The sequence below is a fragment of the Lysobacter sp. yr284 genome, from assembly GCF_900107375.1.
Taxonomy (GTDB): domain Bacteria; phylum Pseudomonadota; class Gammaproteobacteria; order Xanthomonadales; family Xanthomonadaceae; genus Lysobacter.
The window spans coordinates 1,137,997-1,332,796 of record NZ_FNPT01000001.1; the positions used below are offsets into that span (position 1 = coordinate 1,137,997).

A 194,800-nucleotide genomic window follows, 5' to 3' on the forward strand; every position below is an offset into this window, starting at 1 on the left:
TGCAGCCGTTCCGGCGACCGCGTGGAAACGCTGGTGCTGTCCAATGCCGGGCGGTTCCGCATCGCGCCCGGCTCCGACGAACAGCGGCGCGCCTGCCGCGGGCGCTGACGGCCGCCGGCGCGCACCGCTGCCCGCATCCCTGCGCAGGATGCGCCGCCGCATCGCGCGAGGGCATCGAAACCACGTATTCAGCATCCTTCGGCCGGGGGCGCTCCCGGGACCGCCCCGCTCCCGGCCCGACTTCCGGGTTAAACTGCCGGACCGGCCCCTCCCCCAGGGGGCGCAACCGAAAACCGAATGTCCGAGGACGACAGTAGTACCCACTCGCCGGAACCCCACGAGAAACGGCGCTCCTGGCTCGACCGCATCAGCTCCGCGCTGTCGGGCGAACCCAGCTCCCGCGAAGACCTGGTCGAGTTGCTGCGCGACGCCCAGTCCGACGGCCTGATCGCCGCCGATACCCTGCGCATGATGGAAGGCGCGATCGCGGTCTCCGACCTCACCGTCGGCGATGTGATGATCCCGCGCTCGCAGATGGTCGCGCTGCCGGCCGACGCCAAGTTCCTCGACCTGATGAAGCTGGTGGTCGAATCCGGCCATTCGCGCTTCCCGGTGCACGGCGAGGACAAGGACGAGATCCTCGGCATCCTGCTGGCCAAGGACCTGTTGCGCGGCGTGGTCGCCGACAACGGGCCGGGCACGATCCACGAACTGCTGCGCCCGGCGGTGCTGATTCCCGAATCCAAGCGCCTGGACGTGCTGCTGCGCGAGTTCCGCCAGTCGCGCAACCACATGGCCATCGTCATCGACGAGCACGGCGGCGTCGCCGGACTGCTGACCATCGAGGACGTGCTCGAGCAGATCGTCGGCGACATCGACGACGAGCACGACGAGGCCGAGAACCCCGACGCGCTGATCGCGGCGCAGGCCGACGGCCAGTACGTGGTCGACGCGCTGACGCCGATCGACGGTTTCAACGAGCGCTTCGGCGCCGACTTCGACGACGACGAGTACGACACCATCGGCGGCCTGGTGACCGCGGCGATCGGGCACCTGCCCGAGGCCGGCGAGGAACTGACCCTGGGCCGGTTCGTGTTCCGCGTCGCCAGCGCCGATGCGCGGCGGGTGCACGCCTTCCACGTGGGCGTGCTCGGCGGCGATTGAACCGCGCCGTTTGGTTTCGCGCATCGATCCGCATTCCGGCCCCTCTGGGGCCGGTTTTCGTTTGGGGCGGGATTTCGGCCCTGCTGCGCGAAGCCCGGTTTGCCGCGCTCGGTGGAGAACGCGCCGGGCCCGAAGGCGTTCCCACAAGCCCAGCCGGCAAGCGCCACGGGCCGGGCCGCGCCACTGTTTACAATGGCCGCCACCCGTCCCGCCGGATCCAGCCGCCCGTGACCGCTCTTCCCCGCTTCGTCCGGCTCTACGCCCTGCTCGCCCTGTTGTCGCTGCTGCCGTTGGCCCAGGCCGCCCCGCCGCCGGTGGCGGGCGTCGCCGAAACCGTCGCCGGCAGCGGCGCCAAGGCCGGCGCTGACGGCCAGGACGCCGCCGCCGCAACGCCGGCAACGTCGGCCGTGCCGCCGCCCGCCCCTGCCCGGACCGCGGCCGCCGCCGGCGTCCCGCGCATCGGCGTGGTCACCATGCAGCCGGGCCAGGAATTCTGGTCGCGCTTCGGCCACGACGCCCTGGTGGTGTACGACCGCGCCACCGACAAGGCGGTCTCGTACAACTTCGGCTACTTCGACCCCAGCGATCCGGACTTCGTCCAGCGCTTCGTCCGCAACGACATGCGCTATCGGCTGGTGGCGCTGCCGTTCGACCAGGACATGGCCCAGTACCAGTACGAGGGCCGCAAGGTCGAGTTGCAGTGGTTGGACTTGAACGACGCGCAGGCGCGCGCGCTGGCCGAGTCGTTGCGGGTCAATGCGCTGCCGCAGAACGCGTTCTACCGCTACCAGTATTTCGACGACAACTGCTCGATCCGGGTGCGCGACGCGATCGACCGCACCCTGCGCGGCAACCTGCGCCGGCAGACCGAGGGCCGCTCGCACGGCAACACCTTGCGCAGCGAGGCGCTGCGCCTGTCCAAGCCCGAGCCGTGGATGTGGTTCGTGCTCGACGTGCTGATGGGACCGCAGACCGACCTGCCGGTGCCGGTGTGGGCCGAGTCGTACGTGCCCGGGCGCCTGGCCGCGGCGCTGCGCGAGGTCAAGAACGACGAAGGCCGGCCGCTGGTGGAGTCCGAGCGGACGCTGCTGCCCTCGCACATCCCGGCGGAGCCGGAAGCCACGCCGCTGCCGTGGTGGCCGTGGGCGCTGGCCGGCATCGGCCTGGGCGCCGCGCTGGCCTGGATCGGCCGGCGCAGCCCGCGCGTGCTCGCCGTCGCCGCGCTGCCGCTGTGGACGGCGCTCGGCGTAATCGGCGCCTTGCTGGTGTACGCCTGGCTCGGCACCGGCCACACCTACATCCACGCCAACCGCAACCTGCTGCTGTTCGACCCGCTGTGCCTGCTGCTGCTGTTCGGCGGCGTGCGCGCGCTGCGCGGGCGCGACCCGGGGCCGGTGTTCGGCTGGCTGAGCCTGGCGGTGGCGCTGGCGGCGGTCGCCTCGTTGTTCGTGTACTGGCTGCCGGTGTATCCGCAGCGCAATGCGCACTGGATCGCGCTGTGGCTGCCGGTCCACCTCGGCCTGTGGCTCGGCTTCCGCCCGGCGGCGCGGCTCGCGCGCCGCTGAGCGGACGCCGCGGCGATTGCCGGCCTCGTGCGCGGCCTGCGCGCCGACGCGCGGCCCGCGCGGGCGCGGGCGGGCGTCCGCGCTTGCCCCCGCCCGGACGCGGGCGCAGGATGCGCGCATGAGCGATCCTTCCCTGCCCCAATGCGTCATCAACTGCGCCGCCTACGACCGTAACGGCGACCGCCGCGACATCACCCTGGACCAGATCAGCGACGTGCTCGCCGTCGACGACGGCAGCTTCGTCTGGGTCGGCCTGTACGAGCCGGACGAGAGCATCCTCGACAAGCTGCAGGAAGAATTCTGCCTGCACGATCTGGCGGTCGAGGACGCGCACAACGCGCACCAGCGGCCGAAGATCGAGGCCTACGGCAACTCGCTGTTCATCGCCATCCACACCGCGCAGAAGATCGACAACCGCATCCGCTTCGGCGAGACCCACCTGTTCGTCGGCCCGCGCTACCTGGTGACCGTGCGCCACGGCGCCTCGATCAGCTACAAGTCCGCGCGCATGCGCATGGAGCGCGAACCCGACCTGCTCGAACACGGCCCCGGCGCGGCGCTGTACGCGGTGCTCGACAGCGTGGTCGACAACTTCATGCCGATCGTCGAGGGCTTCACCCAGGAGCTCAACGAGTTGGAGAAGGACATCTTCTCCGAGGACTTCCGCAACGAGACGGTGCGCGAGCTGTACGACCTCAAGCGCGAACTGACCCGGCTGCGCATGGCGGTGTCGCCGCTGCAGGACATCCTCGGCCAGCTGGCGCGCTCGCGCGGCGGGCTGATCGACGAGGAGATCCAGCTGTATTTCCGCGATGTGCTCGACCACGCCGTGCGCATCAACGAGACCACCGACACCCTGCGCGAGATGCTGACCGCCGCGGTCAGCGTGAACCTGTCGCTGGTGACGGTGCGCCAGGGCGAGATCGTCAAGCGCCTGGGCGCCTGGGCGGCGCTGCTGGCGGCGCCGACCTTGATCGCGAGTTGGTACGGCATGAACTTCACCCACATGCCGGAACTGGCGGGGCAGTTCAGCTACGCCGTCCTGATCAGCGTGGTGGTGGTGACCTGCCTGGTGCTGTACATCGGCTTCAAGCGGGCCAAGTGGCTGTAGCGCGTTGCCGCAGGCTGCGCCGCAGCCACAGCCCCCTGTAGGAGCGGCGCGAGCCGCGACCTCGCAGCCGCGACGCAAGCGCGGTTGCGCGGTCGCAGCTTGCGCAGTTCCTACAGTCGGATGCCCAACCACGCGGCGATCCGGCGAAAGCCCCCTGTAGGAGCGGCGCGAGCCGCGACCCGCGACCTCGCAGCTGCGACGCAAGCGCGGTTGCGCGGTCGCAGCTTGCGCAGCTCCTACAGTCGGATGCCCAACGACGCAGCGATCCGGCCGCAGCCCCTGTAGGAGCGGCGCGAGCCGAGACCCGCGACTCCGCAGCTGCGACGCAAGCGCGGTTGCGCGGTCGCAGCTTGCGCAGCTCCTACAGCCGGATGCCCACCGACGCAGCGATCCGGCCGCAGCCCCTGTAGGAGCGGCGCGAGCCGCGACCCGCGACCTCACAGCCGCGACGCAAGCGCGGTTGCGCGGTTGCGCGGTCGCAGCTTGCGCAGCGCCTACAGCCGGATACCCACCCGCGCCGCGATCCGGCCGTCCACGCGCCCCAACCGCCGCGCATCGCACCGCCAACGGCCCCGATCCGGCGCCTAAGACCAAAGTATCAGCCCGTTTTGCGCGCCTTTGCCGCGCTGCGCATTGACCCGCCCGGGCCCAGGCGCGACGCTTCCTGGGTCCTATCCGGGAGGGTCGTCATGAAAAATGGTCTGGGCAAGGTGGGCTGGGCGGCCCTCGCGGTACTCGGGGCGTTCTGCCTCGGCACGGTCGCGCTGCGGCGCGGCGAGCACATCAATGCGCTGTGGATCGTCACCGCCGCGGTGTCGATCTATCTGGTCGCGTACCGCTACTACTCGCTGTTCATCGCCGACAAGGTGATGCAGCTCGACCCGACCCGGGCCACGCCCGCGTTCGTCAACAACGACGGCCTGGACTACGTGCCGACCAACAAGCACGTCTTGTTCGGCCATCACTTCGCCGCCATCGCCGGCGCCGGCCCGCTGGTCGGACCGGTACTCGCCGCGCAGATGGGCTACCTGCCCGGGCTGCTGTGGCTGATCGTCGGCGTGGTCGTGGCCGGCGCGGTGCAGGACTTCATGGTCCTGTTCGTCTCCAGCCGCCGCAACGGCCGCTCGCTCGGCGACCTGGTGCGCGAGGAGATGGGCCGCATCCCCGGCACCATCGCCCTGTTCGGCGCGTTCCTGATCATGATCATCATCCTCGCGGTGCTGGCGATGATCGTGGTCAAGGCGCTGGCGGAAAGCCCCTGGGGCATGTTCACCGTGATCGCGACCCTGCCCATCGCGGTGCTGATGGGCGTGTACATGCGCTACATCCGGCCCGGCAAGATCGGCGAGATATCGGTGGTCGGGCTGGTGCTGCTGTTGCTGGCGATCTGGTACGGCGGCAAGGTCGCCGCCGATCCGGTGTTGGGCCCGGCCTTCACCTTCACCGCCACCCAGATCACCTGGATGCTGATCGGCTACGGTTTCGTCGCCGCGGTGCTGCCGGTGTGGCTGGTGCTGGCGCCGCGCGATTACCTGTCGACCTTCCTCAAGATCGGCACCATCGTCGGCCTCGCCATCGGCATCCTGATCGTGATGCCGGACCTGCGCATGCCGGCGCTGACCCAGTTCACCGACGGCAACGGCCCGGTGTGGAAGGGCGGGCTGTTCCCGTTCCTGTTCATCACCATCGCCTGCGGCGCGGTGTCGGGCTTCCACGCGCTGATCTCTTCGGGCACCACGCCCAAGCTGCTCGCCAACGAATCGCATATGCGCTACATCGGTTACGGCGGCATGCTGATGGAATCCTTCGTCGCGATCATGGCGCTGGTGGCCGCCTCCGTGATCGACCCGGGCGTGTACTTCGCCATGAACAGCCCGGCCGCATTGGTCGGCAGCGACGTGCACGCGGTCGCGCAGACGATCAGCGGCTGGGGCTTCGCGGTGACGCCGGAGGTGTTGGAAGCCACCGCCAAGGACATCGGCGAACACACCATCCTGGCCCGCGCCGGCGGCGCGCCGACGCTCGCGGTCGGCATCGCCCAGATCCTGCACAACGTGCTGCCGGGCGAGAACACGATGGCGTTCTGGTACCACTTCGCGATCCTGTTCGAAGCGCTGTTCATCCTCACCGCGGTCGACGCCGGCACCCGCGCCGGGCGCTTCATGCTGCAGGACCTGCTCGGCAGCTTCGTGCCGGCGCTGCGCCGCACCGAGGCCTGGGGCCCGAACCTGATCGCCACCGGCGGCTGCGTGGCGCTGTGGGGCTACTTCCTCTACCAGGGCGTGGTCGATCCGCTCGGCGGCATCAACACCCTGTGGCCGCTGTTCGGCATCGCCAACCAGATGCTCGCCGGCATCGCGCTGATGCTGTGCACGGTGGTGTTGTTCAAGATGAAGCGCGACCGCTACGCCTGGGTCACCATCGTGCCGACGATCTGGCTGCTGATCTGCACCACCGCCGCCGGCCTGATCAAGATCTTCGACTCCAACCCGGCGGTGGGCTTCCTCGCCCAGGCGCACAAGTACAGCGCCGCCATCGCCAAGGGCGAGGTCACCGCGCCGGCCAAGAGCCTGGAGCAAATGCACCAGATCATGGTCAACAGCTACGTCAACACCGGCCTGACCGCGTTGTTCCTGTTCGTGGTGTTCAGCGTGCTGGTGTATTCGCTCGGCGCGATCGCGAAGGCGCGGGCGAACCCGCAGCGCAGCGACCGCGAGTCGCCCTACGTGGCGCTCAAACCGCACGAAATGGGGAGCCTGTGATGGGCACCGCGCTGGTTCCGGTCGGCCAGTACCAGTCGTTCAAGCGCGCCTGGCGGCGCATCGTGCAGACCGCGCGGCTGTGCTGCGGGGTGCCGGATTACGACAACTACGTCCGGCATCTCATGGAGAAGCATCCGGAGCGGCCGATTCCGGATTACGCGACGTTCTTCCGCCAACGCCAGGAAGCGCGTTATGGCGGCGGGCGGATCGGGTGTTGTTGAAGCGCTGAATGCGCGAGAAAGAAAAAGGCCGCCTACGGGCGGCCTTTTTCGTATGCGGATTCGCCACGCCCTCTCCCCTCGTCGTTCCCGCGAACGCGGGAATGACGGCGGGTGGGTACGCGGCAACCCACGGACCGGCGCGGCCTCGCGATCCTCCTGTAGGAGCGGCGCGAGCCGCGACCGCGACACCGCAGATACGACGCAACCGCGGTATCCCGGTCGCGACGCCGCTATCCGCACTCCCACCGCGGAACCACCGCGAAACGCGGGGACTCGAACGCCGGATAGACCGACAAAGCCCGCGCGGCGACGTCCTCGTCGATCATGCCGGTGGAATCGTCCGCCACCGGCCCCGCGGCTGCGGCCAGCGAGCGCAGCGCTTGCGCCGGCGCGTCGGATAAATAGGAAGCGGCCGCCTGCAGATTGGCCAGCACGCACTCGCGCGCCTGCATCGGGGAAAAATCGTCCAGCAGATGCTCGAAGTCGAGCGCGCTTTCCACCAGCCGGGCGAACACGAATTGCTCGAAGCCGGCCGCGTCCATCGCGCTGTCGCCGCGGTCGTGCCAGACCATGCCGGCCCCGGCCGCCTCGCCCGTGGCGGTGCGCATCAGGCAATAGGCGTCGCCGGCGCCGGAGATCGCGAACGGCAGGAACGCGCGGCCGTCCTGGAAACGCGGATCGAGCCATTCCTCGGCGATCTGCCGCGCCCGCTCGGGGCCGATCCATTCCAGGTCGTAGACGCAGGACAGCAGCGGCCGCGCGCGCAGCGTGTACTCGAACCAGTTCGCCTGCCAGTCCTCCCGGCTCGATCCGTAGCGCGTGCGGCCATCGGCCAGCAACCGCTCCAGCATCGGCGGCAGGGCGATGCCGCAGTGCGCGGCCAGGGATTGGAATGTCGCGGTCATCAGAGCCTTTATCTTGCCGACGCGCGGACGCCGCGCGATCTATCTGTAGGAGCGGCGCAAGCCGCGACCGCACAATCTCGCTTAAGTCGCATGTGAGGTTACGCGGTCGCGGCTTGCGCCGCTCCTACAGGAGACATCAAGCCGGCGTATCGCCGGCGATGGAACGCAAGGTGATGCCGACAAGATAGGCCAGCCCGGTGCCGGTGGCGTAGCCCAGCGTGCCCAGCAACGCGCCCACCGGCGCCAGCGAGGGATGGAACGCCGAGGCCACCACCGGCGCCGAAGCCGGCCCGCCGATGTTGCTCTGCGAGCCGATCGCGAAATAGAACAGCGGCACCTTGAGCAAGCGGCCGACGCCCCACAGGATCGCGATGTGCACCACGATCCACATCAGGCCCAGCGCGAACAGCCACGGCTTGTCGAGCAGCGCCAGGATGTCCATCTGCAAGCCGATGCAGGCGATCAGGAAGTACAGCAACAGGCTGCCGATCTTCGATGCGCCGGCGCCTTCGAGCTGGCGCGCGCGGGTGAAGCTCAGGCCCAGGCCGGCGAAGGTGGACACCGCGACCACCCAGAAGAACGGCTCGTGCAGGCTCACCGTGCGCGCCCACGACACGTTGGCGCCGAACCAGGCCGACAGCGGCGTGGCGATGGCATGGGCCAGGCCGACCACGCCGAAGGCGATGCCGACGATCATCGCCAGGTCGGCCAGGGTCGGCACGCGTTCGTGCTGGGCGCGGAAGTCCTCGATCCGGCGCTTGAGTTCCTCGATGCCGCTGACGTCGGCGCCGCTGCGTGCGTCGATGGCCTGGGCGCGGCTGGCCAGGAAGATCAGCGCCGCCATCCATACATAACCCACGCCGACGTCGACCACGGCGAACTGGCCGAAGGTGGTCGCGTCGACCTGGAAGATCTCCTTCATCGCCAGCATGTTGGCGCCGCCGCCGATCCAGCTGCCGGCCAGCGCCGCCATGCCGCCCCAGGTGTCGCCGGCGACCGTTTCCGGATGCAGCGCGCGCATGGCCACGAACGCGACGATGGCGCCGAAGGCGACGCTCAGCGAGGACACCGCGTACATGATGAGCAGCTTGGGCCCGAGCTTGAGCACGCCCTTGAGGTCGATGGTCAGCGTCAGCAGCACCAGCGCGGCCGGCAGCAGCACGCGGCTGGCGACCGGGTTGTAGAGCTTGGTGTTGTTGCCGTCGACCAGGCCGACGGTGTTGTAGATGCCGGGGATGAAGTAGCACAGCAGCAGCGCCGGGACGAAGGTGTAGAACTTCTTCCAGAAGCCGGTCTGCTGCGAGGAGCTCCAGAACACCAGGCCGAGGGTGGTGGCGATCAGGCCGAGGACGACGATGTCGTTGCTGATGAGCGCCGCGCGGGCGGTGTCGGGCATGCGGGCTTCCCCTGGCTAAGGCGACTCCGCTTTTACTTCGGATCGGCCCCGACGGGCAAGGCCCGGTGGTGGCGCGACGCGAGTTCAGGTGGCGCGATGCGGCCGCAGCCGCTGTAGGAGCGACGCAAGTCGCGACCGCGACACCGCACATACGACGCAGGCGAGGTATCGCGGTCGCGGCTCGCGCCGCTCCTACAGTCGTAGACGGGCCGACGCGGCTATCGGATACAAACAAAAACAAGAAGGCCGCCCGGAGGCGGCCTTCGCGCACACCAGAACCCGCGTCGCTTACTGGCCGATATGCTGCTTCAGCCAGCCGTTGACCGTGTCGTGCCACAGCACGCTGTTCTGCGGCTTGAGCACCCAGTGGTTCTCGTCCGGGAAGTACAGGAACTTGGACTCGATGCCCTGGCGCTGCAGCGCGGTGAACACGCCGATGCCCTGCTCGACCGGGATGCGGAAGTCCTGCTGGCCGTGGATGACCAGCATCGGCACCTTCCAGTCCTTGACGTGGTTGACCGGGTTGAACTTCTCGTACGCGGCCGGCTTCTCGAACGGCGTGCCGCCCTGCTCCCACTCGGTGAACCACAGCTCTTCGGTGGCGTAGCCCATCATGCGCTGGTCGAACACGCCGTCGTGGCTGACCAGGCACTTCCACGGCTGCTGCCAGTTGCCGGCGATCCAGTTGACCATGAAGCCGCCGTACGACGCGCCCAGCGCGCAGGCCTTGTCGCCGTCGAGGAAGGAATACTTCTTCTGCGCCGCGGCCCAGCCCTTCTGCAGGTCTTCCAGCGGGCGGTCGCCCCAGTGCTGGCTGATCGCGTCGGTGAAGGCCTGGCCGTAGCCGGTGGAGCCGTGGAAGTCGATCATCACCACCGCGTAGCCCTGGCCGGCGTAGGTCTGCGGGTTCCAGCGGTAGCTCCAGCCGTTGCCGAAGCTGCCCTGCGGGCCGCCGTGGATCAGGAACGCGACCGGGTACTTCTTGCCTTCCTGGTAGTTCCACGGCTTGACCACGTAGCCGTACACGCTGTCGCCGTTCCAGCCCTTGAACTCGAACTGCTCGAAATCGCCGAACTGGGTGTTGCCCAGGATGTCCGACGCGCTCGGGGTGATCGCGCGCTCCGGCGCGCCGTCGAGGCCGCCGACGAAGATCTGGTCGCCGCTCTTGAGCGTGTTGCGGGTGAAGGCGAAGGTCTTGCCGGCCAGCGTCGGCGAATTGACCGTGCCGTCGGCGATCAGGCGGGTGGCCTTGCCGCTGGCGATGTCGACGCCGAACAACGGCTGCTGGCCGAGGTCTTCGGTGGTGGTGTAGATGGTCTTGCCGTCGGCCGACAGCACGATGTTGGAGGCCGAGCGGTCCCACTGCGGCGCGATCTCGCGCGCCTTGCCGCTGGCCAGGTCGAGTTCCATCAGCGCGTAGCGGTCGGCTTCGAAGCCGGGGCGCTTCATCGCGCGGTAGTACAGGGTCTTGCCGTCGGCGCTGAAGGTCGCGCCGGTGTCCCAGGCGGGGTTCGAGGCGGTCAGGTTCTTGGCGGCGCCGCCGTCGGCGCCGACCAGGTACAGGTCGAAGTTGGTCGACCACGGTTCCTTGGCGTCGGCCTTGCGCGCGCTGAACACCAGCGACTGGCCGTCGGGCGACCAGGTGTACTCGCTGCTGTCGCCGAACGGGCGCGAAGGCACATCGCCGATCACTTCACCGCTGACCAGCTTGGCGCTCGCCGCGGTCTTGCCGGCCGCCGGCAGGTCGGTCACGAACAGGCGGTTGAGGCGGCCGTCGTTCCACGCGTCCCAGTGGCGGATGAACATGCGGTCGAACACCTTGCCCGAGGCCTTGCTCTTCTCGGCCGCGTCGAGCTTCTTCTTGCTGCAGGCCAGGTCGGCCGCGCAATCGGGATAGGCCTCGGCGTTGAAGGCGATGCGCTTGCCGTCGGGCGAGAGCTGGAAGCCGCCGACGTCGCCGTCGAACGCGGTCACCTGCTTCGGCACGCCGCCGCTCAGCGGCAGCGAGTACAGCTGCGAGCTGCCGCCCTTGCTGCTGAGGAAGTACACGGTCTTGCCGTCGGGCGAAAACGCCGGCGAATTGACGCTCCAGCCGTCCGGGGTCAGGCGCTTGGGCGGGGCGGCGTCGCGCGCGAACAGGTCCTCGATCCACAGCGAGGTGGCGGACTTGTTGGCGGCGAAGTCGACCGTGCGCTTGGCGAACACCAACTGGCGGCCGTCGGGCGACAGGGTCGGCGAGGAATAGCGGTCCATGCTCGCCAGGTCGCGGATCTGCAGGCCCTGCGGCGCGGGCGGCGTGAGCGAGAAAGCCGGCGCGGATGCGCAGGCCAGCGACAGGGCCAGCGGCAGGAGGGCGTGGCGTGGCGTCATGGCGAACCTCTGAACGTTGAGCGGTGAGCGATGCGGGGAAGCGGCGGCGCGAAGCGCGGCCGCACTTGCGGGGAAGATCGGCGGGACCGAATGCGCGACGGCCCGGCATCGCTGCCGGGCCGTCGCCGGCGGATCAGTCGTGCGCGGCCGCGGCCGGCGTGGTCGCGTTCTTGCTGCTGCGGTAGAACAGCCACACCACCGCCGCCAGCACCGCCAGGCCGACCAGCGGGCCGAAGTGGAACGCCTCCGGCAGCGCCAGCACGTTGCGGTTGCTGGTGATCACGATCGGGAAGGCGATGGCGATGCCCATCAGCGCCTCGCCGGTGATCAGGCCGGCGGCGAACAGGGTGCCCGGACGGTGCACGCGGTCGCTTTCCTCTTCGCTGCTGTTCGCGGTCAGGCCGCGACGGCGGCCGACGATGTGCGAGAGCAGGCCGCCGAGGAAGATCGGCACCATCAGCTCCAGCGGCAGGTAGATGCCGATCGCCGCGGCCAGCACCGGCACGCGGAACTTGGCCTGGCGCGACTTCAGCCATTCGTCGAAGGCGATGATGATCGCGCCGATGCCTGCGCCGATGCCGATCATCGTCCACGGCAGTTCGCCGCCGAACAGGCCCTTGGCGACCGAAGCCATCAGCGTGGCCTGCGGCGCCGCCAGCGAGTTGGGATGCTCCGGCGTCGGCGCGCCGATGCCGTAGGCGGCGGCCAGCAGGTTCAGCACCGGCGCCATGATCAGCGCGCACGAGAACGCGCCGATGCCGAGCATCAGCTGCTGCTTCCACGGCGTGGCGCCGACGATGTAGCCGGCCTTGAGGTCCTGCAGGTTGTCGCCGCCGACCGCCGCGGCGCAGCACACCACCGCGCCGATCATGATCGCGGCGACCGCGCCGATCGGCGAGTCGCGGCCCAGCATCAGCACCAGCACCGCCGAGGCGAACAGGATGGTGGAGATGGTGATGCCCGAGACCGGGTTGTTGGACGAACCGATCAGGCCGGCCAGGTACGCCGACACCGACACGAACAGGAAGCCGGCGACGATCATGATGATGGTCATCGGCACGCTGACGAACCAGTTGCCGACGATGGCCTGATACAGCAGCAGCAGCGGCAGCACGAAGCCGACCAGGGCCACCAGCATCCACTTCATCGGCAGGTCGCGGTCGGTCTCGGCGACTTCGCCGACCGCCGCGCTCTTGCGCGCCGCGGCCAGGCCGCTCTTGACCCCCGACAGCAGCGACTTGCGCAGCGAGAACAACGTCCACACGCCGCCGATCAGCATGGTGCCGACGCCGAGGTAACGCACCTTGGCCGACCAGATCGCGCCGCCGATGTCGGCCGCGCTGCCGCCGGCGATCTTCGCCGCCAGCGCCGGATCGGAGTCGAGGAAGAACATGTGGTAGATCGGGATCGCGAACTGCCACGACAGGATCGAGCCGGACACCACCACGATGCCGACGTTGAGGCCGACGATGTAGCCCACGCCGATCAGCGCCGGCGACAGGTTGGTGCCCATGTAGCCCAGGTACTTGCCCATGAAACCCGAGACCACGGCGTTGTCCGGGATCAGCTTCATGCCGCTTTCGGCCGCGAGCTTGAGCAAGGCGCCGATGGCGCCGGCCAGGCCGAGGATCTTCATGCCCGGGCCCGGGTTCTCGCCGGCCTTGAGCACTTCCGCGGCGGCCTTGCCTTCGGGGAAGGGCAGCGGGTCTTCGACGATCATCGAGCGCCGCAGCGGCACCGAGAACAGCACGCCGAGCAGGCCGCCGAGGCCGGCGATGGCGAGCACCCACGAGTAACGGAAGTCCTGCCAGTAGCCCAGGATCACCAGCGCCGGAATGGTGAAGATCACGCCCGCGGCGATCGACGAACCGGCCGAGGCGCCGGTCTGGACGATGTTGTTCTCCAGGATGGTGCCGCCGCCGAGCAGGCGCAGCACGGCCATGGAGATCACCGCGGCCGGGATCGCGGTGGCGATGGTCAGGCCGGCGAACAGGCCCAGGTAAGCGTTGGCGGCGGCCAGGATCACCGCCAGGAAGACGGAGAGCAGGACGGCGCGGAAGGTCAATTGGGGCTGCTTGGCGGGTGAGGCCATCGGCGTCTCCATCGCGGGTGGGCGGGCGGTGCGGCGGTGTATGCGAACGCTCGTCCGGCGGGCCGGCAGCGGGGCAATCCGCCGATGATCGCATCCGCCGCGCCCGCCTGTAAAAGTGCAGTGCGGCAAAAAGCGGGATTGGGCAAAAGCCCGCGCGATAGCATGAACAGGCGGATTTTTCCGGGGTTGCGCGGGAAAACCGCCGAACGCACGGCCGCCGGGACGGCTTTTGTGGGAGCAGCTTGAGCCCCGACGCTGTTGTTTCGGCCGGGAACGAGCCCTGCCGGCGAGCGCAGCCGAAAGCGTCGCGGCTCAAGCCCCTCCCACAAAAGCTCGTCCGCAAAGCCCCGCAGTGCCGGCATGAAGCCCGCGCGAATGCGGCCGGCCCGGCAAAACCGCCCTGCCCTGGCCCCGGCCGCCGCGGCCTATACTCCGCCTCTTCGCGCCCACCGCCGACCGGAATCCGCTAGTGACCGCAGCAAGCTCCGCTACGCCCGCGCCCCACGCCGCCCGCGACGACGACTTCCTCGGCCATCCCAAGGGCCTGTACGTCTGCTTCTTCACCGAGATGTGGGAGCGCTTCTCCTTCTACGGCATGAAGGCGCTGCTGCTGTTGTATCTGCTGAAGTACCACCTGTTCGGCGACGACGCCGGCTACGACCTGATCGGCGCCTACGGCGGATTGGTCTATGCGGTGCCGGTGATCGGCGGCCTGGTCGCCGACCGCTACCTGGGCATGCGCAAGGCGGTGGTGCTCGGCGGCGTGCTGCTGGTGCTCGGCCACCTGGGCATGGCCTACGAAGGCCACGCGGCGAAGCTGGTCGACGGCAAGGTGGTGCGCGACGAAACCGCAATGCAGGTGTTCTACCTGTCGCTGGCGCTGATCATCGCCGGCGTCGGCTTCCTCAAGCCCAACATCTCCACCATCGTCGGCAAGCTCTATCCGCAGGACGATCCGCGCCGCGACTCGGGCTTCACCCTGTTCTACGCCGGCATCAACGTCGGCGCGCTGTTCTCCTCGCTGATCTGCGCCTTCCTCGGCGAGACCTACGGCTGGAAGTACGGCTTCGGCGCCGCCGGCATCGGCATGATCGCCGGGCTGGCGACGTTCCTGTGGGGCCAGCGTTACCTGCACGGCCACGCCGAACCGGCCGAACCGGCCAAGCTGCGCGAGAAGGTCAACGGCCTCTCGCGCGAAGCCTGGATTTACCTGGGCAGCGCCGGCGGCGTGCTGGTGCTGTGGGGCACGATCCAGTTCGCCTCGCAGGTCACCCTGCAGCTCGGCGGCCTCAGCTTCACCGCGGCGCTGGCGATCATGCTCGCCACCTTGCTGGTGTTCATGATCTGGTTCTTCGGCTTCATCGCCCGCCAGTGCACCAAGGTCCAGCGCGAGCAGATGCTGGCGCTGGTGGTGCTGATCCTGGCGGTGCTGATCTTCTTCACCCTGTACGAACAGACCTACGGCTCGTGGGTGACCTTCAACGACCGGCTGATGACCAAGGACATGTTCGGCGTGGTCGCCGCCGCCGGCTACAAGCCGCCGCTGCCGTGGTCGTTGTTCTCGATGGCCGCCAGCCCGGTGCTGATGGTAGCCGCGCTGATGGCCAGCGACCGCGGCCGCGGCGGCCTGGCCAAGGCGCTGGTCGGGCTGCTGGTGCTGGGCCTGGCCGTGGCCACCGCCCACGACGTGGTGCTGGTGCCGCAGACCGCCGGCTCGCTGACCTACCTGGGCCCGTTCTTCCTGGTGGTGCTGGCGCCGCTGTTCTCGTGGCTGTGGCCGTGGCTGGCGCGGCGCGGGCGCAACCCGAGCAAGCCGGTGACGATGTCGTTGGGGCTGATCCTCGCCGGCCTGTCGTTCCTGCCGCTGGTCGCCGCGGCCAAGATCTCCGGCGGTGGCGAACTGGCCAGCGTGTGGTACCTGGTGCTGGCCTATCTGGTGCTGGAAATCGGCGAGATGTGCCTGTCGCCGCTGGGCCTGTCGGCGGTCACCCAACTGTCGGTGGCGCGCGTGGTCGGCCTGATGATGGGCGCGTTCTGGCTGTCGACCGCGTTCTCGGAAGTGCTGGCGGCGCAGTTGGCGAAGATCGCGTCGCTGGAGATTCCCGAAGGCGGCGTCATCGACATGGCCTCCGCCTCGCTCAAGTACGGCGAACTGTTCTCGATGCTGACCTGGCTGGGAATCGGCTCGGGCGTGGTGTTCCTGCTGCTGTCGCCGTGGCTGAAGCGGTGGATGCACGGGGTGCAGTGAGCGTTCGGTCCGCGGCATGAAAAAGGGCGCCCGCGGGCGCCCTTTTTCGTTTTCGACCGGTAGCTTCGGCGCGACCGGCAGCTGCCCGGTCGCGGCTTGCGCCGCTCCTACAGCAGGACGCACCGCAACCCGAAGCCCTTGTAGGAGCGGCGCGAGCCGCGACCGCGACACCGCAGCAACGACGCAACCGCCCTGCCCTGCGCTAGCGCATCGCCGCGCGCTTACCACAGCCCCTTGTAGGAGCGGCGCGAGCCGCGACCGCGACACCGCGCCTGCGACGCAACCGGCCACTGCGCAGTCGCTGCATCACGGCTTCGCGCAAGCCAGGACAAACGCTAGCGCTCCATCGCCACCCGCAAGCCATCGCGCCAGTCCGGCAACGCCAATCCGTACTCCTCGCGCAGCCGCCGCGTATCCAGCACCGAATACGCCGGCCGCTGCGCCGGCGTCGGATACTCGGCGGCGGCGATCGGCAGCACCCGCGGCGCGCGCGCCAGCAGGCCGCGCGCCACCGCTTCGGCGAAGATCGCTTCGGCGAAGCCGTGCCAGGTGGTCTCGCCCGCGGCCGCGAGGTGGCGCACGCCGGATTCGCCGATGCCGCGTTCGAGAATGCGCGCGACCGCCTCGGCCAGCAGCCAGGCCGGGGTCGGCGAACCGCGCTGGTCGGCGACCACGCGCAGTTCTTCGCGCTCGCCGCCCAGGCGCAGCATGGTGCGCAGGAAGTTGTGGCCATGGGTCGCCGCGTACACCCATGCGGTGCGCAGGACCAGATGGCGCGCGCCGCTGGCGGCGACGGCGCGCTCGCCGGCGAGCTTGCTGCGGCCGTAGACGTTGAGCGGCGCGGTCGCATCGTCCTCGCGGTACGGGCGCTGGCCGCGGCCGTCGAAGACGTAGTCGGTGGAAAAGTGGATCAAGCCGATGCCGAGCGCGGCGCAGGCCTGCGCCAGCCGTCCCGGCGCGGTCGCGTTGATCGCCTGCGCCAACTCCGGCTCGGATTCGGCGCGGTCCACCGCAGTGTAGGCCGCGGCGTTGACCACATGGTCCGGACGCAGGCGCTGCAGCAGCGGCGCGATCGCCTCGGCTTCGGCCAGGTCCAGCGCCTCGCAGGCGCCGCCGTCGGCGAGCCGGCCGCTGCGCGTGGTCGCCAGCACCTCGTCCGAATCGCTGGCCAGACGTCGGCGCAGTTCGACGCCGAGCTGGCCGTCGCCGCCGACCACCAGCACCCGGCCCAGGCTCATGGCGCGTAGACCGGCAAGCGCTCTTCGGGCACGTCGCGCAACCACAGCGCGGCCTGGTCCTTGGCCGACAGCAGCGGCTCGCTCAACGGCCAGTCCACGCCCAGGCCGGGGTCGTCCCAGCGGATGCCGACTTCGGCCTGGGCGTCGTAGGTGTTGGTGCACAGGTAGCTGAAGGTGGCCCGCTCGCTGAGCACGGCGAAGCCGTGGGCGAAGCCTTCGGGCACCCAGAAGTGGCGCTTGTTCTCGCCGCTGAGCAGCACCGCGGTCCAGCGGCCGAAGTGCGGCGAGCCGCGGCGGATGTCCACCGCCACGTCCCAGACTTCGCCGTCGAGCACGCTGACCAGCTTGCCCTGCGGCTTGGGCCACTGGTAATGCAGGCCGCGCAGCACGCCGCGCGCGGACGAGGACACGTTGCCCTGGACGAAGCGCAGGCGCAGGCCAGCGGCGTCGAGCTTGTCCTGGTTGAAGGATTCGTAGAAGAAGCCGCGCGCGTCGCCGAACACTTGCGGTTCCAGCACCAGACAGCCCGGCAGATCGGTTTCGATGATTTTCATGGGGTACGTCGCTTGCGTCGCCGCAGCCCGCCGCTCACGGCACCGGGCCGCGTTCGATCAGGCTCAGCAGGTATTGGCCGTAGCCGTTCTTGGTCAACGGCCGGGCCAGTTCGGTGAGTTGTCCCGCGTCGATCCAGCCGTTGCCGTAGGCGATCTCCTCCGGGCAGCAGATGCGCAGGCCCTGGCGGGTCTCGATGGTCTCGATGAAGTTCGACGCTTCCAGCAGCGACTGGTGGGTGCCGGTGTCGAGCCAGGCGTAGCCGCGGCCGAGCTGCTCCAGGTGCAGCGAGCCTTCGTCGAGGTACTTGCGGTTGAGGTCGGTGATCTCCAACTCGCCGCGCGCGGACGGCTTGAGCTGGGCGGCGAAATCGCTGGCGCGGCCGTCGTAGAAGTACAGGCCGGTCACCGCATAGCGCGAACGCGGCTTGAGCGGTTTTTCCTCCAGCCCGATCACCCGGCCCTCGCCGTCGAATTCGGCCACGCCGTAGCGCTCCGGATCGCTGACCCAGTAGCCGAACACGGTCGCGCCTTCGCCGCGCGCGTCGGCGCGCTTGAGGATCGCGGTCAGGCCGGGGCCGTGGAAGATGTTGTCGCCCAGCACCAGGCAGCTGGGCTGGCCGGCGACGAAGTCGCGGCCGATCAGATAGGCCTGGGCCAGCCCGTCGGGACTGGGCTGGACAGCGTACTCGATGCGCATGCCCCACTGCGAGCCGTCGCCGAGCAGGTGCTGGAACAGCGGCTGCTCATGCGGGGTGTTGATCACCAGCACTTCGCGGATGCCCGCCAGCATCAGCACGCTGAGCGGGTAGTAGATCATCGGCTTGTCGTACACCGGCAGCAGCTGCTTGCTGATCGCCTGAGTGATCGGATACAGCCGGGTGCCGGAGCCGCCGGCCAGGATGATGCCCTTGCGGTTCATTGCATGTCCCCTTGCGAACTGCGGATCGTCACCGGTCAGGCCTGGCCGATTCGTTCGAGTCGATAGCTGCCGTCGAGCACGCGCCGCACCCAGTCCTGGTGCTGCAGGTACCACTCGACGGTGCGCTCGATGCCCTGCTCGAAGGTCACCGTCGGCGCCCAGCCGAGTTCGTTCTTGAGCTTGGACGCGTCGATGGCGTAGCGGCGGTCGTGGCCCGGGCGGTCGGCGACGAAGGCGATCAACGACTCGCGCGCGCGGCCGTCGGCGAGCGGGCGGCGCGCGTCGAGCAGCGCGCAGATGGTCTTGACCACGGTCAGGTTGGGACGCTCGGCGTCGCCGCCGACGTTGTAGGTCTCGCCGACCCGCCCGGCCTGGAGCACGCGCGCGATCGCCGCGCAGTGGTCGCCGACGTACAGCCAGTCGCGCACGTTCATGCCGTCGCCGTACACCGGCAGGGCCTCGCCGGCCAGGGCCTTGGCGATCACCAGCGGGATGAGCTTTTCCGGGAACTGGTACGGGCCGTAGTTGTTGGAGCAGTTGGTGGTCAGCGTCGGCAGGCCGTAGGTGTGGTGGAACGCGCGGACCAGATGATCGGAGGCGGCCTTGGAAGCGGAATACGGCGAATTCGGCGCGTACGGCGTGGTCTCGCTGAACTTGCCGTCGTCGCCGAGCGAGCCGTAGACCTCGTCGGTGGACACGTGCAGGAAACGGAAACCGTCGCGGCCGGCGGGGCCGAGCGATTTCCAGTAGTCGCGCGCCTGCTCCAGCAGGCTCAGGGTGCCGACCACGTTGGTGTGCACGAACGCGGCCGGGCCGTCGATGGAGCGATCGACGTGGCTCTCGGCGGCGAAGTTGACCACGGCGTCGGGACGATGCTCGGCCAGCAGCCGCCCGACCAGCCCGGCGTCGCCGATGTCGCCCTGGACGAACACGTGCCCCGCCTCGCCGTCCAGCGGCGCCAGGGTGTCGCGGTTGCCGGCGTAGGTGAGCAGGTCGAGGTTGACGACCTTGACGCCGCGGCGCACCGCGTCGAGGACGAAGTTGCCGCCGATGAAACCGGCGCCGCCGGTCACTAGCCAGGTGGGCACGCAGGACACTCCTTGGGGACATTGCGGGTTGCTATTGCGGACTGCGGGCCGTGGACACGATGAGGGCATGGCGCGGAGCCCGGTGCGGCCCAGGGCTCGCACGATCGCTCCAGCCTGCCCGTCGGCCACGGCAAGGGGCTGATTGTAGGACTTTTTGTACCGCCGCCGGCACCGCCGCCAGGGGCATGGACGGCTTGCCTACAGCTTGTGTGCCACGACACTACGCATTCGCGCGCACGGTTGCATCGGAACTGTGCGCAATGCCCTCTAAGCCCCGAATGCGGTGCCGCCCCAGGGGAATGCCCTGGCGGTCGTCGGCATGGCCGTCGACAGCGGGCGGACCGGTGCTGGAGGGGCCGTCCGGGTCCTGCTACCGTTCGCCTTCATCGGCCGGGGAACGGCAGGGGCAACGACATGGAAAACGTCAATCGCCACATCGAAGATTTCCTGAGCTACTACACCGCCCTCGACGCCGAACATCCGCCGGGCTATGCGGTGATGCTCGACGGCCCCTGGGGCATCGGCAAAACCTATCTGGTCCGCGACCTGCTCAAACGCCTCGTCGGCCCCCAGGGCTACTGTTATGTAAGCCTCTATGGGGTATCCAAGACGGAAGACATCGACGATGCCATCGTCGCAGCGATGTTTCCGGTGGCGGGGCACAAGGCCACCCGGATCACCGCAGGGCTGATCAAATCAGCAGCAGGCATGTTCAAGATTTCCACCAACCTCAAGCTTGCGGACATCGTCGACAAGTTCCGCGGCGGCCTGTATGTGTTCGACGATCTAGAGCGCTGCACGATGCCGATCGACGTCGTGCTGGGCTATATCAACGAGTTCGTCGAGCACAACGGCTGCAAGGTGGTTCTGATCGCCAACGAAAGCGAGATCGATGCACGGGCGGACGCGAAGTACCGGCGTCGCCGCGAGAAGCTGATCGGCAAGACCTTGCAGATCCGTCCGGACACGGCCCGGGTGCTCGACCTTTTCATCGGGAAGATCAAGGACGCACAGACCCGCGACTTCGTGGCCAGCCAGAAACAACCGCTGACGCGGATCTTCGAGCAGTCGCAGGCGCACAACCTGCGCATCCTGCAACAGACTCTGTGGGACTTCGAGCGCTTGTACGCACTCATGGACGCGCGCCACCGCGCCAACGAAATCGGCTGCGCCAAAGTGCTCGCCACCTTCGCGGCCGTGTCTCTGGAGATCAAGGCAGGCCGGTTGAACGAAGTGGACATCGAGCCTCGCAGCAGCCGAGCTATCGAAGAGTACATCCGTCGCAGGAAAAGTCGTGACGACGACGATGGCGCGTTGCGCATCGAAAAGCCCGCGCCATTGCGCGACGCGGCCACGCGCTACCGCGACGCGGACGTATACGATCCTGCGCTGTCCAACCGGATATTAATCGACGTACTGATTCGTGGATTTCTGGACAAGGACATGATCGCCGAGTCGCTCGATCGCAGTCCCGCGTTCGCTCCGCCGGACAAGAAGCAAGCATGGAAGACCGTGTGGCATTGGAAAGATGTCGAAGACGACGAGTTCCAAGCGGCCCTGACTGAAATGGAACAGCAGTTCGAGCAGCGCCACTTCGCAATAGCAGGAGAAATCCTGCATGTTTTCGGACTGAGGCTATGGGCTGCCCAACAGAACTTCCTTTCGTTCAATCCGGACGTCGTGGTTCAACAGTGCCTTGCGTATGTCGAGGACCTCAACGAAAAACGACTACTCCCGCTCGAATCGATGCCGCAACAGCATCCATCGGAAGGCATGGCTTACGACGGGCTGGATGTCTACATGAGGACATCACAGGAGTTCATGACGATTTTCCAGAACCTGACAGAGACCGGGCACAAGGCCGAGCAGGACCTATATCCGCTTTATGCGCGCGAATTGCTGCAATTGATGACGAAAAATCTGGACGAATTCAAGCAAAAAATCGCCGACCCCGATTCTTTCTACAATTACACCCGCGCCCCGGTACTCAAACAGTTAAAGCTGCACGATTTCTACCCGGCATTCGACAGCCTCAGCATCCGCAACAAGGAGGCGGTCTTTTCGGCGATCCTCCTTCGCTATCAGGACCCGAAACGCAACACTTTACTGCGCCGCGAAAAGCACTGGCTAGAAGAACTGTTGTCGATGCTCAAGCGTGACCTGAATATCAGCCACTTCACCCGGTTGCGTCTGAACGGGCTGATCGACAGTTATCTGAAACCTGCCATCAAGAGGCTTGACGAAGCTGAAAGTGCCTGAGCGGCGAACATCAGAAGACAACGTTGTCCTGCAACGATAAGCGCACGCGGCCCAATTCTCCTGAATTACCGCAACGAAGCGTCCGCCAAACGTGCGTCGGTGTTTCCCCCTAGACCCGCAGCCACACTACGCCCGCCGTGCCATCACCAGACCGTGATCGCCTGCCGCTTCGCGTCAAGCTGACAACGTTATCCACCCCACTCCGCCTCAACTGCCGGTGCTAGGTTCAGCGCCGCCCTCGCGAACGCGATCCACACGCGAGCGGCGTACAACCTCCTTTCTTGTGCAGGAGAGTCTCCGATGAAGCATCTCGTCCCGTTCACCCTGCTCGCCGCCTGCGCCCTGGCCGCGCCCGCCGCGCACGCCGTCGTCGTCGGCGGCATCGTCAGCACCGACGCGCGCTGGCCGGCCGCGGCCGCCGGCTACGACCGCATGAGCTTCTACGATCAGGTCGTCCAGGACGGCGGCGCGCGCTCGAACTACTTCTGGGCCAACCAGTTCTGGTTCGTCGGCGGCGACGGCGGCTACATCGGCCTGCAGAACCGCAGCGGCCAGCACTGGATCAATTTCTCGATCTGGCTGGCCAGCGGCTGGGACCCGGCCAGCCGCGCAGCCTGCAACCACTTCTCGCACGAAGGCAGCGGCGTGCAATGCCAGCTCAAGTGGGACTGGAAGACCGGGCACAAGTACAAGGTCGAGGTCGCGCGCGCGTCCAACCGCGTCACCGGCACCGTCACCGACCTGATGACCGGTGACAGCGTCGCGGTCGCCACGATCCTGATCCCCACCGGCTGGAGCGGCCTCAAGAACACCACGGTCAGCTTCGTCGAGGAATACAGCCAGGGCAGCAACCAGTTGGCGTCGTGCAGCGTGATCGGCGCGCAGTCCTCGGTGTTCCACCTGCCGGTGGCCAACGGCAACCTGCCGGCCAGCAGCCAGACCACCAAGACCTACGGCAACTGCAACGACCGCAACATCGTCCACGCCGCCTGCGACGCCGGCGGCAAGTGCATCAACATCGTCGGCGATCTGGGCGGGTTCGCGTCGCCGGCGGAGTGAGTTCGCGCGCGGCCGCGGACGCCGGCTAAGGCGCGCACTCCAGCACCGTATGCCCGCTGTCCAGGCGCTCCACGCCGAGCACCCGCAGCCGCGCCGCCTCGACCAGGCGGCGCAGTTGCGCCTCGTCCAGCCCGCGCGTGCCGTCCTCGCAGATCACCTTCTGGAACAAGGCGCGCGGCGCATCGGATTCGCGCTCGAACAGCGGCTCGACGATCAGCAAGCGCGGCGACGCCCGGCCCGGCTCGGCCGCGGCGGTCTGCGCCATCGCCGCGCGCGCGGCGGCCAGCAGCTTCAGGCCGCTGTCGAAGGACCAGTCGTAGAGCACGTTCTTGACCAGATAGAGGTCGCCGCCGGCGGGGATCTCGTCGAACACGTCGGCCGCGCGGAACTCCAGCCGCGCATCGCCGGCACCGCCGGCGCGCTGCGCGGCGCGGGCGCAGACGCTGGGGCGGTCCAGACAGATGCCGCGCAGATGCGGATGGGCGTCGAGCAGGCCGCGCAGGAACGCGCCGCTGCCGCCGCCGATGTCGATCGCCGTGGCCGCGGCGGCGAAGCCGGGACGCGCGGCGAGCGCCCGCGCCACCGGCCGCGCCAGTTCGGCCATGGCTTCGTCGAAGATCGCCTCGGCCTCGGGATGCGCGGCGAGGTACTCGTAGAGCGAGGTGCCGAAGGCGGCGCGGAAGCCGGAACGTCCGCTGCGCACGGTGTCCAGCAGGCCGGCGAAGGCGTCGTCGTAGGTCTCGGCCATCAGGATGCAGACGTGGCGCTGCGACTGCGGATGATCGCCGTGCAGCGCCTGGTAGGCCTCGCCGAGGCGGAAGCGGCCTTCGCCGTCGATCTCGAACACGCCGGCCATCGCCAGGGTGTGCAGCAGCAGCGCCAGCATCTCGGGATCGGTGCGGGTCTGCGCGGCCAGTTCGGCGGACGTGCGCGCCTGCGTCGCGGTCAGCTCGGCCAGGCCCAGGCGCGCCGCCACCGCCAGCGCGCGCGCGAACACGCCGCTCGCGGCCAGTTGCGCCGGCCCCGGCGGACGCGGGGTGGAAGAGGATTGGTCGCTCGCCGTGCCCATCGTGTTCTCCTTGGCCGGTTGCCGTTCGGAAAGCCGCCGCAAGCATCGCGGCGCGCCGGGAAACCAATGCCCTAGCCGTCCGCAGCGCGGTCGCGCGCGGGCGCCGGGCCGCTGCGGCCGTCGCCGTCGCGATGCTCGTAGCGCGCGCGCCGGCGCAGCGGATGCAGGACGCTGGCGAACACCGAGCGGGTCTGCGGGAACGTGGCCGGATCGATCAGCCCCACCCGCAACGGCCTGCTCCCGGGACGCCAGGTGTAGCTGCCGAACACGTGGTCCCAGATCGACAGTTCCGCGCCGAAGTGACCGGCGTCGGCCGGATCGGTGCTGTGGTGCAGGCGATGCTGTTCCGGCCCGACCACGATATGGTTGAGCCAGCCCAGGCGCACGTCGATGTTGGCGTGGGCGATGTAGCCCTGGGCCAGCACGAAGATGCCGATGGCGAACACCGAAGCCTCGGAAAACCCGGCCAGGGCCAGCGCGAACTGCACCACGAACTGGTCGATGGCGACGTCGAAGACATGGTTGACGCCGTTGTTGCCGACGTTGACCTTGCCCGGCACGTGATGGATCCCGTGCACGCGCCACAGCCAGCGGTTGTGGTGGCTGAGCCGGTGCATGACATAGCCGGCGAGCGAGCCCAGCAGCAACGCCAGCGGAATCTCCGCCCACATCGGCAGGCGCGGCTGCGCCGGCGCCACCGCGGTCGCCGCGGCCGCGACCAGCCCCGCCGACAACGCGCCGCCGAGGACGGTCAGCAGGAAGTAGATGCCGTACTGCGCCCACTCGCGGCGGGTCGGATGCCAGTCGACGTCGTAAGGGATGAAGCGCTCCAGGATGCCCAGGTAGAGCATGGTTCCGAGCAGGAACGAGAAGCTGGTCGCGCCCGGGTCCCAGTGCAGGCGCAGGCCCAGGATCGCGGTCGCCAGCGCTGCCGCCAGCAGCAGCGGATAGGCCGCGCGGCGCAGCAACGGGTATCGCGATGCTTGCTCGCATGTGCGCTGGGACGCCATCGCCATTCTCCGTGGTTTGCGCGCAGCGTCGGCTGCGGCCGCGCCGGCCGGCGCGGCGCTCGGCCCGCTCGGCGAGGCAGCTTTGTACACGAACGATCCGGCCGTATCGGTGACCGCGATCATGGATGGCCGCCGCGCGCGACATGCGCATGCGCACGTTGGCTTCGATCTCAAACCACTGGAAAACAGCGCCGCTGCGGTCACACCGGCAGCGCGATGGGCGCCGCGTACGCGCCGCGATGCCGCTTCGCCGCCGGCTCAACGCGACCGGAAACGACCGCACGTTCGGTTGCGCTGCGGCATGGATCGCGCCGCGAACGCGCGTGCGCCGGCGCGACCGCGGGCAAACAAAAGCCCTCGCGAACGAGGGCTTTTGCTGAAGGCGCGGATGCGCGTCGCGTTTTGCAACTGCGGCGCGCGTAGCGCAATGGCGGCATCGCCGCGGTCAGGGAACGTAGTCCACCGACTCCGCTTCGCCCGCCTGCGCCTTGACGATCTGCGTGTAGTACGCCTCGGCCGAAGCCGTATCGAGGAAGGCGTTCGGCGCCCAGATCATCACGCCCTGGTAGCCGCCGTCCTCGACGTCCTGGGCGATCGAGCGCACCGACGAGGCCGGGCTGAACTGCGGCGAGATGCCGAGGAACAGCGCGTTCTTGCTCATCCCGTAGCCGACGTACGGCGCCAGGTAGCTCACGCTGCCGGCGTAGGTCATCTCATAGCCTTCGGTGAGGTAGTCGGCCGCGTTCGACGGCGAACGGAAGTAGCTGGAATCCGACCACAGCGCCTTCGACAGGGTCTTGCCGGCGAACTTGCTGTTGGCGCGGATCGCCTTGAGCACCGAATAGAACGCCTTGGCGTTGCCGGAGCACTGCGAATACTCGTCGTCGACGCTGATCCCGTCCAGGCCGTACTTGACCACGTCGGCGACCATCGCATTGGCGAGCTTGGTCGCCGCGGCCGCGCTCATGTTGCACGACCAGCCCGCGTTCTGGTGGTTGCCCAGGTAGGAGATCTGGACCTTGATGCCCTTGGCCTGCAGGCCGCGCACGATGCTGATGTTGTCCTTGAGGATCGCGCTCATCTCGGCGTTGTAGTACAGCACCGGCGTGTTGGGCGTGCTGCCGTTGATGTTGGCGGCGAACAGGACCAAGTCGGAGAAGAACGGCTGGCCGTCGCTGCTGACCAGGTAATGGCCTACGTCTTTCACGTTCTGCGGCGAAGGATTGTTCAAGAACACGACATTGCGCGCCGACGCTTCGCCAACGCCGAAAAACGCCATTAGACCGACCGCAAGAAGCGCAGATTTTCCAAACATTGGCTGATCTCCTCTGGTTTTAGCTGGAAAACGCTATCGATTTGACCGGCGCGCGGGCCGTTTTCGAAACCGTATCCTGCGCGTCCAGCCTAGAAACGAACCAAGAGGCGAACATCCCTACGGTCCGCTTCGCCATGCGCGCCGACAGCGCGGCGCGACGCGGAGTTATCGCATCCGCGCGCGGCGCGTGCGCGAACGCAGGTCACAGCGTTCGCGTCGCGCGGCCGCGGCGATGCGCGGCGCCGGCGCAACGGGCTGAACGACAAGAACGCCATGCAACGCATGCGTACGAACGAGCGGATCGCCGCCGGCTGCCGCCGATGGCGGAGCGCGTGCGCGGCCCGCGGCGGCGGCCGCGGCGATGGCGAGGTTCGACGGGGTTCGGCAAGGACGTCGCGCAGGTCGAGCGCACCGACGGATTCGCGCGCGCGGCCGTTCGCGAGGAAACCGCGCCCGCGCCGCCCGGCCGACATCTCGGCGCGACGTTCGGCCGGCCACCCGCAGGCGGCGAAGCCACGGTGCGCGCGGCCCGGGCCCGGCGCTGCGGCCGCGAACGCAGCCACGGCCGGGACGCAGTGAGCGAGCGTGAGTCACCGTTCGCGTCCGCGACGGCAGGATACGGCGCACATCCACACGCAAGGAACGCACCATGAAGACCATGGAAACGATCGGTCTCGCGCTCGCCCTGCTCGTCAGCTTCGGCGCCAGCGCGCAGAGCGTCGACGGCCCGAACACGCCCTGCATCGGCCAGCCCACCGCCTACAAGCTGTGCCTGAGCCAGAACTTCCCCTACAACTGGGCTTGGAGCGTCAACAACGGCGCTTCGGTCGTGGACATGGGCACCGACGGCATCAGCTGCTACCTGGCGACGGTCACTCCCGGCGCGTCGGCGTTCTTCCTGACCTTCAGCCAGAGCAATCCGCCCGGGCTGCCGCAACCGGCCAACATCACCAAGTACGCGGTGCCGCGGCGCTGCAACTGAGCGCGGCGGCCGCCCCGCGGCGCCGTCGCGCCGGCCTGCGCCGGCGCGACGGCGATGCTCAGAACTTGTAGCCGACAGTGAAGCTGTAGCTGCGCCCGAAGATGCTCGCGTAATCCGGCGAATCGCCGAGGAAGCTGTTCGGGTCGTAGAACGGCAAGCGGTCGAACAGGTTCTTGACGGTGACGCCGACGTTGAGCTTGTCGGTCGGGCGCCAGTTCAGGCTCAGGTTGGCGGTCCACCACGACGGCGCGCCGTCGCACTGCGGCTTGGGCACCGGCAGGTAGCCGGCGGTGCAGGTCTGCTCGTTGTTGTCGACTTCGTCGACGCGCTCGCGCGCCCACTTGCTGCCGCCGACGTAGTTGACGAACACGCTGGTGGTGAACTTCTGGTAGTTCCAGTCGGCGTTGATCGTCGCGCGCAGGCGCGGGTTGTTGTAGTAGCCGACGGTGTCGCCGTAGAACCAGCCGCTTTCGTCGTCGAGGTAGGAGCGGTTGCGGTTGGCGATGGTCGCGGCCAGGCCGATGTTGAGGCCGCCCCACTCGCCCAGCGAGAAACGGCTGCGCGCGTCGATGTCGAAGCCGTCGATCAGGGTGCGGCCGCGGTTCTTGTACTGGCCGACCACGCTGGCGACGTTGCCGGCGCTGTAGCCCGGCAGCGTGCCCGGGCAGGCCACGCCGCTGGCCGGGTCGGCGCACATCGCCGCCAGCGCCGCGACCGCGGCGCGGTCGGAGTCGGTGATCGGCGAACGGCGCAGTTCGGAGATGTCCTGGATCTTGCTGAAGTCCGGCGCGGCGATTTCGTTGCGGCGATAGACGAACCAGTAGTCGGCCGAGACCGACAGCCAGTCCAGCGGTTCGAACACCACGCCCAAGGTGGCGATCTTGGCCTTCTCCGGCTTGAGTTCCTGGTTGGGCTGGGTCATGCGCGCGACGGTGCGGCTGCAGTCGACGTTGAGCAGCGAGTTGCCCAGGTCAACGTCGCCGGGGCGGCGCGACTGGCGCAGCAGGTTGGCGATCGCGTTGGTCTCGTTGCAGCGCAGTTCGTCGCGGAAGCCGCCGAGCTGGGCGAACACGCCGCCGGTGCCGGCCTCGGCCAGGCTCGGCGCGCGGAAGCCTTCCGAGTAGGTGCCGCGCAGCAGCAACTGCGGCATCACCTGGTACTTCAGGCCGATCTTCGGCGCGACGTTGGCGCTGAAGTTCGGGTACTTGTCCACGCGCAGCGCGGCGTCGAGTTCGAGCTTGTCGGTCAGCGGCGCCACGGTCTCGGCGAACAGCGCGTAGGTGTTGCGCTTGCCGTCGAACCACGAACCGCCCTGCTGGGTGATCAGGCCGCGCGCGGCGTCCTCGTTGCCCGGGGTGTAGAAGGTCTCGCGGCTGATGTTGAAGCCGAACGCCGCGCGCATCTCGCCGGCCGGCAGCTGCGCCAGCGGGCCTTCGATCTTGCCGTCGAGGGTATGCAGGCGGGTCCAGGACTGGATGTCGAAGGTCGGATAGGCCTCGCGCAGCAGCGCCGCGTTGGCCTCGCTGATCTCGCCGAACTTGTACGCCGGATGGTCGGAGATGATCACCCGGCCGGTGCCCGGGTCGACGGTGAACGGGCCGAAGGCCTTGCGGAAGCCGTCGAGGTTGACGTTGATGGTCTGGTAGGTGATCGAGTGGCTGCCGGCGGTGGCGAAGGCGGTTTCCCAGTTCCAGTCGCCGAGGTCGCCGCGCATCCCGGCCACGGCGCGGTAGCTCTGGTCGGTGTTGCGCTGGCCGAAGTAGTTCTTGCCGGCGTCCTGCAGCAGGTAGTTCAGGCCGACCACGCCGCCCATCATCGCCTTGAGTTCGGGGCTGGCGCGGTTGTACTCGTTGTTCGGGCCCAGGAACGGATACAGGAACTGGTTGACGTTGGCGCCGGTATCGCGCGAGAACCAGCTGGTCGGGTTGCCGGTGGTGGTGCCGAAGGAACGCGGGGTGCCGCCGTTGGCGCGCAGGTCGATGTCGGTGTAGGTCAGCTCGGCGAAGGCCTCGGTGCTCTCGCCGATCAGGAAGTGGGCGTTGACGTAGCCGGTCATGCGCTCGGTCTGCGCGCCGGCGTCGATCTCGTTGTTCATCCAGGTCTGCCAGATGCAACGCGGGCCCGCGGCTTCGCCGGTCAGCACGCTGTTGCAGCCCGGCGCTGCTTCCTGCACGCGCGCGCCGGTGCGCGGATCGAAGGCGAAGTAGGTGCCGGGGTTGAACTCGCCCGGCTTGCTGCCGGTGCCCAGGCGCAGGTTCTTGATGTAGTTCGGATTGTTGATGTAGTACTGGTTCGGCCGCTTGTCGTAGAAGTCGCTCAGCGGGATCGCGTCGCGGCGGTAGAAATTGAACGAGCCGTAGACGTTGTAGCGGTCGCGGTCGAGGTCGCCGAAGCCGGCGGTGATGCTGGCCTGGTGCTCGCCGTAGGAATCGATGCGCGAGGACACGTCGGTGGTCGCGGTGATCTCGGCGCCCTGGTAGTTGCGCTTGGTGATCACGTTGATGACGCCGGCCATCGCGTCGGTGCCGTACACGGCCGAGGCGCCGTCGGTCAGCACTTCCATGCGTTCGATCGCCGCGGCGGGGATCGAGTCGATGTTGACGAACTGGGTCTGGAACCCGGCCGGCGCGCCGTAATACGACAGCCGGCGGCCGTTGAGCAGCACCAGCGTCGCCTGCGCGCCGAGGCCGCGCAGGTTGGCCTGCGAGGCGCCGTCGGAGCCGGTGAACAGCGAGCGCGAGTCCTGCTGCGCCGGGCGCGCGGCCGGCAGGTTGTCGAGCACCTGCAACAGGGTGCGCGCGCCCATGTTCTCGATGTCCTGCTTGCTGATCACCTGCACCGGCGAAGCGGTTTCCACGTCCAGGCGGCGGATGTTGGAACCGGTGACCTCCACGCGCGAGAGTTCGGTGGTCTTGCTCTTGCCGTCCGCGCCGTCGCTGCCCTGCTCCTGTGCGGCGGCGATGGACGCGTGGCCGAGCAGCGCGGCGGCGAGCGCCAGCGACAGCGGAGCGAGGGGGAAACGCGGGGCGGAACGGCGGGCGCTGTGACGGCGCGGGCGACGGCTGGCGGGCGACATCGGAACTCTCCTGGCAGGATGACTGCGGCGCGAATGGCGGAATGAAGGCAACAGCGATCCCGGGCCGCGGCCATCGGGCCGCAGTCGGTGTGGGCGGGGGGAGGAGCGGTGTTGCGTTTGTGTGCGGGGTTGCGGGTTCGGTGTGCGGCGCTACCTGTTCGGCGCGGTGTGCACGGCGGGCGGGAGTGGCGGGGCGTTGCGTCGGTTCATGGCGGCAGGATGCTGGCGCTGTCGCCCTCCTGGCCGATCAGCGCGGCGTTGGCCCAGTTGGCGCAGACCTGGGCGGGTTGGCTGCCTTGCGCGCCGAGCGTGCGCAGGCTCAGCGACGCCAGGCCGCGGATGTCGAGTTCGGGCTTGACCACGCCCGGCGCCTTGACCAGGCCGCTGTCGTAGAGCAGCCGGCCGTCGCCCCAGACCTGGAACTGCAGGCCGCCGGCGGCGCGGCAGGCGTCGTCGATGCCGAGGTCGGCGCGCAGCAGGCGCCACTGGCCCTGCAATTTCAGGTCGATGCGGCTGGCCGCGCCGACGCCGAGGCCGCGGCGGAACAGCAGGCCGTTCATGCGCAGCGGCTGTTCGCCGCGGAACGCGCGGTCGGCGCGCACCTGCGCGGCCAGCGCCGGCGGCAGCGCCAGTTCGGACAGATAGCGCTGCTGCGCCGGGCGTTCGGGCTGCGGGTGTTCGAGGATGTGGAAGCTCGACAGCGCGATCGGGCCGACGTCGCGCGGCTGCAGCGCATCGACCGCGCGCGCCGCGCCGGCCTGCGCCGCGGTGACCATCGGGTCGGTCGCGGAAGCGCCGTCGCCCTCGGGGTTCTGCACGCTGAGCACGCGGAAACGCAGCAGGCGGCCGGCGCGCGCGGGGAACGCGATGCGCTGGGTGTCCTGCTTGAGCTGCAGGCGGCCGCGCGCGACCGGTTCGCCCCACTCGCCGTTGCTGTCGCCCAGGTAGACCTCGTAATCGCGGACCTGGCCGTGCTTCCAGTTCTTGTCGTTGCGCGGCGCCAGTTCGATGCCGTCGATCAGCTTGCGTTCGCCGAAGCCGATCGTCCATTCGTGCGCGCCGGTGCGCACCGCCTGGTTGCGCACGCTGCGGAACCAGGTGTTCGCGTCGTCGTCGAACGCGTTTTCCAGGGCATGGCCGGGTTCTTCGGCCGGACGGTTGACCACCAGCAGGCCGTCGGCCGGCAGCGCGCGGCCCAGCGCCGGCGCGGCCGGGAAGGCGTCGTCGGCGGCCGCCGCGGCGACCGGAATGTCGAGCGCGAACTGCAGCGGCGCGCGGATGTCGACCGCGGCGCTGCGCACGTGCACGCTGCCCTTGCGGTCGTTGGCGTCGAAGTACCAGCCCTGCGGCGCCGCCTGCAAGGCGGCGGCGTCGGCCAGCTTCGGCAGCGCGCGGCCGTCCAGCGTCACCGCGCGCGGCGCCTGCCGGCTGAGCACGCGCAGCGCGTAGCGGCGCTGCGGCAACTGGCCCTGGTACTGACCGCGCACCGCGTCGATCGAGACCGTGGTCGGGCCGCTGCCGGCCGCCGGCGCGCTCATGCGCACCTGCTGCACGCTGGACTCGCCTTTTTCGTAACGGCGGGTGTTGCCGTCGTCCTCGTACATCGCGTATTGCGACTCACCCTGCGGATACAGGTCGAAGCTGATTTCGTCGAGCGGCTTCTCGCCGTCGTAGAGCATCGCCGGGTGCATCGGCACGATCGCGCCGGCGCGCACGAACACCGGCAGCGTCGCCAGTTCGACCTGGCGATCCAGCTCGCGCCCGGCGGCGCCGGCCTGCACCGCGCGGCCGTCCCAGTAGTCGATCCAGCGCCCGGCCGGCAGATGGATGCCGCGCCGCCAGCCGCGGCTGGCGGCCTGGCTGCGGTACACCGGCGCGACCAGCAGGTCGCGGCCGAGCAGGAACTGGTACTTGTAGGCTTCGTCGCGCGCGTGCGGGTCTTGCGGGTAATCCCACATCAGCCCGCGCACCGGCGGCGCGCCGCTGTGTGCGGCCTCCTGGACCAGCCCGTACATGTACGGCGTCAGCCGCATCTTCAACTTCAGGTAATCGCGGTTGATGCTGCGGTAGGGCTCGTCGAACCACCACGGATGCTTGCGCGCGTTCGACGACCAGCCCGACATGCCCATCAGCACCGGGGTGAAGGCTTTCCATTGCAGGTCGCGGGTGTAGGTCTCGGCGCTGCCGCCGAAGATCGCATCGACGTCGCCGGTGGCGTAGGCCATGCCCGACAGGCCCGAGCCGACCAGGGTCGGCACGTGCCAGCGGATGTAGTCCCAACTCGCGCTCTGGTCGCCGGTCCAGGCCACCGCGTAGCGCTGGATGCCGGCCCAGCCCATCACCGTCCACAGGAACGGGCGCGAGTCGGAGTTCTTGAGGATGCCGTCGAACGCGGATTGATTGGCGTCGAGCGCGAACTGGTAGCCCTTGCCGGTCCAGGCCACGTCGAGCTTCTGCACGCGGCTGCCGGCGGTGCCGACTTCCCAGGCGATCTTGTCGACCCCGTTCTCGGTCCACAGGCCGGTGCGGAAGCCGTACTTCGCCAGCCCCTTCACCGTCTCGGGCAGTTGCTTGTAGCCGCAGCCGTAGCCGTCGTTGGGCAGGATCCAGCCGCCGGGCATGTCGTGCTCGCGGTACTGGCGCGCGACGCTCTCTACCACGTCGGGCGTGGTGCCGGTGGGGCCGTCGTGCCAGCCTTCGGGCACGGTGCCGGGCTTCTTAATGTTGTCGCCGTCGTTGTAGCAATCGGCGTCGCCGTACGACAGCGCCCAGCGCGGCAGCAGCACCGGGCGGCCGGTCAGGCGGGTGTAGCGTTCGAGCAGGCGCGGCAGTTCGCCGACGAAGTAGTACGCGTCGAAGCGGTCCTCGCGGTGCAGCAGCGTGGCCTGGTCGCCCTGGCGCAGGTCGTAGCTGCCGTCGCTCCAGGTGTTGCGCAGCACGCCCCAGCCGCGCGAGCTCAGCAGCATCGGCGCCGGGCTGGGGCGGTCGCCCTCTTCCCAGCCGCCGGAGTACGAGACCTCCAGTTCGCGGCCCTTGAACTGGTAGCGGCCGTTCTGCTGGCCGCCGCCGTAGAAGGCTTCGTCGGGCTGCGAGGACAGCACCTGCACGCTCTGGTTCGCGTCCAGGTCCAGCGGCTGCAGTTCCTGCCACAGCGGCGTGCGGCGCTCGCCGTCGATGCGTTCCAGGCTCAGCTTCAGCGGCTGGCGCTGCACGTGCAGGACCAGCGCGCCGGTGCGCACGCGCACTTCGGCGGCGTCTTCCTCCAGCGCGGCGCGGACCTGCGCCGGCGGCTGCGCCAGCACGATCGGCGCGGCCTTGTCGCCGGCGCCGCTGAGCTTGCCGCCGCGCCCGGCCTGGACCCGCACGATGTCGTCGGCCAGCACTTCGATGCGCAGCACGCTGCCGTTGTCGGTGCTCAGCTCCCAGTTCGGGGTCGCGCCGGCGCCGGCGCGCACCGCGCGCAGGTTGCCGACCGGTTCGGCCGCGGCCGGCAGCGCGCAGGCGCACAGCGCGGCCAGGATCGCGCGGCGCAGCAGCGCGCCCGGCAGGCGAACGCCCGCCGCAGCCGCGCTCGGAGAAAGCGCGCTCGACAGACGCGGACCACGCACACGGAATTCCACCTTGCCCCCAAGGCCCGTTCGACGGGCATTCCGAAAACCAGACGACCAACAGCGGTTGCGGCCGACTCTAGGGCAGGGTTTCGAAAGCTGTCAACAAATTGAAAGTAAAAAGGAAGAATTTCTCACTCAAAACGAAAGTTTGTGCAATGCAATACTTTCTAAACATCGTGAAAACGCCTGTTAAGCGCGTAACGAAAGCGCGACTCCATCGATCTTTCGCTTTGTCTTCACGGGATCGCAGCCTAGGCCTATCCGGCCCATTTCTTTTGTTTTGCTTTCGATATTTGACTTTCCGAAAGAAAACGCTGATCGTGCCGTCGCTCAACAGGAATCATCCATGGACGTCACTCCGCTTTCCGACTCGTCCGCCTGGCAGCGCCTGGGCGGAGCCGACACCGCCGCCGAGATCGCCCAGCAGCCGGCGCTGTGGGACCGGCTGGCCGCCGATCTGGCGCAGGCGCACGAACGCGTGCAGGCCTTCCTCGGCGACCGCCTCAACGATCCGCGCCAGCGCGTGCTGTTCACCGGCGCCGGCAGTTCCGGCTTCATCGCCGACATGGTCGCCGACCGCATCAACGCGCAGTGGCCGGCCGATGTGCGCGCCGTGCACACCACCAGCCTGCTGACCCATCCCGCGCTGTACCTGCAGCGCGACCGCCCGACCCTGCTGGTGTCGTTCGGCCGCAGCGGCTCCAGCCCGGAGAGCGTGGCCGCGGTCGAACTGCTGCGCGCCCAGGTCGACGATGCGCGCTTTCTCGACATCACCTGCAATCCCGAAGGCGAGCTGGCGCGCCGCGGCAAGGGCCGCGAGGACACCTGCACCCTGCTGATGCCGGCGGCCAGTTGCGACCGCGCCTTCGCCATGACCAGCAGCCTGAGCTGCATGCTGCTGGCGGCGCTGGCGGTGTTCGACGCCGCGCCGTGGGAGCAGCGCCTGGAGCACCTGCGCCAGGCCGCCGCGCTGGCGCGCGAAGGCCTCGCCCAGTGGAGCCAGGCCGCCGGCGCGCTGGCGCTGCGGCCGTTCCAGCGCGTGATCTATCTCGCCAGCGGCCCGCTGGAAGCGCTGGCGCGCGAGGCGGCGCTGAAAGTGCTCGAACTCACCGCCGGCCAGGTGCTGGCGCTGGCCAACACGCCGCTGGGCTTCCGCCACGGCCCCAAGTCGACCCTCGACGGCGCCACCCTGGTGGTGGTGATGCGCAGCAACCACGCGCTGGCGCGCCGCTACGAGCATGACCTGCTCGACGAACTGCGCCGCGACGGCGTGGCCGGGCAGGTGCTGGCGATCGGCCCGCATTCGGACATCGGCGGCGGCGACGACTACAGCCTGCGCGCGCCGCCGCTGGACGACAGCTGGCTGGCGCCGGTGTGGCTGACCTTCGCCCAGGTCTTCGCCCTGCAGCGCTCGGCCGCGCTCGGCCTGACCCCGGACAATCCGTTCCCGGACGGCACCGTCAACCGCGTGGTCAAGGGCGTCACCATCCACCAGGGCTGAGCCTCATGTCTGAACCCGCACGCGCCGCCGTCGGCTACGGCATCGACATCGGCGGCACCAAGATCGAACTGGTCGCCTGCGATGCCGCGCTGGAAGTGCTGCACCGCCGCCGCATCGCCACCCCGCAGGGCGACTACGACGGCTTCCTGGCCGCGCTGGAAACCCTGGTGGCCGAGGCCGACGCCGAGCTGGCCGAGGCCGGGCGGGTGCGGTCCGGCGCCGCGGTCGGCATCGCCCTGCCCGGCGTGCGCGACCGCCGCAGCGGGCTGCAGCTCAGCGCCAACGTGCCGGCGCTGACCGGCCGCAAAGTCGCCGCGGACCTGCAGGCGCGGCTGCGCCGGCCGCTGCGTTTCGGCAACGACCTGCAATGCTTCGCCTTGTCCGAAGCGCACGGCGGCGCCGCCGACGGCTATCCGAGCATGTTCGGCGCGATCCTCGGCACCGGCGCGGGCGGCGGCTATTGCCTGCACGGCCGGCTGGTGTCCGGCTTCAACGGCATCGCCGGCGAATGGGGCCACTGGAGCGTGCCGGCGCACCTGTTGCAACGCCACAACCTGCCGCTGCTGGACTGCGCCTGCGGCCTGCGCGGCTGCCTGGAGCGCTATGTCTCCGGCAGCGGCCTGGTCGCGCTGTACCGCCACTTCGGCGCCCAGGCCGCCGACGCCGGCGCGGTGTTCGCCGACGCCGACGCCGGCGACGCGCGCGCCCGAGAAGCGCGCGCCGTGCACCTGGATCTGCTCGGCCACGGCCTGGCCGCGCTGGTACTGGCGCTGGACCCGCACGTGATCGTGCTCGGCGGCGGCCTGTCGCAGCACGCGCCGCTGTACGACGCGCTGCCGGCCGCGGTCGCCGCGCACCTGTTCAAGGGCGTGCAGGTGCCGCCGATCGTGCCGCCGCGCTTCGGCGATGCCGGCGGCGCGCGCGGCGCCGCCTTGCTCGCGCTGTCCTGACCCGCCACGCCCTGCCCGTTCCATCCAAGTTCCGGAGTCCGCCATGTCGCCCGTGCAATCGCTGATCGCCTCCCACCGCCAGGGCCGCAACGTCGGCCTGTACAGCGTGTGCTGCAGCAACGAACTGGTGCTGCGCGCGGCGATGGACGTGGCCGGCCGCCACGGCACCGTGCTGCTGATCGAAGCCACCTCCAACCAGGTCGACCAGTTCGGCGGCTACACCGGCATGACCCCGCCGCAGTACCGCGACTACGTGCGCGCGCTGGCGAGCGAAGAGAATTTCCCGATCGAGCGGCTGGTGCTCGGCGGCGATCATCTGGGCCCCAACGCCTGGCAGAAGCGCCCGGCCGACGAGGCGATGGCGAACGCGCGGGTGCTGATCGAGGCCTACGTCGCCGCCGGCTTCCACAAGATCCACCTCGATTGCAGCATGTCCTGCGCCGACGACCCCACCCCGCTGCCCGACGCCACCGTCGCCGCGCGCTCGGCCGAACTGGCGCGCATCGCCGAGCGCACCGCCGCCGCGCACGGCCTGCCGCCGCCGGTGTACGTGATCGGCACCGAAGTGCCGGTGCCCGGCGGCGAAGCCTCGCTGGCCGGCGGCCTGCAGGTGACCACGCCGCAGGCGGCCGAGCAGACCCTGGCGATCCACCGCGAGGCCTTCGCCGCGCCCGACCTGGCCGCGGCCTGGGAGCGGGTGATCGCGATGGTGGTGCAGCCGGGCGTGGACTTCGACCACAGCAGCGTGCACGACTACGACCCCGACGCCGCCCGCGCCCTGGCCGATTTCCTCGAACGCCAGCCGCGCATCGTGTTCGAGGCGCATTCCACCGACTACCAGCGCGAGGACGGCCTGCACGCGCTGGTGCGCGACCACTTCGCCATCCTCAAGGTCGGCCCGGCGGCGACCTTCGCCTACCGCGAGGCGCTGTTCGCGCTGGCCGCGATCGAGGCCGAGCTGCTGCCGCCGGCGCAGCGCTCGGACCTGCCGCAGACGCTGGAGCGCTGCATGCTCGAACACCCCAAGCACTGGCAGCAGCACTACCACGGCGACGACGACGAACTGCGCCGGCTGCGCGCCTACGCGCTTAGCGACCGCTGCCGCTACTACTGGGGCGAGCCGGCCCTGGTCGCGGCGGTGCAGCGCCTGTTCGACAACCTGCGCGCGCACGCGCCGCCGCTGTTCCTGCTCAGCCAGCACCTGCCCGAGCAGTACCGCGCGGTGCGCGCCGGCGCGCTGGCCAACCGCCCCGAGGCGCTGGTCCGCCATCGCATCGGCCTGTGCCTGGACGAGTACGCGCGCGCCTGTTCGGCGAACGCGGCCGGCGCGCGCACGGCCGCCGGCCGCGCGGCCGCCGCGGCGAACGGCTAATCTTCGGTTTTCCCCGCGGACCCGACGATGGCCACGCGCAATACCCGCTCCCGCCGGCAGCAGATCCTGCAGTGCCTGATCGAACAAGGCTCGGTCCAGGTCGCCGAACTGGTCGAGCGCTTCGAGGTCTCGGCGGTGACCATCCGCGCCGACCTCAGCCACATCGAATCGCAGGGCTTGGCCACCCGCACCCACGGTGGCGCCACCCTGGTGCGCACGCCGCCGCAGGAGCAGGACATCCATGAGAAGGACGCGCTGAACCTGCCGCTGAAGGAACGCATCGGCGCGCGCGCCGCGCAGTTGGTGCAGGCCGGCGACAACATCATCATCGACTCGGGCTCCACCACCATGACCCTGGCCCGCCACCTGCGCGGCCACCGCGACGTCACGGTGATGACCAACGGCCTCAACATCGCCTGGGAGCTGGCCAACGCGCCCGGCGTTGACGTGCTGCTCAGCGGCGGCCTGCTGCGCAAGCAGTCGCTGTCGCTGCAGGGCAGTCAGGCCGAGGCCAGCCTCAACGCCTACAGCTTCGATACCTTGTTCCTCGGCGTGGACGGCCTGGACCTGCAGTTCGGCCTGACCACCCACGACGAAGCCGAAGCCCGCCTCAACCACCGCATGGTCGAGCACGCGCGCCGGATCGTGGTGCTGACCGACGCCTCCAAGTTCGGCCGGGTCAGCCTGCACCGCATCGCCCGGCTCGACCAGGTCCACGCCATCATCACCGACGCCGGCATCGACGAGCGCTACCGCGAGGGGCTGCTGCGGCTGGGCATCGAGGTGATCATCGCCGAGCCGCTGGCGTGAGCGGACTTCGTACCTTGCACGGCCGCATCCTCACCCCCGCCGGCTGGCGCCGCGGGCGCATCGGCTTCGACACGCACGTGCGCAGCATCGAGGACGCCGGCGGCGCGGGCGGCGACGAGGAGCGCATCGTCCTGCCCGGCTTCATCGACCTGCACGTGCACGGCGCCGCCGGCGTCGACCTGATGCAGGGCTTCGATGTCGCGCGCACCATCGCCCGCGCCCACGTCCGCTACGGCACCACCGCCCTGCTCGGCACCACCATGACCGCCGCCGAGGACGACATCGTCCACGCCCTGCATGGGCTGGCCGCGGCGATGGCCGCGCCCGATCCGGACGCGGCGCAGATCCTCGGCGTGCATCTGGAAGGCCCCTTCATCAGCCCGCACCGGCTCGGCGCGCAACCGCCGCTGACGGTGGAGGCCACGCTCGATTCGGTGCGGCGCCTGCACGCGCTGGCGCCGATCCGGGTGCTGACCCTGGCGCCGGAGATCGGCCGCCACACCGAACTGATCCCGGCGCTGTGCGCGCTCGGCATCCGCGTGCAGGTCGGCCACAGCGCCGGCACTTACGAGGAAGGGTTGGCCGCGCTGCGCGCCGGCGCGTCCGGCTTCACCCACCTGTTCAACGGCATGACCGGGGTGGATCACTACAAGCCCGGCATCGCCGCGGCCGCGCTCGCCCACGCCGAATACGCCGAGCTGATCCCCGACCTGCAGCACGTGCACCCCGGCGCGATCCGCCTGGCCCTGCGCGCGATCCCGCGCCTGTACGCGGTCACCGACGCCACCGCCGCCACCGGCATGCCCGACGGCGAGTACGCGCTGGGCTCGCAGCGCGTGCACAAGTGCCTGGGCTGCGTGCGCCTGGCCAGCGGCTCGCTGGCCGGCAGCGCGCTGACCATGGACCAGGCGCTGCGCAACCTGGTCGAGGTCGGGCTGGACCTGGCCGACGCCGCCCATCGGGTTTCCACCTTCCCGGCCGACTACCTCGGCCTGTCCGACCGCGGCCGGCTCGAACCGGGCGCCCGCGCCGACCTGGTGGTGCTGGACGCGCAATTGCGCGTGGTCGAGGTGCATGTGGCCGGACGGGCGATCGCCTTGGCCTGAGCCGGGCCAGCGCGCCGGCGGCGCGCCGCGCCGCCCGACGTTCCGCTCGACGTCCCGCGCGGCCGAACCGCACAAACCGGTCGCCGCGCGCGCTTGCGCCCGGCCCGCGGCGGCGCGGCGACGACGCCGCCGGCTCCGTTCGTACGCCGCGCGCGCGCGTCCATCCGAAACCCCGGCCCGGCCTGTCCAACGCGGCGCCGCAATGCGTTCGACTTGGATGCGCGCGATCCGGCGCCCGCGCCGCTTCGCCGCCGGAGCAGCGACCGCGCTGCCCGACCATCGCCACACGCACACAGGAGCATCCATGAAGAAGTCATTGACGACCGTGTTGCCCGCATCCCTCGCCACCCTCGTACTGGGCCTGGCCCTGGCCGGCGCCGCCGTCGCCGCGCCGCCGGGCGGCATCGGCACCCAGCCGCAGCCGCCGCAGCCCTTCGGCACCTGGCAGGCGAAGGTGAAGTACCTGTCTCCGCACACCGCGCCCGACGGCCGCCGCCTGACCTGGAAGTACGCCGACATCGTCGCCTCGACCCAGGAGTACTGCGACGCGCAGTTGCAGAGCTGGATGTCCGGCGGCAACACCAGCGTCGTCGAGTACTGCCACTTCGTAACGGCCGGCGGTTGATCGCGCCGGCGATGTTTTCGCCGAGGCGAGCCGATAGCCGATAAGCGCTGATCCGCGCGCGTTGCAGGCGAGCCCGCAACGGCGTATCCGCATCGGCATCGGCGCGGGAAACCGGCCGTCGCGACGGCCGGTTTCCTGGTCCGGCGCGGTCAGACCGCCAATGCGCTGTCGTAGGTCTCCGCCGCGTGCGCGGCCGCGCCGAGCAGACCCGAGCACGCATGCACCACCGCCAGCGCCGGCACTTCGGCCATCGCCGGCGCGAACCGGCCCTTGGCCTCGAACGCGGCGCGAAAGCTGTCGCGCTGCAGCGCGCCCAGCAGCTTGGGCACGACGCCGCCGGCGAGGAACACCCCGTCCCAGGCGCCGAGGGTCAGCACCAGGTCGCCGGCCATCGAGCCGAACGCGGCGCAGAACAGCTCCACCGCGCGCGCGCAGCGCGCGTCGCCGGCCGCGGCCTGGGCGTTGATCTGCGCCGGCGACCACGCCTGCGCGGCGACGCCTTCGATCTCGCACACCGCCGCATACAGGTTCGCCAGTCCCGGCCCGGACACCAGCCGCTCGCACGAAACCCGGCCGAAGCGCCGCATCAGGCATTCCAGCACCTGCATGTCGCGCGGCCGCGACGGCGCGAAACCGGCGTGGCCGCCTTCGGTCTCCAGCGCGAAGCAGCGGCCGTTGCGCACCAGCAGGCCGCCCACGCCCAGGCCGGTGCCGGGGCCGATCACCGCATAGGTCTGCGCTGCGCCCATGTCGAAGCCGGGCCAGCCGACCGCGCCGACCGCGACCACGTCGTCCGCGCCCAGGCGCGAGATCGCCATGGCCTGCGCGGCGAAGTCGTTGATCAGCGCGACCCGCGGCGTGCCCAGCGCCGAGCCGATCTCCGGCGCACGGATCTGCCAAGGATGGTTGGTGATGCGCGCTTCCTCGCGGCGCACCCGCCCGGCCACCGCGAACACCGCCGCGTCGGCGCGTTCGCCGAGTTCGTCGAGGAAATGGCGCGCGGCGTCGGCGGCGCTGGCGAAGCCGGCGGCCGGGTACTCGCGCACGCTGTCGCGCAGCAGCCGTTCGCCGCGCGCCAGTTCGGCCATCGCGAAACGCGCGTTGGTGCCGCCGATGTCGCTGACCAGCACCCGCATCAGCGCTGCTTCGCCGACGTGGGCGCGGGCACGGGCGCGAACCGCAGCGCCAACACATCCGGCGCGCCCGACACCGCCTCGAGCACCAGCGTATTGCGCCCGCGCAGCAGCGTCGCCGGCTGCGGCCGGTCCGCCGCGGTCGGCGCGAGGGGCTCGCCGTTGAGGCGGACGCGGATCTCGCCGGCGCCGCCGCGCCAGCTCAGCCGATAGGTTCCGGCGGCGTCGGCCTGGACGCTGTACTTGAGCCATTCGCCCGGCTGCAGCGCCGCCACCCGCAACTGCGCGCCCTCTCCGGCCAGGGCGACGCCGTCGTTGCGATAACGCTGCGACGGGTTCCAGCCGGTGTTGGGCTCGCCGCTCTCGTTGGCCGGTTTGCGCGAGAAATACGCCACGCCGTTGCGGCCCAGGTCGAAGTCGACCGCCGCCAGTTCGCCGCCGTCGCGGCCGATGCGGTGCGGCTTGAACGGCAGGCTGCGGTCGTCGCGCGGCGCGCGCAGCCAGGCGTCGACCACGTCGGCGCGGCGCGCGTTGTGCTCCAGCCGCACGTCGCGCCCGGCCAGGCCCAGCAAGGCCGCGCGCGCCTGTTCGCGGCTCGGGCGCGGGCCCTGGCCCTCCCAGTACGCCAACACCTGCGCATAGCCGGGATTGGCGATCACCTGCAGCGGATTGTTGTAGCGCAGCTTCTTCACCGGCCAGTTGGCCCAGCCGATGCCCTCGCCCTCCAGCGTTTCCACGGTACGGGCGAACCAGTCGTTGGAGTTCTCGCCGGTCTCGCCCAGCCACAGCGGCAGGTTCCAGCGCTCGCGCAGGTCCAGGTGCTCGCGGATGCTGTCGCGGCCGGTGCCGTTCCAGTACTTGTGGAAGCTCAGCACCAGGTTGTCGTCCCACAGCCCGGCGTCGAGCACGCCGCGGTAGTTGTTGCCCCAGCAATTGCCTTCGATGAAGACGATATGGCGCGCGTCGACCTCGCGGATCGCCGCGGTCGTGCGCACCAGCAGCTCGCGCAGCGGCGCGTTGCCGGTCTCCTTGCAGCCGTTGCGGTCGCCGGCGTCGGCGAAGCCCCAGTTGGGCTCGTTGATGATGTCGTAGCCGGCGACCGCGGGCTCGTCGCGGTAGCGCTGCGCCAGCTTGCGCCACAGCGCGACCAGCTTGTCGCGGTTGCCGGCATCGTCCCACAGCGAAGGCTGCGCCGGGTCGCGGTCGGAGATGTTGAGATCGTTGCCCTGCCCGCCCGGCGCCGCGTGCAGGTCGAGGATCACGTACATCCCGTTGGCCTTGGCCCAGGCGATCAGATCGTCGGTGCGGCGGAAACCGTCCTCCAGCCAGGTGTGCTCGCCGCGCACCGGTTCTTGCGCCAGCGGCAGCGTGTACAACGCGTAGTGCATCGGCAGCCGCACCGAGTTGAAGCCCCAGGCCGCGAGCGCGTCGATGTCGTCCTTGGCGACGTAGTTGTCCAGCCACGCGCGATAGAACGCCCGGGTGTCGTCCTCGCCGATCAGGTCGGCGACGCGGGCGCGGATCGCATGCTGGGTACCGGGGCCGGTGAGGCCGAGCATGTAGCCTTCCTGCAGCATCCAGCCGCCGAGGCCGACGCCGCGCAGGATCACCGTGCGCCCGCGTTCGTCGACGATCCGTTTGCCGTCGGCGCGCAGGAAGCCTTCGGCCTGGCCCGGCCGCGGCGCCAGCGCCAGCGCGGCTGCCAGCGCGGCCAGGCCCGCGGCCGCGAGCGTGCGCCGGCCACGGCGGCCGGCAGCGGATTCGAGCGTGTCGCGCATGGCGATCCTCAACGGTTCAGGCCTTGCAGCAGGCGCGCGCGCAGCTCTCTCGCGCGCGCTTCGTCCAACGGCGCGAGCGCGCCGCGCATGGCTTCGGGAATGTGCGCCGAGGTTTGCGCGTCGGCGTCGAAGACGTAATGGCGGAACGTCTCGCGCCAGATCTCGCGCTGCGCCGGCGGCAGGTCGCGCACGCTCAGGATCGCGTGCAGCAACGCGTTCATCGGCGTGTCCATCCAGCGCGGCGACTGCCGCCACCAGTAGTTGACCAGCACGTTGAAACTGTCCAGCGCCTGCATGTGGTGCCACCACATGCTCGGGATCAGCACCGCGTCGCCGGGTCCGAGTTCGGCGCTGCGCGCGTGGCGCATGGCTTCGGCGAAGGCCGGATAGCGTTCGTGGTCGGGCGCGGCGAAGTCCACCAGGCTGACCGCCTGCCCGGCCGGGGTGCGGTCGAGCGGGCCGATGTAGAGATTGCGCAACTGCTCCGGCGGCAACAGCGTCACCCGCCGGCGCCCGGCGACCACGCAGGCGATGTTGTCGGGCACGTCCTGGTGCGCGGGGATGCGGGTGCGGTTGCCGATCCAGATGCTGGCCAGCGGTTGCAGCGCGCCGAACCCCAGGTCGTTGCGCTCGCGCAGGCCCGGCAGCCAGGTGTCGATCGTGGTCGAACCGACGTAGATCGTCGGCGGCGCCGGGTCGGCGGCATGGTGCAGCAAGGCGTCCAGCACCGCCGCCAGCGGCGCCTTCTGCTGGGCGAAGCCGAAGCCGAGCAGGTCCGGCCGATAGCCGATGCTGCCGTCGGCCTGCGGCGGCGCCACGCTGACGGTGACCGGCGCGTCGCTGGCGAACCGCTTGAGATAGTCGGCGCCGGCCTGCGCCGATGCGCCGGCCTGCGTCAGCGGCCAGTGCGCGGCCAGGCCGCGCAGCACATACGGCCGGGTCGGCTGCAGCAGTTCCTGCGGCAGCGCCGCCGCATCGATGCCGTGCAGTTCCTCGATTGCGTCAACGGCCGGCGGCATGGCGGCGGCTCAGGCGTTCGATCAGCTCGCGCAGGCGCGACAGCGAGGCCAGCGCCATGTACGCCGCCTGCAGGTAGCCGGCCTGCGACAGCGCCTGCAGCGCGGCGCCGTCGAGCGCGCCGAGCCTGCGCTCGTCGATGGTGTGGAATCCGCTCAGGCGGTGCTGGCTGCGCTCGTCCAGGCGGATGTCCAGGGCGAAGGGTTCCAGCAGTTCGTGGCGCCGCAGCGCGGCGATGAAACCGGCGTCCGCGCCCAGGCCGTCGTGCAGCGCGCGCAGCAACGAGGCGACGTGCTGCAGGAACGCGCTGCTGCCGCCGTGTTCGAGGAACAGCGCCTCGCCCTGCTCGCCGCCGCGGATCACGCGCGGATGGTCGAGGTCGATATGCACCATCGGTTCCTCGTCGGCGATGCCGATCAGGAACGGCAGCCGCTCGATCGCCATCGGCCGGTAATGCGCGTCCCAGCGCTCGCCGTCCGCCGCCCCGGCCGCCGGCTCCAGGAACAGGTTCTCGTGCGGCCGCAGGCCCAGCAGCGCGACCGAGCGGAATCCGCCGTCGGCGGTCTTCTGGAACACGATCGGATAGTGCGCCTGCAATTCGCGGAACTCGCCGAAGAAGGTCGGCGCCAGCATTTCGCCATCGCCGTAGCGGGCGCCGCGCGCGGCGAGCACGCGCAGGTCGTGGTGCTCGAGGTTGTTGAGCAGTACGGTTCGGGACATCGCGGTTTCCGTGGTCGGTACGGACGCAGGCGGCGCGGCGGGCGCGGCCTGCGGCCGGGTTCCGGCAGGCCCGCGCGCGCCCTGCGCCGCGGCGCAGGACGCACGGGCGCCGCGGTCAGAACTTGTAGCGCACCCCGAACATGTAGCGCGGCCCGTACTGGTCGAACGAGTACAGCTGGCGCTTGTTGCGGCCGCGCGTGCGCATGGTCTCGTCGGTCACGTTGATGCCTTCCAGGGTCAGCACCAGGTTGTCGGACACCGCGTAGCTGACGTTCATGTCCAGCTGCCCGTACGCCTCGACGTAGATCGGGTTGGCGCCCTTGCCGTCGCCCAGGTCGGTCAGGAACTGGTCGCGCCAGTTGTAGGCCGCGCGCGCCTGCCACGGCCCCTTTTCGTAGAACGCCACCAGGTTGGCCGAATCGCTGAGCCCGGTCATCGCGAACTGGGTGCCCAGGCTGCCGTTCCTGTAGGTCAGGCCCGAGTCGACGATGGTGTAGTTGGCCGAGAGGCCGAAGCCGGACTGGCCGAACACGTGCTGGACGTTGAACTCCCAGCCGTCGAGCGTATCGGCGCGGTTGTTGACCGGCTGGGTGACGTTGAACGCCAGCACCGGATCGCCGGGCAGGCCGCTGATGCTGCCGGTGGCGAAGCCGTTGGAGTCCACCCCGGTCTTCACCACGCCGGGCTGGCCGTTGTAGGTGTTGAGGATGTAGTTGCGGATGCATGGCCGGTCGGTGCTGGCGCAGCCGCCGGCGGCGAGGGCCTGGTTCCAGTAGTTGCCGCCGGACGGGGTGTGCAGGTCCGGGTACGGCGTCTGCCGGCTGACCTGGTCGGCGATGAAGTTGTCGATCTTCTTGCGGAAGTAGCCGACCGACAGATAGCTCGATTCGCCGTAATACCACTCATAGGACAGGTCGAAGTTGCGCGACTCCAGCGGCTTGAGCGCCGGATTGCCCGCGCTGCCGCCGCCGCCGTCGAAGCGCGCCTGGCCGCCGACGCTCAGCGCCGGGTTGAGCTTGCCCCAGTTCGGCCGGCCGATCGACTCGCCGTAGCTGGCGCGCAGCTTCATGCTGTCGTTGAGGTCGATGGCCACGTCCAGGCTCGGCAGCCAATACTTGTAGTCGCCGTCGAGCTCGCGGAACTGCGAGCCGGCGTAGCGGATGACGAACTCGTTGGCGGCGATCCAGTCGATGCCGACCGGCGCCGGCTGCAGCGCCGAGGCCTTGACCTTGGTGCGCTCGTAGCGCACGCCGCCGGCCACGTGCACCGGCAGCTTCCAGTCGAAGGTGTTGCTCCACTGCACGTAGAAGCTGCGCGACTCCTCGCGCACGCGGCTGTCGCCGACCGTGCGGTTGGCGGCGCTGCCGGGCACCGGCGCGCCGGTGTAGTCGAACGAGGCGCGGTAGTCGTCGCGCACGCCCTTGCCGCTGGCGACCCAGGCGTCCTCGGCCAACTGGCGCACGCGGTCGAAGTCGAACACGAAGAACGCATCGGTGAAGCGCGGATCGTTGGCGCCGCCGACGCCGCGGAAGTAGTCGCCCATGTGCGCGAGCTGCCAGACCGAATCGGGATAGTCGTTCGGGCTGGTGGCGCCGCCCCAGGTGTCGAGCTGGACGTGGGTGAAGGCCGAGCGGTTCTTGTAGTCGGTCGAGCCGACGCCGAAGTTGAGCTTGGAGTAGTCCTGGAACTGGTATTCGCCGCTGGCCTGGAACTGCTCGATCTGCGCGCGCTCGCGCTCGTTGCGGAACACCGAGCCGGTCACCAGCATCTGCGCCGGGTCGATCGCGCTCATGCCGTTGGGCAGGTGCAGGGTCAGCACCGGGAAGTCGCGGCTGAAGTCGATGGTGTTGCCGGCGCGGAAGAAGCCGGCGCTGGCCAGGGTGTTGCTGGAGCCGTAGGGGCTGTCGGGCGAGGAATCGGCGGTGGAGCGGTGGTAGTCGAAGTTGAGCTTGAAGTCGTCGCTCACCCGCCAGTCGACGTTGAGGCCGACCGACTTGTTCTCGCGCTTGATCGCGCTCTTGCCGGCGCCGTTGGCGAAGTCGGACAGGCCGTTGTAGCGCTCGTCGTAGACCAGCGGCGATGAGCCCGATCCCTTCGTCCACGAACTCACGCCCGGGGTGAAGTTGAGCCACACCGACATGTCGTGGCGCATCTGCTCGATCTTGTTCTGCGAATAGGTGTAGTCGAGCGTGGTGGTGAGGTTGTCGGTCGGCGCCCACTGCAGGGTCAGCTGGCCGTTGATGCGCTCGCGTTTGACCGAGTTGACGCTGTAGCCCAGGCTCTGCGGCATCGAATAGACGTCGTTCGGGCCGGGCCGGTCGGTGATGTTCCCCGAGCCCGGCTGGCCCGGCAGCGGCAGCGCCGAGCCCGAGCCTTCGCCGCTGGCCAGCGGAGTGTCGATGAACGGCCGCCAGCCGTTGCCGGAAGCGACGAACGCCGAGGCCGAGCCGGATTCGCGCTTGAGGTAGTTGGCGCTCAGGCCGATGCCGAAGCGGCCGTCGGCCGAGGTCGCGCTGAAGATGCCCGAGGCGTCGGGCGTGACCGAATCCCCCTTCAGATCGCCCGGCAGGTCGTCGTCGGAGGTGTCCCAGATGCCCTTGACGCCGACGTTGGCGTGCAGCCCGGGATTGTCGAGCGGACGCGCGGTCTTGATGTTGATCGTCGCGCCGATGCCGCCGGCGGGCGTGCTGGCGCGGCTGGTCTTGTAGACCTCGACCGCGGAGATCGATTCGGCGGCCAGGTCGCTGAACTCGAACGCGCGGCTGCCGGTCGAGGTCGGCATCTGCCGGCCGTTGAGCAGGACCATGTTGAAGTCGGGGCCGACGCCGCGCACGGTCACGCGCGAGCCTTCGCCGGCGTTGCGGTCGATCGACACGCCGCTGATGCGCTGCAGCGCCTCGGCCAGGTTGGTGTCGGGGAACTTGCCGATGTCCTCGGCGACGATGCCGTCGACGATGCCCTCGGCGTCGCGCTTGAGGTTCATCGACGAGGTCAGGCTGCCCTTGATGCCGGTGACCACGACGGTGTCCAGCGTGCGCGCGTCGGCGGCGGCGCCGGGGCGGCTTTGCGCGGCCGCGGCGGCGGGCGCTTGCGCCTGGCCGTCGCCCCCGTCCGCGGGCGCGGCGCTCTGCGCGTAGACCGGCTGGCCCAGCGCCAGCAGCATTGCGGACGTCAATACCGAGCGCCGCGAGGCGCTACGCGTTTGCTTCATCGAAATTCCTCCCCAGGATCTCTCACGATGCGTAGGCGGGCGGGTCTGCCCGCCCCTGGACTGCTGGGGGGCGATTTGGCACGCGCATGACAGCGCTGTCAATTACCGGGACAAAACTGGAATCGCAGTCATGGAAAAAGCGTTTTCCCGGCCGTTTTTATTGTCGCGTCGCAACATGGAACGCGCGGCGGCGCGTGGCCGCGGGAGCCGGACGCGACCGCCGCGAGCCGGCGTATACGGTTGGCGGACGCGCCGGCGGCCTGCGGCGGGCGAGCGCGAACGGGCCGGAAAACCTCGAACGAGGCGCCGCGAGGGTCGGCACGCGCATGCGCCTGGATCGGCATCGCGGCCCGCAGTCGCGACACGACAAAGACCGCTGCGCCGCCCGCGCCGCCCCGGCGGCCGCGACGGCGCTGCCGATCCCGCGGCGGCCGATGCGTCGGCTCAGCGATCCGCCGGGTGCGCGCGCTGCGACAAGGCCTCGCATACCGTCATCTGCCCGTGCAGGCCGTAGCGCAGGTCGGAGGAAATCAAATACTGCGCATGCCGGCCGTCGCCGATCACGCTCATCTCTTCGTCTTCGTCGCGCCCGGCGATCACGTCGCGGCCGCCCTGGCCGGCATCGGGCGAGACGCTGAACCCCTTGCTGCGCAGCCACTGCTGCAACAGCTCGACGGTGCGGGTGGGCGTCGGTTCGGAATAGATCAGCATCGCGTCGCGATAGCGATCCTCGGCCGCGCCGGGGATCGCCGCCTGGCTCGCGTCCAGGGCATGGTTCAACCGCTCCAGGTAACCGCCGGGGCCGTTCCAGGTGTCCGGCCCCGGCGGCAGGCCCTGGCCGTCGGTGCAGCCGGAAAACACGTGCGCCAGCCCGATGTGGCCGCTGCTCCAGCTCAGCGCCACGCCGACGCAGCCGCTGAGCCCGCGGGTGGCCAGGCAAGCCTCCACCGGCTCGGCCAACGGCGGCTGCACCGGCCACTCTTCGCGCTTGCGCCGTCCGTCGACGACGATCCACTCGTCCAGTCCCACCATGATCCACATGCACATGCGCCGGTCCTCCGCGATCGGGGTCTGTCGGCAAGGAACGCCGGCGGCGCGCGGGCGTGAAGCCGCGGCGGTTGCGCGCGTCCGCTGCGCGCACGGCGCAGGCACGCCACAACGCTCCGATCCGCTGCCTGCGCGACGCAGCGCGCGATCGCATCGGTACGCAACGCGCTGCGCCGGCGGCCGCGCGCGCGCGGGCCGGTATTTGCGTCGGCATTGCGGCTACCGCGCATCGACGCCGACGCGCTATCGTCGTTCGCTCCACCGCACCGCCCACGACGACATGACCACGCACCGACTCCGCCGCCCCCGTCTGGCCTCGCTGTACGCGGCGCTGGCGGCGTGCATGCCGGCCGCCGCGGCCGCGGCGCCGGCCGAGCCGCCGACCCAGCTCGACAGCGTGCGCGTGTTCGGCGAACCGCGGGCGCTGTCGGGATTTCCGGGTTCGGCCGCCATCGTCGCCGGCGACGCGCTGCGCGACGGCCAGCGCCAGGTGAGCCTGGCCGAATCGTTGGTGCGGGTGCCGGGCGTAAGCGTGCTGGACCGGCAGAACTACGCCCAGGACCTGCAGATCCAGAGCCGCGGCTATGGCGCGCGCTCGACCTTCGGCATCCGCGGCATCAGGCTGGTCGTCGACGGCATCCCCGCCACGGCGTTGGACGGACAAGGCCAGGCGTCTTCGTTTCCGATCGGCTCGCTGGAGCGGATCGAAGTGCTGCGCGGTCCGTTGGCGTTGCAGTACGGAAACGCCGCCGGCGGCGCGATCCTGGCCGAAACCGCGCTGGACGGCGACGATGGCGCGCAAGCCTCGGCCTGGGTCGGCAGCCACGCCAGCCACCGCGCCGAGGCCGGCCTGGCCGGCGGCGACGGCGACTGGCGCTGGCGCGCGCAGGCCAGCCATTTCGTTAGCGGCGGCGAGCGGACGCACAGCGCCGCCGAACGCACCCAACTCAACGCCGTCGCGCGCTGGACGCCGGATCGGGACCACAGCCTGCGGCTGGTGCTCGCCGCGCTGGACCAGCCCTACACCGACGATCCGCTCGGCCTGGACCGCGAACGGCTGCGCCGCACGCCGCGCGGCACCGACCCGGCCGCGCTCGCCTTCGATACCCGCAAGCGCATCGGCAACCTGCAGGCCGGCGCGCGCTGGGAGGCGGCGTACGCGCCGGACCGTTCGTACTGGATCGGCGCATACGCCATCCAGCGCGACATCGTCCAGTTCCTCGCCGTCCCCGTCGCCGCGCAGCGCGCGCCCACCAGCGCCGGCGGCGTGGTCGACGTCGGCCGCGCCAGCACCGGGATCGACCTGGGCCATCGCTGGCGCGGCGCTTCGGGCTCGCTGCTGCTGGGCCTGGAACTGGGCCGGCTCGACGAAGCGCGCAAGGGCTACGAGAACTTCGCCGGCATCGGCGCCGCGCAGCGCCTGGGCGTGCGCGGCCGCCTGCGCCGCGACGAAGACAACCGGGTGCGCAGCATCGAGGCGTACGCGGTCGCCGACCGCAGCCTGGGCGAACGCTGGAAGACGCTGGCCGCGCTGCGCCATGCGCGCACCCGGTTCTCCTCCGACGATCGTTACCAAGCCGCGGGCAACGGCGACGACGGCGGCCGCCTGGATTACCGCAACACCACGTTCTCGCTCGGCCTCGCCCGCGCCTTCGCCAACGGCGAACTGTTCGCCAGCCTCGGCAACGGCTTCGAGACGCCGACGGTGACCGAACTGGCCTACGGCCCCGACAATCGCTCCGGCTTCAATCGCGACCTGCGCGCCGCGCGCTACGCCAGCGCCGAGATCGGCCTGCGCTGGCGTCCGCGCTGGGGCCGCTTCAGCGCGACGGCGTACCGCATCGACGGCCGCGAGGAGATCGTGCCGGCGACCAGCAGCGGCGGACGCGCCAGCTTCACCAACGCCGGAGACACCCGCCGCAGCGGCCTGGAACTCGGCGTCGACGGGCGCTGGGGTCCGCACTGGAGCTATCTGGCTTCGTTCAACTGGACCCGCGCGCGCTTCGCCAGCCCGTTCTCCTACAACACCGCCGCCGGCCCGCGCAGCATCGCCTCGGGCAACCGGGTGCCGGGCGTCGCGCGCGCCAACGGCTACGCCGAACTCGCCTGGGACAGCGCGCACGCGCGGTTCGGCGCCGCGCTGGAACTGCGCGCCAACAGCGCCGTCGCGGTCGACGATCTCAACAGCGAACGCGCGCCGGGCTACGCCCAACTCGCGCTGCGCCTGCAATGGCGCGGGCCGCGCGGCTGGCGCGGGTTCGCGCGCGCCGACAATCTGTTCGACCGCGACTATGTCGGCTCGGTGATCGTCAACGAAAGCAACGCGCGCTTCTACGAGCCGGGCGCGGGACGCGGCTTCACCATCGGCGTGGAACGGCGGCAGTAGCGCGGCGACGCGCGGCGTACGCCGACGGGGAACGCACTTCGCGGCCGCCGGCTTCGATCCCTGCGCGGCGACCGAAGCATCGCGCCAGGAAAAATCGCGCGCGTGCCGGAGCGAAGCCAAGGCCGCCGCGACGTCAACAATCCGCCACGCTCGGCCAATTCGCGCGAAAAGCCGGACAAACCTTGCGCGAATTCCGATGCCACGCAAGCCGCGGACGAATCGGCCGCGCGAACCGACGCGCAATCCGCGCGCAATCCGGAAGATTCGCCCAGTGCCGCTTCGCCTGCGTTGTTCGCGCGCCTGCGCAGGCAGCGCTTGCGCATCCACGCAATTTTTCGCCAAGTATCCGGACAGGTTTCGATCCCGGCAAGAACTCGCGCCGATGCGATGCCTCGAGCGAATGCGCGCTAGCGACGCGCAGTGAGGAGTTCATCGGCATGAACGCACGCCGCGCGCCTTCACCACCCCAAAGGACAGCTGAACTGGCGCGCACGATGCGATGCGCGTCGCTTCGGCAACGTCATCGACGCCGACGAATCGAACCTGTCCGCGCACGCGCGCAGCTACCTGTCCTGTTGTCACCATCGCGCGCATGACGAATGTCATCGCCGCTGTGACGCGCTTTGCGGTCGCGATCGGATGACCTGTCCGCCTTTCGCCATAACCCGTAAATTTCCGTGAAATGCGACGGCCACCGGTGCGTCGTTCATGCGTCATCCGCGTGACGCATTCGCACCGCGTTTATATTCGCGCAACGGCATTCGGATCGCGTTTACCGCAATACGTGCATCGCAACACAATCGATATTTCGTGGCCTTGCTACTTTCGCCGCGTTCCGCGATCAAGGCCAAACAGTGAGCGAACCGAAGACAACCCGGAACCATTTGTGGCAATTGATCCGCCGCGGGCGGCCGTCGGTTGCCGCATCGTCCGTCGCCATGCTCGCCGCGCTGGCGTCGGTGGCGGGCTCGTTGTGGTTCCCGATCCAGACCAAGCACTTGATCGACCGCTTCGACGGCGGCGGCATCGAGTTGCAACAGGTGTTGCTGGTCGCCGCGGCCCTGGTCGGCGGCGCCGCCGCGGGCGCGCTGTCCGCCTACATGCTCGCGCGCATCGGCTACCAGGTGGTCGCGGAACTGCGCGCGGCCCTGGTCGAGAAGCTGCTGCGGCTGCCGGTCGCCTCGTTCGACAAGGAAAGCAGCGGCGAGCGCGTCAGCCGCGTGGTCCGCGATTGCGAAGCGATTTCCGAGCTGATCACCAAGCAGACCGTCAACCTGGTCACCGGCGTGTTGCTGCTGGCCGGTTCGATCGTGGTCCTGCTGCTGCTGGACGTGCCGCTGACGCTGACCCTGCTGGGTTCGGTCGTCGCCGCCTTCGCGGTGATGATACCGATCGCGTTCCTGCTCGACGGCCTCTCGCGCCGCACCCAGGACCGCGTCGCCCGGATCAGCGGCATCCTCACCCATATCTTCCAGGAGATCCGCCTGGTCAAGGCGTTCACCGCCGAAGACCACGAACGCCGGCGCAGCGTGACCGAGATCGAGGACCTCAAGCGCCTGGGGCTGAAGACCGCGCGCGTGAACGTGGCGCTGGAGCCGGTGATGAGCCTGGCGATGACCATGGCGATCATCATCATCCTGGTCTACGGCGCCGCGCGCGTGGCCGCCGGCGAGATCAGCGTCGGCACGCTCACCGCCTTCATCCTGTACATCTTCAACGTGGTCAACCCGCTCGCGCAGCTGACCAACTTCACCGCCGAGCTGCAGAAGGCCAAGGGCGCCTCGGTGCGGATCGCGGCGATCTTCGCCGAGCAGGAGGAAGAGGAGAAATCCAGCGTCCTGCCCGCGCCGCACAGCCCCGGCGGCCTGCTGGAATTCCGCAACGTGTCCTTCGCCTACGCCGGCCGCGACACCACCGTGCTCAACGGCATCGACCTGCTGTTCGAGCCGGGCACCACCACCGCCCTGGTCGGCGCCAGCGGCAGCGGCAAGACCACGATCCTGTCGCTGATCGAGCGCTTCTACCAACCCAGTTCCGGCGAGATCCTCTACGACGGCCGCCCCATCGCCGACTATCCGCTGCAGCAGTGGCGCGGCGGCATCGGCTACGTGGCGCAGAGCGCGCCGGTCATGCCCGGCAGCGTGCGCGACAACATCGCCTACGGCCTGTCCGGCGAGTTCACCGACGACCAGGTGCGCTCGGCGGCCGAACGCGCCGGCGCGCTGGACTTCATCGAGCGCATGCCGCAGGGCCTGGACACCGTGCTGATCGAGCAAGGCAACAACCTGTCCGGCGGCCAGCGCCAGCGCATCGCCATCGCGCGCATGTTCCTGCGCGACCCGGACCTGCTGATCCTCGACGAGGCCACCTCCAACCTCGACAGCGAGACCGAGCACCAGGTGCGGCTGGCGCTGGAAGCGCTGATGCGCGGGCGCACCAACATCATCGTCGCCCATCGCCTGTCCACGGTGATCCACGCCGAGCGCATCTGTTTCCTCGAAGCCGGCCGCATCTCCGGCATCGGCAGCCATGGCGAACTGCTCGCCAGCCATCCCTATTACGCGCGCCTGGTGCAGCGCCAGTTCCAGCAACCGGTCGAGGCCGAACCGATGGAGGCCGGCTGAGCCGCGCGCTCCGACTTCTTCGATGATCCACACGCCTTTTCGCCCGCCTCCACAGGACCGCGCGCCGCTACGACGCCTTATCCGCCGTAGCTGAAACACGGTCCGCATACAGACCAGAGCCAGACGCCCCTTTCGCGAGGGCCGCGTCGAGTGGCCGCTTTTTCATCGAATTTCTTCAATCACTTCCGGTAGGCATATGGACATGAATAGAAAGCGATTGGACGGCGACGTGCCCGCCCCTCTGCTGGTCACGCCCATCCATGCCCATTGCGATCTCGCCTCGCTGCTGGCCGAGCGCGCGGCCGAGATCAAAGACGACCTGCTCGAACACGGCGCCCTGCTGTTCCGCGGGTTCGCGGTCGACAGCGTGGAAAAATTCGCCGCGGTCGCCGATCAGATCGGCAACGCCCGGCTCAACTACACCTATCGCTCGACCCCGCGCACCTCGCTCGGCGGCGGCGTGTTCACCGCCACCGAATTCCCGCAATCGCAGGAAATTCCCCTGCACTGCGAAAACGCCTATCAGCGCGACTGGCCGATGCTGGTGGCGTTCTGTTGCCTGACCCCGGCGGAAGTCGGCGGCGCCACGCCGATCGCGTCCATGCGCGACGCCACCCAGGCCATCGGCGCGGGCCTGATGGACGAGTTCGAACGGCGCCGGGTCAAGTACGTGCGCCATTACCGCCCCTACGTCGACCTGCCGTGGGAGACGGTGTTCCAGACCAGCGACAAGGCCGAAGTGGCACGGTTCTGCGACGACGCCGGCATCGAGCACGAATGGCTCGACGAGGAGACCCTGCGCACCGGACAGGTCTGCCAGGGCGTGGCCAGCCATCCGGTCACCGGCGAAAAGCTGTTCTTCAACCAGGCGCACCTGTTCCATGTCTCGTCCCTGGGCGAGGACACGGCGCAATCGATGATCGACATGTTCGGCGCCGACCGGCTGCCGCGGCAGTCGTTCTTCGGCGACGGCAGCGACATCCCCGCCGACATCCTCCAGGCCGTGCGCGACGGCCTGAACCGGCAGGCCTACGACGTCGCCTGGGAACAAGGCGACGTCCTGCTGCTGGACAACATGCAGTTCGCGCACGGCCGCCGCACGTTCAGCGGCCCGCGAAAAATCGCCGTCACCCTCAGCAACCCCTATTCCGGCCACCTGCCGGGCTAGCCGCTGATCCGCGGTGCGAGCGGTCGCCGGCCCCATCCGGGCTGCGCGGCCGGCGCACGACTTCGTTCGAAGCTGGGCAGGCTTGCCGGCGTCCCCCGTCATGCCGCGCTGCAACCGGTGCAATCATGAATAAACAAACGCAACGCGCCTTGCGCGCGCTGTCGACGGCGCAGTCGGAAATGTGGTTCGCCCAGGAACTGGACGCGGACAACTGGCTGTACCACAGCTGCGGCTACCTCGACATCGACGGGCCGCTGGACCTCGCCAGGTTCGAGCGGGCGTTGCACCGTTTCGTCGCCGAAACCGACGCCTTGCACCTGCGCTTTTGCGACGGCCCCGACGGGCCGCTGCAATGCATCGGCGAAGCCCCCGCCCTGCCGCTGGAGACGGTGGACCTGTCCTCGCACGAGCAGCCCTTCCAGGCCGCGCTGTCGGCGATGCGCGCCGACATGCAGCGCGTGTTCGACCTGCGTTCGTCGCGGCTGTTCAACTACATCCTGTTCAAGCTCGGCGAAGACCGCTACCTGTGGTACAAGCGCTACCACCACATCGTGCTCGACGGTGCGGGTTCGTCGCTCGACATCGCTCGGGTCGCGCAGATCTATACCGCGCTGTGCCGCGACGAAGAGGTGCCGGCCAGCGACCTTGGCGGCATCTGCGCCCTGCTGGACGACGACCGCGACTACCGCCAGTCCGACCGCAGCCGGCGCGACCAGGCGTTCTGGCGCGACTACGCGCGCAGCCTGCCCGAAACCACCGCGCTAAGCGGCCGTCCGCTCGCGCGCACCAGCACGTTCCGGCGCTGCTCGCTGCCGTTTCCGCCATCGCTGGCCGCCGCGCTGATGGACGCGCAGAGCGGCCAGAGCAAGTGGCCGCAGCTGATGACCGCCGCGGTCGCGGCGTATCTGTACCGGGTCAGCGGCGGCAAGGTCGATACCTTCGACTTCCCGGTCGCCGCGCGCGCCAAGCACCTGCGCCATGTGCCGGGCACCACCGCCAACGTCCTGCCGTTGCGCCTGGGCCTGCACGCCGACGAATCCCTGTCCGCACTGGCCGCGCGCTGCGGCCGCGAAATCCTGCGCGTACTCAAGCACCAGCACTTCCGCGGCAAGGACATCCAGCACATGCGCCCGGCCGCGGCCGGCGCGTTCGGGCCGCGCATCAACATCCTGCCGTTCGATTACGAATGCGCGCTCGACGGCCACCCGGCGGCCTTGCACTCGCTGTCCAACGGGCTGGTCCACGATTTCTCGGTGACCCTGCAGGGCGAGCCGGGCCAAGTCAGTTGCGTGCTGAACATCGACGGCAACGACGAGTTGTACGGCGACGAAGAGCTGGCCCGTCACGCACGGCGCCTGTTGCTGTTCGTCGAACGCGCGCTGGCGCAACCGTCGCGACCGCTGGCCGAAATCGAACTGCTGGACGCCGACGAGCGCCGCCAGCTGCTCGTGGACTGGAACGACACTACGCAGCCGCTGGCGGCCGCGACCATTCCCGAACTGTTCGAGCAACAGGCCGCGCGTACGCCGCAGGCGCTCGCCGTCGTCGGCGAAGACGCACAGCTGAGCTACGCCGAACTCAACGCCCGCGCCAATCGCCTGGCGCGGCGCCTGATCGCGCACGGCGCCGGCCCGGAAAGCATCGTCGCCATCGCCCTGCCGCGCTCGGCCGAACTGGTCGTCGCCCTGCTCGCCGTGCTCAAGGCCGGCGCCGCGTATTTGCCGCTGGACACCGATTATCCCGCCGACCGTCTGGCGTTCATGCTCGACGACGCCCGCCCGGTGCAGTTGATCACCCGCAGCGACATCGCCCTGCCGGCGACGACGGTGCCGCGCTGGGAACTCGACGATGCGCAGCTGCAGGCCGTGCTGCACGACGACGACGGCGAGCCGGCCCAGGACGGGCAATGGCGCGGCGCGCTCGCGCCGCTGCATCCGGCCTACGTGATCTACACCTCCGGCTCCACCGGCAAGCCCAAGGGCGCGCCGAACACCCATGAAGCGCTGGTCAACCGCCTCGCCTGGATGCAGCACGCCTACGCGCTGCAGGACGACGACGTGGTCCTGCAGAAGACCCCCTTCAGCTTCGACGTGTCGGTGTGGGAGTTCTTCTGGCCGCTGCTGTACGGCGCGCGGCTGGTGATGGCGCGCCCGGGCGGCCATCGCGACCCGGCCTACCTCGCCGAGCTGATTAACCAGCAAAGCGTAACCACCCTTCACTTCGTGCCGTCGATGCTGGAAGCGTTCCTGCACGACCCGGCCGCCGCGACCTGCAGCAGCCTGCGCCGCATCGTCTGCAGCGGCGAAGCCTTGTCCGGCGCGTTGCGCGAGCGCCTGCGCCTGACCCTCGACCGGCCGCTGCACAATCTCTACGGCCCGACCGAAGCCGCCATCGACGTCACCGCCTGGACCTGCCGCGACGAGACCGCCGGCAGCGCGGTGCCGATCGGCGCGCCGATCTGGAACACCCAGACCTACGTGCTCGACGCCGCGCTGCGGCCGGTGCCGCAGGGCGTGCCGGGCGAGCTGTACCTGGCCGGCACCGGCCTGGCGCGCGGTTATCTGCATCGCGCCGGCCTGACCGCCGAACGTTTCATCGCCAACCCGTTTACCCCCGGCCAGCGCATGTACCGCACCGGCGACCTGGCGCGCTGGCGCGCCGACGGCCAGCTCGAGTACCTCGGCCGCACCGACCATCAGGTCAAGATCCGCGGCCTGCGCATCGAACTGGGCGAGATCGAGGCCGCGCTCGCGCTGGCCGGGTTCGCCCAGAACGTGGTGGTCGCGCGCGAGGACGGCAACGGCCTGGCGCAGCTGGTGGCCTATGTGGTCGCGCCCGAGCTGGACGTCGCGCAATTGCGCGCGCAGCTCGGCCAGCGCCTGCCCGACTACATGCTGCCGGCCGCGTTCGTCGCCCTCGATACGCTGCCGCTCAACGCCAACGGCAAGCTCGACCGCAACGCCCTGCCCGCCCCTGCCGAGACCGCGCGTGCGCTGCGCGCGCCGCGCAATCCGCGCGAGCAGCTGCTGTGCGAGTTGTTCGCGCAGCTGCTCGGCCGCGAGCAGGTCGGCATCGACGACGACTTCTTCGCCCTCGGCGGGCATTCGCTGCTGGCGATCCGCCTGACCGGCCTGCTGCGCTCGCGCCTGCAGCTGGAACTGCCGATCCGTCACCTGTTCGAAGCCCCGACCGTGGCCGAACTGGCGCTGCGGCTGGATCCGAACGGCGCGCCGCGCCCGCCGCTGCGGCCGCAAGCGCGGCCCGAACATCTGCCGCTGTCGTACGCGCAGCAGCGCCTGTGGTTCCTGCACAAGCTCGAAGGCGCCAGTTCCACCTACAACGTCACCGTCGCGCTGCGCCTGCGCGGCGAGCTCGACGTCGCCGCCCTGCGCGCCGCGCTCGGCGATCTGGCCGCGCGCCACGAAAGCCTGCGCACGATTTTCCCCGACAGCGAACAGCCGCTGCAGCAGGTCCTTCCGCCGCACCACGCCGAAGTGCCGCTGTCGCTGCACGCCAGCGACGAGGCCCGCCTGGCCGACGACCTGCTGCGCGCCGCCGCTCACGCCTTCGACCTGAGCCGCGAGCTGCCGCTGCGCGCGGAACTGTTCGACCTCGGCGCGGGCGAGCACGTGCTGTTGTTGCTGCTGCACCACATCGTCGCCGATGCGGTGTCGATGCAGCCCCTGGCCCAGGACCTCGCCCAGGCCTATGCCGCGCGCCGCGTTGGGCAGGCGCCGGCGTGGGCGCCGCTGCCGTTGCAATACGCCGACTACAGCCTGTGGCAACGCGAGTTGCTCGGCGATGTCGAGGACCCGCACAGCCGCAGCGCGCACCAGTTGAACTATTGGAAACGCCAGCTGGCGCAGCTGCCGGAACAACTGAGCCTGCCCACCGACCGGCCGCGTCCGGCGCGGGTCAGCTATCGCGGCGGCAGCGTCGGCTTCCAACTGCCCGCCGACGTGCATCAGCGGCTGCTGGAGCGCGCCGGCGCCCACCAGGCCAGCTTGTTCATGCTGCTGCAGGCCGCGGTGGCGGCGCTGCTCAGCCGCCTCGGCGCGGGCGACGACATCGTCCTCGGCAGCCCCATCGTCGGCCGCGGCGAGGAAGGCCTCGACGGGCTGATCGGCGTATTCCTCAACACCCTGGTGCTGCGCACCGACACCTCGGGCGATCCCGATTTCGAAACCCTGCTGGCGCGCGTGCGCGATACCGACCTGGGCGCCTACGAGCACCAGGACCTGCCGTTCGAGCAGTTGGTCGATGCGATCAAGCCGGCGCGTTCGCTGTCGCATCACCCGCTGTTCCAGGTGCTGATGGCGCTGCAGACCCAGGACGCGCAGCTGCCGGCCTGGGACGGGCTGGACGTGCGCGCGCAACCGTTGCAGTTGGAGAACGCCAAGTTCGACCTCAGCTTCGACTGGACCGAACACCGCCACGGCGACGGCCGCGCCGCCGGCCTGCAAGGCCGGGTGGAGTACGCCAGCGACCTGTTCGACGCCGCCACCATCGAGCGCTTGGCCGAACGCCTGCAGCGCGTGCTCGACGCGGTCGCGGCCGATCCGCGCCTGCGCTTGTCGCAACTGCCGATCCTGGACGACGGCGAGCGTGCGCGCCTGCTCGGCGACTGGAGCCATGGCCCGACGGTCGCCGTGGACGAACTGCTGCCGCAACGCTTCGAACGCCAGGCCGCGGCCACGCCGCAGGCCATCGCCCTGGAACATGTCAACGGCCGGCTCGACTACGCCGCGCTGAATGCCGCCGCCAACCGGCTTGCGCACGTGCTCATCGCGCGCGGCATCGGCGCCGGCGATCGCGTCGCGGTCGCGTTGCCGCGCTCGGCCGAGTTGCCGATCGCCCTGCTCGCCGTGCTCAAGAGCGGCGCCGCGTACGTGCCGGTGGACCCGGACTACCCGGCCGAGCGCGTCGCCTACATGCTCGACGACGCCGGGCCGGCGGCGGTGATCGCCGATGCGGCGACCGCCTCGGCCATCGACGGCATCGGCCAGCGCGCCGATGCGCTGCTGCTCGACGACCCGCGCACCCGCGCCGCGATCGAACGCGCGCCGGCGCACAACCCCGGCGACGACGCCGGCTTCGCGCCGATCCATGGCCGCAGCGCCGCGTACACCATCTACACCTCCGGCTCGACCGGCCGGCCCAAGGGCGTGACCGTCGAGCAGCATGCGCTGGCCAATTTCCTGCGCTCGATGGCGCGCAGCCCCGGCATGGCGGCGGGCGAACGCCTGCTCGCGCTGACGCCGATCTCCTTCGACATCGCCGGGCTGGAGCTGTACCTGCCGCTGTGGCAGGGCGGCTGCGTGCACCTGCTCGACCGCGAGACCGCCGCCGACGCGCAACGCCTCGCCGCGCAGATCGCGCAGGTGTCGCCGCAACTGATCCAGGCCACCCCCGCCACCTGGCAGATGCTACGCAGCCACGGCTGGCGCGCGGACGCGTCGATGCGTCTGCTGTGCGGCGGCGAAGCGCTGCCGGCGGATCTCGCCGATTACCTCAGCGCCGACGCCGGCGCGTTGTGGAACGTGTACGGCCCCACCGAAACCACGGTGTGGTCGCTGCTCGACCGGGTCGACAACGGCAAGCCGGTCAGCATCGGCCGCCCGCTCGACAACACCCGCGTCTACGTGCTGGATGCGCACCTGCAACCGGTGCCCACCGGCGTCGCCGGCGAGTTGTACATCGCCGGCGACGGCCTGGCGCGCGGCTACCACGAACGCGCCGCGCTGACCGCCGAACGCTTCCTCGCCAACCCGTTCGAGCCCGGCGCGCGCATGTACCGCACCGGCGACCTGGCGCGCTTCCGCGCCGACGGCCGCCTGGACTGCCTGGGCCGGGTCGACCATCAGGTCAAGCTACGCGGCTTCCGCATCGAACTGGGCGAGATCGAAGCCGTGCTCGCGCAGGCGGGCTATCCGCGCAACGCCGTGCTGCTGCGCGAGGACGCGCCGGGCCGCAAGCAGCTGGTCGCGTACCTGGCCAGCGCCGAAGCGGTCGATGCGACCGCGCTGCGGCAAAAACTGAGCGCGCAGCTGCCCGACTACATGCTGCCCGCCGCGGTGGTGGCGCTGGACGCGCTGCCGCTGACCCCGAACGGCAAGCTCGACCGCAAGGCGCTGCCGGCGCCGCAGTTCGCCGCCGGCGAAGGCCGCGGCCCGCGCGACGCGCGCGAAGCCTTGCTGTGCGCCCTGTTCGCCGAAGTGCTGGGGGTGGAGCGGGTCGGCGTGGACGATCATTTCTTCGCTCTCGGCGGCCATTCCCTGCTCGCTACCCGCCTGGTCAGCCGCATCCGCGCCGAACTGGCGGTGGAACTGCCGCTGCGCACGCTGTTCGAAGCGCCGACCGTGGACGCGCTGGCGCAGGCCTTGCCCGGCGCGCACAGCGCGCGTCCGCCACTGCGCCCGCAGGCGCGGCCGCAGCGCCTGCCGTTGTCGTATGCGCAGCGCCGGCTGTGGTTCATCCAGCAGTTCGAGCGCCAGTCCGGCCACGACAGCGCGCGCGTCGGCGCCGGCGCGGCCTACAACCTGTCGATGCCGCTGCACCTGCGCGGGCGCCTGGACCGCGCCGCGTTCGACGCCGCCGTGGCCGATGTGCTGGCCCGCCACGAAAGCCTGCGCACGATCTTCCCGGACTTCGACGGCGTGCCCTGCCAACAGGTGATCCCCGCCGAGGACGCGGGCAGCGCGCTCGAATTCGTGCGCGTGGATGCGCGCACGCTGGAGCGCGAACTGCACGGCCGCGCCCTGCACGTGTTCGACCTCGGCACCGAACTGCCGCTTCGCATCAGCGTGCTGAGCGCGAGCGAGGACGAGCATGTGCTGCTGGTGGTGCTGCACCACATCGCCGGCGATGGTTCCTCGCTGGCGCCGCTGGCGCGCGATCTCGGCCGCGCCTACGCCGCGCGCCTGCGCGGCCAAGCCCCGGACTGGGCGCCGCTGCCGGTGCAATACCCCGACTACACCCTGTGGCAGCAGCGCCTGCTCGGCAGCGAAGTCGATGCCGACAGCCTGATCGCGCAGCAGTTCGACTATTGGCGCGAACAGCTGGCCGGCCTGCCCGAACGCATCGAGCTGCCGACCGACCGGCCGCGCCCGGCCATCGCCAGCCTGCGCGGCCGGCAATCGCGGGTGCGGATCGACGCGGCGCTGCACGCGCGCCTGCTGCGGCTCGCGCACCAGCACGAAGCGAGCCTGTTCATGGTGCTGCAGGCCGGCTTGTCGGCGCTGCTGCACCGGCTCGGCGCGGGCGAGGACATCGCCGTCGGCAGCGCCATCGCCGGACGCAACGACCAGGCACTGGACGAACTGGTCGGCTTCTTCGTCAACACCCTGGTGCTGCGCACGGACCTGTCCGGCCGGCCGGACTTCGCCACCCTGCTCGGCCGCGTGCGCGCCACCGCGCTGGCCGCCTACACCCACCAGGACGCGCCGTTCGAGCGGCTGGTGGAACTGCTCAACCCGGTGCGCTCGACCGCCCACCACGCGCTGTTCCAGGTCGGCCTGGTGCTGCAGAACATGGAACAGGCCGAACTGGAATTGCCGGGGCTGCAGGTATCCGAGCACCCGGCCGACTTCCGCACGGCCAAGTTCGACCTGTTCTTCAGCCTCAACGAACGCCACGACGCCGACGGCGCGCCGGCCGGGCTGGCCGGCAACCTGGAATACGCCAGCGACCTGTTCGACGAATCCAGCGTGGCCCGGCTGTGGCAACGCCTGCTGCGGCTGCTCGACGCGGCCTGCGCCGACCCGGCGCGGCGGATCGCCGACATCGACCTGCTCGACGCCGACGAACGCGCCCAGCTGCGCCAGCGCGCCAGCGACGGCGTCGCGGCGCCGGCTACGGCCAGCATCGTCGAATTGTTCGAGCGCCAGGTCGCGCGCGATCCCGACGCGCCGGCGCTGCTGTACCGCGACCAATGCTGGAGCTACGCCGAACTCGACCGCCGCGCCAACCGCCTGGCCCATGCGCTGATCGCCCAGGGCATCGGCGCCGAGGACCGCATCGCCATCGCCCTGCCGCGTTCGCCGGAGATGGTGGTCGCCGCGCTCGGCGCGCTCAAGGCCGGCGCGGCCTATCTGCCGCTGGACCCGGATTATCCGCCGGAGCGATTGGCCTACATGCTCGCCGACGCCCGGCCGGCGCGGCTGATCAGCCGGCGCGAGATCGAAGCGCGCCTGCCCGAGCACGGCGTCGCGCCGTGGCTGCTCGACGCGTCCGAAACCGTGCAGGCGCTGGCCGCGCAGTCGGTCGAGGCGCCGCGCGGACGCATCGTCTCGCCGCAGCAGGCCGCGTACGTCATCTACACCTCCGGCTCCACCGGCCGGCCCAAGGGCGTGGTGGTCGGCCATGCCGGCGTGCCGAGCCTGCTGGCGGCGCAGACCGCCGCGTTCGAGGTCGGGCCCGGCGCGCGCGTGCTGCAGTTCGCCTCGCTGAGCTTCGACGCCGCGTTCTGGGAACTGTGCATGGCGCTGCTGTCGGGCGCCGCGCTGGTGATGGGCGACGCCGAACAGGTGCGCCCCGGCGAAGCGCTGACCGCGCTGATGCGCGAACACGGCGTCACCCACGCGACCCTGCCGCCGGCCGCGTTGCCGGTGCTCGACGCCGACGCGGTGCCGCAGCTGCGCGACCTGATCGTCGCCGGCGAGGCCTGCGCGCCGACGCTGGTCGAGGCGTGGTCGCGCGGCCGCCGCATGACCAACGCCTACGGCCCGACCGAAACCACGGTGTGCGCGACCATGAGCGCGCCGCTGGCCGGCGCGGTCGATGCGCCGATCGGCGCGCCGATCCGCGGCGCGCGCGTGTACGTGCTCGACGCCGGCCTGCAGCCGGTGCCCGCCGGCGTGGCCGGCGAGCTGTACCTGGCCGGCGCCGGCCTGGCGCGCGGCTACCTCGGCCGCGCCGCGCTCACCGCCGAGCGCTTCGTCGCCGACCCGTTCGCGCCCGGCGAGCGCATGTACCGCAGCGGCGATCTCGCCCGCTGGAACCGCGAGGGCCAGCTCGAATTCCTCGGCCGCGTCGATCACCAGGTCAAGATCCGCGGCTTCCGCATCGAACTGGGCGAGATCGAATCGGCGCTGCAACGCCATCCGGCGGTAGCGCAATCGATCGTGGTCGCGCGCGAGGACGTGCCCGGCCACAAGCAGCTGGTCGGCTACGTGGTGCTGGAACGCGATGCCGAGGCGCGCGACGAAGACCGCGAGGCGCGCCAGATCGGCGAGTGGGAAACCATCTACGAGGACCTGTACGGCGACAAGGCGCTCGACGGCGCCTACGCCTTCGGCGAGAACTTCCACGGCTGGAACAGCAGCTACGACGGCAGCGAGATCGCGCTGGAGCAGATGCGCGAATGGCGCGCGCATACGGTCGAACGGATCCTCGAACTCAAGCCCGAGCGGGTGCTGGAAATCGGCGTCGGCAGCGGCCTGATCCTGTCGCAGGTGGCGCCGCACGTGCGCGCCTACCACGGCACCGACCTGTCGGCGGCCACGGTCGAACGCCTGCGCACCGAAGTCGCGCGCCAGCCGGCGCTGGCCGGCAAGGTCGAACTGTACGCGCGCCCGGCCCACGAGATGGACGGCCTCGACGCCGGCCTGGCGCCGGGCGAGCGCTTCGATGCGATCGTGATCAACTCGGTGCTGCAGTATTTCCCCAACGGCGACTACCTGGCGGAAGTCGTCCGCCAGGCGATGCAGCTGCTCGCGCCCGGCGGCGCGCTGTACCTGGGCGACGTGCGCAACCTGCGCCTGCAGCGCAGCTTCGCCACCGCCATCGCCCTGCACCAGAGCGACGACGACACCGATACGCCCACCTTGCTGCGCCGCGCCGAACAACTGCGCCTGGCCGAAAAGGAACTGCTGGTCGCGCCGGAATTCTTCCCCGCGCTGGCCGAACGCCTCGATGCGGTCTGCGCGGTCGACATCCAGACCAAGCGCAGCGGCTACGGCAACGAACTCAGCCGCCACCGCTACGAAGTCGTGCTGCGCAAGGGCCCGTTGCCGCTGCGTTCGGCGGCCGCGTGGCCCGCGGTCGCGTGGTCGCCGGCGCTGGAGGACGAGCAAGCGTTCGCGCGCCTGCTGCGCGAGCGCGGCGACGGCCTGCGCCTGACCGGGGTGCCCAACGACCACCTGCAGCCGGAAACCGACGCGCTGCGCGCGCTGGTCGACGGCGCGCCGGTGGCCGCCGCGCGCGCGCGCCTGCTCGACGCCGGTCAGCGCAGCCACGCCCGCAGCGAGGCGCGCATCGCCGCCGCCGCGGCGCTGGGCCTGCGCGCCGCCAGCACCTGGGCCGGCGACGGCGCCGACGATCGCCTGGAACTGCTGTTCTGGCGCGAAGACGGCCGCACCGTGGCCGACCTGCACCGCCCGCTGGCGGTGCGCGAACTGTCGGCCTGCAGCAACGAGCCGTCCACCTTCGACCAGTTCGCCGACCTGCGCCGGCACATCGCCGCGCAGCTGCCGGACTACATGCAGCCGCTGCTGGTGCTGCTGCCGCAGATGCCGCTGACCCCGAACGGCAAGATCGACCGCAAGGCGCTGCCCGCGCCCGACCTCGGCGCCGGCCAGCACCGCGCCGCCGGCAACGAACGCGAGCAGACCCTGGCCGCGCTGTACGCGCAGGTGCTGGGCCTGCCGCGGGTCAGCGTCGCCGACAGCTTCTTCGACCTCGGCGGCGACAGCATCCTGTCGATCCAGTTGGTCGGCCTGGCGCGCAAGGCCGGGCTGCTGATCACCCCGCGCGAAGTGTTCCAGCACCAGAACGTGACGGCGCTGGCGCGGATCGCGCGCGCGGCCGACGCCGGCGCGCCGGCGCTGCTCGACGAACCGGTCGGCGCGCTGGCGCCGCTGCCGATCCTGCAATGGTTCCTCGACCGCGAGGCGCCGCTGGACGGCTTCAACCAGCGCGTGCTGCTGCGCGTGCCCGGCGACCTGTCGCAAGCGCTGCTGCACGATGCGCTGGCCGCGCTGGTGCGCCACCACGATGCGCTGCGCCTGCAACTGCGCCGCGACGACGGCGCCTGGACCTTGCGCGTGCCGGGAGCGGAGTCCGTCCGCTTCGGCCTGCGCCGCGTGGACATCGCCGGGCTCGACCCGGCCGCGCTGCAAGCCGCGCTCGACGCGGCCGCCGCGCAGGCCGCGCAAGGTCTCGCCACCGACACCGGCGAGCTGCTGCAGGCGGTGTGGTTCGACGCCGGTCATGAGGCCAGCGGCCGCCTGCTGCTGTGCATCCACCACCTCGCCGTCGACGGTGTGTCCTGGCGCATCCTGCTGCCCGACCTGCGCGAAGCGGTCGAAGCCCTCGCCGCCGGCCGCGAGCCGGAGTTCGCCGCGCGCAGCCATTCGCTGCGCGCCTGGACCGCGCAGTTGCGCGAACAGGCGGCCTCGCCCGCGCGCTTGGCCGAGTTGCCGCACTGGCGCGCGCTGGCCGAAGGCATCGACCCGCCGCTGTCGCCGGTCGCGCTGGACCCGGCCCGCGACGTCGGCGCCGCCTGCGGCCACCACACCCTGAGCCTGCCGGCGTCGGTCGCCGCGCCGCTGCTGACCGCGCTGCCGGCGCGCTTCCACGCCGGCATCAACGACGTGCTGCTCAGCGCCTTCGCCCTGGCCTTGGGCGACTGGCGCCGCCGCCACGCCGGCCAGTCCTGCGAGCGGGTGCTGCTGGACCTGGAAAGCCACGGCCGCGAGAGCGCGCACAGCGAGCTCGACCTGTCGCGCACGGTCGGCTGGTTCACCAGCCTGTATCCGCTGCGGCTGGATCTGGACGGCATCGACCAGGCCCAGGCGCTCAGCGGCGGGCGCGAGCTCGAACGCACGCTCAAGCGGGTCAAGGAGCAACTGCGCGCGGTGCCCGACCACGGCCTGGGCTACGGCGCGCTGCGCTGCTTCAACCCCGACGCTGCGCAGGCGCTGGCGGCGCTGCCGCAGGCCCAGGTCAGCTTCAACTACCTCGGCCGCTTCGCCGTCGGCGGACAGGCCGCCGGCGGAGCCAGCGACCCCGGCCGCGGCGACTGGAACGCCGCCGCCGAGACTCCGGCGCCGGCCGGCGCCGACGCGTTGCCGATCGCCCACGCCATCGAACTCAACGCCCTGACCCAGGACCGCGACGACGGCCCCGAATTCGTCGCCACCTGGTCGTGGCCGCGGGCGCTGTTCTCGCAGGAACAGATCGAAGACCTGGCCCAGACCTTCGCCCGCGCCCTGCGTGCGCTCGCCGCGCTCGCCGCCGACGCGCACAGCGGCGGCCTGACTCCGTCCGACGTGGCCCTGGCCGCGCTCGACCAGGACCGGATCGAACGGCTGGAACGCGACTACCGCGACGCCGGCGGCGTCGCCGACCTGCTGCCGCTGACGCCGCTGCAGCACGGCCTGCTGTTCCACACCCTGTACGAACACGACGGCCCCGACCCGTACGTGGTGCAGGTGCGCTTCGACCTCGACGGCCCGCTCGACCCGGCCGCCCTGCGCGAAGCCGCGCGCGCGCTGATGCAGCGCCACCCGCATCTGTCGGCGGCATTCGTCCACCGCGGCCTGGAACAGCCGGTACAGGTGATTCCGCGCGAGATCCCGCTGGACTGGCGCCGCATCGACCTGTCCGCGCATCCGGCCGAGGCGCGCGAAGCCGAAGCCGCGCGCATCGCCGAACGCGACCGCGCCCGCCGCTTCGAGCTGGCCCAGCCGCCGCTGCTGCGCTTCACCCTGCTCGCGCTCGGCGACGGCGGCGACGGCCGCGCCCGCCACCGCCTGCTGATCGCCAACCACCACATCCTGCTCGACGGCTGGTCGCTGCCGCTGCTGGTGCAGGAGTTGTTCGCGCTGTATTCCGGCTCGACGCTGCCGCGCGCGGGCGCCTACCGCGATTACCTGCACTGGCTGCAGGCGCGCGATCCGGGCCAGGCCGAAAGCGCCTGGCGCGAGGCGCTGGACGGCATCGAGGAGCCGACCCTGCTGCTGCCCTCGCAGCCGCACGCCTCCGGCCGCCAGAGCGAACACGAGCTGCAACTGCCCGAAGGCCTGTCGCGCACGCTGGCGCAGCTGGCGCGGCGCCACGGCCTGACCTTGAACATGCTGGTGCAAGGCGCGTGGGGCCTGTTGCTGGGCCGCATGCTCGGCCGCGACGACGTGGTCATCGGCACCACCGTCTCGACCCGTCCGCCGGAGCTGGGCGAAGTCGAGCGCATGATCGGCTTGTTCATCAACACCGTGCCGACCCGCCTGCGCCTGGACCCCAAGCGCAGCTTCGTCGACCTGTTGCTGGAACTGCAGCGCCAGCAGACCGCGCTGATGGAGCACAACCATCTCGACCTGGCCCAGTTGCAGCGCTACGCCGGGTTCGAGCGGCTGTTCGACAGCTTGTACGTGTTCGAGAACTACCCGATCGACCACGACGGCCTGGCCAGCGCGCTCGGCGAGCTGAGCATCGCCGGCTTCGCCAGCAGCGACGCCACCCACTATCCGCTGAGCCTGCTGGTCACCCCGGGCCAGCGCCTGTCGCTGCGCTTCAACTTCGACCCGGCGCGGCTGGACGCGTTGAGCGTGGAGCGGCTGGCCGGGCGCCTGTCGCGCCTGCTCGATGCGGTGGCCGCGCATCCGCAGCGCAGCCTGGAGCACTTCGACCTGCTCGACGACCGCGAGCGCCGGCGGGTGCTGTACGACTGCAACGACAGCGAACTCGAACTGCCCGCCGCGACCGTGCCGGAATGGTTCCAGCAGCGCGTCGCCGCCGCGCCGGAGGCGATCGCGCTGGTCCAAACCGCGCCGGACGGCGCGCAGGACGAGCTCAGCTACGCCGAGCTCAACCGCCGCGCCAACCGGGTGGCGCACGCGCTGATCGCGCGCGGCGTCGGCCCGGAGGACCGCATCGCCCTGGCGATTGCGCGCTCGTTCGACACCATCGTCGCGGTGCTCGGCGTGCTCAAGGCCGGCGCGGCCTATCTGCCGCTCGACGCCGACCATCCGCTCGAACGCCTGAGCTACACCCTCGCCGACGCGCGCCCGCGCTACGTGCTGGCCACCCTCGCCACCGCCGAACGGCTGCCGCAGGACGCGCCGGTGCTGCTGCTCGACGACAGCGCCGGCTTCGGCAACGACATCGCCCACGCCGCCGGCCACGATCCGTCCGACGCCGAACGCATGCATGCGCTGTCGCCGCAGCATCCGGCGTACGTGATCTACACCTCCGGCTCGACCGGCCGGCCCAAGGGCGTGTGCGTGACCCACGCCGGCATTCCCAGCCTGGTCCACAGCCAGGTCGAGCGCTTCGGCCTCGGCCCCGACAGCCGCGTGCTGCAGTTCGCCTCGATGAGCTTCGACGCGGCGGCGATGGAAATGCTGATGTGCTTCGCCGCCGGCGCCGCCCTGGTGCTGCCGCCGCCGGGGCTGCTGCTCGGCGACGCGCTCGCGCGCACGCTGCAGCGCCAGCGCATCAGCCACAGCCTGATCCCGCCGAGCGCGCTCGGCAGCCTGGACCCGGCGCTGTCGCCGTGGCCGACCACGCTGATCGTCGGCGGCGAAGCCTGCCCTGCGCACGTGGCCGCGGCCTGGTCGCGCGGCGGCCGCCGCCTGGTCAACGCTTACGGCCCGACCGAGATCACCATCTGCGCGGCGATGAGCCGGGCGCTGGACGAAGCCGGCCTCGCCGGCGCGGCGCCGCCGCTCGGCGGCCCGGTCGCCAACACCCGCCTGTACGTGCTCGACGCGATGCTGCGGCCGGTGCCGGCCGGCGTCGCCGGCGAGCTGTACATCGCCGGCCCCGGCCTGGCGCGCGGCTATCTCGACCGCCCCGGCCTGAGCGCGGAGCGTTTCGTCGCCGATCCCTTCCACGTCGGCCAGCGCATGTACCGCTCCGGCGATCTGGCGCGGCGGCGCGAGGACGGCCAGCTCGACTACCTCGGCCGCGTCGACCAGCAAGTCAAGCTGCGCGGCTTCCGCATCGAACTGGGCGAAGTGCAGTCGGCGCTGGCCCAGTGCGGCTATCCCGGCAACGCGGCGATGGTGCGCGAGGACCGCCAGGGCCATCCGCAACTGGTCGCCTATCTGGTGTCGGCCGAGCCGGTCGACGCCGATGCGCTGCGCAAGCGCCTGACCCAGCGCCTGCCCGAGTACATGGTCCCGGCCGCGTTCGTCGCGCTGCCCGCGCTGCCGCTGACCGCCAACGGCAGCAAGCTCGACCGCAAGGCGCTGCCGGCGCCGGAGTTCGCCGCGCAGGCGCTGTCGCGCGGCCCGGCCAACGCCACCGAGCAGCTGCTGTGCTCGCTGTTCGCCGAAGTGCTGGGGCTGGAGCGGATCGGCGCGGAAGACAACTTCTTCGCCTTCGGCGGCCACTCGCTGCTGGCCACCCGCCTGATCGGCCGCATCCGCGCGACCTTCGACGTGGAACTGCCGATCCGCGCGCTGTTCGACGCGCCCACGGTGGAAACCCTGGCCCGGCGCCTGCCGTCGGGCGGGACCGCGCGCGAGCCGTTGCTGGCGCAGCCGCGGCCGGCGCAGTTGCCGCTGTCGTTCGCCCAGCAGCGCTTGTGGTTCCTGCACCGTTTCGAAGGGCCGAGCGCGACCTACAACATCCCGCTGGCGCTGCGCCTGGACGGCGAGCTCGACGGCGACGCGCTGGAAGCGGCCTTGAACGACGTGATCGCGCGCCACGAAAGCCTGCGCACGCTGTTCCCGGCCGGCGACGTGCCGCAGCAGCGGGTGCTGCCGGCGGCCGAGGCCGCGCTGCGCCTGCACCGCGCGCGCAGCGACGAGGCCGGGCTGCATGCGGCGCTGTCGGCCGCGGCCGCGCACCGCTTCGACCTCGGCCGCGACCTGCCGCTGCGCGCGAGCCTGATCGAACTGGGCCCGCAACGCCACGCCCTGCTGCTGTTGCTGCACCACATCGCCGGCGACGGCGCCTCGCTGCAACCGCTCGCGCGCGACCTCAGCCACGCCTACGCCGCGCGCCTGCGCGGCCGCGCGCCGGTATTCGCGCCGCTGTCGGTGCAGTACGCCGACTACACCCTGTGGCAACGCCGCAGCCTGGGCGAGGAAAGCGATCCCGAAAGCCGCCTGTCGCAGCAGCTGCACTACTGGAAGCGCCAGCTGGCCGACCTGCCCGAGCGCATCGCCCTGCCCAACGACCACCCGCGTCCACCGCAATCGAGCTACCGCGGCGGCCACCTGCCGCTGGCGCTCGACGCCGCGCTGCACGCGCGCCTGGCCGCGCTGGCCCGCAGCCAGGGCGCGACCTTGTTCATGGTGCTGCAGGCGGCGCTGGCGGCGACGCTGGGCCGGCTCGGCGCCGGCGACGACGTCGCCCTGGGCACGCCGATCGCCGGCCGCAGCGACGAGGCCGTGCACGATCTGGTCGGCCTGTTCCTCAACACCCTGGTGCTGCGCACCGACCTGTCCGGCGATCCCGGCTTCGCCGAGCTGCTCGGCCGCGTGCGCGAGACCGACCTGGCCGCGTACGAACACCAGGACGTGCCGTTCGAACGCTTGGTCGACGCGCTGCAACCGGCGCGCTCGATGGCCCACCACCCGCTGTTCCAGGTGATGCTGTCGCTGCAGAACCACGCCAGCGGCGAACTCGCCCTGCCCGGCCTGCGCACGCGGCCGGCCGGGTTCGACCTGGACATCGCCCAGTTCGATCTGAGCTTCGACTTCAGCGAGGCCTACGACGAATCCGGCGCGCCGGCCGGCCTGCACGCCAGCATCGAGTACGCCAGCGACCTGTTCGAGGCCGACACCGCGCTGCGCATCGGCCGCTGCCTGCAACGCATGCTCGAAGCGGTCGCGGCCGATCCGCGCCGGCGCATCGGCGAGGTCGAGCTGCTCGACGCCGACGAACGCATCCGCCTGCTGCGCGATTCGCAAGGCCCGCAGCTCGCGCCCTCGGGCCTGCTGCTGCCGCAGTGGTTCGAACGCCAGGCCGCGGCCACGCCGGACGCGGTGGCGCTGGTCTGCGGCGAACAGTCGCTGACCTTCGACCAGCTCAACCGCCGCGCCAACCGCATCGCCCACGCGTTGATCGCGCGCGGCCTGCGCGCCGACGACCGCGTCGCCCTGGCCCTGCCGCGCTCGGCCGACACGGTCTGCGCCATGCTCGGCGCGCTCAAGACCGGCGCGGCGTACCTGCCGCTGGACACCGAGCATCTGGGCGAGCGCCTGCGCGAGCTGATCGCCGAAGCCGCGCCCGCGCTGCTGCTCGGCCACGCGTCGATCTGCGCCACGCTCGGCTACGCCGGCCCGGCGCTGCTGCTCGACCAGGCCGCGGGCCGCGCCGAGCTGGCATCGATGTCGGAACGCGATCCGCGCGACCCGGCCGAGCCCGGCCAGGCCGCGCCGCTGCATCCGCAGCAGGCCGCCTACGTGATCCACACCTCCGGCTCGACCGGCAAGCCCAAGGGCGTGATCGTCCCGCACGCCGGCCTGGCCAACCTGTTCGAGCACCACCGCGACGGCGTGATCGCCGACGCCGCGCGCCATGCCGGCGGCGGCCGCGTGCGCTTCGGCCTGACCGCCACCTTCGCCTTCGACACCTCCCTGGAAGGCCTGCTGTTCCTGTGCGCCGGCCACGAGCTGCACGTGTTCGACGACGTGCTGCGGCGCGAGGGCGAGGCGCTGCTGGCGCACCTGCGGGCCGAGCGCATCGATGCGCTCGACCTGACTCCGACCCACTTCGAACAGCTCCAGCGCCTGGGCCTGCTCGACGGCGACGGCGACCGCGGCGACGCCGGCCGCGCCTATCCCAGCACGTTGATGCTCGGCGGCGAGTCGGTCAGCGAAACCCAGTGGCGCACGTTGCGCGGACATGCGGCGGTGCGCGGCCACAACTACTACGGCCCCACCGAGTACACCGTCGATGCCGGCGGCCTGGCCCTGGACGACGGCGACGAACGCCCCAGCGTCGGCCGGCCGCTGCGCAATACCCGTTTCCACGTGCTCGATGCGCGGCTCCGGCCGGTCCCGGCCGGCACCGTCGGCGAGTTGTACATCGCCGGCGCGGGCCTGGCGCGCGGCTACCTCGGCCGCCCCGGCCTGAGCGCGGAGCGTTTCGTCGCCGATCCGTTCGCCGCGCAACCGTTGCAGGCCGGCGCGCGCATGTACCGCTCCGGCGACCTGGCGCGCTGGCGCAGCGACGGCCAGTTGGAATTGCTCGGCCGCGCCGATCACCAGGTCAAGATCCGCGGCTTCCGCATCGAGCCGGGCGAGATCGAAGCCGCGCTGGCGCAGATCGGTTTCGCCGCCAACGCGGTGATCGCGCGCGAAGACCGGCCCGGCCACAAGCAACTGGTCGCCTACCTCGCCGCGCCCGCGCTGGCCGCGGCCGACCTGGCCCGGATCAAGAGCGAACTGGCCGAGCGCCTGCCCGACTACATGGTCCCGGCCGCGTTCGTGGCCCTGCCCGAATTGCCGCTGACGCCCAACGGCAAGCTCGACCGCAAGGCGCTGCCGGCGCCGCAGGCGGCCGCCTCGGCCAACGCTGCGGACGAGAACGCCAGCGAACGCGAGCAGGTCCTGGCCGGGCTGTTCTGCGAAGTGCTCGGCCTGGAGGCGGTCGGCCTGGACGAGGGCTTCTTCAGCCTCGGCGGCGACAGCATCAGCTCGATCCAGCTGGTCGGCCGCGCCCGCCAGGCGGGATTGCGGCTGAGCGCGCGCGAAGTGTTCCAGCACCAGAGCGTGCGCGCGCTGGCCGCGGTGGCGAGCGAAGAACTCGCCGCCACGACCGCGCCGGCGGTGGCGCCGGTCGGCGAACTGCCGGCCACGCCGATCGTGCGCGACCTGTTCGAGCAGGACGCGCCGTACGCGCAGTACCAGCAATCGATGCTGCTCAAGGTGCCGGCGCTGCAGGCGCGCGCGCTGGCGCAGGCGCTGCAGGCGTTGCTGGATCACCACCACGCCCTGCGTCTGCGCGTGCTCGACCGCGAACGCCTGGAGATCGTCCCGATCGGCGCGGTGCGCGCCGACGATTGCCTGCTGGCGATCGACGCCGCCACGCCGACCGCCGAGGAAGTCGCCGCGCAGGCCCAGGCCGCGCAGCGGCGCCTGGACCCGGCCGCCGGCCGCATGCTGCAGGCGGTGTGGTTCCATGCCGGCGAACAGTCGCGGCTGCTGCTGGTGGTGCATCACCTCGCCGTCGATGGCGTGTCGTGGCGCCTGCTGCTGCCCGACCTGCGTGCGGCCTACGAGCAGGCGCTGGCGCAGGCCGACCGGATCGAGCTGGAGCCGGCGCCGACCTCGCTGCGCGAATGGGCGCTGGCCCTGCCCGAAGCCGCGCAGCGCCGCCGCGACGAACTGCCGCTGTGGCGCGACATGCTCGCCGGCGACGGCGGCGCCTGGCTGCCGCGCGCCTTCGATCCGCGCCGCGACACCATGGCCACGATGCGCACCCACGTCGCCAGCCTCGACCCGGACACCACCCGCGTCCTGCTGACCCAGGCGCCGGAGCGCATCAACGGCCGCATCAACGACGTGCTGCTCAGCGCCTTCCTGCTGGCCGCGCTGCAATGGCGGCGCGCGCAAGGCGACGCCGGCGCGCACGCCGCCGCGTTCGACCTGGAAGGCCACGGCCGCGAGGCGGCGGCGGTGGAAGGTCTGATCGACGGCGCCGACCTGTCGCGCACCGTCGGCTGGTTCACCAGCCTGTTCCCGCTGCGTCTGGACGCGGCGGACTTCGACCTCGACCAGGCCCTGGCCGGCGGCAAGGCGCTGGGACGCGCGCTCAAATCGGTCAAGGAACAGCTGCGCCGGGTGCCCGACCAAGGCATCGGCTACGGCCTGCTGCGCCACCTCGACCCGTCCGCGCGCGCCGAACTGGCCGCGCTGGCGCCGCCGTCGCTGGGCTTCAACTACCTCGGCCGCTTCGCCGTCGCCGAGGCCGGCGACGCTCCGGCCGGCCGCGAACAAGCCGACTGGAATCCGGTCGGCGAAGACGGCGGCTTCGGCGGCGGCGGCGACGCCGAACAGCCGTTGGCGCACCCGCTGGAACTCAACGCCCTGGTTCGCGACGAAGCCGACGGTCCGCGCCTGTACGCGAACTGGAACTGGGCCGGCGAACTGCTCGACGAAGCCGCGGTGGCGGCCTTCGCCCACGCCTGGTTCGACGCCCTGCGCCGCATCGCCGACTTCGCCCGCGAAGCCGACGGCGCCGCGCTGACGCCGTCCGACGTGCCCCTGGTCGCGCTCGACCAATCCGACATCGAACTCCTGGAATCGCTCTATGCGCAACTCGAAGATTGAAGACATCCTGCCGCTGACCCCGCTGCAGCACGGCTTCCTGTTCCACGCCTTGTACGACGACAAGGTGCAGGACAGCTATGTGGTGCAGATGACCTTCGTCCTCGACGGCGCGCTCGACCCGGCCGCGCTGCGCGCCGCCGCCGACGCGCTGCTGCGCCGCCACGCCAGCCTGCGCGCGGCGTTCGTGCACGACAAGACCAAGGAACCGGTGCAGGTGATCCAGCGCGACGTGCGCGCGCCGTGGCGCGAACTGGACCTGTCGGCGCTGGCGCCCGCGCAGCGCGAGGCCGCGCTCGCCCAGGCCATCGCCGACGACGCCCAGGAGCGCTTCGACCTGGCCCGCGCGCCGCTGCTGCGCTTCGTGCTGATCCGCGAATCGGCCGAGCGCCACTACCTGATCTTCAACAGCCACCACATCCTGCTCGACGGCTGGTCCACGCCGATCGCGCTGCAGGAACTGTTCGCGCTGTACCGCAACGGCGCCGACACCGAGGCCTTGCCGCGGGTGGTGCCGTACCGCGACTACATGCGCTGGCTCGGCGGGCGCGACCGCGCCGCCGCGCGCGAGGCCTGGCGCGAGGCCTTCCTCGGCTTCGAGGAGCCGACCCGGATCGCCGCGACCAGCACCGCGCCGGCGGTGCCCGACACCGTGCGCATCGACCTGCCCGACGAACTGGTGCAGCGCCTGACCCGCCAGGCGCGCAGCCTCGGCGTCACCCTCAACACCATGGTCCAGGCGGCCTGGGGCGTGCTGCTGGGCCGGCTCACCCACCGTCGCGATGTCGCCTTCGGCACCACCGTGTCGGGCCGCCCGCCGGAACTGGCCGGCGTCGAGCAGATGGTCGGACTGTTCATCAACACCTTGCCGCTGCGCCTGCAGTGGCGCCCGGACGAGACCGTGGCCGCGCTGCTGCAGCGCCTGCAGCGCGAGCAATCGGCCTTGCTCGACCACCAGCACCTCGGCCTGGCCGAGATCCAGCGCATCGCCGGCCACGGCGAACTGTTCGACACCCTGGTGATCTTCGAGAACTTCCCCGTAGGCGAGGACGGCAGCGGCCCCGACGACCTCAGCGTGGCCGTGCACAGCCACCACGGCGGCGACACTTCGCACTATCCGGTCGGATTGGCGTTGGTGCCGGGCCGGCCGTACCAGCTCAAGCTCAGCTACCGTCCCGACCTGCTCGAGCGCGAACAGGTGCTGCGCCTGGGCCGGCGCTACCAGCGCCTGATCGAAGCCTTCGCCGCGGACGCGCAGCAGCCGCTGGGCCGGATCGACCTGCTCGACGCCGACGAGACCCGGCGAGTGCTGCACGACTGGAACGCGACCGCGCGCGAGCGCGCGGACACCGACTTGGCGACGTTGCTCTCGACCCAGGCCGCGCGCACGCCCAACGCCGTCGCGCTGACCTTCGAAGGCGAGTCGCTGAGCTACGCCGAACTGGAAGCGCGCAGCAACCGCCTGGCGCGCGCGCTGATCGCGCAGGGCATCGGCCCGGAGTCCATCGTCGGCGTGGCGTTGCCGCGTTCGCTGGACCTGCCGGTGGCCCTGTGCGCGGTGCTCAAGAGCGGCGCGGCCTATCTGCCGCTGGACACCGACTATCCGCCCGAACGCCTGGCCGACATGCTCGCCGACGCCGCGCCGGCCTGCGTGCTCGGCCGCAGCGATGCGGCCGGATCGCTGCCGGCGCACGCGCCGCTGTGGCGGCTCGACGACGCCGCGCTGGGCCAACGCCTGGCCGCTCTGCCGGCGCACGCGCTCGCCGACGCCGAGCGCAGCGCGCCGCTGCGGCCGGAGCATCCGGCCTATGTGATCTACACCTCCGGTTCGACCGGCAAGCCCAAGGGCGCGGCGATCCCGCACCGCGGCGTGGTCAACCGGCTGGCGTGGATGCAGCGCGAGTACGGCCTGGCCGCCGACGACGCGGTGCTGCAGAAGACCCCGACCAGCTTCGACGTATCGGTGTGGGAACTGTTCTGGCCGCTGACCCGCGGCGCGCGGCTGGTGCTGGCGCGGCCCGACGGCCATCGCGAACCGCGCTACCTGGCCGAACTGATCGAACGCGAACGCATCACCACGGTGCACTTCGTCGCCTCGATGCTGGAGGTGTTCGTGCTGGAAGCCGACGCCGGCCAATGTGCGAGCCTGCGCCGCATCGTCTGCGGCGGCGAAGCGCTGTCGGCCGACCTGCGCCGGCGCGTGGCGCAGCGCGTGGGACGGCCGTTGCACCATTCCTACGGCCCCACCGAGACCTCCATCGGCGTGGCCGCGTGGCCGTGCCGCGAGGTCGAGGACGGCCCGATCCCGATCGGCGGGCCGATCGACAACACCCGCTTCTACGTGCTCGACAGCGCGCTGCGGCCGGTGCCGCCCGGCACCCTGGGCGAGCTGTACATCGCCGGCGACTGCCTCGCCCGCGGCTATCTCGGCCGCGCCGCGCTCAGCGCCGAACGCTTCGTCGCCGATCCGTTCGCGCACGGCCAGCGCATGTACCGCTCCGGCGACCTGGCGCAATGGCGCGAGGACGGCGCGATCGTCCACCGCGGCCGCGCCGACCATCAGGTCAAGGTGCGCGGCCTGCGCATCGAACTGGGCGAGATCGAGGCCGAGCTGGCCCGCGCCGGTTATGCGCGCAACGCCGTCATCGTGCGCGAGGACCGTCCGGGCCAGCGCCAGATCGTCGGCTACCTCGTCGCCGAGGCCGGCTTCGACGCCGACGCGCTGCGCGCGCAGCTGGCCGCGCGCCTGCCCGAATACATGCTGCCGGCCGCGCTGGTGGCGCTGCCGGCGCTGCCGCAGTTGCCCAACGGCAAGCTCGACCGCAAGGCCCTGCCGGCCCCGGACTACGCGCCGGCCAGCCTGCGCGAGCCGCGCGACGAGCGCGAGCGCATCCTGTGCGCGCTGTACGCCGAAGTGCTGGGCGTGGAGCGGGTCGGCATCGACGACAGCTTCTTCGACCTCGGCGGGCATTCGCTGCTGGCGATCCGCCTGATCGGCCTGATCCGCGCGCGCCTGCAACTGGAGCTGCCGATCCGCGCGCTGTTCGAACACCGCAGCGTCGCCGCGCTGGCGCCGCAGCTGGACCGCAACCGCGCGCGCCGGCCGGCGCTGTCGGCGCAGGCGCGCCCGCAGCAGCTGCCGCTGTCGTTCGCGCAGTACCGGCTGTGGTTCCTGCACCAGCTCGAAGGCCCCAGCGCCACCTACAACATCCCACTGGCCCTGCGCCTGCACGGCCCGCTCGACGCGGACGCCCTGCAGGCGGCGCTCAACGATGTGCTGGCGCGCCACGAAAGCCTGCGCACGCTGTTCCCCGACGGCGACACGCCGCGGCAGCACATCCTGGCCGCGCCCGGCGCGCACGACCGCCTCGACGACGCGGCCGCTTATGTATCGCTGGCGACGCTGGACATCGACGAAGCCGCCCTCGACGCCGGCCTGCGCGATGCGGCGGCCTACGCCTTCGACCTGAGCTGCGAATTGCCGCTGCGCCCGAGCCTGTTCCGGCTCGGCGCCGAAGACCACGTGCTGCTGCTGTTGCTGCACCACATCGCCGGCGACGGCGCCTCGCTGGCGCCGCTGGCGCGCGACCTGTCGCAGGCTTATGCCGCGCGGCTGAGCGGCGCGGCCCCCGCCTGGGCGCCGCTGCCGGTGCAGTACGCCGACTACACCCTGTGGCAGCGGCAGCTGATGGGCGCCGAGGACGACGGCGACAGCCTGCTGCGCCAGCAGATCGACTACTGGAAGCAGCGCCTGGCCGACCTGCCCGAACAATTGTCGCTACCGGCCGACCGGCCGCGTCCGGGCACCGCCAGCTATCGCGGCCGCACCACCCATTTCGAGTTCGACGCCGCGCTGCACCGGCGCCTGCTGGCGCTGTCTCAGCGCCACGGCGCGACCTTGTTCATGACCCTGCAGGCGGCGGTCGCCGCGCTGCTGACGCGGATGGGCTCGGGCACCGACATTCCGCTCGGCGCGCCGGTGGCCGGCCGCACCGACGCCGCGCTCGAGGACCTGGTCGGCCTGTTCCTCAACACCCTGGTGCTGCGCGTGGACACCTCCGGCGATCCCAGCTTCGCCGCCCTGCTCGCGCGCGTGCGCGACACCGACCTGGCCGCCTACGAGCACCAGGACCTGCCGTTCGAGCAACTGGTCGAGACGCTCAACCCGACGCGCTCGCTGTCCTATCACCCGCTGTTCCAGGTGATGGTGGTGCTGCAGAACATGAGCGCCGGCGAACTGCGCCTGCCCGGCTTGCGCTGCCAGGCGCATGCGCTGGACACCGACGTGGTCAAGTTCGACCTCAACTTCGCCTTTTCCGAACGCACCGGCGCCGACGGCGCGGCCGACGGCCTGCAGGGCGCGATCGAATACGCCGCCGACCTGTTCGACGAAGCCAGCGTGCAGACGCTGTGGCAGCGCTTCGAGCGCCTGCTGTACGCGGTGGCCGAGGACGCCGACCGCGCCATCGGCGCGATCGAGCTGATGGCGCCGACGGAACGGCAACGCCTGCTGCACGACTGGAACGCCACTGCGCACGCGGTCGTCGAAGCGCCGTTGCCGACCCTGTTCGAGGCCCAGGCCGCGCGCACGCCGGCGGCGCCGGCGGCGATTTTCCAGGACGAAGCCGGCGCCGAGCAGCGCCTGGACTTCGATGCGCTCAACCAACGCGCCAACCGCCTGGCCAACGTGCTGATCGCCGAAGGCGCGGGCCCCGAAAGCGTGGTGGCGATCGCGCTGCCGCCGTCGCTGGACTTGCTGGTCGCCCTGCTCGCCACGCTCAAGGCCGGCGCGGCGTATCTGCCGCTGGACCTGGGCAACCCCGGCGAGCGGCTGGCGGCGATGCTGGACGACGCCCGCCCGGTGCGCGTGCTGACCCGCCAGGCCTTCGCCGGTCTGCTGCCCGCGGATGCGCCGCGCTGCCTGCTCGACGAGCCGGCGCTGCAACAGCGCCTGGCCCGCAGCAGCGCCGCCAATCCCACCGACGCCGACCGGCTGCGGCCGCTGAAGCCGCTGCACCCGGCCTATGTGATCTACACCTCCGGCTCCACCGGCACGCCCAAGGGCGTGACGGTCGCGCACCGTTCGGCCGCGCATTACTTCGCCTGGTGCCGGCACGCTTACTTCGCCGAGGCCGAGGGCGGCAACGGTTCGGCCACCACGCTGTCGGCCGCGTTCGACGGCAGCGTCACCTTGATGTTCGGCCCGCTGCTGGCCGGCCAGCCGCTGACCCTGATCGAGACCGACAAGGATTTCTCGCGCCTGCTCGCCAGCCAGCCGGCCGGCGGCTATGAGTTGCTCAAGCTCACTCCCGCGCACCTGAAACTGCTCAACGCCACCCTGGAACCCGGCGCTGCGGCGCCCGCGCGCACTTTGCTGCTCGGCGGCGAAGCGCTGGTGCCGGCCGATCTCGCGTTCTGGCAGGAGCGCTATCCGCATGTGCGCCTGATCAACGAGTACGGCCCGACCGAGGCCACCGTCGGCTGCAGCACCTACGACGTCGACGCCGACATGCGCGACGCCACCGGCGTATCGATCGGCACGCCGATCTGGAACGCGCGGCTGTACGTGCTCGACGAAAAACTGCGGCCGCAGCCCTGCGGCGTGGCCGGCGAGCTGTACATCGCCGGCGCCGGCCTGGCGCGCGGTTACCTCAATCGCCCCGGCCTGAGCGCCGAGCGCTTCGTCGCCGACCCCTTCGCCGCCGGCGAGCGCATGTACCGCACCGGCGATCTCGCGCGTTGGCGCGCGGACGGACGCCTGGACTGCCTCGGCCGCATCGACCACCAAGTCAAGATCCGCGGCTACCGCATCGAACTCGGCGAGATCGAAGCGGCGCTGGCGCAGGCCGGCTTCGCCCAGAACGCGGTGATCGCGCGCGAGGACCACGCCGGCCAGAAACAGCTGGTCGCCTACCTGGCCACCGCCGGCTCCGCTGCGGCCGAGCCCGACCTGACCGCGCTGCGCGCGCAGTTGGCGCAGCGCCTGCCCGACTACATGATCCCGCTCGCCTTCGTCGCCCTGGACGCGTTGCCGCTCACCGGCAACGGCAAGCTCGACCGCAAGGCGCTGCCGGCGCCGCAGCTGCGCAGCGCCGGCGAACGCGCGCCGCGCAACGCGGCCGAGACGCTGCTGTGCGAACTGTTCGCCGAGATCCTGCACTTGCCGCAGGTCGGCATCGAGGACAACTTCTTCTCGCTCGGCGGCGACAGCATCGGCTCGACCCAGTTGGTCGGCCGTCTGCGCCGCGCCGGCTGGTCGGTCAGCGTGCGCAACGTGTTCGAACACCAGAGCCCGGAAGCGCTGGCCCAGGTCATCCGGCCGCTGGCCGACGCGGCCGAGACCGCGCTGGAGGCGGCGGTCGGCGAAATGCCGGCCACCGCGATCATGCACTGGTTCCTGGAACAGGGCGGCCCGTTGCAGCAATACCATCAGTCGGTGCTGCTGCAGATACCCGCCCTGGGCGAAACCGATCTGCTGGCGGCCTTGCAGGCCGTGCTCGACCACCACGACGCCCTGCGCCTGGAATTGACCGCGCAGCAACGCTGGAACGTACGCGCCGCCAGCGCGGTGCGCGCCGCCGATTGCCTGGCGCGCATCGACACCGGCGATTGGACCGAGGCGCTGCACGATCAAAGCGCATTCGAAGCGCGCATGCACGAGCGCGCCACCGCCAGCGCCGCCGCGCTGGACCCGCGCGACGGCCGCATGCTGCAGGCGCTGTGGTTCGAACATGCGGGCCAACCGCTGTTGCTGCTGCAGATCCACCATCTGGCCATCGACGGCATTTCCTGGCGCATCCTGCTGCAGGACCTCAAGGACGCCGCCGACGCCATCGGCGCCGGCCGCGCCGTCGTCCTGCCCGCGGTGGCGACGCCGCTGCGCCACTGGGCCTTGCAGCTGCCGCACGCTGCCGCGCAGCGCGCGCACGAACTGCCGCTGTGGCAGTCGATGCTCGCCGGCCCCGACCCGGCGATCGGCGCGCGCGCGCTCGAGCCCGCGCGCGACACCCTGGCCACGCGCCGCAGCCTCAGCCTGAGCCTGGACAGCGAAGTCACCCGTTGCCTGCTGACCCGCGCGCCCGAGGCCATCCACGGCCGCATCAACGACGTGCTGCTGACCGGCTTCGCCCTGGCGCTGCGCGGCTGGCGCGCGCGGCGCGGGCTGGACGATCCGGACACGGTGCGTTTCGGCCTGGAAGGCCACGGCCGCGAGGAGATCGTCGCCGGCGCCGAGCTGTCGCACACCCTGGGCTGGTTCACCAGCCTGTTCCCGCTGCAGCTGGCGCTGGACGCGACCGACGCGCGCACCGCCCTGGGCGACGAGCGCGCGCTCGCGCGCTGCCTCAAGCAGGTCAAGGAACAGCTGCGCCGCCTGCCCGACCACGGCGTCGGCTACGGCCTGCTGCGCTATCTGCACGAACCAAGCCGGCAAGCCCTGGCCGATCAGGCCGCGCCGCAGATCGCCTTCAACTACCTGGGCCGCTTCGGCGCCGGCGACGCGGGCGAGGATTGGGCCGCCACCGACCGGGTGGCGGTGCAGGCCGGCGATCGTCCCGAGCGGCCGCTATCGTACGCGCTCGAACTCAATGCGATCACCCTGGACGGCGCCGCCGGACCGGTGTTGAACGCGACCTGGAGCTGGGCCGGCGGCTTGCTCGACGAGCGCGAAGTGCGCGAACTGGCCGAAGACTGGCACGCCGCCCTGCGCGCCATCGCCGGCTACGCCTCGCGCGCGCAGCGCGACGGCTTCACCGCCTCCGACCTGCCGCTGGTCGCGCTCGAACAGAGCCAGATCGAGGCGATCGAAGCCGCGCAGCCGGCGCTGGCCGACATCCTGCCGCTGTCGCCGTTGCAGCACGGCTTCCTGTTCCATGCCCTGTACGACGAACACGCGCACGACAACTACATGATGCAGGTGGTGCTGCGCTTCGACGGCCCGCTGCGCGGCGACGCGCTGCGCAAGGCCGCGAACCGGCTGCTTCAACGCCACGCCAACCTGCGCGCCGCGTTCGTGCACGAGGGCCTGGGCGAAGCGGTGCAGGCGATCGCGCGCACGCTCGACGCGCCGTGGCGCGAAGTCGAAGTGGACGAAGACGGCTTCGCCGAAGTGCTGCGCGAAGACCAGCAACAACGCTTCGAGCTGGCGCAGGCGCCGCTGCTGCGCTTCATCCTGGCGCGCACCGCGCCCGACCGGCACTACCTGGTGTTCACCAGCCACCACATCCTGCTCGACGGTTGGTCCACGCCGATCCTGGTCCAGGAGCTGCTGGCGCTGTATGCGCAAGGCGAACACGCCGCGCTGCCGCGGGTCACGCCGTATCGCGACTACCTGGGCTGGCTGGCCGGCCGCGACAAGCCGGCCGCGCTGGCGGCGTGGCGCGAAGCGCTGGCCGGGCTGGAGGAACCCAGCCGGATCGCCGCGGCGAACACCGCCGCGTCCATGCCGCAGCTGCTGCGCTACCACCTGCCGCAAAGCCTCAGCGCGCGCCTGGTCGAACAGGCGCGCCAATGCGGCGTGACCCTCAACACCGTGATCCAGGCGGCCTGGGGCATCCTGCTCGCGCGCCTGCTGCGCCGCGACGACGTGGTGTTCGGCATCACCTTCGCCGACCGCCCGGCCGAGCTGGCCGGCAGCGAGCAGATGGTCGGGTTGCTGATCAATACCCTGCCGCTGCGCCTGCGCCTGCAGCCCGGCGAGTCCTTGCGCGACCTGCTGCGGCGCTTGCAACAGCGGCAATCGGCCCTGCTCGAACACAGCCACCTGGGCCTGAGCGAGATCCAGCGCGTGGCCGGCCTGGGCGAGCTGTTCGACACCCTGATGGTCTACGAGAGCTATCCCATCGACGAAGCCAGCCTGCAGGCCCAGTCGCAGCAGCTCAGCGTCGGCTTCCACAGCCACCACGGCGGCGACACCTCGCACTATCCGCTGGGCCTGTCGGCGGTGCCGGGCGAACGCATCCGCCTGGGCTTCAGCTACCGCAGCGACGTGTACGCACCGGCCCAGGTCGAGCGTCTGGCCGACAGCTACACCCGCATCCTGGAAGCCTTCGCCGAGCAGCCGCAAGCGCCGCTGGCGCAGCTCGACGTGCTGCCCGCGCGCGAACGCCAGCGCCTGCTGCGCGACTGGAACGACCGCGCCCTGTCGGTTCCCGCGCTCGATCTGGCGACGGTGCTGGAGCGGCAAGCCGCGCTCAGCCCCGATGCGACCGCGTTGATTTTCGGCGACGAACGGCTCAGCTACGCGCAGTTGCATGAGCGCGCGCAGCGGCTCGCCGGCGCGCTGCGCGCGCGCGGCATCCGCGCCGAGGACCGCGTCGCGGTCGCGCTGCCGCGCTCGACCGAGCTGGTCGTCGCCCTGCTCGCCGTGCTCAAGGCCGGCGCGGTGTACCTGCCGCTGGACGTGGACTACCCGGCCGAGCGGCTGGCCTACATGCTCGCCGACGCCGCGCCCGCGATCGTCATCACCCTCCGCGATGCGATCCCGGCCGCGCCGGACAATGCGTTGCTGCTCGACGATGCCGCGCTGCGCGAGGCCCTGGAAAACGCGGCCGACGACGACGCGGCCGCCGGCCGCGCGCTGCGTCCGGAACTGCGCCTGGATCACCCGGCCTACGTCATCTACACCTCCGGCTCGACCGGCAAGCCCAAGGGCGTGGTGGTGAGCCATCGCCAGATCGTGCATTCCAACGCGGCGCGACTGGACTACTACGCGTCCGCCAACGGCGGCCGGCCCGAAACCGCGCTGCTGCTGCCGTCGGTGGCCTTCGACGCCTCGCTCGGCACGATCCTGCACGCGCTGAGCAGCGGCGGCACGCTGGTGCTGCCGGCGCCGGGACAGGAGCGCGAGCCGGCGGCGTTGGCCGAGCTGGTGGCCCGGCATAAGGTCCATGCCTGGCTCAGCGGGCCGGCGCTGTATCGCGCGGCGCTCGATCAGGCGCAAGGCCGCCTGTCGAGCCTCACCCGCGTGGTGCTGGGCGGCGAATCCATCGCGGCGGCGCTGTTGCAGCAACATCGCGCACAGGCATCGGCGCAGTGCGCGCTGTACAACGAATACGGCCCGACCGAAGCCAGCGTGTGGTCCAGCGCGGCGCGGTTGCAGTCGCAGCCGGAAACGGACGCGGACGAATCCGCTACCGAACTGGCGTGCATCGGCGCGCCGATCGCCAACACCCGCCTGTACGTGCTCAGCCCGCAACTGCAACCGCAGCCGGTCGGCGTCGCTGGCGAGCTGTACATCGCCGGCGCCGGCCTGGCGCGCGGCTACCTCGGGCGCGCCGCGCTCAGCGCCGAGCGTTTCGTGGCCGATCCGTTCGCGTCGGGCGAACGCATGTACCGCAGCGGCGACCTCGCGCGCTGGCGCGAAGACGGCCAGCTGGAATACCTCGGCCGCGACGACGGCCAGGTCAAGCTGCGCGGCTTCCGCATCGAGCTGGGCGAGATCGAAGCCGCCATCGCCGGCGCGGGCTATCCGCACAACGCGGTCGCGGTGCGCGAGGACCGTCCCGGCCAGCGGCAACTGGTCGCCTATCTGGTGACCGGCGCCGATGCGCCCAACAGCGACGCGCTGCGTCGCCAGCTGGCCGGGCTACTGCCCGAGCACATGGTGCCGGTCGCTTATGTCGCGCTGGACGCGTTGCCGCTCACCCCCAACGGCAAGCTCGATCGCCAGGCCCTGCCCGCGCCGGAAGCCAACCGCGACCAGCGCCTGCCGCGAACCGCGCTGGAACAGTCGCTGTGCGACCTATTCGCCGCGGTGCTGGGATTGGAGACGGTCGGCATCGACGACAGCTTCTTCGCCCTCGGCGGCGACAGCATCAGCTCGATCCAGTTGGTCGGGCGCGCGCGCCAGGCCGGTTTGCGCTTCAGCGCGCGCGATGTGTTCCAGCATCCCAGCGTGCAGGCCCTGGCCCGCGTCGCCGGCACCGAGGAACCCGTCGATGCGCTGCCGCAACAGGCGCCGACCGGCGCCCTGCCGGCCACGCCGATCATGCAATGGCTGCTGGAGCGCGAGGGCTCTTACCGGCACTTCGCCCAGACCATGCTGCTGCAGGTTCCCCGACTGAGTCACGAGCCCTTGCAGGCCGCGCTGCAGGACCTGATCGAGCACCACCACGCGCTGCGCATGCGCCTGCACGACGGCGCGTTCGACATCGGCGCCGCCGGCAGCGTGCGCGCGGCCGACTGCCTGGACCCGGTGCCGCTGCACGGCCTGTCCGCCGACGCGCGCGAGCGCCTCATGCACGAGCGCATGCTCGCCGCGCAGCTGCGGCTGTCGCCGGCCGACGGACGCATGATGCAGGCGGTCTGGTTCGACGACGGCGCCGATTCGCGCCTGTTCCTGGTCCTGCACCACCTGGTGGTGGACGGCGTGTCCTGGCGCATCCTGGTGCCCGACTTGCAGGCGGCCTGGGAGGCGCGCGCCGCCGGCCTCGCGCCCGCACTCGCGCCGGTGCCCACCTCGCTGCGGCACTGGGCCCTGGCGCTGCCCGCGGCCGCCGCCGCACGCACCGCGGAGCTGCCGTTCTGGCAGGCGATGGTCGCCGGCGAAGATCCGGCGCTGACCGAGCGTCCGCTCGACCCCGCGCGCGACACCCTGGCGAGCCAGCGCCATCTGTCGCTGCGGCTGGAACCGGAAGTCACGCGGGTGTTGCTGACCCGCGCGCCCGAACGCGTCCACGGCCGCATCAACGACGTGCTGCTGTCGGCGTTCGCGCTGGCATTGGCCCAGTGGCGCCGCCGCCAGGGCCTGGGCGACGGCGAGGGCGTCCGCTTCGATCTCGAAGGCCACGGCCGCGAAGCGCTGACCGGCAGCGCCGCCGCCGAGGGCATCGACCTCAGCCGCACGGTCGGCTGGTTCACCAGCCAGTTCCCCGTGCAACTGTCGCTGGCCGGCATCGACCAGGCCGCGGCCGCGCACGGCGGCGGCGCGCTCGACGCCGCGCTCAAGTCGGTCAAGGAACAACTGCGCGCCCTGCCCGACAACGGCATCGGCTACGGCCTGTTGCGTTACCACCACGACGACGGCCGCGTCGCGCTCGGCGGCCATGCCGCCGCGCAGATCGGCTTCAACTACCTGGGCCGCTTCGCCATCGCCGAGCAAGGCCGCAGCGCCTCCGACTGGGCCCAGGCCGAGGCGGCGATTCCCAGCGCCGGCGAAGACGCGCCGCTGGTCCACGCGCTTTCGCTCAACGCCACCACCGAGGACCGCCGCGACGGTTCGGTGCTGTGCGCCAACTGGAGTTGGGCCGGCGAATTGTTCGACGAGCGCGCCATCGGCGAGCTCGCCCAGCTGTGGTTCGAGCTGCTGCGGCAGATCGCGCGCAACGCCGCGCAGGACGAGCGCACGCTGTTCACGCCCTCGGACCTGCCGCTGATCGCGCTCGACCAGCAGCGCATCGAAGCCATCGAGGCGATCCAGCCGCCGCTGGCCGACATCCTGCCGCTGTCGCCGTTGCAGCACGGGCTGCTGTTCCACGCCCTCTACGACGACGGCGCGCCCGACGCCTATCTGGTGCAGCAGGTGTTCCGCTTCGAGGGCCGGCTGGACGCGGCGGCGATGCAGAACGCCGCCGACCGCCTGCTCGAACGCCACGCCAACCTGCGCGCGGCGTTCATCCACGACGGCCGCTCCAGCACCGTGCAGGCCATCGCCCGCGTGGTCAAGGCGCCGTGGCGCTTCCAGCAAACCGACGAGGACGGCCTGCAGACGCTGTTGCTGCTGGACAAGCAGCAACGCTTCGAACCGTCGCAGGCGCCGCAGTTGCGCTTCACCCTGGTGCGCACCGCGCCGGACCTGCATTACCTGGTGTTCACCAGCCACCACATCCTGCTCGACGGCTGGTCGATGCCGATCGTGCTGCGCGAACTGCTGGCGCTGTACCACGCGCGCGGCAGCGACGCCGCGTTGCCGCCGGCGCCCGCGTATCGCGACTACCTCGCCTGGATCGGCGCGCAGGACCGCGAGGCCGCGCGCGCGGCCTGGCGCGAGGAACTCGCCGGCCTCGACGAACCCACCCTGCTGGCGCCGCAGGCCTCGGCCGAGCCGAGCATGCCGCTGACCCACCAGCACCTGTTCTCGCGCGAGCTGACCCAGTCCCTCAACGCCCAGGCGCGCCGCCACGGCCTGACCCTCAACACCCTGCTGCAGGCGGCGTGGGGTTTGCTGCTGGCGCAGACCACCGGGCGCCAGGACGTGGTGTTCGGCATCACCGTGTCCGGCCGTCCGCCCGAAGTGGCTGGGGTGGAGCGCATGGTCGGCCTGTTGATCAACACCCTGCCGCTGCGCCTGCGCATCCGCCCGCAGCAAACGCTCGCGGCCTGGCTGGACGACCTGCAGGCGCGCCAGGCGCGGCTGCTCAACGAGCAGTTCCTGGACCTTCCGCAGATCCTGCGCGACAGCGAGCACGCCACGCTGTTCGACACCTTGATGGTCTACGAGAACTATCCGCTGGACCCGAACGACCGCCGCGCGCTGGAAGCCGACAGCGAACTGCGCATCGGCATGGCGCCGGGCCACGGCGGCGACCTGTCGCACTACCCGCTCAGCCTGTCGCTGCTGCCGGGCGAACGCCTGCGCCTGGACTTCAGCTACCGGCCCGACGTGTTCTCGCAAGCCGACTTGGATGGGCAGATCGGCCGCTATACCCGCCTGCTCGAAATCCTGGCCGGCGATCTCAGCCAGCCGATGGGCCGCGTGGATCTGCTCAACGACGGCGAGCGCGCGCGCCTGCTGCAGACCGGCGTCGCGCCGCTGCAGCCGCCGCCGCCGCACGGCGGCCTGCACGATGCGTTCGCGCAGGCCGCGGCCGCCGCGCCGCAGGACCCCGCCCTGGCCTGCAACGGGCAGGTGCTGGACTTCGCCGAGCTCGACGCCCGCGCCAACCGCCTGGCGCATGTGCTGATCGCGCGCGGCGTCGGCGCCGAGGACCGGGTCGCGCTGGCGCTGCTGCGCACGCCCGAACTGATCGTCGCGGTCCTGGCCGTGCTCAAGGCCGGCGCGGCCTATCTGCCGCTGGATCTCGAACAACCGGCCGAACGCCTGCGCGAGATCCTCGACGACGCCCGCCCCGCCTTGGCGATCGGCACCGCCGCCGCCACCCGCACGCTCGATAGCGACGCGCCGTTGCTGCTGCTCGACAGCGCCGAGGTGCGCGACGCGCTCGCCGCCGCCGCGGACCGCGCGCCCACCGACGCCGACCGGCGCCGGCCGTGGTCGCCGCTGCACCCGGCGTATGTCATCTACACCTCCGGTTCCACCGGCAAGCCCAAGGGCGTGGTGATCGGCCACGATTCGCTGGCGCACCTGTTCCATCACCACAAGCACCGGCTGATCGATCCCGAATCGGCCCGCGCCGGCGGCGCGCGCCGGCGCTTCGCTCTGACCGCCTCGATGGTGTTCGACACCTCGATCGAGGCGCTGCTGTGGCTGGCCGCCGGCCACGAGCTGCACCTGATCGACGAGCAGGTGCGCAAGGACACCCAGTGGCTGGTCGACTACGTGGTCGAGCACGGCATCCACGCGATGGACGTGACCCCCTCGTTGTTCGACGTGCTGCTGCAGGACGGCTTGCTCGAACGCGACGACAGCCCGCTGTGCTGCGTGATGCTCGGCGGCGAAGCGGTCGGCGAGGCGCAGTGGCGCACGCTGGCCGAATCGCCGCGGGTGCGCGGCTACAACCTGTACGGCCCGACCGAGTGCACGGTCGACGCCTGCTTCGCCAGCATCGACGCCGGCAGCCGTCCGGCGATCGGCGCGCCGCTGTGGAACAGCCGCGCCTACGTGCTCGACGCGCGCCTGCAACCGGTGCCGGTCGGCGTCGCCGGCGAGCTGTACCTGGCCGGCGCGTTCCTGGCGCGCGGCTACCTCGACCGCCCCGGCCTCAACGCCGAGCGCTTCGTCGCCGATCCGTTCGCCCGAGGCGAACGCATGTACCGCAGCGGCGACCTGGCGCGCTGGCGCGAAGACGGCCAGCTGGAGTACCTCGGCCGCGCCGACAACCAGGTCAAGATCCGCGGCTTCCGGATCGAGCCGGGCGAGATCGAGGCGCGCATCGCCGAAGCCGGCTATGCCCAGAACGCCGTGCTGGTGCGCGACGACCAACCCGGCCGCAAGCAACTGGTGGCCTACCTCGCCGCGCCGGAGGCCGGCTTCGACCTCGACGCGCTGCGCCGGCTGCTGGCCGCGCAACTGCCCGACTATATGGTGCCGGCGGCGTTCGTGCGGCTGCCGCAGCTGCCGCGCAACATCAACGGCAAGCTCGACCGCAAGGCCCTGCCGGCGCCGGACTTCGCCTCCGCCAATGCGCGCGCGCCGCGCGACGCCAAGGAGCAGCTGTTCTGCACTCTGGTCGCCGAAGTGCTGGGGCTGGAGCGGGTCGGCATCGACGACAACTTCTTCGCCCTCGGCGGCGACAGCATCAGTTCGATCCAGTTGGTCAGCCGCGCGCGCAAGCAGGGGCTGGTGATCACCGCGCGCGATGTGTTCCGCCAGCAGACCGTGGAAGTGCTGGCGGCGACGGCCGCGCCGTTGCCGCGCAGCGAGGCGGCGCCGATGCAGGCGCCGACCGGCGCCCTGCCGGCCACGCCGATCATGCACTGGCTGCTGGACCGGCCCGAGCTGGCGCGCTCGTTCAACCAATCGATGACCCTGCCGCTGGCCGCGGGCTCCAGCGAAGCGCTGGTCCAGGCCCTGCAGGACCTGCTCGACCATCACCACGCGCTGCGCCTGTGCGTGGAACCGGACCGGCAGCTGCGCATCGCCGCGCAGGGCGCGGTGCGCGCGCAGGACTGCCTGCGCGAGGTGTCGCTGTCGGGGCTGGCGGCGGATGCGCGCCAGCGCGCCGTCCGCGACGCCGAGCGCGCCGCGCGCGAAGGCCTCGCGCCGGAGCAGGGCCGCATGCTGCAGGCCGTGCGCTTGCACGACGAGAACGGCGCGCAGCTGTTGCTGACCATCCACCACCTCGCCGTCGACGGCGTGTCCTGGCGCATCCTGCTGCCCGACTTCCAGGCCGCCTGGGATGCGCGCAAGCGCGGCTTGGCGCCGCGCCTGGAAAACGCGGCGACCTCGCTGCGCCACTGGGCCCTGCAACTGCCGGCGCTGGCCGCCGCGCGGCGCAGCGAACTGCCGCTGTGGCAGTCGATGTCCGCCGGCGCCGATCCGGCCCTGGGCGAACGCCCGCTGGACCCGCAGCGCGACACCGGCGCCACCCAGCGCACCCTGACCCTGCGCCTGGACCCGCACACCACCCAGCAATTGCTGACCGTCGCGCCGACCCAGATCCACGGCCGCATCAACGACGTACTGCTGACCGCGTTCGCGCTGGCGCTGACCGACTGGCGCCGGCAACGGCTCGGCGCGGCGCCGGCATCGCTGCGTTTCGACCTGGAAGGCCACGGCCGCGAAGCGATCCTGGAAGGCGCCGACCTGTCGCGCACGGTGGGCTGGTTCACCAGCGAATTCCCGCTGCAACTCGACCTCGCCGGCCTGGACCTGGACGACGCCCTGCGCGGCGGCCCCGCGCTCGAACAAGCGCTCAAGCGGGTCAAGGAACAACTGCGCCGGCTGCCCGACAACGGCATCGGCTACAGCCTGTTGCGCTATCTCGACGAGCAAGGACGCGCCGCGCTCGCCGGCGCGCCGTCGCGGCAGATCGGCTTCAACTACCTCGGCCGCCTGCCCGCGGTCGACGACGCCGAACCCGCCGCCCACGACGATCCGCAGCCCGAGACGCCGCACGGCGAGGAAGCGCGCTGGCCGCTGTGGCACGCGCTCGGCCTCGACGCGGTCACCGTCGACCACGCTTCCGGCCCGATGCTGCACGCGACCTGGAACTGGGCCGGCGAACTGTTCGACGACGGCGACATCCGCGCGCTGGCGCAACGCTGGTTCCAGGTGCTGCGCTGCATCGCCGAACGCGCCGGCCACGCCCGCCCGGGCTTCACTCCCTCGGACCTGCCGCTGGTCAAGCTCGACCAGGCCCAGATCGAGGCGATCGAAGCCGGCCAGCCGGCGCTGGCCGACATCCTGCCGCTGTCGCCGCTGCAACACGGCCTGCTGTTCCATGCGGTGTACGACGAAGACAGCGTCGACGCCTACCTGGTGCAGGAGGTGTACCGATTCGACGGGCCGCTCGACGCCGGGCTGCTGCAGACCGCGGCCGACCGCCTGCTGGAACGCCACGCCAACCTGCGCGCCTCGTTCCTGCACCAGGGCCTGGCCGAGGCGGTGCAGGTGATCCCGCTCAAGCCCAAGGCGCCGTGGCGCTTCGTCGACAGCGACGAGGCCGGCGCGATCGCGTTGCTGCGCGAGGACCAGCGACAGCGCTTCGATCCGGCCAAGGGGCCGCTGCTGCGCTTCATCCTGGTGCGCACCGCGCCCGATCGCCACTACCTGGCCTTCACCAGCCACCACATGCTGCTGGACGGCTGGTCCTCGCCGATGGTGATGAAGGAGCTGATCAGCCTGTACCACGCGCGCGGCGACCGTTCGGTGCTGCCGTACGTGACGCCGTACCGCGACTACCTGGCCTGGATCGCCGCGCAGGACCGGCAGAACGCGCGCGACACCTGGCGGCGCGAGCTGGCCGACCTCGACGGGCCGACCCTGCTGGCACCGCAGGCCTCGCCGGAACCGGTGATGCCGCACACCCATCCGCACGAGTTCTCGCGCGAACTGACCCAGGCCCTGACCGCGCAGGCGCGCCGCCATGGCCTGACCATCAACACCCTGCTGCAGGCGGCGTGGGGCCTGCTGCTGGCGCAGACCACCGGCCGCCAGGACGTGGTGTTCGGCATCACCGTGTCCGGCCGCCCGCCGGAACTGCCGGGCGTGGAGCGCATGGCCGGCCTGCTGATCAACACCTTGCCGCTGCGGCTGCCGCTGGACCCGGCGCAATCGCTGGGCCAGTGGCTGGCCGCGCTGCAGGACCGCCAGGGACAGTTGCTCGACGCGCAGCACCTGGGCCTGACCCAGATCCTGCTCGACAGCGGCCACGCGCAGTTGTTCGACAGCCTGATGGTGTTCGAGAACTACCTGCTCGACGCCGACGACCAGCGCCTGTCCGATCCCGACGGCCGCCTGCGCATTTCCATGGTCGACGGCCACGGCGGCGACAAGTCGCACTACCCGCTGACCTTGCTGTCGATGCCGGGCGAATGCGTGCGCCTGAATTTCAGCTACCGCCCCGACGTGTTCGGCAAGGCCGACATCCAACGCTTCGCGCGCCGCTACCAAGCGATCCTGGAGCAGCTTGCCGGCGACTTGAGCCTGCGCGTGGGCCAGCTGGACCTGCTGGAAGACAGCGAACGCATCCGGCTCGACGCCTGGAACGCCACCGGACATGCGCTGGCGCCGGAAAGCCTGCCGGCCGCGTTCGCGCGGCAGGCAAGCGCCACGCCGGACGCGCCGGCGCTGGTGGCCGGCGAGCTGAGCCTGAGCTACGCCGAACTCGACCGTCGCACCGAACGCCTCGCGCAGACGCTGCTGGCGCGCGGGCTCGGCACCGGCCAGGGCGTGGCGCTGCTGCTGCGCCGCTCGCCCGAGTTGGTGATCGCGACCCTGGCCGTGCTCAAGGCCGGCGGCTGCTACGTGCCGCTGCACGAGCAATACCCGGACGAACGCCTGGCCCTGATCCTGGCCGAGACGAACGCCGCGCTGCTGATCGCCGACGCCAGCCTGGACGAACGCGATCTCGCCAGCGCCGGGCTGTCGTCGTCGCAAGTGCTGCGGATCGACCGGCCCGACGACGACGCAGCGCCGGCCGACACCGCAACATTGCCCGTCGCGCATCCGCGCCAGTTGGCCTACGTGATGTTCACCTCCGGCTCCACCGGCCGGCCCAAGGGCGTGGCGGTGGAACAGGCCGACATCGTCGCCTTCGCCCGCGACCGCCGTTTCGCCCGCGAACACGAAGTGGTGCTGCTGCATTCGCCGCATGCCTTCGACGCGTCCACCTACGAACTGTGGGTGCCGCTGCTCAACGGCGGCACCGTGGTGGTGTGCACCGGCGATTCCGGCGACGGCCGGCAGATGCAGCGCCTGATCGCCGAACACGGCGTGCGCAGCATTTGGCTGACCGCGGGCCTGTTCCACGAGTACGTCGAGTCCATGCCGGAGCTGTTCGCGCCGCTGCGGCAAGTCTGGGCCGGCGGCGACGTGCTCTCGGCCGACGCCATCCGCCGCCTGCAGGCGCGCTACCCGGCGCTGCGCATCGTCAACGGCTACGGCCCGACCGAGACCACCACCTTCGCGCTGACCTGCGCGGTGCCCATGCTGGCGCCGCAAGCCGCGAGCGTGCCGATCGGTTCGCCGCTCGACAACATGCGCGTCTACGTGCTCGACGGCGCGCTGCGGCCGGTGCCGCCGGGCGTGCCGGGCGAGCTGTACATCGCCGGCGCCGGCCTGGCCCGCGGCTATCTCGGCCGGCCCTCGTTCACCGCCGAGCGCTTCCTCGCCAACCCCTACGCGCCCGCCGCGCATCGCGGCGAGCGCATGTACCGCAGCGGCGACCTGGTGCGCTGGCGCGAGGACGGCCAGATCGAGTTCATCGGCCGCAGCGACCAGCAGGTCAAGCTGCGCGGCTTCCGCATCGAGCCGGGCGAGATCGAGAACGCGCTGCAGAACCATCCGGCGGTGGCGCAGGCCATCGTCCAGGTGCGCGAGGACGTGCCGGGCCACAAGCAGCTGGTCGGCTACGTGGTGCTCAAGCAGGGCGGCGGCCGCCGCGACACGGCGCAGGAGACGCGCCAGGTAGACGAGTGGGAATCGCTCTACCAGGACCTCTACGACGCCGACACCGTCGACGAGGCGGCGCCGGAATTCGGCGAGGACTTCCGCGGCTGGAACAGCAGCTACACCCAGGCGCCGATCCCGCTGGAGCAGATGCGCGAATGGCGCGCGGCCACGGTCCGGCGCATCCTCGCCCTGCGTCCGCGCCGGGTGCTGGAGATCGGCGTCGGCAGCGGCCTGATCCTGGCGCCGGTGGCGCCGCAGGTGGAGGTCTACCACGGCACCGACCTGTCGCGCGCCACGGTCGAACGCCTGCAGCGGCAGATCGCGCAACGGCCGGAACTGGCCGACAAGGTGCAATTGCTGGCCCTGCCCGCGCACCGCACCCGCCAGGTGGCCGACGCGCTGCCCGTGGGCGAAGGCTACGACGCCATCGTGATCAACTCGGTGCTGCAGTACTTCCCCAGCAGCGACTACCTGCAGGAAGTGATCGAGCAATCGATGCGGTTGCTGGCGCCGGGCGGCGCGCTGTACCTGGGCGACGTGCGCAACCTGCAACTGCTGCGCAGCTTCGTCAACGCCGTGCAACTGCACCAGGCCAGCGGCGACGTCGACGCGACCACCCTGCGCCGCCGCATCGACCAAACCCTGCTGACCGAAAAGGAGCTGCTGCTGGCGCCGGAGTTCTTCACCCAGTTGCCGCAACGCATCGGCAGCATCGCCGCGGTCGACATCCAGACCAAGCGCAGCCGCCACGACAACGAACTGACCCGCCACCGCTACGAAGTGGTGCTGCGCAAGCACGGCCGCGACGTGCGTTCGGCCGCCGCGCTGCCGGCGCAGCCGTGGTCGCCGGCGCTGCTGGAATCCGGCGCGCTGGCCGCGCGCTTGGCCGCGCATCCGGCGGGCCTGCGCATCGTCGACGTGCCGCATCCGCTGCTGCAGCCCGAACTCGACGCGCTGCACCAGTTGCAGGCCGGCCGGCGCATCGCCGAAGTGCGCACCCGGTTGCTGGCCGCGCAGGCCGGCGAGCTGCCGCCGGCCGAAGTCCTGCACGCGCAGGGCCAAGCGCTGGGCTGGGAAGTCGCGGTGACGTGGTCGGATTTCGAACGCGGCCTGGAACTGCTGTTCCTGCCCAGGCACGAGGGCGAAGCGATGTGGACCGACATCCACCAGCCCGCCCACCCGCGCGAGTTCGACGCCAGCGCCAACAGCCCCGGCAGCTTCGACCGCCTGGGCGAGTTGCGCGAGCACGCGCAAAAGCACCTGCCCGAGTACATGCAGCCGCTGCTGGTGCCGCTGCCGATGCTGCCGCTGACCCCGAACGGCAAGGTCGACCGCAAGGCCCTGCCGGCGCCGGACTTCACCTCCAGCCAGCGGCGCGCGCCGACCACGATGCAGCAGCAGGCATTGTGCGAACTGTTCGCCGAAGTGCTGGAACTCAGCGAGGTCGGCATCGACGACGACTTCTTCGAACTCGGCGGCCACTCGCTGCTGGCCACGCGCCTGGTCGGCCGCATCCGCAATACGCTCGGCGTCGAAGTCTCGGCCCGCATCCTGTTCGAATCGCCGACCATCGCGGCGCTGTCGCAGCGCATGGCCGAACCGCTGCAGGCGCTGACCGCGCTGGAACCGATCGTGCCGATCCGCACCCAGGGCCAGCTGCCGCCGCTGTTCTGCCTGCCGCCGGGCGGCGGCCTGGGCTGGTGGTACCGCGGCCTGACCCGCTACCTCGACCCGCAGCGCCCGATCTACGCCCTGCAAAGCCAGAGCCTGATCGACCCGGCGGCGGCCATGTCCGGCAGCGTCGAGCAAGACGTCGAAGCCCACCTCGCCCAGATCCGCGCGATCCAGCCCGAAGGCCCCTACCACCTGCTGGGCTATTCCTACGGCGGCGCCACCGCGCTGGAAGTCGCCGTGCGCCTGCAGCAGGCCGGCCACGAAGTCGCGCGCCTGGTGATCCTGGACTCGTGCATCCGCACCTCGATGCCCGGCTTCGACCCCGACACCGTGCCCAAGGGCGATTACCACGCCAGCATCCTGCAAGGCTTCCTGCAGAACATCGCCGGCTGCGAACTGGGCGACTTCGATCCCGAATCGCTGGACTACGAACGCGCGACGGAACTACTGAAATACAGCGTCTTCTCCGGCTTCGACGCCGCCCTGCTGCAGCGCTTCGTCGCCACCCAGAACAACGAATCCAACCTGCTCAACTACTACCGCCCCAGCGCGAAATTCGACGGCAGCATCGTCTACTTCATCGCCACCGAGGGCCTGGACGCCGAGGCCTACGCGCTGGAACCGGCGACGTTCAAGCACAACATCACCGGCGAACTGCGCAGCTACGACATCGACTGCCGCCACGACCAGCTGACCCACCCGCAAAACCTGTCGCGGATCGGCCGCACCCTGGCGCAGGAGTACCGCCTGTGACGTGACGCGCATAACACCGCCGGAAACACGACTGCGGCACCATCGTCGCAGCCGCGCACCCTACCCCCGCTTCGCCATTCATATTCAACCGGAGTACGACATGACCAACCCCTTCGAAGACAACAACGGCACCTTCCTCGTCCTGGTCAACGACGAAAACCAGCACTCGCTGTGGCCCGAATTCGCCGAAGTCCCCGCCGGCTGGCGCACCGTGTTCGGCCCGGAGCAGCGGCAGGCTTGTTTGGATTACGTCGAGCAGAACTGGACGGACATGCGGCCGGCGAGTCTGGCGGCGCTGGACGACGCGCGAGTGGGTTGAGCGCGGCCGGCCGCATCGGGACATCGATCGGAAAGACGAAGGGCCTGCTTTTGGCAGGCCCTTTTCGTTGGGGACGGAACTTGGGTGCGCGTCCCCACGGACAGCCGCACACAGCACAGGCCCAGGCGGGTTCAGCCGCCTGGGCCCGGGCCGGACGCTATCCAGCTGGCCACGGCCTTCCGGCGAATCGAGCCGGATCGCGCGCTCAGTCGTCCGAGAAGCACCCCAGGGACAGCTTCACATACCAGTAGCCGCTCGACGGCTGGAATTCCTCGACCAGGATGGTCTCTTCCTGCGTGGATTCGCCCCAACCCAGGTAGCAGCTGCGGTTCGCGTAGTAGGAGGCGGCTTCATAGGCTTGGTCGCGGTCGTGGCCATAGCCCTCGCCGATGACTTGATAGTGGTGACGGGCCGCAAGCGCGGCGCCGCTGAACACGACCGACATCAGGAGGGCGGCGCCGACGGCGCGATACTTGTTCATCTTCATACGTGCTCCTTGCAGGTGAAGTTCGAAGACTGCGGAGTAATCGTGACGCTTGTATTGATCCGATCGTCGCAGATGGCTCAAACCGAGACGTGTACCGCGATCTGTTGCCCGTCGCGCGAATGCGAACGCGGGCTTCGTACCGCTCCGCCCGATCGGCCAACGATGAACGGGATCGTGTTTGCTCCGCGTTGGAACCCTAGCACGGGCTCTGGGTACAGTCCGCCGATCTGCCGCCCGCCCGCATACCTCGACCGTTCCCCCGTTGCTTCATCCAATGGCTCGTCAGCAAGATCGGCCGAGCGCGTCGCGGCTCCGGGCGCCAGGATTCGTCGCGCATGGAGCCGACGCCACACCGAACTGCAGCCCTTCGGGGCCATAGACAGCCAACCACCAGCAGGACAGCACAGCCAAACTCCCACCCTCAACGCAAGTACCGCAACCGATCCACATCCGCCTCCGCCCGCAGTCCACCGACGCAGCGATTGTCGTAGGCCGCACTCTCGCCATAGCGCAAGTACGCCTGCCGCGCCTGCGCGCCCCGCCCCGCATGCGACGCCGCCAAGGCCAAGCCCGCATCGATGGCATGCAGGTTCCACCGGTACTGCATCCCCGGCTGCGCGGCCAGTTCGCGCGCGATCAGGTAATGCCGGATCGATTCTTCGTTGCGCCCCTCGCGCAGATGCCACTCCCCCAACCCGCGATGGATGGCGACCAGCGAGCCCGGTTCGTCGACGCCGCCTTGCATCCGCTCGACGTCGGCCACGGCCGCGCGCGCGGCCTCGACCTGTCCGCTGCGCAGCAGCGCCACGGCGTATTGCGCTTGTACGCCGACGGTCCAGGGGTGCTGCGGGCCGAACACGCGCTGGCGCGCGCGCAGGCCGCGCGCGGTCCATTCGACGGCGCCAGCGTTGTCGCCGGCGCACAGGTACAGCAGGCCCAGGTGGTCCATGTAAGTCGCGGTGGTGCCGTGGTTTTCGCCGAGCAGGCCGATCAAGGCCTCGACTTCGCGGCGGAAGCGCTGGGTCGCCTCGCGGTGGCGGCCCAGCGCGCTCAGGGCCACGGCGATGCGGATGCGGGCGATCGCGGCGTTGCCGCTGCGCGGGCCGTTGGCGTCGGCGGCCAGGCGCTCGGCGCGTTCGCCGCTGCGCAGCCCCTGCGCGGCGGCGCCGACGGCGACCTGGCACAGGCTCAGGCTGTTGTAGGCGTCGCCGAGGTCGCTTTCGCCGATCGCGCCCGGCCGCGCCAACAGTTCGCTGTAGACCGCCACGCATTCGCCGAAACGGCTGCGCAGCATCGCGTTCCAGCCGCGCGCGACCTGGATGTGCCACTCCAGCGGCGAGCCGGCGCCGGCGCGGTACGGGAAGCCGGCCTGCAGCCGATCCAGGCGCGCTTGCGCGCGTTGCGGCAGGCCGCGGTACATGTCCACCGTCGCCCGCAACAGTTGCGCGTCCGCGGCGCTGCGCGCGTCGGCGGCCGATCCCAGCAATGCGGCCGCGCGGTCGGCGGCACGCGCGGCCGCGTCGTAGCGGCCGCGCGCGAGCAGGCTCTTGCCCAGCGCCAGCACGATCCGGCCGGCGACGGCGGGATGGCCGCGAAAGCGCGCCTGCGCGCGTTGCACGCCGTCCTCGAGTTGCGCGGCGAGCGGGCGGCCGTCGCCGGCGCCTTCGAAGGGATCGCTGGCGCCGAGGATGTCCTCGCTCAGGAAGCGGTTGATCGCCGCGGTTTCGTCGCGCGCCTGGCGCAGGCGCCGCTGTTCGGCCGCGGACTGCAGCGCGAACGCAGTAGCGAGCGCGAGCAGCGCCGCCACCGACAGCGCGGTGCCGGCGGTGCCGAAGGGATGGCGCTGCGCCAGCCGCCGCAGCCGGTACAGCGGGCCGCCGCGGCGCGCGCGCACCGGGCGCCGCTGCAGGTAGCGCAGCAGTTCGTTCTTGAGCGCGGCGACGGTCGGATAGCGCTGTTCGGGGTCCTCGCGCATCGCCAGGGCGACGATGGCGCGCAGGTCGCGCGACGGCGGCGCGACGCGGCCCGCGCGCAACACCGCATCGAGCAGGCGCCCGAGCTGCCACACGTCAGAAGCGGTGCCGACCGCGCGTCGGTCGCGCTGCTCGGGGCTGGCGAAGTCGGGCGTGAACGCGGCGGCCGGAGCGGTGTCCTGGGCCAGTCCGGCGATGCCGAAGTCCAGCAGCCGGGCCTGCCCGCGCGCGTCGATCAGCACGTTGCCGGGCTTGATGTCGCGGTGGATCAGCAAGCGCGCATGGGCGAATTCCACCGCTTCCAGCGCGGGCAGCAGCAGCGCCGCGCGCGCGCGTTCGTCCAGCGCGTGCGCGCAGGCGTGGCGGTCGATCGGCAGGCCCTCGACGTACTCCATCGCGAACCACAGATGGCCGTCGTCGGTGTGGCCGCCGTCGACGAGGCGGGCGATGTTGGGGTGCGACAGCCCGGCCAGGAACTGGCGCTCGCGGCGGAACAGCGCCTCGCTGTCGGGCGACGTCGCCGCGTCGGGCAGCAGCTTCAGCGCGACGCATTGTTCGAATTCGCCGTCGTCGCGCTCGGCCAGGCAGACCAACCCCATGCCGCCGCGCCCGAGTTCGCGCACGACCCGCCACGCGCCGATGCGCTCGCCGGGCTGCAGGACGTGCGCGGCCAAGCGCGTGCGCAGCAGTTCGCCGAACAGCGCGCCGCGCAGCGGGCCCTGCGGTTCCAGCAGGCGGTCGCGCAGCGACATGCGGGCCGGCTCAGGCGGCCTCGTCGAGCAGCGCGCGCAAGCGCTCGCGCGCCTGCTGCCACAGGCGCTGCGCCGAACGCAGCGGCAGCCCCAGCGCGAGCGCCGTCTCCTCCTCGCTGAGCCCGGCGAACAACCGGCATTCCAGCACCCGCACCAGGCGCGCGTCGGCGTCGCCGAGCCGTTTGAGCGCGGCGTCGATCATCACCATCTCCTCGGCTTCCGAGTACGCCGCGCGCGCGGCGTCGAGATCGGCCTTGCCCAGGGTGGTGTGCGCGTGCCCGCCGCCGCGCTTGTCGGCGATGCGGTCGCGCGCATGGTTGATCAGCAACTGGCGCATCGCCATCGCCGCGACCGAAAGGAAGTGCGCGCGGCTCTCGATGCCGCCGGCGCCGCCGCGGTCCAGGCGCAGATAGCAGTCGTGCACCAGCGCGGTGACCTCCTGCGCGCCCGAACCCGCGCTGGCGCGCCGCGCCAGCCGCTTGAGATCGGCGTACAGCAGGTGCACCACCCGGTCCCAGGCGGCGCCGTCGCCACCGCGCGCCTGCCCGAGCAGGACGGTGATTTCGCCCATGGTTGAAGCGCCTCGTTGGATTGTGCGCGGCGGCCGGCGCGGTTGCCCGCGCCGCGGCGGCCGCCCCCTGCGGCCCGTCGCCCGTCCTCGCATCGCGAGGATCAAAGTGCCATCGGCGGCGATCCGCGCGGCATGATTTTTGCGGTTGGAATGCGCCAAAGGCCAACGTTCATCGCAGATTTTCTTGATGCGATGCAGCAAGCGCCGATCGTTGGCGGGAATCTCCTGCGCACCGGGTGAATTGACTACGACGCGCCCCTGCGCAGCCGAAACGCTTTCGGCGACTGCGGCCGGCGGACGTCGGCGGTGCGCGATCGCGTCGCACCGCAACCCAACCACTGCGGAGAACGAATGATGAAAGTCGGTTACATGAGGACGGCGCTGTGGGCGCCGGCCGTGGCCCTGGGCCTGTGCGCGGCGGCGGCGCTGCCCGCGGCGGCCCAGAACGTCGGCGCGGGCAAACTCGCGCTGCGCGACCAGTCCAGCCTCGGCCTGCGCGCGGCGGCCGAGCAGGGCCTGCGCAAGATGATGCTGGAGATGAGCAACGGCCGTGCCGCCGCGGCCAGGCTGCCCGACGGGTTTCCGATCGCCGCGGCGACCTACGGCGACCTGCGCTCGGTCTCGCTCGGCGCCGGCTTCGAGGTCAACACGGTCGATCCGGCGGCGTTGATGTACGCCAACGCCGCCGCCGACCTGAGCCGCATCGCGCGCGGCACCGACACCTGGAAGTTCGTGATCCTGTCCGCCGGCAAGCCGGTCGGCCTGCTCGACATGGACCGGGTCGACGGCCGCTGGCAGGCGGTCGGCGCCGGCGCGTCCGCGCTCGCGGCCGACCTGGTCGCCGCCGCGCCGGCCACCGGCGACGGCTCGTTCCGCTTCGTGCGCATCTACCAGGCCACGTCCGACCTGATCGAAGTGCGCGGCGCCGGCGAGCGCTCGCGGTTCGTGCCGATGGCCTCGGCGCGGCGCTCGCTCGCGCTGTCCGCCGCGGCCAAGAACGCGACCGGCGCCGAGCAGGCGCTGGACAGCGAAGACCTGCTGCCGGCGCTGCAAGCGGCCGTGCGCGGCAACCTGCAGCGCGGCCAGCGCTGACCGACCGAACCGAATTGCGGAGCCCTTCGATGAACCTCAAGAACAAACTGTCCACGGCCGCGCTGCTGGCGCTGGCCGCGCTCGGCACCGCCTCGGCCGGCGTGCTCAACGTTCCGCTGTACAAGCAGGAACACAGCAACTGGTGCTGGGCGGCCTCGGCCTCGATGATCATGAGCTTCCACGGCAAGTGGGTCGCCCAGTGCTCGATGGCGAACTATTCCTTCGGCATCGACTACGCCTGCGGCAACTACCCCTTCAACTGGAACAACTACGCCAACCAGGGCAACTGGAACTACGACGTCGACGACGCGATGAACTATTTCTGGGGCAGCCAGCGCTTCTACCAGCAGAACGGCTACCTGAGCCAGGCCAACCTGAAAGCGCGCATCGACGCCAACAAGCCCTTCATCATGTCCTGGCGCTGGAGCAACGGCGGCGCCCACGACGTGGTGGTGACCGGTTACTCGGGCAGCTACGTCTACTTCAACGATCCCTGGGAAGGCAGCTACTACCGCACCTACGCCGCGACGGTTTCGGCTTCGGACCGGCAGTGGGAGGACTCGCTGCTGCAGTAACGGCCGCAGGCGCGCCCGACGCCGGCCGAACTCCGGCGCGGGCGCGCACGGCGCAGCCCGCGTCCATCGTCGGGCGAAAACATGAGCGCCGCGGCCTGTTCGACGGGCCGCGGCGTTCGTGCGTTCGCGCAGCCCGGGGCCGGGCCACGCGAGGCCGCCGGGTGCGCCGCCGCGTTCCGGCAGGCAGACGGCGTCAGGCCAGCGCGCGTTTCAGATAGGCCGCGGTCCGGCTCGCCGCGATGCGCGCGACCTCCTCCGGCGTCCCGGCCGCGACGATCGCGCCGCCCTCCTCGCCCGCACCCGGCCCCAGGTCGATCACCCAGTCGCTGTCGGCCACCACCCGCATCTCGTGCTCGATCACCACCACGGTGTTGCCGGCGTCGACCAGCCCGTGCAGCTGCACCATCAGCTTGTCGACGTCCGCCGCATGCAGGCCGGTGGTCGGTTCGTCGAGCACGTACAGGGTATGCCCGCGCTGGCTGCGGTGCAGTTCGGTCGCCAGCTTGATCCGCTGCGCCTCGCCGCCGGACAGTTCGGTCGCCGGCTGCCCCAGCCGCAGGTAGCCCAGGCCGATGTCGCGCAGCACCGTCAACGGCCGGGCGATGTTCTCTTCGTCGTGGAAGAACGCCAGCGCCTCGGCCACGGTCATCGCCAGCACCTGGGCGATGTTGCGCTCGCGCCAGGTCACTTCCAGGGTCTTGTCGTTGTAGCGCTGGCCGTGGCAGGTCGGGCACGGCGCGTACACGGTCGGCATGAACAACAATTCGACCTGGACGAAGCCTTCGCCTTCGCAGGTCTCGCAGCGGCCCTTGGCGACGTTGAACGAGAAGCGCCCGGCGTCGTAGCGGCGCGACTTGGCCAGCTTGGTCTGGGCGAACAGTTTGCGCACCGGGTCGAACAGGCCGGTGTAGGTGGCCAGGTTGGAACGCGGGGTGCGGCCGATGGGTTTCTGGTCGACGTTGACCAGGCGCTCGACCGCGTCGGCGCCGCGGCCCAGGCGGCCGGCGGTGGGGCGCACTTCGCTGGGTTGCGGCGGGCCGTCGTCGGCGGGTTCGTCTTCGGGTTCGTGGCCCAGGCGCGCGCCCATCAGTTCGACCAGGGCTTGGCTGATCAGGCTCGACTTGCCCGAGCCGGACACGCCGGTGACCGCGGTCAGCACGCCCAGCGGAATGCGCGCGTCGATGCCGTGCAGGTTGTTGCGGTGGACGCCGTGCAGTTCCAGCCAGTGCGCCGGTTCGCGCCGCGCCTTGCCGCGTTCGCGGCGTTGTTCGCCGAACAGGTAGCGCGCGGTCTGCGACGCTGCGACCGTGCGCAGCCCCTCCGGCGGGCCGCTGTACAGCACTTGCCCGCCCTCCTCGCCCGCGCCGGGGCCGACGTCGACGATCCAGTCCGCGCGCCGCATCATATCGAGGTCGTGTTCGACCACGAACACCGAGTTGCCGGTGCCCTTGAGCTGGTCCAACGCGTGGTGCAGCGCTTCGCTGTCGGCCGGGTGCAGGCCGGCGGAGGGTTCGTCGAGCACGTAGACCACGCCGAACAGGTTGGAGCGGATCTGGGTGGCCAGGCGCAGGCGCTGCAGTTCGCCGGGCGACAGCGTCGGCGTGGTCCGGTCCAGGGCGAGGTAGCCCAGGCCCAGCGCCTGCAGCGCGGCGATGCGTTCGACCAGGTCGTGGGCGATGCGCTGCGCGGCGATGCGTTTTTCCTCGGACAGGTCCGGCGTGCGGCGCACGTCGGTGCCGCCGGCATGCGCCGAGCCGCCGCGGGCGACCCGGCGCGCGGTATCGCTGCGGCTGGCGGCGCGGCTGCGGGTGGCGCCGCGGGCCGGCGCGTCGAAGCGGCCGGCCGCGGCCGGCGCCAGGGTCTGCGCGATCGCGTTCAACGACAGCCGCGACAGGCTGCCGATGTCGAGACCGGCGAAGCTCACCGACAGCGCCTCGGGCTTCAAGCGGCGGCCGTCGCACACCGGGCAGGCCGCGCCGGTCATGAAGCGGGCCACGCGCTTCTTCATCAGCGCGCTGTGGGTGGTGGCGAAGGTGTGCAGGATGTAGCGGCGCGCGCCGGTGAAGGTGCCCATGTAGCTGGGTTCGGCCTTGCGCCGCAGCGCCGCGCGTGTCTGCGCCGGGGTCATGCCGGCGTAGACCGGCGCGACGGGTTGCTCCTCGGTGTAGAGGATCCAGTCGCGGTCCTTCTTGGGCAGTTCGCGCCACGGGATGTCGACGTCGTAGCCCAGCGTCACCAGGATGTCGCGCAGGTTCTGCCCGTGCCAGGCCGGCGGCCACGAGGCGATCGCGCGCTCGCGGATGCTCAGCGACGGGTCCGGCACCATCGAGCGCTCGGTGACTTCGTAGACGAAGCCCAGGCCGTGGCAGTTCGGGCAGGCGCCTTGCGGCGTGTTCGGCGAGAAATCCTCGGCGTACAGCATCGGCTGGTCGGCCGGATAGGTGCCGGCGCGCGAGTACAGCATGCGCAGCAGGCTCGACAGCGTGGTGACGCTGCCGACCGTGGAGCGCACGTTCGGCGTGCCGCGCTGCTGCTGCAGCGCGACCGCCGGCGGCAGGCCCTGGATCTCGTCCACGTCGGGCACGCCGACCTGGTCGATCAGGCGCCGCGCATACGGCGACAGCGATTCCAGGTAACGGCGCTGCGCCTCGGCGAACAGCGTGCCGAAGGCGAGCGAGGACTTGCCCGAGCCGGACACGCCGGAAAACACCACGAACGCGTCGCGCGGGATGCGCACGTCGACGTCCTTGAGGTTGTGCTCGCGGGCGCCGCGCACGCGGACGTAGGCGGCGTCGCCGGTTTGCGGGGATCGGGGGTTGGAAGCCATGGGCGGGGCGCGACAACGCGTTGCATCGGGGGGCGCATAGTGTGAACCCTACGGCGTCGACGCGGCATCGCGCCGCTGCCCCGTCACGCCGCCGAACGCGCCTCGCCGGCCGCGACCTGGCCCAGGATCGCCGCGAGCGAGCGGCATCCGGCCTCGTCCAGCGGCAACACCGGATGGCGCGGCGCGCCGACGTCCAGCCCCTGCAGGCGCAAGCCGGCCTTGACCGTTTTCGGCAGGCCGCCCTTGAGGATGAACTGCAGCAGCGGCAGTTGCCGGTAGAACGCCCTGCGCGCCGTCGCCAGGTTGCCGGACTGCACCGCGGCGTACAGGCCCAGGGTCTGCTCGGGAATCAGGCAGGCCGCGGCCGTGCACCAGCCGGTCGCGCCGGCGGCGAAGGCCTCCAGCGCCAGCGGATTGCTGCCGTTGAAGAACGGCACCGTGCCGCCCGACAGCTCGTGGATCCGGTGCATGCGCTGGATGTCGCCCGAGCTCTCCTTGATCATGCGGACGTTGTCGATCTCGCGGACCATGCGGATCATCAGCTCCGGCGACATGTCGATGCCGCTGGTGGCCGGGTTGTTGTAGGCCATGATCGGCAGCCCGGTGGCCGCGGCGATGCGCGCGTAGTGCTGGAACACTTCCTCTTCGCCGAGTTTCCAGTACGAGGTCGGCAGGACCATGATCGCGTCGGCGCCGGCTTCCTCGGCGAAGCTCGCGCGGCGCGCGGCGGCGGCGGTGGTCAGCTCGGAGATGCCGACGATCGCCGGCACCCGCTTGGCGACGCGAATCACCGAGGTTTCCACGACGTGGCGCCATTCGGATTCGCTGAGGTAGGCGCTTTCGCCGGTGCTGCCCAGCGGCGCGATCGTGTGCACGCCGGCGTCGATCAAGCGGTCGATCAGGCGCACGAGCATGTCGGCGTCGACGCTGCCGTCTTCCTCGCGGAACGGAGTGATCGGATAGGCGACGATGCCGTGGAGGTCGAGGGTGTGCATGAGGGTTTCCTTGATGCTGCGCGCGATCAGGCGGCGTAGGACAGGCAATCGGCGTGCTGCTTGAGCGCGCGCCGCGCGTAGTAGGCGAAGGTGACCTGGCTGCGCTTGGGCGTGGAGATCCAGTCGTGCGCCTCGCGCGCCAGCGCCTCGGGAATCGGCTTGATCTCGCCGGCCGCCATCGCCAGCAACTGCAGCTTGGCCGCGCGTTCGAACAGCGACGCCAGCACGCAGGCTTCCTCGATGCTCGCGCACGCGACCAACTGGCCGTGGTGGGCGAGCAGGATCGCGCGCTTGTCGCCGAGCGCGGCGGAGATGATCTCGCCCTCCTCGTTGCCCACCGGCACGCCGGGCCACTCCTTGAGGAAGGCGCAGTCGTCGAACAGCGGGCAGATGTCCATGTGAGAGACCGTCAGCGGCACTTCCAGCATCGACAGCGCGACGACGTGCAGCGGATGGGTGTGGATGATGCAGTTCACGTCCGGCCGCGCGCGATACACCCAGCTGTGGAAGCGATTGGCCGGATTGGCCATGCCGTCGCCTTCGAGCACGTTGAGGTCTTCGTCGACCAGCAGCAGGTTGTTCTCGGAGATTTCGTCGAAGCCCAGGCCGAGCCGCTGCGTGTAGTAGGTACCGGGCCGCTCGGCGCGGCAGGTGATCTGGCCGGCGAGGCCGGAATCGTGGCCGGCATCGAACAGGATCCGGCAGGTCAGCGCCAGTTTCTGTCGCGGCGTCCAGGCGTTGTCGGGCAGCACCTGCTGCATGTTTTGCCGGGCCTTGGCGACGAGCGTGTCTTTATCGAGTGTCAGGGTGGTAGCCATGGTTGGACCTCAGTGATCGGCGCCGTTCTCGGGGGAGGGATGGCAGGAAGCGCTCGCGTTCTCCGCGGCGGGCCGGCGCGGAAGCAACCGGCCCGGGACGCGAGAACACCGCGGAGCCTTTATGACACAAAGTGTCCTGTGGGACAATAGGGCTCCAACCCAGGTGCGGATATGGCTGCTCGGCTCAGAAGTTTGCGCAAGAAGTACGGCTGGACGATCGAGGCGCTGGCGCAGCAGACCGGCCTGACCAAGAGCTACCTGTCTAAGGTCGAGCGCGGCCTGAGCGTGCCCTCGATCGCGGTGGCGCTGAAGCTCGCGCACGCGTTCAAGATCGACGTCGAGCAGTTGTTCTCCGACGAAGCCGGCGAGCGCGCGTCGTACACCGTCGTGCGCGCCGGCGAACGCACGCCGATCGCGCGCTCGGGCAAGGCCAGCAAGCCCGCTTACGAAGGCATCGCGACCCAGCTCAGCCACAAGCGGCTGCTGCCCTTCATGATGTATCCGCCGCCGGACTTCGCCACCTCCGAGTTCAAGGAGCACGCCGGCGAAGAGCTGATGTTCGTGCACAAGGGCGAGGTCGAGGTGATGCTGGCCGGCCACAGCGTGCTGCTCGGCGTCGGCGACAGTCTCTATTTCGACGCGCAGATACCGCATCGGCTGCGCTCCACCGGCGGCGAGCAGGCGCAGGTGCTGGTGGTCGTGCACGATGCGCAGGCCGAGGCCGATCGCGGCTGAGCGGCGGCGCGCCGACGGCTTCGCGGCATGCCATCGGGACTCCCGCGCCCCGGCTTCATCCGCGCCGGGTCGCGGCGCTCAATCGCAGGCGCCGCCGGCGCCGACCGGACGCTTGAACATCAGCATGAAAGCGTCCAGCCGCGAACCGCTTTCTCGTCCGGCGACCTTCAAGCCCAGCGCGCCCGGTTCCAGCAGCAGGTTGCCGCCGCCTTGCGCGACGCGCCAGGTCCAGTCCGCGCCGTTGGGCAGGCTCCAGGTCTGCGCCGGGCCGTAGGACGCGTCCTGCGGCCGAAGATAGGACAGATAGAAGCTGTCGGCGGACGGGTTGGGCGCCTGGGTCCTGCCCAGCAGCGCATAGCAGCCGCGCACGGGAACGGACAGGCGATAGGTGGCCACGCCGGTGTTGGCCGCACTGCCCTGCGGCAAGCCGACCGCATGGCCGGACACCGCGCGGATATCGGCCGTCTCGACGAAACCGTCGGCGACCTCGCTGGCGCCGTAGCTGGGCGGCAACTTGTTCCTGCCGACCTTGCTCAGCCACAGGTACTCGAGTTTCGCGCCGGGTTCGCGCGCGTACACGCGCAAGGTATGCGTCGCGTTGTCGGACAGCGCGAACGCGGTCGCGGCATGGGTGGGGCCGGCGCTGACCGGTTCGTAGCTCCAGACGTTTCGGCCGGTCAGGTGCCAGTCCAGCAACAGACCGTCGTCGATCTGGACGTAGAAACTATCGTCGCCGGCCGATTGCGCGAATGCGGCGCCGCCCAGGGCGTAGTCGCCTTTTTGGCCCGAGGCGATGTCGAACGTCCAGCTGGCGACATTGCCCGGCGCATAGCCGGCGGTGCTGACCAGGTGGTCGCCGAAGGCGCCCGCGTCCGTCTGCCGCGTCATGCTGCCCGACAGCGTCGCCGCCGAAGGCTTGAACATGAAGCCCAGCGGCTTGCCCTGCGCATCCGCGGTCGCGGGAACCCGGCCCGACGCCGTCGGTCGCGGAAAATCGCATGCGGTCCGATACAGCAGGAGATCCGAAGCGGGCGGCAGGATCTCCGCGCCGTCTTGCGTCGTCCTGGCTCCATCGCGGTTCGACGGCAGCGTTTCCCAACGCAGATAGTAGTGGAGCCTCGACAGGACCGGATAGTTGTGCAGTTCGACCGGAGGCGGATAGACGACGGAACTGCGCCGCACCTCCATCTTGGCCGGGATCGGTTCCGGCGTTCGATAGGTGCTGCTGGAAACATCGCTGTCGCCGGCGGCCGGCCCGCTCGCGCATAGCGGGGTGTTGGGCGCGGTGTAGACCAGGGTCGAGCCCGGCGGCGAAAACAACGCGGTCAGGCTCGTGTCGTCGATGATGTAGGGGCCGCTGCTCGGGTCCTTGACATCCGAGGTCTCGATCCGCACCGCGACCGTGCTCAGGCCGTCCAGCGGATCGTCCGTGGCGAAGCTGTTGTCGGCCTTGCCGGAACCGCTGACCGTACCGCCGCCGCTGAAATCCCAGCGCGAGACCGAGCGGGTCAACTGCACGCTGCGCCAGGCGCCGGTTGCCGGGTCCGGACGCGCGAGATGGATCTGCGATTTTCCGCCGGCATCGTATTTGTGATACGCAAGCATCGGCACGCCGTTGCGGTCGAACGACAGCGCCGGCTGGCCGTTGGCCAGGCCGCCCTTGCGCGGGATGTCGTCGACGGTCGTCGACGTCGTGGCCGGCGTCACCGGCAAGGCCACGGGCCGGCCGAACGCATCGGTCCAATTCGCCAGATCGGCGGTGCGCATGTAGGACAGCCGATAGTTGTCTTCGGCTTCGCCGATGCGGCCGTCGTCGGTCAAGCCTCGCCACATGAACACGCAATGCAGATAGCCGCCGTTGGCGATGCATTCGGGATAAGCGCTGTACGCACCGCTCCAGGAAAACAGCGCCGGCCCTCCCGTGGCCGCGGCGAAGGCCTTGGCCGCGGCGTCGTAGCGCGCCAGATACAGGCTTCCGCTCTTCAGGCCGGCATCGCTGTGGTTTCGATAGGAAAACAGGAACTCGCCCTTGGGTCCGGCCAGGAAGGTCGGATAGGTCACCCGGTTTTCCTGCGCGGCGCCCAGCACCGCCGCAACCCGCTGCATGAAGCTCGCGCTCATCTGCGCAGCCGAGGTGATCGGCTGCGCCGACCGGTAATAGATCATCGTCTCGGAGTAATGCATGTTGCCCGACAGGTGCACGTAGCCGGCCGAATCGATCTTCATCGCCAGATAGTTGTGGCTGTCCCATCCGACCGCGCGGGTGTCGCTCAGCGTGGTGCGGAACCATACATCAGAGTCGAGATCGCGCGCCGCGAGCGTGATGTGCCGGTCGCGGCCGTTGTAATACGCCGCCAGCTGCAGCGTCTGGGTGGTGACCAGGGCGAAACCGACCGGATGCCCGGACCACACCGAATCGACTGGCGCGACCAGGCGCTGGTTCTTGCCGAGCACGTCGTCGGGAAAGTCGGCGCGGGCCGGAGCGGATGTCGCGAACGGGCCGACGCAGAGCGCGGCCGCCAGCGTCCACCACCGGCAACGAACGGATGAACGACGGGTCATGCAGGCTCCTTCCTGGCGATCGCGCCCGGCGCGGGCGTGGGATGCCCGTCCCCGGCCGATACTATGCCAACGCGCCCCCGGACGCCCGCTGCGCGGGGGCGCTTGCGGCTGGCGCGCAACGTCCTGACGTGGATCCGCCATGCCGGCACCCAGCCGCAGGCGATTCAATCCCTGCGCATCCGTCTGGCCGCGAGCGCCTGATCGAATCGACCGCCGCGCCGTTCGCGAAAGAGGACGGCGAGATCGTCATCGACGAACACGGCGACGCCGGTCCGCCGATCCGCCATGACCGCGCCGAGGGAACGCCGGCTTGCGGCATCGCGCGTCGCCGCCCGGCCGGGCGCCGCGTCCGCATCGGCCAGCCGCCGCCGAGCGCCAGGAACAGGTCCACCTGGCGGTCGGCCAGCTGCGCGCGCGACTAGGCGAGCGCGGATTCGGCGTCGGCCAGGGCGGCCTGCGCGGACAGCACATCGAGGAAACCGATCCTGCCGAAGCGATACAGGCGCCCCGCCTGGCCGCTCGCGCGGGCGGCATCGTCGCGCGCCAGGGCCAGGCTGCGCTCGCGGTCGATCTCCTGCGAATAGGCGCGAAGCGCGGCTTCCGTCTGCCGCAGCGCCTGCAACGTCGCGCCGTCGAACGCCGCCAACGCGCGCCTGTGCTACCTGTTCGTCGAGCTCGGCATCGTGGCCCTGCCGCAGCAGTGCGTGACGCTGTCCATTTCGCCGATGGTGCGCGAGACGATCCTGCACTTGGCCGATACCCCGCTGGACTATCCGCGCGACGGCCACGCCGACCGCCTCGCCCGCGTCCTGCTCGGCGAACTGGTGCGGATGCCGGCCGAACGGCTGTACGTGCCGGTCAGCGACCACCCGAAGATCCGCGGCTGGCCGATGCGCTGTCCGCGAATCCCGCCGACCGCGGCACCATCGCCCAATGGGCCAGGCGGCTGGCGCTGGGAGAGCGCACGTTGACGCGCCTGATCGCGCGCGAAACCGGCCTGTCCTTCGGCCGTTGGCGACAGCAGTTGCACCTGCTCGTCGCCATCCGCGAGCTGGCCGGCGGAACCCAGGTGCAGCGGGTGTCCGAAAGCCTCGGCTACGAGTCGGTGACGGCGTTCATCACCATGTTCGAGAAAGCGCTCGGGCGTTCGCCCACCCGCTATTTCGCGGCGCGTTCGCAGAGCCAACCGGCGGACGCGCCGGGCGAGGATTGAGCGTTTCGGCGGTCGCAGCACCCTGGTTGGATGCAGTCGGCGATTGCGATCGCCGGCCGAACCGCGATTCGTTGGCGGCGACGAAGGGAAGACTGTCGTCGTTCACCAATATGGGGATCCCGACTCTCCGGCTGAACTACCGATAGCGCCGTTACGGCTTCGCCTCAACGCCAAGACCGCGCTGATTCGACCTGGCTCCTCGCGACTGTTTTCCGAACTTCAAGTATAAAAAAGGCCGCCCATGACCTTGCGGCCAGGAGCGGCCTTCTTTTTGCAGCAACAGCCGGTCGTGGCCGCTTGCCAGCTGGTTGCAAACGCGCACGACGCCAAAGGCGATGCAGGCGCTGCTTAGAACGGTAGTGAACACGTGCTTGAATGTAAATTTATCAATGCAACTCGCAGACAGCGCATTCCTGAACACCATCGAGGATGAGGACGTACGTTCTGTCCTCTCGGCGCGGTGGCGTCGCTCGACCCCTGAGGCAGGCGGTGTACGCCCCCTCAACTTGGCCGTCGAGATTTATTGATGAGCCGGACAACTCGCCGCTGGCAGCGGTTGCTCATCCTCTGCTCCAGCTTTTCCTAGCCAGGGGCACGAGGCCAGGCAAGTCGGAATGGCCGTCCATGTAGATGCGCTGACGGTGATCCCCGAGTAGACCCAGCGTGGGACCACTATCCTTACCTGAACCAGCAGGCGCGCCTCATACTCCTCGCCGATGGCAACGTGAGCCGACTGCGGCGAACCCTTCTCGGAGTTCATGCGCACGGCCTTGAGCGCCACGGCTAGGCAGCCCCCGACCGCAGGCCCTGGTGGCCCATACAACCGAAACTCTGCAAGCATGTCTTCGCCGGCCCCAACTTCATGCTGTACTGAAACGGCAGTGCTGTGGTCGGGCAAATCGACTGTGAGGATGCGCATCCTGACACAGCCTATTCCGCGTGACGATCGCGACTATGCGCCCTCCATCCATGCGCACCGAATTTCTTGCGACTCTCGAATGCATTTATCCGCGCATTCATAAGCCTGCATGGCAGCGCACTGGTCTATTTATAAATTTGGTGAACATCAAAGACCGCGTAGCGACACCTGCGATCACACCCTGCGATCAAATTCGTAATGCGATCTCTTTTCGCAAACAGATGACATGGCGATCAACGCGCTCGCCAGCATCATGCTCGAGATAAAGCAGCTCCAACTTACGCTATCGACTGCGTTTGTCGTCCAAGAAAAAACGGCACTGCCGCACATGCGTGCAACCTGCCGAAGCAATACAAAGTGCACACGATAAAAAAACACGTCGCTTTAACACTGCGCCTCATACGTTCCAAAGAAACTCGCATGCCCGTATCGGGCGAACTGCGATGAACTTGTCGAAGCGGCAAAGTGTGCCGCTCGCAAAAGATCGCGCTTCATCAAGCAGCATACAGTCTTGGCTTTCAAGGACGATGGCATCGATGGCGGACAACTATTCTGGAAATTTGGCCGGCGCGCTGCTATGCGGCCATGTCCAACAAAAGCTGGCGGACAAGACCGCTGTTATCGGCAGTGGGGGCAATTGCAGCTACGGACAGTTGCGCCGCCGCGTTTCACGCATGGCCGGGGCCTTTCGCGCACGTGGACTTTCCAGTGGCGACACGGTCGCGCTGCTGATCGAAGACGAACTGGACTTGATCGTCGCATGGCTGGCGGTGCTATGGCAGGGCGGCGTGGCGGCGATCCTGAATTGCCAGCTCCCCGACGATCATTATCCGCAGTACTTCGATCGCATCGACGCACGGCTGACGGTCGCTTCGCCGACGATGACGGCCCGGCTGCAGGAACGGGCCGGATCGCTATGCCGCGACTGGGTGAGCAGCCGCGATCTGGACACGGCAGCGGAAGCCGACGCCGTGGACTTTCCGGCCGCGCGAGAGGCAGATGATCCCGCTGTAATCCTGTTCACCTCAGGGACCACCGGCCGGCCTTCGGGACTTGTGCATCGGCATGGCGATTTCGTGCTCACCAATCGAAATTACGCCGACCGCGTGATCGGCTTGGCAGAGACGGACATCGTCTATTCGCCCTCGCCGCTGTTTTTCGCGTATGGCTTGAACAGCGTACACATGGCCCTGTACCGCGGCGCGACCGCGGTATTGCCGACGCTCGACCGCTCGCGCGAAACGATCCTGCAATGCCTGCGCCGGCATCGACCGAGCGTGCTCTTCGCCGTCCCCACCGTGTACCGGCTGTTGCTGGAAAACAGCCGCCGCGAGGACCTCGCATCGCTGCGCCTGTGCGTGTCCGCGGGCGAAGCCTTGCCGCAACCGATCGCCGCGGCATGGCAGCAGACTTACGGCCATCGTATCGTCGACGGCATCGGTACCACCGAGGTTCTCAGCACCTTCATCTCGAATCGCCCGGACGACATCCGCACCGGAAGCACCGGCCGGGTCGTGCCCGGATTCGAGCTGCGCCTGGTGGCCGACAACCACGCGGACGCCGCCGACGAGGAAGCGGGCGTGCTGTGGGTCAAGGGCGATACCCTGCCCTCGTCCTACCTCGGCGACGCCGCGGCCAGCGCCAAGCGATTTCGTGATGGCTGGTTCGTCACCAACGACCTGTTCCGGCGCGACCGCGACGGCTATTACTACTATCTGGGCCGCAGCGACGACGCGCTCAAGATCGGCGGCCAATGGATGTCGCCGATCGACCTGGAAAACCGCTTGCTCGAGCATCCGGATATCGAGCAGTGCGTGGTGGTCGCGACCGCCGACGACTGGGACCTTCCGCGCCCCTGCGCCTTCATCGTGCCGCGTCCGGGCGCGGACAAGCGCGACTGGCAGAAGGAGCTCAAGCAGTTCTGCCGCGAGCGCTTGCCGACGGCGATGTATCCGCATTTCGTCGAAACCGTAGACGATCTGCCGCGCACCTTCAGCGGCAAGTTCCAGCGCTTCCGCCTGCGCGATCGCGCCGAACAGCGGCGGCGCGATGCCGGCGCGATGCGCGGCCCGACCCTGCTGCCGCGCGAGGTGTTCGAGGAACTGATCGCCGCGGGCCACAACCAGGTGCCGGTGCTGCGCAGCGCGCCGCTCGGCGAGCTGCGCGCCACCGACCTGCTGCGGGCCTTGCCCGGCGACGACAAATTCCTGCTCGACAGCACCCGGGTTTCGCAGGAAGGGCGCTATTCCATCCTCGGCAGCCAGCCTTTCCTGCGCTTTCGCGCCAAGGCCGATCGCTACTGGATCGACGGCCGCGAGAGCCAGGGCGATCCGATCGCGGCGTTGAAGGCGCTGCACGCCCGCTACCGTGGCCTGCGCCTGCCCGGAATGCCGCTGTTCTGCGGCGGCGCGGTCGGCTTCTTCGCCTACGAAGCCAACCATTACTTCGAGCAGCTTCCGCGCCACCCCAACGACGACGTCGAGCTGCCGGATCTGTTCTTCGACTTCATCGACAACTTCATCGTCATCGATCATCTGGAACACACGGTGATGGCGGTAGCCACCGGCGCAGACTACGACCGCGGCCTGCAGCGCCTGGACGAACTGTCCGAAGTCATCGAGAGAGCGCGCGCCGCGCCGGCGCAACCGCGGGCACCGCTGCACGAGCGGTTGGCCGAATTCAGCTCCAACTACGCGCCGGACCTCTATTGCGATGCGATCGCGCGCATCCAGGAATACATCCGCAGCGGCGATGTCTACCAGGTCAACCTGTCGCAGCGCCTGCAAGTGGACTATGCCGGCGACGGGCTGGCGTTGTACGAGGCGCTGGCCAGGATCAACCCGGTGCACTTCGCCAGCTACTTCTGCTTCGACGGCTTCCAGATCATCAGCGCTTCGCCCGAACGGCTGGTCCGGGTCGAGCGCCGCCGCGCCGTCACCCGGCCTATCGCCGGCACCCGGCGCAAGGGCAGCGACGAGGAAAACGCCCGCTTCATCGAAGAGCTGCGCACCTGCGACAAGGAGAACGCCGAGCATGCGATGCTGGTGGACCTGGAACGCAACGACCTGGGCCGGGTATGCAAGCACGGCTCGGTGCAGATCGAGAAGCTGATGGAGATCACCGAGTACACCCACGTGATCCACATCGAATCCGAAGTCGTCGGCCAGCTTGCCGACGAGGTCGACCTGCTCGACGTGGTCGGCGCGACCTTCCCCGGCGGCACGATCACCGGGGTTCCGAAGATCCGCACCATGGAGGTCATCACCGAGCTGGAGCCGAACACGCGAGGCATCTACACCGGCTCGATCGGCTATCTCAGCTTCGCCGGCGATATGGATCTCAACATCGTCATCCGCACGGTTCTGCTGAAACAAGGGCGCGCCTATGTGCAGGTCGGCGGCGGCGTGGTGATCGACGGCGAACCGGCGCGCGAATACAAGGAAACCTTGAACAAGGCCCGCTCGCAGTTGATGGCCCTGGCCCAATAGGACGTGGAGACGCGGACATGCTGTTGCTGATCGACAACTTCGATTCGTTCACCTACAACCTGGTGCAGGTGCTGGGCAAGCTCGGCGCGAAGATGCGCGTGGTGCGCAACGACGCCATCGGCGCGGCCGACATCGAGGCCATGCAGCCGGACCACATCCTGATCTCGCCGGGGCCCTGCACGCCCAACGAGGCCGGGATCTCGATGGAAGTGATCCGCCGTTTCGGCGGCCGGATTCCGATCCTGGGCGTGTGCCTGGGGCATCAGGCCATCGGCCAGGCCTACGGCGGCCGCGTGGTGCGCGCACCCGAACCGGTGCACGGCAAGACGGCCGCGATCCACCACAACGATTCCGGGGTGTTCAGCGGCCTGCCGTCGGGATTCTCCGCCGCGCGCTACCACTCGCTGATGGTCGCGGCCGCCAGCCTGCCCGACTGCCTGGAGATCACCGCCTGGCACGACGGCATCGTGATGGGCATTCGCCACCGCGAACTGGCGGCGCTGGAAGGCGTGCAGTTCCATCCCGAATCCTTCCTCACCCCGCTCGGGTCGGATCTGCTGGCCAATTTCCTGGACTATGCGATTCCGGCAACGCAGCAGTGGCAGCGCGACGCCGCCTAGCCCGCGGCCCGGTCGCCCGCCCAGGCATCGCCGCACGCGCAGCAGCGCCGGCGATGCCTGCCTCCCCCTTCCACGCACTGGAACGCGCATGAGCAAGCCCTACAAAAGCACCCAAACGGTCTGGGACAGCCGCTCCACCGTCCGCCGGCAGCAGCGCCGCATCCTCTCGGACGGCGACATCACCGGCTATCTGTTCCCGCCCGCCATCATCCCCTTGTGCGCCGACGAGCGCGTCTTGCGCCACGGCGAGCAGTTCAAGCGCCTGCTGCTGCAGCAATGCGCCTACAAGTACATGAGCGATGTCGCCCACGTCGAAACCGAAACCATCAACCGCGTCACGCTCGAGATCGTCAATCGCCGCGACGGGCTCGACCTGCCCGAGGACATGCGCTACGACGCCTACACGATCATCATCGACGAGGCCTACCACGCCTACGTCGCCGCTGATTTCGTGCGCCAAGTGAGCCAGCGCACCGGGGTGGCGCCGATCGCCGCGCCGCTGCACAGCGAATTGACCAAGGCGATGGAGCGGGCCAAGCAATCGCTGCCCGAGCAGATGCACCGCAACTTCGACATCGTGGCGATCTGCGTCGGCGAGAACACGCTGACCCAGGAAATGCTGGCGATCACCCGCGATGAATCGATCTGCCCCTATCTGGACGAGGTGATGAGCGACCACGTGCGCGACGAAGGCCGCCACTGCGTCTTGTTCAGCGATCTGCTCGAATGCGTATGGGCGCAACTGCCCGAGGCGCAGAAGCTGGCCATCGGCGCGCTGCTGCCGGCGTTCCTTCTGGACTACATGCGCCCCGACCTGAATATCGCCTTCTTCCGCGAGATCCTCGTCGCCCTGGGCATGGACGCCGAGGAAGCCGCCGCCGCGGTTGCCGACGCCTATCCGCCGATGAGCACCGTCGAGATCGTCGCCGTCAACCCGATCCTCGGCCATCTGATCGGCATCCTCGAACGGCGCGGCGTGTTGGCGCATCCCCCTACCCACGCCGCCTTTCTTGAGGCGGGACTGATCCAGCAGCAAGCCGCGTGATGAATCCACCACGGCGCTCGCTATTGGCACTGGTCACGCTGTGCCTGACCGTATTCATCGACGCCATCGGCGGTGCGTTGATCATTCCGATGCTGGGGCCGCTGATCGTCAACGACGGCGCGGCCAATCTGGTGCCGTGGGCGGCAGCGGGCGCCCGCAACGTCTACTACGGCGCCAGTCTGGGCCTGTTCTCGCTGGCGATGTTCCTGGCCGCGCCGACGCTGGGCGCCTGGTCCGACCGGCGCGGGCGCAAACCGGTATTGCTGTGGTGCCTGGGCGGATCGCTGGCGGGCTATTTGATCAGTGCGCTGGCCCTGCATGCCGGCTCGATCTGGCTGTTCCTGGCCGGGCGCGTGGTCAACGGACTGAGCGCAGGCAGCGTCTCGGTCGCGGTCGCCGCGCTGCTCGACGCCGGAGCTGCGCAGGACAAGCAGCGGCAAATCGGCCGGATGATGTTTTTCGTCTCCGCCGGGCAGATATTGGGGCCGTTGATCGGCGGATTGCTGTCCGCAGACGGCGGACACCGGCTGTTGCAGCCGGTCACGCCCTTGTATTTCGCCGCGGCCCTGTCGCTGTTGGGGCTGGTGCTGATGTGGCGCGGATTCGGCGACCATCGTGTTTTCAACGACAGCGCTCCGCCGGACTGGACCGCCGGATTGCGGGCCCTGGCCGATGCGTTCGCCGAACCGGCGCTGCGCTCGGTGACGGTACCGTTCTTTCTGATGCAGCTGGGCTGGGTCACTTACTTCCAGTTCCTGGCGATCTTCCTGATCCAGCGCCTGGGCTTCGAGGAAAGGGGCGTGGGCACCTATCTGATGCTGCTCGGATTCGGTTTCGCGCTCGCCTTCGGCGCCCTGGTCGGTCCGCTGGCGCGGCGCTTCGGTCCGACCCGCCCGTTGTTCGCAGCGATGGCCGCGATGAGCGCATTGATCGCGCTGGTCGTCGCCGGTGCGCATCCGTGGCTTACCTGGGCGGCCGCCCTGCCCTGTGCGATCGCCTATGGCGTGGCCTTTTCCGGCTTGATGGCCCTGCTCGCGCGCCAGGTCGGCTCCGACCGCCAGGGCATGATCACCGGCGTGGCCGGCGCGCTGTGCGCGTTCAGCGCCGGGGTCTCCGGCGCCGCCGGCTGGCTCGCCGGCGCGGATGTCACGCTGCCCTTGTGGACGGCCAGCGCGCTGATCGGGGCGGGGCTGCTGATCGCGCTGCTGGAGCAACGCAAGTGGACGCCGGTGCCGGAGCCGGTCGAAGCATGAACTCCTACGCACCCATCGAAACCGGCTTGCCCTTGGTGGCCGCGGACGGCCTGTGCTACAGCCTGCCCGACGGCACCGAATTGCTCCAGGACCTGAGCCTGCGCATCGGCCACGAGAAGGTCGGACTGATCGGCCCGAACGGCGTCGGCAAGAGCAGCCTGCTGCGCCTGCTCAACGGCGAGTTCGAGCCTACCGCCGGCAAGGTGCGCCACAGCGGCCGCTGGGGCTATCTGCCGCAGGAGGTCGCCGCGGACGAAGCGCGCAGCGTGGCCCAGGCCCTGGGCATACAGGCCCGGCTCGCGGCCCTGGCGCGGATCGAGGCCGGCGCTTGCGATACCGCCGATTTCGACCTGGTCGGCGAAGACGGCTGGACCCTGGCCGACCGCGCTGCCGCGACCCTGGCCTCGCTGGGGCTGGCGCACATCGGCCTGGAGCGCAGCCTGGCCAGCCTCAGCGGCGGCGAGCGTACGCGCGTGGCGTTGGGCGCGCTGCTGCTGGACGCCCCGGATCTGCTGCTGCTGGACGAGCCGACCAACCATCTCGACGCGGCCACGCGCGACACCCTGTATCGCAGCATCGAAGCCTGGTCCGGGGCGATGCTGGTCGTCACCCACGACCGCGGCCTGCTGCGCCGCGTCGACCGCATCCTGCGCCTGAGCCGCAGCGGCCTGGACAGCTACGGCGGCAACTACGACGACTACCTGGCGCTGTCCGCCGCCGAAGAAGACGCCGCCAACCGCCGCCTCAAGGACGCCGAGCGCGAACTCGGAAAGGTGCGCCGGCAGCTGCAGGAAAGCCGCGAGAAACACCAGAACCGCGAGGCCGCCGGCCGCCGCGGCCGCAGCACCGGCAGCCAGTCCAAATTGTTCTACAACGCCCAGCGCGAACGCTCCACCCGCTCCAGCGCCGGCCTGGCCGTGCAGACCGAGCGCATGCTCGATGCCGCGCAGCAGCGTCTGCAAAGCTCGCGCGCGGCGGTCGAGGAATACGAACGCATTTCGGTGCCGCGCAACGCTGCCGCGGCCGCGCAGGGCAAGATCGCGCTGGCGCTCGAAGAAGTCAGCTATACGCCGCCGGGCGCCGATCGCCCCTTGTTCGACAACCTCAACCTGAGGCTGCTCGGCACCGAGCGCGTTGCGCTCGGCGGCGCCAACGGCACCGGCAAGACCACCTTGCTGCGCATCGTCCAGGGCGAACTGGCGCCGACCGGCGGCCGCGTCGTGCGCGGCGTCAAGCACATCGCCTACCTGGAACAGATCGGCAGTTCGCTGCACGCCGGCGATACGGTGCTGGAGAGTTTCCTGCGCGCCAACCCGGCCGTCAGCGAAGGCGATGCGCGGCAGCGGCTGGCGCATTTCCTGTTCTTCGGCGATGAAGTGTTCAAGCGCATCGGCGCCCTCAGCGGCGGCGAGCGCGTGCGCGTCGGCCTGGTGCGGGTGTTGCTGGGCGATCCGGCGCCGAGCCTGCTGCTGCTGGACGAACCCACCAACCATCTCGACCTCGACGCCATCGTCAGCATCGAGAACGCGCTGCGCAGCTACACCGGCGCGCTGCTGGTGGTCTCCCACTCCCCCGACTTTCTGCGCAACGTCGGCGTCGACCGCGAATTCTCGATGCCCGAAAGGGCGTAAATCCACTGAAGGACCGTCATGATCCTGCAACCGGAACGTTCGCTGCTGATTCTCTCCAACATCCAAGACGATCTCGTGCCGATCCTGCACGAAGGCGAGCGCGTGGTGAGTTACTGCGCATGGCTGGCCGGCGTGGCGCGCGAGTTCGACGTTCCGATCCTGCTCATGGAGCACAAGCGGCTGGGCGCCACGATGCCGGAAATCAAGCGCCTGACCGAGGGCGCGCCCAGCACCGAGATCGTCAGCTTCTCCTACCTGACCGATCCCAAGACCCGCTCCAGCATCCTCGACAGCGGCCGCGACCAGATCGTCCTGGCCGGCACCGAGACCCACATCAGCATCCTGCAGAGCGCCGCCGACGCGATCGACGCCGGGCTTCGCGCCTATGTCGTCGGCGAGGCCTGCTCCACGCGCGACGTGGTGGACCACGCGGCGGCGCTCAAGCGCCTGCCGCAGCTGGGGGCGCAGGTGGTGACGCGCGAGATGGTGTTCTTCGAATGGCTGCCCTCGTCGGAGCACCCGCGTTATCGCGACATGAGCCTGCGCTTCGTCAAGCATCCCACCCCGCCGGATGCGGCGGCGATCGCGGCGGCGAGCTGAGGAGAGAGCATGAACGGCAAACGCATCGCAGTCATCGGCGGCGGCGGCGCGGGCGCGACCGTGGCCTGGCGCCTGTCGCAACAGCACCGGGTCACCCTGTTCGAGGCCGGACCGCGGCTCGGCGGCCATGCGCGCACCCTGCATGTCGCCGCCGAGGACGGATCGGTCGACATCGACACCGGCACCGAGCTGATCACCGAAAGGATGTCGCCCAACCTGTACGAGCTGCTGCGCATGTTGTCTGCGCAGACCTACGTCACGCCGCTGTCGTTCGGCGCGTCGTTCGGTCCCGGCGAATACTGGGAGAACGACTACCTGTGCGCGAGCCCGTTGTGGCGGCGGCTGCAGCCGGAGTGCCACGCCTTCCACGATGCGATGGGCGAGATGCTCAACGAGCCGTTCGAGGCACAGGCGCGCTCCAGCATCGGCGAATTCGTCCGCCACAGGGGCTTCAGCGACGAGTTCATCAACAAGGCGCTGCTGCCGGTGTTCAGCACCTTCTCGGGAACGCGCGCGTCGCTGCTCGATTTCTCGCTGGCGTTCTGCGCGGTCTCGTTCAACGAAGGCATGCTGTCGTTCTTCCAGCCGCCGCTGTACCGCAAGATCCGCGGAGGCTTCGCCAGCTACATGGACAAGCTGCTGGCAACGACCGACGTCGAGGTGCGCACCGGCACGCCGGTGGCGCGGCTGCAGCGCGGCGGCGGCGCGGTCCACCTGGCCTGCGGCAACGGCGAGGAGGCGCGCTTCGACGAGGTGGTGATGGCGACCCATGCCGACATCGCCCTGTCCCTGCTCGAGGACGCCGACGCCGAGGAACGCGCACTGCTGGGCGGCTACGGCTACAACCGGGCCGAGTGCATCGTGCACAGCGAACAGGCGGTGCTGTGCCCCGATTTCCCGCGCCCGCCCGGCTTCGAATACCGCTATACCGGCGGCGAGGTCGACAGCGGCGAACAGTTGCCCGGCTCGATCACGCGCCACGTCGCCGTCACCAATCATCTGGATCCGGCCCGGGTCAAGCTGTTCGTGACGCTCAATCCAGAGCATCCGATCGATCCGGGCAAGGTCATCGCGCGCCTGGACTACAAGCATGCCACGCTGCGCCCGGCCGACATGGCCGGCCGGCGCAAGCTGGCGGCGCTGCAGGGCCGCCGCGGCACTTGGTATTGCGGCATGGACACCACCATCACCGGCCATGAGGGCGCCGTCGCCTCGGCCCTGGCGGTCGCCGACGCGATGGGCGCGCCTTACCCGTTCCGGCACCGGCCGTGGTCGCTGCGCCAGTTCCAGATCGTGCAGGGCGTGATGGGGCTGGCGGAGCCGCACGCGCCGGCACCGACGCCGCCCCCGCCGCAACGCAAATCGTCCGTCGCGGCTGAGGCGGACGCGTGACCCGGCCGCTCCCGCCCGCGTCCTTCCAGCCCTGACGCCTGTGCCATGACCGACCCACAACGTCCGCCCGGCCCCGTCGACCGCGAGCTGCCCGCCTCGATCTACCAGAAGCGCTTCTGGGACGAGTGGCGGTGCGCGCCCGACAGCGTCGCCTACAACATCCCCTCGGTGTTCGAGATCGAAGGCGAACTCGACGTCGAGGCGATGCGGCGCGCGGCCGCGGACTTCGTGATGTATCGGCAGGAAGTGTGCCGGACCCATTTCCTGGAACGCGACGGCGAACTGCGCCAGGTGCTGCTGGGCGCGCCGGCGCCGGACTTCCACTACGAAGCGCCGGAATCCGGCGCCGATGCGCAGCAGGTCGACGACTTCGTCCTGCGCTACTCCCACCACGTCTACGACCTGCGGCAGGCGCCGCTGTACAAGATCGGCCTGCTGCGCAGCGCGGCGCAGCGCCATGTGCTGGTGATCAGCTTCCATCACGCGATTTCCGACGGAATCTCCTACCAGGACTACATCCTCGCGCTGTCGCAGCTGTACAACGCGCATCGCGCCGGCCGCCCGCCGCAGCTCGCTGCGCCGTCGCCCGGCTTCGAGGATTACGTCGCCCACGAGCAGGACGCCTATCCGGACGAAGCGCTGCAGCGCGACCTGCGCTATTGGCGGGAACTGCTCGTCGATGCGCGCCTGAGCGCGGAGCTTCCGCTCAAGGAACAGGTGCGGATCGACAGCCGCGAAGGCGCCTACGAAGTGTTCGCGCTCGAGCGCGAGGTCTCCGACGCGCTGCGGGCCCAGGCCGCGGCGTGCGACACCACCTTGTTCCGGCTGGTAGCGGTGCTGTTTTCGGCAGTGCTGGCGCGTTTTTGCGACCAGAGCCAGATCACCCTGAGCCATACCGTCAACCTGCGGCCCAAGCCGTTCCGGCATTTGATCGGCTGCTTCATGAACAACGTGCCGATCAGCCTGCGTTTCGACGCCGACAGCAGCTTCCGGCGCCTGGCCGCCGAAGCCAACGCCCAGCGCGCCGCGTCCAAGCCGCATCAGCGCTGTCCGTTGAACGCGATCGTGGAAGGGCTGCGCCAGGTCCGCTCCGACCTCTCCGCAGATCTCTTCAACGTCGGCCTCAACGAATCCCCGGGCTGGTTGCGCGAAGTGCCGCTGCAACTGGACGGCCTGGTCTGCCGCGGGGTCGCGCCCAAGCGCTGCGAATCGGTCTACGACCTGTCGATGGCCTACGAGAACCGGCCGGAGATAGCGTTCCGCATCGACTATAAGAGCGGACTGCTGGAACGCACCACGGTCGAGGCGATGATCGCGCATTTTTGCGAGATGGTCGCCGCCGTGCTGCGCGATCCGGACCAGGCGCCGTTCGCGCTGGTCCCCGGCCCGGTCGAGGCCACGGCCTCGCCGCAGGACGGCGCGCGATTCCCGCTGCATTTGAACGTGGACGACCTGATCGATGCGCAGGCGCGGCGCAGTCCCGATGCGATCGCGGCGGCCGATGCCGAGGGCGAATTGAGCTACGCGCAACTGTGGCAGCGCAGCCAGACCCTGGCCGAGGTGCTGCGCGCGAGGCTCGATGCGCACGGCCCGCAAGCGGCCGACGGCGAGCGCATCGCCGTGTGCATGCCGCGCTCGCTCGACCTGCTCGTCGCCTTGCTGGCGATCTGGCGCGCCGGCGCCGCCTATGTGCCGCTGGACCCGGAGCAGCCCGGCGAACGGCTGCGCGCGATCGTCGAGGATGCGCAGACGCCTCTGGTGCTGGTCGGCGACGACGCCTGCGCCGGGCCGTTCGCGCCCGAGTCGATCCTGCGCGCGGACGGCGCCGCCGCTGCGGACGCATTCGCCGCGGCGCAACGCGCGCCGCTGCCGCAGCAGCGCGACAGCGCCGGCCTGGCCTATCTGATCTACACCTCGGGTTCGACCGGCGCGCCCAAAGGCGTGCAGGTCAGCCATCGCAATGCGGTCAACTTCCTTTGCTCGATGGCGCAACGGCCCGGCCTGGACGCGCAGGACACGATGCTGGCCGTGACCACGGTGTGCTTCGACATCTCCGTGCTGGAGCTGTTCCTGCCCTTGTGCGTGGGCGCGCGTACGGTAATCGCGAGCACCGCGGCCTGTCGCGACGCCGCCGCGCTGATCGGCCTGATCCAGGCCTGCGGCGCGACCGCGATGCAGGCCACGCCCGCAACGTGGAAACTGCTGCTCGCCGGCGAATGGCCGGGTTCGCCGCGGCTGGCCGCCCTGTGCGGCGGCGAGGCGCTGGACCGCGAACTGGCTGCGGCGCTGCGTCCGCGCGTACGCCGCCTGTGGAACCTGTACGGCCCGACCGAGACCACGGTCTGGTCGACCATCGCCGAGATCGAGGATCCCGAGCGCATCGCCCTGGGCGAGCCGATCGCCAACACCTGGCTGCATATCCTCGACAAGCGCGGCCAGCCGGTGCCGGCCGGCGTGGCCGGCGAGCTGCTGATCGGCGGCGAAGGCGTCGCCCGCGGCTACCGCAAGCGCGACGACTTGAATGCGCAAAAGTTCGTCGCCGATCCGGTGCAGCCGGCGCGGCGCGCCTTCCGCACCGGCGATCTGGTGCGGCGCGAAGCCGACGGCAGCCTGCGCTACCTCGGCCGCATCGATACCCAGGTCAAGATCCGCGGCTACCGCGTCGAGTTGAGCGAGATCGAGAGCGTGCTGCGCGAACTGCCTGGCGTCGCCGACGCGGCGGTGGTCGCGCGGCGCGATCCGGGCGGCGCAGTCAGCGCGCTGTGGGGCTTCGTGGTGCCCAGCGGCAGCATGGACGAGGACGCCGCGCGGCGCTTGAAGGGCCCGCTGGGCGAACGCCTGCCCGGCTACATGGTGCCTGGGCGCCTGCTGGCGCTGCCGGCGTTGCCGCTGAGCGGCAACGGCAAGGTCGATCGCAAGAGCCTGGGCGAACTGGACCTGGATGAGATCCGCTTGCGCGCGCGACGCGCCGCCGGTACGCCCACCCACGAACCGGCGCACGCTGCGGCGCCCGAAGCCGTCGCCGCCGCTGCGTCGCAGCCGAGCGCCGATCCCGAAAGCGAAGTGCGCCGCATCGTCGCCGAACTCCTGGCGCTGGCGCCGGTCGACGTGCCGCTGGAGACGCCTTTCGGCGAACTGGGCTTCGATTCGATCCGCTTCACCGCCCTGGCGACGCGCCTGGGGCACGCGTTCGCGCTCGACTTCACGCCCACCGCGTTCTTCAGCTTCCCGACCGTGCGCAGCCTGGGCGAGCATGTGCGCGATCTGCTGCCGCAAGCGACCCGCAGCGAGGTCGCGGCGGCGCCGGCTTCCTCCTCCAACGAGCGGTCCGACGCGCGCTGCGGCGACGCGGTGGACGCGGTGGACGCGGCCGACCCCGAAGCGATCGCGGTGATCGGCATGGCCGGACGCTTTCCCGGCGCCGACCACCCCGATGCGCTCTGGCAGCGACTGTGGGCCGGCGCGGACCTGGTCGGCGAAGTGCCGGCCGAGCGCTGGGACTGGCGCCGCTATCACGGCGATCCGGCCGAGGGCGAACGCACATTCTCGCGTTGGGGCGGCTTCCTGAGCGATGTGCGCCGCTTCGACGCCGCCTGCTTCGGCATCTCGCCGCGCGAGGCGCAGTCGATGGACCCGCAGCAGCGCCTGCTGCTGGAAACCGCCTGGCAGGCGCTGGAGGACGCGGCGCTGCCGCCTGCGGTGTATCGCGGCAGCCGCAGCGGCGTGTTCGTCGGCGCGGTCGGCCACGACTACTGGGAACTGCAGCGCGAGCGCGGCCGCGCCATCGACGGTTTCGCGGTCTCCGGCTTCGCCCACGCCGTGCTCGCCAACCGCATCTCCTATCTGTTCGACCTGCGCGGCCCCAGCGCCACCCTGGATACCGCCTGTTCGAGTTCCCTGATCGCGATCGTGCGCGCCGTGGCCGCGCTGCGCGCCGGCGCCTGCGACATGGCCCTGGCCGGCGGCGTCAACCTGATCCTGAGCCCGTCGGTGCACATCGCCTTGAGCAAGAACGGCATGCTCAGCGCGGACGGGCGCTGCCGCAGTTTCGACCATCGCGCCAACGGCTACGTGCGCGGCGAAGGCGTCGCCCTGGTGGTGCTCAAACGCCTGCGCGACGCGCTGCGCGACGGCGACGCCATCCATGGCGTGATCCGCGCCGCCGAAGAGAACCACGGCGGCCGCGCCAACCATCTGGCCACTCCCAACGGCCAGGCCCAACGCGAACTGATCGCGCGCGCCGGACGGCGCGCGGGAATCGACCCGCACAGCATCGGCTACATCGAGGCCCACGGCACCGGCACCGCGCTCGGCGACCCGATCGAAGTCGATGCGCTCAAGCGCGCCTTCCACGACAACGGCGTCGCGCAGACCGTGGCCGAACCGTGGTGCGGCCTGGGTTCGATCAAATCCAACCTCGGCCACCTCGAGGCGGCCGCCGGCGTCGCCGGCCTGATCAAGCTGCTGCTGTCGCTGCGCCATCGCAAGCTGCCGGCAAGCCTGCATTTCGAACGGCTCAATCCGCACATCCGCCTGCAAGGCAGCCCGTTCTACGTGGTCGAGAACGCGCGCGACTGGGCTCCGGCCGCGGCCGGCGTACCGTTGCGCGGAGCCGTCAGCTCGTTCGGCTTCGGCGGCTCCAATGCGCATGTGATCGTCGAGGCCGCGGCGGCGGGCGGCGCGCCGGCCACCGCGCCCGCCGCCGGGCCGCAGCTGCTCTGCCTGTCGGCGCACGACGCGCCCGCGCTGAAACGCCGTCTCCACGACCTGGAGGACTGGTTGCAGGACAACGCGCCGGACCTGCAGGCGCTTGCCTCGACCCTGTCGCGCTCGCGCGCCAGCCTGCGGCATCGCTGCGCCTTCGTCGTCTGCGATCTGCAGGCCCTGCGCGAAGATCTGGCGCGCTATCGGCGCGGCGAAACCCTGCAGCATGGCGCCGTCGGCGGCGCGCAGGCGCACTGGCCCGAAACGGCCAGCCGCGCCGGCGCGGCCTTCCTCGACCATGTCGCCGCCGGGAACGACGCCGGCGCGCGCCTGGATGGACTGTGGGCGCTGGCCGCGCTCTATCTGCAAGGACTCGCCGTCGATACCGCATCGCTGTGCCGTGGCTGCAGGAGCCTGCCCGGATTGCCGCCCTACCCCTTCGCCGGGGATGCGCACTGGCTGGAGCCGCAACCGCCGCGGCACCTGCTCGACACCGCCGACCTCGCCGCTTCGGCGCGAACCGGCGGCGTGGTGTTCGCCTTCGCGCCGAGCCTGGACGACCCGTGGATCGCCGAACACCGCGTCGACGGCCGCATCGTCCTGGCCGGCGTCTATTCGCTGGAACTGATGCGCGCCGCGGCGGCGCGGCTGGGCCTGGACGGGCCGGTGCGGCTGCGCAACGTGCACTGGACGCAGGTGGTCGAGATCGAGCCTTCGGCGCCGGCCCTGCAAATCGTCGTCGTCGCCGAAGGCGACGGCTACCGCTGCCGACTGCAGCGCGGCGACGTCGTGCACGCCAGCGCCACGATCGAGCCCGCCCCGGCCGCCGCCCTGCCGCAGCCATGGACGCCGCCCGCGGCGACGGCGCTGTCGCGCGAAGAGATCTATCGGCGCTTCGCCGCGCTGGGCATCGATTACGGTCCGCGCTACCAGGGCATCGTCCGGCTCTGGTGCGGCCGCGACGAGGTACGGGCCGAAATCGAATCGGACCTGGCCGCGGACGAGCGCGAGGTGTTCGGCCTGGTTCCGACCCTGGCCGATGCCGCACTGCAGAGCGTCATCGGGCTCGACGGCGGCGAACGCGCGCAAGTGCCGTTCTCGGCGCGCAGCATCGATCTGCTGGCGCCGATGCCGGCGCGGCTGCGCCTGCACGGCTACCGGCGCGAACGCGGTTTCGATGTCTGGCTCGGCGACGACCACGATCGCCCGGTATGCCGGGTGCACGAACTCATCCACCGCCCGCTGCCGGACGAGGCCGATTTCCTGTTGCGTCCGGTGTGGACGCAAGCGAGCGACCATGCCGACGCGAGCGCCGACGACGACACCGTACTGCTGTGCTCGCCGGCTTGCGAGGCGCTCGCGCATGCGCTCGCCCGCTCGCATCCGGGCCTGCAGGTGCATTGCGTCGGCACTGCGCCGCTGCAGTTGGATACGGCCGCGGTGCAGCTCGGGCGGGCCGAGCGCCTGGCCGTCCTGCTCGATGCGGATGCCTTGGCCGCGGCCGATTGCGACGCTGCCGCGCTCGAACAGGCCGAGCGCAACGGACCGCTGGCGCTGTTGCAACTGCTGCGGTCGCTGCAGCGCTACCGCGGCGGGACCCCTCTGGCGCTGCGCGTGGCCGCCTGCGACGTGCATGCCGCCGCGGCGCGCCCGAGCGGCGCCCTGCTGCTGGGCCTGGCCGAGGCCGTCGCCCGGGAGTGGCCGCATTGGTCGGTCAGCGCGCTGGATCTGGACGGCAGCGACCTCGACACGCCGGCGGGACTCGCGGCCGCGGCCGCGGCGATGTGCGCGCGGCCGGCGGCGCCGCTGGAACGCATCGAGGCGCGCGCGCGCAAGATCCGCCGGCTCGAACCGCTGCGCCTGCCACGGCCGGGCCGGGCGCCGTTCCGCAGCCAGGGCGTCCATCTGATCGTCGGCGGCGCTGGCGGCATCGGCGCCGCGCTCGCGGTGCACATGGCGCAGCGCGCGCAGGCGCGTTGCGTCCTGGTCGGACGGCGCGAATCGCCGCCGCAGCTGCAAGCGCTGCTTGCGCGCATCGCCGATGCCGGCGGCGAGGCGATCTATCTGGCCGCCGACGCCGGCGACGAGGCGGCGATGCGCGGCGTGGTCGAGACCACCCTGCAGCGCTACGGCGCCTTGCACGGCGTTGTCCACTCGGCCCTGGTCCTGGCCGACCAGCGCCTGGGAACCATGAGCGAGGACAGCTTCCGCCGGGCGCTGCGCCCCAAGGTCCAGGCCATGGCTGCGACCTACCGCGCATTGGGCGGACGCGCGCTGGATTTCTTCCTGAGCTTTTCCTCGGCGCAATCGCTGCTGTTCAACCCGGGCCAGGCCAATTACGCCGCCGCCTGCGCGTTCCAGGACGCGTTCACGCTCGCCATCGACCGCCCCGACTGTCCGGCCCGCGTCATCAACTGGGGCTATTGGGGCGAGATCGGCGCGGTCGCCAGCGACGCCTACCGCGCGCGCATGGCGCAGTTGGGCGTGGCTTCGATCGGCGAGCGCGAAGGCATGGACGTGATCGAACGCGTCCTGGCCGGAAACGAGCGCCAGGTGCTGGCGATCAAGCTCAGCGCGCAGGCGCGCCAGGACCTGCCCTTGCGGGAGTCGACGCCGCGCCCGGCCGAGGCTTCGGCCGGCATCGCCGGCCTTTCCGATTTCGACGCGATCGCGTCGCTGCATTTCGAGCTTGAGGAACCGGCATGAGCCTGATCGCCTCCGACGCGGCCGGCCACGATCTGTGGCAACGCAATACCGCGGCCTTCCTCGCGCTCGAACAGGAAGGCGCGCTTGATCTGTGGCGGTGCCTGGAGGCCATGGGCGCCTGGCGCGGCGAACGCCTGTCGGCCGCGCAAACGCGCGAGCGGTTCGGCGTGGTGGCGCAGCATGCCGCGCTGTGGGACGAGCTGCTGGCGCTGCTGCATCGGCACGGCTGGCTGCAGCGCGAAGGCGATGCCTGGCGGCCGTCGCCATCGCCGCCGCAGCCCGCGCCGGCCCCGGCCGCGGCGGACTGGCCGGACATGTCCGGCCCGCGCGCGTTGCTGCAGCGCGTTCTCGCCTGCTATCCGCAGGTGCTCACCGGCGCCATGGAGCCGACCGCAGCGCTGTTTCCGCAAGGTTCGGGCGAACTGGTCGAAGGCCTGTACCGCGGTCCGGCGGCCCAGGCCCTCAACCGCATGATCGCCCAGCTGCTGCAGGCGCTGGCGCAGCGCCGCAGCGGGCGCCTGCGCGTATTGGAAGTCGGCGCCGGCACCGGCAGCACGTCGGCGGCGGCGCTGGCCGCGCTCGCGCCTTGGGCCGAGCGCGTCGAATACCTGTACACCGATCTGTCCGCGCACTTCGTCAATCGCGGCCGCAGCCAGTTCGGCGCGGCCTATCCGTTCGCGCGTTTCGCCCGCTTCGACCTGGAGCGCGACGCGCGCGAGCAGGACCTGGGCGCGCAGCAAGTCGATGTCGTGCTGGCGACCAACGTCCTGCACGCGACCAGCGATGTCCCCCGCAGCCTCGCCCACATCGCGCCCCTGCTCGCCTCCGGCGGGTTGCTGGTGCTCAACGAGATGATGCAGCGCAACGACTTCTCCACCCTGGTGTTCGGCTTGACCCCGGGCTGGTGGGCGCACCGCGACGGGCTGCGAGATCCGGGATCGCCGATGTTGTCCGAGCAGGCCTGGCGCGCGGTGCTGGAACGCGGCGGTTGGCGGCGCAGCCATCTTCTGCCCGAGGGCGGCGGCCACGCCGGCCGCATCCTGGTGGCCGAATACGCCGGCCATGCCGCGGCCACCGCGGCGGCCGCGACGATCGCGCACGCCGGCCCGGAGCGCGCAGCGGACGCGGCAACGCCGCAGCAGCCGCCCGGCGATGCCCGCAGCCTGGTCCGCGGCATTCTCGCCGAGGTGCTGCGGATGCAGCCGCAACGGATCGCCGACGACGAGCATTTCGAGCGCTACGGCCTCGACTCGCTGATCGTGATGGAAGCGATGCGGCCGCTGGAGAAGGTGTTCGGCGAACTGCCCTCGACGCTGTTGTTCGAACATACCAGCGTGGCGCGCCTGGCCGCCTATTTCGAAAGCGAACATGCAGCGACGCTGCGCGCCGCCATCGCCCGGAACGCAGCGCCGCCGCCGGCGCCAGCCCCATCGCCGACGGACAGCGGCACGGCCGCCGCGAGCGTATCCGGCCATGCCGCGCCGCTGCCGGCAGCGGCGCCCCCGGCCGCCATGCCCGCGGCCCAGCGCGACGAAGCCGGCCACGACCCGGCGATCGCCGTGATCGGCATGAGCGGACGCTTCCCCGACGCGCCCGACCTGGAAACGTTCTGGCGCAACCTGCGCGAAGGCCGCAACTGCGTGCGCGAGATTCCAGCCGAGCGCTGGGACTGGCGCGAGCAGTTCGACCCCAAGGCGCGCGGCGAAGGCCGCAGCTACAGCAAATGGGGCGCCTTTCTCGACCAGGTGGACCGCTTCGACGCGGAGTTCTTCCGCATCACCCCGCGCGAAGCGCGGGCGATGGACCCGCAGGAGCGGCTGTTCCTGGAATGCGCTTATGCCGCGCTGGAAGACGCGGGCGCGGATTCGCGCCGGCTCGACGCCTGCGAGCGCCGCGCCGGCGTCTACGTCGGGGTGATGAACGGCGCCTATGGCTGGGTCGGCGCCGAGGCCGCGCGCGCCGGCGTCCACGGCACCGCCGATTCCAATTTCTGGTCGATCGCCAATCGCGTGTCCTATTGCCTGGACTTGCAGGGGCCGAGCCTGGCGGTCGACACCGCGTGCTCCTCCTCCCTCACCGCGATCCACCTCGCCTGCGAGGCGCTGCGGCGCGGCGAATGCGCGCTGGCGATCGCCGGCGGCGTCAACCTGATCCTGCATCCGCGCCAGTACGCGCGCCTGAGCGAATTGCGCATGCTCGCCGGCGACGACCGCTGCAAGGCCTTCGCCGACGACGCCGATGGTTTCGTCGATGGCGAAGGCGTCGGCGCGCTGGTGCTCAAGCCGCTGTCGGCGGCGCTGCGCGACGGCGACCGCATCCATGGCCTGCTGCGCGCATCCGCGCTCAACGCCGGCGGCCGCACCAGCGGTTACACCGTCCCCAACCCCGACGCGCAAGCGCGCGTGGTCGGCGCGGCCCTGCAGCGCAGCGGCGTGGACCCGCGCTCGATCGGCTACGTCGAAGCGCACGGCACCGGCACCATGCTCGGCGATCCGATCGAACTGCGCGGGCTGAGCAAGGCCTTCGGCGGCCCGGAAGCCGAAACCTGCGCGGTCGGCTCGGTGAAATCCAATATCGGCCACCTCGAATCCGCAGCCGGCGTCGCCGGCGTCATCAAGGTGCTGCTGCAGCTGCAGGCCGGCGAGCTCGCACCTACCCTGCACGCGCAAACGCTCAATCCCAAGCTCGGCCTGGAAGGCACCCGCTTCCGCATCCAGCGCGAACTGGCGCCGTGGCCGCAGTTGCGCCTGGACGGACGATCGCTGCCGCGCCGCGCCGGAGTCAGTTCGTTCGGCGCCGGCGGCGCCAATGCGCATATCGTCGTGGAGCAGGCGCCGGCCGCGACCGCGCCGTCGTCGACGCAAGCCGGTCCGCTGCCGGTGCCGGTGTCGGCGCATTCGCCGCAAGCGCTGCACCTGCGTCTGCAGCAACTGGCGGCCTGGTGCCGGCGCCACCCGCAGACCGACCTGGCCGATATCGCCTGCAGCTATGCCCTGCACCGCGACCACCACCCGCACCGCTGCGTGCTGTTCGCTGCCGATACCGCCGAACTGGCCGGCCTCGCAGCCGGCGAAGGGCCGCTGCGCGGCCGGGCCGGGCCCGATGCGGCCGCGCTGGCGCAACGCTATCTCGACGGCGCCGCGCCGGACTGGCGCGCCGCGCTCGGCGGCGGTCGCCCGATTTCGCTGCCCGCCTATCCGTTCGCCGGCGAGCGCTACTGGGTCGGCCCGCAACCGGTGCCGGCGGCCGCAGGCGCGGCCGCTGCGCCGGCCGCCGCGCCTTGGCTGCGCGATCACCGCGTCGGCGGCCGCAACCTGGTGCCGGCTGCGTGGTGGCTGGAGCTGGCGCGCGAAGCCTGCGGCCTGGGCGCCGCGGGCGAACTGCGCGATGTGGTGTTCCGCGAAGCCCTGCAGGCGGACCCGGAGCGGCCGCTGCCGCTGCGCCGCGAATGCCAGGCCAACCGCTTCCGCTTGCTGGCCGAGGACGGGAAGGTGTTGTGCGAAGGGCGCCTGGGCGACGCCGCTGAAGCGGCCGCCGAGGAGCCGGCCGCCGCGGCGGCGCGCATGCAGGCCCTGCGGGACCGGCTCGGCGCATCGAGCCAGAGCGAAGAGATCTATCGACGCTTCGCCGAACGCGGCTTCGACTACGGCCCGGCGATGCGCACGATCCGATCCGCGCAGGCCGACGGCGAGGAGGTGCTGGTGCGCCTGCAGCGCGACGACCGCGCCGCCGAGCCCTGGCATCCGGGCATGATCGACGGCGCGCTGCAAGCGCTGCTGTGGATGTTGGCCGCGCGTCCCGGCGCGCCCGAACCCGAGCTGCAGCGGGTGCCGTTTGCGATTTCGAGCGTGCGCGTGCGCGGTCCCGCACCGTCCGCGCTGTGGGCGCACGGCCGTCGCGACAACGGCGCGTTCGTGATCCGCGCCTACGACGACCACGGCCGCGAATGGCTTTGCCTGCAAGGGCTGGCGCTGCGCGCGCTGACCGAACCGGCGCAGGTACGCCTGTTGCGCCCGGCATGGCAGGCGCTGCCGGCCGCGGCCGCCGCTCGGGAAGGACGCCTGTTGCTGTGCGGCGGAACGGCGCAGCGCGGGCACGCGCTGGCCGAGCGGCTCGCGCGGACGGGCACGCGCGCGCAGTGGTGCGAGATCGGCGCGGCGCAAGACGACGAGGCGCAAGCGCTGCGCCTGCTCGCCGAACACGCCGCCGACTGCGACGCGATCGTCGATCTGTCCGCCTGGGACGGCGAAGCGCAGATACCGGCCGCCATCGCGGGCGCTGTCGCCGTCTGTCAGCGGGTCCGCGCCGCGGCCGCCGCCGGCATCGGCCTGCGCTGGATCTTTCCGGTCGAAGCCGGCGCCGCGGCGGCCGGTCTGCTGGGCGGATTCGCGCGCAGTGCCGACGCCGAGCATCCGGGCGCGGTCGCGGTGCTGGAATTCGATCGCGCCGAGGCCGAACATCTGCCGACGCTGCTGCCGACGCATCCGCGCATCGCCGTTGCGCGTCATGCCGACGGCCGCTGGCAGACGCTGCATTGGCGGCTTCTGCCCGACACCGGAACCGATCTGCGCGCGCCGGCCGAGGCCGACCTGCTCGGCGCGCGCACGGCGCTGGTCACCGGCGGCCTGGGCGGCGTCGGCGCTGCGCTGTGCCGTCGTTTCCTCGGCCTGGGCGGTCGCCGCGTGGTGGTGCTCGGCCGCGGCGAGCTTGCCGGCGAGCGCGCACGCGCGTTCGATTCTTTGCGCACGCTCGGCGAGGTCGCCTACGTCCGCGGCGACTGCGCCGTGCGCGACGACGTCGAACGCGCCTGCGCCGTGGCGCGGGAACGCTACAGCAACATCGACGCGGTGCTGCACAGCGCCGGCGAACTGCACGACGCGCCGCTGCGGCGGAACAGCCGGGCCGGATTCGAGCGCGCGCTGCGCGCCAAGGTCGAAGGCGCAGTGCAGCTCGATGCGGTCCTGCGCGACGAGCCGTTGCGCGCCTTCGTGCTGTGTTCGTCGCTGGCGTCGGTGCTCGGCAACGCCGGACAGACCGCTTACGCCGCCGCCAACGGCATGCTCGAGGGTTTCGCCGCCTGGCGCGAAACGCAGCGTCGCCTGGGGCTGCGCCATGGCCGCAGCCTCGCCGTGGCTTGGCCGTGGTGGCGCGACGGCGGCATGCAGCCCGACCCGCAGCGCGCGCAGACGCTGCGCGGCCGCTGGTCGATCGAACCGATGGAAGAGCACGAAGGCTGGCAGGCGCTGCAGACGGCGCTGGCCGTCGCCGATGCGCCCTGCATCGCGGTGGTCAAGGCCAGCGCCGCCGGGACCCGCGCCATGTTCGCGCCGGCGCCGTCGGCCGACGACGGCCTGCAGGCGCCCGTTTCGCCGCCGTCCGCGCCGTCGCCGCCACCGCCGTCAGCGGTCCAGGACCGCCTGCGCCACGACTGCGAGCGCTATCTCGCCGCGCTGATCGCCGAGCGCACCCAATTGCCGCCCGAGCGCGTGCGCGCGCAGTCCGCATTCGCCGAACTCGGTGTCGATTCGCTCGCCATCCTGGACATCACCGAGCGGCTGGAGCAGGGCCTGGGGCCTCTGCCCAAGACGTTGTTCTTCGAGCACGAATCGGTGGCCGCCCTGGCCGCCTACTTTCTCGCCCACCATGCCGATGCGATGCGGCGCTGGCTGGACGCGAACGCGGCGCCGGGCGAAAGCCCCGCGGATGCGGCGCCGGCCGCGACCGCGCGCGCCGCCGCGCCGGCGCTAACCGCGCAACGTACGCCGGATCAGCCGCCGAACCCGGACGATACCGCGGCATCGGACGTTGCGGCGTCGGACGATGCGATCGCGGTGATCGGCCTGGCCGGTCGCTATCCCAAGGCGCGCGATCCGCAGGAGCTGTGGCGCAACCTGCTCGCCGGCCGCGACTGCATCGAGGAGGTGCCGCCGGCGCGCTGGGACCATGCCGCCATCTACCATCCCGATCCCGAGCACCCCGGCACCACCTACGGGCGCTGGGGCGGCTTCATCGACGGCCACGACCGGTTCGACCCGCTGTTCTTCGGCATCTCGCCGCGCGAAGCCGAACGCATGGACCCGCAGGAGCGGCTGTTCCTGGAAACCGCGTGGCAGGCGATGGAAGACGCCGGCTACCGCCGCGACCAGCTCGAACGCCGCGGCAAGGCGGCCGTTTTCGCCGGCGTGATGTCCGGGCACTACCAGTTCTACGGCGTCGAGGAAACACAGGCCGGGCGGCCGCTGGCGATGGATTCAAGCTACGCCTCGGTCGCCAACCGCGTCTCCTACGTGTTCGACCTGCACGGTCCGAGCATCGGACTGGACACGATGTGCTCGTCCTCGCTCACCGCCATCCACCTGGCGTGCGAGAGCCTGCGCCGCGGCGAATGCGCGCTGGCCTTCGCCGGCGGCGTGAACGTGATGAGCCACCCGAACAAGTACCTGCTGCTCGGCCAGGGCCGTTTCCTCTCGCGCGACGGCCGCTGCCGCAGCTTCGGCGCCGACGGCGACGGTTACGTGCCGGGCGAAGGCGTGGGCATCGTCGTGCTCAAGCGCCTGCGCGATGCGCTGGACGACGGCGACCACATCCATGGCGTGCTTCTCGCCAGCGCGATCAACCATGGCGGCAAGGCGACCCGCTACACGGCGCCCAAGCCGCATACCCAGGCCGAGGCGATCGGCGAGGCCTATCGCCGCGCCGGACTGACCGCCGATGCGGTGAACTATGTCGAGGCGCACGGCACCGGCACCGCGCTCGGCGATCCGATCGAACTGCGCGGGCTGCGCCTGGCGCGCGGCGCGGGCGACGCCAGCGACTGCGCGATCGGCTCGATCAAATCCAACATCGGCCATCTCGAATCGGCCGCGGCGGTCGCCGGATTGACCAAGATCCTGCTGCAGATGCGCCATCGCACGTTGGTGCCTTCGCTGCACGCGCAGCCGCCGAATCCACATCTGGATTGGCAGGGCTCCGGCCTGCGCGTGCAGACCGAGCCGGCGCCGTGGACGGCCCGCGGCCCCTTGCGCGCCGGTCTGAGTTCGTTCGGCGCCAGCGGCGCCAACGGCCATCTGCTGGTCGAGCAGGCGCCGACGTCGTCCGGCGCCGCCGCGCCCGCGCCGCGGCCGCTGCCGCTGTGCCTGTCGGCGCGCAGTCCGGCCATGCTGCGTCGTCGGGTCGAGGAGCTCGCGCAATGGCTGGAACCGGACGATTTGCACCAGGCAGACGATGAGAGCTGGCCGCATGCGGCCTACACCCTGGCGATGGGCCGCGAACATTTCAGCGAACGCTGCGGCTTCATCGTCGACGACGCGGAGCAGGCGCGGCGCGCGCTGGCGGCGTGGCTGGCCGGCGAAGCGGCGCCCGATCGCGCCGACTCCGGCTGCGATGCGCAATCGTTGCGGCAGATCCTGGACGCGTACCTGCAGGGCGATGCGGCACGGCTCGGCGAATGTTTCGCCGCCGGCGAGTACCGGCGCGTTCCGCTTCCGCCGACCCCGATGGAGCGCAAACGCTACTGGTTCAACGACGCGCCCCCCGCCGGCACGAACGCCTCCGCGCCGGCTGCGGGCGCAGGCGCGCCCGAAACCGAGGCCGGAATCGACAGCGATGCGCCGCTGCATTGGTACGCGCCGGCATGGCGGGACGCGCCGCTCGCCGACGCCGCCGCGCCGGACGAGATCTGGCTGATCGACGCGCCGCAGGCGTCGATCGGGGCCTGGCAGGCGCAGGCCGCGACGGTGCTCTGCTACCCGTTGGCCGATGCCGCGCAGCGCGTGCGCGAACGTTTGCTCAACCACAGTGCGGCGCTGCCGGCGATCCTCGTGCACGCTGCGCAAGACGCCGACGCCGACGCCGTCGAACCCAACCTGCTCGCCCTTGCCGAGCTGCTGCGCGCGCTGCTCGCGGCGCCCGCCGGACAAGGAGCGCGCCTGTTGTATCTGACCGGCGACGAGGATCGAGCCTGGCCCTTGCGCCATGCCGTGGCCGGACTGTTTCGCGCCCTGCGCATCGAGCGCCCCGCCCTGCGCGCGCGCGTGCTGGCGATGCCCGCGCCCGACCTGATCGCCCCGATCTGCCGCGAATTCGCCGCGGCCGCGAACAGCGGCCTGCATGCGCGCGTGCACGAGGGACGCCGCCAGTTGGCCGCGCTGCAGGACGCCGCGCTGGCGGACGCGCCCCAGGCGGCGTTCGAACTGTCCGCCGAGTCCAATGTGCTGATCAGCGGCGGACTCGGCTTCCTCGGCCGCTGCCTGGCGCGCGATCTGGCCGAGCGCTACCGGCCCGGCATCGCGCTCAGCGGCCGTCGCCCGCTCGACCAGGACGGCCGCAACTTCCTCGATGAGCTGCGCGCGCTCGGCGCCCGCGTCCATTACGCCTGCGGCGATGTGGCCCGCGCCGACCAGGCGGCGGCGATCGTCGCCGCGGCCCGCGACGCGCTCGGCCCGCTGCACGGCGTCTTTCATCTCGCCGGCCGCCTCGACGACGGTCTGCTCGCGCAGAAATCGGACGAGCGCATCGCCGCGGTGCTGGCGCCCAAACTGCGCGGCGCGATCGCCCTCGACCGGGCCACCCGCGATGAACCGCTCGCCTGCTTCGTGCTGTTCTCCTCCAGCGCTGCCGTGTTGCCGGCGGCGGGACAAGCCGATTACGCCGCCGCCAATGGATTCCTCGACGGCTTCGCGCAATGGCGCGAAGCGCAGCGCATGCAGCAGCGGCGGCACGGCCGCTGCCTGTCGCTGAACCTGCCGCTGATTTCGGCCGAAGGCCTGCGCATCGACGGCGTCGACCAGAGCCGGTTTTCGGCCTGGCTGGAGCGCACCCATGGCATCGCCCCCACCTCGCCGCGGCAGGCGATGCGGGCGCTGCAGGCGCTGTTGCGCTGCGGCGCCTGCGGTCAGCATGCCTGGTTCCAGGGCGATGCCGAGCGCATCGCGGCCGCCCTGCGCCGCAGCGAGCAGCTGGCCGACGCCGCGCCGGCGCCGGCTGCGGCGTCGGCCGCGACCGCAAACGCCCCAGCGCCGGCTGCGGCGCGCGTGGACGCGCGCGCCGTCGCTGTCGTCCTGGACGCGGTGTCGCAGTCGTTGAAGATCGAACGCCGGCTGTTGACCCCGCAGACTCCGTTCGCCGACCTCGGTTTCGACTCGGTCGCACTGAAAGAAACCGCCGACCGCATCAACGCCGAGCTCGGCAGCGAACTCGTGCCCAGCCTGTTCTACGCCGTTACCGACGCCACTGGCCTGGCCGCCTATTTGCCGGCGCCTGGGTCGGCGGCGCCGGAGCCGGACGCGGCAACGTCCGCGGTCGCGATGGCGCCGCTGCCGGCCCCGGCCGCGACGGCGCCTGCCGGCGACGCCGGGCGCGGAACCATCGGCAGCGACGATATCGCCATCATCGGTCTGGCCGCGCGCCTGCCCGGCTCGGCCGATCTCGACGCATTCTGGCGCCACCTGCTCCAGGGCGAGGACCTGATCGGCGAAGTGCCGGCGCAGCGCTGGAACTGGCGCGAGTATTACCACGCCGGAGCGTTGCGCCCAGACCGCAGCAATTCGCGCTGGGGCGGCTTCATCGACGGCGTCGACGAATTCGATCCGGGCTACTTCAAGATTTCGCAACGCGAAGCGGACCTGATGGACCCGCAGCACCGCCTGTTCCTGCAGACCGCGGTGCATGCGCTGGAAGATGCCGGCTACGCGCCCGCGGCGCTCGCCGGCACCGACACCGGCGTCTTCGCCGGCGTCCAGTTCAACGAATACCACGCCGTGATCGGCGAGCAGACCCACAGCTATCTCTCCACCGGCAACTCGCACACGATGTTGCCGAACCGCGTGTCCTATCTGCTCGACCTGCACGGCCCCAGCGAATCGGTCAACACCGCCTGTTCGAGTTCGCTGGTGGCGCTGCACCATGCCTGCATGGCGCTGCGCAACGGCGACTGCGCCATGGCCTTGGCCGGCGGCGTGTCGCTGATGCTGGACCCACGCACGTTCGTCGCCACCAGCCAGATGGGCATCCTGTCGCCCGATGGCCGCTGCAAGACCTTCGGCGCCGGCGCCAACGGCTACGTCAAGGGCGAAGGCGTCGGCGTCGCCTTGCTCAAGCCGCTGGCGCGCGCGCTCGCCGACGGCGATCCGATCCGCGCGGTGATCCGCGCCAGCGCAGTCAACCACGGCGGTCGCGCGCAGTCGCTCACCGCGCCCAACGCGCAGGCCCAGGCGCGCCTGCTTGCGCGCGCCTACCGCCGGGCGCGCATCGATCCGCGCAGCCTGGGCTATGTGGAAGCGCACGGCACCGGCACCGAGCTGGGCGATCCGGTCGAACTCGAAGGTTTGCACCGCGCCTACCGCAAACTGCTGCCCGAAGGCGCGCAGACCGTCGCCGGGCACTGCGGCCTGGGCTCGGTCAAGAGCAATATCGGTCACCTCGAACCCGCGGCCGGCATCGCCGGCGTGGCCAAGGTCGTCCTGGCCCTGCAGCACCGCATGCTGCCGCCCACGCTGCATTGCCGAACGCCCAACCCTTACCTGAAGTTCGACGGCAGCCCGTTCCGCCTGGTGACCCGGGCCGAGCCATGGCCGCAGCCGTCCCTGCATGGCGAGGACCTTCGCCGCGCCGGCGTCAGCTCTTTCGGCTTCGGCGGCAGCAACGCCCATGTTGTGCTCGAACAGGCCCCGCCGTCGCCGCCGCGCAGCGCCGATCCACGGCGGGTCGTGCCGATCGTGCTGTCGGCGCCCAACGCCGAGGCGTTGCAGCGCCGTGCGCAGGCGCTGCTGGGCTGGCTCGAAGCCCGCGAGGACGCGGTGGAGCTGCGCGATATCGCCTGCACCTGCCTGCTCGGGCGCGACCACCATGCGCTGCGCTGGGCGGTCGCCGTGCGCACCCACGCCGAACTGGTCGCCGCACTGACCGACCTGAGCGCGCAACGGCCGCATCCGCGCGCCATGCAGGGCGAAACCGGCGATGTCCTGCCGGCGAACCTGGCCGATCGCCTGCGCCGGACCATCGCCGGCGAACTGCTGCAGGCCGCCGACGAAGACGCCTGGAACGCGGCGCTGCAAAGCGCCCTGGAGCTCTATGTCTGCGGCCATGGGCTGGACTGGAGCGAGGTGTTCGCCGCGCTCGGCGCGCGCCGTCTGGCCCTGCCCGGCTATCCGTTCGCGCGCAAGCGCTGCTGGGCGGCCGGCCCGGCGCCGAGCGCGTCAGCGCCGGCGGCGTCCGCGCGCGAAACCCCGCAATTGCAGCTGCACGACGAGATGCCGCTGGTGCGCCAACACCGCGTTCGCGGCGCGGCGATCTGGCCGGGAACGGCGCAATTGGCGTGGCTGCACGAACATATCGGCGGCGACCTGGCGCTCAGCGAAGTGCTCTGGCGCGAACCGGTACGGGTAGAGACGCCCATCGCCTTGCGCCTGCATCTGGATCGCGACGCTTACCGCGTGGAGAGCGGCGACGAGGACGCGCCGACCGTGCATGGACAGGGGCGGATCGCAGCCGCGCCGGCGGCCGCACCGGCGTTGGACCTCGACGCCATCCGCGCGCGCCTCGGCCAGGCGCGCGCGGGCGCCGATCTGTACGCGCGCCTGCAACACGCCGGACTGACCTATGGGCCGTTGTTGCGATGCCTGACGCGCTATCGCGCCTCTGCCGACGAAGTGCTGGCCGAACTGTCCGCAGCGCCCGCGGAAGCGAGCGATGCCGACGGCGAAACCACCGCCGTGCCGTGGGCGGCCTGGCTGGACGCAGCGCTGCACAGCCTGGCCGGATGGGGCGATGACAGCGACGGCCGCACCCTGGTGCCCTTCCGCATCGGCCAAGCGGCCTTGTACGGTCCCGCGCCGACGCCGCAGGGCGAGGCCTGGTTCGCCCATGCCAGGCGCAACGCCGATGGCAGCGCCTCGCTGCGTCTGTGCAAGGACGACGGCGAAGTCCTGGCGGCCTTCGACGACATCGTGTTCCGGCCGCTGCCGGAGGAAGGCTTGCTGCACAGCGTACGCTGGGACGAGGTCGAAGCGCGGCGGCAGCCGCCGCCGCCCGGACCGGCCCTGGTCGTGCACGACGGCGGCCAGGACGATTTGCTCGCGGCGCTGCGCCGGACCCACCCGGGCGAGTTGTGGGAGTCCACCGCCACCGACGCCGTCGCGCTCGACACTGCCGTGCTGCAGGCGATCGCGGCGCAGACCGTCTACTTCCTGCGCGGCACCGCGTGCGCCGCCGACGGCGCCGAGGATGGCGCCGAACTGGCGATCCTGCGCCGCCTGCTGCGTGCGCTGGCGCGCTACCGCCGGCCCTGGCGGGTCGTGCTGTTGACGCTCGACGCGCACGGCGTCGTCGCCGACGAAGCGATCGATCCCTGCGCCGCGGCGCGCATCGCGCTGGCCGTGTCCGCCGCCAAGGAGCAGCCGCAATGGCAGCTGTTGGCGCTGGACGCCTCCGCGCACGACCCCGATACCGATCCATCGGCGCTGGCGCAGCAGTTGTGCGCGCTGCACGCCGACGAACCGCTGGCCCTGCGCTGCGGCTTGACGCTGGCGCGGCGCTGGAGCCCGCTCGCCTGCGCCGCGGCGGCGCCCTCCCGGCTGCGCGAAGGCGGCCATTACCTGATCGTCGGCGGCTTGGGCGGCCTGGGCTACACCCTGGCCGAGCATCTCGCCCGGCGCTACCGGGCGCAGCTCAGTCTGGTCGGCCGGCGCCCGCTCGACGACGCCGGCGAGCGGCAACTGCAACACCTGCGCGCCGCCGGCGCGCAGGCGCAGTACCTGTCTGCGGACGTCGCCGACGCCCAGGCGCTGCAGCGCGCCCTGGCGCAGGCGCGGGCCGGCTTCGGCGCCATCGACGGCCTGATCGCCTCGACCCTGGCTTTGAAGGACGGCCTGCTCGCATCCACCAGCGAGCGGGATTTCGCAGCCTCGCTCTCGTCGAAGCTGCGCGGCGGCCGTCATCTCGCCGCCGCCCTGCGCCGTGGCGAGATCGGCTTCCTGCTGAGCTTCTGCTCGGCCCAGGCGCTGCTCGCCGATGCCGGCCAAAGCGGTTATGCGACGGCTTGCGCCTATGAAGAAGCCTTGAGCCGCGAACTGCACCGGCAGGGCTTGCCGGCGTACACCATCGACTGGGGCTACTGGGGCGAGGTCGGCGCGGTAGCGTCGGAACCGTACCGGCGCCGGCTGCAGCTGCGCGGCGTGGGTTCGATCTCGGCGCAGGAGGGGCTGGCGGCGATCGAAACCACGCTGGCCCTGGGCCTGGCCCGGACGATCGCATTCAAGGCGGCGCCCGCGGTGCTGCAGGGCCTGGGCGCAACGCCGGCCCACGCGCTGCGGATCGATGCGGACGCGACCGGCGCGCAGTTCTCGCTGTGCGCCGAACCGGCCGTCTCCGACGCGATGCAGCGTTACGGCGACGGCTTCGCGCAGCTCGAGCACGAGGCGAAAGCCGCCGCGGCCGCGGCACTGAGCCGGGCCGGACTGCTCGACGGCGAACGCGCCCAGGACGTGGCGCCGGGCAAGCGCGCACTGTACGAAGCGGTCTGCGCACTGAGCGACGGCGCCGACGGCGCTGCGCCGACCACGCCGCTGCCGGACGAACTGGCGCCGCATCGAGCGTTGCTGCGCAATTGCGTGGAAGCGCTGCCCGGCGTCCTGCTCGGCACCCAGGACCCGCTGCCGATCCTGTTCCCGGGCGGCTCGCTACGGCAGGTGGAACCGATCTATCGCGACAGTCCCGCCGCCGAACACTACAACCGGCTGGTTGCGACGCAGGTCGCGGCCTGGGTCGCCGATGCGCGCGCCGCCGATCCGCAGCGCCGGTTGCGCATCGTCGAGATCGGCGCGGGCACCGGCGGCACCAGCGCCGTGGTGCTGCAAGCGCTGCAGCCGCTCGGCGACTGGGGCGAATATCTCTACACCGATCTGTCGCCGAGCTTCGTCAGCGGCGGCGAGCGCCGCTTCCGCGACCTCTGCGCCGGCTTGCGCGGCCGGGTGCTGGACATCGAGCGCGAACCGCAGGCACAGGGTTTCGCTTGCGGCAGCGTCGATATCGTGCTGGCTACCAACGTGCTGCACGCCACCGCCTCGATCCTGGAGGCCTTGCGCAACCTCAAGCGGCTGCTCAAGGGCGACGGCCGCGTGGTGCTGTGCGAGGCGGTGCAGCGGCAGGCGTTCACCACCCTCACCTTCGGCCTGACCGACGGCTGGTGGCGCTTCCGCGATGCCGGCCTGCGTCTGCCCGGCAGCCCGCTGCTGGATCTGCAGCGCTGGCGGTTCGCGCTCGGCGTGAGCGGCTTCGCAGACCCGCGCGCGTTGACGCGCCCAGGCCCGATGCAGGTGATCGTGGCGCGCAGCGACGGCCGGGTCGCCGCGCCGGCGGCGGCGGCGCCGGCCGCGAGCGAAACCGCGAGCGAGGCCGCGTCCGCCGCAATCGCCGCGGCCGCGCCGGCCGCCGCACCGGCGCCGGAGGACCTGCGCGCCTGGATCAAGCAGGCGTTCGCTCAGGTGCTGCATATCGACGCGACCGAGATCGGCGACAACCAGAATTTCGAACAGTTCGGCGTGGACTCGCTGATCGTGCTGGAGCTGATGAGGCCGCTGGAGCGCGTCTACGGCGCGCTGCCTTCGACCTTGTTGTTCGAACACGTCACCGTGGCGCAATTGGCCGGCGCCTTGGCCGAACGCAGCCCGCTTGCGCCGGCCGATGCCGCCACGCCTGCGGTCGCGCCTGCGAGCGAACCCGCGACCGGGACCGGCCACGCGCGGCCGCCCGCCGCGGATGAACCCACCCAGCGCGCGCAGCAGGCGCGCATGAAGCCGCCGTCGCGCTCCGCCGCTGCCAGCTCGCCCGACGCAGACGACGCCGACCAGGACGCGATCGCGGTGGTCGGCATCGCCGGCCGTTTCCCGGGCGCCGAAAATCCGGAGCAGCTCTGGACCCTGCTGCGTGAGGGACGCACCGCCATCAGCGAAGTGCCGCAACAACGCTGGCGCTGGCTCGATCACCATGGCGAACCGGGACAACTGGGCAAGAGCTACAGCGCCCGCGCCGGCTTCCTCGACGATGTCGACTGCTTCGATCCGCTGTTCTTCCGTATCTCGCCGGCCGAGGCCGAGGTGATGGACCCGCAGGAACGCCTGTTCCTGCAGACCGCCTGGGCGGCCTTCGAGGACGCCGGCTACACCGCCGCACGCATCGCCGCGCTGCAACACCGCATCGGGGTGTTCGCCGGGGTCATGAACGGCGGCTACAGTTGGGTCGGCGCCGAACTCGCCGCCGCCGGCCATGCCAACAACGCCGACGCCAATTACTGGTCGATCGCCAACCGCGTCTCGTTCCAGCTCGACCTGCGCGGCCCGAGCCTGGCGGTGGACAGCGCCTGCTCCTCGTCGCTGACCGCGCTGCACCTGGCCTGCGACGCGATCCGGCGCGGCGATTGCCGCGCCGCGCTGGCCGGGGGCGTGAACCTGATCTTGCATCCGCGCCACCTGGCGCGGCTGAGTTCCTTGCGGATGCTCGCGCGCGATGGCGTATGCCGCCCGTTCGGCGCCGACGCGGCGGGCTTCGTCGACGGCGAAGGCGTCGCTGCGGTGCTGCTGCGTCCGCTGGCCCAGGCCCGCGCCGAAGGCGACCACATCCATGGCGTGATCCGCGCCAGCGCGGTCAATGCCGGTGGCCGCACCAGCGGCTATACCGTGCCCAATCCGCGCGCCCAGGCCGAGGTGATCGACGCGGCGCTGCGGCGCTCGGGCGTCGCCGCCGATGCGATCAGCTACGTCGAAGCGCACGGCACCGGCACCGAACTCGGCGATCCGATCGAGATCCGCGGCCTTTCCTCCGCATTCGGCGAACGCACTTCGCGGCGCGGTTTCTGCGCGATCGGCTCGCTCAAGGGCAACATCGGGCACCTGGAATCGGCCGCCGGCATCGCCGGCCTGATCAAGGTGCTGCTGCAAATGCGGCATCGTTGCCTGGCGCCGAGCCTGCACGCGCAGGCGCTCAATCCGCGCATCGACTTCGAGCAGACCCCGTTCGTGCTGCAACAGCAGGCCGCGCCGTGGACCGGCGAGACGCTGCGCGCCGGGATCAGCTCGTTCGGCGCCGGCGGCGCCAACAGCCACGTCATCGTCGAGTCGGCGCCGCAAGCCGCGCCGCCAACGCGCGACGACGGTCAGGCGCACGCGCTGTTGCTCTCGGCCGCCAACGACGAGGCGCTGCAGCGCCGGTTGCGGCAGTTGGCCGACTGGCTGGAGCAGACCGCGCCGCCCTTGGCCGATGTCGCTTCCACCCTGGCCCATGGCCGCGAGCATTTCGGCGAACGCTGCGCCATCGTCGCCGCCAGCGCCGGGGAAGCGATCGCCGCTATCGGCCAGATGCTCGCGGCCGGCGCGCCCGGCGGGCGCGCGCATGCGGGCGGGACAGGCCGGGCGCGCATCGCCGCCGAGGCTTATCTGCGCGGCGAAGACCCGCAAGTGCCGCGTGCGCGCCATATCCCGATGCCGAGCTATCCGTTCGCGCGCGAACGCTATTGGCCGACGCCGACGCCGCCAATAGCGACCACCACGGCGAGCGTTGCGGCGTCCGTCGAGGACGCTGTCGCCGATGCGCCGCTGCTGCCCGCGCACGACTACCGCGATCATGCGATCGCAGGCGCAGCGTTGGTGCCGGCGACGGCGTTGTTGGAATCGGCGCTGGCCCGGCTCGGACCGGGCCTGCTGCGCCATGTCGCCTGGTCGGCGCCGCTGCCCTATCCGTTGCGCGATCCGCTGGCATGGCGACAACAGGCGCAGGAACAGGCTCGCTCCTGGCGCATCGAAAGCGCCGGACAGATCCATGCACGCGGCCAGTGGCTGGCCGGCGCCGCGGCGCCCTTGCCGGCGCTGGACCCAGGCACGGCCCGGCACCCGGCGATGATCGAAGTCGAGGCGGACGCGCTCTACCGCCGCCTTGCCGCCTGCGGTGCGGTCTATGGCCCGCAGTTCCGTCTGCTGCAAGTCCTGCACCATGACGGCCGGCAATTGCTGGCCACCTTGCAGCCGCCGCCGGACGCGGGGCATGCCGACGCGCGCTGCCTCGACGCCGCGCTGCAGAGTCTGGCCGTGCTCGGCGCGAGCGACGGCGGCGACCGCCTTGCGCTGCCGTTCGCGCTCGATGCGCTGCGCAGCTTCGCGCCGCTGAACCGCGCCCGCTACATACAGGCGATGCGCAGCCCCGGGCGCGGCGAGGCCTGCTTCGACGTGCGCCTGTACGACCGCGATGGCCTGGCGTTGGCCGCCCTCGACGGAGTCAGCCTGCGCGCGCCGACCGGCACGACGACACGCGCGGGGAACGTCGCGGTGCAGCACGTCGTTTCGGAGCATGCGGTTTCGGAGCTTGCGGTTTTGGAGCAGGCAGCTTCGGAGCATGCGGCCCCGGAACACTCCGCCGAACGTCAATCCGCGCCGGCGGAAGCCGCCGCCGAGAACCCGCCATCGCACCTGCGCGCAGCCTTGCTCGCCAGGCTGCGCGCGATCGTGGCCGAACGCATCAAGCTGCCGCTCGAACGCATGCAGGTCGACAAACCGTTCCAGGATTACGGCATCGACTCGATCATCGCGGTGGATCTGGTCGACCGCCTGGAAGCCGATTTCGGCAGCCTGCCCAAGACCTTGTTCTTCGAGTTCGACCGCATCGAGCGGCTGGCCGATCATATGCTGGCCAGCCGCGGCGAAGCGGTGCGGCGCTGCCTTGCCGGCGCGCACCCCGATCGGGTCGAGCCGCCGCCGCTGCGGCAGCCGCCGGCAGCGCCGGCGTCGCCGCCGGCGCACGCGCCGATACCCCAGCGCGACGGCGACGAGGCCATCGCCGTCGTCGGGCTGGCCGGGCGCTACCCCGGCGCGCCGAACGTGGATGCGCTGTGGCCGCTGCTGCGCGAAGGGCGCGACCTGATCCGCGAAATTCCGAGCTCGCGCTGGGACGCGCGGCGTTACTTCGATCCGCGCCCCGGCCAGAGCGGCAAGACGTATGGCCGCTGGGGCGGCTTCATCGACGATTACGACTGTTTCGATCCGCTGTTCTTCGGCATCTCGCCGAAGGAAGCGGCGTTCATGGACCCGCAGGAACGCCATTTCCTCGAGATCGCCTGGCATACCCTCGAAGACGCCGGCTACACCCGGGCATCGCTGGCGCAGGCCTGCGGCGGCGAAGCCGAGATCGGTGTGTTCGTCGGCATCATGTACGGCCACTACCAGATGGTCGGCGCCGAAGCCACCGGCCGCGGCACGCCGCTGGCCACCGACTCCTCCTATGCCTCGGTCGCCAATCGCGTCTCCTACTATTTCGACTGGCACGGCCCGAGCCTGGCGGTGGACACGATGTGCTCGTCCTCGCTGACCGCGATCCATCTGGCCTGCGAAAGCCTGCGCCGCGGCGAATGCCGCCTCGCCCTGGCCGGCGGGGTCAACCTGATGACCCATCCGAACAAATACCTGCTGCTGGCGCAGGGGCGCTTTCTTTCCAGCGACGGCCGCTGCCGCTCCTTCGGCGCCGGCGGCGACGGCTACGTTCCCGGCGAAGGCGTGGGAGCGGTGCTGCTGCGTCCGCTCGCCGATGCGATCGCCGCAGGCGACCGCATCCATGGCGTGATCCGCGGCAGCGCGGTCAACCACGGCGGCGCGGTCAACCACTACACGGTGCCCAACCCCAACGCGCAGGGCCGCGCTATCCGCCGCGCCCTGCAGCGCTCCGGGCTCGCCCCGGCGCGCGTCAGCTATGTCGAAGCGCACGGCACCGGAACCGCGCTCGGCGATCCGATCGAGCTGCGCGGCCTGTGCCAGGTGTTCGACGATCCCGACACGGCGCCGGCGTTGGGGTCGATCAAGAGCAATATCGGCCACCTCGAAGCCGCCGCCGGCATCGCCGGCCTGAGCAAGCTGCTGCTGCAACTGCGCCATGGACAGTTGGCGCCGTCCCTGCACGCCGATCCGCTCAATCCGGATCTGGGGCTGGACGACAGCGGTTTTCGCGTGCAGCGCGAACTCGCGCCCTGGCGCAGCGAAAACGCGCTGTCGCGCTGCGCCGGATTGAGCTCCTTCGGCGCCGGCGGCAGCAATGCGCATCTGGTGGTGGAGCAGGCGCCGGCCGCCCCGGACGCGACGACACCCATCGAGGGCCCGCAGTTGATCCTGCTGTCGGCCAAGACGCCGGCCGCGCTGCGGCAACGCCGCGCCGATCTTGCCGCATGGCTGCAAGCCCATCCGGCCGCGCTCGCCGATGTCGCCCATACCTGCGCGGTGGGACGCGCGCATCATGCGCATCGCGCCGCGTATCTGGTCGATTCCAATGCGGGCCTGATCGCGGCGCTGCAGGCCGACGACGGCTCGCCCGGCGCCAGCGCCGCCGCACCCGCCGCTCTATCGCAAGCGCAATCCGCCTATCTCGATGGCGGCGACCCCGATCCGGCGCTGTTCGCCGGCGGCCGCCGCATCGCCCTGCCCTTGTATCCGTTCGCGCGCGAGCGCTACTGGGCGGTTGCGCAAGCGTCCGAGGCGCCGGCCGAAGCCGAGCTGCCCGCAACCCGGCGGACCGCGCAGCGCAGCGGCGACACGGTGCCGTTGCTGTGGGCGCAGGGACAATGGCAGGCAGCGCCGCTGCCGTCCGGCGATGCGGATGCAGCGCCGATGCTGTGGCTGTCGGAGCAGCCGCTGCCCGCCATCGACGGCTTGCCGTTGCAGGCCGGCGCCATCGCGCGACTGGACGCAACCGCCGAGCGCGCGCTGTGGTGGCTGCCCGCATATGCGACGACCGAAGCGTCCCTGGCGCAGATGCTGCAGGTCGCCCGCGCCGCGCCGGCATTGCAGTGCCTGCTGATCGTCGGCGACGGCGCGCAACAACGCCTGACGCTGGCGGCGCTGGCCGGCTTCTGCCGCTCGCTGGTGCGCGAGCGCCCGCAGCTCGCGGTGACGGTGGCCGAACTCCAGCAGGCGCCGCTGTCGGCGCTCGCCGACGAAGCCCATGCGGCGATCGCCGGACGCGTGCACGAGGTCCATTACCGGGACGGCCTGCGCCGGCAGCGCCGCCTGCTCGCCCTGAATCCTGCCCAGGCGCCGCAAGCCGCCGCCCTGGCCTTGCCGCCGGAACCGGCGGTGCTCATCGCCGGCGGCCTCGGCGGCATCGGACGACTGCTGGCGCGGCGCCTGGCCGAACATCGCCGCGCGCGACTGGTGCTGCTGGGGCGCTCGCCGCCGTCGTCCGCCTCGCAGGACTGTGTCAGCGAGATGGAGGCGCTGGGCGGACGCGCCCTGTATCTGCCCTGCGACATCGCCGACGCCGATGCCGTCGCCGCAGCGCTGGAGCGCGCCAAGGATTGGGCCGGCGTCCTGCATGGCGTGGCGCATGCCGCAGGCGTCCTCGCCGACGGCCTGGTCGCCGGCAAGACCGTCGCCGACCTGCAGCGCGTAATCGCGCCCAAGATCGCCGGCGCGCGCTACCTGGATCGCGCCACCCGCGATGAACCGCTTTCGTTCTTCGCCCTGTTTTCGTCGCTGGCGGGCGGGATCGGCAACGTCGGCCAGACCGATTACGCCGCCGCCAACGCTTATCTCGACGCCTATGCGGCGCAGCGCCGGCACGAAGGCGCGCCCGGCACCAGCATCTCGATCGGCTGGCCGCTCTGGGCCAGCGAAGGCATGCACGTGCCCGAAGCCGCGCTACGGCAGATGGAGCAACGCTGGGGACTGCGTCCGCTGCCGGCGCAGCAAGGCCTGGACGCGTTCGAGGCCGCGCTCGCCAGCGGCCATGCGCACCTGGCCCTGCTCGCCGGCGATCCCGACCGCCTGAGCGCCTTGCTCGAAACCCCGGCGGACGCGGCCGTTGCCCAGGCCGTCGCCGCGCCCACATCCGCATCCGCATCGCCCGAGACGTCCACGGGCGCAGCCAGTGCGCGGAGCCTGTCGGCCTATTTGCGCGACGTCATCGTCGAGTTGCTGGAAGTACCGCGCGAGCGCATCGAGGACGCGCTGTCGCTGGCCGAATTCGGCTTCGATTCGATCCGCCTCAAAGCCCTCGCCGAGCGCCTCGGCGCCGATCTCGGCCTGGAGCTGTCCCCCAACCTGTTCTTCGAACACCACACCATCGCCGCACTGACCGCCTATCTGCACGCGGCCGGCGCGGCGCCGGCCGAGACCCCAGCGCCTTCGCCGACGCCACCGCCTGCGTCCGCATCGGCGGCGCCCGCCGCCGCGGACGATCGCGCGATCGCGGTGATCGGCATGTCCGGGCGCTTCCCGCAGGCTACGGACCTGGCCGGCTTCTGGCGTAATCTGGTCGACGGCCGCGATTGCATCGGCGAAATCCCGCTGGAGCGTTGGGACTGGCGCGAACAGCCGGCGCAGGTACCGCGCTGGGGCGGATTCTGCGCCGATATCGACAGCTTCGACGCGCGTTTCTTCCGTATCTCGCCGCGCGAAGCGCAACTGATGGACCCGCAGCACCGCCTGTTCCTGCAGGCCTGCTACAACGCCATCGACGATGCCGCGCATGCGCCGTCGCAGCTGGCCGGAACGCGCCTGGGCGTGTTCGCCGGCGTGCAGTTCAACGAGTATCAGGAGCTGGTCAAGCGCTCCGGCGAAAGCCACGGCTTCGCGGCCACCGGCAATTCACACGCGATGCTCGCCAACCGGGTCTCGTTTCTGCTCGGCGCCAATGGCCCCAGCGAAGCGATCGACACCGCCTGCTCCAGTTCGCTGGTGGCGGTGGCGCGCGCGATCGACGCGATCCGCCTGGGGCACTGCGAGCTGGCGCTGGCCGGCGGCGTCAGCCTGATGCTGATTCCGGACACCTTCGCGGTTACCGCGCAGATGGGCGTACTGTCCCCGCGCGGCCGCTGCCGCAGCTTCGGCAGCGGCGCCGATGGTTACGTCAAGGGCGAAGGCGTCGGCGTGGTGATGCTCAAGGCCTTGTCGCGGGCGCTGGCCGACGGCGATCCGATCCATGCGGTGATCCGCGGGGCGGCGGTCAACCACGGCGGCAGCGCGCATTCGCTGACCGCACCCAATCCGCAGGCGCAGCGCGCGGTGATCCTCGACGCCCTGGCCGATGCCGGCGTGCATCCATCGAGCATCGGCCTGATCGAGGCGCACGGCACCGGCACCGAACTCGGCGATCCGATCGAAGTACAGGCGTTGATGCAGGCGCTGGGCGCGACCGCGGCCGGAACGCCGGCCGTCGCCCCGGCCTGCGCGCTGGGATCGGTGAAGAGCAACATCGGCCACCTGGAGCCCGCCGCCGGCATCGCCGGCCTGATCAAGGCAACACTGGCGCTCAAGCACGCGACGCTGCCGCCGACGCTACATGTGCGCGAACTCAATCCGTATCTGAAGCTGCAAGGCAGCGCGCTGTCGATCGCGCGCGAGGCCGCGCCCTGGCCCGAACTGCAGGCCGGCGACGGCAGCCCGCTTCCGCGCCGCGCCGGGGTCAGTTCGTTCGGCTTCGGCGGCAGCAATGCGCACGTGGTGTTGGAACAGGCGCCGCAGGCCGCGCCAGCGGCCGCGAGCGATGCGGACTCGCCGTCCGAGCCGCAATTGCTGCTGCTCTCCGCGGCCAGCGCGGCGGCGCTGCGCCAGGCCGCCGCGCAATTGGCGCAATACTGCGTGCAACAACGCCCCTCCCTGCAGGCGCTCGCCTACACCCTGCGCGCCGGACGCGACCATCATGCCTGGCGGCTGGCGGTGATCGCATCGGACCGGGACGAACTGCTCCAAGCGCTGCAGGCCGCCGCCGAACAGGGCAGCGGCATCGGCAAAATCCCGGCCGGCGCGGCGACGCAAGCAACGCCGGCCGGCGACGTCGCCAATGCCGGGCACGCGCGGGATCGGCAGCGCCTGGCCGACGACTACCGCCAGGGCGCACTGCCGCCGCTGCGATTCTGGACCCCCTGCCCGCGCCTGCACTTGCCCGGCTATCCGTTCGAGAACAGCCGCCATTGGCTGCCGGATATCGATCGTGCGCGCGCGCCTGCGGCCGACGCAACGGCGGCTGCCGCACAGCCCTCCGCCGGCCTGCGAACGCCTGCCGCCGACATGCCTGCCGCTGAAACGCACGCCGTCGAAACGCATACCAGCGCGGCATCGGCCGCGACCCGGACGCTGCTGGCCAAGACCGTGGCGCTCGCCCGCATCGCCACGGCAGCGGACGGCGCGGCATGCGACGACCGCGGGCAAGACGTCCTGTTCGCGCCGTATTGGCTCGACAGTCCGGCCGCCATCGTCGCGCCCGCCGCCGAGCGCGGCAGCGTGCTGCTGGTGCAGCCGCAGCGCGATCCGGCGCTGGCCGCGCAGTTGCGCGCGCTGCATCGCGACGATGCGCTGGTGGAGATCGATGCGACCGACGCCCTGGCGTTGGATACGCGCCTGGTGCAACTGCCCGATCTGCGCCGCGTGTATTTTCTCGGCGGCCTGCAGCCCGAGGCGTATGTCGCCGACGATCTCGACGCACTGGACTCGGCGCAGGAGCACGGTGTGCTGGCCCTGTTCCGGCTGGTCAGGGCGACGCAGCGCTACCATCGCCACGGCCTGGACCTGTTCGTGATGACCCGCGATGCGCTGAGCCTGGACGAGGCGGCGCCGGTCGACCCGCGCGGCGCCGCGCTCACCGGCTTCGCGATGTCGCTGGCGAAAGAGCAGCGCGATTGGCGCGTGCGCAATCTCGACCTGTCGAGCGCGGATGCGGTGGACGCGGCGCTGGCCGCGCGCATCGCCGCCGAGCCGCCGCATGCGCAGGGCGCGCCGACGCTGTTGCGCGGCGCACGGCGCTGGCACAGGCGGTTGCGCCCCAGGCGCCTGCCGGCGCCGCCTGCGACGCCCTGGCGCGAAGCCGGCGTCTATCTGATCGTCGGCGGCGCCGGCGGGATCGGCCGGGTCCTGGCCGAGCATCTGGCGCGCCGCTGCCGGGCGCGCGTGGCCCTGCTCGGCCGCAGTCCCGAAGGCGATGCGCAGCGCGCCGCGCTCCAGGCGATCCGCGCGGCCGGCGGCGAAGCGATCTATCTGCAGGCCGATCTCGCCGATCCGCTCGCGATGGACGCCGCGGTGGCGGATCTGCGCCGCCGCTGGGGCGCGCTGCATGGCGTCTTCCATTCGGCGCTGGTGCTCGACGACCGCGCGATCTACCGCATGGACGAGGCCAGCCTGCGCGCGGTGCTGGCGCCGAAGGTGCGCGGCAGCGCAGTGCTGCGCCGGGCGCTGCGGCACGAGTCGCTGGATTTCCTCGCCTTCTTCTCCTCGGCGCAGTCGTTCCTCGGCGACGCCGGACAAAGCAACTATGCCGCCGGCTGCACCTTCAAGGACGCCTACGCCCGCGCCCTCGCCCGCTACGACGGCATCGCCGCGCCGGTGATCAACTGGGGCTATTGGGGCAGCGTGGGCATCGTCAGCGACCGCAAGCACGCCGAGCGCATGCGCGCGCTGGGCATCGGCTCGATCGAACCCGGGCTCGGATTGGAAGTGATCGAGGCCATGGCCGGCGGCGGCGACGGTCCGGTCATGCCGCTGGTCGCCGAACGGCGGCTGTGGCCGCATCTGGGCATCGACGACGCCGTGCGGGCGCCGCGCGGCGGCGACGTCGCCGGCAATGGCCGCACCCTCCTCGACCGCGTGATCTCACGGCTCACCGAACAAGGGTCCGTATGAACCTCAGCGATTCTCCCTACTCCCCCGCCGACGCCCTGGACGCTTACGCCCGCGCCTGCGCCATGCGCGTATTGCTCGCGCTCGGCGCTCCGGTCGCGGCCGGAGAACTCTGGCACCCGCAGCGACTGGCCGCGCAGATCGGCGTGCTGCCGGCCTGGCAGCGGCTATGGCGATCCACGCTCGATGCCGCGCGCATCGGCGGCTACCTGCAGGCGCAGGCCGACATGCTGGCCACCACCGAGCGGGCCTCGGCGCTGGCTCGGCAGGATGCGCAGCAATCGCGGCAAGCGCTGCTCGAGCGCTATCCGATGCTGGCCCCTCATGCGGAAATGCTCGAGCGCTGCTGCGCGGCCTATGCCGATGTGGTCGGCGCGCGCCAAGACGGAGTCAACGTGCTGTTTCCCAGCGGATCGCCCGAGCTGGTGCGCGCGCTCTACCACGGCAACCCCGCGGTCGACGCCTGCAACGAGGCGGTGGCGCGGACGGTAGCGGCGCTCGTCGCGGCCAAGCGCGAGCAGGCGCCCGGCACGGTCGTGCGCGTGATCGAGCTCGGCGCCGGCACCGGCGCCACCACCAATGTCGTGCTCGAACACCTCGGAGCGCAGCGCGACGATCTGGAATACCACATCACCGACCTGTCGCCGAGCCTGGTGGCGGCGGCGCAGCGCCGCTACGGCGCGCGCTACCCCTATGTGCGTTGCCGGGTGCTCGACATCGAAGCCGACAGCGCGGCCGAGCGCGCGGATGCGCATCTGATCGTCGCCTCCAACGTGGTCCACGCGACCCGCCGCATCCAGGCCACGCTGGGCCGGATCAAGCGCATGCTCGCCGACGACGGCCTGATCGTGCTCAACGAGGTGGTGGCGGCCAGCGACTTCGCCACGCTGGTGTTCGGCCTCACTCCGGGCTGGTGGCTGTACGAGGACGAGGACGTGCGCCTGCGCGGAGGCCCGCTGCTGGATCTCGCCCATTGGCGCAGCGAATTCGCCCAGTGCGGCTTCGACCCGGTCGAGGCGATCGGCGATTCCGCCGGCGATGCCCGCCAACAGGTGCTGATCGCCGCCAGCGACGGCCGCGCCTGCGTCGCCGGCGCCTTTTCGCCCGCGGTCGAGCCCGCGCCCGCCCTGCCGCCGCAACCGGTAGCGCAGGCCGCGCCAGCCGCGGCGCAAACCGTCGCGCGCCTGAGCGCGGTCATCGCCGACGCCCTGCGCATGCAGGCGGAGCAGATCGACGCCGACGCGCCCTTCGTCGAGCTGGGCATCGACTCGATCATGGCGATGGATGCGATCGAGCGCATCAACCGCAGCTTCGCGCTGCAACTGCGTCCGGCCGACCTGTTCGGCCATCCCAGCGTGCGACGGCTGGCCGCACACCTGGATGCGCAGAACCCGACCGCCACGACGGCCGTTGCGCCGCAAACCGCCGACACGGCGCCGGCACCCGAACCGGAACCGGCATGGGCAGCGCCGCAGCCGGCGCAGGCGGTCGTCGCTGCGCCGCTGCGCTACGACTCGGAGCTGCCCGAGCCGATCGCCATCATCGGCATGGCCGGTCGCTTCCCCGGCGCGGACGACGTCGAGAGCTTCTGGCGCAACCTGGTCCACGGCCATGACGCGATCGCGGAAATGCCGGCGCAACGCCGCCAAGGCATGACGCAGGTCGCGGCCGAGGTGAACCTGCGCGGCGGCTTCATGCGCGATGTGGACGCCTTCGATGCGGCCTTCTTCCAAGTGCCCGAACGCGCCGCGGAAATGATGGACCCGCAGCAACGCCTGCTGCTGGAACAGAGCTGGGCCGCATTCGAGGATGCCGCCTATCCGCTGCAGCGCCTGAACGGCAGCCGCTGCGGCGTGTTCGTCGGCTGTTTCCCCGGCGACTACAAGTCGCGCCTGAGTGCGGGCGCCGCCGCACCGCATCCCTATCTGCTGACCGGCACCTCCGAGGCGATGCTGGCCGGGCGGGTCGCGTTCTTCTTCGACCTGAAAGGACCCGCGATCTCGATCGACACCGCCTGCTCGTCCTCGCTGGTGGCCTTGCACACCGCCGCCGAAAGCCTGCGCAGCGGCGGTTGCGACCTGGCGCTGGTCGCCGGCGTCACCGTGCTGTCCACGCCGCAATTCCATGTCCTGGCGCATGCCGCGCGCATGACCTCGCCCGATGGCCAATGCCGTACGTTCGATGCCGGCGCCAACGGTTTCGTGCCCGGCGAGGCGGTCGGCGTGGTGGTGCTCAAGCGCCTGTCCGCGGCGTTGGCCGACAACGACCGGATCCGCGCGGTCGTGTTGGCTTCGGGCCTGAACCAGGACGGCGCCTCCAACGGCATCACCGCGCCCAACGCCAGCGCGCAGACCGATCTGATCAGCGATGTGTACCGCCGGCATCGGATCGATCCGGCGACGCTGGGCTACGTCGAGGCCCACGGCACCGGCACGGCGCTGGGCGACCCGATCGAATTCGGCGCGCTCAGCGATGCGTTCGCGCGGCTTTCGTCAGGCCGCCCCGCCGCGCGCAGCCAATACTGCGCGCTGGGCTCGGTCAAGACCAATATCGGCCATTGCCTGCCTGCCGCCGGCATCGCCGGCCTGATCAAGACCGCGCTGTGCGTGGAGCGCGGCCTGCTGGTGCCGTCGCTGAATTTCGACGCGCCCAACCCGCATCTGTCGCTCCAGGACAGCCCCTTCTATCTCAACAGCGAAACCCGCGCCTGGCCCGATGCCGGACCGCGCACCGCCGCGATCAGCGCGTTCGGCTTCAGCGGCACCAATGCGCATGTGGTGATCCAGCAACCGCCGCCGCGCGCGCCGGCGCCGCCTGGCGATCCCGCGTTGCCCTGGCTCCTGCCGCTGTCGGCCAAGGATCGTCCTGCGCTGCTGCGCCGGGTGCGCGAGTTGGAGCGCGAGATCGGCGGCCATCGCCACGACCTGGCGCTGCGCGATGTCGCCTATACGCTCAGCCTGGGGCGCAGCCATTTCGGCCAGCGGCTGGCGTTTGTGGCCTGCGATCTGGGCGACTTGCGCGCCGCGCTCAAGCAGTGCCTGCAACAGGGCCTGGAAGACGAGCGCATGTTCGCCGGTCCGCGCGCCGAACACAGTCCGCGCGCCGAGCGGGCGCAGGCGCAGCAATACCTGGCCGGGGAAACGCCGCAGTGGCAGGAACAGTTCGCCGGCGCGCACGCGGTATCGCTGCCGTGCTATCCATTCGCGCGCGACCGTTTCTGGGCCGCGGGCGCGCAAGCGCCGGCGCAGCCGGCCGCGGCGCAAGACAACGATCCGGCGATGTCCGAACTGCTCGCGCCGCTGGCCGGGCTGGCGGCGCGCGGCGGCGTCCTGCAGGCGCACCGCGCCGCATTCGACGCGCTGGAGGCGTTCGGCGCGGCGCGCACCCGCGAGGCGCTGCAGAACCTGGATGCGCTGCCGCGCCCGGACGAATCCGCCGTGCCCGTTCGCGTGCTGATGCAGCGCGCCGGCGTGGTGGCCGGACAGGCGCGCCTGTTCACGGCGCTGCTCGCCATCCTGGCCCGGCATGGCGAGCTATCGCGCAACGAGCATGGCTACAGCGCCGCCGCGACCGCGCCCGAGAGCAGCGATGAACAGGCCGCCGCCGACGCCGCGGCGCTGGCTGCGCGCTATCCGATCGTGGCGCCGCACCTGGAATTGCTGCGCGCCTGCGTGCGCAGCTATGCGGACCTGCTGAGCGGGCGTATCGGCGGCCCGCAGGTCTTGTTTCCGGGCGGCTCGACGACGCTGGTGGAAGGCATCTACCGCGGCAACGAAATCACCGACCACTACAACGAGATAGTGGCGCAGGTCTGCCGGGGCTGGTGCCGCGACCGCAGCCCGCGAATGATCGAAATCGGCGCCGGCACCGGCGCCACCAGCGCCGCGGTGCTGGCCGCACTGCCGGACCCGCCGGCACGTTACGACTACACCGACCTGTCCGCGCATTTCCTGCGCCACGGCGAACGGCGCTTCGGCGCGAATCGCCCATGGCTGCATTTCCGCGCGCTCGACATCGAGCGGGCGCCGGCGCAACAGGGCTTCGATGAGGCCGGCTACGACCTGGCGCTGGCCACCAACGTCCTGCACGCCACCCGCGACATCGCAGCCACGCTCACCCATGTACGCAGCCTGCTGCGCCCGGGCGGGCTGCTGGTGATCAACGAAATCATGCAGCGCCAGGACATCGCCACGATGACCTTCGGCCTGACCGAGGGCTGGTGGCGCTATGGCGATGCCGAGCGCCGGATCGAGGACTCGCCCCTGCTCGAGCATGCGCGCTGGCGCGAGTTGCTCGCCGAAGCCGGTTTCTCCGCCATCGCCGAAGCCGTGCCGGGCGAAGGCACGCCGGCGTCGCGGGTACTGGTCGCACGCGCCCGGACTGCGGCCGCAGCCGCGGTCGAAGCGGCCGAACCGATCGCCGACCCGCGCTCGCGGCAACGCGTCGCCGCGGTTGCGCGCGTCGATCGCCCGAAACCCGACGCCGTCGCGCAGGCGCGCGGCGATGTCTGGCGCTCGCTGTGCGAGGTCCTGGCGCGGGTGCTGAAGATCGCCGCGTCGCGGCTCGATCCGTCGACGCGGCTGGCCGAGCTCGGGATCGATTCGCTGGTCAGCCTGGAGCTGACCGATGCGCTGGCGCAGACGATCGCGCCGCTGCGCGAGCACGCCCTGCTCGATTGCGCCACGCTCGGCGATCTGGAGCGCATGCTGCGCGCGGCGCAGGCCCCGGCCGCGGCGCCGCGGGCGGCCGACGCGGTCGCGGCGGCCGCCCGGGCCGAGCCGATCCGCCCCGCATGGTCGGCGCAACGGGTGGAACACGGCGCCACCCACGTGGAGAGCTTCAGCGCCGGCGACGGCGAGCCCGTCCTGCTGCTCGGCCCGCTCAACCTGCATGCGCGCGCCTGGCACCACCAATTCGCCGCGTTGCAGTCGCGCTATCGCGTCATCGCCCTGCACCCCCCGGGTCGCGACGCCACCCGCCCGGTCGCGGCGAACGCGGATTTCCGCATCGACGCGGAAATCCTGCTGGACGCGATCGACGCCCTGCTTCCCAAAGGCGAACGCTTCCATTGCGTCGGCTGGTCGCTGGGCGGTTGCTATGGGCAACTGATCGCCGCGCACCATCCGCAGCGGCTGCGCAGCCTGGTCCTGGTCAACTGCGCCGCCCACTTCGACGCGGACGCCGAACCGGTCGCCACCGCGTTGCGCGAAGAGCTCAGCGAGGACCCCGACGATCCGGGCGCCGCGCTGCGGTTGAGCGCGTTGAGCTGCGGGCTGGATGCGCAATCCCTGCGCGCCTTTCAGCGCAGTCTGGCCGACTTCGACGCGCGCCCGCTGCACCCGGCCATCGCGACGCCGACCCTGCAGATCATCGGCGCGCGCGACCGCGTCCTGGCGCCCGAACGCCAGGACCTGCGCGGCATCGCCTCGCTGCGCGTGCGGCGCATGGAGCTCGCCGGCCATCTCGCGCCCCTGACCCATGCCGAGGAATTCAATCGCGTCCTCGCCGAATTCCTCGAACATCACTCCGCGCAAACGGCGAGCGCCGTCCTGCGTCGCCAAGGATCTCCGCTATGATCGTTTACATGTTCCCCGGCCAGGGATCGCAGCATCCGGGCATGGGCAAGGAATTGTTCGAGTCCTATCCCGAGTACGTCGAAAAGGCCGACGAGGTCCTCGGCCATTCGCTGGCCGAGTTGTGCCTGCAAGAGTCCGACCCGCGCCTGAACCGCACCGAGTTCACGCAACCTGCCTTGTTCGCGGTCAACGTGCTGTCCTACCTGCGCCGGATCGAGGACAGCGGCCGCTTCCCCGACTGGGTCGTGGGCCACAGCCTCGGCGAGTACAACGCGCTGTTCGCGGCCGGCGTCTTCGACTTCGAAACCGGACTGCGCCTGGTGCAGCGCCGCGGCCAACTGATGTCCCAGGCCAGCGGCGGCGGCATGGCGGCGGTGATCGGTCTGCCGGCCGATGAAGTCCTCTCGCGCCTGCGCGCGGCCGGCCTGGACGGCATCGACATCGCCAACCACAACGCGCCGCGGCAAATCGTCATCGCCGGCCCGAGCGACGACATCGACCGCGCCGCCGAGTTGTTCCAAAGCCCGACGCGCTGTGTCCGGCTGCGCGTCAGCGGCGCGTTCCATTCCCGGCAGATGCGCGCGCCGCGCGACGCGTTCGGCGATTTCGTGCGCACGCAGAGGTTGCGGGCGCCGCGCCTGCCGGTGATCGCCAATGCCACCGCGCAGCCCTACAGCGACGAACGGCTGGCCGAGACCCTGGTCGAACAGATTGCCAGCCCGGTGCGCTGGACCGAGATCCTCGACTACCTCAAGCACCGCGGCGCGCAGGAATTCGTCGAGATCGGGCCTGGCACCGTGCTCACCAATCTGCTGCGCGAACACGCCGCCGCGTGAGCGCAGGCACGCCACGCAGCTGGCTGCATCCGATCAGCCTGAGCAAGGACGGTCTGACCGGACGGGCCGCCTTGTGCCTGAGCGAAGCCGATCCCGCGCAGGCGGCGATGCCGCAATCGCCGCACTGCGATCTGCTGCACGACAACGAACGCAGGCGCCTGGACGAGATGCGTTTCGAGCGCCGCCGCGACAGCTATTGGCTCGGGCGCTGCTGCGCCAAACGCGCGCTCGCGGCGATCCGCGACATAGCGCCGCAGCGGATCGAGATCGCCAGCGGCGTCTGGGGCCAGCCGATCGTGGTCGGCGAGGTGCCCGGCCAGCCGGTCCAGGTCAGCATCAGCCACAGCGCCGCGATCGGCGCGGCGGTCGCGTTCGACGCGGCGTTTCCGATGGGCGTGGATGTGGAATCCCCGGATTCGGTAGCGCGCCTGGACCCGGCGCGCTGGAGCTGCGAGGAAGAGCGCCGGCAATGGCTTTCGGGCGACGACGCCCTTCTGCCGGCCCTGCTGTGGAGCGCCAAGGAAGCGGTCGCCAAAGTGCTGCATTCGGGTTTGAGCGCGCCGCCGGAATTGCTGCGGATCGAACGGTTGCGCGAGGACGCCGGCCTGTGGCGCTACGGCTTTCGCCACTTGCCCCATGTCGAAGGCCTGACCCTGCCCCACCAAGGCCAGGTGCTGTCGCTGGCGTTCCCCAAGGACAGCCTGGATGTCGGGCAAATACGCGGCTTGTCGGGCCTGGCCAAGGCAGGCGACAGACCGCGGGTGGTGTTCATGTTCTCCGGGCAGGGTTCGCAGTACTACCAAATGGGGCGCGAACTGTTCGAGCACGATCCGATCTTCGCCGAACACATGCGCCATGGCGCGCGAACGCTCGAACGCCTGTCCGGAGTCGATCTGCTGCAAGTGATCTACGCCGGCGGGCGCCCCAAGACCGAACCCTTCGTCGAACTCGGCCATACCCACCCGGCCCTGTTCCTGATCCAGTACGCACTGGCCCGGACCCTGCTCGACAAAGGCGTCCGGCCGGACCTGTTGCTCGGCGCGAGCCTGGGCGAATTCGTCGCCATCGCCGTCGCCGAGGCGGTGCCGTTCGAGCAGGCCGCAGGCATGGTGCTCGAACACGCACGGCTGGTCGCCGAGCACAGCCCGCGCGGGGCGATGATCGCGGTGCTGGCATCGCCGGAGCTGTATCGCAGCGAGCCGCGTCTGCACCGCCTGTGCGAACTGGCCGGCGAGAACTTCGATCGCCACTTCGTGATCGCGCTGCCGTTGGATACCCGGCTCGAGGTCAAGCGGATACTGGCCGAACATGGCGTCAGCCACCAAGAACTGCCGGTACAGTACGCATTCCACTCATCGCAGATGGACCGGGTCTGCAGCGAATACGCCCTGCGCATGGCCGGCGTCGCGCCGCGCCCGCCGCGTTGGCCGGTCCTGTCCTGCGCCAGCGGCGCTTATCTCGGCGGCGACCTGACCGATCACCTCGCCCGCCTCGCGCGCGCGCCGATCGACTTCCGCGCGACCGTGCAGCGCCTGCTGTCGCAAGGCGATTGCCTGCTGCTCGATCTCGGCCCCAGCGGCACGCTGGCCACCCATGCCCGCTACGGCCATGCGACCGACGCCGGATTCAAGGCGGTCAGCGCAATGACCCCTTTCGGCAACGACGTGTACACCCTCAATCAGACCCTGGATGCATTCGCCGCGCTTTAGGCGGTAATCGAAGCTGCCGGCGCGGGCGCCCCGGCGCTGCGCCCCGGCTGCGCTGCGGCGCTCCGGTAGTTCGACTTCACCACAGGAGACAGGCGGGATGGCCGTTTGGTGCAATGGCGCAATCGCAAGCGAGACGTTGATCATCGATCCCAGCGATCGCGGCTTTACCCTGGGCGACGGCATATTCGAGACGATCAAATGGTCGGACGGCCACGCACGGTGGCTGGATCGCCATTTCATGCGGCTGCGCGCCTCCGCCGAGTTTCTGGCGATCCCCTTGCATTGGAGCGATGCGCAACTGGGCGATGCGATCGCCGCCGTCGTACGGGCCGAAGGCCTGGACGCGGCGGCGGTCCGCCTGACCTTGACTCGCGGACCGGCACCGCGCGGCATCCTGCCGCCGGCGAATCCGCGCCCCACCGTCGTCGTCACCGCCGGACCGCTGCCGCCGCTCAAGCCCGTCACGGCGATCATCGCGACGCAAGTAAGACGCAACGAGCACTCCATGCTGTCGCGGATCAAGTCGCTTTGCTACGCCGACAACATCCTGGCCAGCCGGGAGGCGGCGGACAAAGGCGCCGACCAGGCGTTGCTGTTGAATACGGCGGGCAGAATCGCGGAGGCCGCGATAGCCAATCTGTTCATCCGGCATGGAAACGATTTGATAACCCCGCCCTTGTCCGAAGGGGCGTTGCCTGGCGTCATGCGCGGCGTATTGATGGACAACTGCCGCGTGATCGAACGCAGCATTACGCCGCAGATGCTGACCGACGCAGAATACGCGTTCCTCAGCAGCAGCATCGGCTTGCGCTTGCTGACCCATGTCGATGGCGCGCGATTGAGCGAGAATCCGCACGTGCTGCAACCGTTCGCCGAGTGGAGCTAAGGGGCGAAGCGTCATCCCGCTTCACCTCTGTTTCCCGCATCTTCGGCGGAGAACTTCCAAAGGCACGACGGTCACATCGACCCGTTGGGCCGCTATCCGACATTCATGAAGTCCCCGCACCGCTCGCCAAGCCACAGGGCCGCCCGCATTTACAGCGCGGCACGCCGTTAGATTTGCATCCAACCGCGGGCTTCGCCGTTGCCCGAACGATTTCCCTTCACCCGCCACCCCACAACAGCTTCGACTTGCGAACCAAGAATCGATAGTTGGCGAATGCTGACAGCGCATGAAGTTTTAAATGATTGTGCAGCGCCAGTAAATCGACGAAGCAGCGCGAAGGTCATGTACTAGCGCCCATCCCACTGCGTTACGGCAAGAGCGCTTCGCCCACCGCAGCGCCAGTCGCGTGCGGGAAGGGGAGCAGTCCAGTTGGTTGATCAGCAAGAGGGGGCACAATCTCTCGCGCAAACGTTCCCGCTTGCGGTAGAACGACATCCACCAATCGGAAGCATCGGTGCGTTGGCCACCTGTTCCACAGCCACCCTTTTTAATCAGTCCCGACCACATGGAAACCTAACGCATGGGGTAAGGCAAAAAGAAAGGCAGGAGACCAGAGGCCTCCTACCCTTTCGTAAAAATGTACGACTGAGAACAGATAGTGACTTAGAACGGGATATCGTCGTCCGCGAAATCGTCGCCGAAGTCGTTGGACTTGGCCGGCGGCGCCTCGCGGCGCTGGCCGGAATCGCGGTTGCCACCGCCACCGCCACCGTAACCGCCACCACCGCCGCCGCCCGAGGAACGGGCCGGACGTTCGCCACCGCCACCACCACCACCACCACCGCCGCCGCCGCCGCCGCCGCCGCGATATTCGCCACGGCCGCCGCCTTCGGAACGAGCGCCGCCACCGCCACCGCCTTCGCCGCCACCGCCGAGCATCTGCATCTCATCGGCGATGATGTCGGTGAAATACTTCTCGACGCCGTCCTGGCCGGTGAACTTGTCGTAGCGGATCGAGCCTTCGATATAGACCTGGCGGCCCTTGCGCAGGTACTCGCCGGCGATCTCGCCGAGCTTGCCGAACAGCTTGACCCGGTGCCACTCGGTGCGTTCCTGGTTGTTGCCGTCGCGATCCTTGCGGACGCTGGTGGTGGCCAGGCTGATCGTGGTCACGGCCATGCCGCCCTGGGTGTACTTGGTCTCCGGATCGTTGCCGAGGTTGCCGACCAGGATGACTTTATTGATGCCGCGTGCCATGGGGTTCCTTGCTGACTGCCGTTCTTGGACGGCCTAAAGGGTGGATTATAGCCCCTCCCCCCGCCATCGGCCGGGGCGCCTGGGGCGGGTCGGAACACCCCGCGCCGCGCCCCCGGAAATCGGCTGGAACGCTTGTGGGACAAGGCCTTCGGCCGGCGGCGGCCGGGCCGTGCGGGCCGTCGCGGGCCCGGGTCCGCCCTGCGGGCCGGTCCGGCGCCGCATCCAGCAAACGGCCGTCGGCGAATCTCGGCCGCAGGCCGCCGCCCGGCGGCCCGCCACAGGACGCCCCCATGCGCGACGACAGCCAGCCGATCACCGCCGAGGTCCTCCACCCGGCCGTCAATTGCGCCATCGTCAAGCTGTCCTCCCGCGCCTTCCCCGGGGTGCTGCTGCAGGGCGACACGCTGCACATCCTGTATCGCAACGCCCAGTACGCGCTCGCCGGCCTGGATCCGGCCACCCACGAGGACAAGCACGACACGCTCGCGGAACTGGTCGAACACCTGGGCGAGTGTCTCGGCGTCTACGAGCGGACGCTGGCGCGGTGCGGGTATTCGTTGCCTTACGTTACCGGGAAATAGCGGACGGCCGACCGCTGTCGCTGCGGTGGCGAGGTTGCGCGGTGGGGGGGGCTGGTTTGCGGTAGCGGCTTGCGCCGCTCCCGCAAGGTGCCTGCGCAGCGCCAAGGCGGCACGGCAAGTGCACTCCAAGACCGCCCATCGCCGCCAAATGGCGGCTCTACCCTAAACTTTTTCCGAAAACTGCCGAGTAGTTCTCCATATGAGCCTTCCGAACTGGGAAGGCCGCTTACAGGGAGCAACACGGCATGTCGGCAATCGTTTCGGGGATCGGGCTGGGTCTGTTCAACGGCTCGCTGGGCCAGGTCGGGCGCAGCCTGGGCGGCAGCGCGCGGCTGGGCCAGGGCAAGGACGAGCAGTACGTCAACATCGCCACCGGCAATCTGGTGCTGCGCAGCCAGGACGAGTTCCTGATCTTCCGCGGCCTGGGCGTGGCGGCGGTGCGCACGTACAACAGCCGCGGCCAGCTCTCCGACAGCGGCGCGGATGCGTGGATCACCGGGTTCGAGCGGCGGGTGGAGCTGGTCGGCGGCGCGCTCAATGCGGCCGGCAGCGTGATGCGCCGGCATACCGGCGATGGGTCGTATCAAGACTTCGCCTATGTCTCGCCGGGGCTGTACCGCTCCAGCGTCGGCGACGGCGCCCACGACACCCTGGGCCTGGACGCCAGCGATAACGCCTGGGTCTGGACCGAAGGCAGCAGCCGGCGTGCGGAACGTTACGCCGATCATGCCGATGCCACGCTCAAGGGGCGATTGATCCGCATCCGCGAGACGAAGTCCGAGCAGGCGACGGCGATCTACTGGAACGTGCTGTACGACGCGGCCGGCCGCATCGTCGAGGTCGCTGCGGGCGAAAGCGGCGCGGCCGACGCGCTGCTGTACGCCTACGACGGCAACGGCCGGCTCAGTTCGCTGTCCACGCGCAGCGACGGCGTGGTGCGCGAGCAGACGATTTACCGCTACGACAGCGCCGGGCGCTTGTCCTCGGTGCTGAGCGACCTGACGCCCGACGACCCGGCCGGCGACCGCGACAGCTGGGATGCCGTCGACTTCGCCAACAACGACGGTTACTGGCTGCACACCGTCTACACCTACGCCGACGCCAGCAGCCTGCGCATCGCCCAGGTGCGCCAGAGCGACGGCACCGTGGTCGGCTACACCTACGACGCCCAGGGCCGGGTGCGCACGCTGACCCGCGGCGACAGCAACGCCGACGACAGCGACGGGGTCGGCCAGACGCTGACCTTCAGCTACGACGACGCCAACCACAGCACCGAGGTCGCCGATTCGAGCGGGCGTTCGTGGGGCTATGCCTACGATGCGGCGGGCCAGTTGATCGAAGTGCGCGCGCCGGCGGTGGCGGGCTTGCGCGAGCTGACCCAGTACAGCTACGACGCCGCCGGCAACGTGGTGCGGATCAAGAGCGTGCGCGGCAGCGCCACGCTGGCGCAGACGGTTTACCAGTACGACGCCAACGGCAACGCGCTGTGGCAGTGGGATACCGTCGATCCGGCCAGCGGCGCGGCGGCGACGGCGATCCAGCGCACCTGGACGGCGAGCAACCAGCTCGCCTCGCTCACCGTCTACACCGGCCTGGATGCGGACGGCGAACTCGCGGCGCAGGCGCCCAGCGGCGGCGCGACCACGTACTACGTCTACGACGCCCAGGACCGCGTGCGCTTCGTGATCGGCGCCGACGGCGCGGTGCAGGAGTTCGAGTACGCCAGCGTCGGCGCCGGCGCGGGCCAGGTGGCGAAGGCGCGCCAGTACCTGGGCGCGGCGTATTCCGGCGCGGCCACGCTGGCGGCGCTGAGCGCGTGGGCCAGCGCCGCGCAACGCGCGCAGAGCACGCTGGTGGAATCGCGCTACGACCTCAAGGGCCGGCTGGCCGGCACGACGGCGTACGCCCAGGTCGACGCGTCGGGCAATGGCGTGGAGAACGATGCGGCCGAGCTCGTGCAGTACCGCTACGACGCCCACGGCCTGCTGTTGCAGCGGCGGGTGCTGCGCAGCTCCACCGCGGCCGCCGACGACGGCCGCGACGTGGTCCAGACCACCGGCTATGTCTACGACGGCCTGGGCCGTCTGCTGTCGGAGATCGTCACCGAGAAGACCGGCGCCGGCGCCGAGCAGGTCCGCCGCAGCGTCAGCCAGTGGACCTATCTCGCCTCGTCGAACACCGTGCGCATCGTCAGCGAAGGCGGTGCGGCGAGCGACGGGATCGCCGGCAACGACCGGGTCCGGCTGGAAGTGCGCGATGCGGCCGGGCAGCTGCTGCGGGTGACCGAATCGGCGGTCGGCGGCAGCGAGGTTCGCACGCTGGCGCGCCACTACTACGACAGCGCCGGCCGCCTGCGCGCGAGCGAGGACGCTGGCGGCGCGCGGCGTTATTTCTTCTACGACGAAGCCGGCCGGCTGCAGGCGGAGGTCGATGCGACCGGCGCGGTGCTGGAGTACGTGCGCGACGAGTTGGGCCGGATCAAGCAGACCCTGGCCTACGCGTCCCGCGTCGACACCGGCGCCTGGCTGGCGGCCGGCGCGGTGGTGCCGGCGGCGCTGTCGGCGATCCGCCCGGCTGCCCACGCCGACGACCGCAGCGCCACCCGCAGTTTCGACGCGCTCGGCCGCCTGATCCGCGAACGCGAAGGCGACGGCGCGACCACGACCTACAGCTACGACGGCGCCGGCCGGCTGCTGCAGGTCGCGGGCGACGACGGCGCCGGCAACCGCCGCGTCGCGCGTTCGTTCTACGATGCCGCCGGCCGCGTCGTCGGCGAACTCGACGCCGAAGGCTACCTGGTCGAGTACCGCTACGACCTCGCCGGCCGCCGCATCGCCCGTACCGCGTACGCCACGGCCGCCGCGCAGGCGCAGCGCGCGAGCGGCACCCTGGCGCAGGTGCGCCCGGCCGCGGACGCGGCCAACGACCAGACCACGCGCTGGTTCTTCGACGGCCGCGGCAACCTCGTCGGCCAGCTCGACGCCGAAGGCTATCTGACCGAGTCGCTGTACGACGAAGCGCGCAACGAACGCGCGGGCAAGGCCTACGCGCTGCGCCTGACCGGGCTGAGCGGCAGCGAGACCCTGGCGACGCTGCGCAGCGCGGCCGCGGCCGGCGAAGTGCGCGAGACCCGCCGCAGCTTCGACGCGCTCGGCCGCCTGGTCGCCGAGCGCAACGCCGAAGGCACGCTGACGCGCTACCACTACGACGTGCAGGGCAACCTGCTGCGCGCCGAGCGCGCCGCCGACACCAGCGAGGTGCGCGAGAACCGGCTGCGCTACAACGTGTTCGGCGAGCTGATCGGCGAACTCGGCGGCGAAGGCGCCGCGCGGGTGTTGCCGAACATGACCGAGGCCCAGCTCGACGCGCTGTTCGCCCAGTACGGCGTGCGCCACCGCTACGACGCGCTGGGCCGGCGGATCGAGAGCACCGACGCGGCCGGCCGCCGCACCTGGACCTTCTACGACGCCGCCGGCCGCGCGACGTTCACCGTGCAGGGCGTGGCCGACGCCAACGGTGTGGCCAACGCGCTGGGCGAAGTCAGCGAGACCCGCTACACCGCCTTCGGCGAGGTGCGCGACCGCACCGATTACACCGGCCGCATCGTCCTGGCCACCGCCGGCAGCCGCGACAGCGCGGCCAGCGCGATCGCCGCGCTGGCCTACGTCGCCGCCAGCGACCGCCGGCGCAGCTACGCCTACAGCCCGCGCGGCCTGCTCGCCGGCGTAACCGACGCCGAAGGCCAGCAGCGCCAGTACGCGTACAACGCCTTCGACGAGCGCGTGCGCGAGGCCGTGCTCAACGCCGGCGCCGCCACGATCTGGGAGACCGACTACGACCGCCGCGGCCTGGCCATCGCCCAGCGCGACGGCGTCGGCACGACGGCGGCGCGCGCGAGCGCAGCGGTCTACGACGCGTTCGGCCGGCTGGTGCGCAGCACCGATGCGCGCGGCGTGGCGACGGCCTACGACTACGACCGCCTGGGCCGCCAGATCGCGACGTTCCAGACCGTGCTCGGCCGGGTGCAGTCGGTGCGCCAGGCCTACGACGCGTTCGGCCGCACGATCGGCGTCACCGACGCGCTGGGCCGGGTCACCACCACCGCCTACGACACCGCCACCCGCAGCACCACGGTGACCACGCCGGAAGGCGTCGCGGTCAAGACCCGGTTCGACCGCCATGGCCAGCAGGTCGAGGTGAGCGCGCCGCTGCCCGGCGGCGCCGTCGCCACCACCGGCTACGTCTACGACCGCGACGGCCGTTTGCTGTCGAGCACCGATCCGCTCGGCCGCGTCGCGGCCAACGAGTACGACGCGCGCGGTTCGCTGGTCGCCACCGTAGATGCCAGCGGCCGCCGGGTCGAGTTGCGCTACGACGCCGCCGGCCGCCTGCTGCGGCGGATCGAGGACCCCGCCGGCCTGGCGCTGACCACGACCTACCGCTACGACGGCCAGGGCCGCAAGATCGAGACCGTCGACGCCAGCGGCCGCGTCGTCGCCTACGCCTACGACCGCGAAGGCCGCCTGACCCAGGCGACCCAGGACCCCGCCGGCCTGAACCTGCGCACGACCTATGCCTACGACGCCCAGGGCCGCCAGGTCCGCGTCGTCGAAGGTGCCGGCACCGCCGCCGCGCGCACCGTGCAATACGACTACGATGCGCTCGGCCGGCGCGTCGCCGAGCGCAGCGATCCCGACGGCCTGAACCTGATCGTCGAGTACGCCTACGACGCCGCGGACCAGCTGATCCGCCGCACCGAGGCGCGCGCCGGCGTCACCCGCTATTACTACGACCAGGCCGGCCAGTTGATCTACACGATCGACCCGCTCGGCGCGATGACCCGCCATTGGTACGACCCCAACGGCCGGCGCGTGGCCACCCGCCAGTTCCTCGCCGCCACCGACGCGGCGACCCTGACCGACGCGACCACCATCGCCCAGCTCGATGCGCGCATCGTCTGGAACGCGCTCGACCCGACGAGTTACACCGTCTACGACCGCGACGGCCGCGCCACGCTGGTGCTGAGCGGGCTGGGCGAGCTGCAGGAATACAGCTACGACGCCGCCGGCCGGGTCGCCGCGGTGCGCCGCTACGCCGCGCTGTGGACCGACCTGGGCGCGCAGCGGCAGGACCAGCTGCTGCGCGGCGTCGCCGTGCCCGGCGACTTCGACCGCGCCTCGCTGCGCAACGACGCCGCCGACCAAATCACGTACCACGTCTACACCGCCGCCGGCGAACTGCGCACCACCGTCGACAACGCCGGCGCGGTGGTGTCCTACGTCTACGACCGCGCCGGCCGCGTGGTCGTGCACAAGCGCTATGCGCATGCGGCCCAGCTCACCGCGGCGCTGCGCGCCAAGCTGCTCGCCGGCACCGCCACGGCGCAGGACGTGGTCGATGTCACCGCGGTCGACGAGGCCGCCGACCCGGTCGCCTACACCGGCTACGACGGCGCCGGCCGCGCGCGCTACCGCATCGACGCCAACGGCGGCGTGGTCGAAACCCTGTACGACGCCACCGGCCGCATCGCCGGCACCCGCGCCTACGCCGCTGCTGTCGTTCTCGATGCAGCGCTCAAGGCGCAATGGGTGGCCGGCGAGGCCGCCGGCGTCGCCGCGCTCGCCACGCGCCTGGCCGCGGCCGCCGACGAGGCGCGCGACCTGCGCGAGTACCGCGTCTACGACCGCGCCGGCCGCCTCGCCGCCGTCGTCGATGGCGCCGGCTATCTCGCCACGCGCGGCTACGACGGCGCCGGCCAGTTGGTACTCGAACGCCGCCACGCCCAGGCCGCCGCGCTCTCCGCTGCGCTGCGCGCGAAACTCGTCGCCGGCACCGCCACCGCCGTCGAACTCGCCGCGCTCGCGCCGCAGGACGCCGGCGCCGATGCCGTGGTCCGGCGCGCCTACGACGCCGCCGGCCGCGAACGCTTCGTGCTGACCCAGTCCGGCCTGGCCGCCGGCGGCAGCGGCCTGTACACCGTCGCCGAACGCCGCTACGACGGCGCCGGCCGCGTCGTCGCCACGCTGCGCTACGACCGCGCCATCGCCTTCGGCGCCGGCGCCACCGTCGCCGACGTCGAGGCCGCGCTGAGCCTGGCCGGCGTCTACGCGCCCGAGCGCCACCGCCAGACCGGTTACGCCTACGATCTCGCCGGCCGCCTGCGCTTCACCGTCGACGATCTCGGCGCGGTGACCGAGCAACGCTACGACGCCCTCGGCCGCACGACCGAGACCCGCGTGTATGGCGCGTTCGTTCCCGCCGCCACCGCGATCAGCGAACCCGCGCTCGTCGCCGCCGTCGCCGCCGTCGCCGCGCTGGGGACGCCGCGCACCACCGTCACCGCCTACGACGCCGGCGGCCGCGCGCTCAGCGTCGCCGACGCGCTCGGCCAGATCCGCCGCTACGGCTACGACGCCCTCGGCCAGCTGCGCAGCTACACCAACGCCAACGGCCACACCTGGAACTACGACTACGACCTCGCCGGCCGCCGCGTCGCCGAGTACAGCCCCAGCGTCCACGTCGCCGGCTTCGACGCCGCCGGCGCGTTCAGCGAGGCCGACCGCCGCCTCGTCGTGCGCACCGTCTACGACGCCCTCGGCAACGTCCTGGCCCGCACCGAGAACGCCGACACCGACCAGGCCCGCACCGTCCGCTACGACTACGACAACCGCGGCAACCGCATCCGCACCACCTTCCCCGACGCCGGCCGGATCAACGCCAGCGGCGTGCTCGTCGCCACCGGCGTGCAACCGACCCTGGACACCGCCTACGACGCCTTCAACCGCGCCACCGTGCACAAGGACACGCGCGGCAATTACCGCTACAACGTCTACGACGGCCAGGGCCGGCTCGCCTACGAGATCGATCCCGAAGGCTACGCCACCGCCTACGGCTACGACGGCTTCGGCCAGCGCACCTCGTTGCGCCGCCATGCCCAGCGCATCGATACCGCCGCGCTCGCCGGCTGGAGCGCCGGCCAGGCGCTGAGCCTGGCGCAGGCCCAGGCCGCCGCGGTCGCCGGCGCCGCCGACCGCACTCTGGTCACCCGCTACGACCAGCGCGGGCTGGCCGTGCAGGTCGAGCAAAGCGCGGTCGGCTACTACACCGCCGCAGGCACGCTCGCCACCGGCACCCCGACCGTGCGCAGCGACTACGACGCCTACGGCCAGAAGGTCCGCGAATCGACCCTGCTCGAAGGCGGCGCCGGCCAGTCCGGCGCGGTCTGGGCCCACGCCTACACCTATTACGACGCGCTCGGCCGCGTCGCCATGGCCGTCGATGCGGAGGGCTACCTCACCCGCCGCAGCTACAACGCCACCGGCGAACTCGTCGAATCGGTCGAGTACGCCAAGCCGGTCGCCACCGCCGACCTGACCACGGCCGCGCCGCCCGCGCTGCCGCCGGCCGGCGATGCGATCAGCGGCTACGACCGCGTGCTGCGCTGGAACTACGACGCGCTCGGCCGCAAGACCCGCGAGGCCGCCACCCGCTACGTCCAGCGCAGCGACGGCAGCGGCGGCCTGCGCGAAGTCGTCGCCAGCTTCGGCTACGACGGCGAAGACCGCCTCGTGCGCCTCGACAACGACGCCGGCTCCACCACCACCGCGTACGACGCGCTCGGCCGCGTCGTCAACGTGACCGAGCCGGCCCGGCGCGTGGTCAACGACTCCACCGCCGGCATCCTCGCCGGCAACGTCAACCACGACCTCACCACCGCGTGGATGCACGAAACCGCCGCGCCGTACACCGAGATGCTCTACGACGGCTTCGGCAACCTCATCCGCACCTACCGCTACGCGCTCGGCAAGCGCGACAGCGGCGTGGCCCTGAGCGCCAGCGACCGGATCGACCTGATCCGCTACGACCGCCAGGGCCGCGCCATCGCCGCCATCGCCGGCAACGGCGACACCACCTACACCGAGTACGACGCCGCCGACAACGTCGTCCACCGCTGGTACGCGCTCAGCGGCACCCAGGCCGGCTTCGATGCCGTCGTCCATGTCTGGAACGAATACGACAAGACCGGACAGCTGCTGCATTCCAGCCAGCAACGCCAACTCGCCGGCGCCGGCGCCGCGGTCGTCGAACTCAACCAGTGGACCAGCTACAACGCCTTCGGCGAAATCCTGCGCCGCGTCCACGTCGGCGTGCAGGGCACCCTGGTCAACACCTACGACAACGCCGGCCGCCTGGTCGATTCCAACGAAACCGGCGGCGTGCGCAACTTCGGCTACAACCTCGCCGGCCAGCTCGTGCGCGAACACCGCCTCGTCGCCACCAGCGACGGCCAGCGCGTCGATGCGATCACCTGGAACACCCTGGACCGGCTCGGCCGCGTCGTCGCCACCCGCCTGCCCGCGCACACCGCCGACCCCGCCGCGACCGGCCTGGCCCAGCAACGCCGCGACCGCTGGGGCAACGTGCTGGAGACCGTGGATGCGCGCGGCTACCGCACCAATTACCGCTACAACGAACTCGACCAGGTCGTGCGCGACGAACGGCCGCTGGTCGAAGCGGTGTCCGAAACCGGCGCCAGCACCTGGACCCGGCCAGTCAACGAATGGTTCTACGACGCGTTCGGCCGCCTGATCGGCACCCGCGACGCCAACGGCAACACCCGCCTCAACGAGTACGACGCCGTCGGCCAACTGGTGCGTTCCTTCGACGCGTTCGGCCAGGCCACCCTCTACGCCTACGACGCCCTGGGCCAGCAACGCATCGCCCAGAGCCCGATCGGCCGCCTGACCTACCAGGACTACGACAAGCGCGGCCGCCTGGTCGAAACCGGCGACTTCCAAAACGGCCCCTACACCCGCACCCAGGCGCGCCTGCAGCGCTTCGTCCTCAACCAGAACGGCGACCGCCTCAGCGTCGCCGACGCGCTCGGCAACCAGACCCGCTACGACTACGCCAGCACCGGCCAGGTCGCGCGCATCCAGACCGCCACCGGCCAGATCACCTGGTACGGCTACGACATGCTGGGCCGCAAGACCTGGGAGAACTACAACACCTTCAACGGCCCCAGCGTGCAGGACCGCGACGGCGAAACCGTGCGCCTGGACGAACTGACCTGGGACTACGACGTGTTCGGCCGGTTGATCGACCACAACAACCTGAGCGGGCGCGATTCCGATTATCTGTACGACGCGGTGACCGGGCAGCTTTCCTCCGAGACCATGGCCGGCGGCGGCGCCGCCAACGCCACCCGGCGCAGCACCTACTACGCCAACGGCCAGGTCAAGGCGCTGTACGAGAGCGGCGCCACGCCGACCTACCGCTACGAGTACGACGCCGCCGGCAACCGCACCGTCGAAGAGGTCGATACCGTCGATGGTGCCGGCGCGGTCGTGCGTACGCTGACCCGCACCTGGTACGACAGCAACAACCGGGTGCAGCGGGTGGTGCTCGACGACCTGGCCGCCGGCAAGCGCGTGTTCGACCTGAGCTATGCCTACGACGCCGTCGGCAACCGCCGCAGCGTCAAGGCCAGCGCCGGCTACGGCGCGGGCGTGGACGGCATCGCGGTGGTCAACAACGCCCCGGTGGTGGTGCAGACGCCGGCCGCGCGCTCGCTGCGTCGCGGGATGGCGTCGCAGTTCTCCTTGCTGTTCAGCGACATCTTCCGCGACGCCGAGCAAGACCCGCTGACCCTGCAGATCGCCCTCGCCGACGGCAGCGCGCTGCCGTCATGGCTGAGCGTGCAGCGCGACCCCGCCAGCGGCCAGATCGCGTTCACCGGGCAACCGCCGGCCGATGCGCCCGATCAGGACCTGTCGATCCGCCTCAGCGCGCACGAGACCAACAATCCGGGCAACCGCGTCGCCACCAGCTTCGTCCTGTACGTCCGCCAGAACCTCGCGCCCCAACGCGTCGAGGAAGGCATCGCCACCGTGCGGGCGAGAACCGGGCAAAGCTGGGGCAAGGATCTGCTCGCCACCGATTTCTTCCGCGATCTCGACGTCGGCGACCGCCTGCGCCTGAGCCTGGACAATCCCGCCGCGGTGCCGTCGTGGATGAGCGTGGACTTGAGCACGCCCGGTGCGATCCGCCTCGCCGGCACCGCGCAGACCGGCACCTACACCTTGACCTTGCGCGCCACCGACGAACGCGGCGCGTCCGAACTCAAGACGGTGCAGATCGTGATCGCGCCCAACGGCGCGCCGACCGGCCCAGCGTCGCTGCCGCCGGCGAAGGCCGTCTCGGGCTACGACTTCAATTGGTCGATGCCGCTGGATCAGGTGTTCCAGGATCCGGACGCAGACGCGCTGCAAGTCGTCGCCTCCGGCCTGCCGCCGTGGCTGAGCTACCTGCACACCGCCAACTCGGGCGTGCGGACCCTGCGCCTGTCCGGCCGGGTGCCGCCCGGTACGCCCGCCGGCGACTACACGGTGTCGTTCACCGCCACCGATCCCAGCGGCGCGGCCCGCACCACCACGCTGACGGTCTCGGTACGCACCAGCAACCAGGCGCCGACCGCGCCGGCGCCGTATGTCAGCCTGCCGGTCGCGGTCAACACCGTGGACTATTGGGCGCAGTTGCCGCCGTTCGCCGATGCCGACGGCGATGCGCTGAGCTACAGCGTGCGCGACCTGCCGGCGGGCCTGGCCTTCGACCCCAACACCCGCGCGATCAGCGGGCGTGCGTCGCAGACCGGCCACTACTGGTTCTCGTACACCGCACGCGATCCCTTCGGCGGCCTGCGCACCGTCTCGGTCGCGTTGTATGTGCGCGGCAACAGCGCGCCGACCGCGGCGGCGATCCCCAACCAGCAATCGGCCGTCGGCACCGCATGGAGCTACCAAGTGCCGGCGTTCGGCGACAGCGACGGCGACGCGCTCGGCTACACCGCCAGCGGCCTGCCGCCGGGCCTGTCGATCAGCGCTACCGGCGCGATCCAGGGCGCCGCGACCGCCGCCGGCAACTACGGCGTCACCGTGACTGCGCGCGATCCGTACGGCGGCAGCGCCAGCGCCTACTTCGTCATCTCCGTCGCCGTCGCGCCGCCGCCCAACCGCGCACCGGTGGTCACCGGCGCGCCGGATCAGATGCTGTTCGAGACCACCAACCTGCGGCCGACGACATACCAGGCCTACTCCATCCGCGGCGACATCATCGTCGACCCGGACAACAACCCGCTGACCTACGCCATCATCGAAAAGCCCGACTGGCTGACCTACGGCCGCGGCGCCAACGGGACCCATGTCGTCGGCGGCGTACCGCCGCGCCGCACCGCCAACGAACGCGTGGTCCTGCGCGCCACCGATCCGTCCGGCCTGTCGGTGGACCTGGTGTTCTACGTCAGCCTGGTCTATCACTACCAAGACCCGGGCGGCCCGGTCGATCCCTTCAGCCTGCCCGGCGGCGGCGAAGTGCTGAGCTTCGACATGGGCGCGGGCGCCGGTGCGCCCGACGATGCCGCGACGCCGGCGAGTATGAGCGACACATCGTCCATCGCCAGCGCCGACGCACCGGCGCTTGCCGCCGCGGCCACCACTGCGATCCCGGTGCAGACCAAGCAGCTGTGGTTCGCCTACGACGCCGAGAACCGCGTCCGCATCAACAACGGCGAACTGCGCGACGGCAAGATCCAACTCTCGCTGCTGGGCGCGGATTCCTACGAGCAGTACTACGACGGCGCCGGCCGCGCCGTCTCGCGCACCGAACTGCGCCGCGACACCGCCCAGGGCACCCAGTCCACCTGGCAGACCTACACCGACTACGACCTGCGCGGCAACCGCACCGGCGAGCGCAGCTACCGCTACAACAACCAGGACGGCCTGTACGAGCAGATCAGCGCCAAGACCCTGCGCTACGACGACAACAGCCGCCTGATCGAAACCCGCAGCTATTACGGCGCCTCGCTGACCTACCGCCACAGCTCCGGCGCCGACGGCGAAACCGTCTACACCAACTACGGCGGCTGGCTCGCCGGCGCCGAACAGTACGCCTACGACGCCGGCGGCCGGCTGATGTACCAGACGGTGTATCAACGCGACACCTCGCGCCCGGACTGGGTGCTGTACGCGCAAGGCGACCAAGCCAACGACCTCAGCGTCCTGGCCACTCAGAACCGCACCGACTACCGCCTGTCCGACAGCGACACCGTCGCCACCGGCTACGACGCGTTCAACCGCCTCACCCGCTACCGTTCGATCGGCAGCGGCTACGTCCACACCTATACCAGCACCTACGTCGGCTGGGAGGGCTTCCAGGAAAGCAGCGTTACCGGCACCAGCAGCAACCCCGACTACCGCACCACCACCAACACCCTCACCTACGACGCCTTCGGCCGCCTAACCACGCAGCGCGAAAACACCCCGCTGCGCAGCGGCGCGCTCGACGACCGCGTGCGCTACTACAGCCTCAACGGCGACGGCCGCGTGCAGACGCGGCGCGAAGGCACGATCAAGAACGGCGCCTTCGTCCAAGACGGCCCCGGCGGCCCGGGCAACTACCTGCTGGTCCATGCCGGCGGTCAGCAACTGGCCGAACTGAAGCAGGGCCAAGCCGTTTCCGGGCCGAATCAACCGCTGTACTACACCGACCAGGTCGTCAGCCTGGGCGGACTCGGCAATTACGAAGTGAGCGCAGGCAATCAGATTGCCGCGTTGCCGGGCGAGACGCTGGTGATGCTTGCACAGCGCGTCTATGGCGATGGGCAACTGTGGTACGTGATCGCCGAGGCCAATGGGCTGGGCGATCCGAATCAGGAACTGGCCGAGGGGCTGTTGCTGACGGTGCCTAGCGTCAAGGTCAGCCGGAACAGTGCGGAGACGTTCAAGCCGTACAGCCCGGGGGAGGCGATTGGGTCTACTACGCCGGGGTTGCCGTACATTCCGCTGCCGCCGAAGGATGGGTGCGGCGCATTCGCGACCATCATGATGACGGTCGTCGCCGTCGCCGTCGCTTACTTCACTTGGGGAGCGCTCAGCGGGCCGATGGCGGGCGTGATCTCGTCTTCGGTGGGCGCCGGCATCGCAACCGGCGCCATCGCCGGCGCCGCCGCCAGTGCGGCCAGCCTGGGCGTCGGCAGCATGATGGGCGCGGTCAGTTTCAACTGGCGCAGCGTCGCTGCAGGAGCGGTGGCCGGCGCCGTGACCGGCGGTATCGCATCCCAATGGGGCGGCGTGACCGAAGCCTTGGCGAACAGCCCGTTGAAGGCAGTGGGGCTTGCGGTGACGAACTCGGTCGTCGGCGCGGCGGCCGACAAGCTCATCGCCAACAACTCCTTCAGTTGGCGCAATGTCGCGATAGGGACGGGGTTCCAGTTGGCGCTAAGCGCGTTAGCGATCGCCACTTCGCGAAACGGCAGTACCAGCGCGGCAAAAACCAAAGCATCCAACGTCGAGTTCGAGGATGGGCAAAGTCTTGAAAGCAGGCTGAGGCGACAATCAGGTCTGGTCAGCAACGAAGAAGGCGGCCGCTCGACAGAGTTCCGTCGCGCAATAGATCAGAACGGCCGTTTGATCTACGTAGACAGGCAAGGCAACCGAGTCGGCCCGCCGGTCACCCTCGATACTCCCGCTCAGATGTCGGGCGATACCCTGCATGTACAACCGCCAAATCGAGTTCTCAGTGGCGAAGATCTAGCACCTCCGCACGACCTCCCAAGAGTCACGGTAACTGCCTCGCCTCAGTTCGCAGCGCAGTCACCTCTCCCTGTCCAGGTCAGGCTCCCGGTTCCGAATAGCCTGTCCCGTCCTGCACTAAAACAAGAAATCACACTACGGCCAGCCCAACTGGAGAATTTATACACTCCGCGCTATGGGCCGTACGAAGCCGCTTACAACGGATACATCGCCGGCCTGGACGACGCGAGCAATCCCTTGCATATACGCGCTATGGGCCTCGCCGGAGCGGTGATCGCGTCACCTATGGCGCTAGCCGATATGATGACGTCTGGCATCATTAACGCCCCGAACAACGCTAATCTCGCCGGGCAATCGTTTGCGAAAGCGAGCATGCTGGAAGGTCATGATTCTGTCATTGCTGGTCTGGAAGGAACTTTGCATGCAGTTAATGCTTTTCTTGGCTTCGGAGATCTCGCGACACTAGGTTCCGGCGGACTGACTCGAGATGTAGCACATCCACCCCTTGTCTATCGAGAGTATCCAAACCCCACTTTCCCTTCATGGCGCAGGCAAACGCCCTCAACGAAGACCTCCTCGACATCAAGAGCGTCGAAGCCGACATTGATGACCGAAGAGCCAACTTTCGGGACTGCGGGCGCATCTATCCCCAAAGCCGATAGACAGGGACATTATTACCAGTCGATAAAGCCGCTCTCGAATCTCGAAGTCTATGGAGAACACATAACCAGAACCCCGGCCGAAGCTTTAGCCATCATGGAGAAAATTGGCTATCACGCCGAAGAGCTGGAAAAATATCACATAATATCCCTGACCGAGAGAGAATATCGCGCCCTAGCGGACGCATATCAATTCGAATTCAATGCAACATACGGTCGCATTGACTCGACGACGAAACACGTCAGCTTTAAGGAGACTGTCCAGGAAGAGATAGGGGGCACCCGAAAATCCGTCATCAGAGTCCGAGGAACAGTATTCGAAAGCGATGAGCATATCGTGCAGACACTCACCCATGAATTTTCAGAAATTGAGGAACTGGAATATCGGGCCGCAAGACCAGTAAGCGTAAGGGAGTACAATCAGATGATCCTCCCTAACATCGAAGGAAATCTGCACTACCATGCCGTAAAAGCTGCCGACGACATGCTTGAACTTTATCGAAAGCTAAGAGCCGAAGGGAAAATTTAATGCCAACTAAATCTGAACTCGATGCAATTATTTCACTTTCTCAAAAGAGCGAAAGCGGAAACTTATCTGGCATAGTCGCGATTTGCGCAGCGCAATTTGCGGTGGAAAACAAGGATCTAGATATACTAAAAACACTTCCAGACCAAGCAAAGCAGGAATTATCGAGAATAATAACGCACTTTCTTAGCGAGAAAACTTATGAGGTCTACTCGAATCTCGGCGTTACAGACCACACCCCTCTACTGAGAGAGTTGATTTCCCTTGCAGATGGTGACCCGAGCAATATTTTTGAGTAGATCAGCAACATCAAGGCCAGGGCCACGCCCACTTCCGATTCGATGCATCGACATCAGAATAAAGAAGCAAGTACTTTCGCTAAACAGATGATGCGATCTACCTTGAGGGCACCATTAAAATCTTGTAAGCCGACGACCACTGCTACTGACTAACGAGGCAAAGAAAAAGAAACGAGCTGTCTAGCTAGAAGTGATGCAATCAGACATTCAGACCGCCCATCCGATAATCAGCGACTCCTTATGAACGCGATAAAAAAGCCGGTAAAGTCCTGCATAAAAATCATCCTAAATTTTCTAAATAAGAATGACCGGAGCATTTCTAATTATTCAAACTAACGGCATGTCAATGAGTGGCGTGGAGTTCACCCACATCGTCGAGGCGCTACGACGCTCCCTTAAAGACCAATCCCAAGAGTCTTTGGAGGCCGCTTATCGCTCAATGGATGAGAGCGGAATGGATTTCGTTTCGCTTGAGTCCCTAGACAGAAACGGTTCGCGGCATTTTACGATGCAGCATGCAAAGCGTATGACAACGAACAGAGCAAATCCCCAGGCTCGCCGTTTAAAAAATCTCGGCAAAATTTACTGGACTGCCTAGCGACCGCCCCCGCCTTGAGAAAAAACATTTGACCCTCTAATAAGGAGCGCAAACATTTGATTTTTGTGGGGTGATGCACTTGGACCTTGAGACCGCCATTGCGCCAAGAAGGCCCAACCTAAAAACCGTCCTCATCATTACAAGAGACGGCATAATCGAAATTCCCGCATCCAGGCGAGCACCAATGAGTAAAAATTTCTTTCTCTAGCGCCAACGAAATTCCAGCGCAGAGATAAGTCGCCGTCTATACGGCGGTGCCAGTCGCGCCGTCTCGCGCACCGGCGAGCGCAGCTACCGCTACAACAACCAGGACGGCCTGTACGAGCAGATCAGCACCAAGACCCTGCGCTACGACGACAACAGCCGCCTGATCGAAACCCGCAGCTATTACGGCGCCTCGCTGACCTACCGCCACAGCTCCGGCGCCGACGGCGAAACCGTCTACACCAACTACGGCGGCTGGCTCGCCGGCGCCGAACAGTACGCCTACGACCCCGGCGGCCGGCTGATGTACCAGACGGTGTATCAACGCGACACCTCGCGCCCGGACTGGGTGCTGTACGCGCAAGGCGACTAGGCCAACGACCTCAGCGTCCTGGCCACTCAGAACCGCACCGACTACCGCCTGTCCGACAGCGACACCGTCGCCACCGGCTACGACGCGTTCAACCGCCTCACCCGCTACCGTTCGATCGGCAACGGCTACGTCCACACCTACACCAGCACCTACGTCGGCGGGGAGGGCTTCCAGGAAAGCAGCGTCACCGGCACCAGCAGCAACCCCGACTACCGCACCACCACCAACACCCTCACCTACGACGCCTTCGGCCGCCTGACCACGCAGCGCGAAACCACCCCGCTGCGCAGCGGCGCGCTCGACGACCGCGTGCGCTACTACAGCCTCACCGGCGACGGCCGCGTGCAGACGCGGCGCGAAGGCACGATCAAGAACGGCGCCTTCGTCCAGGACGGCCCCGGCGGTCCCGGCAACTACCTGCTGGTCCATGCCGGCTGTCAGCAACTGGCCGAACTCAAGCAGGGCCAAGCCGTCTCCGGGCCGAATCAACCGCTTTACTACACCGACCAGATCGTCAGCCTCGGCGGACTCGGCAACTACGAAGTCGGCGCCGGCAATCAGATTGCCGCTTTGCCGGGTGAGACGCTGGTGATGCTGGCGCAGCGCATTTATGGCGATGGGCAGCTGTGGTACGTGATCGCCGAGGCCAATGGGCTGGGCGATCCGAATCAGGAGCTGGCCGAGGGGCTGTTGCTGACGGTGCCTGGCGTGAAGGTGAGTCGGAACAGCTCGGAGACGTTCAAGCCGTATAGCCCGGGGGAGGCGATTGGGTCTACGACTCCGGGGTTGCCATACATCCCACCGCCGCCGAAGGATGGGTGCGGCGGGTTCGCGATTGTCATGATGGCGATTGTGGCGATCGCCGTGACCGTTGCGACCTGGGGCGCCATGACCGGGCAAACCGCCGCGGCGATGAGCGCTACGACCGGCGCAACAGCGGCTGGTACCGCAACGGCTGCTACCGCGGCAGCCGGCACCACAGCCGCCGCCGCGACAAGCACATCCATTGCAATGAGCACCGCCGTCTACGCCGGCGCGGTTTCAGGCGCTGCAGGCAGTCTGGCCAGTCAAGCCGTCGGCAGCATGATGGGCGCGGTCAGTTTCAGCTGGCGCAATGTCGCTGTCGGCGCCGTCACCGGAGCTGTAACCGGAGGTATCGCCTCCCAGTGGGGCGGCGTTGCGGAAGCACTGGCCAACAGCCCATTGAAGGCGATAGGGCTGGCAGCGACCAACTCGGTCGTGGGAGCGGCGGCCGACAAGCTCATTGCCAACCGTTCGTTTAGTTGGAAGAACGTTGCGATTGGCACCGGCTTCCAGTTGGCGCTCGCTGCGATGTCAGTGGCCGCCTCGCGAGCAGCCAACAAGTCTGGTGTCGGTGCAGCCTCTCGCCCCGACGAGGTCTCCACCCTCGACAGCCTTTACAACCGGGAAGACGCGCTAGCCAGCAACGAGTTGGGCGGTCGCTCACGCTACTCGATCGCTGGAAACGAAGATGGTTCGATCGCAGTAGTGGATCGAATCAAATCCAGTGGCAGGGGGCCTCGCGTCCAATTGGATACTCCGGCCGAGATGTCGGGTGACACCCTCCGTATTCAGCCCCAATCCCCCTCACTTGATGTTGAGGCGCTGCCTGCTCCACATGACATTTCAGAGGCGGTGAGGGTGACGGTAGCCGCCCCCTCTCAAGTCAAATTCCCGGTTCCGAATGTCTATCTCAAACCAGAGCTGAAGAACGAAGCCAGGCTTCAGCCGGTGCCATTGGACAATCTATATACCCCTCGCTACGGGCCGTATGAGGCTGCCTATAACGGATACATCGCTGGACTGGACGACGCTAGCAATCTCTTGCACATACGAGCTATGGGGCTAGCTGGGGCGGTGATCGTGACGCCTGTTGCATTAGCGGACATGATGACGTCTGGCATCATCAATGCTCCGAATAATGCCTATCTTGCCGGGTAATCCTTTGCGAAGGCGAGCATGTTAGAAGGGCATGACTCCGCAATTGCAGGGCTAGAAGGCGCCTCCCAAGCGATTAACGCATTTTTAGGCTTCGGGGATCTAGTAACTCTTGGCGCTGGGGGCTCATCTATGGGCCGCACGCGCCCGTCTCTTATTCATCAGGACGCTGAAGCTTTAACAGCCAGAACCGCACGCGAAACAAATGAAACAAGGCCAAGAGCTGTAAACCCCACGGCCGTGAACGAACACGGCCTACCTATCACTGGAGCCGCCAAAGCTCATAGAACTGAAGCTCACTGGACAAAAAACGCCTCCGGCCCGAGAAGCCTTGAAGACGCCATAAATTTCGCCGATGATCGAGGCTCTTTCGGCCAAGGATTTATTGATTACGAAGTACTGGAAAGCAACGTAATTCTCGTCGACCATGGCGAATTCAAGATCAAGTACAGATTGGTAGAAGACAGCACGTTCGACGAAGTCTTTGGGGCCGACAAATTCGCTTCCTATTCCGTCAAAAGTTCAGCCAAGGAAGTTATTATCGATAAACGACTTTCATGGAATGATATGTTCGGGGGCACAGCCGCAGTTAACGTTCGAAGCAGTGTATTCGAAAGCGACAGGGCAATAACCGTGGTGTTAGGGCACGAGTATTTTGAAATTTCCGGCCTGCACAAGCGCGCGGCTACAACAGCAATTTACAGATCAGAAACCCAGGCATACATCGATTATCTCCATAATTACGCCGTAGATTACGCTGACAACTTAGTTCAAAAAATGATCAACGAAGGAAGATAACTATCCATGAACATGCAAGAATTTAAAGATTTTATAAAAAAACTTGAGCAACTACTCGCGCATGACGGCATCGACGAGGTCAGTTACAAATTGTTTATTCTTAGAAATCTCCCCGCAGAGCATAAAAATGAAGCCAACCTATCGGATATTTTCTCCAAATCAAGCATAAACCTCCTCATTGAAGAAGGCGAACAGATAATAAATATAGGCAGAGGCGATTCCTACATCATCGGGGGTGATCCCGTTGACTTCACCGACTTCCGCCAGCGCTACATCGAAATATTCACGGAATGGGAAGTACGCGGATGGATAAAAATTAACCGAAACAGTGATGGCACAATAAAAATAATCACAATTGATTGATTTTCTTGATATTTATTCCATAAATTCTAAACATATTAACTTGACAGGCAACAGGGCTGGTTCTACTTCGAAGCCAGGAATCAGGAAATTGTCCGAACCGATCCGGCCGCCCCTACCCTCGTGGCAGAACGAGCCATCGAGTCCGGGGGCTTTATGCCTACGTGGACTTTTCGCGGCGGACGCACTAAGGGGAATGATCGATCTGGCCTTTGCGGAAGAGCGCGGCGTCGTAATCTTGCCAACGCGCCAAGCGATGCGCGCCTTCTATACCCCGAGCGGCTTCGCCTCGATTATCGAAGAAGCGCTACGGGGACGTCGAGACGCGGAGATCGTCATCTCTCCAGGCCTGTATGGCAGCAACCTCGTCTGTGTGATTCGTCCGATGATCTAGCAGCACTACATCAACAACGACGTATTAGGAATGGCGATCGCCCGGTCGAGACGAGAGCCTAGCAATACAGCAAAGTTCGCAAGCGTCCCGATGGCGACAGTAGTCAATTTGCTTCCGAGACCGCGAACCTCATGCGCAAGCCGCGTCGGTTCGCACGCCACCCATGCGGCTTACGCGCAAGGCTCTCTGGCTTGCGAACACAAGGTTTCACGCGTCGCGCGCAAGGCAAAATGCCTTGTAGTCAGGTCTCAGAGGTTCGCGTGCAAGAAGATTCGCCCCAATGCCAAAGCAAGAGGGCTTGGTACCGCAGAGCTCCGCGGCTTGCGGTCGGATGTTTAGGGCTTGCGTCGAGATGGCCTGGATCCGCGACGACGCACTACCCCTTGCGTTCGGTATAAATCGGCCCGCGCCTGACGCCTGAAGGCTTGCGTTTGTGTCCTTAAAGCTCGCGCAAGGCCGAAACGCTTCCGTTTGCACCGAGGCCAATGGTCGCCGCCGGCCGGACGGCGACCGATGGGCGGCAACAGACTTAGTCGGAGCGAATCGCCTGGAGGTTGCCATGGACTTGCTCGGCCCAGAGGCGGAACACGCGGGCCAGGGCGCGGCGGCGCGATTGTTCGGGTTTGCGGATTTCGGGCGATGGGGTGGCGGGGTCGATGGTTTGGGCGATGCCGATCAGTTCGTCGCGGAAGGCTTGCAGGCCGTGGTAGGCGTCGGCGGGCAGCATGACGTAATCGGCGGGGGGCGCGGGCGCGGTTCTTCGGGGCATCAGCGGTACTCCTCTCCATGAGCCAGTGGCCCGCACTGCGCGGATGCGCAGGCGGTATGTCGGGAGGTTAGAAGCCGCGTACAGGCGGCGGGCGTATTCCCCTTGCGGGTGTTGTATTAGCCGCCCTCCCGACGCAAGACACGCGCCGGCTATGCCCGAACAACAGGCATAAAAAACCCACCGGGATTTCGGAGGTGGGGACCGCTGTACGAGGAGTTTCTACGCTCCGATGCGGAGCCTGCTACTGGCAAAAACGCTTGTCGATAGCCGTTTGCGGAGCTTTTCCAGCCGTGCGCAAGGTTGATGCACGCGATGCACATCAAACCGAAAGCCGCAGCAGCGGTTTCGCGAACAACGCCGTCGTCGTAGAACGCGCTCGGATGAAGCAACGGCGTGGTTGAGTCAGCGCGGTCGCGGCTTGCGCCGCTCCTACAGGGGGCGGTCGCGACTTACTCGGCGCTTGCGGTTGCGGCAAAGAAAAAGGGCGTCCTCGCGGACGCCCTTTTTGTTCTGCGGTGATCCCGCCCTGCCCTGCGATCAGTAGTAACCGGCAAGGTTGAGGAACCACCCCTTGTTGTCGTACTCCAGGTCCGTCATGTCGTCGCTGAAGTCGGTGAAGTTGTAGCCCACGCCGACCTTGAAGTTCTCGCTCAGCTGACGGTCCACGCCGACCAGCCAGCCGCGGCGGTCGCCGCCGTCTTTCACCGACAGCCAGCGGTATTCGGCCATCGCGTCCCACTTGGCGATCAGGTGGTAGCGCACTTGCCCGGCCAGCAGGTCGGCGCGGCTGTCGAGCCACAGGCCTTCGCCGCGGTCCATGCGGTAGTCGCCCCAGCGGCTGGCGGCCTTGCCGGCCACTTCCCACTTGTCGTCGATGCGGTAGATGCCTTCGAACGACAGCACCTGCGAGCGTTGGTCGTAGCGGTTGCCGCCTTCCTGGCCGATGGTGGCCAGGTCGTACAGGTACACGTACTTGCCGAACGCGGCCCAGCGCGAATTGTCGTGCGGGCGGTAGGCGAAGCCGAGGTTGCCCTCCACCGTCTTGGCGCCGCGGGCGGCTTCGATCTGGTCCTTTATGTCGGAGTACAGGAAACGCGCGGCGATGCGCCAGTCTTCGTTGATCTTGTAGAACAGGCGGTTGGCGGTGGTCCAGGCTTCGCGGCGTTCGGCGCCGCTGTCCTTGCGGTATTCGACCTTGCTCGACCAGTCGGTGCGTTGGTCGGTGCGGCCGCCGCTGAGGCTGTAGGCGCGGCGGTCGATGTGGCCGGAGGGGCCGTCGACGTCGCCGTCCATCACGCTGAAGCCCAGGTTCCAGCCTTCGGCGGGATAGAAGTCCATGCCGAAGGTGTGGCCGATGCCCTCGCTGGAATCGCGCGGGTCCTTGAGGAACACGCTTTCGTTGTAAAGGTTGGTCTGGTTGTTGAGGCGCCAGCGCTGGCCGATGGTCCAGCCGGTCTGCAGCACGTTGTCGAACAGCGGGTCGCGTTCGGTGCTGTCGGCGCTGAAGGTGTAGCCGCCGTAGAGGGTGTGGTCCGGGGTCAGGCGGTACTCGGCTTCGGCCTTGCCGGCGCTGCCGCGGCTGCCGTTGCTGTATTCGGCGCTGACGCTGGAGCGGTCGCCGAACAGGTAGCGCGCGCCGATCGTGCCCAGGTCGTTGCGGTCGTAGCGGCCGCCGTCGTCGTCGACGGTGTACTGGCCGGCGACGTACAGCTCCAGGCTGGAACCGATGCGGTGGGTGTAGCGCATCGCGAAGAGCATCGCGTCGAGATCGGGCGTGGTCGAGCCGGCGCCGCGCTCTTCGCGGATGCGGCGCAGTTCGGCGCCGAGCTGGTCGTCGTTGGTGATGCGCCAGTCCATGGTCAGCTGGCTCTGTTCCAGCGCCTCGTCGCCGCGTTCGCGGCGGGTGTGGCGGCCGAACAGGCTGAAGTTCTCGGTGAAGTAACCGAGGAACTCGGCGCCGTACTCGCGCACCGCCTGGCCCTGGTCGTAGCGCGAGATCGAGAAGCCCGGATCGACGTCGCGCCACCACGCGCCCGCGCTCCAGTCGAGCTGGGTCCAGCCCAGTTCCTTGAAGTTGGCGCGCGCTTCGATCTTGTCGGCGTCGCCCTTGCGCGGGCCGTCGATCGGGTTGACGCGGGTGAAGTCGATGCCGCCGTTGCTGGAATACCACAGCGGCGCCGCGGTGGACTCGCTGCGGGTCTTCTCCAGCTTCAGGTAGGTGCCGCGGCCGGCCTGCAGGGTCAGGTCCACGCCCTTGAGGGTGTAGTCGTCGCCGCTGCGGTTCTCGTCGATGTAGGTGCCGCCGACCGCGAGGTGATCGCCGAACCACTGCTTGCCGCGGAAGCCGGCGCTGACGTCGTCGGTCTGGAAACCGGCCGGGACGTATTCGTAATCGACCAGCAGGCGCTGGGTGTAGCCGTCCAGCGGGGCGTCGCGGGTCAACGTGCGCACGTTCTCGCGGGTGATCTGCGACAGCGGGCGGGTCAGCAGGATCCGGCCCTGCATGTTGTTGATTTCGTAGTCGGCGCCGCGCGTCAGGTCCACGCGCGATTCGACCCGGCCGGTGCTGACGTCGCGGATTTCGACGGTGATCTTTTCCGAACCCGGCAGGATGTCGGTGTGGCGCAGCATGTACAGGCTGTTGCCGGTGCCGAGGAACTCGGTGTGGCCGAGCGCGCTCTGCGCTTCGGAGCCGAACACGCGCAGTTCGCTGCGCGGGTCGCCGAGCACGGTGGTGTTGCGGCTGCGCCAGGCCAGCGCCGCGCCGTACAGCGAGCGGTTGTACTGGGCGTACTCGGTGCCGGTGATGCCGGTGTTGAAGTTGCCCCAGATCGCCTGGTTCTGGTCCCAGTCCACGCGCAGGTACAGCTTGCCCTGGGTGTCGACGTCGCGGTAGGTGTTGGAATCGTCGCCGTAGACCGGGTAGTACAGGTTCGGGTCGAGGCGGCGGAAGATGTCCTGCGCGTCGGCGTCGAAGAAGCCGTTGAACAGCCGCTTGATCTCGTTCTCGCGGGTGTCGGCCTGGGCGGTGATCAGGTACTTGCCCTGCACCTTGCCCTTCAGATAGAACGCCAGCCGGCCTTCGCTGATGAAGCTGTCGTCGTAGCGCCCGCGGTCGCCCGCCGCCATCGGCTCGATGTTGCCGCTGACGCTGTTCTTGGACACGGTGACGTCGGCCAGCGCGACCAGGAAGCTGTACTTGCCGGTGACGTTGACGTCGAGGTTCTTCTCCAGCGTCGCCCCGCCCTGGCCCTTGATCTTGACCGCGTAGGTGTGCGGCCCGATCGGCTCGAGGAACTCGGCGGCGAACTTGCGCTCTAGGTCGATCGGGAAGGTCTGGTCGTTGATGGTGATCTGGCTGTCGCGCGGGATGTCGCGGCCGTAGATGCGCACGCGCGAGCCGTACACCGGGATGTTCTGCAGCCGGATCGCGTTGGTGCCGTAGATCGAGCTGGTGATCGCCAGGTCCTGGGCGTTGTTGGCTTCGATCGGCTGGCCGAGGCTCTTTTGCACCTGGTCGCGCTGGATCTGCACGCCGCGCTCGTACTCTTCCGGCTTCAGCAGCTGGATGCGCTGCGGCTGGATTTCGTCGAACACGCCGCTCTTGCCGTAGGCGCGGGCGATGTAGATCAGCTCGTCGCCGGCGAGCAGGTTCAAGCCGGCCGGCAAGGTGCCGTCCCATTCCTGCTCGGCCACGTTCTCCACCGGCACGTCGATGGTCGCCAGCGGCGTCACCAGGTCGGTGTCGCTGCCGCGGTACACGGTGACCTGCAGCTTGTCGATGAAAGACGCGTAGTTGGTGTAGGCGTGGAAGCGCACCGGCTTGATGATGCGGCCGTTCTCGAACGGCGCGGTCGAACCGGCCTGCACGTTGAGCACCGGCGGGCCGAGGGTGGGATCTTCGGTGGCCCAGATCACGCCGCCGTTGGGCAGGTCGATCTGGAACTTGCCGGCGATCTTGGCCGTGCCTTCGGTGACGTTCTCGCGCACCACGTCGACGCGGCGGTTGGCCTGCAGCGCGTCGGCGTCGTCGCCTTGCGCGACCGGCTTGTCCTCGCCGCGGGTGCGCACGCGGAACAGCAGGCCTTCGTCGCTGCGGCATTCGTTGCCCTGGCACTGCGCCGGGACCTCCGCCGCGCCCGCCACCGCCTCGCGCGCGGGCGCGGGCTTGTCGAGCGAGCTCAGGTCCACCGGCGCGGCGCCGGCGCGGCCGCCGTCGCCTTGCTTCAGCGGCAGGCTCGGTTGGCCGGACTTCTGCGCGTACGCGGGGGCGGCGGCGCCGGCGGCGAACACGCCACCGGTCAGCAGGCCGATCAGGGTCATGTCCAGAAGCTTCATCTTGATCTTCATGGTCATGTCCTCAACGGTTGCCCACGCCGACCGGCGCCTGGGTGTCGTCTGTGATGTCCACTCGCACTTTCTGCCTTACCTCGGGCTTGAGTTCGGCCGAGATCGCTTCGAACACGGCCTTGGCTCGACGCAGTCCCAGCTGGACGTTGTAGGCGGCGGCGCCGCGTTTGTCGGCGCGGCCGACGATGCCGATCGCGCCGCTGCCCTGCTGGTTGAGCGTCTTGGCGATTTCGCTGATGAGCGTGCGGTACTGCGGCTTGATCGTGGCCTGGTCGGTGTCGAACAGGACCTCGCCCAGGCGGATCGCAGGATCCAGGCTGACCAGCGTGGCGTCGGTGCCGGCGACCACGTCGACCGAGACCTTGCTCGCCAGCGCCGGGTCGCTCTCCAGTTGCTTGAGCAGCGCGGCCTGCACCGCACGGGCGCGGGCGAAGGCGAGCGCCTCCTCCTGCGCCTGCGCGCTGACGGTGACGCTGCCGCCGCCGGCGTCGCGCAGGCGTCCGGCGATCTGCTCGAACATCGGCGCGTAGCTCTGCTTCACCTTGGCGCTGCCGGGCTCGAACATCACCTCGCCCAGCTCGACATCGGTCTCGGACTTCATCCCGGAGACTTCGCCCGGCGGCAGCTTGACGCCGAAGTCGAAGCGGGTCGGGATGCCCTGGGTGATGCGGCGCACGCGCGGGTTCTCGGTGGTGAACACCGAACCCGGCGGCAACGTGGCCTGGTCGACCTTGAGGATGAAGTTGCGGCCGCGCGAGGCGTTGCCGCCGTCGATGCCTTCCAGGTGGAAGCGGCCGTAAGCGTCGGTCTCCATGATCAAGCCCTCGACCGAAGCGATGCGCACGCCGGGGATGCCGCGCTCCTCGATTCCGTTGTTGCGGATCGTGTAGGAGACGACGTAACCGGTGGCGCCCTGGGCGACCTGGCGGGTCACCTGCAGGTCCTGGCCGCTCAGCCCCTTGGCCGCGTCGCCGCGGGTGCGTTCGACCGTGGTGCGGCCGTCGGCGCCCATGCGCACGGTGGTGCCTTCGTCGGTGGTCAGCACGAAGTCGTCGGTGAAGGCCAGTTCGTTCAAGGTCTGGCGCACCACCACTTCGCGCGCCGGCGCGGCGGCCGAACCGCGGCCGTCGATCCGGCCCAGGGCGATGCCGTGCAGCATCGGCGCGCTGGCGTCGGGCTCGGCGACCGGGCCTTCGCCGCGATCGACCGTGGTCGAGCCGGCGACGTAGGCGTTCGGGGCGAAACCGCCCTGCACGCGCACGCCGCTGGCCTTGGCCGGATCCTGCCAGCCGTCGCCGTCGCGGTCGTCGAACACGGTGCCGACCAGCAGGCTGTCTTCCAGCAGCGGGTCGCCGGCCATGGTGACTTCGGCGGTGGCGTCGTTGGAGATCTTGGTGCCCTTGTCGTCGTAGCCGGCGACCTGGTTCTTGTGCACGCCCTTGCCGACGCCGGCGCCGACGCGCAGGAAGTAGCTCACGGTGGCCTTGCCGCCGATCGCCACGTCGATGCCGCCGATGCGCAGCGGGTTGGCGCTCATCACCACGCCGTTCTTGTTGTCGTCGTCCACGGTCAGCGAGTTGTCGACGAAGGTGAAGCCGGCCGGCGGGATGTCGACCAGGGTGGCGTTGACCGCCGGCGAGTCGCCGACGTTCTCGACCAGCACGCTGTAGCGGACCAGATCGCCGATCTTGACCTCGCGCACCGCCGAGGTCTTGACCAGTCGCAGCACCGGCGCGTTGGCGATCACCGTGATGGTCACCGACGCGGTCGCGCACACCGGCGTCGGCGAAGAGGTATCGCAGACGCGGTAGGTGAACGTGTCGGTGCCGGCGAAGAATTGCTTCGGCGTGTAGGTGCACGCGCCGGCCGCGCAGGTCACGGTGCCGTTGGCCGGTTCGCCGACGATGGTCAGCGACGCCGGATCCAGCGGCGCGCCGGTCACCGTGTCGTTGCCGATCACGTTGACGGTCACCGGGGTCTGCTGGTTGGTCTGGGCGGTGTCCGGGTTGGCCGTGACCTTGTTCGGCTGCACCGTCACGCTGACCTTCGCGGTCGCGCAGTTGGTCGGGTTGAGCTTCTCGCAGATCGTGTAGCCGTAGCTGTCGTCGCCGGAGAAACCGCTGCGCGGCGTGTAGGTGATGGTGCCGTCGCTGTTGACCACGGTGGTGCCGTTGGCCGGGTCGGTGCTGACGGTGATGATCACCAGGTTCGGATCGATCGGCGCGCCGTTGAGCGTGTCGTTGGCGATCACGTTGGTGCTCACCGGCGTGTTCTGCGGCGTGGTGCCGGTACCGCCGGCCGGATCGTCGGTCGCGGTGATGGCCGGCGCCGACACGGCGATGGTGACCGTGGCGGTGTCGCAGTTGCTCGGGTTCAGCACCTCGCACAGCTTGTAGGTGACGGTGTAGCTGCCGGCCGGCGTGTTCGGCGCGACATCGACGCTGCCGTCGGCCTTGACCGTCAGCGGGCCGTTGCTGTTCGGCGTGACGACGACGTCGGCCGGATTGACCGTGCTGCCGCCGAGGGTGTCGTTGCCGAGCACGTTGACCACGTTGGTGCCGCCGGTGGCGCCGTTGACCGGCGTGGCGACGATGTCGTCGACCGCGTCGATGGGGGCGGCGTCGACGGTGACCTTGACCGTGGCGGTATCGCAGTTGCTCGGGTTCAACACCTCGCACAGCTTGTAGACCAGCGTGTACGTGCCGGCCGGCGTGCCCGGCGCGACGTTGACCGCGCCCGTCGCCGGGTTCAGGGTCACGCCCGGGTTGCTGCTCGACTGCTGGCTCAGCGTCACGTCCGCCGCGACCACCGGCTGGCCGTTCAAGGTGTCGTTGCTGCGCACGTCCACCACCGCCACGCCGCCGGCGCGTCCGTCGACCGGCGTGCCGGTGTCGTCGGTCGCATCGATCGCCGCGGCGTCGACCTTCACCGTCACGTTGGCGTCGTCGCAATTGCTCGGGTTCAGCACTTCGCACAGCTTGTACACCAGCGTGTAGGTACCCGCCGGCGTACCCGCCGCGACGCTGACCGCGCCGGTCGAAGCGTTCAGGCTCACGCCTGCGTGGCCGCTCGAGACCTGCGCCAGCGTCACGTCCGCGGCCGCCACCGGCTGACCGTTCAAGGTGTCGTTGCTGCGCACGTCGGCGTAAGCCACGCCACCGACGCGACCATTCACCGCCGGCGCATTGCTGTCGTCGACCGCATCGATCGCCGCGGCATCGACCTTCACCGTCACGTTGGCGTCGTCGCAGTTGCTCGGGTTCAGCACTTCGCACAGCTTGTACACCAGCGTGTAGGTACCCGCCGGCGTGCCCGCCGCGAC

Annotated in this window: 79 protein-coding genes and 1 pseudogene (1 of these 80 cut by a window edge); 48 read left to right on the forward strand and 32 right to left on the reverse strand. The window is 70.1% G+C overall.

From position 1 onward, the window contains the following. From BLV01_RS04695 to BLV01_RS04720, 6 genes are all read left to right on the forward strand, one after another. Positions 1 to 108 carry the 3' end of a GspH/FimT family protein gene (locus BLV01_RS04695; RefSeq protein ID WP_091794420.1) on the forward strand. 426 nt of this gene lie to the left of the window's left edge, so 108 of the gene's 534 nt are visible here — the last part of the coding sequence; its start codon lies beyond the left edge, outside the window; the stop codon is at positions 106 to 108. Between the two features lie 189 nt (positions 109 to 297). Continuing rightward, complete coding sequence (locus BLV01_RS04700) at positions 298 to 1,164, forward strand: HlyC/CorC family transporter (protein ID WP_091794422.1); 867 nt, start codon at positions 298 to 300, stop codon at positions 1,162 to 1,164. Between the two features lie 227 nt (positions 1,165 to 1,391). Then, entirely contained in the window at positions 1,392 to 2,729 is a 1,338-nt protein-coding gene (locus BLV01_RS04705) for a lipoprotein N-acyltransferase Lnb domain-containing protein (protein WP_139178465.1), read from the forward strand. A gap of 118 nt (positions 2,730 to 2,847) precedes the next feature. After that, positions 2,848 to 3,840 (forward strand): magnesium/cobalt transporter CorA, encoded by a 993-nt coding sequence (gene corA / locus BLV01_RS04710; RefSeq protein ID WP_091794426.1) that lies wholly within the window; start codon positions 2,848 to 2,850, stop codon positions 3,838 to 3,840. 689 nt (positions 3,841 to 4,529) lie between these two features. Continuing rightward, positions 4,530 to 6,602 carry a carbon starvation CstA family protein gene (locus tag BLV01_RS04715; protein ID WP_091794428.1) on the forward strand — a complete coding sequence of 691 codons (2,073 nt, stop codon included), beginning with the start codon at positions 4,530 to 4,532 and terminating at the stop codon, positions 6,600 to 6,602. Continuing rightward, positions 6,602 to 6,823: a YbdD/YjiX family protein gene (locus tag BLV01_RS04720; RefSeq protein WP_074872322.1), complete on the forward strand. Its 222-nt coding sequence runs from the start codon at positions 6,602 to 6,604 to the stop codon at positions 6,821 to 6,823. The genes BLV01_RS04715 and BLV01_RS04720 overlap by 1 nt, the downstream gene beginning before the upstream one ends. 230 nt (positions 6,824 to 7,053) lie before the next feature. Here BLV01_RS04720 and BLV01_RS04725 read toward each other — a convergent pair whose 3' ends face one another. From BLV01_RS04725 to BLV01_RS04740, 4 genes are all read right to left on the reverse strand, one after another. Next, complete coding sequence (locus BLV01_RS04725; protein WP_091794429.1) at positions 7,054 to 7,728, reverse strand: hypothetical protein; 675 nt, start codon at positions 7,726 to 7,728, stop codon at positions 7,054 to 7,056. A gap of 136 nt (positions 7,729 to 7,864) precedes the next feature. Beyond that, the gene (locus BLV01_RS04730; RefSeq protein ID WP_091794431.1) at positions 7,865 to 9,124 is read right to left on the reverse strand and encodes a DUF819 family protein; all 1,260 of its coding nucleotides are present in this window, start codon (positions 9,122 to 9,124) and stop codon (positions 7,865 to 7,867) included. A 288-nt stretch (positions 9,125 to 9,412) separates the two neighbouring features. Beyond that, complete coding sequence (locus BLV01_RS04735; protein WP_091794432.1) at positions 9,413 to 11,494, reverse strand: S9 family peptidase; 2,082 nt, start codon at positions 11,492 to 11,494, stop codon at positions 9,413 to 9,415. A gap of 133 nt (positions 11,495 to 11,627) precedes the next feature. After that, positions 11,628 to 13,586: an OPT family oligopeptide transporter gene (locus BLV01_RS04740; protein ID WP_091794790.1), complete on the reverse strand. Its 1,959-nt coding sequence runs from the start codon at positions 13,584 to 13,586 to the stop codon at positions 11,628 to 11,630. Positions 13,587 to 14,055: 469 nt separating this feature from the next. Here BLV01_RS04740 and BLV01_RS04745 point away from each other — a divergent pair, with 469 nt between their 5' ends. Further along, positions 14,056 to 15,834, forward strand: coding sequence for a peptide MFS transporter (locus BLV01_RS04745; protein ID WP_254782496.1), 1,779 nt, complete (start codon positions 14,056 to 14,058; stop codon positions 15,832 to 15,834). Between the two features lie 335 nt (positions 15,835 to 16,169). Here the strand turns inward: BLV01_RS04745 and rfbD are convergent, their stop codons facing one another. The 4 genes from rfbD to rfbB are packed head-to-tail and all read right to left on the reverse strand — an operon-like array spanning position 16,170 to position 19,633. Continuing rightward, complete coding sequence (rfbD, locus tag BLV01_RS04750; protein ID WP_091794434.1) at positions 16,170 to 17,072, reverse strand: dTDP-4-dehydrorhamnose reductase; 903 nt, start codon at positions 17,070 to 17,072, stop codon at positions 16,170 to 16,172. Further along, positions 17,069 to 17,626: a dTDP-4-dehydrorhamnose 3,5-epimerase gene (rfbC, locus tag BLV01_RS04755; protein ID WP_091794436.1), complete on the reverse strand. Its 558-nt coding sequence runs from the start codon at positions 17,624 to 17,626 to the stop codon at positions 17,069 to 17,071. Before rfbC ends, rfbD begins: the two co-directional genes overlap by 4 nt. Positions 17,627 to 17,660: 34 nt before the next feature. Then, positions 17,661 to 18,545, reverse strand: coding sequence for a glucose-1-phosphate thymidylyltransferase RfbA (rfbA, locus tag BLV01_RS04760; protein WP_091794438.1), 885 nt, complete (start codon positions 18,543 to 18,545; stop codon positions 17,661 to 17,663). Between the two features lie 35 nt (positions 18,546 to 18,580). Next, positions 18,581 to 19,633 carry a dTDP-glucose 4,6-dehydratase gene (gene rfbB / locus BLV01_RS04765; protein ID WP_091794440.1) on the reverse strand — a complete coding sequence of 351 codons (1,053 nt, stop codon included), beginning with the start codon at positions 19,631 to 19,633 and terminating at the stop codon, positions 18,581 to 18,583. Between the two features lie 414 nt (positions 19,634 to 20,047). Between rfbB and BLV01_RS04770 the strand changes: the two genes are divergently transcribed. Further along, positions 20,048 to 21,892, forward strand: coding sequence for a P-loop NTPase fold protein (locus BLV01_RS04770; RefSeq protein ID WP_091794442.1), 1,845 nt, complete (start codon positions 20,048 to 20,050; stop codon positions 21,890 to 21,892). A gap of 300 nt (positions 21,893 to 22,192) precedes the next feature. Continuing rightward, positions 22,193 to 22,951 carry a DUF3472 domain-containing protein gene (locus tag BLV01_RS04775; protein ID WP_091794444.1) on the forward strand — a complete coding sequence of 253 codons (759 nt, stop codon included), beginning with the start codon at positions 22,193 to 22,195 and terminating at the stop codon, positions 22,949 to 22,951. Between the two features lie 25 nt (positions 22,952 to 22,976). On the opposite strand, the gene BLV01_RS04780 is transcribed toward BLV01_RS04775, so the two are convergent. Both BLV01_RS04780 and BLV01_RS04785 read right to left on the reverse strand, forming a co-directional pair. Continuing rightward, on the reverse strand, positions 22,977 to 24,020 hold the full coding sequence (locus BLV01_RS04780) for a methyltransferase (RefSeq protein WP_091794446.1): 1,044 nt from the start codon (positions 24,018 to 24,020) through the stop codon (positions 22,977 to 22,979). 71 nt (positions 24,021 to 24,091) lie between these two features. Beyond that, on the reverse strand, positions 24,092 to 25,030 hold the full coding sequence (locus BLV01_RS04785) for a sterol desaturase family protein (protein WP_217633439.1): 939 nt from the start codon (positions 25,028 to 25,030) through the stop codon (positions 24,092 to 24,094). Positions 25,031 to 25,155: 125 nt separating this feature from the next. On the opposite strand from BLV01_RS04785, the gene BLV01_RS25180 reads away from it, so the two are divergent. Beyond that, positions 25,156 to 25,410, forward strand: a complete 255-nt coding sequence (locus BLV01_RS25180; RefSeq protein ID WP_139178467.1) for a hypothetical protein — start codon at positions 25,156 to 25,158, stop codon at positions 25,408 to 25,410. Positions 25,411 to 25,475: 65 nt separating this feature from the next. Here BLV01_RS25180 and BLV01_RS04790 read toward each other — a convergent pair whose 3' ends face one another. After that, entirely contained in the window at positions 25,476 to 26,237 is a 762-nt protein-coding gene (locus BLV01_RS04790; RefSeq protein ID WP_175485768.1) for a glycoside hydrolase family 18 protein, read from the reverse strand. 757 nt (positions 26,238 to 26,994) lie between these two features. Between BLV01_RS04790 and BLV01_RS04795 the strand changes: the two genes are divergently transcribed. Continuing rightward, positions 26,995 to 27,327, forward strand: a complete 333-nt coding sequence (locus tag BLV01_RS04795) for a hypothetical protein (RefSeq protein ID WP_091794452.1) — start codon at positions 26,995 to 26,997, stop codon at positions 27,325 to 27,327. 58 nt (positions 27,328 to 27,385) lie between these two features. Here BLV01_RS04795 and BLV01_RS04800 read toward each other — a convergent pair whose 3' ends face one another. Further along, positions 27,386 to 30,331: a TonB-dependent receptor domain-containing protein gene (locus tag BLV01_RS04800; RefSeq protein ID WP_254782515.1), complete on the reverse strand. Its 2,946-nt coding sequence runs from the start codon at positions 30,329 to 30,331 to the stop codon at positions 27,386 to 27,388. A 278-nt stretch (positions 30,332 to 30,609) separates the two neighbouring features. Then, on the reverse strand, positions 30,610 to 33,936 hold the full coding sequence (locus BLV01_RS04805; RefSeq protein WP_175485784.1) for a TIM-barrel domain-containing protein: 3,327 nt from the start codon (positions 33,934 to 33,936) through the stop codon (positions 30,610 to 30,612). Positions 33,937 to 34,360: 424 nt separating this feature from the next. Here BLV01_RS04805 and BLV01_RS04810 point away from each other — a divergent pair, with 424 nt between their 5' ends. From BLV01_RS04810 to BLV01_RS04835, 6 genes are all read left to right on the forward strand, one after another. Next, complete coding sequence (locus tag BLV01_RS04810; protein ID WP_091794456.1) at positions 34,361 to 35,515, forward strand: SIS domain-containing protein; 1,155 nt, start codon at positions 34,361 to 34,363, stop codon at positions 35,513 to 35,515. 5 nt (positions 35,516 to 35,520) lie between these two features. Then, on the forward strand, positions 35,521 to 36,465 hold the full coding sequence (locus BLV01_RS04815; protein ID WP_091794458.1) for an ROK family protein: 945 nt from the start codon (positions 35,521 to 35,523) through the stop codon (positions 36,463 to 36,465). Between the two features lie 43 nt (positions 36,466 to 36,508). Continuing rightward, entirely contained in the window at positions 36,509 to 37,837 is a 1,329-nt protein-coding gene (locus tag BLV01_RS04820) for a D-tagatose-bisphosphate aldolase, class II, non-catalytic subunit (protein ID WP_091794459.1), read from the forward strand. Between the two features lie 27 nt (positions 37,838 to 37,864). Then, positions 37,865 to 38,647: a DeoR family transcriptional regulator gene (locus tag BLV01_RS04825; protein ID WP_091794461.1), complete on the forward strand. Its 783-nt coding sequence runs from the start codon at positions 37,865 to 37,867 to the stop codon at positions 38,645 to 38,647. Next, complete coding sequence (gene nagA, locus BLV01_RS04830; protein ID WP_091794463.1) at positions 38,644 to 39,753, forward strand: N-acetylglucosamine-6-phosphate deacetylase; 1,110 nt, start codon at positions 38,644 to 38,646, stop codon at positions 39,751 to 39,753. Before BLV01_RS04825 ends, nagA begins: the two co-directional genes overlap by 4 nt. Before the next feature lie 304 nt (positions 39,754 to 40,057). Next, complete coding sequence (locus BLV01_RS04835) at positions 40,058 to 40,378, forward strand: hypothetical protein (RefSeq protein WP_091794465.1); 321 nt, start codon at positions 40,058 to 40,060, stop codon at positions 40,376 to 40,378. A 149-nt stretch (positions 40,379 to 40,527) separates the two neighbouring features. Here BLV01_RS04835 and glk read toward each other — a convergent pair whose 3' ends face one another. From glk to BLV01_RS04865, 6 genes are all read right to left on the reverse strand, one after another. Beyond that, positions 40,528 to 41,514 carry a glucokinase gene (glk, locus tag BLV01_RS04840; RefSeq protein WP_091794467.1) on the reverse strand — a complete coding sequence of 329 codons (987 nt, stop codon included), beginning with the start codon at positions 41,512 to 41,514 and terminating at the stop codon, positions 40,528 to 40,530. After that, complete coding sequence (locus tag BLV01_RS04845; protein WP_091794469.1) at positions 41,514 to 43,289, reverse strand: cellulase family glycosylhydrolase; 1,776 nt, start codon at positions 43,287 to 43,289, stop codon at positions 41,514 to 41,516. The genes glk and BLV01_RS04845 overlap by 1 nt, the downstream gene beginning before the upstream one ends. An 8-nt stretch (positions 43,290 to 43,297) precedes the next feature. Continuing rightward, positions 43,298 to 44,308 (reverse strand): cupin-like domain-containing protein, encoded by a 1,011-nt coding sequence (locus tag BLV01_RS04850; protein WP_091794471.1) that lies wholly within the window; start codon positions 44,306 to 44,308, stop codon positions 43,298 to 43,300. After that, positions 44,292 to 45,026, reverse strand: a complete 735-nt coding sequence (locus BLV01_RS04855) for a SapC family protein (protein WP_091794473.1) — start codon at positions 45,024 to 45,026, stop codon at positions 44,292 to 44,294. Before BLV01_RS04855 ends, BLV01_RS04850 begins: the two co-directional genes overlap by 17 nt. Positions 45,027 to 45,141: 115 nt before the next feature. Further along, positions 45,142 to 48,237: a TonB-dependent receptor gene (locus BLV01_RS04860; RefSeq protein ID WP_091794474.1), complete on the reverse strand. Its 3,096-nt coding sequence runs from the start codon at positions 48,235 to 48,237 to the stop codon at positions 45,142 to 45,144. A gap of 444 nt (positions 48,238 to 48,681) precedes the next feature. Then, positions 48,682 to 49,284, reverse strand: coding sequence for a hypothetical protein (locus BLV01_RS04865; RefSeq protein WP_139178472.1), 603 nt, complete (start codon positions 49,282 to 49,284; stop codon positions 48,682 to 48,684). A gap of 280 nt (positions 49,285 to 49,564) precedes the next feature. On the opposite strand from BLV01_RS04865, the gene BLV01_RS04870 reads away from it, so the two are divergent. After that, entirely contained in the window at positions 49,565 to 51,670 is a 2,106-nt protein-coding gene (locus tag BLV01_RS04870; protein ID WP_139178474.1) for a TonB-dependent receptor family protein, read from the forward strand. 429 nt (positions 51,671 to 52,099) lie between these two features. Here the strand turns inward: BLV01_RS04870 and BLV01_RS25185 are convergent, their stop codons facing one another. Next, the gene (locus BLV01_RS25185; RefSeq protein ID WP_139178475.1) at positions 52,100 to 52,387 is read right to left on the reverse strand and encodes a hypothetical protein; all 288 of its coding nucleotides are present in this window, start codon (positions 52,385 to 52,387) and stop codon (positions 52,100 to 52,102) included. A gap of 221 nt (positions 52,388 to 52,608) precedes the next feature. Between BLV01_RS25185 and BLV01_RS04875 the strand changes: the two genes are divergently transcribed. The 5 genes from BLV01_RS04875 (at position 52,609) to BLV01_RS04895 (ending at position 98,162) form a co-directional block, all read left to right on the forward strand. After that, entirely contained in the window at positions 52,609 to 54,294 is a 1,686-nt protein-coding gene (locus tag BLV01_RS04875) for an ABC transporter ATP-binding protein (RefSeq protein ID WP_091794480.1), read from the forward strand. Between the two features lie 202 nt (positions 54,295 to 54,496). Then, positions 54,497 to 55,462, forward strand: coding sequence for a TauD/TfdA family dioxygenase (locus tag BLV01_RS04880; protein ID WP_091794797.1), 966 nt, complete (start codon positions 54,497 to 54,499; stop codon positions 55,460 to 55,462). Positions 55,463 to 55,584: 122 nt separating this feature from the next. Further along, positions 55,585 to 75,687, forward strand: coding sequence for a non-ribosomal peptide synthase/polyketide synthase (locus BLV01_RS04885; protein ID WP_256375574.1), 20,103 nt, complete (start codon positions 55,585 to 55,587; stop codon positions 75,685 to 75,687). Then, positions 75,668 to 97,843, forward strand: a complete 22,176-nt coding sequence (locus BLV01_RS04890; RefSeq protein ID WP_091794484.1) for a non-ribosomal peptide synthetase — start codon at positions 75,668 to 75,670, stop codon at positions 97,841 to 97,843. The genes BLV01_RS04885 and BLV01_RS04890 overlap by 20 nt, the downstream gene beginning before the upstream one ends. A 100-nt stretch (positions 97,844 to 97,943) precedes the next feature. Beyond that, positions 97,944 to 98,162 carry an MbtH family protein gene (locus BLV01_RS04895; protein ID WP_057948463.1) on the forward strand — a complete coding sequence of 73 codons (219 nt, stop codon included), beginning with the start codon at positions 97,944 to 97,946 and terminating at the stop codon, positions 98,160 to 98,162. A 205-nt stretch (positions 98,163 to 98,367) separates the two neighbouring features. Here BLV01_RS04895 and BLV01_RS04900 read toward each other — a convergent pair whose 3' ends face one another. From BLV01_RS04900 to BLV01_RS26110, 3 genes are all read right to left on the reverse strand, one after another. After that, positions 98,368 to 98,649, reverse strand: a complete 282-nt coding sequence (locus BLV01_RS04900; protein WP_091794486.1) for a hypothetical protein — start codon at positions 98,647 to 98,649, stop codon at positions 98,368 to 98,370. 421 nt (positions 98,650 to 99,070) lie between these two features. Beyond that, a complete protein-coding gene (locus tag BLV01_RS04905; protein ID WP_091794488.1) occupies positions 99,071 to 101,374 on the reverse strand; it encodes a serine/threonine protein kinase in 2,304 nt (767 codons plus the stop codon). A 10-nt stretch (positions 101,375 to 101,384) separates the two neighbouring features. Beyond that, the gene (locus tag BLV01_RS26110; protein WP_175485769.1) at positions 101,385 to 101,945 is read right to left on the reverse strand and encodes an ECF-type sigma factor; all 561 of its coding nucleotides are present in this window, start codon (positions 101,943 to 101,945) and stop codon (positions 101,385 to 101,387) included. 354 nt (positions 101,946 to 102,299) lie between these two features. On the opposite strand from BLV01_RS26110, the gene BLV01_RS04915 reads away from it, so the two are divergent. Then, the gene (locus BLV01_RS04915; protein ID WP_139178479.1) at positions 102,300 to 103,037 is read left to right on the forward strand and encodes a hypothetical protein; all 738 of its coding nucleotides are present in this window, start codon (positions 102,300 to 102,302) and stop codon (positions 103,035 to 103,037) included. 29 nt (positions 103,038 to 103,066) lie between these two features. Further along, positions 103,067 to 103,612: a C39 family peptidase gene (locus BLV01_RS04920; protein ID WP_091794493.1), complete on the forward strand. Its 546-nt coding sequence runs from the start codon at positions 103,067 to 103,069 to the stop codon at positions 103,610 to 103,612. Positions 103,613 to 103,805: 193 nt separating this feature from the next. Here BLV01_RS04920 and uvrA read toward each other — a convergent pair whose 3' ends face one another. The 3 genes from uvrA to BLV01_RS04935 all read right to left on the reverse strand — a co-directional run bounded on the left by uvrA (position 103,806) and on the right by BLV01_RS04935 (position 108,252). Further along, a complete protein-coding gene (gene uvrA, locus BLV01_RS04925) occupies positions 103,806 to 106,439 on the reverse strand; it encodes an excinuclease ABC subunit UvrA (RefSeq protein ID WP_091794495.1) in 2,634 nt (877 codons plus the stop codon). Positions 106,440 to 106,522: 83 nt separating this feature from the next. Further along, on the reverse strand, positions 106,523 to 107,434 hold the full coding sequence (locus BLV01_RS04930) for a dihydrodipicolinate synthase family protein (protein WP_091794497.1): 912 nt from the start codon (positions 107,432 to 107,434) through the stop codon (positions 106,523 to 106,525). A gap of 26 nt (positions 107,435 to 107,460) precedes the next feature. Then, entirely contained in the window at positions 107,461 to 108,252 is a 792-nt protein-coding gene (locus BLV01_RS04935; protein ID WP_091794498.1) for an aldolase, read from the reverse strand. A gap of 171 nt (positions 108,253 to 108,423) precedes the next feature. On the opposite strand from BLV01_RS04935, the gene BLV01_RS04940 reads away from it, so the two are divergent. After that, positions 108,424 to 108,987: a helix-turn-helix domain-containing protein gene (locus tag BLV01_RS04940; RefSeq protein WP_091794500.1), complete on the forward strand. Its 564-nt coding sequence runs from the start codon at positions 108,424 to 108,426 to the stop codon at positions 108,985 to 108,987. A 78-nt stretch (positions 108,988 to 109,065) separates the two neighbouring features. On the opposite strand, the gene BLV01_RS04945 is transcribed toward BLV01_RS04940, so the two are convergent. Next, the gene (locus BLV01_RS04945) at positions 109,066 to 111,549 is read right to left on the reverse strand and encodes a BNR repeat-containing protein (RefSeq protein WP_175485770.1); all 2,484 of its coding nucleotides are present in this window, start codon (positions 111,547 to 111,549) and stop codon (positions 109,066 to 109,068) included. A gap of 358 nt (positions 111,550 to 111,907) precedes the next feature. Then, a pseudogene (locus tag BLV01_RS26725) lies at positions 111,908 to 112,198 on the reverse strand (TolC family protein); the annotation flags it as partial. Between the two features lie 34 nt (positions 112,199 to 112,232). Here BLV01_RS26725 and BLV01_RS26730 point away from each other — a divergent pair. The 15 genes from BLV01_RS26730 (at position 112,233) to BLV01_RS05020 (ending at position 164,762) form a co-directional block, all read left to right on the forward strand. After that, the gene (locus BLV01_RS26730; RefSeq protein ID WP_254782497.1) at positions 112,233 to 112,520 is read left to right on the forward strand and encodes a hypothetical protein; all 288 of its coding nucleotides are present in this window, start codon (positions 112,233 to 112,235) and stop codon (positions 112,518 to 112,520) included. Next, complete coding sequence (locus BLV01_RS26735; RefSeq protein WP_254782498.1) at positions 112,517 to 112,762, forward strand: helix-turn-helix domain-containing protein; 246 nt, start codon at positions 112,517 to 112,519, stop codon at positions 112,760 to 112,762. The genes BLV01_RS26730 and BLV01_RS26735 overlap by 4 nt, the downstream gene beginning before the upstream one ends. A gap of 1,479 nt (positions 112,763 to 114,241) precedes the next feature. Further along, a complete protein-coding gene (locus tag BLV01_RS04960) occupies positions 114,242 to 117,169 on the forward strand; it encodes a benzoate-CoA ligase family protein (protein WP_175485771.1) in 2,928 nt (975 codons plus the stop codon). A gap of 17 nt (positions 117,170 to 117,186) precedes the next feature. After that, entirely contained in the window at positions 117,187 to 117,789 is a 603-nt protein-coding gene (locus BLV01_RS04965) for an anthranilate synthase component II (RefSeq protein ID WP_091794506.1), read from the forward strand. 88 nt (positions 117,790 to 117,877) lie between these two features. Next, entirely contained in the window at positions 117,878 to 118,834 is a 957-nt protein-coding gene (locus BLV01_RS04970; RefSeq protein ID WP_175485772.1) for a diiron oxygenase, read from the forward strand. Positions 118,835 to 118,857: 23 nt separating this feature from the next. Continuing rightward, on the forward strand, positions 118,858 to 120,087 hold the full coding sequence (locus BLV01_RS04975) for an MFS transporter (RefSeq protein WP_175485773.1): 1,230 nt from the start codon (positions 118,858 to 118,860) through the stop codon (positions 120,085 to 120,087). Beyond that, positions 120,084 to 121,718: an ABC-F family ATP-binding cassette domain-containing protein gene (locus BLV01_RS04980; protein ID WP_091794512.1), complete on the forward strand. Its 1,635-nt coding sequence runs from the start codon at positions 120,084 to 120,086 to the stop codon at positions 121,716 to 121,718. The genes BLV01_RS04975 and BLV01_RS04980 overlap by 4 nt, the downstream gene beginning before the upstream one ends. Positions 121,719 to 121,736: 18 nt before the next feature. Further along, entirely contained in the window at positions 121,737 to 122,318 is a 582-nt protein-coding gene (locus tag BLV01_RS04985) for an isochorismatase family protein (RefSeq protein WP_091794513.1), read from the forward strand. A gap of 9 nt (positions 122,319 to 122,327) precedes the next feature. After that, positions 122,328 to 123,710 (forward strand): FAD-dependent oxidoreductase, encoded by a 1,383-nt coding sequence (locus BLV01_RS04990; RefSeq protein ID WP_091794515.1) that lies wholly within the window; start codon positions 122,328 to 122,330, stop codon positions 123,708 to 123,710. Between the two features lie 45 nt (positions 123,711 to 123,755). After that, positions 123,756 to 131,120 carry a hybrid non-ribosomal peptide synthetase/type I polyketide synthase gene (locus BLV01_RS04995; protein ID WP_091794517.1) on the forward strand — a complete coding sequence of 2,455 codons (7,365 nt, stop codon included), beginning with the start codon at positions 123,756 to 123,758 and terminating at the stop codon, positions 131,118 to 131,120. Continuing rightward, positions 131,117 to 155,758, forward strand: a complete 24,642-nt coding sequence (locus BLV01_RS05000; RefSeq protein WP_091794519.1) for an SDR family NAD(P)-dependent oxidoreductase — start codon at positions 131,117 to 131,119, stop codon at positions 155,756 to 155,758. The genes BLV01_RS04995 and BLV01_RS05000 overlap by 4 nt, the downstream gene beginning before the upstream one ends. Next, the gene (locus tag BLV01_RS05005; protein ID WP_091794521.1) at positions 155,755 to 161,331 is read left to right on the forward strand and encodes an alpha/beta fold hydrolase; all 5,577 of its coding nucleotides are present in this window, start codon (positions 155,755 to 155,757) and stop codon (positions 161,329 to 161,331) included. Before BLV01_RS05000 ends, BLV01_RS05005 begins: the two co-directional genes overlap by 4 nt. Continuing rightward, positions 161,328 to 162,167, forward strand: coding sequence for an ACP S-malonyltransferase (gene fabD, locus BLV01_RS05010; protein WP_091794522.1), 840 nt, complete (start codon positions 161,328 to 161,330; stop codon positions 162,165 to 162,167). Before BLV01_RS05005 ends, fabD begins: the two co-directional genes overlap by 4 nt. Next, positions 162,164 to 163,876 (forward strand): acyltransferase domain-containing protein, encoded by a 1,713-nt coding sequence (locus tag BLV01_RS05015; protein ID WP_091794524.1) that lies wholly within the window; start codon positions 162,164 to 162,166, stop codon positions 163,874 to 163,876. Before fabD ends, BLV01_RS05015 begins: the two co-directional genes overlap by 4 nt. A 136-nt stretch (positions 163,877 to 164,012) precedes the next feature. Beyond that, positions 164,013 to 164,762, forward strand: coding sequence for an aminotransferase class IV (locus BLV01_RS05020; protein WP_217633441.1), 750 nt, complete (start codon positions 164,013 to 164,015; stop codon positions 164,760 to 164,762). A gap of 663 nt (positions 164,763 to 165,425) precedes the next feature. On the opposite strand, the gene ssb is transcribed toward BLV01_RS05020, so the two are convergent. Further along, on the reverse strand, positions 165,426 to 166,019 hold the full coding sequence (gene ssb / locus BLV01_RS05025; protein WP_091794528.1) for a single-stranded DNA-binding protein: 594 nt from the start codon (positions 166,017 to 166,019) through the stop codon (positions 165,426 to 165,428). A gap of 290 nt (positions 166,020 to 166,309) precedes the next feature. Here ssb and BLV01_RS05030 point away from each other — a divergent pair, with 290 nt between their 5' ends. The 7 genes from BLV01_RS05030 (at position 166,310) to BLV01_RS05045 (ending at position 186,359) form a co-directional block, all read left to right on the forward strand. Then, positions 166,310 to 166,600, forward strand: a complete 291-nt coding sequence (locus tag BLV01_RS05030; RefSeq protein ID WP_091794530.1) for a DUF6959 family protein — start codon at positions 166,310 to 166,312, stop codon at positions 166,598 to 166,600. Between the two features lie 245 nt (positions 166,601 to 166,845). Then, positions 166,846 to 181,377: a putative Ig domain-containing protein gene (locus BLV01_RS05035; protein ID WP_091794532.1), complete on the forward strand. Its 14,532-nt coding sequence runs from the start codon at positions 166,846 to 166,848 to the stop codon at positions 181,375 to 181,377. Further along, positions 181,377 to 181,673: a zinc-dependent peptidase gene (locus BLV01_RS25190; RefSeq protein ID WP_139178481.1), complete on the forward strand. Its 297-nt coding sequence runs from the start codon at positions 181,377 to 181,379 to the stop codon at positions 181,671 to 181,673. Before BLV01_RS05035 ends, BLV01_RS25190 begins: the two co-directional genes overlap by 1 nt. A gap of 1,484 nt (positions 181,674 to 183,157) precedes the next feature. Then, positions 183,158 to 184,810, forward strand: coding sequence for a LysM peptidoglycan-binding domain-containing protein (locus BLV01_RS05040; RefSeq protein WP_091794534.1), 1,653 nt, complete (start codon positions 183,158 to 183,160; stop codon positions 184,808 to 184,810). 18 nt (positions 184,811 to 184,828) lie between these two features. Next, entirely contained in the window at positions 184,829 to 185,605 is a 777-nt protein-coding gene (locus BLV01_RS25195; RefSeq protein ID WP_139178483.1) for a hypothetical protein, read from the forward strand. Between the two features lie 6 nt (positions 185,606 to 185,611). Then, complete coding sequence (locus BLV01_RS25200; protein WP_139178485.1) at positions 185,612 to 185,968, forward strand: hypothetical protein; 357 nt, start codon at positions 185,612 to 185,614, stop codon at positions 185,966 to 185,968. A gap of 193 nt (positions 185,969 to 186,161) precedes the next feature. Continuing rightward, positions 186,162 to 186,359 (forward strand): hypothetical protein, encoded by a 198-nt coding sequence (locus tag BLV01_RS05045; RefSeq protein ID WP_091794536.1) that lies wholly within the window; start codon positions 186,162 to 186,164, stop codon positions 186,357 to 186,359. Between the two features lie 529 nt (positions 186,360 to 186,888). Here BLV01_RS05045 and BLV01_RS05050 read toward each other — a convergent pair. From BLV01_RS05050 to BLV01_RS05065, 3 genes are all read right to left on the reverse strand, one after another. Next, entirely contained in the window at positions 186,889 to 187,086 is a 198-nt protein-coding gene (locus BLV01_RS05050; RefSeq protein WP_091794538.1) for an XAC0095 family protein, read from the reverse strand. 579 nt (positions 187,087 to 187,665) lie between these two features. Continuing rightward, positions 187,666 to 191,478, reverse strand: coding sequence for a hypothetical protein (locus BLV01_RS05060; protein ID WP_139178487.1), 3,813 nt, complete (start codon positions 191,476 to 191,478; stop codon positions 187,666 to 187,668). Between the two features lie 10 nt (positions 191,479 to 191,488). Then, on the reverse strand, positions 191,489 to 194,800 hold a 3,312-nt coding region (locus BLV01_RS05065; RefSeq protein WP_139178489.1), incomplete at its 5' end, for an Ig-like domain-containing protein.

Coding starts and splice junctions, on each gene's coding strand:
- BLV01_RS04700 (WP_091794422.1), top strand. CDS start 298: ATGTCCGAGGACGACAGTAGTACCCACTCGCCGGAACCCCACGAGAAA.
- corA (WP_091794426.1), top strand. CDS start 2,848: ATGAGCGATCCTTCCCTGCCCCAATGCGTCATCAACTGCGCCGCCTAC.
- BLV01_RS04715 (WP_091794428.1), top strand. CDS start 4,530: ATGAAAAATGGTCTGGGCAAGGTGGGCTGGGCGGCCCTCGCGGTACTC.
- BLV01_RS04720 (WP_074872322.1), top strand. CDS start 6,602: ATGGGCACCGCGCTGGTTCCGGTCGGCCAGTACCAGTCGTTCAAGCGC.
- BLV01_RS04725 (WP_091794429.1), bottom strand. CDS start 7,728: ATGACCGCGACATTCCAATCCCTGGCCGCGCACTGCGGCATCGCCCTG.
- BLV01_RS04730 (WP_091794431.1), bottom strand. CDS start 9,124: ATGCCCGACACCGCCCGCGCGGCGCTCATCAGCAACGACATCGTCGTC.
- BLV01_RS04735 (WP_091794432.1), bottom strand. CDS start 11,494: ATGACGCCACGCCACGCCCTCCTGCCGCTGGCCCTGTCGCTGGCCTGC.
- BLV01_RS04740 (WP_091794790.1), bottom strand. CDS start 13,586: ATGGCCTCACCCGCCAAGCAGCCCCAATTGACCTTCCGCGCCGTCCTG.
- rfbD (WP_091794434.1), bottom strand. CDS start 17,072: ATGAGCCTGGGCCGGGTGCTGGTGGTCGGCGGCGACGGCCAGCTCGGC.
- rfbC (WP_091794436.1), bottom strand. CDS start 17,626: ATGAAAATCATCGAAACCGATCTGCCGGGCTGTCTGGTGCTGGAACCG.
- rfbA (WP_091794438.1), bottom strand. CDS start 18,545: ATGAACCGCAAGGGCATCATCCTGGCCGGCGGCTCCGGCACCCGGCTG.
- BLV01_RS04770 (WP_091794442.1), top strand. CDS start 20,048: ATGGAAAACGTCAATCGCCACATCGAAGATTTCCTGAGCTACTACACC.
- BLV01_RS04775 (WP_091794444.1), top strand. CDS start 22,193: ATGAAGCATCTCGTCCCGTTCACCCTGCTCGCCGCCTGCGCCCTGGCC.
- BLV01_RS04780 (WP_091794446.1), bottom strand. CDS start 24,020: ATGGGCACGGCGAGCGACCAATCCTCTTCCACCCCGCGTCCGCCGGGG.
- BLV01_RS04785 (WP_217633439.1), bottom strand. CDS start 25,030: ATGGCGTCCCAGCGCACATGCGAGCAAGCATCGCGATACCCGTTGCTG.
- BLV01_RS25180 (WP_139178467.1), top strand. CDS start 25,156: ATGGCCGCCGCGCGCGACATGCGCATGCGCACGTTGGCTTCGATCTCA.
- BLV01_RS04795 (WP_091794452.1), top strand. CDS start 26,995: ATGAAGACCATGGAAACGATCGGTCTCGCGCTCGCCCTGCTCGTCAGC.
- BLV01_RS04810 (WP_091794456.1), top strand. CDS start 34,361: ATGGACGTCACTCCGCTTTCCGACTCGTCCGCCTGGCAGCGCCTGGGC.
- BLV01_RS04815 (WP_091794458.1), top strand. CDS start 35,521: ATGTCTGAACCCGCACGCGCCGCCGTCGGCTACGGCATCGACATCGGC.
- BLV01_RS04820 (WP_091794459.1), top strand. CDS start 36,509: ATGTCGCCCGTGCAATCGCTGATCGCCTCCCACCGCCAGGGCCGCAAC.
- BLV01_RS04825 (WP_091794461.1), top strand. CDS start 37,865: ATGGCCACGCGCAATACCCGCTCCCGCCGGCAGCAGATCCTGCAGTGC.
- BLV01_RS04835 (WP_091794465.1), top strand. CDS start 40,058: ATGAAGAAGTCATTGACGACCGTGTTGCCCGCATCCCTCGCCACCCTC.
- glk (WP_091794467.1), bottom strand. CDS start 41,514: ATGCGGGTGCTGGTCAGCGACATCGGCGGCACCAACGCGCGTTTCGCG.
- BLV01_RS04845 (WP_091794469.1), bottom strand. CDS start 43,289: ATGCGCGACACGCTCGAATCCGCTGCCGGCCGCCGTGGCCGGCGCACG.
- BLV01_RS04850 (WP_091794471.1), bottom strand. CDS start 44,308: ATGCCGCCGGCCGTTGACGCAATCGAGGAACTGCACGGCATCGATGCG.
- BLV01_RS04855 (WP_091794473.1), bottom strand. CDS start 45,026: ATGTCCCGAACCGTACTGCTCAACAACCTCGAGCACCACGACCTGCGC.
- BLV01_RS04860 (WP_091794474.1), bottom strand. CDS start 48,237: ATGAAGCAAACGCGTAGCGCCTCGCGGCGCTCGGTATTGACGTCCGCA.
- BLV01_RS04865 (WP_139178472.1), bottom strand. CDS start 49,284: ATGTGCATGTGGATCATGGTGGGACTGGACGAGTGGATCGTCGTCGAC.
- BLV01_RS04870 (WP_139178474.1), top strand. CDS start 49,565: ATGACCACGCACCGACTCCGCCGCCCCCGTCTGGCCTCGCTGTACGCG.
- BLV01_RS25185 (WP_139178475.1), bottom strand. CDS start 52,387: ATGACGCATGAACGACGCACCGGTGGCCGTCGCATTTCACGGAAATTT.
- BLV01_RS04875 (WP_091794480.1), top strand. CDS start 52,609: ATGCTCGCCGCGCTGGCGTCGGTGGCGGGCTCGTTGTGGTTCCCGATC.
- BLV01_RS04880 (WP_091794797.1), top strand. CDS start 54,497: ATGAATAGAAAGCGATTGGACGGCGACGTGCCCGCCCCTCTGCTGGTC.
- BLV01_RS04890 (WP_091794484.1), top strand. CDS start 75,668: ATGCGCAACTCGAAGATTGAAGACATCCTGCCGCTGACCCCGCTGCAG.
- BLV01_RS04895 (WP_057948463.1), top strand. CDS start 97,944: ATGACCAACCCCTTCGAAGACAACAACGGCACCTTCCTCGTCCTGGTC.
- BLV01_RS04900 (WP_091794486.1), bottom strand. CDS start 98,649: ATGAAGATGAACAAGTATCGCGCCGTCGGCGCCGCCCTCCTGATGTCG.
- BLV01_RS04905 (WP_091794488.1), bottom strand. CDS start 101,374: ATGTCGCTGCGCGACCGCCTGCTGGAACCGCAGGGCCCGCTGCGCGGC.
- BLV01_RS26110 (WP_175485769.1), bottom strand. CDS start 101,945: ATGGGCGAAATCACCGTCCTGCTCGGGCAGGCGCGCGGTGGCGACGGC.
- BLV01_RS04915 (WP_139178479.1), top strand. CDS start 102,300: ATGAAAGTCGGTTACATGAGGACGGCGCTGTGGGCGCCGGCCGTGGCC.
- BLV01_RS04920 (WP_091794493.1), top strand. CDS start 103,067: ATGAACCTCAAGAACAAACTGTCCACGGCCGCGCTGCTGGCGCTGGCC.
- uvrA (WP_091794495.1), bottom strand. CDS start 106,439: ATGGCTTCCAACCCCCGATCCCCGCAAACCGGCGACGCCGCCTACGTC.
- BLV01_RS04930 (WP_091794497.1), bottom strand. CDS start 107,434: ATGCACACCCTCGACCTCCACGGCATCGTCGCCTATCCGATCACTCCG.
- BLV01_RS04935 (WP_091794498.1), bottom strand. CDS start 108,252: ATGGCTACCACCCTGACACTCGATAAAGACACGCTCGTCGCCAAGGCC.
- BLV01_RS04940 (WP_091794500.1), top strand. CDS start 108,424: ATGGCTGCTCGGCTCAGAAGTTTGCGCAAGAAGTACGGCTGGACGATC.
- BLV01_RS04945 (WP_175485770.1), bottom strand. CDS start 111,549: ATGACCCGTCGTTCATCCGTTCGTTGCCGGTGGTGGACGCTGGCGGCC.
- BLV01_RS04965 (WP_091794506.1), top strand. CDS start 117,187: ATGCTGTTGCTGATCGACAACTTCGATTCGTTCACCTACAACCTGGTG.
- BLV01_RS04970 (WP_175485772.1), top strand. CDS start 117,878: ATGAGCAAGCCCTACAAAAGCACCCAAACGGTCTGGGACAGCCGCTCC.
- BLV01_RS04980 (WP_091794512.1), top strand. CDS start 120,084: ATGAACTCCTACGCACCCATCGAAACCGGCTTGCCCTTGGTGGCCGCG.
- BLV01_RS04985 (WP_091794513.1), top strand. CDS start 121,737: ATGATCCTGCAACCGGAACGTTCGCTGCTGATTCTCTCCAACATCCAA.
- BLV01_RS04990 (WP_091794515.1), top strand. CDS start 122,328: ATGAACGGCAAACGCATCGCAGTCATCGGCGGCGGCGGCGCGGGCGCG.
- BLV01_RS04995 (WP_091794517.1), top strand. CDS start 123,756: ATGACCGACCCACAACGTCCGCCCGGCCCCGTCGACCGCGAGCTGCCC.
- BLV01_RS05000 (WP_091794519.1), top strand. CDS start 131,117: ATGAGCCTGATCGCCTCCGACGCGGCCGGCCACGATCTGTGGCAACGC.
- BLV01_RS05005 (WP_091794521.1), top strand. CDS start 155,755: ATGAACCTCAGCGATTCTCCCTACTCCCCCGCCGACGCCCTGGACGCT.
- fabD (WP_091794522.1), top strand. CDS start 161,328: ATGATCGTTTACATGTTCCCCGGCCAGGGATCGCAGCATCCGGGCATG.
- ssb (WP_091794528.1), bottom strand. CDS start 166,019: ATGGCACGCGGCATCAATAAAGTCATCCTGGTCGGCAACCTCGGCAAC.
- BLV01_RS05030 (WP_091794530.1), top strand. CDS start 166,310: ATGCGCGACGACAGCCAGCCGATCACCGCCGAGGTCCTCCACCCGGCC.
- BLV01_RS05035 (WP_091794532.1), top strand. CDS start 166,846: ATGTCGGCAATCGTTTCGGGGATCGGGCTGGGTCTGTTCAACGGCTCG.
- BLV01_RS25190 (WP_139178481.1), top strand. CDS start 181,377: ATGCCAACTAAATCTGAACTCGATGCAATTATTTCACTTTCTCAAAAG.
- BLV01_RS25195 (WP_139178483.1), top strand. CDS start 184,829: ATGTTAGAAGGGCATGACTCCGCAATTGCAGGGCTAGAAGGCGCCTCC.
- BLV01_RS25200 (WP_139178485.1), top strand. CDS start 185,612: ATGAACATGCAAGAATTTAAAGATTTTATAAAAAAACTTGAGCAACTA.
- BLV01_RS05045 (WP_091794536.1), top strand. CDS start 186,162: ATGATCGATCTGGCCTTTGCGGAAGAGCGCGGCGTCGTAATCTTGCCA.
- BLV01_RS05050 (WP_091794538.1), bottom strand. CDS start 187,086: ATGCTGCCCGCCGACGCCTACCACGGCCTGCAAGCCTTCCGCGACGAA.
- BLV01_RS05060 (WP_139178487.1), bottom strand. CDS start 191,478: ATGAAGATCAAGATGAAGCTTCTGGACATGACCCTGATCGGCCTGCTG.